Origin of the sequence: Paenibacillus apii, assembly GCF_011043685.1 — a bacterium.
GTDB classification, from domain to species: Bacteria; Bacillota; Bacilli; order Paenibacillales; family Paenibacillaceae; genus Paenibacillus_AQ; species Paenibacillus_AQ sabinae.
In genome coordinates, this window is sequence record NZ_JAAKGU010000010.1 from 1 (window position 1) to 212,922 (window position 212,922).

Below are 212,922 nucleotides of genomic sequence, written 5' to 3' on the forward strand. Positions count from 1 at the left end.
AGACCGTTCCAGATTGTGCACTAAAATAGCCGTTGTTAATTCACTCATGGGACACCCTCCTGGTAAAATAGTAGAAAACCCGGTTATCACAATGCCGGGCTTTCTGTATTAACTTTAAATTCACCACGCTATAATAGCTGCATTAATCAATCTTCCTGCTGTTGCATAAGCAGCTGGATCATCAGCCACTCCAATCCCCGTCGTGTTATCGACGTTTGTAAGGATCACAATTATTAATGCTCCACCGACATAAGCGATTGCGGCAATTTTCCCACTTTGTTTATCTTTCACCACAGAGGTGGCTTTCACTTTTTCACCTTCAACCTCTACCTCGTATTGTCTCCTATCGTTGCCTTTTAGCTTTTGAATTAATGGGTCAACATCTTTAGGATCCTGTGTGTCTTTGATTAATTTATAATATACCATTCCATCATCAGGCAGTACGTGGAATAATACAGCTTTGAATGGTGTTCCAGGAATAGTGCCGGTATCCGGTACAACCTTCCCGTCAGGGATCCAATTTGGTGGTTCCACAAGACCATCCACCGTTGTTATTCCTGTGGTTCCTTTTTTCACCGTCTTATTTTTGAAAGCATTTTGATAATATAAAATGTACTCATTCAATTGTCTTTGCGCTTTAAGATAGTATGCTCTGTTAGCTGGTGTATTATTGTGTGTTTTTAATTCAAAGAGGTAAGCCTCTCCTCCACTGTTCGGAGTATCGTCATCTACTCTTGCGGCATCTTCTACCAAGTCTGGTCTAAGGATTCGAACTGTCCGAGGTATTACAGTATTGGAGAATCTAGCAGGCGTCCCTTTATCCTTTGTAAACCTATCCTTAACCGCAGAATGAACCAATGTCCCAACTTTCATCCAATATACATAATCATAACTTTCAGAGGAGATTGACATTCTAGCGCTTGCTCTAGCGCTTGCTATACCCACCCTATCAGGATCTTTCAATTCGTAAGCAAGAAATTCAATACTGTTTGTGTTCATTAATAACCATACTTGGTCTGGATTGGTGCCTTTATCCCTAATATACATTATCATGTCTTCAATCACAGAATTAAGATTAATGATTGCATTTCCAATTTCTTCTGATAAGTATACCAATTCTGTTTTTGTGACATCACCTAAAACTTCCGAACCGGAAAATTCATCCACCTTATTATAGTAACCTTTTAATTTTTCTTTCCATTCTTCTGCCGCAAGTATGTTTGTTCTAATTTCCAACAAATCAGTTGTATCCCAATTATAACCAGAGGGGAGATCGAAAGAAGTACCTTCTGTACTTCCAAACCCTACTGTTGAAGGATCATCTATTACTTGATAATATCCGTCCTCGGTTCTAAACTTTCCCTCTAACAATTCTGTGCCATCAGAAATACCGTCTTGATCTGAATCGCTTTTTAAATGATTTGTTTTCACAACCTTAACTTGACCATTTGATATAATTCTAAACCCTGTTTGCTCTTGACTGTCTGTCAGACCATCTCCATCACTATCTTTGTAGCCTAAGTATGTAGAGGATTTAAGAAAGTAAGTTCCTGGTTGTAAAAATAAACTATTTTTATTACCTGGAACCATTTTCTTAAGCTCAACTCCGTTAGCATCTTCAAGGACTATTGTAATATTCGGTATGTTGTAGTACACAGAGGTAGGCTCTGTTAATTCAAATTTATAATAGTCGATATCAAATATAGAGGAAAAATCCGAGGTGCTGAACAGTTCCCAGTCTTCCAAAATATGGGCTCGATCCATTGAACCATCTGCATCCTGCTCAACCGTAATTCTCACATACGGAAAGTCAGAGCTAAGAGCGCTTGGTGAAATTTTTATATAATAAGTCGTTCCTCCGGTCAGTGTATAATCTACTTTTGAAATTAGACTACCGTCAATGTTACCTATACTGTTGTCATTCGACGCCAACTGATTCTGTAAATTCTTATCGCTAAATAATTGGATCCGTGTAGCCGGTTCCTCTTCCATTGTCGAACTGCCAACATAAGAAGTATAAAATCGGTACAGGCTTGTCGTAGGTGCGGTAAATGAATAATAGGAAACAACGTCACCTGGTAAATCGTATGTTGAGGTTGCACTCAAGTCTAGTTGATTAAACTTGCTAGGGTCGGGTACTTCAACACCATTACCGCTGCTTTCGGGTGTAGTCTTAACCTCAACACGTGTGATTTTGCTACCTAAACTAAACGTTGCACTCATTTCTTTAACCGCTTTGCTTGATATTGTTGCATTAGCAGTCTTTACCTCAACCGGATTATCATTACTATCAAACCCGGTAAATGTAGCGGTTACGTTCGTTGATGAATTTGTTCCATTTTCTATAACCGCAGTTGCTGAAATTGTAGTGTTGATATTTCTATAGGCAAATGATAAAAGATTTAAGTCTGTGGCAATTCCAATAGTCTTGAACACTACTCTGGAGATCTGTGAGCCAGCGTTCAATACAACACTGAATGATCCACTACCGCCAGATGAGGTATATGAGGTTGCAGATTTAGTTTCCACAGCTCTGTTGTTCACATCATATCCTGTTGCAACGATTCCTATTGTTTGACTTGTCACAGTTCCGTTTTCAACTGAGCCAGTAGCAATAATTTCCCCATTTTCCATTCGATAAGCTCTAGATAATAGCACGACATCCGAAGCCTGCCCGACTGCTTTTATTACTACACTGGTAATCTGTGATCCAGCGTCAAGGATAACGTTAAAGGATGCGCTTCCACCTGATGATGTATATGAACTTACCGTTTTAGTTTCGATAGCTTTGTTATTTACATCATATCCTGTAGCGACAATTCCTATTGATTGACTTGTACCAGTTCCGTTTTTACAGAGCCTGTAGCAATGACTTTCCCATTTTCTAATCGATCGGCTGCAGATAACAATACGATTTCTGAGGCCTGCCCAACTACCTCAACCACTACACTGGTAATCTGTGGCCCAGCATCAAGGACAACGCTGAATGATGCACTACCACCTGATGATGTATATGAGCTTATCGTTTTAGTTTCAATAGCTTTGTAATTTGCATCAAATCCTGTAGCAACGATTCCTATTGATTGACTTGTACCAGTTCCGTTTTCTACAGAGCCCGTAGCAATGACTTTCCCATTCTCTATTCGATCCCCAGCAGATAACAATACGATCTCAGACGCCTGGCCTGCTGCCTTTACCACTACACTACTAATCTGTGAACCCGCATCAAGAATAACGCTGAATGATGCGCTTCCACCAGACGATGTATACGAACTTATCGTTTTGGTCTCGATGGCTTTGTTATTTGCATCGTATCCTGTGGCGACAATTCCTACTGATTGACCAGTCTCAGTCCCATTTTCTACCGAACCAGTGACAATGACTTTCCCATTTTCCAGTCTATCCGCACTGGATAACAGCTCGATCTCATGGGCCTGTCCAACTGCCTTTACCACTACGCTGCTAATTTGTGAGCCTGCGTCAAGGATTACGCTAAGTGATGAGCTACCTCCCTTTGATGTATATGAACTCAAAGTTTTAGTTTCAATGGCTTTATTGTTAACATCATATCCTGTAGCGACAAATCCTACTGATTGACTCTCAACATTACTATTCGCTACAATACCGTAGACAGTAATTTTGCCTTCATTACTTTTCCAGCTATACGCAGATAGAAGTCTTATAGTTGGAGAGTCCGATACGACCCTCAGAATTCCAAAGTGATCAATTTTTTGCGTAGCTTCCGGGGAGTAACTCTTTTTAATAACAGTACTATTGGTAGGGTTAACCACCGTAGATTTGTTGCTTTCGATAATATTGTTATCTTTATCGTAAGCGCTGATTACAAAAACAGTATTGGCATTATAGTTATTAACCACGGTCAAAGATAAATCTAACGCGTCGATTGATTTAGTGATAACAACATCTTTAACCAGAGTACTCATGACATCCAATGGATTATTTCCATCTGTAGCGTCAGCTGCCATCTCAAAATTATAATTCCCATAGACTCCTGTAAACCCTGGCTGGAAACTCTTAAGAATACTTCCCGAAGTATTTATTGGCTCAAGATAGTTTGTATTTACTGCGAGAGTCTGAAGCGTGTTAGCATACACATCGTTAGTTACCGATGGGGAATATGTAGAACTAATAACCAATTCCTTTGAATAGTTCTCGAAGGATGTAATTGGTGTGGCTTTATATACGTTGGCATCCACTAGCGAATTCAGTGAGGAGAAGATAATAGAGATAATTAAAATGTACGAGATGGCTGTTTTGGAAAGTAGCTATTTAATAAGTATCCCTCCATATAAATTTTTTCTTGCTCAATTATCATATCAATTATTAGTTTTTATCCATTTTTGTAACCCCCCTCCAATCAAAGAGTTTATCACAAAATTTCAAAATATTCCCTGATATATTTTGTATACTTTTGTAAAAATATTTAAATTTCTTATTTGAATTGCGGATTAACTCGAAAATACAAATACTAATTATTCTTCGATCTCCACTATAAGAGCTAAGGTAAGAACTGATAGTTACCTTAAAAGTATCCAACCAAGATAGCTCATTAAGGAAGCGTGTTAACGACGCTGTTAAATTCCCCTTACAAACAAAACCTCCAAATCCTTCATCTGAGATCCCCTCCCTAAGCCTTAATTTTGAAGGTTTTTGCTCTTCCTTTAAGCTAATTTTCTTCAATCTTACAAAAAAAGAAAAAGAACCTCAGATTGAGATCCTTTTTTAAGAAAGCAGCTTTAATACCTGAAGCAAGTGCCAAGGCGATGATTCCACCAGTAGAAGTGCCACGGATGAGATTGAAATGATGGTGGATAGGTCCAAATTCATCCTCAAATTGCGAAAGTATTATAGCAGAGTAGAGACCTTTAATTCCTCCCCCATCTATCGCCAGAATCTTGTAACAGTTTGAATCCAAGTTGCTCCCCCCTTTAATACTACAAGCACAATTGACCTTGTGTATAAAAAAAGAACACAACAACATAAAGAAACATGTTGTCGTGTTCAAGGTGCAAGAAAATCGTTGTATATTCATGCGATTAATTAAATACAAATTCAATCATTAAACTAAATGAAACATATTTATCAATTAAACTGAAACATTTCTCACTTGAAATGAAAAATCACAACATAGTAGTGATATTGATTTATCCGTTCTTCAGCTTACCCACACCGGCTGTACCCGCAATTTCCGCAGGTTTTGCAGCCTTCGATGTTAATCAGCGAGGCGCTGCCGCAGGATGGGCACAGGTCGCGGGAAGCCGACGATGAGTGACTGTGCCCGTGTCCGCCGTGGCCTTGGTCGGCCTCAGCGGCCGGGGCTGCCGGAGCGACGCCGCCGGCCTTCAGCTCGGCATTCAGCGCGCTCTCGAAATCCTCGAGCGCGAGCGTTGCGGCAATCGGCGCCGGAGCGTGGTCTTCATGTGCGCTTTGCTGCACATGGGTTTCCAGCGCCTTCGCCACCGCGTCGGCTATGGACTCGACGCGGTTCGCGCCGAAGCCAATGGCGCCGGAGCCGCCGATGCCTTTGAGATGCTTGATCAGCAGCTCAACCTTCTCGCCGTGGTCTCCGTAGCGGAGGAACAGCGAGCAGACGCGGCCGAGCGCTTCCGCCATCGCGAACACGTCGGAGCCGGCCTTGCCGACGTTCAGGAAGATTTCGGCCGGCGTGCCGTTCAGGTCGTTGATGGTAATGTACGCCATGCCGAACGGCGTATTGATCTTGTATGTCGCGCCGCGCAGCACCTGCGGGCGTTTCTTGTACTGCTTGTCGACGACGCTTCCGGCGGCCTGCGCGGCTGGAGCCGGAGCAGGTGGAGCCACATTCACAGCCGGTGCAGCAGGAGCTTCCGCAGCCGCTTCGGCAGCGGGTTTAGCCGTCTCCTTCAGCGGAGCGTCCTTCTTGTCTTCCTTCTTCTCCGTCTGCAGCACCTGCGTATCGCGGCTGCCGTCGCGGTAGATCGTCACGCCTTTGCAGCCGAGGTCGAAGGCCAGCTCGTACAGTTCTTTCGTCTCTTCCACCGTAAAGTCGTTCGGGCAGTTCGCCGTCTTAGAGATGGAGCTGTCCACCCAGCGCTGAATCGCTGCCTGTACGCGGATATGATCCTTGGCGGACAGGTCCATGGAGGTTACGAAGTAGTCCGGCAGTTCTTCCCCCGGATGAGCTTCCAGATACTCCTCTGCAATCGGCACGAACTGTTCGTCGAAGCCGAGGCGGCTTTGACGGAAATATTTGAAGGCAAAGTACGGCTCGATTCCGGTCGATGTGCCGACCATCGTTCCTGTGCTGCCTGTCGGTGCTTGGGTAATGACCGTAACGTTGCGCATCCCCTGCTTCGAGACGGCTTCGCCGACCTCTGGATACACTTCAGTCATATTTTTCATAAAGCCGCTAAGCAGGTATTTCTCGGCGTCGAACGCCTGGAAAGAACCTTTCTCTGCCGCGATTCCGGCTGAGGCCAGATAAGCTTCGCGTGCCATAAAGCCGTACAGCTTGTCCAGGAATTCCAGCGATTCAGGGCTGCCGTACCGGATGTTCAGCTTGATCATCAGCTCGGCCAGACCCATTGTTCCAAGACCTACGCGGCGCTCTTTTTTCTGATTGGCTTCGTTCTCCGGGAAATGATACGGCGTCTTGTCGATAACATTATCCAGGAAGCGCACGGAATAGCGGGTTGTCGTCGCCAGATCATCCCAAGCGACATCATGCTTCTCCTCGTCGTAGAACTTGGAGAGGTTGATCGCGGACAGGTTGCAGACGCCCCAGCCCGGCAGCCCTTGCTCGCCGCACGGATTCGTACAAATGATCGGGTTGAAGTACCAGCTGTTGGACATCTGGTTGTAGTATTCCATGAAGACGACGCCCGGCTCCGCCGATTTCCACGCGGATTCAATTATGGTATGCCAGATCTCCCGCGCTTTGACGGTGCGGTAATGGTTGACCTTGCGGCCGGCCGCCTTCCATTTATCCAGATCACCGTCCCAGACTTCGTTATAGTCCGGCTCCGTCGTATCCGGGAAGACGAGATCCCAGTCGAGATCCTCTTTGACCGCCTTCATAAAGGCGTTGCTGACGCAAACCGACAGGTTGGCGTTTGTCACCTGGCCCATCGTCTGTTTGACGGTAATGAAATCGGCCACGTCCGGATGCCAGTCGTTGATCATCAGCATCAGCGCGCCGCGGCGGCTGCCGCCCTGCTCGATCAGGCCCGTCGTATAGCTGAACAGACCGCCCCAGGATACCGCTCCGCTCGAAGAGCCGTTAACACCCTTGACCACAGCACGGCGCGGACGCAGCGAGGACAGGTTAATGCCGACACCGCCGCCGCGAGCCATAATTTCCGTCATCTCGGACAACGTCTCCATAATGCCGCCACGGCTGTCTTTTGGCGAAGGAATGACATAGCAGTTGAACAGCGTCAGTTCGTCGCTCGCACCCGCTCCGGCCGCGATCCGCCCCCCTGGAACAAGCTTCCAGTCATCCAGAATGCTGCGGAATTTATCCGTCCATTCGCGCTGCAGCTCCGGCGTCTTCTCCACGGAAGCCATGGCTCCCGCCAGGCGGTCCCACATTTCTTCCGGTGTTTTTTCAATATTAAGCGTGAGCTTCTCCACATCGGATTTCACCAGCTCGCCGCTTCGCGTCTTGACCGTTACCGTCCGGCCGCTGCGCTCCACGATTTCTCCAACTTCCTTGGTCGGGAACTTCGGGTCATCCTTCGTCAGTACCAGGACCACGTCGCCCACCTTGGCATTATTTGTATCGGCATCCTTCCAGGCATAGCGGTCCAAAAAGATTTTCTCGCTTAGCCCCTCCAGCTGCTGCTTGCGCTTCACTGTACTCAATATAAACAACCTCCCGTAAGTATGATTCGTATTCCGATGTATGTGTCAGGCGGGTTTTCATTTTGTCACCCACAACATGAGCTTCCCTGCCACCATCGTGGCGGCTTTGTAGGCACTCCCGGAAGTTCATCTTGTCAATTACAAATAACCGCTTCTTTTCGGAATAAAACGGCTTTTACCGCATTTGTCACAATATATTGTGTGAAGCGGCCTTTAAACTATACCATATATTGTAGAAAGAGTCTTTGGCGAAATACGGCTGACCATGCCGAAAAATCGCGGCGGATGCCCCTGTTTTCTCCCTGATTCTCTCGTTATTAAAGGCAGACTTCAAAAATAGCAGTTATGAATTCTCTCTTTTGCGCGCATACTACTTATACAATTCACTATGTAAACTTTAGGCCCGCAGGAGGAGACCGCTCTCATGACTCACGTACCCCGCAATAACCCTGAGCAAGAACCAGGTGAGGCTTCCGTTCTCCCCGTGCCTATTTCCTTCGAACGTGAATGGCTGCAGGATCTGGAGTCCCGGCTGGACAAAGGCGGTCCCTGGGGAGACTGGAGGCTGTCCCGGCTGGCAATGGAAGGCGAGGCTTCCGGACTTGTGGAGAGCTTCGAGGAGCTGCAGTGCATGAAGCATCTGGCTTCGCTGTCTCCTCTGCCCCATCAAATCGACACGGCGCAAAAGGTGCTGTTTGAGATGTCGGGACGCGCGATTCTGGCGGACGAGGTCGGCCTTGGCAAGACGATCGAAGCGGGGCTCGTGCTGAAGGAATATCTGGTGCGCGGGCTGGTCTCCAAGGTGCTCATTCTCGTTCCCGCATCGCTGGTGCTTCAGTGGGTACGCGAGCTTAATACGAAGTTCGGCATATCGGCCGTGGCGCAAAAAAAAGCCTACTCCTGGGACAACGACATCGTGGTCGCGTCCATGGATACGGCCAAGCGCGATCCCCACAAGGACCGGCTGATCTCGGGCGAATACGACATGCTGATCATCGACGAAGCCCATAAGCTCAAGAACAAGAAGACGACCAACTACCAATTCGTCCAGCAGCTGCGCAAAAAATACTGCCTGCTCCTCACCGCGACACCGGTGCAGAACGATCTTGGGGAGCTCTTCAATCTCATTACGCTGCTGAAGCCGGGCCAGCTTGGAAATCAGGGGGATTTTGCCGCCAATTTCGTGGTGGACAAGCGCGTGGCCAAGAATGAAGAGCAGCTCAAGGGCGAGTTATCCAAAGTAATGATCCGCAATCGCCGGGGCGAGGGTCCGGTGGCTTTTACGAAGCGGAAGGTGCGGAACGTCCCGCTTACGCTTTCAACCGAAGAACAAACATTATATGACGGAGTCACTTCCTTTGTCAAAGATCAGTATCAGGAGTCGGGCGGGAACCTCAGCAGCATGCTGTCGCTCGTCACCCTGCAGCGGGAGGTGTGCAGCAGCCGGGACGCGGTGTTCGTCACCCTGGTGAATCTGACGAAAAAGCTTCCTGAGGACTCGCCGCGCCGGGACCGGATGATCGAGCTCCTCCAAATGATCCGAACGGTAAAAGCGAATACGAAGGCGGAGAAGACGATATCACTCATCAAAGAGATGAACGATAAAGTAATCGTATTCACCGAATACCGGGCGACGCAGGAATATTTACTGCAATATTTTCGGGAGCACGGCATCCACTCTGTCCCTTATTCAGGTGGCATGAACCGCGGCAAAAAAGACTGGATGATGGACCTGTTCCGCGGCCGCGCCCAGGTGATGATCGCTACCGAAGCGGGCGGCGAGGGCATCAACTTGCAGTTCTGCCACCATATGATCAATTTCGATCTTCCGTGGAACCCGATGCGGGTTGAGCAGCGGATCGGCCGGGTGCACCGGCTGGGGCAGCAGAATGATGTCCTCATTCACAACCTCTCCACCACCGGCACGATTGAGGAGCATATTCTCCACCTGCTTCATGAAAAAATCAACCTGTTCGAGACGGTGATCGGCGGTCTGGATACGATTCTGGAACGCTTTGAGAAGAAAGAGTCGCTGGAAAAAAGCCTCTACAAAATCATGCTTGAGGCTGCAAGCGACGAGGAAATCCGCAGCAAAGTGGACCATCTCGGTCAGACGCTGGCGGATCTGAAGGACGGAATGCTCAGTGAAAGCGAGGCCGCGCCATGACCATGACCCCTCAGCAGGTGCAGAAGCATGTAATGGACTATCTGGAAGCGACGGAATGCCAGATTATCGAAAAATCGCCCGCTCACGTGACCGTGAAGCTGTCCCCCCGGGCCGATCAAATGCTGACTGACCGGCCGTATTACTGGGGATTTGTCGAGCGGACCGGTGCAGAGCCGCAGACGCTGTCCTTCACCTTCGTGTTCGACCCCGAGAAATACGACGCGGCGAATAACGGCGCCGCCACAGAAGGTGCCGGGAACCCGCCGACCGTCGCAGGACCGAATGACGGCATCCTCTCGCGCTACTTCGGAGTGGCGCCGATGCTGCCGCGTCTTGGTCCCGGCCTGATCCGCCGGGAGGACGTCACTTACGGCAGCAGACGGCTGCGCCAGATCTGGAGCGCGGCGCAGACCGAGGGCAAATGCCTGCATTTGTTCGAGGTCCCGGGAAGCCTTCAGCGAAAGACGCTCTTCTCGGCTGCTTACGAGCCGTGGCTTGCCGTCTGCTTCAAGGTCGAGCTCAGCTGCGATTTGAAGCGGGAGGAACTGCATTTTATCGGCATATCCCTGCTTACCGGGGAAGTCCGGGAGAACTTCGGGTCCAGGCTGAATTCCATGGAGCTGTCTCCCCGGCTCCCGGAGAACGTCCATATCCAGCCTTATGAGCTCTCCCTCGTCAAGGGAGCCGATCTGCTGGAGCGCCGGATCGTCTCGAAGCTGTCCGGCCAGGATTACGGCTGGGCCGAAGCGGCGAGACGGCGCCTGCAAAGCGAGTTGGAAATCATAGACGCCTACTACGGCGAGCTGCTGAAAGAACCCGACGAGGAAAAGCGCCTTGCCGTGGAAGAGCAGTATAACAGCCGCCGAAAGGAAACGGTTTGGCAGTATGAGCCGCATATTTCCGTTTCCCCTGTCATTTATGGACTGTTTCATCTCCGAAAGCAGTAGGAAGCGACCCGGCTCGCTAAAAGCGGCCAAAAAAAGCGCAGACGTCCGCCCGGGAGCGCGACAGCTTGCAACATCCTTTTCAGCGTTTGTCCGCTACAATTTAAGAAGTGAACCTGAAGCAGCGGCATTAAAACAATATTCGGAGCCATTTAGAAAGACAGGTGAATAAAACGCTAATGGATAATCTAAGCAGAATGAGGCGGATCGCTTCGGCGCTGCGCGTCAGCTTTCTCTTGATTGTTGCCCTTCTTCTAACGGCGGCCTTTCCCGAATTTCCCTTGGGGCCGCCAGGGAAAGGCGCTCAAGCCGTCAGATTAACAGACCAATCAGCGCAAGGAGCGGCCGCCTTCCGGGCTGTCGGAACGGTTGACGCAATGGGCGGGACGAGCAGCTCTGCCGCTTCCGCCCTATCCCCGCTTCCTAAGCGGCAGCAGGATATGTCCGTTCCGGAGTCGCTGAAGGATTTTGTCCGCAAAGCGGTGGACAAGCTTGCCGGTGAGGCGCCGTTCAAAGAATGGAAGACGGCAGAGCAAACGATCGGTCCGCTGGGTCCCGGCACCCACAGCTGGCTCGTTAACTTCTTCAGCGACGATCAGCGGATCGGCTATATGATTATTACCGCCTCGGACAACGGGGAATATACATTGAGCGAATACGGAGCGGGTACCGATGAAAGCCTCCCCTACTCCGTAAGCGAGCTGCGCCGGTTCCTGGCGCAGAAAGGCCTTATTCATTCTTCCGACAATATCATTGAACCGTTTCCGCTTTATGCACCGCTTCTGCCTTATTGGAAAGTAACATTGAACGGCCAAACGCTGTACTTGAACGCCATCGTTCCGGAGATTCTTCCCTGGGACAAAAGCAAGGCTGAAGCGGTCGCCGGACGCGCTCAATCGGCCCGGCCTTACGGCTTATTGTCATCCGCGCTGCCGGATTCCACCGTCAAGCCGATATTCCGGAGCGGACAAGCCGGGGACCCGTACGACAATTTGCTGTGGCTGACATCCCCGAAGCTTACCCGGCTTACAGCCGGAGAATTTGCCAAGCTGCTTCACCGGGAGCAAGGACTTGTGTTCCGGTCCAGTTCCGGAGCGAACGACACCGTAGGCGCCCCGCTGATGATCTCGGGCTACCAGCTGTGGACCAGACCGGATGCCGCAGGCAGCATCCCCATAGCATATGCCGCTTCAGGCATGGGCGGACAGCGCTTCCTTCCGCTTGACGCCCTTCAGCAAAGCGGCCAGTTCCAGGTCTATATCTCCGATGACGGTCAACCAGCAAGTCCAAGGCGGTAAGCAAGCCGATAAAGCCCCATTCCTCCGATTTTGGAGAGATGGGGCTTTTTTACAGATAAATGCAACAATATCTTCGAACCATACGTTTAGACAGTAATCACCGAGGCTCGACGGGAGGATTTGATGAAAAGATCATTAATTGCAGCTCTCATCCTCGCTCTCGTGATGCTGAACCTTGCCGGCTGCGGCAAAGAGATCTCGAGGGATGAAAATACAGCGAAGCAATACATTACGGCGCAAGGCTATAAAATCACTTCCAGCAAAGGTGAAGTGTCCAGCTATATTTTGGACAAAGGAAAGCTGATCGGCAGTACAGAATCGACACCCTATCGGCAGGCATGGGGCGTTCAAAAGGCACAACCTGATGCGTTTTTTGGAAAACGGATCACCATTTATAGATTTACAGTCTCTAATCATCCGCTGGAACAAAAGTATAAGTCAAAGACCAACGTGTATATCATGCTTTGCGAAGGCCGGATGATCGGCGGCTATTCTTTTCCCGATATCGCTGGTCTGTTAGGCGCGCCCTACTCCTTGAATGGTTTAACTTTGGAAGAAGTAACGGGGCTCGGTTACCAAGAATGGCTTCGTCATTGGGAGAAGAAATACGGGGATTAACGCAAAAACGCACGTACGTGTGCGAACGATAAAATATGACGCGCAAACCTGCTCTCTGATTTGCGCGCCATTTCACCTGCCGCTTTTGTTTACCTCTTGTCTCTAACCTTTCGGCTGCTGCGCCAAATGGACAAGCCGACCGGCAGCATACCGAACCATCTTTGGCTCCAGGGCTGTTTGCCGGCGCGGCTGCGGCCGCGGCTTTCACGCGGGCTTTCCATGTATACGACCACTTTTTCAGTTATATATTTGACCAGATCTTCACCGTCCGAGGCCATTGCACTCACCTCCTCCTGTCTTCCTCTCCTTATTGATTAGTCTGCACCGTTTCTCCCTCCCCTAAACGGGCTTCATCCGCATAAATCGGTCTTATCGTGCACAATCTAACCCAAAAAAGAACAGTGCTGAAGCAAGCTTTACCGCTTTCGGCTTCAAGATTGCACAGGGGAGGTTGATCTCTTGATTCTGTATACCAAATGGAGAGAATCGGCAAGAGGGGTACTGGTCCTGCTTATGGCCGGAACCCTGCTGGCCGGCAGTACCAAGGCGTTCGCCGCCACACCGGAGGAACGGCCTGAACAGCATCAGTCCCTGATTGGGCATGGTCACCGCATCGTCCTGATTGATGCCGGTCACGGGGGCATTGATGGAGGAACCTCACACGGCGATATTCTGGAAAAAGACCTGACGCTTGCCATATCCCGCAAGCTATTCATGCTGCTGAGAGCGGACGGATTCGACACGATCCTGAACCGGTTCGGCGATTATGCGCCCAGCGAGGAGAATTTGTGGCTTCGCAGCCGTTCCCGGCATATGCGCGATCTCGCCCAGCGCAAAGAATTGGCCGAGACGCTGCCCGCAGCTGTCGTCGTAAGTGTTCATATCAATTGGGCGCGTTCTTCCTCGAAGCATGGGCCGATTGTGCTGTATCGCCAGGAAGGACGGAGCTTTATGCTGGCCAAATCGATCCAGGACCAGCTGAACGGGCTTTACGGGGTAGAGCTCGACAGCCAGCCCGGGAAGCCGTTTTATCTTCTTAACAAAATAACCGCCCCCACGGTTATCGTGGAGGCGGGCTTTATCAGCAGCCCGGTTGACCGGGCCATGCTGACCTCTTCAAGGGGCCAGGAAAAGATCGCCGAAGCAATCTCGGAAGGCATTGCCACTTATCTTATGGAATTGTAGGCTCCGGGTTCCAGTTCCACTCTTTCTTCACCAGATCGGAAATTCCGATGAACTGAACATGATTCTTTAATTCCTTAATGCCGCCGCGGATTCCTGCGGCGGTCTCTTTGCCTTGGATGCCGACATGGCCGATCGTGACACAATAGTGGTCATCGAGCGCCCTTTTTCCCGCCAATTGCAGCTGACGGGTGACGTGACGTGCTGTATGCGCGTCGTCCAGGAAGACATGATTCTCCACTCGCGGCAGTCCCATTTGTTCGGCCACCCGGCCGGCTACCGAACGGTAATTGGTGTGGCTGTCCACAAAGAACAGCCCCCGCTCCTTGCAGACGGATAGTACGGCGCGCATGACCCGCTCGTCTCCGGTAACTTTGGAGCCCATATGATTGTTGATGCCGATCGCATAAGGCACTTCGTCAATCGCCGCTTCGACACTCTTGCGGATTTCTTCATCGCTCATATCCGATCTTATCACACCCGGACCGAGCCATTCCCGCTTGCCGTTTCGAGGTTCCATCGGCAAATGCACCAGCACGTCGAAGCCCCGTTCATGGGCACGCCGGGCGTCCGCTTCAGAGGTCGACAGAAACGGCATCACCGCGACCGTCAGCTTGATCGGCAGTTCGAGCATCTCTTCTGTTCCCCGCATGTTGTTTCCGAAATCGTCGATGATAACGGCAACACTAGGATGTCCGCCTTCGGCCGTCGGTCCGGCTGGCACCAGAGTATTCGTCTTCACCCGGCCGGGCAGGATCTGCCGATTATTAAACGAATAATCACGCGTTTGATCAGCTGCTTTGCCGTGTCCCGCGGATTCATATTTCTGCCAGGCTGCTGCATTTCCATTACCGCCGACAATTGCTAGGCTTATTATCAGAACTACCAGGGCGGCCGATTTCGAGCCAATCCTGTTCGGCTGACGCAAATGATTCTTGTTCATGAATTCATCTCCCTCGCCAGTATGGGTATACAGTCATTGTTTGATGACGGAGGAAATTTTATGTGGGGCGGACGGCAGTCAACAATTGTCAGCTCCTAGGCCTGTGAACAAGTCACTCTCCCTCAACCGGAATAAGATATCCCATGTATTCCGAAAGGAGAGAGTATCATGAGCATATTCAGAGCTTTTTTATCTGGCAGAGAAGAGGTACCGCCAGTCCGGACACAAGCTTTCGGAACCGCTACGTTCAGACTAAGCCGTGACGGCAAGAGATTGGCGTTCGTTCTTGTCGTAAGAAACATTTCCCGGTTCACTCAAGCCCATATCCATCTGGGGAGAAGAGGCCAGAACGGTCCTGTTGTCGCATTCTTGTTCGGGCCAAACAAGTTTGGCATCTCTGTAAGAAGAGGGGTTGTGCGGGGAACCCTTACTGCGGCGGATTTAGTCGGGCCTCTGCGTGGGAAGACACTAAGATCCTTAGTCGAAGAAATCAAACGCGGCAACACTTACGCGAATGTCCACACGATACAGCATCCGGACGGAGAAATCCGCGGACAAATCAAAAAAGCGTAGTCACCTATATTCGACCATGATGAACGCAAAAGGCTCCCTTCACTAGGGGGCTTTTTCGTATTTTCTCTGAGAGTAACATTTCCCGGAATGGGCGAATATCATGACGTTGTAAAGGAGGGATAGGCAAATGATCAATCCAAATCCAGCATATCCTAATCAAAGTAAGGCAGCTTACCCAATGGGGGGCGATGTGAAAACACTAGGTCAACGGTATATGAATTACCATGTCATTGCACAGACGAGAGACGGGTCACAGTTTGATGGAATTATCGATGGGATGGACGACGATGGCATCACGATGTTAGTTCCTGAGGAGATTGATGCCGCAGAACGGGAAAATGATAATACTTACAGAGCATTTGGCTATGGTCCAAGGAGATTTCGCCGGTTTCGCCGACAACGGTTCCCATTTTTCTTCTTTGCATTTCCATTTTTCACACCTTATCCATACTACTATCCTTATTACCCTTACTATCCTGGGTATGGGTACGGTGGAGGATATTAATAGGTCAACTCTTCCGCCCTGGTTATCAGCCATATTTTGAAAAAAAATCGGGCACTCCCACATCTGCAGAGATGTTAGGGGTGTCCGATTCTGTAATTGCTTTGAGCAAAAAGATGTTGACCGGCTATCCCTGCCGTACCGGCGAGTGAACTGCATACTCAAGCCTCTTCAGGGCTTCTTCCACGGTCGAACGTTGACAGCCGATGTTGATCCGGACGAATCCGTCTCCTTCTTTGCCAAAAGTATATCCCTGATTGAACCAAAGCTTCGCCTCGTGCAGCAAAAAATGTTCCAGTTCCTGATTACCAAGACCGAGCGAACGGCAGTCGAGCCAGAGGAAATAGGTCCCTTCCGGATTGTACACCTTCAGCTGTGGCAGTCTGGCTTCAATAAATTCGACCGCATACTGCCGGTTTCCATCTATGTAGGACATCAACTGATCCAGCCATTCCTCCCCATGCCTATATGCCGCTTCACAGGCCGCTGCGCCGAATATGTTATGACTCTTTTGCGCCACTTGCTCATTTGCTGCATCATACCGGCGTCTCAATTCATCATTTGGAATGATGATATTGGATGTGGAGAGACCTGCCAAATTGAACGTTTTGCTTGGAGCCGTGCATACAACCGTATTCTGTGCAAATGCCTCCGAGATGGATGCAAACGGAACATGACGGTGCGGCTTGAACAGCAGATCGGAATGAATTTCGTCAGATATGACGACAACGCCATGCTTCAAGCACAGCTCACCCATGACCCGAAGCTCATCTTCCGTGAACACCCTTCCGACAGGGTTATGCGGATTACATAGAATAAATAGCTTAACCCTGCCGCTGCCTACCTTGTCTGCAAAGTCGGCGAGATCGGGAACGTAGCGTCCCCCTTCCAGCTTCAGCGGATTAAGGATGGTCTTGCAATCATTCATGCTGATGGCACGAAAGAAAGGGGGGTAAACTGGAGGCTGGATGAGAATGCCGTCTCCCGGTTTGGTGAAGGCGCGGACGGCAGTGAACAAAGCATTGACCACGCCCGGGCTATGGGTAATCCACTTCTTATCCACCTGCCATCCGTGCCGTTTAAGATTCCAATCGATAATCGCATCATAATAGCCCTCGGAACGAGCTGTGTACCCGTATATGCCATGCTGTGCTCTATCCAGGATCGCAGCCTTAACCTCGGGAACGGTCTCGAAATCCATGTCGGCCACCCACATGGGCAGAGCATCCTCTACTCCTACCGATTCCTTGATATAGTTCCACTTGGCAGACAAGGTATTGTTCCTGTCAACCGGCTTGTCAAAGTCAAAGCGCGGCCGGGTCATACGGCCTGTGCCTGCCTTAAAGCATTCTGCTCCTGCTCTGCAATGCGTTGTCCGGTTAGGTCGGTGTTCAGGATGGCCTGCTCCAGAAGCTCCGCATTGACCTTGAAGGGAAGCGCGGCCGCTGCTTGTTCGTCAAGGGAAACGCCGCCTGCTACCAGTGCCGCTTTTTCCCGGAAGCTGTCCTTAAATCCAAGCTCGCGCAAGGTCATCGGCTGTCTTAGAGCATGCAGCAGGTGGGCGACAGTATCAATCTTGGTCTGGCTGTACCCTTCCAGATACAGCTGCACGACCAGACCGAACGCTACCTTCTCGCCATGCAGCCGGATATGCGTCTCATGCTGCTTGGTCAGGCTGTTGTTAATGGCATGCGCAATATAAGCTCGCGGTCTGCCGCTGCTCAAGCTGCCAGCCTGGCCTGCCAGAAAAATGATCGTATTGGTTACCTCGGTTATAGCATCCGTAACCTCCCCGCGGCCAGACGCCAGATATGCGTCGATAGAGAGCTCCTCCAGAATGTCCAGCGCCAGCTTGGAGGTCGCCAGTCCCGCTCTGGCGTGAATGCTGCCCGGTCCTTTTCCCACATTGGGCGCGGCTTCATACCATTTGACGAGCGTGTCGGCAATCCCGGCCGCTATATAGCGTGGCGGCGCAGCCGCCAATATTGCCGTGTCGGACAATACCGCCTTCGGTGATCTCTCCAGCACGATTCCGCCTGTCTGGGTGCCTTGACGGGTATAGATAACGGACAGGGCCGACCATGCGGCGCAGGTAGCCGCGATGGTCGGCACCGTCACAACCGGGAGGCTCAGTTTATCACCCACCGCCTTGATGGTATCCAGAATTTTGCCGCCGCCAATCCCAATGAGCACATCGGATGCCGAAGCTTGCACCGACGCCCCAAGAATATCGATATCTTCCAGGGTACAGTAGCCTTCATACACTTGAATCTCATAAACAATGCCGCTTTCGTCCAGACTTTTCAGTAACGGCTCACCGGCGACGGACAAAGCCGTCTTTCCCGCCAGTATCCAAGCCCGCTGGCCGATGGGGGCAATAATCTCGCCTCCCTTTGCGAGAATTCCCGGTTCGTTCCAGTACTTCTCCGGAGCCTTTGCCAAGATCATATTCATTCTCTCCCTTCAATAATAAGTCAAGCCTTTTACACGTTAGCCCTTTGAACTGCCGGCCGCCTCCGGGGCCTTCAGCACCTTGCGCAGCGCCTCTATAAATATGCGGTTCTCTTCCATCGTTCCAATGCTGACTCTAAGCCACTCCTGCATGCCGTAAGCCGAGCCGGGGCGAATGATCACGCCTTCCTTCAGCAGCTGCTGATACAAGGTATCACTGTCCTGCCCGGTATGCACCATAATGAAGCTCGCTTCCGTTCGAATGTAATCCAATCCCAGCTCTCCGAAGGCTTTGTAGAAATATTCCTTTCCCAGCCGGTTGTTCTCGTAGACTCTCTCCCGAAATCCGGCATCCTTTAATCCGGCCAAGGCAGAGGCTTGGGCAACGGCGTTCACATTGAAAATCTGGCGGCATCGGTTCATATAATCGGCCGTTTCCTCGCTTGCAGCGGCGTACCCGATACGCAGAGAGGCCAGCCCGTAAATCTTGGAAAAGGTACGGAGAACGATCAGATTCGGATATTGACCGATCCAATTGAGCGTATCCGGATAGCCCTGACTGCCGGTTACAAAATCACAGTAAGCCTCGTCCATGGCGACCACAATTGAAGACGGAATATCCTCGAGGAACCGTCTAAGCCGTTCATCTGTAAAGATCGTGCCGGTGGGATTGTTTGGATTGCAAAGCCAGATAACCTTTGTTTTAGCTGTAATTTCTCTCTTAATGGCATCCAGATCGACATTATGCGTTGTTAGCAGAACCTGTATGATTCTGCCTTCCTGCAGCTTGGTAACCGTACCGTACCAAGAGAAGGAAGGTGTCGGCATAATCGCCTCATCGCCCGGCCCGATGAACGTTTCCGCAACAAAGGCAATCAGCTCAAAGGAGCCTGCGCCGATAACGAACTGCTGCGGACCGAGCCCGGTCAGCCGGGACAGTTCAGCCTTAAGCTCGGAATTGCCACCATCCGGATAGCGGGAGGGGGCTTGCAGGACAGCCGCCGCCGCTTCAGTGACACGGGGGGAGCAGCCCAGAGGGTTCTCATTGGAAGCCAGCTTGATGACCTTGCGAAGCCCAAGCTCCTTCACTACCTCCTCCAGCCGCTTGCCGGGAATATACGGATCAATGCTGTGAAGACCTTTCTTATAGGGTAACGCCGAAGACATCAGCTTCAACCTCCTAAAATTAAAATAAAGAAGACCCGATTAATGCTGAACATTAATCAGGCCTCCGGTTTTCCAGTTGGCAGCGAAAGGAATAAATTATTACTATGTCACCAATATGTTTAGTTTGTTTTTATATTTTAACAATATATCATCGGGTATCTGTCATTTCAATAGTCTAGTCATCCATAATTTAGTCGAAATAGTGTATTTATTCATTACTCAAAACAATCTTCCCCCGTGTCCGGCCTGACCGGCTCAACTGATGGGCTGCTCTAACACCGTCTACGGTTAGCGGAAAGACTTCGGTTACTACCGGTTTTAGTTTTTTCGCTTCAACCAGTTCCCTGATGTGATTCATATTCGTTCCGTCCGGGCGGGTAAAAACAAACGAAACGGTCAATTGACGTTCTTGTTCCAATACATCCGCAGCAGCTGAACGTACAGCATCCCGCTCGCTTACTATGGTAGCTACCTTACCGCCATACTTCATGAATTTCAATGCATCCCCATAAGGCTCGCCCCCGAGCGTATCCAGCATAAAATCAAATTCCGTTGCTGTGTTCAGGCTTCCCCGGTCATAGGCAAGAACTTCATCCGCACCCAATGCGCGCACAAATTCAATGTTCTTCGAGCTTGTTGTCGCCGCCACATAGGCGCCGCGCGCTTTGGCCAGCTGAATGGCGGCCGAACCGATCCCGCCGCTTCCCCCCAGAATGAGCACCTTATCCCCTGCCTGAACATTTCCCGCTTCCACAAGCGCTTGCCAGACGGTGAGACCCACCAAGGGGAGAGAAGCCGCTTCAACATAGGTCAATCCTCGTGGCATTGGCGCAACAAAACGAGCAGGAACCACAATTTCATCGGCGTAAGTGCCCTGTTTTTCCATTTCCGGTCTAAAAAAGACATCGTCGCCCACTTTAAAATCAGTCACCTTGGAACCGGCAGCCGCCACTATACCCGCAGCATCCCAGCCCAAAATCAAGGGAAGACGGTATGGAAAAGCTTCTCGCAAAAGCCCTTCCCGTACTTTCCAGTCCACAGGGTTCACCCCGCTTGCCTTGATGGTTATCAGCAGGTCTTCCGGTCCGAGCGGCTCCGTCTCTACAGTAATCATCTTCAGCTGTTGTTCATCGCCATATTCCTCTATGCCAATTCCATTCATCGTTTACATCCCCTTTTCGCAGGTTAAAAACAATCCACCCCTCAAAAGTGTTCAAGGGATGGATTGTTCACTCTTATATTAGAAATCAAAATTGTCCGGATCCGGGCCGACCCGATGATTTTGATTGAGACTGTCAATTTGCTTCATATCTTCCCCAGTTAATTCGAAATCAAAAACGTTGGCATTTTCAACGATCCGGTGTTCTTTTGTAGACTTAGGAATCGTTATAACGCCGTTCTGGAGGTCCCAGCGCAGAATGACCTGGGCAATGGATTTATTGTATTTATCGGCAATTTCTTTGAGTTCCGGATTATCCAGGAGTTCACCCTGCATGAGCGGCGACCAGGCTTCAAATTGAATGCCTTGCTGTTTGCAATATTGCTGTAATTCCTTTTGAGTCAACCGGGGATGGTACTCCACTTGATTCACCATCGGTTTAAGTTCAGCGTCAACCATTAATTCTTCAAGATGATGAATTTGGAAGTTGCTGACGCCAATCGCTTTTACACGGCCTTCTTTATAAATGGTTTCCAGCGCTCTCCAGCCTTCTTTGAACTTTCCTTCTTTCGGCCAGTGAATCAGGTACAGATCCAGGTAGTCGAGGCCCAGTTTTTGCAGGCTCGTTTCATAGGCGGCCAACGTGGACTCATATCCCAAATCGGCGTTCCATACTTTGGAGGTCACGAACAGCTCTTCTCTGCCAATGCCGGCTTCTTCAAGCCCTTGGCGAATTCCCCGTCCTACACCTTCTTCATTTCCATAGATAGCTGCCGTATCGATGCTGCGGTACCCATGTTTGATCGCCGTTTTTACCGCATTCTCAAGTTCGGGGCCTTCTTCCACTTTAAATACGCCCAAACCAAACCACGGCATGCTCACACCATTATAGAGAGCAACTGAATCTTGCAAATTCTTAGCCACTTATTCTTCCTCCATTCTCACATCTAATTCATACGGATCGATGACCCGGCGCAGGTTTCATTATAGATTTAATCATCCTTTTCGTGTAGTACGTACTTTTTAGTACTATAGGTACCAAAAAGTGCCTATAAAAATGATTGTAGAGCAGCCCGGCAGCCGCAGGAATAAGCCCCCAAAGCTGAGTCTTACGTTCAGTCTTGCAATCAGTGCCGCTTCTTTACTATTAAATAATTATTTATACAGGTACTTTTTAGTGCCTATATCACTAAAAAGTACGTACTTATCATGAAGATTGTACGGCTATATAATAGCCCTATGCACAGGAAATGCAGAGCGTAGCAACCTGATTCAATGCAAATAATCACATTGGAGGAAAATACAAATGAGCAATATCGCACAAACCGCGTCTCAGCCTAAAGAGATGCAAAAATCGGGTAACTGGGCGCTTCTCGCCCTGGCCATTAGCGCATTTGGCATCGGTACAACCGAGTTTGTTCCTGTAGGTCTGCTTGCAGCCATCGCCGATGACTTGAGAATCGGTCTTACACTGGCCGGCCTTCTTATTACAGGTTATGCCCTTGGGGTTGCTGTGGGGGCCCCTATCATTACTGCACTCACCAATCGCATGAGCCGCAAGTCTTTGCTGATGTGGCTGATGGTGCTCTTCATCATCGGTAATGCAACCGCCGCGATGTCATCGTCATTTGGGCTGCTGCTCGTTGCGCGTTTCATTACAGCCTTCTCGCACGGCGTCTTTTTCTCGATCGCATCGACGATCGCTGTTCAATTGGTATCTCCGGAGAAAAAAGCCAGCGCCATTGCGTTAGTATTTACCGGTCTGACGATTGCCATCGTTACGGGCGTTCCGCTTGGAACCTTCATTGGTCAAGCTTTCAACTGGAGAGCAACATTCTGGGCCGTCGCCCTGCTGGGTGTTATTGCAATCATTGCAAGCTCCATTCTGATCCCGCGTAATTTAAAGCAAGCTCCTCCCGCCAAATTCTCGGATATGTTCCGGCTGATCACGAACGGTCGGCTGCTGCTGGGCTTTCTGATTACAGCTCTTGGTTATGGCGGAACGTTTGTTGCTTTCACTTTCTTGACTCCGCTCCTGGAAGATGTCACTGGATACAGTAAAGGTGCGGTTAACGTTATCCTGATCGCCTACGGTGTTGCCGTGGCATTCGGTAACTCGATCGGCGGAAAATGGGCGAACAAAAACCCGATCCGCGCGCTGCTGATGATGTTTATTTTACAGGCCGCAGCTCTCATTCTGTTAACGTTCCTCATTCCTTTTAAAATTGCTGGTTTGATTGGCGTCGTTCTGATGGGCTTGTTCGCCTTCATGAATGTGCCCGGTCTTCAGCTCTATATTGTTCAACTGGCTGAAAAATACGTTCCAACTGCGGTAGACGTCGCTTCGGCGCTGAATATTGCGGCTTTCAACATCGGGATTGCCATCGGCGCTTTTGTCGGCGGGGTTGTTGTCGATTCGATGGGTCTTGTGCATACTCCATGGATCGGCGCTTTAATGGTAATCGTTGCGGTTGTGCTCACCGCTATTTCGGGCAAGCTTGAACGGAAATGATCGGAGGCGCCGCCTATGTTTCAGAATCATGAAGCTTATCAAAGGATGTACCGGGAAGGCCAAATGACGCTGGGTCTTCATATCCCGCTGGAGAATTACGGAATCAAGACACCGACCATGGCGCATCAGATTGAATTGGCGCAAGCTGCGGAACATTACGGATTTACCGCGCTGTGGCTTCGGGACGTCATCTTGAAAGATCCGAATTTCCTCGACCCGGCGGTCGGACAGATTTACGATATATTGATTTATGGCACGCATCTTCTGAGTCAGACGAGCAAAATCGCTCTCGGGACTTCCGCTCTTGTCCTGCCTCTTCGTCATCCGCTCAGGCTGGCGAAAGAGGCGGCCACCATTGAAGCACTGTTTCCCCACAGGCTGATTATGGGGGTCTCGTCAGGAGACCGGAGAGCCGACTTTCAGGGACTTGGAGTGGATCACCCCAGCCGGGGCACCCAGTTTAGGGAAGCATTTGGCTATCTTCAAAAAGCGCTGTACGAAGAATATCCCTTGATTCATTCGAGCTATGGGCATATGGAGCAAACAACGCTTGTCCCGAAGCCGGGTCACAGAATTCCGACGATCGTTACCGGCTTTGCACAGCAGGACCTGGACTGGCTTGGACAGCATGGAGACGGCTGGATGTATTACCCGCAGGCGCCGGCGCGCCAGCATGAAGTGATAACGGCATGGCGTGAATCCGCCACCCGTCACGGCAATGAGGACTTTCGTCCGTTCTCGATGCCGATGCATCTCGATCTGGCGGAAAATCCGGATGAACGGCCAACCCCCATCCGGCTGGGATATCGCCTGGGCCGGAACAGACTGATCGAACTGCTTGAAGTCTACCGTTCCATTGGCGTGAATCATCTGTTCTTCGCCCTGTTTGACAGCGACCGGCCCGCCGGTGAAGTTATTCAGGAGTTGGGCGAATACGTGCTGCCTCATTTTCCAGCGCATGAGATGAACGAATAAAATTATAGGCTTCCTCAAAAAAGCCTGTTCACATAAAGAAGGGTTGTCGCCTTTAAGCCGCACATGGCTTGGCAACAACCCTTTCGTTATTTTTAGTTAAATAGTTTGAGGCTCCATTGCGGGTTGAGCCAACCGCTTGGCTTCCTGTACCGCTTTAAAAGCATTGACCTTGCCATATCCAAACCACTCGCTGTGGCCATTCCCGTCATATTTGCCCCGTTTGTTTCCTTCCAGATCAGGCTGATCATCGACGATTTTATCGGCAGTACGCTGCAAAATTTCTTTGACTTCTTTGGCTGTCAAATTGGGATTGGCGCTGAGCACTAAAGCCGAGATGCCTGCAACAAGAGGTGTCGCGCTCGAAGTGCCTCCAAATCGTCCGGTAAAAATGCCTGAATCAAATCCGCCGTTTTCATTATCCGTTGTCCAAATGCCTAGTCCAGGCGCGTATCGGTTTAGCCGCGAATCAAAATTATTACTCGGAGCACACACGCTGATTTCCTTTCCCCAATTACTGTACTCCGCATGGCGGTTAATGCTGGTTGAAGCGGCAACGGCTATCACATTCGGATGAACAGCATTTCCGTTCAAAATCGCCCCGCGCGTCTCACGCGCCCGGCCTTCATAATCCCTCCATTTGAAAACTTGGTTGGGATCGGGATCATTAATGGGCGCATTGAAGTTAGCCGCAGCAAAGCAAATGACACAGCCCTTGCCTCTGGGACCGCCTGAAACCGAAATTCGGGTGAACGTGTCTTCTACGATTGCGGGCAATGGAGCATAAGCGGGAGCCGGTCCCCAACTGCAGGAAATGACATCCGCATGTCTGGCTGTTTCCTCAAAAATTTCTTTAAATTTACGGTCATCTATAATCAGATTAAAATTGATCCGGATCGGCATGAGTGAACAGCCCGGAGCGACTCCAACGACGCCCTGCCCGTTCTCTTCGGCAACCGCCACACCGGCACAAGGTGTGCCGTGATAGTCCTCTCCCTCCGGATAGGGCCATGAGTCATTGTCTGAGTAATCCTTGGGAAAGACAACTTTTCCTTCCCCTTGAAAGTCAGGGTGGGAAAGATCGAATCCATCATCGATAACTGCCACAACAATACTTCGGTTCCCTCTCGTAATGTCCCAAGCATCCGGGGCAAACACGCTGGCATGCCGGTCAACAAAAAGACCTGTCGTCGGGTTCAAATGCCATTGTTTAGGAAAAAGATTATCTGCCGGAATGTACATGGGCTGAAAGCGATTAATCAAGTTAGGTTCAGCATATTCGATCTCGGGCTCTTCCATCAGGCGATTGGATACTTTTATGGGATTTTCTTTACTGTCAGATGTAACTCCAACAAGATAAGTTAAAGAGGGCTGATCGTAAGCCTGAATCAATATCAATTTGTACTTTTCCAGCAGCTGTTCAATTTTGGTTTCAGGTGTGCCTGCTTTAAATGAAACGTTGATTTGATCGGTTAAATAATATATCGTGCCATCGCTGCCTTTGGGGCGATAAGCGTGATGGACGACCAAATTTGTATCTTGGGAACGCATAATGGACATAAGCTGTTCCCGCTCGGTTGAGGAAGTTTTAATTTTATAGATATTTGGGGTTAACGGGCTCAATTCATGAACGCCATTGAGAACCGACAATTTCTCAACCATATGGGGGTCAGGTGATATCACTGTAAAGCGGTCTTCTTCTTTAACCAAATCAATTTTCTTTCTGCCCCGCCAAACATAGTTTCCAACGCTGGTTTCTTCCTGAAGCTTATTCATGATGTCCTCCTTATCAAATTTCTTTAACACTACTTTGCACAGGAGGATTGCAAAGTATCCGTTATTTACAACATCTTCAATCAAAAAAAGGTTCATAAAACTGTTTATGCAACAGTTTTATGAACCTTTTCATTTTAGGGAATGCGGTCGAGAGGACTCGAACCTCCACGGGGGGTTAGCCCACACGGACCTGAACCGTGCGCGTCTGCCAATTCCGCCACGACCGCTCATCAATTGGCCGCTCGCTCTTGCGGCGACAAGATATATCTTACCATGATGCTAAATATCAGTCAACGATTTTTTTAAATAACATTTTTTTCATAAAATGCATACAGGAATATTGCTTTCACTGCTGTATCGGATGTATAATAAGAACAAAGGTTCGCATACTACAATTGAGGTGATTCAGATGGCGACGATTGCAAAGCGTAACCGTGAAGCAACTCAGGAAGAACTGTCCCTTGTCAGAAGCTATTTGCTGCTAACGTTTATTCATAAAGTATTCGAGCGCGACTGCCGGGCCATCGGCAAGAGCGGTCTGTTCAAGATGCCCCAGCTCTATATGGAACTGGTCTCCATCGGAGCCAAGAAGACAGCCCTCATGCTGCAGGAGGTCAAGCGCGAGCTGGAGTCGCAGAATATCATCGTTTCAACGATCCGGCAGGATCAGAAAGGCGTCGAGGCCCAGTTCAAGTGCAGAGGAATCGCCGGCGAGATGCATATTCAATGGCCGAGCTTTCGCCGGGAGATGACGCTGCGGATGCGGGCCTACCTCGGACTTGCCGGGGAGTTCTCCATTCATGCCCGTGAAGAGTCATCCAATCAGGTGGTCTGCCTGGTCTGAAGGAAACGGGATATTGTAAGAGAAGTCATGAACCGCAGGCCCTTCCAGTCTGGCATAACGATGTCAGGCTGTTTTTTTGTTTGTCCTAAAGCGGGTAATCCCTCTCTCTATTCCACAATCTTAGTCACCTGCCGGGTATCCGTCAAACGAAGATCGATTTTACCTGTTCCTCCGCGTCTGTCCCGCACATATACATAAAGAAGAACGGCATCTCTGCCATATGATGGGGATTGGAGGAACGGCAATGAACAAATACTGGAGCGAGACGATCAAGGGGATTACGCCGTACGTGCCGGGAGAGCAGCCACGGGCAGGCAGACTGGTCAAATTAAATACGAACGAGAATCCTTACCCGCCTTCGCCTGAAGTGCTGGAAGCGATGAAGGCAGCCGTTACCGACAAGCTGAGATTATACCCCGATCCGAACTGCTCCCGCTTGCGGGAAGCGGCCAGCCGCCACTATGGTATCCCGGCGGAGCAGATTTTTGCCGGCAACGGGTCCGACGAAATTTTGGCTTTTTGCTTTAAGGCATTTTTCGATCCGGGTGATACGATCCTTTTTCCCGATATAACTTATAATTTCTATGAAGTGTACGCCGATCTGTTCGGCGTTTCCTACCGGACTGTCCCGCTGACGGAAAGCTTCGAGGTGCCGGCCAGCAGGTTCTCCTCCGGTAGCGACGGGATTATCCTGGCCAACCCGAACGCCCCCACAGGCAAAGCGCTCTCCCTGGAAGATCTGGAAACCCTGATACAATCCAATCGCCAAGCTGTTGTAATTATAGACGAAGCTTACATTGACTTTGGAGGAGAATCCTCGATCGGGCTGATACCCAAATACGATAATCTGCTCGTTATCCGCACGTTCTCCAAATCGCGGTCGCTGGCGGGTCTGCGAATCGGTATGGCCATGGGGCACCGCAGTCTCATTGAAGCGCTCATCCGCGTCCGGGATTGCATCAACTGCTTCACCGTCGATTGGATCGCCCAGGCGGGAGCCATAGCGTCGCTGGAAGATACGGGCACTTTCTCCCATTATATCGGTAGAATTACCGCAACCAGAAGCCGGATGACGGAATATCTCCGGGATGCGGACTTCCATGTCATTGATTCGAGTACGAACTTTCTCATGATGTCTCATCCGTTCCTGCGGGCCAAGGCGCTTTACGAAGCTTTGCGCGAGAAAAACATCTTCGTCCGTTATTTCCCCAAGCCCCGGATTGACAATTATTTGCGTGTGACGATCGGAACGGATGAAGAAATGGATATTTTTTATGACGCGGTTCTGGACATCGTAAAAAACACCCATTAGCGTTCTCCGCAAATACCCGGAACCAAGAGATGGAGCTAAGCAAAAAGCGTAAACAAAAGAAAAGACGGCTTTCGAACGTGGTCGGAAGCCGTCTTCGCTGCAGGTCCTATGTTGCTTGTCCGCCTACGGTCTTTATCCAAATATATGGCGCCGCGGCTCGGCATAGGGCTGAAATATATAATTCCGGTCAAGCTTGACCACCCTCCGGCTGGGCTTGCGGATCATCACCTGACTGTCGTCCCAGGCAATGACGATACCGATCACATCATTGCTCTCCAAAGCATCGCGAACGATCCGGATTTTCTCGCCCGAGAGGCGGTATTCATTCAGCTCTTCGTCGCTGATCATTTCGTGAATTCTCCTTTCCCCAGGACAAGCGTAAAGCTTGTACAGACCTACAATACAAGAAGAAACGGCTGCGCCGTCCTGTTAGGGACGGTATCGTTTCTCGTAGAAATATAAGGCAAATGATATGCGCGAAGCTTATCTTTCTTATATTTAGATAAAAAAGACCGCAATGACAAGTCATTGGGTCTTATTTTTAAAAACGAGATATGCATCTCTTTGTGGTTGACCTATATCAGCGCTTCGTTCTTCTCGAACCAGAAGTCCAGCACTTTAGCGGACATCACCCGTTGTTCCAGGTACTCCACTTGTTTGGTTGTAAACTTCTCTCTCCATGCGAAATTCAGTTCTTCGCACAAGCCTGCGATAGTCAGAAGTTCCGACCAGGCAACATAGCGTTTGTACCAAAAGAATTGAGGATGTTCGATCATATAGGGATACAGATCGTCAAACTCCGTGTGCTTGCAATCGAGCGCACGCTCGAAGTGATCCTTGGCCTCGGTTAATTTATCAATAAAGAATTGCTCTGTCACCGGTTCTTTCCCCATTGTGACGCCTCCTCTCCTATATCTGACCTTATTATAAAGGAAAAAGTATGGGGTGGAAAGCAATTGTTATAAAAATAGGCTTTGTTCTCATTTTCGTCACGATTTGTAACTCACCAGGTTACTCTTCAAATTCGATTCGGCCATCGGCCAGGGATTTGATCTTAGCGAGCGATTCCAGGCGAACGCCCTGCTCACGGATCGTCCGTGCGCCGGCTTCAAAGCATTTTTCCACAACGACCCCGAAGCCGACCAGCTCCGCTCCCGAACGGTTGATGATCTTGATCAGGCCGCGTGCGGCGTCGCCGTTGGCGATAATGTCGTCGATGAACAAGATTTTGTCATCGGGCGAGATATACTGCTTAGAAATCATAATATCCGTGACGATACCCTTGGTAAAGGACGGAACGCGTTCGCACAGGGCGTCGGGATCGGCGAGCAGCGTTTTTTTGCGACGTGCAAAAACGAGCGGCACCTTGAGTTCATAAGCGGTGGCAAATGCCACGGCAATACCCGAGGACTCCACGGTAACGACGCGGGTCACCCCCTGGCCTGCAAAAAGCCTCGCAAATTCCCGTCCCATCTCCATCGTCAGCTCGGGATCGACCTGATGGTTGAGCAGTCCATCAAGCTTGAGCACCTGATCGGAAACGACAACCCCTTCCTCCAAAATCCGCTTTTTCAATAATTCCATGACGCTTACGCCTCCATTATCCATTCTCTTCGGACGTTCCTCTGTAAAATTCTTGCAATGCAAAACAGGCGGAAGTCATGTCCTTCTGCTCAACATCATAACCTGTACTATGCCAGTACACAAGCTTGTCCGGCAAAGCATCGCCGAAAGAACGCGTTTTCCGCTTCGCCGGGGAGGTTCCCGCCGCTTTCGATGCGAGTATTGCCGAAGCAACTTCCATGAGACTACCGCTTGCAAAACTTGGCCCATACTTTCGAAGCGAGTTTTGCCGACGCCATATCCATGAGGTCTACGCTTGCAAAACTTTTAGGAGGATACCCATGAGACAAACGCTCCGCACGCTGCAAATCGCCTTTACTTATATAGGCACCATAGTGGGAGCCGGGTTCGCCACCGGCCGGGAAATTCTCCAGTTCTTTACGCAGTACGGCCACTGGGCGACACTAACCATTATCCTCTCCACAGGGGTCTTCATCTGGCTCGGCACCAAAATGATGATTCTGGCGCGCCGGATCGGGGCCGAATCGTATGAGGATTTCAACTGTCACCTGTTCGGAAAAAACACAGGAGGCATTATCAGCCTGTTCACGCTGCTCATCCTCATCGGGGTCAACAGCATCATGCTCGCCGGTGCCGGAGCCATGTTTGAAGAGCATCTCGGCCTCCATTACCAAACCGGACTGCTGGTGACACTGGTCGGCTCCTATCTGCTGCTGAGACGGGGCATTGCCGGCATTTTGCAGATGAACAGCGTTGTCGTCCCTCTGATGCTGAGCCTGTCCCTTATTATTATATTCAACACGATTGACCATCCGGAAGCGCGCCACTTTATTTCGCTTGTGACCGAACGCAGCGCGTTTTCCGCCTGGATGTCGCCTTTTCTGTATACGGCGTTCAATCTGGGCATGGCCCAGGCCGTCCTCGTCCCCATGGCGCGCCATACCCAGGACGACCGGACGCTCGCTTACGGCGGCATTATCGGCGGTCTGGGCATCGGGTTTATGCTGATGGCGGCCCACTTTGCCATGAGCGCGCACATGCCGGGCATCCTGAAGTTTGAAATTCCAATGGCAAGCATCGCCTTACGGCTCGGAACGGTGGTTCAGCTCGTATATCTGCTGTTGATTTTTCTGGAAATCTTCAGCACCTTTGTGGCCGATATTTATGGCGTCACGCTTCAACTGGCGCAGCGCCTGCCGATCTCCCGCTCCGTCATTACAGCCGCAGTAATGCTGACCTGCTATGTCTTCAGCCAATTCGGCTTCAGCAATCTGCTCGGATTGTTCTATCCCATGTTCGGCGCGCTGTCGCTGGTCTGGGCCGTCCGCCTGATCGTAACCCCTATGGTTCCGCCGGGTAAACCGGGCGCTTTTGAAAAAACGACAGCCACCCCCGCTCCCAAATCGGTACCGCGTTCTACACGGAAATAACGGAGGCTTGGGGCACCAGTCTGGCGGCGGCTTCCGCGACATGCCGGTGGCAAGTCAGCATAACAACCTGGCGGGAACCGGACAACTCGCCAAGCAGAGAAAGCGCCGCATGCAGACGCTTCTCATCAAAATTGACGAACAGATCGTCGAACAAAAGCGGCAGCGGGTCCTGACGATCCATCGTTCCCGCGAGCGCCAGCCGCAAGGACAGATACAGCTGCTCGGCCGTTCCCCGGCTCAGCAGTCCGCTGTCCAGCAGCCCCGCTTCCCGGTGCTCGGCTTTTAGCTCTTTCTTCCCCAGCGTCATGACAACCCGCCGGTATTCTCCGCCGGTCAATCGTTCAAAATACGAAGAGGCCAAGGTTAAAACCTGCGGCTGCTTTTCGCGCTCGTAAATGCGCCTCGTCCGGCCGATTAATTCCGCAGCGAGCGCGGAAACGGCGTACTGCTCGGCGAGGCTCCGCAGCGCCGCCTTCTGCTCCTCCAGACGTTGAAGCGCGGTATCCTCCCGGCAGCTCTTGCTCAGACTCTCTCTTTCCTGCAGCAGACTGCCCCGAAGCTGAAGCAGCTCGCTTCTCCGCTCCTCCAGTTCGGAAAGGCTGGCTTCCAGCCGTCCCTTCTCTTCTTCCAGCGCGTAAGCATCCCTATGCTCCAGCAGATCCAAAAGCTCCTGTCTTTCCTCCCCGTCTCTGCCGCCGAACATGGCCAGTTCCCACTCCCGGAGCGACCGCTCCAGTTCCCGGCGCCGGGAAACGGCAGCGGCGCGCCGCAGCAAATCTTCACCATCCTTGGCGAAGCCTTCGCGCAGCAGATGATCGCCCATCTGAGCCAGCGATTCCAGTTCACGCCGCATCTCTTCCCGTTCCTCCTCCGCCCCGCGCAGACGGGACGTCAGGTCTTTCCGGTGCAGAAGCGCCGTCTTCAGAGCTTCCCATGCGGCCGCCCGGTCTTCCAGCCAGCGGACAGGCGAAATCGAAAGCGGCAAGCGGACAGATGCTGATGGCGTTGCACCGGCAGGTGTAACGCCTGCCAGCGGTTCTTCAGGCAATGTTCGCTCAGGCTGCGGAGAATCGATCGGCAAAGCGGGCGGATCACCCGGCTGAGTTACTTCGGGTGAGGTCGAAATCGAGAAGGACACGCTGGAAGAAGCCGCTCCCATCTTAGGGCCGGATTCTTCGGCGGCTGAGGCCGTTTCCTCCGCCGCTTCTCCGGCTTCCGCCATCAAGACTCTGCATTCTTCCTCGAACGCTTCGATTTCCCGCTTCAGCTCGGAAACCCGCAGCTGAAGCCCGTCCTCCCGGCGCAGCAGCTCATTCCCCTGCTCCGCCAGAGCGAAAATGTCGGGCAGCCCTTCCGGAGACAGATCCTCCGGCAGTTTCCGGCGGCGAAGCCATTCCTCGAAGCGGGCCGACGCGGCGCGGAAGTCTCCTTCCGCCGCTTCCATTTCGCGGACCAGCGCCCGCTCCTGGCCGGCCAGCGCCTCAGCCTCCGTCCGGCGGAGGTCCCGCTCGCCGGTCAGTCGCTCGGCGCGCTGGCGCCAGACCGTCCAGGCGTCCATCAGCCGCCGCAGCTCCTTCATGCCCGCCTCCAGCCCGCCCGCATCCGGGCTGGCCGGCGCCTGCTGCTCTGCGAGCAGCAGCTCCCGCAGCCGCAGCATCTCGGCTGCGGCCTCCGCCCCGCCCGTCAGCGGCGGGGCTCCTCGCGGCCGGCGCGCGCCGCGCCCGCCGGCGAGCAGGGCCAGATCGGCGGCGGCCAGCACGCCGAACGCGAGCCAGGCGCTGGCCGGCGGCGCGCCGGTCAGCCACAGCGCCGCCGGCAGCAGCGCGGTCAGCGCGGCCGCCAGCGCCAGCAGCGGCCGGGCGGGGGCGCGACCGCCGGCGGCCGCCGCAGCGCGCGGCTGCGGCGGCTGCAGCTGGGCCTCGCGCCAGCGCTCCGCGGCGTGCTGCAGCTCGTCCCACAGCTGCGCCGTCTCGCGCGAGCTGATGGGCCGCAGCGCCGCGAACGAAGCGGCGGCTTCCTGCTGCTCGCGCGCGAGCGAACGCTCGGCCTGCTGCAGCGCAGCCTGCGCCGCGGCAAGCTGCACGCGCAGCGCCTGCCGCCCGGCGGCGAGGCTCTCCATTTGCCGGTCGTAGGCGGCAAATGAGGCGGCAAAGCGGCGCGCCGCCTCCCGGTCCGCGGCGGCCCCGGCAAATTCCGCAAGCTCCGTTGCGGTCCAGCCGGGGTGGATGCCGCGGACAATGCGGCGCAAATGCTCCCGCAGCGCCTGCCGCTCCTCCTCCAGACGCCGAAGCTCGGCCTTCCGGCTTTCATACCCGCCCTGGGCGCGAAGCAGCCGCTCCAGCCGGGGGCCCTGCGCTTCCAGCAGCCGGTCGGGAACCGTTCTCATCAGTTCTTCCTTCAGCTCCGAGGCGATTCGCCCGGCGCGAGCCTCTGCCTGCCGGGCATTGGCGGTCCGTGTCTGAAGCTCCCTCCAGCGTTCCGGAGCATCCTCGGGAAACGACAAGAGCTCCGGCAGCTCACTCAGTTCCTGGCGCGCGGCTTCCCGCTTCAGCCACAGCTCACGGATGTCGAGCGCCTTGCGCAGGCACGCCAGCCGGTCGCTTTCCTCCCGCCTGCGGCGCTCCAGCGCGTCCAGCTCGCTTTCCGCGGACTGCATCGCCCCGGTATTCTTGTTGTATCGCGGGAGGTATGAACGGCTCTCCGCGATCTCCCTTTCCAGTCTTTCAATCGACTGGAGAACCTTCGCCGCCTCCTGCGTCTTGCCCCGCGGCTTATAGAGCTTCTCCGCCTCCTGCTGGAGACGCCGCTCCGCCCGCAGAATTTCCCCGCCCCCGCCGATACCGGCGTGGAACAAATAGCTGCCCAGTTCCTCGGATTGCAGGGTCCCCAGCTCCTGAAGCTCGTCCAGCGATACCGCAAAGAGCTGGCGGAACATCGTTCGGGAGATACCGCCCAACAGCACCTTCTCCAGCTCGTCCTGTCCAAGTTCTTCCAAGGTTCCGTCGATACCGCTAACCGTAATCTTGAGCCTGTCTCCCCTGCCGCCTTCCGGACCGGCGGCGTACCGCCGGATGCTCCAGCCGTTTCCCTTGGCGTCCCTAGCGGTCAGAGTGCCCCCGTGCCGGCCTCCATACAGTGGCTCAAGCCTTTCCGACGGGTAGCTGCGGCCGGGAATGCCGAACAGCATCGCGCGGATAAACTGCAGCAGCGTGGATTTACCGGCTTCGTTGGGACCGTACAGTATGGTAAGTCCCTCTGCCAGCTCCAGCTCCTTCCCGTGAAGACGGCCAAAGCCGCCTACTTCAAGCCGCTGTATTCTCATCTTACCGACCTCCTTGCCCGTTCCGGCCTTCAGGGAATGGACGGCTCTCTTCTTCTCCTGGTTCCATGACATCGCTCAACAGCGTTACGGCTGTTTCGGCCGCCCGCATCAGCCAGGCGCGCATTTCGTCTTCCCCGATTTCGGCTAGCAGCCGTCTCAGCTCGCGATTCTCCGCAAGCGGCGCCAGCGCCGCCCGGGCAAGCTCGTCCAGAGCTTGGCCGTTCCCGGCGCTTTCCGCAGCCACCCGCATCATTTCTCCCAGAAAGCTGTCCTCCGCAAGCAGGCGCTCGCGGTCAACCTCCGTTCCGGATTCCAGAGAGAAGCCTTCGGTCCAGACGAGTCCGCGGAACAGCCCCTGTTCCGCCCGCAGCGCTTCGCGCCGGCGCAGCTCGTCCAGCAGGTCTCCCGCCGCTCCTTTTTCAGCCAGCACGCGGTGTACGGAACCGCGCCCGGTAATCCGGAAACGCACGACGGACATCAGCTCCGGGTGAAGAGCGCGAATGTCCTCGACCGACTGCTCCACCGCCTCGATCCATTCGGTTTCCCGGACTATTCCGTCGATGGAAATATCCCGGATCAGGAAGCGCACTTCATCCAGCTCCCGAAACCGCAGGCTGGCAATGCCGCCGCCGTCCACGTCCACGACATAGCAGCCCTTCGGCCCGGTTTCTTTAACGCTGCGCCCCTGGATATTTCCCGGATATATAATGTAAGGGCGTTCATGAAGAATCCGCCGCTTATGAATATGACCGAGCGCCCAGTAGTCGAAGCCCGAATCTATCAAATCCCGGCGCGTGCATGGAGAATAGGTCTCATGCGCCGGATCGCCATCCACGTTGGCGTGCAGCAGCGCGATATGGAACAACCCGCTTCCCTCTTTCCTCCGATACCGCAGCGACGTATTCTCCGTCACTTTGGCCGTGGGATAGGATAAACCGCTGACAACCGCCGCTTCCCGCCCGTCGCTGCGCCGTACAGCCATCACTTGTTCCGGCAAATCTGCGCCGAATACCGTGACGCCCTCCGGAAGATCCATATGAAGACGCGGACCGTCCAGCGGGTCATGATTGCCGTGTATGAGATAGACCGCAATCCCCCTCTTGGAGAACTCCGTCAGCGCTTCATGAAAGCGCAGTTGGCTCTGAAGAGAAGAATCGGCGGAATCGTAGACGTCACCGCTGATGACAACGAAATCGGCCTCTTCCTCCACCGCCACGGCAACAAGCCGCCCGAGGGCGGCGAATGCGGCTTCGCGCAGGTAATTTCTTATCGGCCCCGGAATATGCGACAAGCCGGCGAACCGGCTGTCCAGATGCAAATCCGCGGCATGCACAAAACGAAACGGAACCATCCGGTTCACCCTTTACGATCGGGTTGAAGCTGCAGATACGTCTTCTTCAGTTCATTGGCGATGCGGGTCAGCGAATACAGATTTTTGGCTTTGTCCCATGCCGACCGGGACAGCTCATAGCGGTAAGCGGGATCGGTGATTACCTTCTCCAGAGCGTCCGCCAGGGCATCTACATCGTCGGGCTTGACGAGCAACCCGTTGACACCGTCCTCGATTTGCTCGGGAATGCCACCCACGTCTGTACCGACGAGCGCCAGACAGCTCAGCGCGGCCTCCGCAAATACCGAGCCGAAGGCTTCCGCGCGGGAAGGCAGTACGAAGATATCGAAGAACGGCATAAACTCTTCCGGATGAAGCGTGTACCCGTAGAAGATCGTTTCATTATATATTCCAAGCGATATCGCCAGATTCTCAAGCTCAGCGCGGAACGGGCCGTCGCCGATAATATGCAGCACGTATTCGTGGCCGCGCTTCTTCAGCTCGGCGCAAGCTTTGAAGAGGATATCGAGCCCTTTCGCCGGCACGAGACGGGTAACGGTAACCAATTGGGGAACAGCGTTTTCGTGCGCCACCGGCTTAAAGCGTTTTTCGTCGAACCCGTTCGGGATGATTTGGATGCGGGACGGGTCCTTTGTATAATGGGACATATAATCCGCAAAGGACTGCGACACCGTCATCAGCCGGTCGCTGACATATTCCAGTTCCCGGTAAATCTTGGTCAGGAACTGATGCTCCAGCCCGTTCTCGGTGATTTTCCCGTTCAGGATTAGCTCACGTTCGTAACTGGAGTGAACCGTCTGAACGAGAGGCACATCCGGGAACACTTTTTTCATCGCCAAGCCGGCGATAGGATGATGCGCATGAATCAGATCATACCGTTTGTTTAGGCGCAGCTTCGTCCACCACAAATAATCCCGGTACGTCTGAATGTATTTTTGCACGACCGGACTTTCGCCGTAAGGCGTCCAATCGAACGTTTCGAAGACGATTTCGTCGCTGCCTTTCCCCCGGATACGCTTGGGGAGCCAGAAGAGCTCCATCTCCCAGCGGCTTGATCGAAACCGTTCCTGCAAATATGGAATCATGGAGGATACACCACCGGGCTGCTCCGGCGGAAAGAAGAGCGCTTGCAGCAAATTCATATGGTAAGTCCCCTTTTCTATTGCCTAAGATGAAACGGTTGCGCCTTCCTGTACCGGAAGATACAACTTCACCCGCCCCTTCAGGGATGGTGCCGTTTCCCGCAGAAATAGAAGAACATTTTATAAGCGGGTGAGCCTATAAATTCTTATCCTTCAAAAAACGGCCTTGCATGGCAATTATGTTATAGTTGAGCATATGTACATAGATACTGTGGATGTTCCTACTTACAATTTTATCGGCATACGTCTGAAACGGCAACACACAAAACCGTGATGATCCGCAGACGGAGTCTTACGGCCTTACGCCGCAAGGGTTTAACTAACATGATTAATTTGAGCAAGAGGAGAATGCTGCCATGAATAAGGAAATGCTGCCCGCCGCTTTTACAGCGAGAATCCAGGAGATGCTGGGAAACGAAACGGACGCCTTTCTGGATACCTATTCAGCACCGAGGACCCAAGGACTGCGGCTGAACCTGTTAAAAACCGAGATAGATTCGGGACGAAACGCAGCGGACCAAGCGGTGAGGCTATTCGGCCTTCAGCCCGTACCTTGGTGCCCTGGAGGCTATTATTATGAAGAACCCGCGCGCCCGGGCCGCCATCCATACCATGAGGCCGGATTATATTATATTCAGGAGCCGTCGGCCATGTCCGCCGCCGAGCTGCTGGCTCCCCGCCCCAGTGAAACTGTGCTGGACCTCGCCGCCGCGCCCGGGGGCAAGACCACTCATATCGCTTCCCTGATGGGAGGGCAAGGGCTGCTTGTATCGAATGAAATCCATCCCGAACGGGCGAAAATCCTGGCGGAAAACGTGGAGCGCTCGGGAATTATGAACGCGCTGGTCACCAGCGCAACCCCGGGCGAGCTGGCGAGCCGCTTCCCTGAAGCCTTCGACCGGATAATGCTGGACGCCCCTTGCTCCGGGGAAGGCATGTTCCGCAAGGACCCGGACGCCATTAACGAATGGTCGCCGGAGCATGTGGAGCTGTGCGCCTCCAGACAGTGGGATATTGTTCAGGACGCATACATCATGCTGAAGCCGGGCGGCCGGCTGGTCTATTCCACCTGCACGTTCAATACGAAAGAGAATGAAGAACTCATATCGCGGCTTACGGCAAATTATCCTGACCTAGAGCTGCTTGCAGTCAAGCGGCTGTGGCCGCACTATGAAAAAGGCGAAGGGCATTTTGTGGCGCTGCTGGCCAAAGGCGCAGCCTTGAGCCCAGGTAACGCTTCCTTCTCAGCACAAGATTCCGCGAGACGCAGGGGACGGGCTGGCAAAGGCCGGACGGGAGGACAGGCGGAAGCCTCCGCGCAGGCCGCATTCCGGCAGTTCCTGGAATGGGCGGCAGCGGAAGTTCCGGGCTTACGGTCGGAAGGAGTGCCCGTTCTGTTCGGCGATTCCCTCTACCTCCTGCCTTCTTCATTTGGAGCCTCTTTTTCTCCCGAACTCCTTAAGGGACTGCGTATTCCGCGCGCCGGCCTCCATCTGGCCCACTTGAAGAAGAACCGGTTAGAGCCTGCCCATGCGCTCGCCATGGCGCTTCGTCCGGAACAGGCGACCCGCATGTTCGACCTGAACTCCGATAGCCCGGAGGCAAGAAGCTGGCTGCGGGGAGAAAGTCTTGCCGTGCCGGATGACCTTCGGGGCTGGACGCTGGTCACTGTGGACGGGCTGCCCCTGGGCTGGGGCAAAGCCAGCGCCGGCCAGCTCAAGAATCATTACCCGAAAGGGCTGCGCCTTCCGTAGAAGCCCGCCCATATTAACGCCGCTGGGCGGCTGACCGAAGCGGCAGGGGCCCTCCCTACATACGATGTTCTATCCCATGAAGCCGTTCCCGAAAATGAGAAGGCAGCTGGGAGAACGTCCCTTTATTTTAAGGAGGAATCCAATATGGGCACAGTTTACGGAGGCTTCACTTCAACCGGAGCGATTCTGGTTCTGTTTATTCTGCTAGTCATTATTAGCCGCTCGTTCTTCATTTAGTTTACCTTATACTATACGTCCGGATAACAAAAGAGTGCTCTTGGCCGCAGCTAAAAGCACTCTTTATATTTGATATTCATAAGTTCATTTTGCCGAAAGATCCGCTTTCGCCCCTGAGTTAGGACAGGCAGTATTTAATAAGCGCCTCGGATACGCCATTCTCATTGTTGGTTCCGGTGATGACGTCAGCGGCTGCTTTGACTTCCAGCGGAGAATTGTCCATGGCGATTCCAAGTCCCGCAAAAGCAAGCATCGAAATATCGTTATAATAATTCCCGATGGACAGCACTTCCTCCTGACAGATGCCAAGCTGCTTCGCCAGCTGCTTCAGCGCATTGCCCTTGGATGCTTCCGGGTGCATTAAATCGACGAAAAACTCGCCGCTGCGCTGAATATTGAACGTTTGTAACCACGTATTCCATTCCCGCTGGGCTTCGTCCATCTTGTCCGCCGTGGAAAACACGGTGAATTTCACAATCGGTTCGCGGAATTCTTCCCAAGCCGGAAGCGATGCGGGAACCAGCTCGAGATGCTCATACATAAATCGGGCTTCTTGCGTTAAGTACTCCACATTATCTACGTAGAGTTCAAAAGCGGTATTCACGTCAAAATGGATATCGCGCTCGCGGCAGTACCGAATATACGGATCAAGTCCGCGCCCGTCCATCTCGTATTGATGAATGACCTTCTGGTCCTCCACCCGCACGGTAACGGCGCCATTGTCCGCAAGTACATAACCGCTTAGCCCCATCTCCTCCATTATTGGAAAAGCATTCTTCGGGTTTCTCCCCGTACAGAGTACGACCCGGCCGCCCTGCCTGGTAACCTCCGCAACCGCCTCCTTGTTCTCGGGGCTTAAAAAGTGATCGTCGTTCAGCAGCGTACCGTCCACATCAAGCGCTATCAGCTTGTATTTCATTCTCCACCGTCCTTGACCATTCTTTATCTGTCTTTTCATTATAATATAGCGCCTTCACGGGATGTGGCCATGATTGTTAAATTTCCGCGCCAAGCAGCGTAAGTTCCGCTTCGGTCAGCTCCCGGCAGGCTCCTTCGGGCAGGCTCTCGTCCAGAGCCAAATTGCCCATCGAGACTCTTTTTAAAAAGACGACTTTTTTACCGACCGCCTGAAACATTCTTTTCACCTGATGAAACTTTCCTTCGGTTATCGTGAGGGAGATTCGCGAAATGACTTGTTTCCCGCGCTCTCTCCCTAGAATGACCAGCTGCGCAGGCTGGGTTACATAACCGTCATCCAGCTCCACTCCTTCGGCAAAAGCCGCCACGTCTTCCGGGCCGACATCGCCTTCCACAACCGCCTCGTACGTCTTCGGCACATGCTTGCGCGGCGACAGCAGCTCATGGGCAAGCTTCCCGTCATTCGTAAGCAGCAGCAGCCCCACCGTGTCTTTGTCAAGCCGCCCTACGGGAAAAGGCTCGAACACCGCATAGCGCTCTTCCAGCAGATCCAGCACGGTCCGGTCCCGTTTATCCTCCGTCGCCGACAGCACGCCGGGCGGCTTGTTCATCATGAGATAAATATGCTCACGGTAATGAACCGCCTCTCCGGCCACCTCGATCTTGTCTGCGTAGGGATCGACATGCGCGCCGCTGTCTTTAACGACCACGCCGTTTACCGTGATGAGCCCCTGCTTCGCCAGCTTCCGCAGTTCGCTGCGCGAGCCGAAGCCAATATGGGACAGCACCTTGTCCAGCCGCTGCGTTCGGCCTTGGCCTCCTTTCGTCTTGGACATCTATGTCCACCTCCAGCCTGCGGGATATTCGTTCTTAAGTATGCCGTCCTGCCATTTCCCCCAGCCCACGCTGTATTCGTCAATGCAGACGAGCACGTAGCCCTTGGGGACTGCGCCGAGAGCGAGCCTCAGACGGTCGGCCGGAATAGATAGCGTCTCCCCTTTTAGATAGGAGACCGCTCCCGCTCCTTCACCGGCAAGCGACAGACTGCGCCGGCTTTCCTGCGGAGTCAGCGCGGTGGCCAGGGGATGGCCCGGAATGAAACGTCCGTTCTTTACATGCCCCATGTACCAGCCGGGACGCACCGTCTTAAGGCCGTCCAGCGCTTCACGCGGCAGCGGAGACATGTACAGATGCTCCCCGAACAGGATCGGGAAGCCTTCCGGCTGCCAGCCCAGCTGCTCCGCTGCAAACTCCGCGTAAGCCGCCATCATGCCGTCCTCCGATGGAACGGCCGCATTCCGTCCCCGGCTTCCGTTTCTGCCGGTAGCGCGGCCGCTCCCCCGGCCTTCTTGAGCCTTGTCCTTGCGGGAGACAGCTGTCCGGCCGCTGTTCTCCCGGCGCGGCGCGGCCGTCAAGGACGAGCCCTCGGGCGGCGTTCCGGCTAAAGTATCCGCTCCCTCTGCCTCTTCACGCCTTAACACGGCGATAAAATGCCCCTCGCCTTTCACCTTGTGGGGCCATAAACGCGCCGTGCCCGGAAGCGGCGGGTATCCGGGCGAGAAGAAGCCTGTCCCTCCGGCCGGAACGACCGAAAACTGCGGATGTCCCGCCAAAAACCCGGCGATACTCCCTTCATTCTCCTCCGGCGAGAATGTGCAGGTCGAGTAGACCAATGTGCCGCCGGGCTTCAGCGCGCGGGCCGCCGCCTGCAGAATGTCGCGCTGCATGCCGGCATATTTGGCCGGCGTGCTCTCGTCCCACTGCCGGACCATGTCCTCATCCTTGCGGAACATGCCCTCGCCCGAGCATGGAGCGTCGATCAAGATGCGGTCGAAAAATCCGGGGAACGCCGCGGCGATCCTCTCCGGGCTCTCGTTCAGGACGACCGCGTTTCTCGCGCCGCACAGCTCCAGATTCTTGGCGAGAGCCTTGGTCCGTTCGGCATTCAGGTCATTGCTGACCAGCATGCCCCGGCCCTGCAGCTTCGCGGCAATCTGGGTCGACTTCCCTCCGGGAGCGGCGCACAGATCCAGCACCCGATCGCCCGGCAGGACGCCCAGCTGCTCTACGGGAGCCATTGCGCTCGGCTCCTGAATATAGTAAAGGCCGGCGTGATAATAAGGGTGCTTGCCGGGTCTTGCTCCTTCGGCCGTATAGAATCCCGTGGGGCACCAGGGAATCGGTTCCATACGAAAAGGGGCCAATCGCTGCAGCCCTTCCACCGGAATTTTTAATGTATTGACGCGGACGCCGGTATGAGGAATCTCCCCATACGTCTCCGCAAATGCTTCGTACTCCCGTCCAAGCAGGTCCCTCATCCGCTCGGAGAAGGAGCGCGGAAGTTGTACCGCCATACTGCATCCTCCCGGTAATCTCATTAGCAAAAAGGGGTGTATAACTGAAGGAACACCCCCTCAGGGGGTGTCCGTGTGCCGTGAACTTATTCAGCCGTGCCCGGTCAGCGGCGGCAGGACTGCTGTCTGCAGGGCCCCCGCCGCTGGGGGATATTCGGCTTGATGTCAGGCGATGCGGTCTGAACGGCTTCCGCCAGCTTCTCATCCGCGATGTCGATCGTCAAATCGTAGTAGGGGAACGGCTTCTGCTCGTATTCCTTTAGCTTCCGGACATATTCTTCGGTCTCGCGGACCAACTTAGTTAGGTAAATGCCGAGCGTTACATCCGGGTACTTACGGAGTCTTGAAGCCGCCCCTTCCAGCATAATCAAGGCGCCGCGCACGTTGCCGTTGCGGAAATGATACAGTCCGACAGCGACTTGGAGCAGCGCTTTGTACAGCGGATCGCGCTCCTTGAAGAGCCACAGTTCCTCCAGAACCTCATGGCACTCAAAATAATCGCGGTCCCGGTTAAAATAGACCAGATAAGCAACATACAGCCTATCATAAACCATCCGGTAAATTACCTTTCTTCGCTTCCGAAATCATGGCGCGCACGCGGAGCAGCAGCTCTTTCATCGCCTCCATGTCCTGGCGCTGCCAGATTTCATTGAATTCTTCCTGACTGCGGATGGCTTCATTGACAAGGTGGTAAAAGTACAGTTGATGTATCGCATGAAGCACCTGGGTCGTCGTATTGGAATTTTCCTCAAACGTCTTCTGCGCCTCCAGAATCTCTTCGCGGATGCTGGACATCTCGGAATCCAGTATCGAAGCGGCCTCCGCCGCCGTCTTCAGGCGCAGCCTGATTTCATCCGGCAGGCTTTCCCGGTATTTATAGTTTAGGGAATGCTCGATGGTCGCCCAGAAATTCATCGCCAACGTGCGGATTTGAATTTCGGCCAGCACAATTTTTAGCCCGAGCGCCGTCTGTACCGGATATTTGATGATCATATGGAAGCTGCGGTAGCCGCTCTCTTTGTAATTGGTAATATAGTCCTTCTCATATAACACTTCCAGGTCTTTGCGGGCGCGGATCATTTCCGCCACACGCCGGATATCCTCAACGAATTGGCACATGATCCGAATGCCCGCGATATCCTCAATTCCCTGCTCCAGATCCTCCATCCGCACATTAAGGCGCTTCGCCTTTTCCAAAATACTGGAGAGCCTCTTCACCCGGCCGGTGACGAATTCGATCGGCGTATATTCCTCGCGTTTTTTGAGTTCCGCGCGCATCGTTTTGAACTTGACCTTTAGCTCTTCTACTGTCTGTTCATAAGGAAGCAAAAAAATGCCCCAATCCCTGCCGTCCATCGTCCTTCCTCCTGTCTCTCGTCGCCGCTCCTGCCATGGAGTAACGGCTGCGCCGCCTCCTAAGGACCACTCCGTTTCCGTACTTAAATAAGCACCCAAGGATAAAGCGTTTAAAGCTTTCCTTTAGCTTATAATTGGACGTCCGCGCCCACCGCCTCGGAGATATGCCGGAACCCGTCCCGCCGCAAAAGATTCCGTAAACCAGCGTGGATTCTGCGGTTTACCTCAGGACCTTCGTAGATAAGCGCTGTATAAATTTCGACTAGGCTGGCGCCAGCCCGAATCTTGTCATAGGCATCCTGGGGAGTAAAAATGCCGCCCGAGCCGATAATCGGCAGCTTTCCCTTCGTCTGGCGGTAGATCGCGGAGATTACCTCCGTCGATCTGTCCCGCAGCGGCTTCCCGCTGAGTCCTCCGGTCTCCGATGCCTTCTCATGCGTAAGCCCCTCGCGGCTAATCGTCGTGTTGGTAGCTATGATACCATCCATTCCCGCTTCTGTCAGTGCTTGCACCATATATTCCAGCTCGGATTCGCTGACATCGGGAGCGATTTTGACCAAAATGCTCTTCTTGACGCCGGTTGCCTTGCGCTGAAGCTCCATCTCTTCCTTGACTTCGGACAGCAGACGGGACAACTCGCTTCCGTGCTGTAGACTGCGCAAATCCGGCGTATTCGGCGAGCTGATATTAACTACAAAAAAATCACCGTACGGATACAGCGAACGAATGCATTTTCGGTAATCCTCGTGCGCTTCTTCATTGGGGGTCGTCTTGTTCTTGCCGATATTCACCGCCACCGGAATGCTCCGCCGGGTTTCCGGCTTCAGACGACGCGCCATCGCTTCCGCGCCTTCATTGTTAAAGCCCATCCGGTTGATAAGCGCTTCATCAGACGGCAGGCGGAACAGCCTCGGCTGTTCATTTCCCGGCTGTCCCTTCGGCGTCACCGTGCCGACCTCCATAAAGCCGAAGCCGATGGAAGAAAATCCGGGCACCGCCTGGGCGTTCTTATCCAGTCCGGCCGCAAGCCCCACTGGCGTATGAAAATGGAGGCCGAACAGGTCGACGGCCAGTTCCGGCGTCTCCGGGACGCCGTACATAAGGCGCAGAGCCGAGCGTCCTCCCGGCAGGGCAGCCGCTTTTTCCAGTCCCCCGATTACGAGATGGTGTGCTGCCTCCGGGTCCATGTTGAAGAAAAAAGGTTTAGCAATATTTCGATACAGCACCGTTCTCGCTCCTTCAGGCATAAGGTTTCATTCTAATTTTAGCCTTTTCCACTGGAAAAGAAAAGTTTTTGTCACTGCCGCAGATATTCGCCTTGGACATGGAGTATAGTATTTTTATTGAAAACGCATTACAATGTAAAGGTACATGGAATTCACGATAAGAGAAAAGGAAGGTCGAACCCTATGTCAGCCAAACGCAAACCGCCTACAATGCATCAGAAAAAAGAAGAGGTCAACCGCAAAGCGATTCTCTGGGTCGGCGTCAGCATTGCGCTGCTTGTGCTTGTTTTCATCATCCTCTTTATCGTAACCGGCAGTTAATTCAGCCAGTGGTACTCTTTACGGGGGTTGGTCTGATTCCCGGCGGCGTTCAGGGAGAAAGGCTTCTCCTGACGCAGCGTTTCGTCAGGCAGAAGACCCCCTTTGACAATTTGCACACGGGTTCCTTTGGGAACAAGATCGAACAGTTCCTCGATATCGGCCCGCTTCATTCGAATGCAGCCCAGGGATTCGTCTTTGCCTATGCTGTCTGGTTCATTGGTGCCGTGGATGGCGTAGTTGGTATCTGACAGCTGCATCCCCCTACTGCCGAACTCCCCGTTATCGTGTCCGTTCGGATTTACGACCTTATCGGTTATGACGAAGCTGCCTTCGGGCGTCCGGCTTCCTCCAAGACCCACTTCATAGCTCCGAATTAGAATCCCGCCGCTGGTTACCGCCAAGCGGTGTTTTTGCTTGTCGATGAGAATGGCGAGCGGGCGGGACAGGAACGGCATCTCCGCCCCGCCATTGCCTGCTGATGCCGCCACCGCTTCCGCATTCTGTTCAGCCGCCGGCGCTACGGCCGCAGAACCTTGCGCGGCCCGCCCGGACCGTTCCGCCGCTATTGATTTCAGCGGCCCGAACGCAAGCTTCATCAGCGGAGTCGTCCCGGCCAACCAATTGCCCGGGAAATCTCCGGCCAGCTCGGCCAGCGATTCCGGAAGCCGGCCTTTGGCGGCGCGAAATCCGTTCAGCGCGCTCCAGAGTACGGCAAGCTGTTCCTGCCGCTCCTGCCAGCCGGCTGCCTTCTCCTTGAGCGGCCCGGTATCCGGCGGCTTACAAACGCAGGCCGCGGCATCGAAGGACTGGATCGTCGTCCGTCCGTTGACCTGACGATCCACCGTATAAACGACAGGAAGCCGCTCTTTCCAGAGGAGCCATTTCCCCGACCGCTGCATGCCCAGCACAGCTGTCAACGAAGGAGCCCGGCCGCCGCTTCCGCTTCCTAGTATTCCCGCCAGATCGCGCACTGACGGCCCGCCGCCCGCCTCGCTGGCGGTGAAGCGAAGGCTGTCCACCCCCGCTGTCTCCGAGCCGCCTTGCTTCCCGGGACCATCATGATGGTCTTCGGAAAGGTCCGGCAGGCCGGAAGACTGAGCCTTGTCAGGCTTCCGGCCAAGCGGTCCCGAATCTTTACCCGGCGCGATAGCCGCGGCCGGCGTCAGAACAAGCAGCAGCAGCGACAAGGATAACAGCAGCTTTCGCGCGGCGCCTGTCCGCCGTTCCCGCTCGCGCGCCGACCGAAGCAGCCCTTCCTCATACTCCCGGAGCATATCTCCCGGCACTTTGCTCTGTTCGAAGGCCTCGTATACGCCCCCGGCCTGATTGAAGCAGTAGTTCGCCTTCCCGTCCTGCCCGTTCTTTTTATATTCCTTCCCCAGCAAATACCACGCCATTTTATTTTCTGGGTGCTTCTGCACATACTGCTTGAGGTACTGCGAATTTTTCATCGTTACCTCCATATAGTTGGAACAGAATCAACTTTTTTATACTATATATCGGACCGAGAACGCCAAAAAGACACCCCGGCCACGAAAAATCCGTGAAACGGGGTGTCTCTTAACAAGCCGAGCAATTCATTGAACAAGCGAAAGCGTCAATTAGCCTTCCTTGTTAAAAGGCGTATCGGAAATTTTGATCGAGTCCGTCGGGCAGCCGTCAGCGGCATCCTGCAAGTCATCGAACAGATCTTCCGGGATATCCGTAATACCGCGGTTAGCGTCCGCTTCGTAGATAACCTCAGCCAGTCCCTCATCGTCGTAATCATAAATGTCCGGGGCCGTAGCGCCGCAAGCTCCGCATGCGATGCAGGTGTCCTTCTCGACCCAAGTGTATTTAGCCATAATTCTCTGCCTCCTGTTGACCAATCAGCTCCGCGCAAGGCAGGCTGTTATAATAACGATTGTCGTTCCTTGTGGACGAGTTGTCGTTTCTTCTTGTCATATTAATATAAAAAGGCGGCAATTTCAATCGTATCCCCGCGCTTTTATCATTTCCGCCATGAATTCCGTCACTCTTCATCCTGAGAAGGCCGCCGCAGTTGATCCTTCTGCAGCGAGGTCCCGCGTGCCTTGTGGTTCCTCAGAAGAGCCGTATGCGGGTCACCTAACATTCCGGCCGTCAGCACGGCGTTCTCGCCAAATTTGTTGCGCAGCATATCCATTACCTGGTTCAGCGATTCCTTTTTCGGCTGGCGCTCGTAATCGAACAAATCAAGCTGGATGGCGGAATTCTCCTTCGGAGTTAGGCTGTGCAGCGTCACCCCAAGCAGGCGGATCGGTTTTTCCTCGTTCCAATGTCTCTGAAACAGCCCGCAGGCCGCCTTATATATTTCCTCTGCCGTTTCGGACGGAGCCTCCAGCTGCCGCGAGCGGGTGATGGTCTTCATATCCGGAGTTCGCACGGTAAGCTGAACGCCGCCGGCAACAAGCTTCTGTCTTCGCAGCCTTCTTGCCACCTGGTCGCTCAAGGCGAGCAGCACCGGTCTCGCTTCGGCAATCCCCTGGATGTCGCCGGGAAGCGTCGTCGTGTGCCCGATCGATTTGCTCTGCTCGCGCTCCGGATTCACGGGAGAATCGTCGATTCCGTTCGCAGCGCGTTTGAGCCAGTTCCCCATGACGCCAAACACGTCGGCCAGCATCCCTTCATCCGCATCGGCCAGCTGTCCGATGCTGTAGATGCCGAGCTTTTTCAGCTTCTCCGCCGTCTTGCCGCCGATCCCGAACATTTCGCCGCAAGGCTTGTCCCACAGTATCTTCGGCACATCCCTCAGCCTTAGAATCGAAATGCCATTCGGCTTCTTGAGATCCGAGGCCATCTTGGCCAGCAGCTTGTTCGGCGCGATTCCGATGGAGCAGGGCAGCCCAAGCTCCTCCTTGATTCTGCGCTGAATCTCCTCCGCGATCTCGGGCGGTGTGCCGAACTGGCGCGAGCCGGTTATGTCGAGGTAGCACTCGTCGATCGATACCGCCTCCAGCATCGGCGTATAGCTGTAGGCAATTTGCATGAATGCGGCGGAATAGCGCCGGTAGAGATGAAAATCCGGTTTGATGACAATCAGCTCGGGGCATATTCTTAAAGCTTTCTGCACCTGCATTCCTGTCGATATCCCCCGCCGTCTTGCCGGGTACGAGCAGGTGACGATAATTCCTTTGCGCAGCTCCACGCTTCCGGCTACTGCGGTCGGTTTGCCTTTATAAGCTTCCGGATTCTCCGCCTCATGAACGGAACAGTAGAACGCATTCATATCGACATGCAAAATGACCCGGCCGAGCGCGGGATAATACCGGTCCACATTTTCGCTCATGCTCGTCCCTCTTCCTTCATCTAATACGGATGATTCTCACATTCCCCTGATGATTTTTAGCATACCGCTCCCCGCGCGGCAGGTCAATCGGGAGAACGTGGACGCGCCAATTTCGAGGACTCTGCATTTTAGCGTGTCAGCGCCGGAATTTTCCGCTCTATTTTCGATGGAAATGTATTATAATTGTGTAGGTTCTCTGTTACATTCCCGCGCAAAAATGCTATAATATAAAAATTCATCCTTGCTTTTCTCGCTTTATACCGCTGGTTTACGTTGCGGGTCAAGCTGATTAGGCTAATAAAACCAAGTTCATGCTTCGTAGCCAGTTTTGCGGAGCAGATTCAAGAAGCTTATGCTATCAAAACTAAGTCCATGCTTCCGTAGCCAGTTTTGCGGAGCAGATTCAAGAAGCTTATGCTATCAAAACTTTTAGGAGGACGCACATGTCTAAGTCCATATCCATCTTCGATACAACGCTGCGCGACGGCACCCAAGGCGAAGGTATCAGTCTGTCGGCGGACGACAAGCTGAAAATCGCCAAGAAACTTGACGATCTGGGTGTGCACTACATTGAAGGTGGCATTCCTGGAAGCAACATGAAGGATATCGAATTTTTTAAAAGAGTAAAAGATCTTAACCTGCGCGCCAAAGTTACCGCATTCGGCAGTACGCGCCGCAAAAACTCCCAAGCGGATCAAGATGACAATCTTCAGCGCATACTGGATGCAGGCGTACCCGCGGCCACGCTGGTCGGCAAATCATGGGATTTCCATGTGCATACCGCGCTGCAAACGACCCTTGAGGAAAATCTCGCCATGATCGGCGATTCCATCGCTTATTTAAAAAGCAAAGGGCTTGAGGTCATTTTTGACGCCGAGCACTTTTTCGACGGATATAAAAATAATCCCGATTACGCCGCGGCGGTCATGTCGCGGGCACTTGAAGCCGGAGCCGATTGGCTCGTCATGTGCGATACGAATGGCGGGACGCTGCCGCATGAGATCCGGGACATCGTCACCTCATTAGGTCTTCATCTGCCCGGAGCGCCGCTCGGCATCCATACCCACAACGACTGCGAGCTTGCTGTCGCCAACGCGCTCAGCGCCATTGAGGCCGGCGTCCGCCATGTGCAGGGAACGATCAACGGGTACGGCGAACGCTGCGGCAACGCCAACCTGTGTTCCATCATTCCGACGCTTCAACTGAAGATGGGATACAGCTGCATTCCAGGCGATTCTTTGCCGCATCTCACAAATACGGCTCGCTATGTAAGTGAAGTCGCTAACGTCAACATGCCGGTTAACCAGCCATATGTCGGAAGCGCGGCGTTTGCGCATAAAGGCGGTATTCACGTCTCCGCCATCCTGCGCGATTCCCGCACCTACGAGCATATTTCTCCCGAACTGGTCGGCAACAAGCAGCGGGTACTTGTCTCCGAACTGGCCGGCCAGAGCAACGTGCTGTCCAAAGCCCAGGATATGGGTCTGAGTCTTGACCCGAGCAGCGAGCAGGCGCGTAAAGTGATCGACAAGATCAAGGACCTGGAACATCAAGGCTACCAGTTCGAAGGCGCCGACGCTTCGCTGGAGCTGCTGCTTCGTGAAGCAACGGGCGAGATGAACGAGCTGTTTACTTTCGAATCGTTCAAAATGCTCGTTGAGAAATCGGCCGGCAAACCGGTCGTCTCGGAAGCATTCGTCAAGCTTAAGGTTGGAAACGAAACGCTGTACACTGCCGGGGAAGGCAATGGTCCGGTCAACGCTCTCGACAATGCGCTGCGCAAAGCGCTTCTGGCTCACTTCCCGCAGCTCAAGGAAATGCACCTGTCCGATTATAAGGTGCGGGTACTCGACGAAAAGGATCAAACCGCCGCGAAGGTACGGGTGTTGATCGAATCCAAAAATTACACCGACACCTGGAGCACCGTCGGCGTATCCGCCAACATCATCGAAGCAAGCTGGGAAGCGCTGGTCGACAGTATGCGCTACGCGCTGCTCGGTCAAATGTCGCCTGAGACAACCGAATTGCTGGATCTTGGCCAGTGCGGCCTCATTAATCATTAATTACGGCCGGTTTGAGCCACATGCTTCAATGCTCCGGCTGAATCCGGAACAAGAGCCGTTCCTTATGCTTATCAGCGCAGGAACGGCTCTTTTGCTGTGCTGATGTTATTCATTCTGCTCGCGGACCAGCTTCTTCAATTTCTGATCCATTTCTTCCGCGGTCAGTCCGCCAAGAATGATCTCGCTAACAATGCCGTTCTGGTCGATCAGGACATTGGTAGGGAACACGGTCCCGTAATATTTGGCGTATACCTCACCTTTAAGATCGAACATGACCGGAAACGCAAGCTTGTATTTCTTGACAAAACGCTCCGCATTAGCCTTATAATCGTAGCTGGTGACATTAATGCCGTAGATATCAAGCGTATTTCTATATTTTTCGGCTATTTTGTTCAGCTCGGGGGCCTCTTTCTGACAGGGGTCGCACCAGGAAGCCCAGAAATTAAGCAGCACGGCCTTGTCCCTTGGCCCCCCTACGGTATAAGAGGTGCCATCCTCACTCCGGATAGTGAAGGACGGCGCCAGATGACCGGCCTTGGGTCCACTCTCTGCTGGTAAAGCCTTACCGATGGCCGGGAGTGATTCCTGGGCTGCCGGCAGTGCCTTATTTTGCGGAATGTCAGCCTCGTTCTTCTTCCCGAGATGCTGCTCAAAGATAACGACTGCCGCAAGCAGCGCTATAACGGTGATTATCAGGTTTCTATGCTTTGTAAGCTTCATCGCAGCTTATCCTTTGCAAGTGGAGTGGATACCTCTTATTGTACCCCCGACCTTGCCAGTTTCAAACGGCCAAAAAAAAGAGGATTTCGTCCAGGACGAAACCCAATGAAGAGAGAGGGGTGAACAATGACAGCATTCCAGGGAAAATTACCGCCCATATGGCTGAAACCTTCCGTATACCAAGCGCTGGGGAAGCATCTGGCATCCGCTCTTCCGCACGAAGCGTGCGGCGTCCTGCTGGGTGCTGCCGCAGCGGGCGGCATGCTCATCGACAACTATGTGCCTATGCGCAACGTAGCGCCTGACCCGCTGCATACGTTCGTTCCCCATCCGGCCGACTGGATTTCGGCGCTTTACTTATCGCCGCCTCCGGTAGGCCTGTTCCACTCCCATCCGCGAACGCTCCCCATACCCTCTATAGCCGATTACGATGGGCTGAGCGGACTGGATGAGCATTTTGCGGTATATTTGATTGGCACTCCCGGCATAGAGCCAGAGCATCCCATTCATCTGAACGGTTATCACATTCAGCGCACCCGAACCGGAGATGGACCCCGTTCAATCTCTCTGATTGAATCGAAGCTTCAGGTTCTGCTTAAATAGGCATACAACTCTCCCAAAGTCTCTACCTGTTTGCGCTGGGTGATTTCGCGAAGATAGGACACCCAGAGCTTAGCCGTCATCTTCGCGTCTTCAAGCGCATGATGCCTTCCGTGAATGGGTATGCCATGAACAGCAAGCAGCTCATCAAGCGTGTAGTTGCTTCTAGAAGGCTCCAGCCAGCGCGCAAGCATCATGGTATCCAGCACACGATGCGTAAGCTGGACCTTGGACGTCTTCCACAGCGCCGCATTCAGGAAAGCTTTGTCGTGAGCGCTCGCGTGGGCGATCAGCACTCTTTTGCCTACAAAAGACATGAAGTTATGAAGTCCGTCCATCAGCGAAGGTGCCTTCCTGCACATTTCTTCGGTAATTCCCGTTAGCTCGGTAATGTTATCAGGGATGGAGGTGCTGCAATTCACAAGCGTGTAAAAGCTCTCCTCCTCCCTTATTTCATCACCGACAACCTTTATAGCTCCAAATGACAGAATTTCATCCCCATGCTGGCTGGAAAATCCCGTCGTCTCCAAATCGAACACAACCGTTTCCAGCTTGGACAGCGGCGTATGGAGCACTTCCGGACGGCGTTTCTCCCGCATCAGAGAACGGATAAAAGCCATTTGCTGCGCGGTTTGCTGCGCCGTTTCACCGCCACGAATCGAAGCGATCGCAGACGGCATTCCGCCTTGTCTAAGGTTGTTCCAAAACCCGCCGCCTTTGTTCGGCTCCTTCATAGCTGTCTCCTTTCCGCTGACCGGAGCTGGCGCTGCAGAACGCGATGAATGCGTCTTACAAGCAATAGGCTGTCCCGCAGCTCTGACATCAGCCGCCTGTCCTTCAGTTCGTTTTCAGATGCAAAATCGCTGCCCGACAAGAGACCGTCATATTCCGAGTAGGGAGTGTTGACCCTCATCTTTAGCGCCGTCAGGAACGCGCTTCGCACACCTTCGGGCAGGTGCTGGTACTCCTTGCTCAGTATTTCCAGCCTTTCTAATGTCGAGGTCTTGCGAATTCCATGCTGCAAAGCAAAATATCTTACACCGTTAACTAACGGAATGTATAGCCCATATTTGACGTCAAATCCGCCGGCATTCTCCCCGAACCGTTCGGTAAGCACCTGTCCGAGCAAATTAAGCGTCGCTTTATGACGGACAGTATTTCGCAGAACAGCCGCCCAAAGTTTGGGGTTATCGATAAACCCTTCATGATAAAAATCCAGCCACTGCTCTGAGAGGCTGCGGTCTCCCGCAACATGGCGCATATCGGAACAGATTATCAAATAGCGGATAGGTTCCCACTCAAACTGGGTTCTCCAGCCCTCAATCTGCTCCTTCCACTCCGTCAGGGTCTTACGCCACATCGGTTCGGATACCATGACCCTGCCTTCGCATTTCTCATATCCGGTATCAGCCAGCATTAAGGAAAGCCTGATCCCGAATTCTTCAAAATACTTCTCCTTCGCTTCCTCCGGTTCTCCTTCGATAATCAGCCCGTTATCCTGGTCGCTCCACAGCGTTGTTTCTTTTCTCCCTGCGCTGCCGAACACAATAAAGGAATAAGCGCAGGGAGGCGGGCCATGGCCCGCCTCAATCATCTGCGCCTCGGATAAAACAACCGCCGCTTCTGCGATAGCATCATGCATCGCATTGACACGCAGCATCCATTCCTCAATGGGGATAACATTTAACTGTTCCAGGAGAATACTTTGACAGGCGATGCGCCTTGTCTTCAGCTCCTGGGGCGAACCGGAGGTTACGATGGACTCATGAACTGCCTTATAGTCCCAATCGTCAGACTCCGTCTGGGTCACTCGGCCCGCCTCCCTGATGTAATATTCTAATTATTTCTTTTGGGATTCGGATTCCGAAATCAGCTTCATTTGCTCAGGATAACCGTAAGTGCCATGTTCGCTGATATCCAGACCCATCAATTCTTCTTCTTCCGTTACGCGAATGCCGCTTACCAGCTTCATGATGTACAGGAAGACAAAGGACAGGATAGCTACGAAGGCAAAAGTTCCGATTACGCCCAGAACTTGTACGCCCAACTGGTGTACGCCGCCGCCATAGAACAGACCGGCCTTACCGATACCTACAGTTTCAACAAGCTCAGGAGTTGCGAACAAGCCAGTGGATACCGCACCCCACATACCAGCGATGCCGTGTACGGAGAAGGCATAGATCGGATCGTCCAGACCCGCGCGTTCCAGCCACTGCGAAGTCATAAACGTAAATGCACCTGCAACAAGACCGATAACAAAGGCAGCCCAAGGTTCAACAAATGCGCAGGCGCCGGTGATAGCTACGAGAGCGGCCAGAACGCCGTTCAGCATTGCAGGAATGTCGGACTTGCCGAAGTACAGCCAGGAAGCTACCAGAGCCGCAAGGCCGCCGGCTGCTGCCGCAATGTTAGTAGTCAAGGCTACATATCCGAAGAATCCGCCCATCGGGCTCAGTGCGCTGCCTGGGTTGAAGCCGAACCAGCCGAACCACAGAATGATAACGCCGAGAACCGTGAACACTTGGTTATGTCCAGGAATAATTACCGGCTTGCCTTCTTTGTTGAATTTGCCAAGACGAGGTTTCAGCAAAATAGTCGCTACGACCGCCGCAGTTGCACCCGTAAGATGGACTACAGTCGAACCTGCATAGTCCTGCATACCCATAGTAGCCAGCCAGCCGCCGCCCCATACCCAGTGAGCGACAACCGGATAAATAAAGACGGAGAACAGAATACCGAAGATAATGTATACGCTCAGCTTCGCGCGTTCCGCCATACCGCCGGAAACGATGGCCAGCGAGACAGCAGCAAACGCCATTTGGAACAGGAATTTCACGTTCAGCGTTACATCGGAGAATGCCAGGGATTCAAAGGAAGATGCCATCGAATCGCCGCCATATCCAAAGCCCGTTGTGCCGAAGAAACTGTTGCCATTGCCGAAGCCCAGGCCAAAGCCCAGCGCCCAGAAGCAAATGCTTGCGATCGCTAGCGTCAGCACCGTCTTACCGGCTACGTGGCCTGCGTTCTTCATTCGAACGGAACCCGCTTCAAGCATCGCAAAGCCTGCTTGCATAAAGAACACCAGAATAAAAGCCAGATAAGTAAAAGCTGTGTCCAGACCGATTTGTAGGTCCGGAGCCGTAGGACCGTCAGCGGCAAAAGCGCTGACCGGGTAAATCGTCAGTGTTAGCATCGCTAACACAAAACATAACCACTTTCTTTTCATTACTCCCCACTCCCCTATGTAATATATTCTAACAAAGCGTGAAACTCTTAATGTCATTATAAGCAAAACGCATCAAAATTGACAAGAGTATTTTTCACGAAAAGAAAAATAATTTTCAGTAAATATTTAGCAGCATTAATGAAGAGTTTAACACATATATTTGATAAAAGCATGACGTTTGACTGTATGGTTTGTGATTGATATCATTATAAATGGATATAAAATCCTGACTTTTTATCGGCCAGGAAAAAAACTACATCTGCGAGGTGAACGGCATGGGGATATGAAATTGTACCGGATCGGCGAACTGGCCAAAACGGCCCGGATCAGCGAGCGAACCATCGATTATTATACCAAACTTGGACTAATCCAGCCGGAATCCAGAGGTTCGAACAATTATCGGTTGTACAACGATGAAACCTTGGGTATCCTGGAACGTATTAATCAATTGAAACAAGAAAAATATACATTGGAAGAAATCAAGTCCATGATAGCCAAGTGGAGCGCTGCGACATCCGACATCGATGTCTCCGGCAAGCTGGCGGAACTCGAGTCCCATATGCAGCAGCTTCAGCGTGAGGTCAAGGCACTTGAGCCGGCGCTGAGCAAGCTCAAGCCGGGACAGGCCAGAAGGGCATTGGCCCATCTGATCCCCCAGGGAGCCGCATGTATTGAAGCGATCCGCATTCTGCTTGCGCAGGGACCCCCAATGTAAAACAACTGATCAAAAAGTGGAGGAATGACCATGATGTACCTATTAATAATAGTTGCTTTTCTATTTTCGCTATGGGCGCAGTTCAGGGTTAAAGGAACGTTCAACAAATGGTCGGAGGTCGCGAACCTGAGCGGAATGACCGGTTACGACGCCGCAAGACGCATGCTGGATGCGAACGGCCTCTCCGATGTTCCGATTGAGCCGGTCCGAGGAGCCCTCACCGACCACTATGACCCAATTCACCGAGTGGTCCGCTTATCTGAACCTGTTTATTACGAGCGTTCCATTTCAGCGGTCTCGGTAGCCTGCCACGAGGTAGGCCACGCTATCCAGCATAAGGTACACTATCCGATGCTGGTGCTTCGCCACCGGATGTTCCCAATCGTCAATTTCGCATCCGGCGTCGCTCCGTTCATGCTGCTGGCCGGTTTCCTCTTCAGTTCGTTGAACTTGATCGGACTTGGCATCATCTTCTTCTCGGCGGCTGTTGCCTTTCAGCTTGTGACACTGCCGGTGGAATTCAATGCCAGCAACAGGGCCCGCCAAGTTATGGTCGAACAGGGCTTTATCCGGAACGAAGAAGAACGCGGAGTTGCCAAAGTTCTTAACGCCGCAGCGCTGACCTACGTTGCTGCCGCTCTCGTCTCCGTGCTCGAACTGCTCCGTTTGATTATGGTTTACACCAGCAGCCGGGATTGACCCCAGGCTGCCAAACATCTTGCGAAAAACAATATACCCCGGAAGGCTCTAGGAGCCGACCGGGGTATTATTTTGCCGCATTCTGAAATAGGTCAGCAGAAACGCGCGGAACGACCGGGCGACAAGCGGCAGCTTGCCGTCGGAACGGTAAATGAGACCGATCGTCCGCGTGACCGCAGGCTCCACCACTTTAACCTGAGCCGGCTGCAGCGCGCTTGTCTGGAACAGCGCCATTTCCGGCAGCAGGCTGACTCCCATTCCGGCGGCGACCAGGCCGCGAATCGTATCCGTCTCCCCGCCCTCGAACGCAAGCTGCGGTGTGAAGCCTGCTTTAAGGCAGGCCTGCCACACGATGGGGCGAAGCGAGTAACCCTGGCTAAACAGTACGAACGGTTCTTCCTTGAGCTGCTCCAGCCGAATCACCTTCTCCCTCGCAAGCGGATGACTAGGCGGAAGAATGGCGAACAGCTCCTCGGTCATTACCACTTCCCCTGTCAATTGATCGTCGCTGTCGGGGCAGGGCGATATGAAGGCCAGATCGACCTCACCCCCGAGCACATCCTTGATTAAAGAAGGATAGGTCCCCTGCTTGAACCGGAATTTCACATGCGGGTAATGCTGCCGGAACTCGGCGACAATCGCCGGAATCAAGTGAGTCCCTATGCTGTGCGGAAAGCCGATCCGGATTTCCCCCCGCTCCGGGTCCAGAAATTCATGGATCTCGGACACAGACCGGTCCAGATCTTTAAGAATCGACTCCACCCGCTTGCAGAACAGCTGCCCTACCGGAGTCAGCTGTAAGTTCCTACCTTTTTGCATGAACAAATCCACACCAAGCTCCTGCTCCAACAGACGAATCTGCCTGCTGACCGCCGACTGGGCCACATGCAGCTCCTCCGCCGCTCGGGTGACATGTTCTTTTTGGGCAACTTTCAAGAAGTACTGCAGTTGTCTAAGCTCCACGCCGCATCCGCCTCCGTCTTACGCTTCTTACTGCCGGGATTCTGGTCATCGCTGCCGCCTGCGGGATAACACCCGAATAATGAGGCCGTACAGGAAAAAGCCCCCGATTAAACCGCCAATATGTGCGGCCCAGTTCACATTAGGCGTTACGAACGACATTATAATCCCCATCGTCAGCAAACCATACAGCGTCCTGCGCGAGCTCTCATCCATCAACGGACGCTGGAACAGTGCGATATACAGATACGCGCCATACACGGCAAAGATCGCCCCTGAAGCGCCGACCGATACGGTTATAACTTCCCGCGGGCCGGCCCCCCATGCCGCCAGAGATAGAATATTGCCGACAACTCCGCCGATCACATAGAGCAGCGCGTAACGCCACCAGCCCATCAGCCGCTCCAGCGGCGGCGCAAACACCAGGATCGCAAAACTGTTGAACAACAGGTGGGAAAATCCGTTATGCAGAAAGATTGCGGCGACATACCGCCAAAGCTCTCCCCTGTGAGATCCGGAGTCCACCATCCCTCCGAAGCGGAACAGTGTTTCCGGATCGGTCGAACCACCGTTAAACGTCAGCACCAGGAACATTGTGATATTGGCAATCAGAATCAGGCTCGTCACGGGGTAATACTTTAGATAGCTCTTCCAGTTCTCGTACCGAATGAATATCAAGGCCTCTCCCCTCCCCCTTCTGTTTTCTTCTATGTACGTCACCGGTTGGACATGGTCTCATTAAAAAGATTATAATTTATTAGAGCAGCAACAATCCAATTTTGTTAGTTCAAGGAGGAATCAACATTGACACAAGAAAGAACCGGCGTAGCCACTCTTAAAGGAAATCCGATTACTCTTGTAGGCCCCGAGCTTAAGGTTGGAGATCAGGCCCCCGATTTTGTTCTCAGCAAAAATCTGCTCGAGGAAGTTACGCTAAAGGACTACAGCGGAAAAATAAAGCTGATCAGCGTTGTTCCTTCCCTGGATACCGGCGTATGCGACGCCCAGACCCGCCGATTTAACAGCGAGGCTGCTGAACTTGGCGATGAGGTCACCATTCTGACGGTCAGCGTCGACCTTCCGTTCGCCCAGGAGCGCTGGTGCGGCGCCGCAGGTATTGACCGCGTAATTACCCTCTCCGATTACAAAACAAACGCCTTCGGCGAAGCCTACGGCGTGCTGATCAAGGAATTCAAACTGGATATGCGCTCCATTTTTGTTCTGGATAAAGACGACAACATTACTTATGTGGAATACTTAAGCGAAATGGCGGAACATCCGAATTACGAAGCCGCAATCGCCGCGGTCAAGAGCTTGCTTTAATCAACGTAAAATATACCGGAATCTTTAAAAAAGCGGAAGAAGGCTGCACCTTCTTCCGCTTTTTCACAGCAAAAACAAGACGATTTCCTCCTCCTGCTGCGGCGAAATTCGCTTCTTCCCTAAATATAAGCGCATACAATGGAAGGTTGTTTCAGCCAAACACTGAAAAAATAGGATTCAATCTATTTTATATTTGCCGATTTTCTTATCCATCGACTCATAGAGACGTTGAATCACACGGTAATTGGCGCCCAAATCGCCGAGAGAGCCCCGGGAAGCCGAATAAATATCGACTGCGCAGCGTGTAGGCGACGTACTCAGCACGGACACGGTGATATCGAGCGTCCGGCCGAAGGCCGTTTTTTTCTCCAGGGTAATCTCCCCGACGGATTTCACCTCGTGCAGCACTTTAAAGCCAGGAATTTTCTTGAGGGTGGACGATACTTCCTCCCAACCCTTTTCTTTGGAGAGGTTATAATACCGCGTTTTTAGAGCAGGTTCTTTGGCACGATCGCTTGTCCCTTCATGGCTGCGGAACAAGCCGACCAGGTTTCTTTTTAAAGACAACGTACTTCCTCCTCATATCCCAAGTTCACTATTCCAAGTGTATCACTGTTGCTCCCGGAACAAAAGTAAAATGCTTGTTTCTCTCTACATTTCGACAAAAAAGAAAACGCCCTTCTCCCGTTAGGATAATGGCGCCTTCGTAAATGTTAAAGGAAAAACCCGCCTATGCCGTCCGGCCACAGTGTCTTCTGAACCTGCAACAGCAGGTGGGTGATCGCAGTCGCGTTTTTGAAGTCCCCATGTCATATAGACAGGGCCTTTCAGCTGCGCTCCAATATAGATCTCCCGAGACAATGTCATTGGTTCAAAACAACGAGCAGCCGATAACGTACATCGCAGGATTTGTTATTATTATATTGCGTTTTAACGAAAAAGTAAACCTTGTATGCGCTTTATTTTACATAGTGGCGAATCGGACGGACATCTCTTCTCCCCCGAAGTCCTGAACTACGGCCGGGGGCGCTCTTCATCAGACGATTCTTTGGATGCGTCGATTTTTTCCGAAAGCGGGCCGGAATCTTCCGTTTCGTCGGCTTGTTCAGCCTCGCGCTCTTCCTCTTCCCTCTGTTTCTTCTGCTCTGCCTGAAGCTGCAGCTTACTGTATGTCGCATAAAAATTAAAGAAAGCAACCATTGCGATCAGCGAAGGAATGCAAACCAGATACAGCGCAGGATATTTCAGGCCGATAAAAGCCAGCAGCACGCCTGCCACCAAAGTTGTAAACACCCGGATCGGGCGAGCAATCGTCAGCAGAATGGAATTGCTCATAACCTGCTTGAAGGTCATCTGATAGTGAACCACCACTGAGAAGAAGTTGAACATTGATACCATCACGACAATCATCAAGACCAGCATCAAAATACCAACGATTTTAAAATCCGGCATACGCGTCATGTAAATTGTCACATCAAAATACATTACGAAGAACAGCAGCGTATAGATCAGGCCGCCAAGCATGCTTTTAAGGTAGTTCTCTTTATATCCTTTAAAAAAAGTCTTGAATGTACTGACATCCGTATTGCCCATCACCCATTTGCGGACGACGGTGAACAGCGCGGACGTTGCCGGAAAAACAGTAAACGGAGCCGTTATCGCAAGCGCCCAGTTTAAGGTTACCTGCTCGCTAACTCCCCCCTGACTGGTCGCCAGCATGATGAATTTCATAAAGATAAAGAATAAGAACGGAATGGAACAGATCGTCCACAGCACATTGCTGAACGCAATGCGTGAAATCCACTCCGTAATGCGGTATAGACCGCCCATAGCACCTTTAAACTCCACTTTCCTTCCTCCTGTCTCTTCGCTACTGCGTACCTTAACTATACCTTATTTCATCCGGCTATTTCCATAGCCCATGTTCACAAGTTTAGACTGAGGTCTAAGCATCCCGGGCATAACGGCCATCCAGGCGCATGGCTTGTAAGTTCTTACTTTTTTAAAAAAAGAAGACGGAGCGCAAGGATGCGCACCGTCTTCTTTGCGGTCAGGGCTTGTCAGCCCAGATCATGACTTAAATGTCAAAGGAGTCTTCCTGCTTCGCCGTGCGGCGCTCGCCGTCCGCCGGACGCTGGGACTTGCGCTCCCCGCCGCGGTAGCTCGAGCCCTCGCGGCTGCCGTATCCGTCACGGTTGCCTTTGTAGCCGCCGCTGTTGTATCCTCCGCGGTTTCCGCCTTCGCGGTTTCCACCTTCGCGGTTCCCCCGGTATCCTCCGCCGCCGCCATAGCCGCCACGGTTGCCGCTGTAGCCGCTTGGCTTGCGTCCGCTGCGGATGTCGTTCTTGCCGCCGCGCCGTTTCACGCGGATCGGCTCTTCCGGAGTCAGTTGAATTTCGGAGTCCTTCTTCTCGCCGGTCAGCAGCTTGATTGCCGCGGACAGAAGCTGGACGGAATCGTACTGTTCAAGCATTTGAATAGCAATGCCCTTGTACTCGTTCAATTCCCCATTCTCCATCGTATCCATCAGACGCTCCGCTGTAACGCGCTGCTTGCCTTCAATGGCCTCGGCCAATGTCGGCAGCGGCTTGCGTGTGATCCGGTGGCGGGTCACACGTTCGATCAGACGAAGGTGATCGATCTCACGCGGCGTCACGAACGACCATGCGGAACCTTCTTTGCCGGCCCGTCCTGTACGGCCGATCCGGTGAACATAGCTCTCCGGGTCCTGCGGAAGGTCAAAGTTGATAACGTGCGTTACGCCCGACACGTCAAGACCGCGGGCCGCTACGTCGGTAGCAACCAGAACGTCGATGCTGCCGTCGCGGAATTTGCGCATAACCGCGTCGCGCTGGTTCTGCGACAGGTCGCCATGCAGGCCGTCCGCGGAATATCCGCGTTTTTGCAGAGCTTCCGACAGTTCGTCAACCCGGCGCTTCGTACGGCCGAACACAATCGCAAGCTCAGGCGATTCCATGTCGATCAGGCGGCTGAGCGCTTCGAACTTCTGGCGCTCCGGAACCTCGATGTAAGCCTGGTCGATCAGCGGCGCGCTGACCTGCTTCGGAATGACGGATACATGCTCGGGGTTCTTCAGGAACTGCTGGGCAAGACGCTGGATGTTCGGAGGCATCGTGGCCGAGAAGAGCATCGTCTGCCGTTCTTCCGGAACCAGCTTCAGGATGGACTGAATATCCTCCATGAAGCCCATATCCAGCATTTCGTCCGCTTCATCAAGCACGACGGTCTGTACGTCGTCCAGACGGATCGTCTTGCGGTTGATGTGATCAAGCAGACGGCCCGGCGTACCGATAATGATCTGCGGTTTCTTTTTGAGACCGCGGATCTGACGGCCGATGTCTTGTCCGCCATAAATCGGCAGGGAACGAAGCCCCTTAAAGCGGGTGAGCTTGCCGATTTCTTCGGCCACCTGAATGGCAAGTTCACGGGTCGGTGTCATAATGAGCGCAGCGATTTTTTCTTCGTCACGGGAAATTTTAGAGATTAGAGGAATTCCAAAGGCTGCCGTTTTCCCGGTACCGGTCTGAGCTTGTCCGATTAGGTCTCTTCCTGTCATCGCGATTGGGATCGACTGCGATTGAATCGGGGTCGCCTCTTCAAATCCCAGCTCTGTGATGGCTTGCAACACTTTTGGTTCCAAGTCAAATTCTGCAAATGTTTTCAAATTATTCATGCTCCTTCTATACAGTGGACATTCCACATGCTTGTCTGTATTCTTAAGTAGCGGCAAACATTAATAGGGTGTCCAAACATGCCGAAAACTCTGCATGGTTTCGCGTTAAGGGGACGGCAAGCCGTCCTTTTCATCAGGTGCTCCAATTCGCCCGAACAACGGTAGCTTCACGTTCGAAACAATGCAAAAAGTTCATTGTAACGCTCTACTCAAGAATATCCTATACATTATATCACAAACTCCAAGAGGAATACCAGCGTATTCCTTTCATTCGTTCTTGCATCGTTTTCATCCCTGTTTACATCATACATCGGTAGGTGATTTACTTGATAAAATATAGCTTGAACCTTCTGGCCGTCGTGCTCGGCTCCGGGCTGATTGCCGCCGGCTTCAACCTGTTCCTCATTCCCCATCACCTGCTGAGCGGCGGCGTCTCCGGCCTCTCCATGCTGGCAAGCTACTTCACTCCTCTTGGTGTCAGTCCCCTGTACTTTCTGTTCAACGTTCCGCTGCTGATCGCCGGATGGTTCCAGCTGGGCAGGCGCTTTATCGTGTTCAGTATTGTATCAGTTGCCGCAGCGGCATGGCTCATTGAATGGATTCCCGTCAAACCGCTGGTATCGGACATGCTGCTCGCTTCCGTATTCGGCGGAGTAATTGTCGGAGTGGGCAGCGGAATCTCGTTCCGAGTTGGCGGTTCATCTGGCGGGTTCGACATCCTGGGGTCGATCATCAGCCGGCACAGGGATTTTCCGATCGGCAGCGTCCTCGTATCCCTGAACGCACTCGTCATTCTCGCGGCGGGCTATCTGGAGAACAACTGGAACATCGCCCTCGCCTCCATGGCCTCCATGTATGTATCCGGCCGGGTAGTCGATTTCATCCATGTAAGCCATATCAAGGTAACCGTGTTTATTGTGACGAATCGGACGGACGAGATGCTTCAGCGTCTGTTAGGTCTTCAAAGGGGCATTACCAAAATCAAGACCGAAGGAGCTTATTCCCACACGGAAAAGGATATGCTAATGACAGTGACGACCCGGTACGAACTGGCCGAGCTGAAACGTATCATTAAAGAAAGCGATCCGCAGGCGTTTGTTAATATTTTGGAAACGGTCGGCGTACTAGGTTCTTTCCGCAAAAGGTGATTGTTAAAGGATGCACTTGCTTTAAAATTGTGATATATTAATGATGCGCAGATGCCAATATAATGCTCATGAAGTTTCTGCTTTGCCCTCTTTTCCAGGCACTTGTCGTTTTTCTGGGTGAAACCTGAATGCAAGTTCAGCAACATTCGAAAAAGGAAAGGGTGATTACTGTGGAAATGGAAACGGTAAAATTGTCAGCAATCGTCATGAAGTGGTATCCCGATATGATGCCGTTTCTCAAGCAGGACGAACTCGATTCCATGATCGTTCTGCGGGACGGGCTGAGCATTTTGGACTCTGCTGATGCGATGGACATCATTCAGTACAGCATTTGTGAGCATCAGGATTCTGCGTATCTTCAATAAGAATTACAAGGTTTTAGATTGCCGCTTGGACCGGCGTTTTGCCGGTTCAGGCGGCATTTACTTTTTATGATACCGTTAGACTCCCCCAGTCTTTGTTTATTTAAAAAGGAAGGAATAAACTTCCGCTTTTGTTACAAAGCTGTTCTTTTTCACATTGAACGTTCTTATATAATTTAAGCTAACGTACATAAAAGGGGAGAAAACAATGAACATCACTTGGGCTGTATTGATGATGGCCCTGGGAAGCGTTGGCGTTCAAAATGTCCGGACAGATGCCGACGTAGCCGCTGTGCTTCAATCCGCCGCTAATCCAGCCGTCGTCTCGAATCAGACCGGCGCTTCGGCGGCTCCGGCTTCATCCACCGATACTGCAACCGCAACCGTCTCGCCGGCACCGGCTCCTTCCGCTTCGCCCGGTCCGGCTGAACCCGCCGATGCCGCGCCCCCGCTGGCCGATCCGCAGCCGGATGCTCCCAAAGTCAAGGGAGTATATGTCACGGCGTACAGCGCAGGAGGCTCCCGGATGGATACGCTGCTGAATCTGATCGATCAGACGGAGCTGAACGCCATGGTCATCGATATCAAAGATGACGCCGGCTATATTACCTACAAGACGGATAATCCGGAGCTTAAGCAATTGGGCAATCCGCAGCCGTTCATCCGCGATGTCGGCAAGCTGATGGAGCGGCTGAAGAAGCATAATGTCTATCCTATCGCCCGCATCGTAGTCTTCAAGGATTCCGTGCTCGCCAAGAAGCATCCGGAATTGTCATTTGTGAAGAGTGACGGCTCCGTCTGGCATAACAAAGGCGGAGACAGCTTCGTCAATCCTTACAATGAGGATGTATGGAAGTACAATGTCGAAATTGCCAAAGAAGCCGTCAAGCTCGGTTTCAAAGAAATCCAGTTCGACTACGTCCGCTTCCCCGAAGGCTTTGAAAAGCGCGCGGATTCACTGAAATATACGAAGGCCCCAGGTAAAACCCGGGTTCAAATCGTTTCGGACTTCGTTAATTATGCGAAGCAGGAGCTGAATTCACTGGGCGTTCGCGTTTCGGTCGATATTTTCGGTTATGCCGCATCGGTTCCGGCTGCCGAAGGCATCGGGCAGGATTTTGTCAAGATCTCCAAAAACGTCGATGTCATCAGTCCGATGATCTACCCGAGCCATTATACCGCCGGCTGGTTTGGCGTGAATGACCCCGATAAAAATCCTTATGCGACAATAAAAGGCTCGATGGCGGACACCCACAAAAAGCTGAACCCGCTTGGAAGCTATAAACCGGTGATCCGTCCCTGGATTCAGGACTTTACGGCCAGTTGGCTCGGCAGCGGTCACTACATTAAATACGGCAAGCAGCAGGTGGAAGACCAGATCCGCGCTCTGAAAGAGCAGAATATCGAAGAATTTCTGTTATGGAATGCGAGCAACCGATATACTGCAGGCGTCGACTACAGCAAATAAGCACATACCGAACTAATCCGGTTTTATTCTATCCCGTCTAAATAGAGCTAACCCGAGACCCGGCTCCGATGCCGGGTTCTTTGCTGGATAACGCGCCGGAAGCGTGCACGCTTGCCTGCTCCCCTATTTTGCAAACTATCAGATAAAGAGGCACATTTACATGAAACCAACCACATCATTAGGCCAGAAAACCATTCAGTTCCTTCATATTCTCTTTCCTATACTTGTCACGCAAATTGCCCTCTCGGCAATCGCCTTCTTCGATATGAACATGTCCGGCCGATTCGGCACGGCAGACCTTGCCGGGGTCGCGATCGGAACCAGCCTGTGGATTCCTGTGCAAACCGGACTGAACGGTATATTAATCGGTCTCACTCCCATTGTCTCACAGCTGCTGGGCAAAAAACGCGAAGGCGAGGTCGCCTACAAAGTCATGCAGGGCATTTGGCTCTCATTAATCGTATCGGCTCTTGTGCTGGTACTAGGAGCGCTGTTGCTTGGTCCGGTTCTTCATTTTATGAACCTTGAACCCGCTGTGCGCAGCATCGCCTTTCGCTTCCTGACCGCCATCTCCTTCGGCGTCATTCCGCTGTTCGGATATACGGTGCTTCGAAGCTGCATTGATGCGACCGGACAGACCCGGGTATCCATGTTTATCACGCTGATCGCCCTGCCCGTCAATGTAGGACTAAACTACCTGCTGATCTATGGCAACCTCGGGTTTCCCCGCCTGGGCGGTGTCGGCGCCGGGGTGGCTTCGGCGATCACGTACTGGGTCATTTTTGGCGCTGGGCTCCTGTTCATCTTCCGGGCGGAGCCTTTCCGAAGCTTGCGGATTCTCCGCAAATTCCATGCGTTCTCTCCGGCGGCCATCAAGGAGCAGCTTGCGATCGGAGTCCCAATCGGCTTCTCCATCTTTTTTGAGACGGCCGTCTTCTCGACGGTTACGCTGCTCATGAGCCGATTCGACACGGTGACCATTGCCGCCCATCAGGCGGCGATTAATTTTGCTTCAACGCTATATATGATTCCGCTAAGCATTTGCATGAGTCTAACCATTCTGGTCGGCTTCGAGACCGGGGCGGGCCGATTGAAGGATGCCAGGCAGTACAGTGTTCTCGGCATAGGTTCCGCCGCCGCCCTCTCGTTGGCTACCGCGCTGGTCCTTCTCTTTGCAGGAAAGCATGTGGCGGGCATATACTCTACCGATCCGGACGTGATCCGGCTGATCCAGCATTTCTTGATCTATGCGATTTTTTTCCAGATATCCGACGCTATCGCGACACCTACCCAAGGCGTGCTGCGCGGTTACAAGGATGTAAATCCTGCGTTCATCATTTGCTTTGTCGCATATTGGGTGATCGGGCTACCCGTTGGCTTTGTCCTCGCCGAGTATACGGATCTGGGCGCGTTCGGATACTGGATCGGATTGATTACCGGTCTCGCCATCGGCGCGGTTCTGCTGCTGTCCAGGCTGGTCAAGGTTCAGCGCCGGTATACGGCAGAATACACCATTTCCAAATCGGAAGGATAATTCCTTCCCCAAGACTAATATGCGTATGGCGATGCGTTCTGAGAGCCGCAAAAATGAAACCGCCTCTTCCGCAGAGACATCTGCGAAAGAGGCGGCATTTTATATCCAGCCCAAGCATAAAAGTGTATGGCGTCAGCGGTAACGGAAGTTATCAGCGGCTTTTGACCAGAAGCTCAACCGCTTCCTTAATTACTTTGTCCGGCGAATGGCCCTTGTTCAGTTCCTCCTGGATGCAGTGCTCCAGGTTTGATCCGATTACCGAGCCGATGGTACGGTCGACCGCTGTACGGATTGCCGTCAGCTGGGTTACAATATCGCGGCAGTCCTTCCCTTCCTCCAACATAGCGAGTACTCCCCGCACCTGTCCTTCGATCCGTTTCAGCCTGTTTTTTATCGCGTTATCGTATTCCATTAGCAGCTCCTTTCTTAGATAAACAGATTCATTCCCGCATCATCGGCAGAACCGATATAGCTTGCTACACCTGCGAATTCAATGCCATCGATCAGTTCCTCCTTGCGAATGCCCATAATATCCATACTCATCGTGCAGGCGATCATTCGAACACCCGACTTGGCTGCATTCGAGATCAGCAGCTCCAGCGAATCGACGTTCTTCCGGCGCATCACGCCTCGTATCATCTTCGGACCCAAACCGCCCATGTTCATTTTGGACAGCGGCAGATCTTTGGTACTCTTGGGGAGCAGAAGGCCGAACATTTTCTCCATTGCAGTCTTCTTCATCTTCGGGTGTTCCGGCTTGCGCAGGAGACCCAGGCCCCAGAACGTGAAGAACATTGTAACCTTCTTCCCCATGGCAGCGGCGCCTGAGGCAATAATGAATGATGCTATGGCTTTATCCAGGTCGCCGCTGAACACGACCATTGTCGCTCCGTCGGAACGGCTGGGCTGACGGGATACAGACGCGCCTGATATCTTGTTTCCCTTTCTTATCAGCGCTTTTACTGTTCCTCCAACCGAATCCACCGATTCAAGCGTATGGCCCATCTTCTGACACCACTGTCCAATATCCGCCGCGAAACCGAAATCGGTTGCCCTGATTTCCAGCAGTTCTCCCTCGTTCAGCGCTTGTACCGCTTCATATACTTTGAGTATAGGGCCGGGGCATTGAAGTCCGCAAGCATCCACCATCGTAATCCGCGAAATGGGAAGCTCAGAATCCTGCCCGCTCCTGTCAGCCGAGTCAGCCATCAACCGTTCATTATCATTTATGTTTGTATTCCCCAATTGTGAAATTCCGTCGGGCATACGGTTATCGGCCATGGAAGCATAAGTCTTGTAACCCCCATCCACATTACGAACCCGGTATCCATGCTGAGAAAGTATCCTGGCGGCGATGTATCCGCGCAATCCGACCTGGCAGCTGACCGCGATCTCCCCGTTTGAAGGAAGTTTATCCAGACGGCCGCGCAATTCCGGCAGTGGAATGTTTATGGAGCCCGGAATGCTTCCGGCTGTTAATTCAATTTCATCGCGGACATCAACCACAAGCCCTCCCCTGCGAACAAAATCGTCAACTTCATACCACTGCATTGTTTCGACCAGACCGTCCGTGATATTGGAAGCGATATAGCCCGCCATGTTTACCGGATCTTTTGCCGAAGAGTACGGAGGGGCATAAGCCAGTTCAATATCCGCAAGCTCCTGGACCTTCATACCTGCCCGGATAGCCGTCGCTATTACGTCAATTCGTTTATCGACGCCTTCTGCTCCAACCGCCTGCGCGCCGAAAATATCACCTGTCTTCGGATCAAACAGAAGTTTTAATGAAATTGGAGAAGCGCCCGGGTAATACCCTGCGTGAGATTGGGGATGAATATGAACTGCCTGATAAGGGACGCCGAGCCGTTTCAGTGTCTTTTCGCTGCTGCCTGTGGCAGCTGCCGTCAGGTCAAAGATCTTGATGATAGCCGTTCCCAGCGCCCCCTTATAAGATATCTGCTGCCCGTTGATATGGTCGGCGGCCAGTCTTCCCTGGCGATTCGCTCCCCAAGCGAGTGAAACAAGCGTCGGAAATCCATGGACCCAGTCTTTGACCTCAATGGCATCTCCGACGGCATAGATGGAAGGATCGCTGGTCTGAAGCTGTTCATTGACTGAGATTGCGCCCCGGACGCCGAGCTCAAGTCCGCTGCTGCGGGCAAGCTCGTTCTCCGGCGTTACACCAATGGCGAGAATAATCATGTCGGTCTCCAGCAACCGCCCCGAGTCGAGACGCACTTGTCCGCCCTGCCGTTCAACTCCCTTAATCCCGGTATTCAGCAGGACCTCAACCCCTTTGAGCTTCATATGCTGTTCCACCGGCTTCGCCATCTCCTGATCGAACGGAGCTAGCACCTGCTCCCCGCGGTCGATTACCGTTACGCCGAGTCCTTGATCCCGCAAATTCTCCGCCATTTCAAGGCCGATAAACCCGGCTCCGATCACGATAGCGCGCTTCGGACAACGTTCGCTGACATAGGTCTTGATCAGGTCCGTATCCCGAATATTCCGAAGCGTGAACAGGTTATCGGCTGAGCCGATTCCCGGAAGCTCCGGCACGATCGGCTTGGCTCCGGGAGACAGAATAAGAATATCGTAAGGCTGACTTCCCGTTTCGCCTGTCTTCGTATTCCGGTAAACGACCGTCTTCAAGGTTCTGTCTATTTCCGTCACCTCGGTAAGCGGCCGAACGTCAATATTGAACCTATCCTCAATCCCTTTTTCAGTTTGCACAAAAAGCTTATCGCGGGACTCGATTATCCCCCCGATATAATAGGGCAGCCCGCAGTTCGCAAAGGATACATGCTCTCCCCGTTCGAACATGATGATTCGATCCTGTTCATTCCATCTGCGGAGCCGTGCAGCGGCAGATGCCCCACCCGCTACTCCTCCAACGATTACAATATTTCTGGCCATTTATGTGCCCTCCCATATAAAATAAAAATACCCTATGGGGTATATATTATACGGGTGGGGGTATGTTGTCAACGCAGGAAATAGTTATATGCGCAACAAAAAGCCCTGCGCTTAGCGCAGGGCTTGTCCGTATCTATTACTGGGAGAGACGCGAAGCCAGGTTGTACAGCTCCAGGTCGAAATCCTTCTTCGTATTGACAACCTTGTCGATATCCGTAAGGACAAGCTCGCCATTGATGATGCCGCAAGCTTTACCCGATTCGCCTTCGATCAGCTTGCGCACAGCGAAGTCGCCAAGCCGGCTTGCCAGATTACGGTCGGCCGGTGTAGGGCTTCCTCCGCGCTGAATATGTCCGAGCACCGTTACGCGTGCATCGATCGAAGCGTGGCGATCCTTGAGCGCCTGGGCGATGTCTTCGCCTTTGCCGACGCCTTCGGCCACGATAACGATACTGTGACGCTTGCCTTTGGCAAAGTTCTCCCGCATGCGGTCGGCAACCTCGTCAAGTTCGAACGGCATTTCCGGAATGAGAATCGTCTCCGCTCCGGAAGCCAGTCCCGAGTGCAGGGCAATATCGCCGCAGTGACGTCCCATGACTTCAACAACAGAAGAGCGTTCATGGGAAGACATCGTGTCGCGAAGCTTATTGATGGCGTCAACGACGATGCTGACGGCCGTATCGAAGCCGATGGTATAGTCGGTGAAAGAGATATCATTGTCGATTGTACCCGGCAGCCCCATTGTCTTGATGCCGAGCTTGCTCAGCTTGTTGGCACCGTTGTAGGAACCGTCGCCGCCGATTACGACAAGGCCGTCGATACCGTATTCACGCAAAATATCGGCGCCCTTCTGCTGGCCTTCCGGCTTCAAAAACTCCAGGCATCGCGCGGATTGCAGGATCGTGCCGCCCCGCTGGATAATGTCGCCTACACTTCGGATATCCATCGGGAAAATATCCCGGTTCAGAAGCCCCTGGTAGCCGCGTTGAATTCCGTACACCTCAACTCCGAAAAAAAGAGCGCTGCGCACAACTGCGCGGACAGCGGCGTTCATGCCTTGCGAGTCTCCGCCGCTTGTCAAAACTGCGATTTTCTTTACTTCTGCCATACGAATGGTTTCCTCCTTAGAATGCTAATACAAATGCTTGCGTATCCACCGGCTGTTGACAAAGAAAAACAGTCTGGTAAGAGGACTTCTCTTCATCAGCCTTCTGGAGACAGAGCGAACCTCCCGCTGTTCGCTGACTTTCGGATCGGATAAATACAATGCCAGCAGCCCCTCGATGACCATGCGGTGCAAGGGAGTCTCAGGTATGTTCCGAACATCATTTCGTGCCCACTCCACGATTGAAGCAATCCGATTCAGCATGGTATCCGTATTGTCGTAGTAATTGCAGAAATTGAGATCGCCGCCGGCGCGGTCTTCATCCTGATCGATCAGATAATCCAGCATAATATGCAGGCAGCATAAATGCGGGAAATATCCGGCTCGAATCAATGAAGCGTCCGGCTTGCTAAGCCTGGAGTCGCAGGAAGCCAAGAACAGCATGAAAATCCCCAGCGTCGAACCCGTTGCCGCCGCAAATTCATTCCAATGTAACCGCGGCGCCCTGCTTCGATTCTCCTCCCACCATTCCTTAAGCGCAGCTTCCCTCAAATCGGGACGGATATGCTTATAGACCTGAAGATCACTGTACAATCTTGCCAGTTCGGAAATCTCCGAAGCTGCGGACGCGTATCCAGGAAGCTTTGAGATCATTTCCTGGCAAGTGCGCACTAGCCGGTACAGATATCCGCCGTCATCTTGTTCGCTGCGGAGCGCGTAATAATTAACCGGTTCAGCTCCCGGTGTAATCGCATCCAGCATTGATTGGTGCAGCAGCCTGAAGTCTTCGGCATTCATGGAAGTGCTGCGGTCGCACAGATTGTCCAAATAATCGCTTATCGTCTGATAGGCGACAATCAGCGGGATAAGAATATGCCTCATCGGCAAATTGCCCGCTGCATATACGCCTCCGCCTTCGCAATGAAACTGCTTCGTTTCGATGCTTGCGAGCGCTTGCTTCCGAAGCTCGGGATCGGGAATCCCTTCCGCATCCTTACGCCAGACATTAAGGCAGTTCCGTACCTCAGGGAGCACGTACTTGTAGACCCTGCTCATTAATCCAATCGGGCCGCGTGGACTCAGGGAACGGCCTTGCTCAAATTCACTCAATGACGGTGCCTCCACATTGTTGTCTCCTTATCCAAATCATACTCATTATAATATGATCCAAACGTTTGTACAAACAAGAAAATCACTTGCAAATTTTCATAAATTTTCACGAGTATCTCAAATAAGTACACAAATAATCATTACTATATGATATACTAACCGTATTTCATCTTTAGAGGAGTGCTTTCATGAATTTAACCGTCAGCTTATGCTTGCAACCGTCCCTTTGGCAAATTTCGAGAGGGGTGCAGCTATGAAGCGAAGAGACGGAAGCTTCACTGGCCAAAACTGGCTGCGTTCGTTCATGTTCACCATTTACGGAACCAGCGTACTCGCCATATCCTATTTCCCGCTCTTTTACAGCCATTTGGGTTTCAGCAGCGCTCAGGTCGGCTATTTATATTCTCTTGGCCCGCTGATTTCAATTCTCTCCAACCTGTTCTGGAGCATGATCAGCGACCGGCTTGGCACCATTCGTAAAATTATGGTCATTCTTCTAGGCGGCCAGCTCGGGGCGGCGGTGCTTTTGTCCCAGGCAACCGAATTTTCTTCGGTTATGGTTATTCTCTCCTTCTTTTACTTCTTCTATTACCCTGTTTTTCCGCTGTCGGATACCATGGCAATCAAAATCGCGGAAAGACTTGGCCGGAACTTTATCTCGATACGCCTGTTCGGATCGATAGGATATGCTTTTTTTGCTTTGACGATCGGATATCTGCTTAGAGCGCTTGGCACATCATGGAGTGTATATCTCTGCATCATTATCATTTTGATATCTCTGTTTACAGCATGGATGCTTCAGGATACGAAACCGGAGAAACGCAGCAGCACAATAAATAACTCCGAAATGGAAGTCACGCCGCAGACAGGGAGCAAATCGGAAGGCATAAGACAGATTCTTTTTAAAAAGGAAGTTCTCTGGTTCTTCGGCTGCGTTTTCGTGCTTGCCCTGGGGCACCGGATGAACGAGGCTTTCCTGACGGTGAGTATGAAGCAGCTTGGAGCCGGGGCCGAACTGATCGGCTGGGCATTGCTGGTCTCCGCCCTAAGCGAAATTCCGGTACTGTTCCTGCTCGGAAAATATGGCGACCGATTCAAGGAGCTGCCTCTGCTCGCTTTGGCCAGCCTGATGTACGCCATCCGGTTTCTGCTCATGGCCTCCGTTCATCATCCGGGCGGTATGATCGCCATTCAGCTCATGCACAGCATCACGTTCGGGGTCTTTTATGTAACGGCCGTCCGCTATATTACGCGCATTATTCCAGATCATCTGCGTGCGACGGGAATGGCGATTTTTACCATCATCTGGTCCAGCGTATCGGGACTGCTCAGCGGAACGTTCGGGGGGATGATATTTCAGGAAGCGGGACTTGCGCCGTTCTACCGGGTCGCGATGCTGCTCTCTATTGTTGCCTGTGCCGGGTTCTTCGCAAAATACTGGCTCGAGTCGGATGGCGAATTCTCGCTTACTCCATGGAAACGGCTCAGCCGGGCGAAACGCCCGAAAGTGCCTGCTGCCCAAACCTCTGCCGAAGCTTCTCACCTGGAAGAAGTTACGCTATAATAGACTAAGCAGCAGGTGTTAGTACCTGGTAACAATATTGGAAGGGGCATTTATGCAAATGACTTTTGACGATTTCAAGCAGCTGGCCCAGTCCCGCCGCAGTATCCGGGATTTCAGCGATGAGGACGTGCTACCGGAAGACGTTAGGGATATTATCGATTGCGCCCGCTTTGCTCCCAGCGACACCAATTCGCAGACCTGGGAATTTATCGCCGTGATGAACCGCGACAAGATTAAAGCAATTGAAGCCTTCACCTGGAAACGGCTGAATGAAATCGCGGCTGCGGCGGAGACCCGGGGACTTGCTCGGGAAGCAAAGCTGATGGTGAAGTCGTTCGGCCCCTACGCGACCGCATTCGGGAACGCCCCGGCAATGATTATTTGCCTGGCCACCCCCTACACGTCCAAATTCCGGGAACGTATCTTTGACCCGGTTCAGTTCGGGAGTCCGGAAATCTGGGCCGAGGAAGGAATCAAGAGCAGCTGCCTGTCGGTTCAAAATCTGATGCTCGCCGCTCACGCCAAAGGGCTGGCCACTTGCCCGATGACCGGTCCCGTGCTGCTGGCGGAACAGGATCTCAGGGAATACCTGAACATTCCCCATGACCAGCAGATTAACATGGCTGTTGCGCTTGGACATCCCGCCGCTCAGCCCAAAACGATTGCGCGCAAAGAGATCGATGAGATCCTGACCTTTGTCGAGTAAATTCCAGTATCCGCGAAACACAAAAGAGCCCCGCCGTCTCCTTAAAGAGTGCTGCGGGGCTTTGGTTTTTTTACCATAATATATCTGGAAAAACAGTAAAAAACACAGTCCCCTCTCGGGAACTGTGCCTTGAGTTATACATGGTTGGATAACGCCTTGTTAAAAGCTTACCATATCAAGTATATTCAGAGCGAAGGGTTATCCCTTCCGCCTTGTCTTACAGTTTAATTACGTTAGCTGCTTGAGGGCCGCGGTTGCCTTCAGTGATTTCGAATTCAACGGATTGACCTTCTTCCAATGTCTTGAAGCCATCTCCTTGGATTGCGGAGAAATGAACGAATACGTCTTCGCCGCCATCAACTTGGATAAAACCGTAACCTTTTTCTGCGTTAAACCATTTTACTGTACCTTTCAAGTGAACAACCTCCTAAAAATACCGCCATATATGGCGAATATCTACATTATACTTTAATCTTCCGGTCAAAGCAATGCATCTTTATGATTCGCCACGAATGATTTGCTTTTCCCTTCTCCGGTGCGTTATCATTTACCAAAAGCCAATTATCGCCAGGGTGGGACTACTATGATCAAAAAACACGAAATTTATAAAACAGACAAATGGAATATGATGACAGTGGAGGTTCAGGGCCGCTACATCATTCTACGGGAAATTTCGGACCAATGGGGTGAAGAAACGCATACATTCCTCAGCCGTCCCGCCATGATGCAATGGGTAAATAACCGGTTCAACAAGGATTCCTTTAAAGATAACCCGGAAGAGTACAGCCGCATCATTGAAGCGTTCAAGCAGGTATAGACGTGAACAACGAAAGTCTTGCGATTTATGTTGTCGCTGTCCTGTGCCTGGGAGCCGTGCTGATTATGAGCAAGGATCGCCTCGCCCCCAAATTGAGAAGGAGCATGGCGCTTATCACGGTTATTATGATTGCGCTGGCGTTTGTGTTCGTCATCGTCGATTTGCTGACGTGATGCTCCGGAGAGTCCGCTAAGAGACAAACAGCGCAGGAATAGATTCATAATTGCGGGGTTCCGGGGAATAATAGGCGGACCTTTAGTCTAGAGGAGGCCGCCGCCATGCCATTCGCCGCCCGATCCCTGTTATTGCTGCTTGTGTTCGGCCTGCTGCAGGGGAGCTTCTCCTCCGCAGCGGCCGGGCGGCAGCCCGCGCAATCATCATCCCATCTTTTAAGGAGGATTCCCATGGAACAATTATTGAAGAGAAACGAAGTGCCCGAAGAGCACCGCTGGAAGCTTGAAGATATGTTCGCTTCGCAGCAGGAGTGGGACAAGACTTATGATCAAGCGAAGCAGCTGATTGAGGAAGCCTCCAAATTCCAAGGCAAACTCAGCACCGCTGCCGCGCTCAAGGAATGCTTTGAACTGGACGACGAATTATCGCTCAAGACCGAGCGTCTGTATGTATACGCCCATATGCGCCAGGATGAAGACACCGCCAATCCGGTCTATCAGGCGCTGTCCCAGAAAGCGAAGAAGCTCAGTGTGGACGCCGGGGAAGCCCTCTCCTATGTGACGCCGGAAATTCTGGCGCTGCCGGTGGAGAAGCTCGACGAGTTTATCGCCGATCCGGCGCTGGCGGATTATACCTTTACGCTGACCGAAATGAAGCGCCAAAAGGCCCATGTGCTGTCCAAAGCGGAAGAAGCGCTGCTGGCGCAGGTCGGCACGCTGTCCCAGGCGCCGCAAAATATTTTTGGCATGCTGAACAACGCCGACCTCAAATTCCCGAAAATCAAGGACGAGTCCGGCAAGGAAGTCGAACTGACCCACGGCAGCTACATAAAGTTCCTTGAGAGCCCGAACCGGGAAGTCCGCAAGAGCGCCTTTACGGCGGTATATAGCACGTATGCCAAGCAGAAGAACACGATCGCCGCAACGCTCGGCGCGAATGTGAACAAGAATGTCTTTTACTCGCGGGTGCGCAAATATCCTTCCGTGCTGGAGATGTCTCTGTTCGGCGACAACATTTCCGAAGAAGTCTATACGAACCTCATCGACACGATCCATGAGAGCCTGCCGCTGATGCACCGTTATATGAAGCTGCGCCAGAAGCTGCTTGGCGTGGATGAGCTCCATATGTACGATCTGTTCGCGCCGCTGGTGGACGAATACAAGCTGGACATTCCTTTTGAAGAAGCCAAGAAAATTACAAAAGAAGGCCTGAAACCGCTGGGCGAGAATTACTTGAAGGCGCTCCAGGATGGATACGACAACGGCTGGATCGACGTCTACGAGAATGAGAACAAGCGCACCGGAGCATACAGCTGGGGAGCCTACGGCACGCATCCGTACGTGCTGCTGAACCACAACGACAACCTGAACAGCATGTTCACGCTGGCGCATGAAATGGGCCACGCCCTCCACTCGTACTATTCGGATAACGCGCTCAAGTACCGTGACGCCCAATATACGATCTTCCTTGCAGAGGTGGCTTCCACAACGAACGAAGCGCTGCTCATGCATTATTTGCTGGAAAAGTCGACCGACAAGAAGGAAAAGATGTATCTGCTCACCTACTACGCGGATCAATTCCGCACAACGGTGTTCCGTCAGACGATGTTCGCCGAGTTCGAAAAAATCGTTCACGAACGCGCCGAGAAGGGCGAATCGCTCACTCCGCAGGATCTGTCGGCGATCTACTACGATCTGAACCTCAAATATTACGGCAAGGACATGGTCGTGGATAAGGACATTGAGATGGAATGGGCGCGGATTCCGCATTTCTATAACAGCTTCTATGTCTATAAGTACGCGACGGGCTTCTCGGCGGCCACCAGCTTCTCCAAGCAGATTCTGGAGGAAGGCAAGCCGGCGGTCGACCGTTATCTCGGCTTCCTGAAGAGCGGCGGCAGCGACTATTCGATCAATATTCTGAAAAAAGCGGGTGTCGACATGTCTTCGCCGCAGCCGATCCGCGAAGCGATGAGCGTCTTCGAGAATGTGATCGAGCAAATGGAAGAGTTGACGAAGTAAAGCGGCATCCCTGCGGCTTACAAGTTGCAAGTCCATGTCGTCCCTTGCCCCTTTTTGGGGTAAGGGATTTTATAATGTAAAGCGGCCCTAAACCTAAAGGATTCGCAAATGCTTGAGGAGGTATTTACTAATGAGAATGCAATGGTCAATAATTTTCGGACTGATTTTTGCGCTGCTGATTGCCCTGTTTGCAGTCATCAACGTCGATCCGGTGCAGGTGAACTTCGGTTTCAGCATCGTATCTCTCCCCCTGATCCTGGTCATACTCAGCTGTGCGCTGATCGGAGGGCTAATCGTGGGCTTATACGGCATTTTCCGCCAGTACAAACAGCAAAGAAAGATCAAATCCCTGACAGCTGAGCTCACGCAAGCGCAGGAGAAAATTGCCACACTTGAGGCGGCAAGCACGGTGAGTGCGGTACCCGAATCCGTTTATCCCGAAGGAACAAGCACGTTTAATTAGACAGGAGGGCTTCCTTTGTCCATTTTTACGATTCAGCCCAATGAAGATTATATCCTGGGTATTCTTAAAAAGCTGCTGGAAACGCCAAGCCCAAGCGGCTTCACCCATGCCGTTATGAAGCTGGTTGCCGAGGAGGCTGCCGCGCTGGACGTGAACCTGTCCTGGAACGAAAAAGGCGGTCTGATCCTGAGTGTGGACGGCCTCGACCCTTCCCGCACCGTTGGACTGAGCGCCCATGTCGATACGCTCGGAGCGATGGTACGCTCCATCCGCCCGGACGGCACCCTGCGGCTGACCTCCGTCGGCGGCTTCACGATGTACAGCATCGAGAATGAATACTGCGTCATTCACACGCGGAGCGGCAGGACCTATACCGGAACGATTCTGTCGACGCGTCCATCTGCCCATGCCTACCCCGCCGATGCCCGTGATATCAAACGTGTGGAGGAAAATATGGAGGTCCGCATCGACGAAGTCGTCTCAAGCAAGGACGATGTGCTGAAGCTGGGCATCGCGCCCGGGGATTTCATCTCCTTTGACGCCCGTCCCGTGTTCACGCCAAGCGGGTATATCAAGTCCCGCCATCTGGATGATAAAGCGAGCGTCGCCGCCCTGCTCGGGCTGTTGGAAAGCATTAAGCGCGAAGGCTGGAAGCCGCTATATAATCTGTCTCTGCTGATTTCCAATTATGAAGAGGTCGGGCACGGCGCTTCCTGGATTCCCAGCGAAATCAGCGAATTGATCGCCGTCGATATGGGCGTACTGGGCGACGATTTGAGCTGCAAGGAGACTGATGTCTCCATCTGCGCCAAGGATTCCACCGGCCCGTACGACTACACGATGACTGGAAGGCTCATCGAGCTGGCACAGGGCCTCGGCATCCCCTATGCGGTCGATGTATATCCGCATTACGGCTCGGACGCCTCCGCTGCGCTTCATGGCGGCGCGAATATCCGGGCCGCGCTGATCGGCCCCGGCGTTCACGCTTCCCATTCCATGGAGCGCACGCACAAACAGGCCGTATTCAACACGGCCAAGCTGCTTGCGGCTTATGTGGGAGCGAACTGAATTAAAGCGAAATGAAAGCAAGCCGGCGTCCGGGGTTTCCCGGTGCCGGCTTGCTGCGTTTGATCCACCCGGACTTCATTCATCCGACAAGGCTTGTTCTTTTTTGTTAAGCGGTTCTTAATTTATTGGGCTGGATAAGCCGCAGCCGCAGCGCAGAAACGCTCCAGCGCCTTTTGCAGAATCGATCTCGGGCAGGCCATATTGATCCGCAGGTAACCTTCCCCTTCACTTCCGAACACCGATCCTTCGTTGAAGGCAACGCCAGCCTCCTGATACATCAGCTTTTTCAATCCCGCTCCGTTTAGGCCCAGTGCGCGGCAGTCGATCCACAGCAGATAGGTCGCCTCGGGCTTCATAGGCTTGACTTGCGGCAGATGCTCGGCAAGATAAGAAATGGTGTAGCCGATGTTGCCGTCAATATATGTGATCAGCTCGTCGAGCCATTCGGCCCCTTCGTTATAAGCCGCTTCAACCGCATCCTGGGCGAAAAAGCTGGCCATGTGCAGACTGAGCGCTTTGATCCGCGTCTCGAATTTCCGCTTGATTTCCGGGTTCGACGCTACGATAAAGGAGGAATGAATGCCTGGCAAATTAAAGGTTTTGGTTGGAGCCAGCGCCATCAGTGTAATGTCTGACAGCTCCTTGGACAGCGAAGCGAACGGAATATGCTTATACCCGGGCAGCGCCAGATCGCAGTGAATTTCGTCGGAAACGACGATGACGCCATACTGCAGGCAGAGCTCGCCGAGCCGAAGCAGCTCCTCGCGCTCCCACACCCGTCCTCCAGGATTATGCGGGCTGCACAGCAGCAGCAGCTTCGCGCCGCCCTTCATCAGCCCTTCCAGCTGCTCGTAGTCCATCTCATAGCGTCCGTTCCGCAGGATCAGCGGATTGTCGGCTACTTTGCGGTCGTTCATTTTGATGACATCATAGAAAGGATAATAGACCGGCGACTGCAAAATCACCTCGGCCCCCGGCTCGCTGAACAGCTCGACCGCAAGGCTGAGTGTAGTTACAATGCCTGGAGACTGGGCGATCCATTCCTTCGATATTTCCCAGTCGTGGCGGCGCCGGAACCATCCGGTGATGGACTCTATGTACGAGCCGCTGGGGACGCAGTATCCGTAGATGCCGTGCTCGGCGCGGCGAACCAGCGTTTCTTTGACGGCCGGAGGACTCTCGAAGTCCATATCCGCCACCCACAGCGGTAAAATATCCTTGTTTCCGAACAGTTTCTCTGCCTGGTCCCATTTGTAGGAATGGGTATTTCTCCGGTCCAGGACACGGTCAAAATCATACTTTGTCAATGTACTCACCCCGTCTTTAAATTATCTTATCTTCAATCCGCCGACAGACCTGTTACGATTTGTTCGCGATTTTCTCCGCCAGTTCGTTCAGGTACGTCCAGCGCTCCATTAGCCGCTCCAGTTCGGCCTCGGCCCCGCGCTGCTCCTCCAGCAATTCCTGAAGCTTCGCGGAATCGGCGTAAGCCGCTTCCATCTGCGCCGCAATGGTGCTTAACCGCTGCTCAGCCCGCTCGACAAGACCGTCGATCTCCTCATACTCCCGTTGTTCCTTGAACGAAAATTTCAGCTTTTCCCGGGCCGGCGCCTGAGTGCTGTTCCCTTGAGAAGATTGGCCTCCTTCGCTCCGCTTGACCGCCGTATTCTCTTTACCGTCGGCCACGGAACTCCGAACCGGCGCATTCTTCGCCAGCCACTCCTCATATTCGCTGTAATCGCCGACATGAACACGGATATTGCCGTCCTCGAACGCGATGATCTTGTCCACCGTCCGGTCCAGGAAGTACCGGTCATGGGAAACGGTCAGCACGACTCCCGGAAATTCGTCCAGGTAATCTTCGAGGATGGCGAGCGTGCCGATATCCAGATCGTTCGTCGGCTCGTCCAGCAGCAGTACGTTGGGAGCACTCATCAGGACGCGTAGAAGATACAATCTTCTCTTCTCTCCGCCGGACAGCTTCGAGATCGGGGTCCACTGCATCGCCGGCGGAAAGAGGAACCGCTCCAGCATTTGGGCTGCCGTAACGGTGGAGCCGTCGGCCGTCCGTACGACCTCCGCCTCCTCCTTGATATACTCAATTACCCGCAGCGAATCGTCCATGTCCTGATGCTCCTGGGTGAAGTACCCGAGCTTCACAGTCGGACCCAGCACCACCTCGCCGCTGCCTGGCTGAAGCTTGCCGGCGATCAGGTTCAGCAGCGTCGATTTGCCGCTGCCGTTCGGGCCGACGATTCCGACGCGGTCCTGAGGGACAGCGATATAGCTCAATTTATTGATGAGCGTCCGTCCGTTCCGGGACATCGTTAAATCCTCAATTTCGAGGATTTTGCGCCCCAGTCTTGTCGAGGCGGCGGAAATCTCCAGCTTGCTGCCGGAGGATACGGCCTGCTCATCCTTCAGCTTCTCGAACCGGTCGATTCTCGCCTTCTGCTTCGTAGACCGCGCCTTGGCGCCGCGTCTAATCCAGGCCAGCTCATTACGCAGCAGGTTCTGCCGTTTCTGCTCGGAAGCGGCTTCCCGCTCTTCGCGTTCGGCCTTCAGCTCGAGGAAGCGGGAATAGTTCGCTTCGTAGCGGAACAGTCTTCCCTGATCAAGCTCCAGCATTACGCCTGCTACCCGCTCCAGAAAATAGCGGTCATGCGTAATCATCAGCAGCGCGCCGCGCCGCTTCTGCAAATACTGCTCCAGCCAAGCAACCGAGGAGGTGTCAATATGGTTGGTGGGCTCGTCCAGGATGAGCAGCTCCGAGGGAGTAATCAGGGCCGCCGCCAGCGCGACCCGCTTGCGCTGTCCGCCCGAGAGCGTCTCCATGCGCGCGTCGAACTGCTGGATGCCCAGCTTGGAGAGCACGCTTTTGGCTTCGCTCTCCAGATGCCAGACTCCCGCTGCGTCGATTTCCTGGCCAAGACGGATCAGCTCTTGCTCAAGCTCCGCATTTCCCGGCTGGGCTTCAAGCCTTGCCGCCGTCTCCATATACCGACGCATGACAGCCAGCTCCGGATTGTTCCCGGCGAATACCTGCTGGAGCACGGTGTAATTCGGTTCATAGGGCGGGTTCTGCGCCAGATACTGCACGCGGACATCATTGCCGATGGCAATTTGCCCCTCGTCTGGACTTTCAAGCCCGGCGATAATCCGCAGAAGCGTCGACTTGCCCGTCCCGTTCACGCCGATGACACCGATTTTGTCGCGGTCTTCCATTCCGAAGGACGCGTCCTGGAACAGCACTTTTTCTCCGTAGCTTTTGACAAGGTGCTCTACGGTCATAATATTCATAGTTGTTGTTCGCCTTCCCTTTATATTTCGAACTTAAAAGTCAAATCAGAACGCCGACCAAGAGCGCCACGGCCCCTCCGGCGATTGAACTGACCGCGTTGACGGCATCGTTGCCCATCCACCGCCAGCCTCTGTGATGCACCGCCGGGCGGCCGCAGTGGACCCCGCTTTCCACCTCGCGCCCGCATACGTCGCAGCGGTTCATCTGCTGAACCGTTGCGCCGAGCAGCGAATCGGCAAAAGCGCCAGCGAGCCCTCCAACGAGTCCTGCTGCTGCCAGAGCCGTGAACGACGGCCCTTGCATTCCCGCCAGCTGCTGGAGGAGCCACGAAGCCGCCCCAATCATGGCGGCGCCTGCCGCAGCCGCAAGTGTCCCGGGGAGCGAAACGCCGCCGGAGGCGCCGGTCGGAAGCTTCCTGCCGGTCAATACCGAGCGAGGAGGCTTGCCGCTCAGGGTACCGATTTCGGTCGCCCACGTATCCGCGGTCACCGCCGCCATTACTCCGACGAAGAGCAGCTCCCACTCGGACCGGGGATATACAGCGCTAAGCAGAACAAGCAGCATGCCAAGACCGCCATTGGCGAATACCTGGCCTGCATCCCGCCTGCCCGTCTTCGCATACGACCGTTCCAGCTCTTCCTTGTGCTCGGCCTTCAGTTTCGACAGCAGGCTGGAGGAGATGAAGAACAGCAGCAGGATCCCGAACCAAAAGGCGTTGCCCGCACCGAAATATATGGCGCCCATAACCACGGCGGCAAGCATGCCGGAGAGGCTAAGCGATCCCTTGCGATAAGCCGCTCCGGCAACGAACAAGGCGCCCAAGACGCCGATTACCCACTGCATGGCATCAGCTCCAGTACTATGTTCCAAATTCCGTTATCCGATCAGGCAGCTGCCCATCAGCCGGTCGCCCCAATACAGCTCGAACGAATCGCCCGGAAGGGTAGGACCGACGCCTGCAGGCGTGCCGGTGAAGATCACATCGTCTTTGCCCAGCCCGTAGCGGGTGCCGATGAAATCCACAATGGTCTGCAGCGAAAAAATCATATTTTTTACATTGCCCCGCTGCACTTCTTCCCCGTTCTTGCGGACCGTGAAATCAGTATTCTCCAGCTCTTCCCTCGAAGGGAAAGCGATGAAAGGGGCCAGAGGCGCGGCATTCCGGAAGCCCTTGGCGGGCGTCCAGGGAAGTCCTCTTTTTTGCAAATCGTTATGAATGTCCCGGAGCGTGAAATCCAGGCCCAAAGCCATTTCATCCACGAGCTCTTCCACGCTTATGCCCGGAACATAGTCGCGCGCGATGCGCAGCACGAGCTCCCCTTCATAATGCACCTGTCCAGAACCCTGAGGCAGCTGAATGGTTTCTTTGTCGAGAGGAACAGCGGCATGAGACGGCTTCAAAAAAATAAGCGGCTCCGCCGGAACCTGGTTGCCAAGCTCCTCCGCATGAAGTTTGTAGTTTCGTCCCACACAGTATAAGGTCTTTACAGCAGCGCACATTGACATTCAGCTCTCTTTCCACTCGATTTGTATATTTATTCATACTCCCAAAAACGTATCGCCCCATATATCCGGGCGGTTCGTACATATCATTATATCAGAATGCATGTCCGCAAGGCGACGCATCTCTTTCGCTTTGTTCACCGTCCAGGCCATGAGCCCCACTCCGCGGGCCGACATAAACCGGGCAAGCCCGGGAGTCAGACGGGTGAATGCAATAGACAAAAAAGAACATCCCAGCTCCCGCACACGCCCCGCCGGATCGCCCCATCTGGAGTCGAAGATCAGTCCCCGGCGGACAGCCGGATCAGCCTCCTGGCACCCTTGCAGCGTGCCGGTATCAAAAGAGGTCAGCACCACGTCTTTGCTCATCCCTTTGGAGGCCAGCAGCTGCGTTACGGTCTTTTCAATGCCGGGGTACAGGTTGCCCGCATTTTTCAGCTCGATATTCAGCCGCATCCGTTCTTTGGACAGCTCCAGCACTTCCTCCAGCGACGGAACCCTTTCTCCCCGAAAAGAGCGGCTCTTCCATCCCCCGGCGTCCAGCCGACGCATTTGGCTCCAATCCATATCCTTCACTTTGCCGTGACCGTTGGTAGTGCGGTCCAGACTGTAATCATGGATCACGACGGGCACCCCGTCTCTCGTCAGCTGAACGTCGATTTCCATCCAGGTCACATACGGAAGCTCCATCGCCATTCGGAATGCGGCCAGCGTATTCTCCGGAGCCTTCCCGGAAAATCCCCGATGGGCGACGCACAAGTTGTTCATCAAAGAGCAGCCCTCCCGAAAAATAGCCCCCGCAAAGAACAGGCCTGCTTCGAAGCCTGCCCTAAATTAGCGGGGACCCCCGATAAAGAATAAGTTCCTTTTTCTATGGTATTGAAAAATCCAACAATTATTAACGACCGGTCTCTGTCACCCGGCCCTCTTCGTCAATTTTAACCTTGCCGCCGGACAACGATTCGACCCGCTTCAGCAGTTTCTGCCCGTCAGCGGCGTTCATCGGCACCGGCTGGCCCAGTTCGGCGTCTAGAGGCGTAAGCTTGATCCCGCATTGTCCATTGGCGCTGCATTCGGCCTGAAATACGGCTGTCTCCCAGGTTGTCTTCAAAGCGGATCTTGTAAAAATAAAGTTGCCTGTGCTGTAAGCGATCCATTTTCCTTTGTACGGCTCAAGACCCTGCAGGACATGGGGATGACCTCCGATGACAAGATCCGCCCCGGCGTCGATAAAGCTCCGGCCCAGCGACTGCTGAACCTCATTCGGTTCATCCATCCGTTCCTTTCCCCAGTGTACGACAACGGCGACGATATCCGCTTTCTTCCGGGCATCGGCAATCGCCTTTAGCGCCGGGGCGCTGTCGTAAACGGAGGCTACGCCGGGCTTGCCATCTCCGGCAGCCCATCCGGCTTCGGGTATGACCCGCGTAAAGCCGAGCAGGGCGATGGTGATTCCTTTGCGCGTAAAATATTGCGCCGAGTAGGCCTGGCCGGCGTCCACACCCGCTCCGACGAACGAAATGCCTCTGGACTCCAGATTATCCAGTGTATCCCGGAGTCCCTGCTCGCCCATGTCCAGCGTATGGTTGTTCGCCAGATTTACGGCGTCCACACCCGCCGCCTTCAGCGCGTCCAGAGTCTCCGGAGCCGACTTGAACACATAGGTCTTGTCGGCCTCCGCGCCCCGGACGGTGACGGGTGTTTCCAGATTGACGACCGACAGATCGTCCTTCTGGAACAGGCCGTTTAGGCGGGCATACGGGTAATCGTAGCCCTTCTGCTTCAGCAGCTCGCCGACTTTGCCGGCAAAGATGACGTCTCCGGCAAAATTCAGCGTTACCGTGCGGCCGCTTCCGTCCTGGCCGCCGGGCAGCCCTGCTGCCTTGCCGTCTTCGGCAGCAGGGCTGCCGTGAGGCGCCGGAGTTGAAGCATCGGCACCCGCAGAGGGCGTGCTGCCCGCGCCGGTTTCGGCCGGCAGCGTCGTCCCGCCCGGAGACGGGTCCGCCGCCGGCGTGGCGGACGGCAGCGGCTCCCCTGACGGAGCTGAAGGCGCTCCGCTAGCGGTTCCGGGCTCCCCGGAGGGACCGGTTCCCGCTTCAGCTGATGCTTCCGGGGATGCCTCCGGCGAAGCGGAAGCCGCCCCCGTGCCGGAAGGAGGAAGGTTTCCGCCTTTCTCTCCGGTGTAGAAGAAATAAAATTGCATAACCGAAATCAGCACCAGCAGACTGAGGTTGATCCACGTCCAGATCCGGTTTCTTTTCTGCTTTCTGGTCGTTTTGCTCCTTTTTCTGCTGGATCTAGGGGAATACATGTCGGACTCGAACTCCTTTTTTTGCTAAACTCGCTCTATTATATCATATCTATTTATCTTGCTCGGCGGTAACAAATAAACGGCGAAGCGCGGGCATAACCCTCGCTTCGCCGTCATCTGATCAAGCTCAAAGTAAGAATAGAAAATCAGTTCAGTTCCCGAGCAGGCCTTCGGCCGCCGCCTTCGCCGTCAGCTTCGCAAACTTGATGCAGTCCGGCATGCCAATGCCGTCATACCCTGCGCCAAAGACATACACACCGGGCAGAAGTGCCGCCAGATCGCTGCGGAGTCCGGCGATATTCGAAGGATGTCCGACCGGATACTGCGGCATCGAGTTCGGCAGGCGCGTAATCTCCGTGAACAGCGGCTCGGCCGTAACGCCCATCACCTCGCGCAGATCCTTGCGCACCAGTTCCTCCAGCGCGGCGTCCGGCAGCTCCACGTTCTGCTCATCGCCTGAACGCCCCACATAACAGCGAAGGAGCACTTTACCCTCGGGGCTTGTATGCAGCCATTTGGCCGAGGTCCAGGTGCAGGCCGTAATATTGCGCCCCTCCTTGCGGGGAACGAGGAAGCCCGAGCCGTCAAAATTGCCGTCCATCTCCTCGCCGGAGAAGGCCATAACCACGTTGGCGACCGACACGTAGTTCACAGCGTCCAGCGCGGATACATCGACATGAGGCCGCAGCAGCTCGGCCGCTGCAAAGTTGGGCACGGTGATGTAAATATCATCCGCAGGCAGCAGCTCGCCGGTTCCCAGCTCGACCGTGTAACGCGGCTGCGGAGTATCGGCCGCTTCGGGAGAGCCGTCCGTGGTCCCAGCCGGTTCGGTGAAGGTATCGGCTATACGGTCATGAATGGCCACCACGGCCGCTTCCGTACGCTGCTCCACATCATGCAGCTCATGCACAAGCGCATGAACGAGGCTTTGCAGTCCCTGGCGGAAAGTGAGGAACATGCTCTTTTTGGCACCCGTATGCGTCTCTTTAGGCTGTCTTCCCATCAGCATTCCGCGAATCAGGCTGCCGTACTGCCGCTCCATCTCGCCGAACTGCGGAAACGTTGCCTGCAGGCTGATCTTGCGCATATCCGCCGCATAAATACCGGCCAGCAGCGGTTCCGTCAAATTCTCCAGCACTTCGGTGCCGAAACGGCGCTCAATCAGCTCTCCAAGCGGCTCGTCCTCCTCTGACCGCCGGGGCGGAATGACCAAATCCATCAGCGCGCGCAGCTTGCCGGGAAAGGACAGGAGCTTCGTGCCGATAAAAGGCTTAAGGTCCGTCGGGATCCCAAGCACAAGGCCAGCCGGCATCGGCTGGAGCTTGCCCCGCTGCAAAATATATGTTTTTTTGGCGTTCGGATTCGTTGTCACCAGCTCATGATCGAGCTCCAATTCCCTGGCCAGATCGCTCATTTCCTTCTTGCGGGCCAGAAAGGAATCGGGTCCTTTTTCGATAACGAAGCCGTCCTTGTGCAGGGTCTCGATTTTCCCGCCGAGGCTGCGCTCTTTTTCGAGGATGATGATCTCCGGCTGAACGCCAGCTTCCTTATAAAATTTGCGGACGTAAAAAGCGGCGCTTAATCCGCTCAGCCCTCCGCCGATAATGACGACCTTGCGTGAAGTTCCGTTCATGAATGCCCCGCCTTCAGTTCGCCCGCCCGGGTGCGTACCACGTCGCTTAGCACTGCGATAAAAGCAGGGTCGCTGTTCAGCGATTCGATCCGCAGCAGCCGCATATCCAGCTCGCTCGCCACGGCCTGGGCTTCGATATCCAGATCGTACAGCACTTCAAGATGATCGGACACAAATCCGATCGGGGCGGACAGGACGTATTCAACCTGTTCCTTGCTCAGCTCGCGGAGCGTGTCCAGAATATCCGGCCCGAGCCAGGGCTCCGGCGTTCTTCCGGCACTCTGCCAGGTGAACTGCCAGGAAGTAACGCCAGCCTGCTTGGCAACAGCCTTCGAGGTTTCCAGCAGCTGGTCCCGGTAAGGATCGCCCATGTCAAGAATCCGTTCCGGGAGGCTGTGGGCGCTGAAGAGCACCCGCACGTCTTCCCGTTTTGCGCCCGCTTCTTCATACTGATCCAGCTTTGCCGACACGCGGCGGCTGAGGGCGGTGATCAGCTGCGGATGAAGATGGTAGCTTTCCACAAACACCATTTGGATGCCCAGACTCTCCGCTTTTTCCCTGGCGCGCTTTATGTAGCTTCCGACGCTCATGACCGAATAATGCGGCGCGAGGACGATCCCCACCGCATAGTGGATTCCGCTCTCCGCCAGCCGCTGCACCCCGTCCTCAATGAACGGATGCGCGTGCTTCAGTCCCTGAAAGCATATATATTCGATCGCTTTATCCTCATTATCCCGGTTCAGCGCTTCTTGCAGCGCCCCGGTCTGCCGGTCCGTATGTTCCCTCAGCGGAAATACGCCGCCGGCGATGGCTTCATAGCGGCCCTTCAGCTCTTTCAGCTGTTCCGCCGATGGCGGATTGCCGCGCCGGATATGCGTGTAATAAGACTCAACACCCTCCAGGCTTTCGGGAGTGCCGTATGACATGACGAGTACGCCGATTTTGGTTGTCAAAGCAGGAATCACCTCTTTGCGATTTAATGATGCGCGAATAGTTAGGAGTGCGGCTGTTCTGCTTTCCGCAGCGCCAGCGCTTCCCTGGAATAGCCGTGGATGTACTCCGTCAGCTCGCGCAGCTTCTCCAGAGACGCCTCGGGGAACAGACCATGCCCCAGGTTGAACACGTAACCAGGTTCCTGGATGCCTTCGTCAATCAGCGCTTTGGCGCGCTCTTTGATAAGCTCCATCGGAGCGGTCAGGAGATAAGGGTCCAGATTGCCCTGCACCGCAAATCGGTCTCCGGTTCTGCGGCGGCCTTCGGCCAGCGACACCCGCCAGTCCAGACCGATCACATCCGCCTGAAGTCCGGAGAGAGTCGGCAGCAGTTCTCCCGAGCTTACGCCCGGAAAATAAATTTTGGGCACATCCAAATCCGATAATTCGGCAAAAATACGAGTGATCGTCGGCAGAACGAAGATTTCAAAATCCTGCGGCGACAGTGCTCCGACCCAGCTGTCGAACAGCTGGAACGCTTTGCCTCCGCTGCGGACATGAGCCCGCAAATAGGCGATGACCATATCACCGAGCTTGTCCATCAGCTTTGCCCATACAAGAGGCTCGCTGTACATCAGCTCCTTGGTACGGATATAGCTTTTGGAAGGCCTGCCTTCGATCAGGTAGCTCGCGATCGTGAAGGGAGCGCCGGCGAACGTGATCAGCGGCACCTGAAGCTCCTTATCCAGAATCGCGATTGTCTCCAGAATATGAGCGAGATCGCCTTCCACGTCCACAGGCCGCAGCCGCTCTACGTCGGCCGAGCTTCGGATCGGCTGTTCGATGACAGGCCCGATATTTTTGACAATGTCGAACTCGACACCGATGGAAGCTACCGGATTCATGATATCGGAATATAAAATGGCTGCATCCACACCCAGTTTGCGCACCGGCATCATCGTAATTTCGGCCGCCAGTTCGGGTTGTCTGCTGATCTCCAGCAGCGAGTACTTCTCTTTGATCGCCCGGTATTCGGGATCGTAGCGGCCGGCCTGCCGCATATACCATACGGGGACGTGCTCCGTCTCCTGCTTCCTGCAGGCGCGGATAAATGTATCGTTATAGGTCATGATAAAGTCTCCATATGTTTTAGATAAAATTTTCTCAAAATATATTATGCCCTTTTTAAAAGAATGTAACAACCGTCACACCTTACAAGGCATGACAATTCCTTGACAACGGCAAAAATGCGTCTCAAGCTGGGCAGAAAAATATGGTATACTTTTGGAATGTCATCTTCGTGAATGATCGCGTAAGTTGAAAGGATGTGAAAGCACATTGAAAAAGTGGAAATCCTGGGAACCTTGGCAGATCAATCTCTATGTGCTTTGGTTTGGACAATTTCTTGTCAATGCGGGGATGACGATGATTACCCCTTTCCTGTCCCTCTATCTGGCCAAGAACCTCGGTGTGCAGGGAAACGCCGTCGGGATATGGGCCGGTATCATATTTTCCGCCAACTTTATGACATCGTTTCTGTTTCAGCCGCTGTGGGGCTCGCTTTCCGACAAATACGGCCGCAAAATCATGCTGCTGCGCTCCGGCTTCGGCATGGCGATCGTCATCTCGCTGATGGGCTTTGCGCAGACGCCCTGGCAGCTGCTCCTGCTGCGGCTGCTCAACGGGACCATCTCCGGATTCAATCCCGCCTCCATCTCGCTCGTCTCGGGTACGGCGCCGAAACATCGGATGGGCTTCGCCATGGGCCTGATGCAGTCCGGCTCTGTGGCCGGAACGATTCTCGGACCGCTGATCGGCGGACTGCTCGCGGACTGGATCGGATTCCGTCCGATTTTTTATGTAATCGGCTTGCTGCTGTTCATCGCTTCTCTGCTCGCCCTGTTTCTGGTCAAAGAGAACTTCAACCGCGAGGAAGCCGCTCACAAGCCGCAAGTTTCCACATTTGAAGGGCTTAAGGATCTCATCAAGGTTCCGCAGCTTCCGGCGCTGTTCGCCGTCACCTTTCTGATCCAGTTCGCCATGATCAGCCCGATGGCCCTGCTGCCGCTCTATGTCGAGAGGCTGCATGGGACCGCAGTTAACATCGCGTTCTGGGCAGGCGTTGTCAGCGCTGTCACCGGAGTCTCGAACATGCTCGCCTCGCCGGTGCTCGGCAGACTCAGCGACAAGGTCGGCGCCCACCGGATACTGACCTACGCCCTGATTGGCGCTTCATTGTTTGTTATTCCGCAGGCGTTCGTCAGCAGCGTCTGGCAGCTCATATTCGTCCGTTTTTTGATGGGCGTCTTCATGGGCGGACTTCTTCCGAGCGTGAACGCCTTAATCCGTTCTTATACACCGGACGGCAAGGAGAGCCGGGCCTTCGGCTTCAACAGCAGCACGCTGGCCCTCGGCAATATGCTAGGGTCGCTGATAGGCGGCTTCCTGGCGGGCTATATTGGCATTGAAGGGATATTCATCGTTTCCGGCGCCATGCTGCTGATCAATACGTTATGGGTACGCATGATGTTGTACAAGGCTACCCCGATCAGGCTGTTCCGCTAAACCGCGGTCCAGGCCGTCCGCATTTCATACTATTTCACCATCGCCAGAGCCAGACCGTCATAGGCGGGGAGCAGCGTACTGGTCAGGCGGCTGTCGCTTGCGATCATTTCGTTGAAACGGCGCATCGCCTGCACTGCCGGTCCGTTCTTGTCCGCGTTCAGCGTCCGGCCGCGAAGAAAAATATTGTCTCCGGCGATAATCGCCCCCGGATTGGCAAGCCGGATGGCGTACTCCAGATAGTTCGGATAATTCTCCTTGTCCGCGTCGATAAAAAAGAAATCAAAGGTCCGGCCTTCTTCCTGGAGCTTGGATAGGCTGTCCAGCGCGGGCCCAGTGCGATATTCCACGATGCCACCGAACCCCGCCTGCTCCAGGTGACGGCGGGCCATTTCAGCGTATTCCGGCTTCAGCTCCAAGGAGGTCAACGTTCCGCCCGGAGCAAGCCCGCGGGCAAGGCAAATGCCGCTGTAGCCGCCGAGCGCCCCGATTTCAAGCACGCTTGACGAACGGGACAGCGAGACGAGCATGCCCAGCAGCCTTCCGTAGCCCGGAGCAATCGACACTTCGGGCATGCCGCCATTCCGGATGGCTTCCTTTACCGACAGCAGAAGCTCATCCTCTTCATAGAGCCGCTCGCTGTATTGTTCCTGATTGAAATATTGCTCCTGATTAAGCATGTCAGTTCTCCTTTTTATCGCTTTCTTTATTCTGATGAAGGCATTCGGCCACCCCGGCGCAGGCGGGACGTTGTGATACGTCCTTCCTTCACCTATACTTAGAACGTACTAATTTCTGTGAGAAACGGGTACCGCACCTGATTTTTAGGGCAAAATGTTTCTTATCGATTGTAACGGCAATACGCACATCCCTACAAGCAACGGAGTTGAGATTCTTGAGTAAACTGCAATTGATTGCCACCGCCCCGATGGGGCTCGAGGCTGTCGTCGCGCGCGAATTAAATGAAATGGGCTATGAAACGGCTACCGAGAACGGACGCGTTCACTTCAGCGGAGATGTCATCGACATCTGCCGCTGCAACCTGTGGCTGCGCACCTCGGACCGGGTTCTGATCAACATGGGGCAATTTCCGGCCAAGACCTTTGACGAGCTGTTCGAAGGCGTTAAGGCGCTTCCCTGGCAGGATTGGATTCCAGAGCACGGCGAATTTCCGGTGGAAGGCCGCTCGCACAAATCGCAGCTCAGCAGCGTTCCGGCCGCGCAGGGCATCGTCAAAAAAGCGGTCGTTGAGAAGCTGAAGCAGTATTACCGAACCGACTGGTTCCCCGAGAACGGGCCGCGCTACGTTATCGAGGTCACGCTGCTGAATGACATCGCGCTGATTACGCTGGACACCACCGGTCCCGCGCTGCATAAGCGAGGCTACCGCAAGCTGGTTACAGAAGCGCCGATCAAAGAGACGATGGCCGCCGCAATGCTGAAGCTCAGCCGCTGGAACGGCAGCCGCCCTCTGTACGACCCCTGCTGCGGGTCGGGCACGTTTCTGATCGAGGCGGCCATGATGGCCTGGAATATCGCGCCCGGCCTCCGGCGCTCATTCCCGTCTGAACATTGGCCGGCGATCCCGCCGGAAGCGTGGCAGACGGCCCGCGAGGAAGCCTTCGACGCCGTGCGGGACGACATTCCGCTGCAGCTTGCCGGCAGCGACATCGATCCGAAGGCGATCGAAGTCGCTCAGGCCGCAGCGAAGAGCGCGGGCCTGTCCGGCGAGATCGCTTTCTCCGTCCTTCCCGCCGCCAAAGCAAGGCCGGAGGGCGATTACGGCTGCATCATCACCAATCCGCCTTATGGGGAGCGGCTGAGCGATGATAAAGAAGTGGAGAAGCTCATCCGCCAATTCGGACAGATGATGCTCCATCTGCCTAACTGGTCCTTCTTCGCCATCAGTCCTTCCAAGCAGTTCGAGCACTACTTCGGACGCAAGGCGGACAAGCGGCGCAAGCTGTATAACGGACGAATCGAGTGCCAGTATTATCAGTTCTTCGGTCCGCTGCCGCCGAGAGCGCCGAAGAAGGAAACGGATGGAGCATAGTTGAACCGGCCCGGATACAATCGGATTCAGTCGCTTGAGATCGGAGGACAACCGACGGGCCCGGCATAACCGCTAAAATACAGGCAGGCTGCGATATCCCCGCAGCCTGCCTGTTTCTTTTTGCAATCGTTATTGATTTATGTTCAATAATGCCGTATCTGCTTTCGGCTCTTCAGAACTCCAGCTCGTCCGGATGTCTGCCGATGCGTTCCCCGGTATCCAGCGTATCGATGGCGTTCATTTCCTCCTCAGACAGGTTGAAATCGAAGATTTCACTGTTCTCCTTGATCCGGGAAGGCGTTACCGATTTCGGAATCGTGACGATGTCATGCTGCAGCTCCCAGCGAAGGATGACTTGGGACACCGTTTTGCCATGCATTCGCGCGATGGATGCGAGAATCTCGTTATCCTGCAGTTTTCCTTTCATAAGCGGGGCCCAGGCTTCGATCTGGATATTGTTCAGCAAGCAGAAATCATGCAGCGGCCGCTGTCTCAGACGGGGATGCAGCTCGACCTGGTTCACGACCGGAACGGTATGGCTGTCTTTCATGAGCGACTCCAGATGATGTATCTGGAAGTTGCTGACACCAATCGCGCGCACGCTGCCTTCTTCGTACAGACGCTCAAGCGCGCGCCACGTATCCTTGTATTTGTTCACACCAGGCCAATGAATCAGGTATAAGTCGATCACATCCAGCCCCAGCGCCTCCCGGCTCTTCTCAAAAGCGGCCAGCGCCCGGTCATAGCCCTGATCTTCATTCCATACCTTGGTTGTGACGAATACGTCTTCCCTGCGCAGACCGCTGGCCCGGATGGCCCGCCCCACTTCCTGCTCGTTCCCGTACAGGGACGCCGTATCGATAGCCCGGTAGCCCAGCTCCAGCGCCTCTGTCACCGCACGTTCCACCTCATTGCCTTCCGCTTTATACGTTCCAAGGCCGTAGCATGGCATGGCGACGCCGTTGTTCAGCAATATGGTATCCGATAGCTGCTTCATTTGCTTTGCTCCTTTCTATGTAACACGCACCATTTCATACAACAAAGCTATTATATCACGCTTGACTTTATTGCCAACCTGTCCGCATACCGGTTAGGAAGGAGCACCGTTGATTGCTGCCGTACCGTTCCCGAAGCAAAAAGGCCGCTTCACAGCTTAAGCTGTGAAATCGGCCTTAATCCATAACGGCGCTGCTTCGACTTCAGATGGAGATCGCACGTTCCAAATATTACTCTTTGACAACGGGGCGCTTCACAAAAGGCTCCGCTTTCTTCAGCACCTCGTCCTCGGTCGGAGCGCTGACGTAGCGCCCGTTGATATAAATGAACGCACGCTTGCCGCACGGACCGCAGTAGGACTTGCAGCCGATTTTGATCTCGGCGTCCGGCGCCATTTTACGGAGCTTGGGGAGCACGCTCTTGATGCTCATATGATTGCATTTGTCGCAGATGCGTATATCGTTAGCCATTGCAGTTCCCTTCTATGCGCGATCCAATCTGTCCAAGCCTCCTATGGGCCGGATTAGTGGTCGCCGTGATTGCCTTTGGACGGATTGGTAATGACAAAGCCTTCCTGCGGAAAATACAGATAATCGACCTTTACGCCGTCAAGCAGCGGCTGGCCCTTCTCCAGAATAACGTCAATATCCTTGTCGGTTGGAATAACTTCGTCGTTCTCCTTGGGCGTGTCCAAATCGAGGCCGTAGTGGGCATGATCGCCGTGCGCGTGGGTAATCAGCACCCGCAGCTTGAGATCTTTGTTTTCTTCCAAGTCCATCTGTTTCTTTATAACTTTAGCCGCGTTGCGGGTAATTTTCACATTCATGATCCGTCCATCTCCTGACAACTGGATTTAAATACTCGGTAATCTATTTTAAAGGATAACAGCCGCATTATGCAACCATCCATGCCTCGAATTTTATCTTCCGCTGCGGAGCGACGGGTATTTGCGGTCCATTCTGGAAACGAACCAGGCCATAAGCAGCATCGACACGCCGATATCGTCAACCGGCATAAAAGGCATGACATCGGGAAGCACCCAGTACAGCAGAGCCGGAATTGTGAACAGGAGCTTGTCCCCTATCGCAACGCGGGGGGAGATCAAATACTTCCAAGTGCCCCGCAGCACGGTGGACCAGCCTTTCAGCGACAACAGCTTCTTCAGTTTCACCTTCAGCCTCCTTTCCGTAGAAAAGGGTACGGCCGTTTAACAGCTTTTACGCGAAGTTACGGCCATACCCTCTACATTAGATTACGCAGCTTTCCTGAAAATGTTTCAATCCGTTTTACCCGGACAAAATAGACGCCAGAATGAGCCCCGTTTCCAGAGCCATGCCTTCAAAATCCTCCAGCGGAAGCGGATTTCTTCCAAGTCCCAGCTCCACGGTGAATCCCGGCTTTCCGAATTTCATAATGAACCAGTCCTTGAACCCGGCGTCGCTCCCTGTCAATGTAACGGCCCGGTAGCCGCCGGCCTTCGCCAGGCGTTCCGCAAGTTCCCGGCTCTCCGGCGGCTCATACCCCCGGTAGTTCCAGTAAATTTCCTGGCCTTGGCTATGGAGCGACACCGCTATGTCCGGCGGGGCCTTCTCGCACAGCTCGGCAAGAGCGGCAGCCTCCGGCTCACTGAGCGGCGAAGGGCCTCCATAATCTCGCGGAGAAGGCCCGGCCGCTCCCCGCCGCGACTGCTCTTCGTCCCAAAAGGCCGGGAACTGGTCCCCGAGGTCGACGCCCCGGATGTTGGCCTTCCAGTGGCGGAAGCTGTGCCGGCCGCTGTTCCATTCCGTCAGTTCCCGGCGGTATGGATGCCCCGGGCCAGCTCCCTCCTGCACCAGTTCCACGCCGTCGGGATTCGCCATTGGAACGGCCCACAGCGTCCAATTGCTGAACCAGCCTTCGGGGCTGTGACCGTTCCACTTCCGGCCGTCCGCATAGGCATCGGCGTACTGCTCGAGAAAGGACAGCAGACACGGCGAAGTCAGCCATTCATTGGCATGAATCGCCGCGTTGACATGCAGACATCGGCTGCCGGTGCCGATCCGCAGCAGATGAAGCGGCTGGCCGAGGACGCTTGCGCCGATCGTGCCGGCCGAAATAAACGGATATTTCGCGGTCAGCCTGCCGATATCATCCCCGAGTTCTCTCGGTCCGTACTCGCCGCGCATCTTCACAATCGCCGTACGTTCGGACGGCGGGATCACAAGTATGGTTCCGGGCGTGCAGGACCCGTCCGGAGATAGTCTCGGATTAAGCTTGATCAGCGCCTCTATACTGACTCCATAGAGATCCGCTACATCCCGGGCAGATTCCCCATCCTGCGCCGCATGCCTCCTCCGCTGGATGGCAGGGAGAAACAGCACCTGCCCCGGATAAAGGTAAGGCTGGACCGCCGCCCAGGGATTGCCGTGGATCACATTTTCCGGAGCAAGTCCGTGAGCCGCCGCAATCCGCGCCAAGGTGTCTCCTTTTCGGACAATATATTGAAGCATACCTTCTCATCCTCTCCGCTGCTCTTCTAATGATGGCTGTGCAGATATAAAGCATCCTGCTGCAGCTAGCGGCCATAGTTCAATGGGAGTTCTTTAATTGTATGCGGAGAGCGTAATAAAAGATTCCACGCAAAGAACGGCCGGGCTTCAGGCAGCCCGGCCGTTTCCGAAGGAAAGTATATACATAAGTTCTGTAAAATTATCTAGAGTACCGTTCAGACATCCATGGGCTCAAGCGACGATACCTGCCAAACGACCGGCGTTCGCTTGATCTGTTCACCAAGCCAGTCCATGGCGATCTTCTGGAAGATGCCGGCGTCGCCGCTGCAGAAGAATTGATGAACGGGACTGTCGTCCCCTCTCGCCAGCTTCCCCTTGTCATATAAAATCGTGCTGATCTCGCGCGCCGTCTCGTCCGCGGAGCTGATCAGCTTGACGCCAGGCCCCATCGCCCGGCCGATCGGCTCGACCAGAAACGGGTAATGCGTGCAGCCGAGGATCAGGGTGTCGATCGGCTCATGCTTTATGCCGTTCAATGATTCAATTACCGCCTGATCGGATTCCTTCGAACGGAACATACCCTGTTCGACCAGGGGGACAAGCGCCGGGCATGCCTGACTGACCACCTCAATATAAGGCGACAGCTGCTTCAGCGCAGCGGTGTAAGCCCCGCTGCCGATCGTTCCGACGGTCCCGATAACGCCTACCCTGCCCGTCTTGGTCGCGCTGATCGCCGCGCGGGCGCCAGGGTGAATCACACCGATGACCGGGATGTCCACTTTGTCCGATATATAATCGAGAGCTGCCGCGGTCGCCGTATTGCAGGCAATCACGATCAGTTTGGGATTAAATTGAATAAGGTAATCGACAATTTGCTCGGTGAACACTTTGACTTCTTCGGACGAACGGGGTCCGTACGGGGCGCGGGCGGTGTCTCCGAAATAAATGATTTTTTCCCGCGGGAGCTGCCTCATGACTTCCTTGGCAACCGTCAACCCTCCCACGCCTGAATCTAGTATTGCAATAGCTTGCTGCACGAACACACCGCTTCCTTCATCTTGTTTTGAATAGCTTATGTAAGGCGGAAGCAAAGTGTACCGGGCTTCCTGTCCCAATTGCAGATAATACTCCTTTTGGCTTTCCAGTTCAAGGGCAGGAGTCTCCGTAAAAATGAATGCCCTTGAAAGGCGCCTGCTCGCTTTAAAGAGCGAAGCAGCGGCCTTTCAAGGGCATGCTGTCCTGCTGTATGAACCGGTCGTAATTAGGTGCGATGCCCCAGCGGCTCCCGGGACCCGATTTTCCCCGCCGCTCCAGAACCCTGCGCTATGCCTGTTTCCCGGCCTCATCGCCTGCAAGATCCGCCGAGGACACGACGGCTTCATCTTCGAAAGACGCTTTTACGGATTCCGCTGTCGCCCCGGTATCGGCAATTGAGCTTACCGTCACCGCTTCAGGCTCATCTTCTCCGACGAACTGTTTGCTCCAGTCCGCCACTTCCTGAATGACCAGATCGACAGAATCCTTGGCTTTGCCGTACCATTCCGCGCCTTTGTCCGCAGCCTGGTGGACAAGTTCCTGGGCTTTATCGATCGTAACAGTGGCTCCGTCCGAAATATCCTTGCGCAGCTCTTTTCCGGCTTTGGGCGCCAGCAGCAGGGCGGTTACCGAACCGACGGCTCCTCCGGCAACGATTCCCCAGAGCAGGCTTTTCGTGTTCTTCTTCATCTTACATCTCTCCTTTACGGGCGAATGCCTAGATCCTGCTTTATCATAAGCAAAGAGAGTTTGTCCTGTGACTGGTGAAGAACTTTTTTAACGAAGATAAGAAAAAGACAAGCAGTGCGTCTCCTTTACGACTAAACCTTCGGTCTGATCGAATATTTACAGCACTGTCCGCCGTCGGCCATGCACTCGCTCCGCGAGACCTTTGCTTCCAGCAGCTCCTCAAACAAATGCTGCTCGCACTCGCACGCACGGCGGTACTGAACCGCAACCTGGCGGATAGGGCAGTTATACTCCCGGAGCACAAAAGACCCGTCATCCTCCCGGTCCCACTCCGCCATATAACCTCCCGAGTTCTGGATGGCGGACAGCTCCGCCACACGTTCTTCGAGGTCCCTGCGCTCCATCATGGGACTGTACTGCGCCAGAAGCCTGCGCCGCCGTCCCTCAAACAGGACGTTTACGGCCTCGGTTCCGCTGGTGTGGTCCAGTTCGCGCAGAAGCTCCAGCGCAAGATTATGATAATTTTTTGGAAAATAATCCTCGGCTCTTTCCGTCAGCGAATACATATGCATCGGCCGGCCCATGGCCTGGCGCACAATCCGGTTTCTTGCCAGACCCTCTCTCTCCAGCTGGAGGACATGGCGCCTTACCCCCATTTCGGTAATGCCGAGCTCCTCGGCAAGCGCGCCGATGGTCTGCGGGCCTTTCATTTTTAGGAGCGTCATAATGATTCGCCTCGTTGAACCGTTCTCCTGCCCTCTCTTCACCCCTCAGACCTCCCTTCTGCTAAAGATTCTATACGGGCTTCGGTGGAGCTTCACGCACCGGCCGGGCGATTTCAAGCTCCCGATTCAAATAGTCTTGGATCTCGGATGCAAAGCGCATCAGCAGCTCGGGGAGCACGGCTGTCAGCGGATGCAGGCGCCCCCGTTCCCAGTCGTAATATTCCTGCACCAGCGGCTTCCGCAGCGAGACCAGCTCAATCAGCCGGTCATACATCTCTTGGTCGCGAAATACCGACTCTTCGTAAATGATCGTGACGATATCCTCATAGCTCCCCGCATCGCGCATAATGAAGCCGTCGATCAGACAGCTTCCGGCATCGGTAACGACTTCAATGGCGAGGTGAAGGCAGCGCTCCTGCACCATTCCCCAGACGGTTCCTCCATCCCAGGAAGACGCCGCCATTCTTAGTCCGTCCGCAATATCGGGGATTTGCCGCAAAATGCGCTCAATTTGCCCGCGATTAACATAGTACATTAGGTGGCGCTCCTTTCTATTTACGGCGTTTGCCGCGGCGCTTCAGCCAGAAAAGCATGATCCCACAGGCCGCAAAAAACACGACAAGATACGTTAACGCTTCCATCGGGTATTCCAGCTCACGCATACCAGTCACCGCTTTCCGTTATGAGATGGCTGTGCCCCAGGTCAGATAAATCCCTGTTTCGGTCAGATCTCGTAATCCACGGCCAATGAGAGCTCCTTGACCTCGTTGATATGAGCAATAACTTCCTTGTGCGCAGGATGTACCTGGTACTGTTCAAGGTCTTCCAGACTGGCCACGGTCGCGGTCAGGGCGATATCGAACGAACGCTCGGTGCGCAGGATGTCTTGACCGATCTCGAGCGAGAGCAGCTGCGGTATTTTCCCTTCCATGTTGCGCAGTACCGCCACGGTCTTGGCTACGTTCTCCTCCGAACCGTCCTTCAGCTTAAAAAATACGATGTGCTTTATCATTTCATTCGCTCCCTGTGATTGGATTATCGTTGTTTCATACAAGTTTATTAAAATATATCATACCCCCCCGTTTTCCGAAAGGAATGTGCGCCAGGATGTGAAGTGTAAGGAATAACCATTGCCTTAAAACGGACAAGTATTGTAGTATATTTTTAAAAAATCGGAGGATTGTATGCCTACAAATCAGTCAGAGCCTTATATGATACAGGCGTGGTCTCTGGTCAACCGCAAGTATTTGGGAAAAGGCGTCCGGATCAAAAGATTCCGCCGTCCCCAAAGAAGCCAGATCCGCAACCGCGTGCTGCTCGCCGTGCTAATGTCCCGGGATATCAAGCTTTCCCGCCTTGCGGAAGAACTCTCCGTATCCTCGCGGAGTGTCAGCGCATGGGTGTATGAAAGCCGCATTCCGTCCAAGACGAATATGGACAAAGCCTGCCATTTTCTCGGTTACCCGCAGCATGTGTTATTTAACGAAGCGCTGCTTCGGCAAAGCCCAATCCTGTGCCAGCCGGGTTCTTCCCGCTTTATGAAACGAAGAGCGGCTCAGCCGAATCGCAGCGACATTCTGACCGGACTGTGCATGGTCCATGACCTTTCGGTCACCGATGCAGCCCGGTGGATCGGCGTTCATCCCGGCACGTTCCGCAAATGGATGCACCACAGCCTGCTTCCGGCCCCTTCCCTGCAGGAAAAAGCGGAAGCGTTTTTCCGGATACCTCGGGCTATTCTGTTCGCCGACTGCGTACCTTCAAGGAAACATCAATAATTTGCAATTTCGCTGTTAAATTCCGCTCCCACCCGGTTAATGTAGATCATCACCCAATACTTTTAGCGGGGCGGTGGATCGGAAGTGAGAACAACGCGAACGTTGAGAATGTCGCTTGGGTTCTTGGCCGGAACGGCGCTGGGCCATAGTCTCGGCGCACTATTCGGCTGGCAGGACCCGGTTTCTTTGAAATTCGCCTTGCTCGGCGGATTCTTCGGGATCTTCTGCGGAGCCGCGGTACCCGCCCGGAGGTATAAGGACAATCATACATAAATCACTCGGACCGTTTCCTTTTCGAAGGACGGTCTGTTTGTTTTTTAGGGCGCTGTTTTTGAAATGCAGGGTTAATGTTTCTTTCTCCGGTAAAAGATAAGCGGTAAACGGATCATAGATCCAGCGAGAAGCACAGGAGGTGCTCGTATTGGAATCAGGCAGTATGCTGAAAACGGGCTTAACGGATACGTGGGAAGTTGCTTCCGGCATCGTCGGTCTTAGGACGCTGTTCGTCAATGTTGCCTTTCTGGGGCAGGCCGGAGGCGACTGGGTTCTGGTGGATGCTGGGCTCGGCATGTTCGCCGGCACCATCCGCAAGCTGGCACGGGAACGGTTCGGCCGGCCGCCGGCGGCGATTATTCTGACCCACGGCCATTTCGACCATGTCGGCACGCTTGGCGAACTTATCGAAGAATGGAGCGTCCCTGTATTCGCCCATTTGCTGGAGCTCCCTTATCTGACAGGCGAGCGTAACTATCCTCCGGGCGACCCTTCCGTCGGCGGAGGTATGATGGCCGAGGTTTCTCCCCTGTATCCCCACCGGGGAGTCAATTTGGGCGGCGCGGTATCTGCGCTGCCGGAGGACGGCAGTGTTCCGGGGGTACAGGGATGGCGCTGGGTGCATACGCCCGGCCATACTCCTGGGCATATTTCTCTGTTTCGTGACGCTGACAAGGCGCTTATTGCAGGGGACGCCTTCATCACCGTTAAGCAGGAATCTGCTCTCTCCGTCGTTCAGCAGAACAAGGAAATTCATGGGCCGCCGACCTATTTTACAACCGACTGGGCGGCCGCCGAGAAGTCGGTCGTTAAGCTGGCCGGAATGAAGCCGCTGATAGCGCTGACCGGCCACGGCCTGCCTGTAAGCGGGGCGGAGCTGACCGTCCGGCTTGAGGAATTGGCTGGCCATTTCAAAGAAATGGCTGTCCCGGACCACGGGAAATATTTGAGCTAGTATTGACAGGCCTATCAGAGACCGTGCGGCGGACATATCGAGGATCGTCCGATACGCGCGGTCTATTTGTGGCATGTTGCGTGTGAAGGCTTACCGCAGGGGCTCCGGCGGTTCCTTCTAGCCTTTTTTCCGGGCAGCAATCGTCCGCAGCATGTAATCATGCAAGCCTTCCGCCGCACCGTCCAGAGTCTCCCTCAAGGCGCCGGTTTCCAGAATTTCCGTTCCAGAGAAATGGGCCTTCCAGTCATCCTCGCTGAAAAAATGCGCATATTTGCCTTCTTTATACCGGTAAGTCCCTGGTTCCAACTGCTCACCGCGCCCGCAGCACGGGTCCTCGTCGGAGAAGCCGGTGAAGTACAGAAGTCCTCCCGGCCGAAGCCGGCACAAGCAGGCCGCCACCAGCTCCCGGCGCTCCGGCTCCAAAAACAAATGCAGCAGGTCGTAGCAGTATATCGCATCGAAGAGCTCACCCTCTTCGGGAGCATCCAGCGCGGAGCCGCAGCGGATGAGGCTGTCCGGGTCCCACTCCCCCGCCAGCTTCACGGCGGTTTCACTAAGTTCGACTCCCTCCACGATGAAGTCCCGCGAGAATGCCTTCGTATTGCGGCCGTAACCGGCTCCGGGAACGAACACCGTCCGTACGCCATGCTTCAAAAACAGCTCCCTTGCCTCTAGGGCGGTCGGGCTGGGCTCCGTTCCCCAGATCATCCCTTCGCTGCCAAACCGCCGTTCCCAATATTGCTCGTTTATTCGCATACTGTCCCCCGTTTGATTTTTTGTTCTTCCTGGACTGTTCAGCCCCATCAGCGCTCAATTCCCCCATTTCAATGCTCCAGTTTACCTGATCGAGCAGCGTAAATATTAAGCCGGATGTTAGGTCAGGAAATCGCTTAAAGGTTAACACGCGGACTGCGTAGGTGCTTTAGCTCGGTTCCGCGCTAAACACATGGGATGAACGGGAAAAGCTCCTCTTTATTACATGAAAAAAAGAGAGTTCAGGCAATAAACGGGAAAAACTCCGGCTTATTGGCCGCTTTTCTTAATTGCTGGCTGAAATACCCGAAATGGGATGGAGATTTTCCCGCTCAGGGCTGAAAAAAGCGCCTTTTTTAAAAAATATAGTGGAGAAATTCCGTTTAGTCCCTTCCACATCCTAATCTAACGTTATCCATCAGACATGTGCCCCATTAAGCGATTGGTTCCTCGTGGTTTTGCCGTTACTAATACTGCGTATCACCTCGTACTTGTAAAGTCTGTTCGGCTCTTATCCCGCGAAGCAAATAATTTGCCCGTTTCCGGCAGCGGATGCCTATGCTTTTTCCTGTGATCAACAAATTCGCGCCGCAAGCTTCCAAATCCTCCCTTTCAGAAAAGATCACGGCCTCCCAAATCAGGAAAAAAGGTCCCGTTTCTTAGTTCATTCAGCAGGAGGTTCATCTTTTGCGGCAATATATTGGGATATAATCGGTTCGCCCGCCGTGTTACGAATCCTGCGCTTTGAAAATTCGCCGCCCCTCCCATCAGGGGATTACAACAAAATCGGTCTTTATGGCGCGCTGGACACGTATAGATAGAATCGGGAATATATTCATCTTTACGAGAAATTGAAGGAGCGGAAGGAAGGATGAGAATACCGGTTATTGTTCTGAGCGGATTTTTGGGAAGCGGAAAAACAACCCTGCTGCTGTCGCTGCTGAAAGAGAACTATGCTCGTGGCCTGCGGCCGGGTGTTCTGATGAACGAGCTCGGCATGCAGGATGTGGACGGCTATATTCTGGAGGAGCAGACCGGCGCGGCGGTTGAGAAGCTGCTGGACGGTTGCGTATGCTGCAGCCGCAAGGAAGAGCTCGGAGCCAATCTTGAGCTGCTGATCGAACGGCGCCCCGACGTTATTTATATAGAGCTAACCGGAGTGGCGGACCCCGATGAAATTGCGCAGTCGCTCCTGGAACCTTACTGGGACAGCAGGCTGTCGCTGCATTCTTTGGTGACGCTGGTGGATGCTGAACATGTGCTGGACTACGGCAGCCGGCTGTCTGCCGACAAGCAGCTTGTGCGCACTTTGCGCAGCCAGCTGGCCGCAGCACATCTCATTATCGTGAACAAAAGCGATCTTGTGGAGCAGGAAACGCTCTGGAAAATCGAAAAGCTGATCCGTAAGCAAAACGCCTCGGCGGGCATCGAATTTACAATTTTCAGCAGGATTTCGCTGGACCCGCTGCTTGAAGGGATCGTTTCACGGGGAGCGAAGCCCCTGCCAAAGCGGGCACCGGCCGAATTCAAGGGGAGCCTGCTCAAGAAAGCGGCGGCGGACCCCGGCGGGGCTAAACCGGGCCCAGCGCCCACACAGCATGGCGAGGCCAAACCGGGCACGGCGCCTGCACAGCATGGCGGTTCATTCTCGCAGGTCGGCGCCGTTACGCTTGCTTTTCCCCAAGGAAAAACGCTGCCCAAGGCGGTTCTGGAAAACTTTTTCCGGGAATGGGCGGACAGGCTGCTGCGCGCTAAAGGGCATGTACGGCTTCCGGGCGGAGAGCCGGTGCAGCTTGTTCAGCATGCGGGCGCCCGGACAACCTGGGAAAACTCCCGCTACCCAGGGACGCCTTATGTCGTCTTTATCGGCATGAACATCGACAAGGAACGACTGGCTGAGCGTTGGTCCGCCTTGTTCCGTTGAGCAAAGGAGGAAGCTGCCGCATGACCGCCTTTTCGCCCCTAAAAGCGCTGCCGCTGCTTCTTCCCGCGGCTTTTCTGATCATTCTCGCCGTCCTGTGGCTGCCGAAGCACAGCGAGCTTCTGGACAATGCTTATCTGTATACGTTCAAAACGGGGTTTATCGGCATTTTGCTGGAGGCCCTCCCTTTTGTGCTGGCCGGTTCGCTGCTGTCCTCACTGATCGGCGTATTCGTGCCGGATGAGGCCATTGCCCGCTGGATTCCGCGCCGGGTGCTTCCGGCCTTGCTGTTCGCCTGTCTGCTAGGCGTAATTGTCCCCATCTGTGAATGCGGTATGATTCCGCTTGTCAGGCGGCTGATGCGCAAGGGCATGCCGCTTCACGTCGGGGTCGCTTTTATCCTGTCAGGCCCCATCCTGAATCCGGTCGTATTCGCCGCCACGCTGACCGCCTTCCGCAGTCATCCGAGCCTGGCGTACGCCCGCATGGGGCTTGCCTTCGCCGTGGCTTTCCTTATAGGACTTATTCTATATGTCACGGTCAAAAAATCGCCGCTCCGCCTTTCGATTCCGCGCGGCAGCGGGCCGGAGCATCAGCACGGCACAAGGGGAGGGAAATTTGCAGCTGTGTTCACGCATGCCGCGGATGATTTTTTTGAGATGGGAAAATTCCTCATCTTCGGCTGCATGCTCACCTCTCTGATCCAGACGTTCGTCGTCCAGAGCAGCCTTGCTTCCATCGGCGCCAGACCGCTTGGCTCCTATTTGTTTATGATGGGCTTTGCGTTTATTTTGTCGCTCTGCTCGACTTCCGACGCCTTCGTCGGGGCGGCTTTTCTGCATTCTTTCCCAGCCGGATCGCTGCTTGCCTTTACGGTGCTCGGGCCGATGCTCGATTTCAAAAATGCTTTGATGCTGCTGTCGTTATTCAAGACCCGTTTTGCCTTCTATTTGTTCTTTCTGATCGCTTCCATTGTGTTTACCGGCTCGATCCTGCTGTCCGGATGGCTGTGACGGCCTCATGACCATGATCCTGCCAGTTTTGCCGATGCTATTATAGGAGGACCACACATGAATAACTCTGCGAGCATCCAGCGCCACTACTTGTTTCGGGCGGCCGTTCTGCTGGCGTTCGCCGTCTATATCGAACATCTGGCACGACGGGACGCGCTCCATTATTATGTCACTCCTGGTCTGGCGTTCTGGGTCAGGCTCTGTCCGGTCCCGCTCGCCTTCATGGCGCTTGGTCTGGCTGTACAGGCCATCTTCGGCAGGGAAAGCGCCGGGTGCGATTGCGGCCATCAGCTCCCCCGCTCAAAGGCGCGCAGCGCCGCAGTATACGGCGCTTTCCTGTTCCCCCTTCTGCTCGGCTTCGCCCTGCCGGACAGAGCGCTTGGCAGTGTTGCCGCAGCTAGCAAGGGAGTAGTGCTAACCTTTGCATCGGAACGGAACGGAGATGCTGCAAGGTTCCGGACCTCCGATCCGTTCGCGGCGGAGTTTGCCGCCTTGGCCAGGAAGCTGTATGCCCAGCCGGTCATACCCGTGTATCCGCAAATCTTCTCGGAAACGCTGGGGGCGCTTGATCAATACAAACAGGATTTCAAGGGAAGAGAGGTTGTGGTTAGCGGCTTCCTGTACCGTGAGAATAACCACGACTTGGGCGGCCGCTTTGCGGTGAGCCGCTTTCTGGTGCAGTGCTGCACCGCGGATGCGACACCGCTCGGCATCCTCGTCAACGCCGGACAGCAAAAAAGCCTGCCAGCCGACACCTGGATCAAGGTTCGGGGCAAGCTTCAAATTGTGGTCTACAAGAGCAAGGAAACGCTGCAGATCGACGCAGAATCGGTGACGCCGCTTAAACAGCCTTCCACACCGTATGTCTATACCAGCCCCGATTCCGTAGAGGCGTGGAACGAGCTGCAGTCGGCCGCTCAATGACGACTTTCCGATCCATCCGCAGACTGGCATCGAGTGACGGCTTCCCTATCGATCCACAGACGGCCTCTCAATGACTGCCTGATCGATAATGATCTGAAACGGCCGCGCCGGGGCCCTCAGCCGCATAAATCCTTGATCAGCAATCATAGACTATCAGTCTTTATTCGCGCTCTTTCGAGATTGCCTTGCCGGTCATGGCGCTCCCCGGCGCCCACTGCTTCAGCACTCTGTCCAGTTCATCGCTGTGGATCGGCTTGGAAATGAAATCCTGCATTCCCGCCTTCATGCACATCTCCCTGTCTTCCTTTCTGGCAAAAGCCGTTACCGCAACGATAGCCGGACGCGAGCCGTGCTTCTCCCTGATAAGAGCCGCAGCCTCAAGGCCGTCCATGACAGGCATCTGGATATCCATAAAGACAAGATCATAATCCTTGAGCTGGACGGCGCGGACGGCCTGTTCCCCGTCCTCCACAATATCTGCCAGATAACCGCGTTTCCGCAAATAAGTTCCGAGCAAATGCCGGTTGACCGGATGGTCTTCGGCGACCAGGATCGACAGCGGACCATACTGCCCTTCCGCTATCGAGTTGGCCGCAAGATGCTTGCCCGCCTTCTTATCCTCTGATTTCCCGGCTCCGGATGCAGGCGCTCCGCCCGGTAACAAGGCTTCCACCGTAAAGTAAAAGGAAGAACCCTCCCCTTCCCGGCTGTCCACTCCGATCGTGCCGCCGAGCAGCTCGGAAAGCTTTTTGCTGATCGCAAGCCCAAGGCCCGTTCCCCCGTATTTCCGGTTGATGGACGGATGGAGCTGCGTGAAGGATTGGAAGAGCAGTCCCTGCCTGTCCTCCGGAATGCCGATACCGGTGTCCGTAACCGTGAACTGCACGATGATCCGGGAGTAATCCAAGGCCGCGCCCAGTTTCGCATCAATGCTGATTTTGCCGCGTTCCGTGAATTTGACGGCGTTGCCAACCAGATTGACGAGAATCTGCCTAAGTCTCGCCTCATCGGTGATCAGCGTTTCCGGGAGCTCCGGATCGATTGAATAGCTGAGATGCAGCTTCTTATCCGCCACCTTCGGATAGAACAAATCCCTCACGCCCTGAAGCACGTTTCGCAAGTCTACCTCTTTTAGCTCCAGTGTCATCATGCCCGCTTCAATTTTGCTGAAATCCAGCACTTCGTTTAGAATATGCAGCAGCGATTCGCCGCTCTGGCTGATGATCTCGGCATAACCGCGCTGTTCCTCATCCAGCTCCGTATCCTTGAGCAAATCCGTCATCCCGATGATCCCGTTCATCGGCGTTCGCAGTTCATGGCTCATAATCGCCAGAAACTCCGATTTCGCGCGGTCGGCTTGCTCGGCCGATTCTTTGGCGCGCCGGATCTCCTTCTCTTCCGTAATGTCCCGGAATACGACGACGGTTCCTTTTCTTTCGCCATTGTCATACAGCGGAGTCATACGGTATTTGGCCAAAAAGCTTGAGCCATCCTGCCGCCAAAAGACGCCCTCCCGCTCATCGTACATCCCGATTTCCGACAAGGTCTGAATGAGGCTCGTCTGTTCGCCCGCATATTCTCCGCTCAGTCGTGTCAGCTGAATGGGGCCTTCATGGCTGCGCCCTGCCCATTCACCCGGTCCGTACCCCAGCATATTGGCCGCGGCCGGATTAATGAATATTGTCTTGCCTTCCATGTCGATGCCGAAAATCCCCTCGGACACCGAATTGAGGATCAGCGCATGCTCGTAGCTGAGCTTCTCAATCTGCCGAAGATGGCGCTTATGTTCCGTGATGTCGCTGGTTATGCTGAACACGCCCACCACCACGCCATCCACCAGGATGGGAACCAGAATCACGCTGGCTTCCACGATATGCCCGTCCCGGTGAACGATCCGGCTCTCGAAGGTCTGGGCAATGCCTCCCGCAGCTCGGCGGAAACGTTCGCTCACATACTCCAGTTCATCCGTGTCGATTACTTCCGTGAAGAAGGACATCAGGAGATCGGAGTAGCTGTAGCCGGTCAAATATTCCATGCTGGAATTCACGGAGAGAGTACGTCCTAGCAGGTCCATCGCGCTGATTGCGGAAGGATTATACTCAAACAAGGATTTGTAACGGTTCTGGCTTTCCTCAAGCCTCATTTCATACTGCTTGCGTTCCCGGGCATCCCGTGATACCGCAATAATCTCAAAGGCCTGCCTCTCCTCGGAATACACAAGGCGGATCGTCGTCTCGGTCCACATATAGGTTCCGTCCTTGCATAAAAAGCGGAACAGAATCGGAAGGTTCTCTTTGCCCCGGGTGCATTCCTCCAAATAATGCTTCACCTTGTCCACATCATCCGGATGGATATAATCGATTCCCCGGGTCCCTGTCATCTCTTCCGGCGTATAGCCGTACATCGGCAGGCAGATCGACGAAGCGTACAGATAAGTCGCATATCCGTCAACCGCGTTGCGCGATATGAAATCCAGCGAATTCTCCGAGATCAGACGGTAGTTCCGTTCGCTTACCCGCAGCTTCTCTTCCATCTGGTGGTGCTCGGTGACATCCTGCATAATACCGCTGACAGAAAGCATTCTGCCGTTTTCATCCTTTACCGCTTCCCAGTGACAGTCAATGTATTTCAAGTTATCGCCGTTCATAATGCGGATAACCATCTGGCCGCTTATTCCGTCCTCTACCGACTGGCACAACACTTCCAGAAACCTTTCGCGATCGCCCGGCTCCATACGGGACAGGAACAAATCCGGATCGCTGCTTCCGTGCCGGGGGGAGTCTCCTTCCTCTTCGTCTATCCAAAATATATGCCGCAGCTCTTTTGATACCGTCAAACGGCCCGTACCCGTTTCACATTCCCAAGAGCCCATGCGGGCCAAATGCTGCGCTTTCGCGAGCATGTCCTCATGCTTCTTGCGCTCCGAGACATCTCGGGCGATGGTCATGATCTGCTGCAAGTCCCCCTCTTCGTCCCGCATCACCTTACAGCTGCTCTCAATCCATAAATAACGGCCGTCCTTGTGGCGGACCCTGCGGGTGAAGACCTTGCCGAACGAGTTATACTCACCGTACTGTGTGACATCCAGCGCGTCGTCCGGGTGGTAGAAAAGAGGCCGCTTCTGCCCGATAACTTCTTCCACAGAGTAACCGAGAAGCTGCTCGACGGATGGGGAAATATGGAGCAGCGTGCCGTCCGGCTTGCTTAAGGAAATCATGTCGGGGCTGTTCTCAGTGATCAGTCTATATAAATGCTCGCTTTCCCGCAGTTTCTCTTCGGCCAGCTTGCGATTCGTGATATCGGTCATTTCGACAACCAGACAAGAAGGGTCGCCATCCGGCTGTTCCCGGATCATAAACAAATGAAGCTGCGTCCACAGCAGACCGCCGTCCTTGCGGATGAACCGCTTTTCTTTGATGCATTCCTCACCCGGAATCGACAGCAAAAAAGCAACGATGGAAGAGGGATCAGACGTGTACTCTCCGCCAGGCATCATCGGATCGCCATAACGGAGGCTTGCCAGTTCTTCCTCGGTATATCCAAACATGCGGCAGAGAGCCGGATTGCAGCGGATCTTCGCCCCAGCCTGCAAAGAAACAACGGCTATTCCGCTCGATGAGCGATGATAGATTTGTTCAAATATCAAATCGGACACAAAGGAACCCTCCTCTGCAAGCATTCGGCGGTGTATTTAAATTCCTATTTTAAGTATACCGGGTTTCGACAGAATAATCTAAGAGCTTTCCACAAAAAGGAACAGAATAAGTTAAACTTAAAAAGCCGGCGGGGAACAAGTTGTTCCCTGCCGGCCCGCATACCGCGCAGCGCTTCAGTTCAAAGCGAACAGATAGGCCAGCATAGCGGCCAGTAATGACGCCCACGCTTGCCCGATTTTACAGTTTGAATCGTTCGACCAGTTCGTGCATTTCCGCCGCCATTCGGGATAAATCGCCCGATGACGACGAAATTTCTTCCATGGATGCCAGCTGCTGCTGAGCCGCAGCCGATATGCTCTCCGTTTCGGCCGCGCTCGTCCGGGCAACACCCGCAATGGCTTCAATCGCCTCGTTCATCTCCGCCGCTCCCTCGGAAATCTGCAGGGCGGCCGCCGAGACTTCACCGATTTGACCGTTAACCTCGCCAATAAACCGTTCGATCTGCGAGAACAGGCTGCCGGCCGTTTCCACAGTGAGCATGCCACCCTTGACCTCATTCGTAGAGGCTTCCATCGATGCCTCGACGTTAACAATTTCATTTCTGATGCTGCCGACCAGTTCGGAAATCTCTTGCGAAGAGCGCGACGAACGGTCCGAAAGCTTCTTCACTTCATCGGCAACCACCGCAAATCCCCGCCCATGCTCTCCGGCTCTTGCCGCCTCAATGGAAGCATTCAGTGAAAGCATCCCTGTCTGCCGGGAAAATTTGTTGATCGCATCCGTCACTTCACCGATCTTCTCCGAAGTTATGGACAAAACTTGGATGAGCCGCGCCAGATGCTCGACGGACTGGTCGATGGAATTCATCTGCTCGGCGGCGCTTCCGATGGCGACAGACCCCTCCGCCGACAGCGACGACGTCTTGCTGGATGTGCTCGCAACCGATTGGGCAGCGGAGGCGATTTCCTGGATTCGGGCGGTCATTTCAAAGATGGTCCGGGCCCCTTTCTCCACCGTGGCGGCCTGGTGCTCGGCTCCATCCGACATTTTCTCCGTGGCTCCGGCAATATGCTCGGTAGCCTTGACAGTCTGCTCCGAGCTGACCGAGAGCTGCTCCGCCGAAGCGGCCAATTGATTGGACAGCTCGCTCACATCGCTTAAAACTCCGCGCAGCGAATCGGTCATCCGGTTAAAGGCCGTTCCAAGCTGGCCCAGCTCATCCTTTCTTTCTACCTGTACTTGAGCAGTCAGATCTCCCTCGGCAAGCTTCTCGGACGCCACCGTGAGCAGCCGCAGCGGAGAAGTGATTGAACGGATAATGAACAGAATAGCGGCCAAACCAGCCGCCATGGCAGCGATCAGAACGATGAGCGTCGTCCGAAAAATCGGCGCCGCCTCTTCCTTCACTTCATCGATGTACCAAGTGCCGCCTATTTTCCATCCGGTCAGTGGATTGGTGACAAACACCATTTTTTTGGACTTTCCGTCTCTTTCGTTCACATATTCCATTTGACCCGAGCCGGATTTAAACATGGGGCCGGCGATTAACGAATCAACCGTATCTCCGACAGTCACGCCCGGAGCAACCAAAAATTTCTTTTGGTTGTCAATCATGATGACATACCCCTGTCTGCCGATCTTCACTTCTCTTGCCGATTCGCTGAGCTCGGCCAGACTGAAATTGGCGCCGACGATTCCATGTCCGTCACTCGTCGCTTTGGCTATCGTCACCACCGTACTGTTCGTTGACGCGGATTTATAAGTGTCTGTAATAATCGCCTTACCTTTGTTCTCCATGGCCTTGATGTATTGAGGTCGCGTCCGCGGATCGAACCCTTTAGGAAGGTTCAATTTTGTTGCGCTAAGGATCTGCCCCTGATCATTTGAAGCAAATACCGTTTCCAGATCGGGATGCAGCGCTTTGAAGCTGACTAGCAGCGCTTTTAATTCGGCATTTTCAGCACCCGTTTCCGAAATGAGGTTATTGACCGGCACCTGCTGGGACAAAAAATCAATGGCATTCATTTTTTCGCGTATGTACTTATCAATCATTTGATTCAGCAGATTCACGTTAGAGGATGCCGAATTCCTTATCTCCTCATCCACTTTGTTTCTGGCGGTCACATAAGCGGTACTGCCGATCGCGAGACCGGGGAGAAGCAAGATGCATAAAAAAGACAGCACCAGCCTGCTTTTGACCGAATGAAAACTGAACTTCCGACTTCGCACTTTTCCCAACAAAACCCCATCCTCTCTTTCTCTCAAAGGAAATAAACCCCATTTTCGGTTTGATTTGAAACAAACACTAAGATATATATCGGCAAAATGAATCTTGAAAACAATACTTTTAGAAAACATTAATGTTAAAATATGGTTAAATCATGGTTAATAAACGCTAATTTATGCAGACGTACGGGTTGCTTGCAACCCTGTTTGGATTGCCGTTCTGCTGTAACAAAAAAAGAAGCACCACCCACCATGAAACAGGTGATTGTGCTTCCTCCATAAACTGTATTTACTTGCGCATCCCGCATTCTTTCGCTTAAAATATCTTGCCCGTATTCAAAATGTGGCGATCAACAAGCGCATTCTTGATCTGCTTCATGGCAGCGATCATCGACGGGCCCGTTCTTGACAAGCCGTCAATACTTACAAGTAGTTGACCTTCTGTTCCATACCCGCTGCGAAGTCCGTCCCCGTAAGGACGATTCCATCCAAGTCTATTTGGACACGGATTCACAGCGGTTCGCAAGCTTTCTTCGCCAATTTTGGCCGACCCGAATCGCCATGCTTTGGTTTAATTTGCAGTCAAATTGGAATGTTCAGCCATTAAGTGGGTAAGTCCAGTTAATAATACATTCACAGAACGCATGTTCATTGATTTAATTCGTTTTTTCTATTTCGATAAAGGAGCGATAGCTATGGGTAATCAAAAGCTCACGACTTTTTTAATGTTTTCCGGACAAGCCGAGGAAGCCATGAACTTCTACATTTCTTTGTTCGAGCGGTCGGAAATTCTGCATATCCAGCGTTACGGCCCTGGCGAGACAGGGCTGAAGGAAGCGTGGTGCATGCCGTCTTCTCCTTGAACGGTCAAGAGTTTATGTGCATTGACAGCAATACGCCGCATGACTTTACTTTTACACCGGCCTTTCACTTTATGTCAATTGCAAGACCGAGGAAGAGATCGATGATCTGTTTGGAAAGCTGTCCGAAGGGGGCCAGGTATTCATGCCTTTGGATAAATATCCTTTCAGCGATAAATTCGGAGTGACGTGGCAGTTGAATCTGTTGGGGAAACAGCAATAGATCCAGGAACAGACAAAAATCTCCCTTAGAGCCGGATTGGGTCAGGCTTGAAAGGAGATTTTTGAAAATTGGCAGCTTGCCTATGAAATTAGTCAAAGATAGAGCTTAACTAATTTCCTTGAAGACGGGAGCGATTTGATTCAATTGGGCGACAGTAATATCTCCATACCGCAGGACTCGGGGTTCTCCGGAAAGGTCGATGATTGTACTGGACTTTGTCGTACCCTGAGCTCCACCTTCCAGTATATAATCCACTTTACTCCCGACTTGGTTCAGAGCCAGCTTCATATCCACCAGAACGCCGTCAGCCTGACCCGAAAGATTCGCTGATGTCATGGTCACAGGAATGTCCAAATGACGCATCATTCCCCGCCATACGGGATTGCTGAGACAGCCCATCGCGATCGTGGAACCACCGCGAACCATTTTATCGCCCTGCTTCCGATTGGAGACAATTTCACCATGGGAATCGATGACTCCGTAATTGCAGCCCGATGGCTTAACGCCGAGCTTACCATCCCTATGCATTACAATACATTCCCTTTGATCACTCAGGATACAGCCAAGTGGAAAGAACAAAAGGCGAAGAATCAATTGAAGGGCATCGTATTAAATGCAGGCGAGAGCTACAATACAACCTCCAGCGTTTACCAGAAGTAAATATTGCATCATAGGCTACAAATAGCATTTCAAGCGTGGACCTTACACATTCTTATATGCCTAAAAAAGAAGCACCCTCACCCTGAAACAGGTGACGGTGCTTCCTTTCTAAGCTATTATTTTCCTCAAAAAATCTTGCCCGCATTCAGAATGTTGCGATCATCGAGCGCGTTCTTGATCTGCCTCATGGCAGCGATCACCGCCGGGTCCGTAGCTTTCTGGAAATAAGGCTTCTTGCTCAGCCCGATTCCATGCTCGCCCGATGTCAAGCCGCCAAGCTCATGGCTTTTTCCGTAGATGCGGCTCATGACGGCTTTCAAATCCTTCCGCCAAGCCTCCAAATCCCGCTCCCCGCGAACCACGCATAAATGCACATTGCCATCCCCGGCATGGCCGAAGCTGATCAGCTGTACGCCGCTTTCCTGCTCCACTTCATTGGCGTAAGCGATAAAATCCGCTGTCTTGTCGATCGGCACAACGATATCCACCGGCTCCTGCTCGGACACCGCTTCTACCGCCTTGACCAGCGCCCCGCGTACCTTCCAGACCTCATCCAGCGTCTCTTTGTCCTCGAGCAGCAGAAAATCGAGCGCACCATTCCGAGTGACAGCCTGACGCGCGCGCTCCGCATTGGTGCGGACCTCGCTCTCGCTGCTGCCGTCGAAGGAAAGCAGAATATACGCCGACGCCTCCGGATACGGAAAGGAGACTCCCATAAACTGCTCGCCCAAGGCAACCACCTTGCGTTCCATAAATTCGATCGCGGTCGGTCCGACATTCTCGTGAATGAGCCGAATCACAGCGTCAATCCCCGTCTTCAGGCTGTCAAAAGGCACAAGCGCCCCCATCACGAACGCAGGCTTCGGAATAAGCTTCAATACGCATTCGGTGATGATGCCAAGCGTGCCCTCCGAGCCGATCAGCAGATGCTTGAGCGACAGCCCCGAGCTGTCCTTTACCACCTTGCCGCCGGTACGAATCACCTCGCCATTTGGCAATACCGCCGTAAGCCCCCGCACATAATCCCGAGTCACGCCGTATTTGACCGCCCGCATTCCGCCCGCGTTGGTGCTGATATTGCCGCCAATCGTGGCTTTCTTCTCCCCCGGATCGGGCGGATAGAACAGGCCCCTATCTTCCACATAGGCCTGCAAATCGGTCAGCAGAACGCCCGGCTGAACCGTAATGTTGAGCGTATCTTCGTCAAGCTCTACAATCCGGTTCATCCGGGAAAGATCAAGCACGATTCCCCCATGCTCCGGCACGGTGGAGCCGACGAGATTCGTCCCCGCTCCGCGAGGCGTTACAGGAACGGAGTGCGCATACGCCCATTTCATAATCGCGCTGACCTCTTCGGTGCTTACCGGAAATACCAGAGCGTCGCAGGTTCCCTGCAGGCGTCCCAAATTATCAGTAACATACTTTTCCGCGATTCCTTCCGTCTTGATCCGCTGCGGATCGGAAATAATACTGTACAGCTCCTGCAAGAAACCCACCTCTACTTTCTGGTATATAGCCGTGCGCACCAGTCGCCGATGAATTGCGCCCCCTGGACAATAACAACCAGCAGGATGACCGTTGCGATCATTACTCCCGTTTCATAGCGATAATATCCGTACTGGATCGCCAGATCGCCGATTCCGCCGCCGCCGACCAATCCCGCCATCGCGGAATATCCGATCAGACTGATGACCGTCACGGTAGTTGCGCGGATCAGCCCCGGCATTGCCTCCACAAACAGCACCTTCCGCAAAATCAGGCTTAAGCTTGCACCCGTGGCAATGGCTGCCTCCAGCACCCCTTTGTCCACTTCGCTGAACGATCCTTCCACCAGCCGTGCGAAGAACGCGACGGAAGCAAAAGCAAGCGGAACCGAAGCGGCTACCGGCCCGATGCTAGTTCCGGCGATAGCTTTGGTTAATGGAATGAGCAGCACGAGCAAGATTACGAACGGGACGGAGCGGATTACATTCACAAGCACGCCCATCACTGCGTTGAGACCACGTTTCGGAAAAAACAGCGGGCTTGCCGACAAATACAAAACAAGACCAATCAGCAATCCGAACACCAAAGAAGCGGCCATGGAGATGGCAATCATAATCAGCGTTTCCCAAATCGCGGAAGGCAGCTCCAACTGCAAAATATCCCAGGTGCTATCCATTCAGCTCTCCCCCTTCGACTGCGGCGGAAAGCCGTTCAATTTTGAACACCTGTCCGGCGATATAGTCCCGGGCTTTTGCAATTTCCGCGGCATCCCCGCTCAGTTTGATGAGCAGAATACCGAGCGGCTTGCCTTGAATATACTCGATTTTCCCATGGAGAATGTCGACAAGCACGTCAAATTCCTTCGACACCTTGCTGATGAGCGGCTCGTAAGCCCGCTCCCCGGTGTAGGTGATCTTCAGCATTTCCTCCTGATCCTTCAGCTGCAAATGCTCCGGAATTTCGATATTCAGCACCCGGGAAACCAAAGATTGGGTCATCGGATGCTCCGGTTCCGTAAATACCCGATACGTATCTCCGACCTCCACGATTTCGCCATCCGCCATTACGGCAATACGGTCGAACAGCTTCCGCGCCACGTCCATCTCATGCGTAATGAACACAATGGTAATCGGATTCTCCCGGTTGATCCGCCGCAGAATCCGGATGATTTCTTCCGTATTCTCCAGATCAAGCGCCGAGGTCGCTTCGTCGCACAGCAGAATTTCCGGATCATTCGCGAGCGCGCGGGCGATCGCCACCCGCTGCTTTTGCCCTCCGCTCAAATTGGCCGGATATACTTGCTCCTTATCCGCCAGATTCACCTGGGTAAGCAGCTCAAGCACCCGTTCTCGGATTTTTGGCTCGGGACAATTGTTCGCTTTGAGCGCGAATGCGATATTGTCGTATACCGTCGCTCCGCTGATCAAGTTGAAGTGCTGAAAGATCATTCCTATTTTCAACCTGACCTTGCGCAGCGCGGTGCCTTTGAACCGGGTAATATCCTGGCCGCCCACAATAACCCTGCCTGAAACGGGAGGCTGCAGAAGATTGATTACCCGGACCAGCGTGCTCTTTCCGGCTCCGCTCGGGCCGACAATCCCGAAGATTTCGCCTTTGTTTATGGAAATGGACGCCTCTTTTACCGCATGCATCTTTCGGCCCTTCTGTTTAAAGATCACGTTGACTTTATCAAGAACAATCACCACGAGCACCCTTTCCTGCAATCAACGCCGTTCTATCCGGCTGTATCCTATGATTGATTATTTGCCGTATTTGGCCGTATACCATTCCGGTTTGTCAAATGCTTTAAAAATCCCGTTCGCATCTTCAATCGCTTGATGGAACTCTTCCGACTCGACAGCAGCCTTCAGATCCTTGCCAAGCTGCCCATCGATATCGGCGGTCCGGACCGCGACGACGTTCTTGTAATCCTCCGTCAGCTTCTCCACAGCGAGCGCGTTCGCGAGGTCCAGCTTCGCTGCGATGGCAAAGTTTCCGGGGATAAGACCGATAGCCACGCTATCGAGGCTGCGCGAGATTTGGGCGGCGTCCATGGTAACAAACTCCAGCTTGTGCGGATTGTCCGATACATCATGTACGGTGGCTTTCGTTGCGTCAATGTCCGCTTTCAGATCAATCAGGCCAAGCGCCTTCAAGAAACGCAGCGAGCGCGCCAGATTGGAAGCGTCGACGGCAATTGCTACCTTGGAGCCATCCGGCAAATCGCTTAAATTCTTCACTGTATTGGAATATACACCCATGCCCGCTGTCGGAACGGAGATGACCTTGCCGATATCCAGCTTGTTGTCCGCTGCGAATTTCTTCAGATACACCGTGTGCTGCATCAGATTGGCGTCGATTTCTCCGCTGCCCAGCGCTTGGTCAGGCTGTACATAGTCCGAGAATTGAACGACTTCAATCTTGTAGCCCTGCTTTTCCATATAAGGAGCAATCGCTTTGGTGATCATATCGCCATAAGGACCGGGCGACACGCCGATCTTGATATCCTTCTTTGTCTCCGGCGATGCGCCCTCATCCGCCGCTTTCTCATTGCCGCCGCAAGCGGCGAGCAGAAGTCCCATCAGGGAAATAACCAGTGTAATGACCAACCCTTTTTTTATCTTATTCATTTGTCTGTTCCTCTCACATTCAATTTATTTGATATTCGATAATTCCGCGCCCCGGTATGCCTCAAGCTTCTCCAGCCGTTTGAGCGCCTCGACCAGTGTCTCTTCCTTCTTGGCAAAATGAAACCGGATGTACTGGTTGACGTCTTCCCGGAAAAAGCTCGAGCCCGGAACCGCCGCCACCCCAATCTCCCTTGCCAGCCACTCACAGAACTTGTAATCGTCCGGCTCGCCGAACTCGCTGATATCTACGAGCACATAATACGCGCCCTGGGGCTTGTAATACTTGAGACCGAGCCGGTCCAGACCGTCCAGAAACAGCGTCCGCTTCCGCTCGTAAACTTGGGTCAATTCCTCGTAATACGCGTCGTCCATTTCCAGACCCTTCACCGCGGCCTTCTGCAAGGGAGCGGCGGCACCGACAGTAAGGAAATCATGGACCTTGCGGCAGACCTCAATAACATGGGCCGGACCGATAATATACCCGAGTCTCCAGCCTGTGATCGAATACGTCTTGGACAGCGAGCTGCAGGACAGCGTCCGCTCGAACATGCCTGGAAGAGAAGCCATGTACGTATGTACATAAGGCTCGTACACGATGTGCTCATACACTTCATCCGTAATCACGAATGTATCGAATTCTACCGCAAGCCGGGCAATCTCCTCCAGCTCTTCGCGTGTGAACACTTTACCCGTCGGATTGGACGGATTGCACAGCACGATCGCTTTAACCCCCTGTTCGAACGCTCGCCGAAGTTCCTCGGGGTCGAACATAAATTCCGGCGGGGCCAGCGGCACATAGACAGGAGTGACGCCGGTCAGGATCGCATCCGCCGTATAATTTTCATAGAACGGAGAGAATACGATAACTTTGTCGCCCGGATTGCACACCGTCATCATCGCCGCCATCATCGCTTCGGTGCTGCCGCAGGTTACAACAATATTCTCCGCAGGGTTCACCGGGATGCCCATCAGCTTGCTCTGCTTGAGCGCCAGCTTCTCCCGGAACAATTCAGAGCCCCATGTAATCTCATATTGATGGGGACCATCATCCGCTACTTTCCGCAGTTCTTCCGTCAGCTCCCGGGGAGGATCGAAATCAGGAAAGCCCTGAGAGAGATTCACAGCGTCATACTGCCTGGCAATACGGGTCATTTTGCGAATGATCGATTCAGTAAATCCATCCAGCCGATTGCTTAATTCCGGCATTGCCTCGTCTCCTTTTCCTATAAACATTATGCCAAAGGCATAAATTTACAGATTTGATTTAAACATACTATTTTTGTCGGATTAACGTTTTAAAGTATAGGGTCCATGCCCGGTCTTGTCAATGCTTTTTCTGCTGTGGCGGGCTAGACCTTTTAGCGCTTAGGAATAACAACAGGGGTGTCCAGGCAGCCATGAAAGGCTTATAAAACAACCCCCGCACATCATCTTGAAAAATGGCAATCAATAACTACTGAAGCAGCGTCTTCGATATGAATTCATATGCCGGAAGCTTGGCGGCCCAGGAGCCGACCAATTTATTAAAAGTATCATTAAAAACGTTTAACGAATGAAGAGCAAAGAGCCGGAACCTTAACCGGTTCCGGTTCAAAGCATTTACCCGGCTGGCTCAATCTTCAACCGGCCAAGGCAGCGGATTATTAAATGTATTCCAGTCCTGCTTCATTTCTTCCTCACTCAGCAGGCAACGGTCCAGCTCTTTCTCTATATCCTCCCGGTTCATATCCATGCCGATGAAGACAAGCTCGGTCATTCGATCGCCCCACGTATGATCCCAGCGTTCCAGTACTTCCGGTTCGCCTTCCAATACTTCGCGCTGCTGGTCCTCCGGCAGAGATGCCAGCCAATATCCTGCGGGACCAAACTGAATGGAGGGGCCGGCCTGGCTAAGCGATGCAGCCATATCGCCACGCGCCGCGATCCATACCAGTCCTTTTGCCCGAATCACTTCCTCAGGCCAATCGTTTAAGAAGTTACTGAGGCGCTCAGGATAAAACGGGACTCTGCGGCGATACACAAATGACCCTATTCCGTATTCCTCGGTTTCCGGAGCATGCTCTTCCTTGGCAAGCTCCGAAATCCACCCTGAGGACATGCTTGTCTTCTCAAAATCAAACAAACCTGTGTTCAAAATTTCCTTTGGGTTCACAACCCCGTTCACGGTACGAATGATTTTAGCTGTCGGCTGAAGCTTTCTTAGGACAGCCTCCAGCTTAACCAATTCTTTCTCCTCAACCAGATCGCACTTGTTCAGCAATAAAACATCGCAGGTTTCAATCTGATCAATCAACAGATCTACAATATCTCTATAGTCCATCTCTCCAACCGCCTGATTGCGGTCAAGCAAGCTTTCCCCCGATGCAAAATCTTGCCAGAAACGGTTGGCATCAACGACGGTAACCATCGTATCCAATCGGGCCAGGGCGGTTAAATCGATGTCCAAATCCGGATCTGCATAAGTGAAGGTTTGCGCTACCGGAATAGGCTCGCTAATTCCCGATGACTCAATCAGGATATAATCGAACCGGCCTTCGACGGCCAGCTTTTGTACTTCCCGCAGCAAATCATCCCGAAGCGTGCAGCAAATGCAGCCATTGGACAGCTCCACCAGCTTTTCTTCCGTTCTCGACAGGGCGTTCCCCGATTTTACCAGATTGGCATCCACATTGACTTCGCTCATGTCATTAACAATAACAGCAACCTTTAACCCGTCCCTGTTATGCAATACATGATTCAGCAAAGTCGTTTTCCCGGCTCCCAAATAACCGCTTAAAACTGTTATCGGAATCTTCCTGTCCACCTGTTCAGCTAACATGTATGGCCTCCTCCCATGAATTAACGCGTTTCACGATGCAGCGTATATTTTTTGAGCCGGGGGCTGTATTTGCGCAATTCCATGCGTCCGGGGTGCGTCTTTCTATTTTTGGTGGTCGTGTAATTGCGGTCTCCCGTTTCGGTACACGCCAAAGTAACAACAACTCTCATCTCTGAACATCTCCTTTTATTCGTAATTATTACGATTTAATCATTCTACATACTCTTTTCCTTTATGTCAATCGCTCCGATTGCAAATCTCGAATATGCAAAAAGCTCCTGAATCGTCACAAGGACAAATTCAAGAGCTTGTTCATTAATATGGTGGTGCGGTCGAGAGGACTCGAACCTCCACGGGGGGTTAGCCCACACGGACCTGAACCGTGCGCGTCTGCCAATTCCGCCACGACCGCATGTTATGTAATTCCGGCTGCAATCACCGTAATTAAGAATATACAGCTTTTCTTTGTGAAAAGCAACACTTTTTTTATGAAGCTGATCGCGATTCGAAACGCAGGCCTTTTGCAAGAAACGCCCCTGCCTTCCGGCAGAGACGTTCCTTGAGTATAACCTAAATTTTAAATTTCTCAACCAGCTGCTGAAGCTCTTTGGCGCTTTGGGTGTTCTCATCCGCCATCTCGGCTTCTTTAAACGTCTTCTCTACGATTTCGGAGGTCTTCTCGGCAATATCCTGTACGCCAGCCGCACTTTCGGAAATCGTCGCCGCCACCTCGTTGACCGCAATCGTAATCGCCGAGACCGTCTCGCTCAAATGTCCAGCCGAGGTCTCGAAATCGCTCATCAGATGGTTAATCAGCTCCGCATCCTGATTATACTGCTCGCCAACCTCTTTCAGCTTCTCATAGTCGGTCAGCACATTCCGGTCGATGAAGGAGAGCAGATCCTCCGAACTGTCCTTCATCTGTCCGACGGAATGATGCACCCCTTTGACGATATCCTGAATACCCGATGCGGTCACCGACGATTTCTCGGCCAGCTTGCGGATTTCCCCGGCGACTACCGCGAATCCTTTTCCGGCCTCGCCCGCCCGCGCCGCTTCAATCGCCGCATTGAGCGCCAGCAGATTCGTCTGGCTCGTGATGTCCATGATCGTCTTCGCCAAATCATTGATTTGGGTAATCGTACCTGATTCCTCAATCGCCTGCTCCATTTTGGCGCGGACCGAATTGTAAATATTCTGCGCATGCTCCGCCGATTCCACCGCATCTTTCCGCAGGGACAAGGCGCGGCTTGTAATGCCCTCCGACACTCTGCCGCCTTCCTTCGCCTTCTCGGAGATGGCGCCAACATTACTATCGATCTCCTGGATCGCGGCAGTCATTTCCTGCGTGGAAGCAGCGGTTTCTTCCATGCCTGCGGACAGTTCCTCGGTCGTCGCCCCGTTGTCATGGGCGTTCTCTCTAACCTCAACGGCCACCCGTTCCAGCATTTCGGCATTGGTAAGCACTTGACCCGAAATACCTTTGAGGCTGCCCGCCATATCTCTTAGCACGCCGCGGGTCCGGAACATCGCTTTGGCGATGGTGCCGGTCTCGTCTTTGTTGTTCTGCAAATATTCATATTCATTGTCGTATTTCAGATCCAGCTCGGCCGTCTTGTTGATTAGCTCAGTCAGCTTAATAATCGGAGCGGTAATCTTCTGGGATACGAACACGCCGATGAGCAGGGTCACCGCCAGACTGATCAGACCGAGAATGATAATAAAGACCGTCATTTGCCGGACGGGCTGCATGATCTCCCCCACGTCTCCCGCCAGAACAAGCGTCCATTTGGTGCCCGGAAGGACGGTGTAGGCCGCTTTTTTCGCCTTGCCCAAATAATCGTAGTCGATGATTCCGTCGGCTGGCCGTTCACCTTTTTGAACACGGGCAACAATGGCTTTGATACCTTCGTTCTCCACCGGTTGGCCGATCTTTTCTTTGGTCGGATGGTAGAGCATCGTTCCCTGATCGTCAACCAGGTAAGCGTAGCTGCTCGATCCGTTCACCGCTTTGGCAGCCCCCAGATAGGTCGTCAGGCTGTCCGCATAAACGGCGGATGCGGCAAGGCCCACCGTCTCAGAGCCCGCCTTCACCGGCTGCGCGATAGCAAGAACAAATGCGCCCGTCGATTTGGACTTGAGCGTCTCGCTGATTACCGGCTCGCCGGTTTGAAGCACTTGTTTCACATAAGTCCGATCGCTGATGTTTTTGCCGACCAGCGCAGGATCGCTGTCCGCTATAATCACGCCGTCCGTGCCGACGACGAACATATGCTCCAGATTTCCTGCGTCCTTAACCAGCTGCTTGAGCCTGGCATTAACCTCCGCGTGAAGCGCGCTATCCCCGGGGGCTCCATTCCGTACTCCCGCAAGCAGCTCCGTGACTCCGGCCTCTCCGGCGAACACAGCCATGCTGTTTTGCTCTTTCTGGACCATGGTATTTATCGTTTCACCGCGGCTCTTGTTCAGTTCCAGCATCGAATTGTCGGACATGGACCCCAGCGAGCCGGCCGACTTCGAATAACTGAAATACCCCATCAGAGCGGTGGATAGCAGGGTAACCGCAAGAACCATTAGTGAAAGCTTGGAACGAATCTTCATTATTTGTCTACACCCTTTCAACACGGACGATACTTCTGTCGAAATACGCTCGATGTACAAATTGTAATATTCATTCTTATCGGAAAAAGATTTTAAAAAATGAACAGGGATATTGTCAAAATTCATGGATTCTAATGTAAACGTCCAAAAATGGCACGCTGAAACAAGTTAAAGCCCATATACAGCAAAAAATCCGCCGAAACGAAATGAATTCGTCCGGCGAATTTTAATGAAACGCTTTATTCCGCTTTAATTTTTGATGACATTCTGGTAGCTGGCCGTTCCTCCAAATACATTCAGGCCGAAATACCCGCTGCTGAATGTGGAGTCGTTAACGTCGATGACCGGAGTGGTCGCGCCGTCGAAGTACACCTTGATATTCGTTCCGGAGGTCACGATTTTGACATGATAGGCCGTACCGGATGTCAGGGTCGCCGGAATGTTGGCGAGAACCTGGGTATCGGAGAAGCTGCCATTCAGTTTATAGAACAATCTCAGCGCTCTGATATTGGGATCAATATTGAAATAATAGCCGCTGGAGCCGTCCGAAGTGGCTCGGAAAATGATGGAACCCGCCCCTCCGCTTCGGTCCAGCTTGACATCGGCCTCGTACGTGAAATCAGAGCCGGTGCTGCCGGACATGTAATTGCTGTCCTTGTCGAACGTGCCGGAGATCCCATCGCCGGTCACCGTCCAGGAAGGTGCCGGCATGCTGTTCCAGCCGGTCAAATTGGTCGTAAATGAACCGACCTCGACGATAGTCTTGCCGACAATTCCGCCCGATTGCGTCGTCGCGGTAATCACTGCCCTGCCCTGCGCAACCGCCGTGACGTCAGCGCTGACGGAATCGGCCTGGGATACCGACGCCACCGCCGGATTGCTTGAGCTCCACACCAGCGTTTTATTCGTTGCGGAGCGCGGCAGTACATCTGCGTACAGCCGGTAAACGGAGCCGCCGGCCAGTTGAATGCGGGTCTGGTCCATGACAACCTTTTGCGGCGTTGAACCGGTAGTAGGCTCGAACCGCCAGACATTGCCTAACGGATAATAATTGAGCGAGATGATTTTTACATTGCCGCCGGTGGTATAGAAGCTCAGGCCGTTACGTGCCGATCCGGGAAAAATCATATCGGAGAATACTGCTTTGCCATCGTTTCCGAAGGCCTCGATAGATGATTGATCGACGTAGATATGCATCTTTACTCTGCCATTCTCCAGCGGAAGAACCGTGCTCTGCACGGGATGGAAATTGGCCGTGAACCCGTTTGCTCCAGCGGATGTGCGGTCCACGAACATTTCCGATGTGCCGGGCTTGTAGCCCACAACCGTCTTCTGGCTGCCTCCCTCCCGCAGACGGAAACCGAATTCGGATGCCGTGCTGCCGGACGGCAGCTCAAGCACCGCGTCGATCTCATAGGCCGTGCCTGCGAGCGCCGCGAGCGGATTGGCACTCGAAGGAGTGACCGTAACGTTGCTAAGCGAAGCCACGTTCGCCGTGTCACGGAGCGCGTTCAATTCGGAGACAGGCGTCTCTGTCATCCGGACGCCGGTTCCCGGGATGTCGGTCAGCTTCAGCTCGCGCGGAATGGACATCTGTCCGTTCCAGGGCGAGGTCGGGAAGCTGAACGGGTAATCCCAGTTCGACATCCAGCCGATGGAAATCCGGCGTCCGTCCGTGGCCGGAATGCCGTCAAACGTCATAGCCGCATACATATCCTTGCCCTTCTCGGTCCGAAGTACGGTCGAAGCTGGGTTATCGCTGGTAAACGTCGTGCCGTCAAAGCTTCCGACGTAATACTCCATTGCCGAGCCCTGCGTGGCGGCAACTGCTCCGGTGCTGAGCATCACCACCCACTTCTTGTTGCTCGTGCTTCCGTCGACAGGCAGCTGGAACAGATCCGGGCATTCCAGCACGCCGCCATGCAGGTAAGATCCGTAGCCGAATGTGCTGGCGAACGTCCAGCTGAGGAGGTTGGTCGATGTATAGAACCGGATATGGTCCCCTCCCGAGACGACCATGACCCATTTTGAGTGATCCGCATCCCAGACTATCTTGGGGTCGCGGAAATCCCAGCCGCCGTCGGCCCCGCCCGGATTTTGCACTACGGGGTTGCTCGCGTAATCGGTCCAGGTGCGCCCTTTGTCGCTGCTGTATGCAATGCTGATCTTTTGGTTGCCGTTCGGCTTGTCCGGATTAAACGAAGTATAATAGGCGATCAGACCCGATCCGCCCGGGAACAGACCGGAAGCGTTATTGAGATCCGCTACAGCCCCGCCCGACCAGGCATTCCCGGCGTCGTTCCATGGAATGGCGATAGGAAGGCGCTTCCAATTGACCAGATCGGTGCTTACCGCGTGAGCCCACTGCCCGTCCTGCTGATGGAATAAGTGATACTCGCCCTGATAATAGACCAGGCCGTTCGGGTCGCTCGCCCGGTTTCTCGCTTCGGTAAAATGGTACTGCGGACGATAGGTCTCGTTGTAGTATTGGCTCAGATCAGTGGCATAGACGTTCTGGAAATAGGCAGTGCCATTGAACGTGTTCAGCCCGATTTGGCCCGAAGAATAGGACGTATCGGTTGCCGAGATCACCGGAGTAGCTGCGCCATCCACATAAACTTTAATACTGGAACCGTTTACAGAGATTTCAATGTGATACACGCGTCCGGTATCGATGCTCATATTGGCCGTGGCGATCGTGCTTCCCCCGCTGCGGTTGAAGAGCCGGACACGGTCCAGATTGGGATCAATGTTCAACACATAGCCTCCGCTTGACGCGGATGAGGCGCGGAAGACGAGACCCGCCGTGCCATGAGAAGTTCCGGCATCCACGGAGAGATCGCCTTCGAGTACAAAATCAGATAGGCTCGTTGACGCCACATTAAAAGCGTCGGTGCTTGCGGCGCTTGTCCCTTTGAAGCCTCCCTGCTGCGGAATCCAGGTTCCGCTTGGCGACGTCCAGCCTTCCAGGTTCGTGTTCAGGGTGCTGATCAGAATATTTTGAAACACGGCTGAACCGTTATAGACACCCAGTCCCGTAAATCCCTGCGTATACGAAGTGTCCGTGGCCGTAAGCAGCGGGTTGTAACCGCTCGTGTTTATGAAATCGCTCTGCAAGTACACTTTGATTGATGAGCCTTGCGCCTTGATCCGGACATGATAGACTTTGCCGGGGGCAATCTGCGCAGTCGCCTGCGCCAGAGTTACGTCTCCCGCCGTCTTATAAAGCCTGATGCGGTCAAGGTTAGGATCGATTTGCACCCCGTAAGCCTGCGATCCGTCCGCATTCGAGCGGAACAGCAGCGTGCCGAGGGCATACGCATCGTTAATCAGCACGTCCGATTCGTAGGTGAAATTGTCCGAGCTTGTTGCGGAGATGGCCGAAATATTCTGATTGGCAGCAGCCGAGCCTTTCCACCCTTGCGATGTAAGATTCCATGTCCCTGAAGTGTTCCAGCCCGTCACATTCGTATTCAGCACATTTACGAACACGTTCTGGAAATAGGCAGTACCGTTATAGACATGAAAGCCGGTGAGTCCCGAGCTATATTTGGAATCGCTTACAGAAAAGGCCTGTGTACCGTCTGCGTAAACTTTTAGCGAGCTTCCATCGGCAGCCACCTTCAAATGATAGGAAGTGCCCTCGCTCATCGTCTTGGAAACAGGCGCTGCCACGTCCGTTCCCGTGGCATAATCGAACAGGCGGATGCGGTCCATGTTCGGGTCCAGGCTGACGACATAACCTTTGGAACCGTCTGCGCTCGCCCTGAACACCAGCGAAGCCACGCCGTATGGCGATGAGGCATCGACTTTGACGTCGGCGTCATAGACAAAGTTCGCCCCCACAGCCGCTGTCGACATATTGAAGGCGTTGTCCGCTCCGGAACTAACCCCACGGAGTCCGCCCCCATCCTGCGTCCATGTCCCCGATATAGGCAAATATCCGGGAGTGTTGCCGGCAAGCCCTGCTGCATGGGCAATCGGAGAGGCATACAGAGCAGAAACCCCTAATGCAAGCGCTAACAAAAATGCTGTCCATCTACCTTTACTTCTTCTCATACATTCGCTCCTTAAACTCAAATGAGCAAGACCGGGCGGATCGCCGCCGCGGTCTTGCATTATTGCAACGAGGACATGCCTTGGCTGTCCTCAGTCTTGCACATTTTTTGATCGAGTTGTCCCGGATTGGACGGCCCGTCTGAAGGCTTGCTCCAGTTCATTCCGGTACCGGCTGATCCCTTAAGGTCCGGCTAACTCCCCGATTGAAGCTTCCGTCAGCCTTTTACTCCTGACGCCGTAATCCCCTGAATGTAATACCGCTGAAGGAACAGGAACAGAATCAGAATGGGCACGGTCGAAATGGTGCTCGCCGCCAGAATCTTCGACCAATCCGTTCCTTCCGCCGAAGAGAACGCGGCAATGGCTACCTGAATCATCTGCTTCTTGTCATCGTTGATGACGATCAGCGGCCACAGGTAAGAGTCCCAGTTGCCGAGGAAGGTCATCAGCCCCAGCGTGATCATCGGAGGTACAGCAGCGGGCAGCACGATCCGGGCAAAGGTGCGCGGCATCGTTGCGCCGTCGATTTTGGCCGCCTCCAAAATTTCGTCCGGAATTTCAGCGAAGAACTGCCGCAGCAGGAAGATCCCGAACACGGACAGCATCGAAGGAATAATCAGCGCTTTGTACGAGTCAAGCCAGCCGAAATTGTGCATAAGCAGGTAGTTGGGAACCAAAGTCACTTCGCCGGGAATAATCATGGCGGACATGAACAGGGCGAACACGATCGCCTTGCCCCGGAAACGCAGCTTGGCAAAAGCGAATGCGGCCATCGAATTGATCAGCAGCACGAGCACCGTGACAATCGAGGCGACGAACAGCGTGTTGCCGATATACGTAAGGAACGGATTCCGTTCGTTAAAGATGACATCTTTGAAGTTCTGCAGAGTCGGATGCACCGGCACGAACAAATGAATATTGAAGCTGTTCGAGTATTTGAACAATTCCTCGTAGGGACGGGACGCCCCCGTGATCATCCAGACAATCGGAATGATGGACACGATGGCGATAATAATCATGATTGTATATTTGGCAAAGCTTGCAAAACGGTTCATATCCATTCCCCCTTAGTAATCCTGATTCCGGAACAGTCTCATCTGCACAAGTGAAATGGCGAGCACGATCGCGAACAGTATAAACGCCGCCGCCGTTCCGTATCCCATTTGCATTTGCTTGAATGCCATTTGATAAATATAGAAGACTGCGGTTTCGGTCGCTCCGTTGGGTCCCCCATTGGTCAGAACGAACACCAGACCGGAAATCTTGATCGCGTCAATCGTCGTGATAATGACAACGAAAGCCGTTGTGCGGTTAAGAAGCGGGAGTGTAATCCGGAAGAACTGCTGGATTTTGCTTGCGCCGTCGACTCTGGCCGCTTCGTACAAATCCTGGGGAATATTGTTCAGCCCCGCCAGGAAAATAATCATAAAAAATCCGACCGCTTTCCACATGCCGAGCATAATGACACCGTTCATCGCCGTATCCGGATTGGACAGGAAATTCGTCGTTGGCAGGTGCACGAGTTCCAGGAAATTGTTCAGCAGACCGTATTCCTTGTTGTAGATCAGCTTGAAGACCGTCGCGGCCACAGCCGTCGAAATGACGACCGGAATGAAGTAGAGCGTCCGGAACAGGCCGGTTGCGACTACCTTTTTCTGAATCAGCAGCGCCATACCGAGCGAGATGATGGTCTGAATCGGAATGACGATGATTGCAAAATAGAACGAATGCCCGAGGCTGGCGAGGAACGAGCGATCCGTCATCAGCGTTTTGTAATTGTCCAGGCCGACAAAGGTTTTGGTGCCGCCGACCAGATTGTAATTTTGAAAGCTGATAATGAACGCCTGCAGCATCGGGTAGAACACGAAGATAAGCAGGAGGGCAAATGCCGGAAGGACGAACCACCATGCCGTCATTTCTTCGTTTCTCAAAGAGGAATGCCGCTTCTTTTTCGGTACGATATTGGCCGCAGGTTTTGCAGCAGTTGTTGGACTTGCCATAAGTTACCTCATCTCCAATCCCTCCGCCGCTCCGGGCCGCTTCCCCAAGACCTGAAGGGACCGTTTGCCGTGCGGCGGATTAATATTATGAATCAAGCCTCTAGCATAGGCGGGCTAAGGTTTATACACGAACGCGCTGAGCACGGAATAGACTTTGCCGTCCGGAGTCCGCGCCTTGATTTCGGCCTGGCCATCCTTGATGCCTTTAATGACGGCTGTCGTTCCTCCGTCGCTCACGACCTTGGCGACCGTCTCGTCGGACGATTCCCAGACCAGCTTCTGCGGAGCGGAATACGGGAGCACCGCCGCGACCGCCTGCGCGCTGCTGCCTACCGGAACATCCAGGCTGCTCTTGTTCAGCACCACCCTCAGGGGAACCGTTCCGTCCGCTGCCTCATCCCGCCATACGGACTTCATCGGATAGAGCGCCGCGCTTTCCAGCTTAACGCTGCCCTTGGAGAGATACAGTTCCAGGCCGCTGCTCGTGGCGTTCGGGAAAATAATGCTGGAGATCACCGTTGTGCCGTCTCCTGAAAACACTTCCAGCGTGGATTCATCCACATAGAGACGCAGCTTGACGGTTCCGTTCTCCGGCTTCAGCGGCGCTTCCACCTTCTCGGCAAAGCCCGGTTCAAACGTGCTGTCGCCCGATTTGGTACGGTCCACCGTTAAAGTGGAGGATGCGGCATTGTAGGAAATGACCGTCTCCTGCCCGGCTCCCTTTCTCACCTTGATGCCGAATTCCGCGCTGTCATCGACGTTAAATGCCGCATCCAGCTCATAGGATGTGCCGAGCAGCGAGGAGAAGGGATTGGAGCCCTTTTTCAGCTCCTGTGCCGGTATCTCCGCCGGCTTGCCGCGCAGGGCTTCCAGCTCTTTAACCGGCTGCTGCGCCAGCCTTAAGCCTTCTCCCGGTACGTCTTTGAGCGTCAGGACGCGGGGCACGGACATATTGCCCTTCCAGGGGTCCGTCGGCATGTTGAAGGGATAGCGCCAATTGGACATCCAGCCTGTATAAATTCTCCGGCCGTCGCTTTCGGGAATGTCGGAGTAGGAGACGGCGGCGTAGAAATCCTTCCCGTAATCGGTCCAGAGCACCTTGGAGGGATCGTTCTCATTCTTAAAGTTCTTCCCGTCAAAAGATCCGACAAAATACTGCGCGGTTGAGCCTTTGGTCGCCGGGTTGTTGCCGATGCTAACGGCCAGCACCCACTTCTTCTCTTTGGTGCCTTCAACCGGAAGCTCGAACAGGTCCGGACATTCCCATACCGCGGCATGCGAACCCTGATCCGCTCCGAATTCGCCTGTCATCTCCCACTTCTTCAGATCAGGCGAGGAATAGAACCTGACTTTGTTATCTACGGAGACAACCATCGTCCACGATTTTGTTGGTTCATACCAGAACACCTTGGGGTCCCGGAAATCCTTCAGGCCGGGATTCGGGATGACGGGGTTTCCTTCATACTTGGTCCACGTCCGCCCTCTGTCGGCGCTGTAGGCGATGCTCTGAGACTGCAATCCGCCCTTGAAATGGGTGAATATCGCAACCAGTCCCGGCTTGCCGTCAAAAAAACCGCTTGTGTCCTTCCAATCAACCACCGCGCTGCCCGACCAAATCTCTCCGAGCGAATCGCGCAGCAGCGCTACCGGCAGATGCTGCCAGTGAATAAGATCCGTGCTTACCGCATGCCCCCACTGTCCGCTGTTCTGATAGAACTGGTGATACTCCCCCTCGAAAAAGACCATCCCGTTCGGGTCGCTCATATTTCCCGTTTCCGGGGACAAATGATACTGCGGCCGGTACAGCTCGGTGTAATAATTCGGGTCCTGACTGAATTGGAAAGGCGCCGGTGTCACTTCATTTGGTGTACTTTCGCTCTCAGCCTCTCCTCCCTTGGACGAGCCTCCCTTTCCGCAGCCCGACACCGCCACAACCAGCGCCAGAGCCATCAGGCATAACAGCTTTTTTGTTTTTTCGCTCATGCCGTCTACTCCTATCTTTGGGTTCAACATATTGAATTCTTCCCTTGTGATTTCATTGTAGACGACCGGCCGGCCTAAAAATTTCAATATCATCGGGTATTAACTTGCAATTTTTTGGCCCGCTTTAATGGGGTGTTGTCCGTCCGGGCGGATGCCCGCAGACTGGCAGCAAAACAAGGTTCAGGCCGCTAAAAAATCCGGTCCAGACAGCAAAAAACCGTACCAAGCGGTTCACACGCTTTTCAGGTACGGTTGTTTTGTTTCGAAGATAGAAGCGGTAAGGCGGATAATGCGAAGAGTGCATCACTGCGCGTTCTGCAAATAATCTTCCCTGTATTCCTTCGGGCTTTTGCCGGATGCCTTCTTGAAGACGGTGCTGAAATAACTGGAGCTGGAATAGCCGACAAGCATCGCGATATCGGTCAGCTTCAGCTCGTTTTCCTTCAGCAGCTGCTGGGCTTTGGCGATGCGCAGACCCGTGACATAATCGCTGAAGGTGACCCCGACATGCTGCTTGAAGAGGCCCGACAAATACGTTTCGTTCAAGTGGAACATATCCGCCAAAGAGGACAGATTCAGCTCGTAGCAGAAGTTCTCCTCCACATATTGGCGGACGGCCTCCACGATATGCTGGCCGCTGGAAAAACGCGTCTTCTTGACCTCTTCCATCACAAGCCCGGCCAGTTCGTCGATCTGTCCCATAATGCCCTCTCTGGATTGATAATCCGATATGGTCATCTGGCAGTTCCATAAATGCTTTTGTAGCGAAGAGTCGCCCAGCTCGAATTTCTTCGCCACTGAACTGAACAGCAGCAGCAGCCGGAGCGCAAGAAAGGTAAAGGCGAACACCGGCGTATCCCGGTCGGCGGAGAAGACGGCCTGCAGCTGGCGCCGGAACGCCGGCATATCAAGGTTCTCGATCGCCTGAACCAGCTTGCGCTCCATCTCAGGCGTAAACGCGTTTGTCAGCTCCAAGAGACCGGTCTGTCCGCTCCCTTTTTGCTCATGCACGGTGCTCCGGCTCCAGGCCAGCATACAGGAGGCATAGCCATTTTTCAAAGCGTCCCAGCCCTCCACGGTCTCCCCGATTCCAGCCACGCTGTCGACGTTCAAATATTCGGTAATATTCCGCTTCAATTCGGCGACGAAGCTCTCCGCGCTGTTCTCCGGCACGCCTTCCCCCATCACGATCAGAAAATACATCATCGAGGAGTGGGCGATTTCCGGAAACGGATAGATCCCTTCTCTCCGCGAAGCCGTCTCTCTGCACAGCATCTGGAAAGCCAGATTCATCAGGTCCCTGCGTTCCCGGCTCACGCCGAGCCGGTCCGGTGGAATCCGCATCTCCACCGCAGCGAAGCGGGCTTTTAAGCTGTCTGTGGCCAAAGGGGCGAGCTGCAGCTGCTGCAGCCGCTCCTTAACGGCCGAAAGGCTGTACCATTCGTCTTTGACCAGCTGCAGCAGATAATGCTCCTGAAGCATCAACAGCTGCTCATTCTTCTGGTGCCGCTCCCGCTCCGAATCGCGGAGCCGTTCCTGCTCCGCGGTGATATCGGCGGCGATTCTGCCGAGCATTTCGGTCAATTCGCCGCGGGCTACAGGCTTCAGCAGATAGTCTTTGACGCCAAGCTGGATGGCCGCTTTCAAATATTCGAAATCAGAATAGCCCGACAGAACAGCCGTGCGCAGTCCCGGATAGCGCTCCTTGCAGATCGTGATCAGCTCGATGCCGTTCATCTTGGGCATGCGGATATCGGAGATCAGAAGATGGGGCAGCGGCCCCTCTTCCAGCAGCTGCAGCGCTTCTCCGCCGCCGGATGCTTCATAGGCAATCCGAAACCCGGCTTCTTCCCAGTTAATCTTGGCTTTGATGCTGTCGCGGATGCCCTTCTCGTCATCGACCAGCATAATCGTATACATCCCATTCAGCTCCTTACCGGCGGCAGCTTCAGCGTAATGGAAGTGCCCACATTCAATTCGGACTTGAGATTCACTTCAAACAGATCGCCATAATACAAACGGCAGCGGGAAAGCACATTTCGCAGACCGATGCTGTTCCCTTTATCGTTCAATATACCGACGCCGCTCCTTAGCTCCGTATCCGCAAGCACGCTGCGGATCAGTTCCTCGGGCATGCCGATTCCGTTATCCTCGATGGTCAGCCACAGCTGGCTTCCTCGCAGCTCCGACGATATCGTTATTTCGGCGGTGTCGCCTTTTTCCAGGCTGTATTTAATCGCGTTCTCCACCAAGGGCTGCAAAATGAACTTCGCAATATGAAGCGACTCGGTCTGCGGATCGCAATGGATAGTGACGTTCAGATTATCCTGATGACGCAGCTGCAAAATGAACAAATAATCGCGGATATAGCCCATTTCCTCGCTGACCTTCACGAGGTCGCTGTCCAGTCTGAGCGAATATCTCATCATCTTGGCGAGCGCTTCCGTCGCGTCCATGACGAGCTCCTCCTGCTTCATCGCCGCCAGCCCGCCTATAATCTCCAGTGTATTGTAATAAAAATGCGGATTAATCTGCAGCAGCAGCGCCTTGTATTCGGCATTCTTGCGCCGCAGATCCGTCTCGAATTCAGTCTCGATCAAATATTTCAACCTGTGGGTCATCTGCTCGAATACGCTGGCGACATAATTCACTTCGCTCTGCCGTTTCCCGGCCTTGGGCATATGCTGCAGCGCAAGATCAAACCGCCCGTGCTTCACATGCCTCATCGCCCGCGCCATGGCGCTAAGCGGCCTTGTAATCCCGATCGACAGCCACAGAGCGACCGCGATAACAACCAACAGCAGACCGAGGCTTCCCAGCAGCAGCGTCTGCTTGATTCGGGTAATCTTCGCATACAGCTCCGCTTCGGGCACTTCCCCGATAATAATCCAGTTCTGCGCCGGCAGCTTGCGGTAGAACAGGAGATAATCCCGATCCTTCTGCCGCAGCGGAATGATGCCGCTGATAACCCCGGCGGAGTGCGCCTTGACATATGCCAATCCCTCGCTGACCACCTGCTTGCTGTCCCCGAGATTCTGGTCAAGCACGCTCGTCCCTTCTTCGGTCAGCAAAAAAGCTCTTCCGCTGCTGCCGAACCGGATCTTGTCAATATCGCTGCGCAGCAAACTGGTCGGGTAATTGATCTTGAGCAACCCGATATTGCTCAGGGACTGAAGCTGAACGAGGGGAACGACAAGGCTGTTCACTTCTCTCCCGCGCATGCTCTCATCGCTCTGATCGGGGTCATGATGGGCCCCGGTCCAACGGATATTCATATGCATGTACTGCTTGTACCACTCTCTGTCCTTATAGCTTCGATCCTGCGTCCAGATTCCTCCCCCGTCATCCCTGAACGCGGAAATGGAGATGATGTTGGAGTTGTTGATGGCATAGGAGGAGAAAAAATTCCGCAGCTGCTGCATCGCCAAATACCGTTCTCCGGCTGTGCCACTTCCGTTTAAACTTGTTGTAATCCACTGCTGGGTGAACGGGCTGCTGAGCACCTGCTTGCCCGTGTCTTCGATCTGCAGGAGCAGCGTATCGGCATGGGATGCGAACTGGTCGATCGTCTGAAGCGTCGAGGTCTCGATCGAAGATTGGATCTGCTTCGCCGACTCCTTGCTCAGAATGAACACGACGGCGGTAAAAGGAATAATCAGCAATATCGAAAAAGACAGCATCAATCGGCTTCGCAGCGAGTACGGCATGTTGTTACAGCTCCTGTCTAAGGCCCCGCTTCTTGCTTTAGGGCCGGCAAACTTTAATCAGTATAGTCGCTTTTTACCCAAAAAGAAATGTGTTTCATCGACTTTCCGCCCCAACGTCCGAAAAGAGACGGCCGGATTTCCGGACGCCTCTTCTCCAACCTATTCGTGCTCTCCCGCTTGCTTTCGGGAAGGCGGTTATTTTTGCGGCAGGTCGGCATAAGCCTTGTCGATCTTGGTGATGGTATCGGCAACGGCGGCATCGACGTTCCGTCCGCTGATCGTTACTTCCTCGATCATCTTGTTCACCGCTTCGGACATTTGCGGGAAGATCGGAGTAATCGGACGTGGTCTGCCGTATTTTTGGTTCTGTACAACAAAGATGTTCTTCGGATATTCATTGAGTTCCGGGAATTGCTTCGCCACGGAGTAACGGGCCGGAATATCTTTGGTCATCGAGCAGTAGGTCTTCGAGCCTTCGGCTCCCGTCACGTAGTTAACGAACTGCCAAGCGGCTTCCGGGTTCTTGCTCTTCGCGGAGACAGCCAGCGCCCAGCTTCCGTTCGCTACGGCCTGCTGCGTTTCCTTAGGCAGCGGAGCGATGTCGTAATCGACGCCCAGCTTGAAGTTCGGGAACTTGTCGGCATAGTTGCCAAGAGACCACGAGCCGTCAATCGTCATGGCAAGCTGGTTATTCGGGAACGGGTCCGGCGGGTATTCCAGAGAGGATACCTTGGACTTGTTATACAGATCCGAGAAGAACTGCAGCGCTTTTTTCGTTTCCGGCTTATCCAGGTAGCCTTTAGAGGTCGTTCCGTCCTGGCTCATGATATCGCCGCCGAATTGCCAGATGATCGGATACTTGAAGTAAGCCGTTCCGCCCGCGTTGCCGAAGCCTTGGGCCGGGTCGATGCCGTAGACGCCTTTGCCCGGATCGTTCAGCTTTTGAGCTGCTTCAAGCACTTGATCCCAAGTGATCGGCTCATCCGGATTCTTGGAAGGAAGCGGAATGCCCTTGGCTTCGAACATCTTCTTATTATAGAACAAAGCGATCGAAGATTCGGTCAGCGGCGCCATGTAAATCTCGTTCTTGTAAGTATACGTTTTGATGGTGGATTCCGGAATATCTTCCAGATTGCCATCCTTTTTAAAATATTCCGTCAGCGGTTGCAGAGCGCCCGCCTGCGCGTAGGAAGCCATGTTCGGTGCGTCGATTGCCATAATATCCGGCGGGTTGCCCGAAGCGATGGACGTTCTGAGCTTCGTATCGTAATCCGCGTATGGGATCGGACTCATCTCCACCTTGATGTCGGGATGGCTCTCATTGAAGGAAGCGACCAGTTTGTCATACGCCGCGTTCTCTGTATCATTACCGGAATTTCTCCAGAAGGTCAGCGTCACCTTCTCGCTCTTTGTCCCGGAAGAATTTCCCTCCGCCGAGCTGTTGCCCCCTCCACTATTTCCGCATCCGGCCAACAGACCGGTGATAAGCAGTGCGCTTATAGCCAATTTTGTTTTCTTTTTCAATTCTGTCCTCCCCTTTCTGTTATTGAATGCCCTTACATTGCAATCATAGCAGACCCTCTTCATCATAAAATTCACTATTTTCTGCTTCGTCTTTATAAAATATTCGGGAATGATCCGGGGGCCCGCAACCCGCGGTTCCACATTGCCACATAGCAAAGAAACCACTTCCATAATTAGGAGAAAGCGGCGCTGAGCCGGCCTGTCCCGATCGGGGCTGAACGGTTTCCAATACCCAAATCATAACAGATTTTAGAGAAGACGGCTTGATCTCGTGAAAACGGCATCAGGGCCGCCTCCCGCTTCGCTTGGGGAGACGGCCCTGACGGCCTGATCAGACCGGCCTTTCGCCAGGAGGCCGCTCGCTGAAGCCTAGACTCCCGGCGGAAACAGCGCATCCCGGGCGGGACAAGGCTGCCGTTCCAGAAACTGCTCCAGCTCCGCCGGCATCGGATTATAAATATCCTTTAGCAAAGTCCCATGATATATATTTCCGATTACAACCGGATGGCATAATTCGGAGATCAGGATATCGCCGTTGCCGTGCAGATGCAGCTGGGTCTTGCCTTCAATGCAGTGCGAAAAATAAACGCCGGGCTGCTCCCGGAAGCCCAGTTCCTCCATAAAGCGGTCCATGCAGGTAAAGTACAGCACGGTGTCCTCTTTTTTCTGGGCAATCAGGTCGTTGACCGCCTGTTTCAGCGCCTCTCGGGCCGCTATCGATTTCCAGCCGCTGTGGTCCATAACGATGCTGTTCTGGATTTCGTGCGTCCGGACGCCCATGTCGTAGACATGCTCGCTGATCTCCCGCATACGATGCTCGGTCTCGCTGAACAGCAGCGTTTCCAGCACGGTATCCACGTCCGTCTTGGCGAACTGCGTAATATTCTCCCTGATCTTCCGGTACACGGTCGGATGGATGTTGTAATAGCGCGAGAACTCATCCTCGTTCGTGAAATTAAACGAAATATGTATGGTCGTCAGACCGGCTTTGGCAAGTCTGTCAATTCTCGAAGCGCTCAGCAGGCTGCCGTTGGAGTTAAGCTGCGTCTGAATTCCTCTCGAAGCGCAGTAGGTGACAACCTCCAGACAATCGTCGAACTTCAGCGTGACCTCGCCGCCGGACAGGCGAACTCTTTTTAAAGAAGGAAGCTCTTCAAGAATGCGGATAATCTCTTTCCCCTCAAGGCCCTGCCCGTCGTTCCGGTTGTAAGCGCAGCAGTAGTCGCAGCGGAAGTTGCAGTTCGACGTAACGCCGATTTCCAGCCCCTCCAGCTCCCAGGTTTGCGGTTTAACAAGCTCAAGTGATTTGTAAGTCATGCTCTTTAGGTCCTCCCGAGAAGTAATAATTGCGAGCCTTTCGCCCGATGCTTGAACCTAAGTGATTATAGCGGTTTACGCTTCCGGAATATGTGACTTTTATCGTGATCGGGCGCACTACCTCCAAATACCGTTCATGTATAGTAAAACTATGAAAGAAACGCCAAGCTTCATCCTGAAACTTTCAAAATTTGATTCAAATCCTCTTTTTTGAACGGCTGCCCGGATACAATGAATTTGCTGGTCAACCAATCAACCTACAGGAGGTCATATCATATGATTGCAAATCTCAAGATTGCCGACAACACTTACTGGGTCGGAAAAATAGACGACCGTGAAGTTCCGTTCCACCGTCTCGTGCTGGCAAAGGGCACAACCTACAATTCCTATTTGTTAAAAACGGGCAAGCCGACCGTCATCGATACCGTCGATATGGAGTTCGGACGGGAATATGCGGAACATCTGGCTGAAATGATCGATCCGCTCGACATTCATTATATTGTAATCAACCATACCGAACCCGACCACTCCGGCGGACTGGCCGCGCTCGCGGGCAAAGCTGTTAATGCCGTCATCGTCTGTACGGAAATCGCCGTGCCGGAGCTGCAAGAAATATACAAGCTTCACAACCGGAATTTCCTTGTTGTCAAAGACGGAGACACGCTGGACATCGGCGGCAAGACGCTGCTGTTTAAAGAAACGCCGTACCTTCACACCGCGGAAACGATGATCACCTACTGCATCGAGGATAAAATCCTGTTTCCGTGCGATATTTTCAGCACGCATGTCGCGGCGGGGCGCCTGTTCGCCGACGAAGCCGGCTTTGATATCACCGAGGATTTCAAGGGCTATTACACGGCCATTATTCATCCGCACCGCAGATATGTAAGAACGCTGATTGAAGCGGTCAAGGATCTGGACATCGAAATGATCGCTCCCTCCCACGGATTCGTCCTCCGTCAGGAAGTGCGTAAATATATCGACCTGTACGCCGAGCTGAGCCGTGAAACGACCCAAGGGAAAAAAGCAGCCATCGTCTACACCACCATCAGAAACAATACCCGGAAAATGGCTAAAATCCTGGAGGATTCCCTTCAGCAGAACGGGATCGAGACAGCGGTCTGGGATGCCGATAAAGCGGAGGCGGCGGATATTCTGGCCAGCGTCTCGGCAGCCGATGCCGTCTTCGTTGGCAGCTCCACCCGGTATGCGGATATGATCGGAAACCTGGAGCCGATTCTTATGCAGATGCAGTCGATGAACCTTGAAGGGAAGCTGGCTGCAGCCTTTGGCTCATACGGATGGAGCGGAGAAGCGATAGAGGTTATCCAGGATTATTTGAACGGAACCAACATGAACGTGCAGAGCACTTCGGGAGTCATTAAGACTACAGGGATGACCCATGTGGAATTTCCGGTAAGAGTCCGCTTCTCGCCCAAAGAACCCGAAAAAGAACAAAAAATCAGACATGCGGCGGAATTCGTTTCAGACCTGCTGCTGAGCTCATTTTAGGAAGGAGCGTACCAACATGACGAAGCCCTATGTAATTATCGGCGGCGGCGTGGCTGCCGTTCATGCGGCAAAGGCGATCCGGGACCGTGACGATGCAGCGGAAATCATCATTCTCGGCGAAGAGAACCATCTTCCTTACAACCGGATCAAGCTGACCAAGGGTCTGTTCACCGACCTGCACAGTGAAAAGGTGCTTATTAAAAAAGAAAAATGGTATCTCGCCAACCGGATTACCGTGCACACTGGAGCACGCGCCGTATCTATCCATCCGGATCTCCGCCAAGTCGAGATGGAGGATGGAAGTACGTGGGAATACGGCAAGCTGCTCCTGTGTATGGGTGCCCGAAACCGAGCGCTCCCCGTTCCGGGAGCCGGCCTTCCCGGGGTACACTCGATCCGGGAGATGAAGGATGCCGATACGCTCAAGTCCAGCCTCGCAAGCGGCAGCCGCGTCGCAGTCATCGGCGGAGGCGTTCAGGGGCTGGAAACAGCATGGGCGCTGTGTGAAGCCGGTTACGACGTAACCGTCATCGAAGCCGCCCCACGGCTGATGGCCCGCCAGCTGGACCGGTATTCTTCGGAGCGCCTCCAGTCGGAGCTGGAACGTTCCGGCGTCACGGTTCGCCTGCATTCCGGCGTTGCCGCCATCGAGGGAACAGGATCGGTTCAGGGAATCCGGCTGGAAGACGGCTCCCTAATTCCCTGCGATCATGCTGTCTATTCCATTGGCATCCAGCCGAATACGTCCATTGTCAAAGATACGGACATTGAGGTCCGGAACGGCATCGTTGTGAATGACCGCCTGGAAACGAGCGTAGCGGGCATATATGCCGCCGGAGACGTAGCCGAACTGGACGGCCATGTGGAGGGGCTGTGGGGAGGAGCGCTCGAACAGGGCCGCACGGTGGGCTTCAATATGGCGGCCGGCGATCCGGAAGTCTACGTCAAAGCGGTGCCCCTCACTCTTTTTAACGCCTTCGGCATCTCGCTGTTCTCTATCGGAACGGTCGATGAAGACCGGTGCGACCTCATGCTGTCCGGTGAGCAAAACGGAGTGTACACAGCCATTTTTATTAAAGGAAACACCATCGTTGGCGCTATTTCCTGGGAAGGCGCAGCCGCCTCCCTCGTTTACAAGGAAGCCATCGAGCGGAGAATCGGGCTTGAAGGCATCGCGCTTGCCGGTATGGATGCAGTCTCGGTTATAGATGAAGTGAAGTCCAGACTGAGCGGGAAGACATGCAGCGCCTAACTTAAATTACATTCAGGAGATGATTAGGATGAAAAAATACATCTGTGAGCCTTGCGGTTATATATACGATCCTGCAGTCGGCGACCCTGATGAGGATGTCGCTCCGGGAACGGCTTTTGAGGACCTGCCCGAAGATTGGGTCTGCCCCGTCTGCGGCGAGGATAAAGACCATTTCGCGCCGGTTGAAGGCGCTCAAGCTTAAACCGGCGCCTGCATGAAGCAAAGACCGGCACCAAGACGGTGAGAACAGGAGTGATGAGAGATGAACGAGCATTCATGCCAATACGCCGCTGAGCCCTGCACCCGGAAGGTACCGATCTTTGCTTCGCTCACCGATCAGGATTTGTCCCGCATCGGGGCCATGATCAAACACCGGAAATATGACAAGGGACAAGCGCTGATTCTGGAAGAGCAGCCTTCGGATACGCTCTTTATTATCCGCCGGGGCCATGTAAAATTGTCCAAAATGACCCCCCAGGGGAAAGAGCAAATTTTGCGCATACTGACAGCGGGCGAGTTCTTTGGCGAACTCAGTATTTTTGGCGGCGGGGAGCTCAGCAACTTCAGCGCATATGCGCTGCAGGATACCGCTATCTGTAAGCTGACCCGGGCCGATATGGAGACGATCATTACCGCGAATCCTGATATTTCGCTCCGGCTGTTGAAGGCCGTTACCCAGCGCCTCGCCCATACGGAAAATTTGGCGCAGAGTCTTGCGACCAAAGATCCGGAAATCCGGATCGCCCATATGATACTGGAGCTGGGTGTTAAATACGGCAAGCAGCGGGATGGCGGCTTGGACATACAGCTTCCCCTGTCCCGGGAAGAAATGGCCAATTATGTCGGTGTAACCCGGGAGACGATCAGCCGAAAATTCGCCCGGTTCGAGGAACTGAAGCTGATCAAGCTCATCGGCAACAAGCGGTTGGTTCTGAAAGATCCGGCGGCCATGGAAAAATATTTGGATTAGCGAAGAATGAGGCTGTCTGAAGGTCATTTTTGACCTTCGGACAGCCTCAGCTTGTTTTCACTTATTCGCTAAATTCCACCGACTGGTTCATCGCGCTCCACGCCTTCTGGCCGATCAGGCCGAGACGCCAGACGGCGATCCCCTTCAGGCCGTAACGCTTGGCAAGGCCGATTTTCGTATCGACGGAGCTTTCGTTCTCGCTATAGAGAGAGACGCCCAGCACGATCTTGTCCTTGGTCGTCTGTTTCAGGGCGAGCCGGATCGCCTCGTCTACTTCGGCCGTCGGTTCGGGACGTTGTTCGTCCTCGTAGGCGTAAGCCATCACAATCAAATCATCGGCCAAAGACGCGAGCGTCTTGTAATCGTAGCCGGTGTAAGAACTGTTGATCGGATGGACGGCGATGCTGAGCTTCAACCCCTGCGCGCGCGCCTTGCCGGACAGATTTTTCACAAAAGCATTATAATCCGCCGCGGCCTTCGCCTTGTCTCCGGTCATGCCGAGACCCTCCAGATCAAGCACGATGCCTTTGAAGCCCTTCTGCACGGCAAGCTCCATGATATTCGCAATCGTTCTCTCCTGAAGCGCCTTATCTTCCAGGTTCTTGGTCACTTCCAAGCCGTCGTCTCCGGAATAGACCATAAGATATGGCGTTGTTCCTCCGGAATCTGCGTTCTTTACAATATATTCCGGCGTAATATCACCGTCTGCCTTCGGCCAGTAGTGATCCGCGCCCGTGGTGGTCAGCTCGCCGTTCTTGTCCAGCCGGCTCCAACCGAACGCCATCGCGTCGAAATCCGGGAGCAGCGCATATTCACTGTATGAGGACATCGCATAAAAGCCTAGCGTGTACATCTCCGTCTTTGGCGAGGTGATCGACACCGTCTTCGTAGATTGATTCCACGATACCTTTGCACCAAACTGCTCGCTGAAAAAGCCCAACGGGATCATCGTTGTCCCGCGAATCGTCTGTGGCGCAACTGCCAGCTTCGCGGAACCGCCATTCACCAGCGCGGTCTTGCTGCCGAGCGTCAGAACCACATTCTTTACTCCCGCCTTGTCCATTCTGGAGGCGGAAATTCGCTTCGCGCTCTGATTCCACTGCACTTTTATGCCCAGCGCTTCGGAGATGGCCCGGAACGGTACCATCGTCGTACCATTCTTGACCAAAGGCTCCACCGGAAATGGCAGCGGATAGCCGTCCAATATAATCGAGACTTCCCCGGCCGCCGAAGCGGTCCCGGCCGCGGCCGCCGGGGCGCTCCCCAGCAGCAGCGCGCCGCATAGCAATATTTTTCCCCAATGCTTCATTAGTCCAATTCTCCTGTTCCCTATAAAAATAGCAGCCCCTTTCTTTTAACGCTTTGGGAGGCAAATAGTTGCCATTTTTCAGGGAATTCTCACAAAAAAAGAAGCCGCCGACCTCCGACAGCCTGTCCTCTATGAAAGATATCCGTCACGTTACTGATAAACATGACTCCGGTCCGATTCCTTCAGCCGGGTCAGATCCCCAATTTGCGTTAATATGCTCTCCATAGAGGCACGGTCGTTCACGTCATATTCGTCGATATTGAGCCGCAGCACCGGGCAAACGTTAAAGCCGTCAATCCATGCCGAATACCGTTCATACATTCTCTCCCAGTAGGAGCGATCAGTCCGAATCTCCATTTCGCGCCCGCGTTCCTTAATCCGATTTAGAATGGACGGGAGGGCGCCTTCCAAATAAATCAGCACATGGGGATGCGGAAAATAAGGCGTCATCACCATCGCCTCATACAGGCTGGTATATGTCGCGTAATCCGTCACGGACATCGTACCCTGATCGGCGTGCATTTTGGCGAAAATGCCGGTATCCTCATAAATCGAACGGTCCTGCACGAAGCCCCCGCCCAATTCATGCATCCTCTTCTGCTCCTTAAACCTTTCGGCAAGAAAATAGATTTGCAGATGGAAGCTCCAGCGCTCAAAATCAACATAGAATTTCTCCAGATACGGATTATGCTCAACCTGCTCCAGCGAGGTCCGAAAGCCGAGGCTCTTCGCCAAGGCTGCCGTCAAGGTGGATTTGCCCACGCCGACGGTTCCGGCCACCGTAATCAGCGCATTTTCCGGGATATGATATCGGTTCATTATGTACGCTCCTTTACCTGGGAAAGCTCCCTGTCTGAATACATAAGCTAAAAACAACCAGATCATTGTATCACAGCCGCCGGACCTGCGGATAAAAAAATCGGGGCTTTGAAACTTTTTGCGTGCTTACCGCGTCTAAGAATCAATTGGTTTCTATTATTATCCATTAACATGCAGAAAGAGGAGATTTCCGATGAAAAAATGGCTGGCCGGGCTGGGACTTGCCCTAAGCATCGCACTAACTGTACAAGGAGCCGCGCTGGCAGCTGAGACGGGCACAAGCATCGCAGAATTCGGTCCAAGTTCGTTGATCAAAAGCGATGGCAGCTACTGGATTTGGGGGATTAACCAATCCGTCCCCACCCCGCTGGTTGGATTGGGCAAGATCAAAGCTGATCTGGGCAGCGGCATCGTGGAGAAGACGGACGGAACGCTATGGCTGGTCGGCCGAAATCCCCGAACTTTGGCGATTGAAACCCGACAGGTTGAGGGCTTGAACCACCCCGTTAAAATCTTAAACAGCACCCCTTACGAGGCCCTCGCTATTGATGCGGATGGCTCGGTATACCGTGCGGGCAAGGACGATAACGGTTACGTTGATCTCACAAGCTTCTCTCCCGTCTCCGGTATAGATCAGGTAAAGGATGCAGATGGATACTACGAACAGGCAAGGAAAGAAGGCAGTTGGCACTATACTTTCCTGAAAAGTGATGGTACCGTGTGGCGGGCCAATGAAGACCTCACCTCCTTCGAACAAATGCCAAATCTCAGCGGTGTTACCGACATTCAAGGAATCACAGCACTCAAGCAGGACGGAACGGTCTGGACTTGGAGGGCCGAGTTTGACAGCGATAAACTGCCTGTAAATCCTCCCATTGCCGAAGCGATCCCGGGACTTGCCGATATCCGGTCGATTGATATAAGCTGGCAGTCGAATTTAGCCATTGACGGCAAATCCCGTCTGTGGTTCTGGGGCTCGACCATAACCGGGTTTTCTGACGGAGCAACGTTGCACAAGCAGGATAAGCCTATATTACTGACCGGGATCAGCGATGTTAAGGAAGCCTTCACGGTGGAAAAATCGCTCGTGGCGCTTACGCGTTCCGGTAAGGTGTATGCAACCTCCATTTACCGGGAGTCGCTGCCAGCTAACGCGGAGTTTGATCTGATCGCCTCCGACGTCAAGACCATGAGAAACGGCGTACGGCATCTCATCATGCAGCAGACAGACGGCAGTCTATGGGGTTGGGGCGTGAATAAAAACGCCGATCAGGGTACCGGCGATTACGAGTTCATGCATCGTATGCCAGTTGCGATGCAAAAGCCGATTAGCGTTACGCTAAACGGTGAAGCCGTCGCCATGAACAACGGGGTTATCACCAAAGACGGCCAGAACTTCGTTCCGCTTCGCTCGGTATTCGAGAAGCTGGGCGCCGTTGTCGCCTATGAAGAAACCTCCACGAAGAAGCTGGTGACCATCACCCGCCAGAATGGCGATAAAAAGACGGTCATCCAGGTAAACGCCAAGACCGGGGCGACATACGTTAACAGCACCGAGGTAAAGCTGGCGAACAATCCTTTCAATATCAGCGGCACGGTCTATCTTCCGCTCCGCTTCATCAGCGAGAAGCTGGGCGCGACGGTAGAGTGGCTGCCTGCAGAAGAGCGGATCGCCATTACGATGAAATAGATGAAATTGCTCCTCCATCGGCAGCTTTCTTTTCACGGCATTCGAAACCGTTCATGGTTTTGAATGCCTTTTTGTATGTAAAATCAGCTGCTTCTATAAGCAACGGCATCGAGCATACATAAGCAAGTCGGATTCACGAAATCCGTAGTGGTTGTCATTCGCGCAGGAAAATGATCCTTCTTGAAATATTTATAAAACACATCCTTCGCTGCTCTGAAATCCTCAATATTCTTGAGGTACAGATTGATCTGGACAATATCGTCAAATGTCGCTCCGGCCGATTCCAAGGTAGCCGCCAGGCTGTCGAAGCTGGCTTGCATTTGGTTTACGATATCATGTGATTTCTGGTGGAAAATAATTACTTATCGCCATTTTACCAAACATACGTTCGCAAATCAACCTTTATTATCACCTAAAAAAGGCCCTTTCGGACTGGATCCGAAAAGGCCTTGGAATTTTGCCGTCTACTGCGGGTCAATCGGCGTTGAATCAGCTAAGCGTAGCAAGATCCTCCCGCTTGAAGGGCTGCAGTTCTTCGATGCGATTGTCGCGGATCTTGGCCGCCCACGCGGGGTCGGTCAGCAGTGCTCGACCAACGGCGACGAGGTCGAACTCTCCGCGCTCCAGACGCTCGATCAGGTTGTCAATGCCGGCATACTGCCCGCCCTTGCCCTCCTCGAACAGGCTGGTGAAATCGGAGTCCAGGCCGATAGAGCCTACGGTAATAGCCGGCTTGCCGGTCAGCTTCTGAGTCCAGCCCGCCAGATTGAGGTCAGAGCCCTCGAACTCCGGTTCCCAGAAGCGGCGCGTAGAGGCATGGAAAATATCGACGCCTGCCGCAGACAGCGGCGCGAGGAAACGCTCCAGCTCCTCCGGGTTAGCTGCCAGCTTGACGCCGTAATCGACCGGCTTCCACTGGGAGAAACGGAAGATAATCGGGAAGTCAGGACCGACCGCAGCTCGCACCGCCTCGATGATCTCCACCGCGAATCGGGTGCGGCCAACCAGGTCGCCGCCATACTCATCCGTACGCTTGTTGGTAAAGTCCCAGAAGAACTGGTCAATGAGGTAGCCGTGTGCGCCGTGGATCTCCACCGCGTCAAAGCCGGCGCTCTTCGCGTCGGCAGCGGCCTGTGCATAAGCCTGTACAAGACCGCGAATCTCTTCAACCGTTAGCGGTTCCGATACCTGCTCACCGGTCAGGCTGAGGCCCGACGGCCCGATCGGATCGGCATTCGAATCCGGGAAATTCTTCCGCTCGCGGGCGGTTCCGGTATGCCAAATCTGCGGAGCGATTTTGCCGCCCGCTTCATGAACTTCGCGTACGACGCGCGCCCATCCTGCTAGAGCTTCCTCCCCGTAAAAATGCGGCACGCCGCTGTCAGCAGCCGCAGCAGGATGGTTAATGACTGTTCCTTCGGTGATGATGAGACCGACGCCGTTTTCCGCCCTCCGGCGGTAATATCCGGCCACGTCGGGACCTGGAACGCCTGTTGGCGAAAATGATCGGGTCATCGGGGCCATGACAATACGATTTTCAAGCTTAAGTCGACCGCCTTCAAAAGGCTTGAACAGAGCCGCAGCTGTATTGGATACAGTCATCTCATTCTCTCCTCCTATATAGAAAAAAGTATCAATCTGTAAATACAAATATATAGATTAATCGATGGGAATGCAAGCTATACGGAGAAAACCTTCAAGGCTGCTACTTCTTCATCTGCAGTCCGGCCGCAAAGCCCTCCAAAAAGGCTGCGATCGCCTCTTCATTTCGCCTGTAATAGGTCCATTGGCCATAGCGGCGGGACTCCAGCAGTCCAGCCTTCTGCATAGATGACAGGTATGAGGAGATGACCGACTGCGCGAGACCGGATTTTTCCTGAATGCTTCCCACGCAGACACCGCCCGGGAACTCTTCTTTAATGACATTAGGCAGATTCTCATTCATTTTTTCCGGTTCCCGCAGCCAGCAAAGGATGTTGAGGCGGGTCTCATTAGACAGAGCCTTCAGTACCGCAAGCATATCTTCATTTTTCATTACTCGACACCCATTCTTGGTTGATTTGTTCCCAGTATACCAAAAGTTCCACCTATATAGAAAAGAAACGGCTTCACAGTCCTCTGAAAGAGAAAGGTAACCGTTTCCAGTAAAAATATCAGAAAAAGGATAAGAGCACAGCTGACTCTTTCTGATATTTCGAAAAAAGGACAGCCGGCAAGCTGCCCTTCTCCCGCACACAAATGTGAATTGGCTTCATATCATTTTCTATCTATGCCTGCCTTATGACAACCGGCCGCTGTAATCCTCATAGCCGAACGTGCGAATGACCTTGACGCCTTCCTCATCGTTATAGGACACGATGGACGGCAGGTTCACGCCGTTGAACATATGGTTCTTGACCATGGTGTAATGCGCCATGTCGAGGAATACGAGACGGTCGCCGGCCTTAAGCGGCTGCTTGAACGAATAGTCGCCGATGATGTCGCCTGCGAGGCAGGTCAGTCCGCCCAGGCGGTACGTATGCTCATATTCGTTCGGCTGCCCGGCGCCGATGATGTTCGGCCGGTAAGGCATGGCCAGCACATCGGGCATATGGCATTCCGCCGAGGTGTCGAGAATGGCAATTTCCATGCCGTTCTTGACCACGTCCAGCACTGTCGCCACCAGATATCCGGTATTCAGGGCGATGGCTTCGCCCGGCTCCAGGTAAATCTGGACGTTGTATTTTTCCTTCATATATAGAATGCAGCGCACCAGCGTCTCCACATCGTAATCGGGACGCGTAATATGATGCCCGCCGCCGAAGTTAAGCCACTTCATGCCTTTCAGGTACGGCCCGAATTTCTCGTCCACAACCTTGATCGTCCGCTCCAGCGTATCCGAGTTCTGCTCGCACATCGTATGGAAATGCAGGCCCTCGATGCCGTCCAGCTCCTCCGGCCGGAAGTTATCTAGCGTGACGCCGAGTCTGGAATTGTTGTAGCAGGGATCGTACAGCGGAATTTCGATTTCGGAATATTCGGGATTCACGCGGATGCCGCAGCTGATGTGCTTCGGAGCGCTCTGCACCTTCTCCTTGTAGCGATTCCACTGGTCAAAAGAGTTGAAAACAAGATGATCGCTGTACTTCATCAGCTCGTCGAATTCCGAGTCCAAATACGCCGGAGCGTAGGCGTGAACCTCTTTGCCCATTTTCTCGTAACCGAGACGGGCTTCGAACAGGGAGCTGGAAGTGACGCCTTTCAGATATTTCCCTACGAGCGGGTAAAGAGCGTGCATGGAAAAGCCTTTTTGGGCCAGCAGGATATGCGCGCCCGTACGCTCCTGAACGGAGTTCAGCAGCTCAAGATTTTTGACAAGAAGCCTTTCGTCTACAACGTAACTTGGTGAAGGAACCGCGCTGAAATCGATCTCTTTCATAGGTTCTTCCTAATCCAGCAGCGTCGGCGAGAAATCTTCCTGCCACGGCAGTCCTTTAGTATTCAGCAGCTCCATAAATGGATCCGGGTCAAGCTCTTCCACATTATATACGCCTGGCTTCATCCAGGTGCCCTTGATCATCAGCATTGCGCCGATCATAGCCGGTACGCCCGTTGTGTAGGAAATGGCTTGGGAGCCTACTTCACGATAGCATTCCTGATGGTCGCATACATTGTAGACGTAGTAATTCTTCGGCTCGCCGTCTTTGGTGCCCTGAGCGATGATGCCGATGTTCGTTTTGCCCTTCGTTCTCGGTCCGAGCGACGCCGGGTCAGGCAGAACCGCCTTCAGGAACTGCAGCGGAATGATTTCTTTGCCTTCGAACATAATCGGCTCGATGGAGGTCATGCCGACGTTCTCCAGCACCTTCAGGTGAGTCAGGTAGTTTTGGGAGAAGGTCATCCAGAAGCGGATTTTCTTGATTCCCGTAATATTTTTGGCCAGGGACTCAAGCTCTTCATGATACAGCAGGTAAATATCCTTCGGGCCGATTTCCGGCAGGTCGTATACTTTCTTTTCGGAAAGCGGTGGCGTTTCGATCCATTCGCCGTTCTCGTAGTAGCGACCGTTGGCGGTGATTTCACGGATGTTGATCTCCGGGTTGAAGTTGGTCGCGAATGGATAGCCGTGATCGCCCGCGTTGGCGTCGACAATATCGATCGTATGAATTTCGTCAAAATAATGCTTGAGCGCATAGGCCGAGAATACGCCGGTTACACCCGGGTCAAAGCCGCAGCCAAGTACAGCCATAATGCCGGCTTCTTCGAATTTCTTCTTGTACGCCCACTGCCAGCTATATTCGAATTTCGCCGTTTCCGGCGGCTCATAGTTCGCGGTATCCAGATAATGCACGCCCGTTGCAAGGCAAGCATCCATAATGGTCAGGTCCTGGTAAGGGAGCGCCACGTTAATAACGACATCCGGCCCAAAGCTTTTGATGAGCTGAATTACCTCTTCGGTATTGTCGGCGTCAACCCGGGCCGTCTGGATTTTCGTGCGGCCTCCGTCCAATTTCTTTTTCAAAGCTTCGCATTTTTCTACCGTTCTGCTCGCAATACAGATCTCCTCAAAAACATCCGGGTTCTGGCAGCATTTATGAACAACAACGCTTGCGACGCCGCCAGCGCCGATAATTAACGCTTTTCCCAAAATGAAAGACCTCCTCAAAAAAAGTGTAATGGTGTAATGGTGAAATAGCTTCATTAAAATATGATTTCAGCAAAACTCGCTTGGAAAGCGCATGCTTACGAAAAATCAACAACGCTGATTATACAAAACCTGCCGCAAATAATCAATAAAAATCGACGAATACCGTGAAGAATTTACACAAACAATAATAATGCTTGAAAATCCTCAAAAATGCATAAAAATCCTCCGTTTTTCACCGCTTTAAAACGATAAAATCGGCAAACGCCCATAGTTTAGCTATACCCTTTTCCGGCAGAAATAAACGGCTTTGGGGAGGACCGCCATTACCCGATGGAACAATTTATTCATTGTAGCACAATCGGGTTCAGGATCACAGCGCGCAGGATTTAGCCCGGGAACTGCTTGTTTTCATTTGTTGAAGGACGATATCGAGGCGGCGGCGCATAGTAATAAACGGGCCGGAGAAGCAAGCTCATGTCCGAACCTGCGATAAGGTAAGCGTCGAGTTTGGCCTTAGTCGAGTTTGGCTTATAAGTGACCGGCGTAGAGGGGCTGGCATTTTCCTGCAAATGTGCAGGTTTATCAGGTGAATTGAGCGCATGAGGAAGTAAAAGATGCGATTGTGCAGCTATTAGAGCTTGCGGGCCGATTGGTGGGGAGATCGGAGGAGAAAACCTGCACCTTTGCAGGAATGAGTCTAGACTGGATGGATATCCCTGAAAAAGATGTATCAACGCAGGCATGAGTCTAGGCTGGATAGATTTCACTGAAAAAGATGTATCAACGCAGGAATGCCCGCGGCCCGCAGCCCGAAGTCCGCTGCCCCCTCAGCCCGCACACAATTCGGCCCACTAATTTTTCTGGTTAGTCTGTGGTACGGCGCAGGGTGGCAGGGGATTTTCTGCAAAATCCAAAAGTTTATCAGGTGACTTAGGCACAGGATGTAGGAAAAGAACCCAAAGGCGGCCAATTCCTCCGGCATACCCCGCCGGCTGACACGTATGGGAGGCTGACTCAGACACATGCACACTGTGCGAAAAGAAAAAAAAACAAAACAAGGACCCATTCTCCCGTCTGCACGGGATAAGGGTCCTTTAAATGTCATGAAGAAGTGAATCCAAGCTTCTATTGCCCGAATCCCACCCGCGGACGCTGCCGCTCTCTGGTTTCCACAGATACCGAACGGATCGCCGTGATTGGAATGTAATGGACCTGATAGTCTGTCACGTATTTGATAAACTTCTCGCCCACCTCTTCCAGCACGCCATCCCCCAGAAAGGTACCGTCCAGAAAATAAACCGCCGCTTTTTCTCCCTGCAATGCCGTTAACATGTTCTCTCCCCCTCCTCTACAATTGGGTAATCACTTTGTCGATAATGCCGTACTCCAAAGCTTCCTCGGCCGTCATGAAGAAGTCCCGGTCCATATCCTTCTCGACTTTGTCCATCGGCTGACCGGTCCGTTCCGAGGTGATGCGGACAATTCGTTCCCTCACCTGCAAAATGCGCCGCGCGCTGATCGCGATGTCGCTCGCCTGCCCCTGCGCCCCGCCGTGCGGCTGATGGATCATAATTTCGCCGTTCGGGAGACAGCAGCGCTTGCCGGTCGCTCCCGACAGAAGAAGAAAGGCCGCGAAGGAAGCCGCGAAGCCGGTGCAAATCGTATTCACCTGGGGCTTAATCAATTGCATTGTATCATAGATCCCGAACCCTGCCGAAGTGGAGCCTCCCGGACTGTTAATGTACATATGAATGTCCTTGTCCGGGTCCTCCGCCGCCAGAAACAGCAGCTGCGCAATGACGCTGTTCGCAAGCTGATCGTCGATCGCCGCCCCTACGAACACAATCCGGTCTTTCAGCAGCCGGGAGTAAATATCGTAGGAACGCTCCCCCCGGCTCGTCTGTTCCAGCACATAAGGAATATAGCTCATTTTCGCTTACCTCCACCGATTGGATTGAATATCTTGTTCTGACCCGTATACGGTTGAAGGCGCACGAAAGATACTGCAAACGATACCCCGATAAAATAATTTCAGCCGCGTATCGTTTCCGCATCATTATTCGTTTACACTGGAAAGAAAGAAGGTATGGGTTCAGATATCGCTTATGCAAAAGGAGGAATGCGCATGATCACTCCCAAACGCGCGGAAGAAGAGAAGCTGCCGGATGACAGCGGGATTATTCAATTACAGGCCGCTCTGAAAAGGTACTGTCTGTCGCTCACCCGCTCAAGCTGGGATGCCGAGGATTTGGTTCAGGACACCTGGGTAAAGGCGCTTGATCCCTTAAGGTCCGGGCACGGCAACCCTGAAGCCTTCCTGCTGCGCATCGCCAAAAATACATGGCTTGATGCGGCGCGGAGAAAAACCGCGCTGAGCCAAAAGCTGCCGCTTCTACTTGGTCCGGCGGCGGTTACACAGGGCAGCGGAGATTTTGCCGCGGAAATGGCTCTGCAGGCGATGATGAAGCATCTGTCTCCGCTTCAGCGGACGGTGTTTCTCCTGCGGGACGTGCTGGAGTATTCGGCCGCCGAAGCCGCGGCGCTGCTTGGGACCACGGAGGGCGCCGTCAAAGCGGCGCTCCACCGGGCGCGCCGGGCGCTGCCTGCGCTGCGGGAGGAGCTGGCCCCGGACGGCCCTCCGCTCCCGGAGGAGCCCGGCTTCCGCGCGCTGCTGAAGCGTATGGCGGCCGCTTGCGAGCGCGCGGACATTGCCGAGCTGATCGCACTGGCTCGGCTGGAGGACGAACCAGCCGAGGCCGTCGGCTGGATGCAGGATTCCCGGCCGTCGCAGAGCACAGGCCGGAGCGGCGGCGGCACCGTTAAGCTCATGGCAGCATAAGGCCGCCCGCCTAACAAACAAGAAAGCGCCCTGCCGGCTTATGCAGTGGCGCTTTCTGTTTGTCGAGGCAGGAGGCCTGGAACGCCCATCAGTACCCGCTCCCGAGCACCCACTTCCCTAGCAGCACGCAGCTTACTGTGAACCGCCCTGCGCAGCCGGCTTCTTCCCGATTCCGAAGCGCGAGGTTACCCTTTTGGCAAGCTCGGGCAGAAGCGCGAAGGAGTCTTTTTCAAACAGGGAATTGACGGCCAGATAAATCGGGAAAATCACCGCCGACAGCGCGATTCCCCATATTACAAACGATAGGTAGGAATGGACAGGGAGGGTGACGCTTTCCACGACTAGATAAATGAAGACGAACAGCGCGATATTGACCCCCCACTTCTTAAGCGTGAGCCACGGACTGCGGTCCATAAGCCTGCGGTTGGCATAAATAATCATATCTGTCGTGCGGTACAGCAGCGCCGCAATCGTGCCCATCAGTACACCATAGATTCCGAACAGCAGGACAAATCCAATCGAACAGACAAGATTGATCACCGATTCCAGAATCGATCTTCCCTGGGTGCTGCGGAAATGGCCGGCGATTTCAATCACATTGTCCACCGGAGCCCGGGCATTCATCAGCAGCTTGGCCGCGGCGAACAGCAGAGGCAGCAGATAATCGATATAGTTATTGTCTTTGATTCCGGCCGTGTACAGATGCATGAACGGCAAAATCATAATCGTAACCACAGTGATCAGCGCAAAAATAAAACCGGTATAGTACGTCTCGTACATGTTGTACATTTTCATGAACTTTTCCCGATTGTCGAAATAGCTTTGGCCGAGTGCGAATTTGAAGCTGCCGGTGACCATATGCACCAGATTGTCCACGAAGTTGAACACCATATTATAGAGGACGTAGATGCTTACGACCTTCAGATTCGTAAACAGGGTCAGCACGAGAATATCCGTATTTCGGAAAATCAGATAGGACAGCTCGTGGATGAGCGCCGAATTCTTTTGGCTGATCGCCCCATAATCGGGTTTCCGGTTAAGATCGATCCAGCTGTAATATTTACGGATATAGAAACGGTAGAACACGATCTGCAGCAGGATGACGATGAAATAAACCGCCTGTACGGCGATAATATTAAAGCCTTGAAGCAGCAGCACAATGCGGACCAAACTGTTGGCGACATTAGCAATGGTGCCGACCGAAGAATCGATGTAGCTCTTCCCCTCGGCAAGCAGCAGCACTCTGAACTTCCCCTGAAAATAATAGTTGACCGCGCCGCCCAACCCGCTGAGCGCCACAACCGCCATGACCGTCACCGCGTCAAAGCCGGATTCAATCACAAATGGATAAACAACCGCAATCAGGACGACCGCGGCGAAATAATAAAGTCCCGTTTTTTTGTAATAAATCGAGGTAGCAGCCAAAATGTCATTGATCTTGGAACGGTCGTTCTTACTGATCGGCCGATAGAGGGCCTGAATCGACGCTGCGCCGACGCCAGCTTCCAATAGTGACAAATAAGCAATGATCTGTGTGATGGAGGCAACCAGCCCATTGGCTTCCGAACCGTAATTCAGCATAATCAGCCGGGGGATAAAGAAGCTGAGCGCAATGGTAACCAATTGGCTGAGCAAGCCGATGGAGATATTGAGAAAGCTGCGTTTGGCAATCATACCGTTCCTCCTTTTACTTGATGTTGAAACTGCTTGCTTTAGCTGCTTTCATTTCCCCCGATTATCGGACAGCCGTCCGCCGGTTTCCGTTATGCCGTCGCATGACGGAGTGTGGAGCGAATACGGGACTTCAGTTTGATCGCCGCCTGCTGGCATCCGAGGAGCACCCGGTAAAGCTCAGGCGCGATTAGAAAGGCGCGGACATGCGCTTTCGCATTGCCGTTCTCTTTGGTCCAGCGCTTGATCAATTCGCGCATTTCTTCATTTAAACGCGGGTAGTTCCTGTCGATGTCCCGCAGCAGTGTGCGGATGGACACTTTGTCCGAGCTTCCCAGGCAGGTCTTCAGGTTGTAAAAATAGTTCTCAATCATGTGGCGGTACAGCAGCGTATCCTGAACCTCTTTCAGCTCAGGCCGTCCGTCCATATACATTCCGGCCCGCTTGAAGGCGTCCGCAAAGTCAAATTTCTTGACGTTGTACACGCCCGAGATAGACGTACTCCGGTGCAGATAATAAGACAGCACACTGTCGATAAAAACAACGTCGGCCGCGCGCGCCAAAGCCTTAAACGTGTACTCCTGGTCCTCTCCGTTCACGCAGCCGGGCGTGTAGAGAATTCCTTCCTCTTCCAGAAGTCGTCTCTTGTAGGCGGCGCTTGCCGTCCAGATCCGCATGTCCTGATTGACCAGCACATGCCGCAGCGCATCCGCGCCCGACATCCGCGCCGGAAGGCGCGGGGTATCCCGGTAGAAATCGTAGAGCTGCTTCCCCTTCTCGTCGACCAGCGTCCATTTCCAGCATACGATATCGGGCTCTCCGTTATCCGCCGCCTTGGCGAAGGCTTCAACCAGACCGGGGGCCACATGATCGTCGCCGTCAAGAAACAGAACATAGTCTCCGGCCGCTTCCTCTGTCCCCCGGTTCCGGGCGGCGCTGACTCCGCCGTTCTCCTTGGTGATCAGGCGGCAGTTCGCCAGCCGTCCGCTGTCGATAAAGTTCCGGACCGCCTGCCCCGTCCCGTCGGTGGAACCGTCGTCAACGACAATCGTTTCAAAATCCTTGCTGCTCTGTCTGGCGAGCGATTCAAGCGTATAACCGATATACGCTTCGACATTATACGCCGGAATGATCACGCTAAGCTTCACAAGCTTTCCTCCTTTTGACGGCTGTTCCTTCATTTATTGCCGGTCAGAACGGCCGGCTTGAAATTCACGGCGTCTCCGCCGCCAATACTGTCCGTAAACAGCGCCTTTAGCTTGGCGCCGATGACCTCCTCGGAATACTGGGTGCGGACAATATCGAGCGCCCGGTCCCCCATCTTCGCGCGGAGCTCCGGGCTTGCCAGCAGTTTCCGCAGTGCGTCGGCCAGCCGGAGCGGGTCGAGATTCTCCGCAAGCAGCCCGTTCTCGCCGTCGCGGATCAGGCCTCTGACCCCCATGACATTGAAGGCTGCGGCAGGCAATCCGCAGGCTCCCGCTTCCAGCAGGACCAGCGGCAGTCCTTCATAACGCGAGGGAAGCACAAACAGCTCGCTGGCGTTGTAATAGTGCCTCAATTGATTTTTGTCGCGCACCGAGCCGAGCAGGATGATTTTGTCCTCCAGGCCGGCATCCGAAATCCGCTTCCGCAGCTCCTGTTCATCCGGCCCGCTTCCGGCGATCAGCACCTTCAGCTCCGGAAAGTCATGAAGCGACTTGACGGCCTCGACGAGCAGCGAATGCGCTTTTTGATACTCATCCAGTCTTCCGACCGTTATGATGTACCTTGAACCGGGGTCCAGGCCCAGAGCGTGGCGCGCCTCTTCCCGGTCTTCCCGGTGGAAGATGGACTGGTTAACGAAATTCGGAATGATGCGGATGCGGTCTTTCATATGGGGCAAAGACGCGAGCATGCTGCGATGCTCATCTTCGTTAAGTGTCGTCAAATAAGCGGCCTGACTCAAGGTCCGTTTTTTGATCGGCATCAGGAATTTCGGTATGCTGCCTCCGTGATAGGCCGCCACGATCGGTATGCCAAGGGATTTGGCAACGCCGGCCAGCCGTTCAAACCGCCCGGAAGCGTATTCCTGGGCGTAGATGACATCGATGCCGTCGTCCTGCAGAATCCGCGCAAGGTCCGGCTGAATCGTGGAGGTGTACTGGGAAATGAATTTAAGCACGGGGGTCCGGGTTGAGTAAGGGATCCGGTCATACATCCGGTACAGCGTGCCAATCGGTATGAACTTGACCGTACAATCGACCACTTTATGCTGATAGGTCCGGGCCTTGTCGCCGGTTTTGGTGAAATTGTAGATGGTGGTTGTGATCCCGTGCTCACGGAGCAGGCGGGCATAGTCAAACGAAAAATCATTATGATAGGACTCGACATACTCCCGTTCGTTGATGCCGAGACCCTTGACGAAGAAATCCTCGAAGTAATTGGTGTGCATGAAAATGCCGATATGCATCATACGTTCCTCCCTGTAGATAAGAATTCGCACCTTGAGCGCGGCTCTGCCGGGCAATCTACATCAGGCTCTGATTCTTCTCTTTGCGGAACGGAAAGATCAGGGTGCTGTACAGCAAGCTGTAGAAGGCCTCGCTCGTCGACAGGATAAGAGCGGCCATTTTCAGTTTCGGCCCGATCGGCTTGGCCGTCAGGATGACGGACAGATTCTCGCGCAGGAACCTTTTGACCTTTTCGACATCCCCGCTCTGAGCGGTTCCGTCTTTTTGTCTGAGCAGATAATTATACAGCTCCATCGCTTCATTAATGACGACGTTGGCGGACCAGCCCCAGGTAGCCTTGTCGATTTTGTCCCGGTACTGGCTTCTGACGTTATCGTACTTCTCATAGGCTCCGTAGAACTTGTCCTGGAGCTTCTTCAGATTTTTGCTTCCGGTGATGCTCTCTTTGCGCTTGAAGTAAAAATATTTCGGAATGTTGACCAGAGACACCTTGGAAGCCTGCAGGAACAGCTTATAGGTTGTCGGAGTATCCTCGTAATACACGCCGACGGGATAGTTTACATTGCGGAACAGCTCTCTTTTGTACAGCTTGTCCCAGGCCAGATTCTTGATCCGGACATCCATCAGCAGCTCGCTCAATCCTTCCACATTTCCAAGCACGCGAGGATATCCGTCAAAATTGTTAATCTGGAACAGCTCGCCCTCAACCACCTCGTAGTGGCAGCATACGGCGATATCCGAATCATTTTCGATTATGGAATGGTACAGCAGCTCATACATATCTTCGGCAACCCAGTCGTCCGAATCGACAAAGCCGACGTATTTGCCTTCGGCGATATTGAGACCCCAGTTTCTGGCGTCGGACAATCCGCCGTTCGGCTTGTGAATGACCCGCACTCTCGGGTCCTTGGCGGCGTACTCGTCGCAAATGGCGGGACAGTTGTCGGGAGAGCCGTCATCGACTAGAATCAGTTCAAAGTTCTCGAAGCTCTGTGCCAGAATCGAATCCACGCATTTGCGGATATAATTTTCCACCTTATACACAGGCACAATGATGCTGATTTCCGGTTTCATCGAAGCAGGGCACCCCTTTCCATGGAAAATAAAGTAAGACCAAAGATTCACGTTCGGAGGACCTTGGACTCCCCGGTTCCGCTTTAGGAAACCTTCTGAAACCGGCTCGAATCCCAAATCCGTTTATAGGCTTAACCTCAATATATTTATCGCAAGAAAAAAGGTCAATGGACTTTCAGAAAACACGGCAAAAATGGCTCTAACGTAGTAGAAGGGGGTACCCTCGTAGAGGGGGAAATCCGCTAAAAAAAGAGGAGTTTCGCGCTTAAGCGATCCCCCTCCTTTTTGCTCCCAATATATCTGTTCCCTATATAATAGTAGAATCGTTGTTCATACTCCGGGCAAATGGCCCGGCTACTCGGCAGTCGCCTTTTCCAGCTCTTCGACATAGGCCAATCCCAGTTTTGAAAGCGCGGCGTCCTTATGGCAGATCCAGCCCACATTGATGCTCTCGTCGCAATCGAGCGGAACGGGAATGATCTCGTTGCCGTTCAAATCCGCGCTAAGCACGCCCGTCGAAATGGTGTATCCGTTCAGGCCGATCAGCAGATTGAACAGCGTCGCCCGGTCGTTGACCCTGATGCTCTTGGGGTGCGACAACGTGCTGAGAATTTCTTCCGAGAAGTGAAAGGAATTGTATTCCCCCTGCTCAAAGGACAAGTACGGATATTCATGAAGCTGGTCGATGGTCACGATGGACTGCTTGGCCAGCGGATTATGGATGCTGATAAAAATATGCGGCTTCGCGATGAACAGGCTGTTGAAGACCAGTCCCGCGTCCTTGAGCAGCCTGCCCATCACCTTGGCGTTGAACTCATTGAGATACAGAATGCCGATCTCACTGCGCAGGCTTTTGACGTCTTGAATGATTTCATAAGTCTTCGTCTCACGGAGCGCCATTTCGTATTCGTCCTGGCCGTGCCGGCGCACCAGGTTCACAAAGGCGTTGACCGCAAAAGCGTAATGCTGGGTCGACACGGAGAAATGCTGGGGCGACGGCTTCGCGCCAAGATACCGGTTCTCCAGCAGTTCGGCCTGCTCGACCACCTGCCTGGCGTAGCTTAGAAACTCCGCGCCTTCCTTAGACAGCGAAATGCCTTTGTTGGTGCGCTCAAAGATCGTGATCCCGATCTCTTCTTCCAGATCCCGGATCGCGTTGGACAAGCTGGGCTGGGAAATGAACAGCCGTTTGGCGGCTTCGTTCATCGAACCGCGGCCCGCCACCTCGATGACATATTTCAATTGTTGTAGAGTCAATGGGACGGTTCCTTTCTCAAACAGGCTTATAGATAGTTTTAGCTTGGGTCCGGTTCCAGGTTGCTGCAGGCAAAGCCCTGTTCCCGAAGCGTGCGCTTGGCGTCCCCGTACTCCGGATTGGCGGCGAAGAAGGCGGCGACACGGGCGGTCCAGTCTTTTTCCTCCAGCCCCTGAGCTTTCAGCGCCAGCCGGTTGCTGTCGTTCATCTCCTGCAGGTATCCGGCCAGATCGGGATTGTAGCTCTCCTCGTGCCATACCGCGGGCAGCGGAAGCCGGGGCTGCTTGGGCACCTGCGCTTCGGGATACCCGACACATAGACCGACTACCGGGAATACGTATTTCGGCAGCTTCAGCAGGTCGATGACGCCCTGCGTATTCCGCCGGACGCCGCCGATCGGAATGACGCCGAGGCCCAGCGACTCCGCCGCGACGATCGCCGCTTCCAGCGCGATGCCCACATCCGTTGCCCCGATCAGCAATGCATCCACATCACGTTCCGCGTCAAATGAAGTATTCTCGATCTCGCCCGCCAGCTTGGCGCGGTAAAAATCCATGCAGAACACGAGAAACACCGGCGCTTCGGCGACATGCTTCTGGTTCCCGCTGAACTCCGACAGCTTCCGCTTCCGCTCTTCGTCCCGGACGGAAATCACCGTCACGTGCTGGCCGTTGATCCAGGAAGGAGCCGCCTGCGCGGCTTCGATGATCGTCTGCAAAGCTTCCGTTTCCACTTCCCGCTGCGAATACTGCCGGTATGAGCGGTGATTTTTTAGTGTAGCAATAACTTCGTTCAAAAGAATGTCCTCCTTCATATTTTCTAAGCTAAGCCCTATTATAACGGAAATCGCACAAAAAAACGCCCGGGGCGCTTATGCGCTCAAGGCGTTCGGTAATTTCAGGCAGCAGCGTCGAAATCGTCATCAAGGACCGCATGTTTCAGTGTACTTCCTCGCCTTGGTAGATGCCGGATATCTCCCTGAATTTGAACTGGCATTTCAGAAATACCGGGACGATGTCCGGATCGAAATGCTTGCCCGCATCCCCCGCGATAATCGCCACCGCCTGTTCATGGGACATGGCGTCCTTGTACACCCTTTTGCTGGTGAGCGCGTCGTAGACGTCGGCCACGGCCATCAGTCTTGCCGAGAGCGGTATGTTTTCCCCTGAAAGCCCTTCGGGATAGCCTGTGCCGTTCCATTTTTCATGATGGGAATAGACGATTTCCTTGGCGTAGCGAAAAAAAGTCTCGGTCTTGTTCATCAGCTGCTCCGCCCGCAAAATCGCCTCTTTCCCCAGCGTCGTGTGGGTTTTCATGATCTCGTACTCTTCCCGGGTCAGCGGACCCGGCTTCTGCAGAATATAATCCGGGATGCCCACCTTCCCGATATCATGAAGCGGAGCAGAGGCGGCAATCAGATCGACGCTCTCCTGGCATAAATACGAGCTGTACTTAGGGGTCTGGCTAAGCTGGGTGGCCAATTCTTCGACATACAGCTTCGTCCGCTGGATATGGTTCCCCGTATCGATATCCCGGATCTCGGCAAGAGCGGCCATGGACATAATGCTGACTTCCTGAATCAGAGATATTTCTTTGATCCGTCTGGAAATTTCGGTCTCAAGAAAATGGTTCTTGTCCTTGAGGAAATCCTTCGACCGCTTGAGCGTCAAATGGGTCTTCACCCTGGACAGCAGAATTGGCGAGCTGATCGGCTTCGTAATATAGTCAACCGCTCCCAGCTCGAACCCTTTATTCTCATCCTCTACATCTTCCTTGGCAGTCAGGAAAATCACCGGAATATCCTCCAGCTCCCTGTCCATCTTCAGCCGCCGGCATGTTTCATAGCCGTCCATCACCGGCATCATGATGTCGAGCAGAATCAAATCGGGCGGAGCGGCTTTGGCTACTGCAAGCGCCCTCTCGCCGTTTGTTGCAACTTTCACTTTATACCGCTCTTTCAGCAGGCCGCTCAGTAAAGCAATATTGTCAGGCGTGTCGTCCACCACTAAAACAACGGGTCTCAGGTCAAGCATCCTTATCAACCCCTATATCCAAGTTGCCGTTCCTTACCGCCCTTTCAATCCGGTCAATCGCGTCTTCGTAATCGAATATTCCGATCGAGCGGGCCGTTAAGCGCCATTCCTCCGGCTCCATCCATGCCTTCAACTGGTCCTTGACCGATTGAAAATAATCGGATGCTTCACTGTCGCTCTCCTTCAGGAGTACAAGCAATTTGCTTACGGCCTGCTCCGCTGGACGGGTTGGAACCTGTACCTCGATTTCGAGCAGACGTGCTTCCCGTAAACGGGCCCGGATTTCTTCCGTTATGCTCAGGACACCGGCTTCGAGCTTGCCCAGAACCAGATCGGTCTCCTCTCCGGCAAGCCCCGCCGCCAGCATCGTAACGGCTTCGTCGGCCAGAAGCTGCACTTCCAGGGCGCCGATATTACCGGATACGCCTTTTAAGTTATGGGCGAGCCGGTGAGCCGTCGCGAAATCCTGCCGCTGCGCGGCCCTTTTGACCTGCATCACGGTATTTCCGTGGTTGTCCGCATATTTCTGCAGCAGGCTGACGTACAGCTTGACATTGTACCCGGTCCGCCTAAGGCCGTTAACGGTATCGATTCCGGCAAATTGCGGGAAGTACGGAGCCTCGAAAGGAGCCCCGATACCTTGTTCTTCAATCGCAGCCGGGCGGCTATCGCTCATCGGCTTGCGCTTCCGGTCGTCCGATACCCATCTGTCCAGAATGGCGAACAGAATATCCGGGTCGATCGGCTTGGGCACATGATCATTCATGCCGGCCGTCAGGCACTTCTCCCTCTCCTCCGGCATCGTCCGGGCCGTCATGGCGATAATCGGCAGCCGCGGGGTCAGCTCCCGGATGGCCCGCGCGGCGGCAAATCCGTCCATTACAGGCATTTGCATATCCATCAGCACCAATTGGTAATGCTCCCCGGGCATATCCCTCACCATGCGAACGGCCTCCGCTCCATTCGGGGCGATCTCCGCTTCGATTCCCTGACTTTTCAGCAGCTCGACAGCGATTTGCTGGTTAATTTCGTTGTCTTCGGCCAACAGGACCCTTATTCCCGCCAGATTGTAATCCTTCTCCTTTACGATTGAGGCAACGGACAATCCCCCGTTAAGGGGAGTGAACCGACTGATAATCATGTCATAGAGCAGTGACTGATTGACCGGCTTGACCAAATAATCGTCTACATTCCCGGTGTCAGTCTGGTTAAGGAAATCGTCCCTTCCGAAAGCCGTAACGAGGATCACTGCAGGAACATGCCTTAAAGACGCGTTGTTTTTAATCCTTCGGGCGAGTTCGGTGCCGTATTTGCCCTCGATCTCCCAGTCCAGGAACACGGCATCGAATGGCTCACCGCCATCCGCCTGTTCAAGAGCGAGCAGCGCCTCTTCGCCGGATGACACGGCCGCCGCCCTGCATTCAAAATCCCGCAAATAATCGGCCAAAAGCTCTCCGGCTGCCCGATTGTCATCTACGACAAGCATCCGGAGCCTTCCCAGCTCCGCGGGTACCGCTCTGGCCGTAGAGACGGTCTCCGCGCCGACTCCGAACCAGGCCGTAAAGGCAAAGGTGCTTCCCTCGCCCTCCTTGCTCTCCACCCACAGCGTTCCTCCCATCATCTCGACGAGTCTGCGGCTGATGGCAAGCCCAAGGCCCGTACCGCCGAATTTGCGTGTGGTCGAGTTGTCCGCCTGGGTAAACGCCTGAAAAAGTCTGGCTTCCGCTTCTTTGCTGAGGCCGATGCCCGTATCCCGCACGCTGATTTTGAGCTTGATCCTGTTGTCTACACGGCGGACCTGCTCCGCCCGGACAACGACTTCGCCCTTCTCGGTGAATTTTACCGCATTGCTTACCAGATTGGTCACGATCTGCTGAAGGCGGAGCGGATCGCCGGTCAGATTCTGCGGAACATCGGCCGGTATGTAATACATCAGCTCCAGGCCTTTTTCGTAAGCGGACTGGCTTGACAGGGCGACCGAATCAGTGATCACCTCCTGAAGCTCAAACCCGGTTTCCTCAAGCTCCAGCTTGCCGGATTCGACTTTGGAGAAATCCAGAATCTCGTTGACAATGCCAAGCAGGGAGGTCCCGGCATTATGGATTTTGGACAAATAATCCCGCTGCTTGGGACTGAGCCCGGTTTTGAGCGCCAGATGAGCCAGTCCGATAATCGCGTTCATTGGCGTTCGGATTTCATGGCTCATGTTGGCGAGAAACTGCGACTTGGCGGCCGTTGCCTCTTCGGCGACGTGCAGAGCCGTTTTAAGCTCCTCTTCCTTCTTCTTCGTCTCGGTAATATCCTCGGAAACTCCCAGAAGAAAGAGCGGCTTGCCGTCGGCATCCAGAATCGGCACCTTTGAGGCATGGACATACCGGAGAGAGCCCTCCTCGCCGTCGCCCGGCAAAATTTCAATTTCGTTCACGGCCTGCCCGATCTCCAGAACCTTCCGGTCCGTACTGTTCAGCTTCCTTGCCACCTCTTTCGGGAACAGATCATAATCGCACATCCCCGGCATTTCATCTGTCGACAGACCAAGGAAATCGGCGCAGGCCTGATTCGCTTTGTAGAAATTGAGCGTTTCGGCGTCCTTGACGTACAGCATGACAGGAATATGATTGATGATGACATCGAGGAAATTCCGGCTTTCCAGCAGCTCTTTTTCCTTCGTCTTCAGATCCGTAATATCCGTCATTATGCCTAAGTATCCTCCCTCGGAGCCGTCGGAGCGGTGATAGGCCGAAAGGGAATACAAAATATCATGCTCTTTTCCGTCGGCGAAGGGCCTTCTGAGCTGCCTTTGGGAGGGCCGGCCATTTCGGCTCACTTCTTTGCGCATGTCGTCCAGTACCCGATAGCTGTCACGTGGCATGTACGACAAGTCCCTCGCATGCAGTCCGGTCAGTTCCTGGCGATTCACATTAAACGCACTTTCGTAAGCGGTATTGCAGCCAAGGAAATAACCCTCGACGTCCAGGTAAAATAACGGGTGGGGCAAAGTGTCAATGAGCTGGGAGGTGAAATAGAACTGGTCGGACAGCTCCCTTTTGATGCGTTTGTACTCGGACACATTCTCTTTAATTCCGACATAATGGGTGATGTTCTGGCTGCTGTCCTTGATGGACGAAATAATGGCGGCTTCCATGTACTTCTCTCCGCTCTTCTTCTTGTTGATGAATTCCCCCTGCCACTTGTCGCCCCGGCTGATGGTTCGCCACATTTCCCAGTACATCTCGGGCTTTGCTTCTTCCGATTTCAGAATACCCGGCGTCTTGCCGAGCAGCTCTTCCTTGGTGTAACCGGTCAACTCCGAGAAATAAGGATTGATGTACTGGATCCGGCTGTGCGCATCGGTGATCACAATGGAAAGCGGCGACTGCTCGATCACATTCAGATACAGGCGCAGCTGCTCGTTGTATTTCTTCTCGGTTTCCAGCAGCTGTTTGGCCGCCCGGAACTGCTTCACGTACAGGCGTACGATAAAATAAGCCATAACGAATATCGCCAGATAAACGATGCTATGTATGGAAGCCAAGAGCGGCATCCTCCCCTCAGAGTCTTCCTGGTTTGCCTGAAAACTCCCTTTATCTTTTCTTCGACATCGTTCAACAAAAAAATTAGACCGAGCACTCACTGGTTGCGCTTACAAAAATAATATTGTGACAGCCCGCCGCCATAAATTCAAACAGCCGCCAAGCGCCCTTATCAGGCTGCCCGGCGGCTGTATCTTCAGAAACTGAAATTGATCCTATTTTACCGTTTCATTGTACTGCTTGAGCTTGTCTGTGATCTGCGCCGCCGCATCCTGGAGCGCCTGTTCCGGCTGCTTCTGTCCGTTCAGCGCCTCTTCGATGGCTCCTTCAACGATTTGGCGCGCTTCCGGGAAAATGCCCATGACCGCACCCGAAGTAGCATTCGAGGCGCTTGAAGCGTGAAGCTGATCAACAGCAGTCTGGAACTGCGGGTATTTGGCCATGTTGTCTTTCAGAACCTGCTGGTCGTAAGCGGCCTTCGTGATGGGGAAGTAACCGGTGCTTACGCTCCATTCGGCCTGTACTTCCGGCGAAGCCACATATTTGATGAACTCCCATGCGGCTTTCTGCTCCTCGTCCGGCTTGTTGTTCATGATATAAAGGCTGGCTCCGCCGACAACGACGCCTCCTTCTTTGACACCTTCCGGTCTCGGCAGGAAGCCGGTACCCACCTCGAACTTGCCGCCTACCGCATCCACCATCTTCCGGAGCGCCGCCGTCGAGTTCAGGGTCATCGCCACCTGTCCGGCGGCAAATGCGCTGTCCGTGTCGTCCGTATCCCGTCCGAGGTTGGCGACAGCTTTTTCATCCACCATCTTTTTCCACCAATCCAGCGTCTTCACTCCGGCCTCCGATGCCAGCAGAGACTCTGTCGCAGCTTGATCGCGGCCATTACCGCCGTTCACATACTCCGCGCTCTGATTGGCGAATAGCTGCTCCATGAACCAGCCGTAGATTGCGATAGCCGCTCCCGGCTTGCCGTTCTTGCTCAGCGCTTTGGCGGCCGCTTCAAATTCCTCGAAGGTCTTGGGCGGATTCTCGGGATCGAGTCCCGCCGCTTTAAAGGCATCCTTGTTGTAATAAAGAATCGGATTGGACGTGTTGAACGGCATCGCGTTCAGCTGGCCGCCGATCGTATAATAGCGGGTGATGTTCGGTTCCAGGGAAGACAAGTCAAATTTATCCTCGTCGATAAACTTCTGCACCGGGGTAATCATCTTGGAGTCGATCATAAACTTACTGCCAATCTCATATACCTGGATCAGATCGGGGCCGCTGGCCGAGCCGAGCGACGCCTTCAGCTTGTTGAGGCTCTCATCGTATTTGCCCTGGTAGACAGCTTCAACCTGAATCTCCGGATGGCTTGCGTTAAAATCGGACACGATCTTGTTGATCGCTTTCTCTCCGGCGCCGGACATGGAGTGCCACCAGGTGATCTTCACCGGTGCAGACGCGGCGTTAGCCGTCCCTTTATCGCTTCCCGCTTCGTTGTTAGACGACGTGTTGTTTGCTTCAGTGTTCGCGTTAGCGCCCGAATTCCCTCCGCAGCCTGCCAAGACCAGCATCAGCATGGCGAGCACCAGAATCATTCCTCGTCTGAAACGCAGTCTTCCAAAGCCAAACCTTTTCATTGTCTTAACCTCTCCTTTTCCATTATCCGTCTTTTGGTTATATCTATCATCTGCAGGATGCAGCTGATTTCTCGGTTGGCCCCAGTCTTCTAGCCTTTCAGCGCTCCCGCCGACATGCCGCGCACCAGCTGCTTCAAGCCAAACACGAGCAGCAGCAGCGAAGGCAGAATCGCGAGCGTGATGCCGGCGAACACGAGGTTCCATGACGTCGATTCCTGAAATTCCAGCATGGAAATGCCGATTTGCACCGTCCGCATCCCTTCGCTGTTCGTAATCAGCAGCGGCCACAGATAAGCGTTATACATGTTCAAGAAGGAATAGACGGCTAAGGTGCCAATCGCGGGACGGGACAGCGGCAGCACATGCTGCAAAAAATAGCGGATATGCCCGCAGCCGTCCATCCGGGCCGCTTCGAACAGCTCTTTCGGCAGCTGAAGAAAGAACTGGCGCAGCAGGAAGGTGCCGAAGGCCGTCGCCAGAAACGGGACGGTCAATCCCTGATACGTATCGAGCCAGTTCAGGCTGCGGACGGTCAAGTAATTCGGGATCATCGTCACTTCCCAAGGAACCATCATCGAAGCCACGAACAGGCTGAAGATGAAGCTCTTGCCCTTGAACTCCATTTTGGCAAAAGCGTAAGCCGCAAGACTTGCCGTAATAAGCTGCCCCGCCATCACGATGCCCGACACGAGAAACGTATTCCCGATGAATGCCGCAATCGGCACGATTCCGAATACGTCGATGAAATTGGACGGATTGAACGTGTGCGGAACGATGGACGGCGGGAAGGCGCTCGCTTCCTCCGGCTTCATCACGGACAGAAAGAAGCTGTACGACACCGGATATAGTGTGAATACGGCAAGCACGGTTAAGATGAGATAGACGGCGGCCCGTTCGGCGCTACGCTTGTTCATTGATAATGCACCTTCCTTTCCACCCATTTGAACTGAATCAGGGTAAGGAGCAGGATCACCAGGAACAGCATCAGCGCCTGCGCGCTGCCGGTTCCGAACCGGAAATTGACAAAGGCCTCACGGTAAATGGAGTAGACGAAGACATTTGTACTGTTCATCGGACCGCCCTGGGTCAAAATGTTAATCTGGCCGAACGATTGAAAGGCGCTGATAATCGACACGACCAGAACGAAGAACAGCGTCGGAGACAGCAGCGGAACCGTAATCCGGCGGAACATGGCGAGCGGCCCCGCTCCATCGATCTTGGCGCTCTCGTACATATCATCCGGAATGCCCTGCATGCCGCTGGAAATGACAATGTAATTGAACCCAAGATTCATCCAGACGGTCATGAGCGAGACGGACAGCAGCGCCCACTTCGGATTGGTCAGCCAAGGCACCGGCGCGAAACCGGCCAGCTCCAGCCCGTAGTTCAGCATGCCAAGCGACGGATGAAACAGGAACTTCCAGATGACGGCCGCAGAACCCACGGACAGCACCATCGGAAGCGAGAAGGCGAACTGGAACAGCCGCTTCCCCCTCAGAAGATTGTGGGTGAGCGCCGCAAGCGCGAGCGCGATCAGCATTCCTGCGGGAACGGTGAGAAGCGTGAACAGCGCGGTGACACGAATACCGTCCAGGAACAGGCCCGATGAGAATAAGGAATTGAAATTATCCAAGCCGACAAAAGAGGCTACTCTCCCGGCCGGGTCCGTGCTGTACAGGCTGAGGTACACCGACCGCAGCAGAGGATAGAACATGAATACGCCGAACAGCAGCAGCGAGGGGGCCAGAAAAACATAGGCAAGCATGTTTTCCCGTATTTTCAGCCTTTTTAAGGATATAGACCGCCGGGCAGCAGCGGAAGAAGCGCGTCTTGTTCCGGCAGGAAGGCTCCATTGATTATCAAGCTCGCTCAAGGTGAATACCTCCTTATTCGTTGAAATCTGCTTTTGTACAATCCTCTGCAAGTGTAAGACTTGAATGTAAAACGAAAACGCAGGGAAATTCTGGCTGAGGTAAAACTTTAGTAAAACTGTTAACCGAATGAAAAACACAAAAAAGCCGTCCCGTAAATTTGCATACTCGGGGACAGCTTCGGTTATAGGGTCGCGGCCAGCGGGCCTGGGCTTCAAAAGAAACGGAATTCCTCCATTTTAATTTTGTCGAAAAGGCCCCATGCCAAGCCTGAAAGGGAAATCCTCCCTCTTAATCAGGCTTTTTTGCTGAAAACAAAGAAATCGCAGTGTATAAGCCGGAGCTTTTCCCGTTTATACTCTGCGACGCTCATTTTTCTTATAATAAAGGGGAGCTTTTCCCGTTCATCTTTACTCCTGCCTGCAGATAGTGAAGCCCATTCATAGCCCGCCGCTCCCATTCCACTGGCAAGGTCAGCTAATCCTGCATCATGCTCTCAAACAGCCTTTCGGTATCCTCCCGCTTGCACAGCTCCCGCTCGGGATTCATGACGGCGGCCGCTCCGGCGGCGATGCCGAAGCGGACGGATTCCGCCAGCGGCCCTCCCTGCTCCAACCGGTAGACGACTCCGGCCACCAGGCTGTCGCCCGCGCCCACAACGCTGACAACGGGTACCTTGGGAGCAGAGATATGCTCGGCTCCTTCCTTGGAGATCATAAAGGCGCCCTTCGCTCCCAGCGAAACGATAACCGCTTCGGTCCGGCCTTCCGCAATGAGCTTCTCCGCTGCAGCCTTCACGTCGTCGTCCCCTGAAAGCGTCATTCCGGTCAACTCTTCGAGCTCGCGGGCATTGGGCTTTAGCAGATACACGCCCGCATCGGCTGCCCGTTGAAGAGCTTCTCCCGAGGTATCCACGATGACCCGGCAGTTCCAATCCTTGACGGATTTGATGATCTGCGCGTAGTAATCCGCCGGGCATCCTGGCGGCAGACTGCCGCTTAGGACCAGATAATCCGGCTTGGTCTTGAGCTGATTTAATTGATCCAGACACCGCTGCCGGTCTTCCTCGCCAAATGCCGGACCCGGCATATCGAATCGAAACTGCTGCCCGGTCGACTCCTCCAGAACAATCAAATTCTCCCTCGTTTGTCCCTGAATCGGAATAGACTGATGCTCTACGCCCTCTTGCTCCAGCATTTGATGGATCAGCTGCCCGTGCAATCCTCCCGACGTGTACAGAGCCAAAGCCTTTCCGCCCAATCTGTGGATGGCTCTGGAGACATTAACCCCGCCTCCTCCGGGTTGATAGGTGGCTTCACGGCAGCGGAGTTTATGGTCGGGAACCACCTGCTTTATGGCTGTGCTGGCGTCCACGCTTGGGTTAACGGTCAAAGTAACAATCATTTCCGCATCTCCTTTTTTGGGGAACCTCGTTATATTCTACCTAAACGGTATACTTCACATTTACCCTTTTTATACATGGGCAGGCCGAACCCGAGTAAATTCCCCCAAAAAAAACATACGGCCCGTCGTCACCCGGCTGCTCCTATCCTATCATCCGAAGAATCAGTCTTCCCCACGGTTCATCAGCTCCGTCTGCGCCTCCAAAGCCGGTAGCCTTTCCTGACCGCTTCCAGCACCTTGTCCGGGACCGGAAACACGCCAAGAGAAGCAACCGGCCGGTACAGACGGCTGTAAGCTTTTTTAAAATCGCTCCACATCGTGCAGTCTTCCTGCTTCAAAAAATCCGAAATGTCCACGATCAGGCCGCGCCCGTCCCCCAGCATGACATTTTTGGCGTGGACATCATGGGGGTGGAGCCCCCGGGAAACAGCATATTCCAAGGCCTCGTCAATGTCGCGGACGGCCTGATCAGTGATGGGAATCCCCCGCTTCATGCAATTGTAGAAGGTTACTCCCCTAAGCCGCTTGAGCAGCAAAAAATTAGGGCCGGCATAGTAAAGCAGCGAGTAGGCGGGATGCGAACCGAGACGCCGGTAAACCTCCACTTCTTCTTGAAGGCCCGGTCTTCCGGGAGCATATATCTTCACCGCGTAATCCTCGTACTCCGGATGGAAGAGCACCGCCGCATAATTACCCGATCCCAGCAGCACCCACGGCCTCGGAACGCTTCGGACCTCGATCGGGTCCTCCGGTTCCACGCTCTCCAAGACCAGATGCTCCAGAAGCTCTTCCTGTATGATTTCCAGCAGCTTCTCCATGCCTTACCCCCTGCGGCTTCATTCGACCATTTCAGTCACGGTTCTGCCCTCCGGCAGCCCTTCTCTGTCTCCAGTTTAAGGCATATTGTGCAAAAACACATCCAAAGACCACAGCAATGGCTCAGTGGCGGTGTTCTTACGGCTTATACAAACAAACAGGCCGGCCAAGGTTTGATCCTTGACCGGCCTGCAGGTATACGGTTCCTTATGGAACCGGCTCCGAAAAATGTACGAGAATTATGCCAATACGCCCAGCGCATATCCGATAATGCCTACGGCGAATAAAGCAAAGATCAGTGCGATTGCGTTCACTTTCTTTTTCAGCAGCTTCATGCACAGGAAGGTCAGCAGCAGAGGCAGCAGTCCCGGCATCAACTGGTCGAGAATCATTTGGACCGTAGTAATTACTTCTTTGCCATCAGCGCCCGTATATTTGGAAACTACGAGCGGCACGTTGATACTAGTCCATTTGGAGACTAACGCGCCCATGACGAATAGCCCTAATATGGAGGCCGATTCTGTCAACTTGCGCAGGCGGTTGCCGGACATATCGGATACAATTTCCGTACCCTTCTCATAGCCGTATTTCAAGCCGTACCACTTGGTCGCCAGACGGCACACGTTGAAGAGAAGGAAGAACAGGAGCGGTCCGACAATGCTGCCGGTCAGAGCGATGGAAGCGCCAAGCGCCGCGAGTACCGGACGGAGGGTTCCCCAGTAAATTGGATCGCCCACACCGGCGAGCGGTCCCATCAGACCGACCTTTACACCGCTGATGGTGGCATTATCAATCGGCTGGCCGTTGGCCTTCTGTTCTTCCATTGCGGCCGTTACGCCCATAATCGGGGCAGAGATAAAAGGCTGGGTATTGAAGAACTCCAGGTGCCGCTTTAATGCTTCTTTCTGATCTTCTTTCTTGCTGTATAAGCGCTTGATTGCCGGGATTAGCGTTACGCAGAAGCCGATCGACTGCATCCGTTCAAAGTTGAACGATCCAAGCAGAAACCAGGAGCGAACAAACATGTTGTTTATATCTTTTTTTGTTAATTTCTTATCTTCCATTGTATAATCCCCTCTTTCTTTGGAAGCTTGCTACAGCTCATCGATTTCTTCGACCGCCGCGCTCTGCGCGTTATATTTCGGATTCAACTGGATGTACAGGATGGCCAGAACCGCGCCTACAATACCGAAGCCGACGAGGTTAATGCCGGTAAAGGCCGCAACGACAAAGCCCAGGAAGAAGAAAGGCATCAGGTACCGGGCGGACATCATGTTGATAACCATGGCATAACCGACGACTACGATAAATCCGCCCGCAATTTGCAGGCCTCTCGTAACAACTTCAGGAATCGCATCCAGCAGGCTCGAAACGAGTCCCGTTTCTGCTGCAACCGCTACCAAAACAGCCGGTAGTGCGACGCGCAGACCTTGGAGCAGCAGCGCTATAAAGTGGCATAGCTCAATTCCCCTGAAATTCGATGATTCCGCATATTTATCCGCCAAATGCTGGAAGAATACGGTGATCGTCCGGACAAAAATGGTAAGCACCTGGCCTGCGGCCGCAATCGGTATAGCGACGGCAATACCGGCGCCTATCGATTGATGACCCACGATGACAAGGATCGTCGAAACCACACTCGCGAGCGCGGCGTCGGGAGCCATGGATGCGCCGACGTTCATCCAGCCCAGCGCCATAAGCTCCAATGTACCGCCAAGAATAATCCCGGTCTTGATATCGCCGAGGACCAGACCGATCAGCGTGCACGCAATCAGCGGACGATGCGTCTGTCCTTCGTCGAGTACACTGCCCATGCCGCATATGGCCGCAACAATCGCTACCATTACGATTTCAAAAGTACTCATGTTATAACCCCTCTCTTATTTCCTTTTGACTATAAATCCTGAATCTTGGACATCAGATTCACCTTTGGATCGCTGGCGACTTTTCTGATTTCCAATTCGATTCCCTTTTCATGAAGCTTGCGGAACGCTTCGACGTCCTGCTTGTCGACCGATACCGCTCCGGTAATCTGTGTCTTGCCCTCTTTATAGCACATGCCGCCGACATTCACCGATTTGAACGGCACCCCTCCTTCCACCACCCGCACTACGTCGGTCGGGTTGGTAAACAGGAACAAGGTTTTGAAGTCGGCATACTTTGGATTGTTGTAGGCCTCGATCGCTTTATCTATGGTAACGACATACGCCTTGATCCCCGGAGGAGACACTTGCAGCAGCAGGGTCTTCCGCAATGTATCCGCTGCCACTTCATCGCTCACCGCGATAATTTTGTTACACTTCGTTTCTTTAACCCAAACCGTAGCAACTTGACCGTGAATCAGGCGGTCGTCAATCCGAACAAATGAAATTTCCATCTTACAACTCCTCCTCTGCTTGACTATCTCTTATGCTGCGGAACGATTTCATTGAATCACGGCCAGCGTCGATCGCCAGTTGAGCCAATCCTTCCAGATGCTCCGATGAACGGTTGACCAGAACATCAACAACCATAGGCAGGTTCACTCCGGATACAATGTCTATGTTCTCATAACCGGCAGCAATCCGGCTGGCGGCGTTGTAAGGGCTGCCACCAAACAAATCGACAAGAAAAATAGCGCCGTCGCTCCAATCAAGCGTTTCCAAAGCTGCTTTGAATTTATCGACAAGCCCGCTAACGCTTTCACCGGGTTCAAATGTAACTCCCGCCACATTTTCCAACTGTCCGTAAACCATCGATGTCGACCTCAGCAGCTCTTCCGAAAATTTCCCATGTGTGCCAACAATAACTCCAATCATTTACTTCACCTCCTTGAATTGCCCTTCGTCCATATTAAATATGCAAGACCCGTGCCAAACTTCTGTATCGCCCAAAAATATTTTATAAAAAACAAAAATCCCCGCTGTATCGGGGATTTCCGTTCGATAGAAAACACAAGTTTTTGGTTCTATTTTTTATCGGTCATACACAAATGTAAACGCTTCATACTCTAGGCTTCTATATTGGGGTTGTTTTATATACATCGCTCAACATTTCGCAAATATAATATTTTTCATCATCGGTCAGGGTCAAATTAATACCTGAGGCGAAAATGCCGCAGGCCCGGTTCACCGCAGTCATAATTTGAGGATCGAGCGTCTCCGTCTCCCCCCGGTAAACCAGCCCGTCATGGATAACCATCCGCTCCAGCGCGTGGGCCGTATGAATGGCAAGCTGGACTTTCATCGCATATTCAAATTCGATCTTAAGTTCCTGTTCCAGCTCCTGAACGAATTTCATCAAGGTTCCCAATATTTTATGGGGATTCAGGTACGTCAGAAATTCCTTCAGACTGTCCTCGCACAAATCCTTGATGACGACGCTCTCGCTTGCCTGCACTACAGGCAGCTCATGATTCAGGAGCAGCTCCCGCAGCAGCTCTTCGCCGCTTGCTTCAAGCAGCTGCTCTAGTGGAATGAACGGAACGGTCTTGTCGCCTGGACGCTTTACTCCAATAACAGCCAGAACGTCCTGTTTGGCCTGCAGCTCTTTGACCACCTTGTCGAGTTCTCTGATTCCCGCCGGGATTACCGTTATTTTCTTCTCAGTAAGGTCGTACACGATTTTTTCCACAAATTCCTTAACCTTGATCGCGGCGCCTCGGCCGGAAGAGCAGACCGTGACAATGACCTTGTTATCCAATATGGCATTCACTGAAGCATCAATATTGTTATAGCCTCTGAAATCCTTCAGCGACCGGTAAATGTCCTCAAGCTCCATATCGAGTATGCTGGCTTTTCTCACGGCTTCAAGCGTAAGCGGCGTGGACACCATGTCGATCGTCTTGACCTTGATTCCGACCCGTTCCATGATGGTTGCTTCAAAGCTGAGCAGGGAGCCCATATCCACCAGCATCAGCACCCCTCTGCCGCTGTCGATGCTCTTCACCTTGTCGATAATTATCTCCAAAATCTCTCTTGGGCTGACATCAAGCGGCATATCGACTGCGCAAATATTCGAGCTGCCAAGGAGACTGTCTACAACGCCGACGATGCTGCTCGCCGTACTGTTGCCGTGCGCGGCCACAATAATTCCCACATTGCCCTGACGCTCCTCCTCCACCGATTTGAGCAGGATCGCCACATACGTAACCTCGGCTCCGGGCACGTCGATTCCGAACCGGGCTTCGATCATGTCCTTGATGGTCAAGGCCACTCTGTATTCTTCATCATTCTGGTTAACGGGATCGTAGACAGGCTTGCCGCCGTATTTTTTCTCCCGAATCCGCTTGAGAAAGGCGCTCAAATGAAGACTGAAGGCATAGACGAACCGCTCGCTGCATTTTCGGTCCAGCTCCTCCTCCACCAGCAGCTTCACCTGCTCGGCAAATTCAAGAACTTCATTGTCGACGATCTTGAGAATACGTTCCCGGCTTCCCTTCAGATTGTAGAACCGGTTATAGAAGCTTTTGATATGGATGTTGACGTCCGTGGTGATGAACCGATTAATGTAGCTGTCGTCCAGACCTTCGTCCTTGAGCAGGCTTATTTTGTCCTCTATCAGCTTGTACAGGTTGAACGGCGGCTCCAGTACGTCCTCTTCTTCCGTTACATGGCTGCCCTCCGGCGTAATGTACAGCTGGGATGCAATCGCTCCGAATTCCTCAATCTCCCTGCGGTTCTTCCCAATGTTGAACAGACCTTCCCGGATATTGCCCGGCAGCAGTTTGAAGTCGAGAATAATTTCATCGCGATTCTCGCGGATGCTGTTCAGAAACCCTTTGGCGCAAACGAGCTGGATATTCGATTTAAGCTGCCCGATATTGCCGTAGGTGACACTACCGATCAGCGCTTTGACGACCTCGGATTCGACCTTGATCGGCTTGTTGACCCGAAGCGCCTCGCTCTCTAGCAGATGCTTCAGAATCTGAAGCTGCTCCGCGGGCGTGCGTTCCTGCAAAGGAGGAATGTTGATGGTGATCGGGATGCGCCGGATAAAGGTCTTCAGCATGGAAGAGCCCGGATCTTCCGTCGTGGCTGCAACAAGCAGCACATTCGCACTCCGGTTCCGCTCCGATTCCCCGAGCTTGTTGTACGTGTGCGTATCCATGAAATAGAAAATCATTTCCTGGCCTTCCGGCGGCAGGCGGTGAATCTCGTCGAGAAACAGAATGCCTCCGTCCGCTTTTTCCACGAGCCCCTTTTTTTCCGAATCGGCTCCGGTAAAGGCCCCTTTGACATGGCCGAAAATATGGGAAATCAGCAGCTGGGGATTGTTGTAATAATCCGCGCAGTTGAATACGATAAAGGGGGACTCCTCGGAAAACCGCTTCATATGCTTGCCGTAGTTGTACATCAGCCTGGCAAACAGCGTCTTGCCGACCCCTGTCTGACCCACAATCAGCGTATGCAAGCCTCTCGGCGGGTACAAAATGGCAGCCTTTCCCTGCTCGACCTGATTGCGCATGCTGGCCTTGAAGCCGATCAGGGAATGGAACGGATCAACCTGTTCCCCGGGCCGCAGGATCTCATCCAGACTCCCGACCTCAATCTGCTTCTCTTTGAGCTGAATCCGGAAGATCTCCTCAACCGTCTGCTTATGCAGAAATTTCACCGGTCTTCCCTTGATTTTAATGATTTGGTCGGCGCGGAGAAGGTCGCTCAGCTCTTTGCTCACATTGTTTCTCAGCATGTTCTGATGAGCGGCGATTTCCGCCGCGGTAATCCCTCCGTCGTACAGCAAATGTTCCTCGGCAAGCTTTTTGGTATGCTCTGCAATATATTCTAAAATCTTATCGATTCTTTTCATTTGCACACCTCCTGTCGTCATTCTCTTCGCAGTAAGCGCTTACTAATATAAAATACTTTAGATATCCAGTATATATGAACCGGGAATGAATCTCTATTTAAAAACGCACCCTATAAAAATGTGACAGATTCAATGTGCAAAAGCAACACTAAAAAAGTGCAAATAAAAGCTCCTGATTGGCAGGAAACTTGCATCGGATTCGCGAAGTCTTTTTCTACTATAGATAACTGACACGGTAATGGCCCGCTGTGTTGTTCCCGAAGGAGCTGTGACAGATCATGATACGATTCGGATTAAAGCAAGAACAGACCTTGAAGCTGACAATGACGCCCGAGCTGAGGCAGGCCATCCAGATTCTGCAATACTCTTCGGCCGATCTGATGTCCTACTTGCGCGAACAGGCGAATGAAAATCCGGTGATCGATCTGAAGGAATACGATCTTTCCATGTCGGGTGCAAGCAGCGGGCAGGAACGGACAGGGAAAGATTATTCCAAGTCAAAAAGCGAAAATTCCGTTGACCTTTTGGAATGGATCGCCGAACCGGCGGACACGCTGTATAAGCATCTGCAAGCGCAGCTGGGACTGGTTCGCGGCCTGACCGGCATCCGGCGGAAGACGGCACTGTATCTTATCGGCAATCTGAATGAAAAAGGGTATCTGGAAACGGACGCGCCGGAGGCCGCCCGGGTGCTGGGTATTCCCGCTCACGAAGTCCTGGACACCCTTGCCCTGTTACAGAGCTTCGAGCCGGCCGGGATTGCCGCCCGCAGTCTGGAGGAATGCCTGCTTCTGCAGCTTCGGCGCAGCGGCCAGGATGATCCACTTGCCGTAGCCATAGTTCAACGACATTTGAACGATTTGGCCTGCAATCGGTTGCAAAAAATGTCGGATGCGCTCGGTGCCTCCATTCCCGTGATCCAGGAAACGGCCGACAAGATACGCAGGCTGAATCCGTCTCCAGGTGCAGCGTTCGCCCTTAACGAGCAGCAGTACATCGTCGCTGATATAACAGTAGAACAAACGGGCAGCGGGTACGCGGTCCGTCTGAGCGACATCGGCGCTCCGCAGGTCGCGGTCAACCCCCATTACCGGCAAATGCTGAGAAATCTCCCCCAACAGGAGGAGACCCGCCAATTTATCCATGACAAGTACACCACCGCCAATTGGCTGATGAAAAGTCTGGAGCAGCGCCGTCAGACGTTGACACGCGTCGCCGAGGCCATAGTGGACATGCAGCGCGATTTTTTTGACGAGGGCATTCACGGTCTTAAACCGCTTACCCAAAAAGAAATCGCCGAAAGAACCGGCCTGCACGAATCGACGGTCAGCCGGGCGGTCAGCAATAAATACATGCAGACGCCGCGCGGTCTGTTCGAATTAAAATATTTCTTCACCTCCGCTCTCGCCTCGGCGGACGGGGAATCCGCTTCCTCGGAAAGCGTCAAAAGACGGATCAAACAGCTGATCGATGATGAGGACAAACGCAAACCGCTGGCCGATCAGACAATTGCCGAATTACTTGCCAGGGAAGGACTGGAGATTTCCCGCCGAACTGTGGCGAAATACCGGGAAGAAATGCGGATTTCTTCCTCCGCCAAACGAAAACGGTTTTGAAATAAAGGCTTGTTCTCTATTTTGTCATATTTTTCGAGCTTTCTTGTCCGGCTGCTTATAATGCACGAAAAACCCCCACAATTGCTAATAATTATTTGAAAAATTGCCCAATCCCGGCCCAACCGATGTGATATTTATTTACATGACTTTCTTGAAATCTTTCTCCGATTTCTGAAAACATGATTTTTATCAATTATTTTATGGACCGGTATTGGTATATTATTAGAAAAATTTTAGGCATGTGGAGGGAATACCGATGTATTATGTACAAGAAATCACATCCGATATATTTTGGGTGGGCGGAACCGACAAAAGACTGGAACGCTTCGAGAATATGTTCCCGCTCCCTCAGGGGGTTTCCTATAATTCCCATTTGATTATGGACGAAAAAACCGCGCTCATGGATACAGTGGATGCCGCGATCAGCGCCCAGTTTCTGGAGAATATCGAGCATGTGCTGAACGGCCGTTCCCTGGACTATCTGGTTGTGGGACATATGGAGCCCGACCATTGCGCCAATATCGAAGAGCTGCTGCGCCGCTATCCTGATCTGAAGATCGTCGGCAACAAAAAGACGTTCCAGTTCATGGAGCAGTTCTATACATTCAGCAAGCCGGACAACTACCTCATCGTTAAAGACGGGGACGAGCTTCCGCTCGGCAGACGCACGCTGCGTTTCTTCATGGCTCCGTTCGTCCATTGGCCGGAGGTCATGTTCTCGTACGAAGTTTCGGAGAAAATTCTGTTCTCCGCCGACGCCTTTGGCTGCTTCGGGTCGCTTTCGGGAAATATTTTTGCCGATCAGACGGATTTTGAAGGGGTATACCTCGACGAGTCCCGCCGCTACTACTCCAATATTGTCGGCAAATACGGGCCGCAGGTGCAGACGGTGCTGAAGAAGCTGGCCAAGCTGGAGATCGAGATGATCGTTCCGCTGCACGGCCCGATCTGGCGCGAGAATCTGCCTTATATCATTGACAAATACCAGCATTGGAGCACCTATCAGCCGGAGAAGAAGGGCGTTGTTCTCGTCTATGCATCCATGTACGGCAATACGGAAAATGTGATGAACCTAATCGCGGGCAAGCTTGCCGCCAAGGGGGTTCAGGACATCCGCATGTATGATGTGTCCAAAACCCATCCGTCCTATATTATCGCGGACGCCTGGAAGTTCAGCCATCTCGTATTCGGCTCGCCGACCTACAACCTTGGGTTGTATCACGGCATGCAGGCCCTGCTTCATGAAATGGCGTCTTTGAACCTGCAGAACCGCAAAGTGTCTCTGGTCGGCAACTACACCTGGGCGAATGCCGCGGTCAGAGACATGACGGAAATTCTCGAGAGTATGAAGAAAATCGAGTTCATCGGCGAGCCATTCGAAATTCAATCCGCGCTCAAAGCGGAGCAGCTCCCCGAGCTGGACCAACTGGTCGAGGCCATCTACGCTTCCCTGAACACCGATTCGGCGGAGCTGGTTGCTGAAGGCGCCGGAACAAGCGCGAATTAATTTAGATAAATATCCAAGCAGGAATTTTGTCATTGTCATTTACCAAGCTGCCCCTAAGTCATGGGGACTAACTCCGTCTAATAGGCGGGGGCGGTCCTATGACGTTAGGAGCGGCTTTTCTTTTTGATTGGGAAGATGAAAGCCCTTCCTTCTCGTGAAGTCCCGCCGATGAATCGCCATCATAAATGGGACCGAACGCCCTTGTTCCTGTATTTTCCATTCGGTAAAATAAGCAGAGTGTGCACAAATACATAATATGGAAGAAGGAATGAGGATGCGTTCAACCACTAAGTATTCCCGGCTCTTACTCTCCGGACTAATGCTCGGCGGTCTGCTGGCAGGCTGTGCAGACCGGGAGCAATCGGGACAAAGCCCGGAGGACAGGCAGCCGGTGCAGGGGACCGGGGCCAAGACGATTCACTGGTCCTATGAGGGAGAGACTTCTCCCGAATATTGGGGGGAGCTTAGCGAAGATTTCAAGACCTGCGAAGCCGGGAAGAAACAGTCGCCGATCGATATTAAGGACGACGATGTGGTAAAAGACGCAAGTCTTTCAGCGGTTCAGGTCCATTATTCGCCTTCGGAGGTGTCTCTGGTCAACAACGGCCATACCATTCAGGTAACCGTCAAAGGGCAGGGAAACAATATCGTTCTCGAGGGCAAGACCTACACGCTGAAGCAGTTTCATTTTCATTTGCCAAGCGAGCACGAAGTAGGCGGCAAGCACAGCGAGATGGAATTACATTTTGTTCACCAGAGCGCAGATGGAGAATTTGCCGTTCTGGGCGTACTGATTAACAGCGGCGCAGAGAACTCGGAGCTGAACAAGCTGTGGTCTCGGCTCCCTCAGAAAGAAAGCGAAGAGGCAACGGAAGTCGAGGGCAAGTTCGATCTGAGCGCCCTGCTTCCGGCAAATCTTCACTCCTACCGCTACCAAGGCTCGCTGACCACACCGCCGTGCACCGAAGGGGTGCAGTGGATCGTTCTGCAGGAGCAGGTGGAATGGTCCGCCGACCAGATCGCCGCGTTCCGCAGCATTTTCCCGCATGATAACCGCCCGGTCCAGCCGCTGGACGGCCGCAAACTGGAGACGGAAGGGTAACTCTCAGCCGGAAGCAAACAAAAGACCGTATTCCCGGTAGTGGGACGGTCTTTTGCCATTTTATGAGACAATCGGGTTCATTGTGTTTTTAAGATGCCGGGACCGCCTTAGGACTCGTGCCTATCATCGTGATCCAGCCGGACCGCTTTAGCTGTGGCCTTTTTATTTCCGCTTCGGCTTGTTGTACCCCTTGTCCCCGAAGGGCTCAAGCTTCTCGATCCACAGCTCAAGTAACGCGTCCACCTCTTGCTGGTATTCGTTAAGTTCTGATATGTCGTTCATCGTTTCCTCGCGCGGTTTGATAAGGTCCAGTTCCTCGAACACGAAGCTGTCGCCGCCATAGACTTTCCAATCGGACTGCAGCTCATGGATCGAGTTCAAATTCGATTGCTGCATGAAGGCCAGCCGGTTGCGGGCCCCGGTCAAATCCATGCTGCCGAGCACCAATATTTTGCCGTTCTTTACATTTCGAATCTGGTAAACGCCCATCGGGCGAAAAGACTGCGCATACGCCGCGGCAAGCTCTTTCTTCTTCTGTTTATCAAGTGCCACTTATTCTGCCTCCTATCCTTCTTCGGACCGTTTAATAACCCATTTCCTTCAAAATTACCGACAGCGTCTTCAGACGTTCCCCAATCAGTTCCCCGTCATCGCTGAGCGCCTGGCTGAACAGCTTGATATCTTCATGGATTCTGTCGTTGTCCGTGCATACGGAGACGGTCATCGCATCTCCCTGTAATCCCACCCGGTCAATAACCGGATTCTCGGGATCGTACAGCTCCGGATACTGGTAGGCCTCCCGGAAATGAACCATGCTGCGCGTGACCAGAATGGCCAGATCTAGCACACGATGCAGCGGCAGCTCCTCTGATTGTCTGGACCACTTCTCACCGGTGTACCGCCACACTTTGGCCGAAATATCGACTTTCCCGCGGTCGTTCCATTGGGCCAAGCCTAACGAAAGCCCTTTGGCGTCCGATTGATTCGCATATCTGCCGTCGACATGTTCATAATTCTCCGATACGATAACCGGTTTATGCTTAAGCGTTGTTGGAATTTTCATTTTCATTGATCTCCTGTCGTCAGTTCAATTTCTCGATTTACTAATTTACTAAATTACTAAATTACTAAATTAGTAACAGTGACATCATATCCCAATCTACGCTTGCAGTCAATCCGAATTCTCATTCCCATAAAAAAACGCCCGTGCGCCCTCAACGGGCGCTCCAAGCGTCAATGTCCATTTATTATTCGTGCTTTCTTTGTCCGAACTTTAAACTTTGACCACCGCTTTTTTCTTGATGCGGATCACCGCGCTTTGGGGAACCCTCGCGTCATGATATACGACAAACGCTTCGTTAAAATGCCGCAGATAATCCGACTCATGGGATTTCGGAGACAGGATGATCATTTTTCTCGACAGCTCCTGCTCGTACAGCTCGAACACCTTGGACTTTCTGCCCTCGTCCAGGGCGCTGTCGAATTCGTCCAGCACGATGAATCCCGGCTCCGCCTCAATTGTCTTGAGCAGAGAAAGGGCGAACAGCAGCGAGCTCAGCGATTCCTCCCCGCCGGACACCCCTTTGCCGACCCGTCCTCCGCGGCCCTTTATGCCGATTTCCTCCAGCGGTCCCCGGTGGCCCTGCTTTCTGGCCCTGATGTTCAGGTAATACTTTACGTTTCCCTGTTTCATCTCCTGCAGCTCCCAGCTTACTTCGCCGTCAAACGAGAACAGATCCATATACCGGGTAAACCGGCTGTTAATCTGCTTGATTTCATAATCGGTCGTGCTGATCAGCTTCGCTTCAAGCTCGGCCAGACTCTCCTCCAGCTGGCGCAGAAGCATGCGGGCATTCTGCACCTCCTGCTCGCCCCGCTCGAACTCCAGCCTGACTTTCTCGTAGTTCTCCACGGCGTTCTCGTCTACCGTCTCGGCGATCGCCTGATTTAACTGAACGAGAGCGTCCTCCTTGCGCGCTTTAGCCTGCGCCGGATTCCAGTCGGCCGCCGGAGGAAAATCCGGCGATTCCTCAAGCAGTGCGGCGTATACAGAATCCAGTCGAACGGTCCAGTCGCTGTGAAACCGGCGCTCGGCCGTCCGGCTCTCCTCGGCGACTTCCAGAAGCTCCAGCCCGTCGTTCTTCTCCCGGGTCAGCGCCTCCATCGTCTTGTTCGATTCTTCGATATATTGGAGCTGCTCCCTGACTCTTCTCCTTGCCGATTCCAGCGAGCGGACAAGCCGGTCCGCTTCCTGCTCACGGTCCTGAAGTTCTCTTTCGAGCTTTTGCACCCGCTCGGCCGAAATCTCCAGCTCTCTGCCGAGCTGCCCGAAGCGCTCGATTGCGGAGCTTTCCCGGTCGGCGCGGTCATATACTTGCCGGTAGCCCTCGAGCGCTTCAATCCGGACCGCAAGCTCGGCGGCGGTCCGGTTCAGCTGCCGAGCTTCACCTGCGGATTCGTCCCGGATTTCCGTCCACTTCCGCAGCTCGTCCGTCTTCCGCTCCAGCTCCCGCTTTCTCAAATCCCGCTGGGCAACGTCGCCAACAACCGTCTCCGCTTCCTTGATCTTCTGAAGCACCGAACGGATGAGACCCAGCCGTTCCTCGCATTCCGCCAGTTCCCGGCGTTCGGAATCAAGCTGAAGCTCCAGCTTGTCCAGCTCTTCGCCGGCGTGCTTCATACGCAGCTTGATTCCGCGTGGATGGAGAATCCATTGCCTGTCCTCCTGCGCCCCTCTCCGTCCAAGGGCATCAACAAGCTGGCCGTTTCCGAGCCAAGCTTTCGAGGAAGCGACGCCGGATATCAGGGTTCCGATCCACCATAACGCTTTCTGGGCTGCAGCGTACGTCTTGTCGTCGAGATCTTGTTTCACCCGCAGCCCGAGTGGAGGCAGATCATCCATCGTCCGTTCGGGAACAACGGCCGGCAGCTCGACATGGCAGACATCGGTCGGCGCTGCGAAACTCCGGGCGTCCACAAACAGCGTATACTTGATGGCGTCCAGCCGCTCTTCCCGCTCAAGCGGAACATGCTCGTCCATTTCCAGCAGGTCCGGCAGGGTGTAGACGGTCAGACCTTGGCCGCGCAGGCGGCCGATCGATTTCGCCTGTCTCAAGCTAAGCATCCCGCCGCCCTTCATCAGCGTGAAGACCTCCTCCTTCATAGAGCGGATGCCTTGCTCCAGTTCCCTTCCGCTGTCCAGCAAGGCGGAACGCCGGCTCTCCAGGCTCTCAGCCTCGCGTTCAAGCCCGGCGCTTCCACCGTACTGGGCGAGCATCTTCTTGGCGTCGCCGAGCCTGCGGAAGTCCTCCTCCTGTGCATATTTCAGCCTGCCGACTTCCCCGCTCAGCCGATCCAAATGCGTCTGGGCCTCCCGGTACTTCTCCTCTGTCTCCAGCTCTTTGGCTTCCGTCTCCCGGAGCCTTCCCCGGTCCTGCGCCAACCGTTCTTCGACCTGTGCTCTGGAATAGGGAATCGCCCTCATCTGTTTATCCAGCTCCCGGAGAATATCTTCCAGCTGCCGGTATTCATCACTCAGCCGCTCGCGAAGGGCGCGTTCTTCGTTCGTCTGTCCTTCCAGCTCCGCCAGCAGCCCGTCCAGTTCATTCTTCTGGCGCGTCTTGTCTTCAAGCTCTTCCTGGCAGGACCGATGCTCCTCCTCCAGCCCGATTAATCGCTCCTTTTCAGCTCCCAACCGCTCTTCCAGTCCGCCGATCCGCTCCTTCAGCGCATAGCTTTCCCTGCTGAACAGCCGTTCAAGCGCCGCCGAGGCGGTCAGCGCAGTATGGAGTCCCAGCCTCCGGCGTTCGTTCCTTCCGAGCAGCCGGTCCCGCTCCTGCTGCCAGTTGCCCAGGTTCAGCTTGTGCGAATGCTGGTTACTTTCCGCCGTCTGGAGCGCGGAGAGCGCATCTTTTCGTTCCTCTTTTACCTTCTCCCAATTATGCTGCATCCGGTCAATACCAGTCATTTCGCTGAAGATACGGAAGCGCTCCTCCGGCCGCATGACAGCGAACTGGTTCACATCCTGCTGATACCAGATCAAATAAAAGGCGTCGGGGGCCACCTTATATTTATGCTTCAGCTGCTGGCGGTACTCATGCAGATCATTGGCGCTGTCCCCGGGGGTGTAACGCGTCTCTGTCTCCCATTTCCAGGCTTCTTCCCCTTCGCAAATGTAATACTCCTTGCGCAGTGGCTCCCCGGGCTGCTGCTCCAGATTCAACCGGAAGCCGATGTAAGCTCCAGCATCAACGGGGCTGTCCCCGGTATTGGCAAAAACAAGCTGAATCGCCGCTCGCCACACCCGGTCTGGCGGTAAATTCCGCGAACGCAGCCCTTCCAGATCCACTTTGGAAGAGGCAAGCACCGCTCCAAGGCAGAACGTGATTGTCGATTTTCCCGAGCCGTTCGGCCCGCCTATCAGCACATGATCATCAGCTCCGCCCCATTCCAGCCGGGTATCGGTGAAATCGCGGATGCCGCTAAACTCCAGTGCCCAAGGATTCACATTCCCTCACCTGCCTCGAGATTATAGCGTTTGAAGAACTTTAGTACATCGTCCATATTCAGCTGCTGCGAATGGCTAAACTCGGCAAAACGTTTCAAATAGGAGTCCGAGAACAGCCGGGCCCCGATCGCTGTCAGCGCATAGGCTTCCTCACCCGATGGATGCTCGTATCTGGACACGGCGCCAAGCTTGATAAGCGTGTCAAGGTTCGCAAGTATTTTCCGCCTGACGTCAAGAGACTCATGCCCGAACGCCTCAAGCAGCTGGGTGAACAGTGTGAAATCGTTCCGGAGCACTTCCTGGTGATAAAAAATAAACATCAGCAAGGCCAGGCTTTCGGAAGGCAGCAGCTCTCTGGCCTGTCTGGCGGGAACATGAATCAGCACAACGGCCCGGTCCCGCCGCTCGTCATAGACCAGCCTGTAGTAGCGGGAGACGGCCTGATTCACTCTTTTCAAAAAAGAGACAAACCCCTGCCCGTCATCCGGACTCAGCTTCAATATCTTCATCACTTCCCGTCTGGACAAGCCGAAGGTGTCACTGCGCACCGCCGCCGAGGACGAAAACATGATCTGAACGAACGCATATTCTTCATCGGGACTGAGCACCGCCGTCAGGCGCTCCATCGCTGCCAGCGGCAAATTGCTGTAGCTGCCCTCCAGTTCTTCTGACGACATTTTTTTCTCCCCCTTTATTCATGAGCTGCCACTCCGTCCGGGTTTCGGGCGCCTGAGCATCTCCTTCGCCATCTTCTTCCCGTTCAATCGCCGCCTGTTGGCCGCCTACCAGAGCGGAGACGGCCAGCAGCGCGTTCAAGGCATCGCTCCAGTTCTCCGAACCCGCCTCCAGCACAAGCTTTTCCAGCCCTACCGCTTCCCGCTTCTGTAAAATCCGCTCGACTTCGTCTGTCCGTATCCGTTCTTTGGTCAATTGCCATTCCATCCGGGCCAGATGTTGGCCGATTTCATCTTCGGTCCATTCCTCGGCTTTCGGATAGTCGGGCTCCAGCCGCTCGAGGATCGGCTCGGCCTTGGGCACATACCCTTCGAGATAGCGGACGGTATCCGCGAGCTGAAGATTGGACACCGGGGAGGCGAACTGCACGGGTACCCACATGCCGTCCAACCGTTCTCCGGGGACGCGGTCCTGCTCCAGAAAGCTCAATATTTCATGGCCGCGGGGCTGCTCGGAATCGGATGCTTTGTCAAAGGATTGGATAATGTAGCGGCGAATGGCCTGCGGAGAAATTTCATGCCTGATCTCGGTCTGCTGCAAGCGGGCGAAATGGAGGAATTTATTCAGCGTGCCAAGGGATATCTCCATTCCTTCCCGCATGATTTCCTTGCCTTGTTGAAGCAGGGGCGGCAAGGAATCGGCCTCCTCAACACCTTCGAATGGGCTTAGCCTCTCATTCATCCGGGCGTTCAGCTCCTGCATCAAATCCGCGATAATCCGAATCTGGGGAAGGGCGTTCCGGTCGGCGAGGAGCTCCAGCTGCCGCTCCTTCAGCTTGTCTAGGGCATCCGCCGTGTTGCGAATCATGCTAGCCAGCCGGTCGCCCCCCGAAATCCCTTTGTCGTCGTATGCTTCGCCAAGATCCGCATCCCTTCTTGCCTGGAACAGAGACCGGGCCACATCGTCCTGCATATAGTAAGCGAGCGAATCGTTGGCTAAGCGGATCAGCGTATCTGTCATCCTTTTACCCGCATCCAGCATCGTCAGTCGGCGCTTGCCGCGGCTGATCCAGTTATATTTCTGCAGAACATTCAGCAGGCGGTCCAGGCGGATGCCCGGCTCGTATCCGTACTTGTTCCTGAATCGGTAAAAGAGGGCGTCGGCATCCGCAAGCGGCTCATCCAGCCCCAGCGCCTCCCGCTGAATCAGGTTCAGCATTTTCAACGTTTCCAGCACCTTCAGCGGTTCCTCGAAATGCTCCCGCAGCTCCGCCAGCACGCCCGCAAGCTTGACTAGATCGCGCAGCGATTCCTTGCGAAGATGATCGGGCGCGTCGGTGCCGAATATCGAGATCAGATTTCCGTCCATAGGCGGTTCCACTTCTTGGTATCCCCCATTTCCTTTTCTGCTTGTTTTCCAAGCTCGGGTTAATTCAGGCAAGCGCTTACGCCTTATTCAACTCACAACAGCCTCATACGTGATATAGACCAGCAAAAATCCAAAACCTCAACAATACCCGTCGGCGTTCAAGCTTCCCTGCCATATCCACTATAAAATTCCATATAGGCTGCTGATTTTCCTCCCCCTCTTTAAAGCTGTCAGGATATTTTCCTGCACCAATCAAGGAACTTGGCCGGAAACGCACAGCGATAACGCCCCAACGATAATTAATGTGTCGGGAGGGAAATAATAAAAGGAAAACTCTTGAAGGAGGTACGCTCCGTGGACAACCGGGAGATCCTTGTGCATACAAATCATCGGCCATACCCGCTGCCCAAAGGATCGTGGGCAATGAAGCAGGGCTGGAATCATCTGCTGTTCGCCCACTGGCCGGCGGATGAACGGGAACTGCTGCCTTACGTGCCGAGCGGCCTCGAGCTGGATAAATGGCAAGGTATGCCATGGATCAGCATGTCTCCTTTTCTTGTGAACCCGCTGAGGCTGAGGGGAATTCCTCCCCTTCCTTTGGCAAGCCGTTTCCTGGAGCTGAATGTGCGCACCTACGTTATTCGGAACGGGAAACCGGGCGTTCTGTTTCTTGGCCTTGAAGCCTCCAGCCGGCCGGTTGTCCTGGCAGCGCGCTGGATCGGACACTTGCCCTATCATCACGCGGACATGAAGGGCAGATTTACCGAATCCGGAGTTTCTTTTACAAGCTCAAGACGCACGGGGTCGCAGCAAGCGGCGTTCAGCGCCGAATATCAAGCGGCCGGAGGGGCCCCGTTCCACGCCCGGCTTGGCACGCTTCTCTATTGGCTGACCGAGCGCTACTGCCTGTATACTTCTGATCTGAAGGGACGGCTGTATGAAATGGACATCCATCACCTTCCCTGGCCGTTACAGGAATCTTCTGTTCATCTGAAGACCAACACACTGGCCGAAGCCTATAGAATATCCCTGGACTCCGCTCCTTCGGCCGTCACCTTTACGGATCGTCTGGACGCGCTGATTTGGCCTCTCAAAGAGGTTTGACCGGACCTCCCGATTCGGGAGAGTCCGGTCAAAGGCGATTTTTATGAGCCGGAAACGGGCAAGAAACGCTCCGTCCTATAACCTCTTTAGCGTTTCAATATCCAGCTTGTCCATATGAAGCATTGCGTTCATCACTCTTCCCGCTTTTTCAGCGTCCTTATCCTGCAGGAGCTCTCCCAGAACAGCGGGCACGATTTGCCAGGATAAACCGAACTTGTCCTTCAGCCAGCCGCATCTTTGCTTCTCTCCGCCTTCGGACAGCCGTTCCCACAGCTCGTCGATCTCCTCCTGCGTCTCACAGTTGACGAAGAACGATACCGCCGGGGAAAAAGCAAACTGCGGACCGCCGTTAAGAGCCATAAACGCTTGCCCGTCAAGCTGGAACGTACCGGATATTACCGTCCCCTCCGGCCAAGGTCCTTCTTCCCGGCTTCGCCGGATCTCCTTGATTGAGGAATTCTTAAAGATGGAGGTATAAAAATTCATCGCTTCCTCGGCTTTGCCGTCAAACCATAGAAAAGGGGCAATCTTGGACATCGCATTCAGCTCCTTTTCCACTAATTATATAGAGTGAAAGAGACCAAGTACAACGGCAGGCAGCCGGATCGTCAGGAGTTCTTGCGCTTGAATCCGACCACATACAGAACCCCCCAGCCCTCATGCGCAATGCTCCCGGCCGCTGAACATCAGTCACTGTTTGATAAAAAACAGACCGCCTCCCACTCAAGGAGGCGGTCTGTTTCCCGTGTAATTTAACCGGCCGCTACGGAAGTTGAATCTGCAGCTGCCCCGGCGGACGAAGGATTATCTGCCGTCCAGCAGATTACCCAGTCCGCCGAGGATGCTGCCCTCTTCCTTGCGTCCCGTGCCGCGGGCTGCGGACAGAATACGGTCGGCCATCCGGTTGAACGGCAGCGACTGAACCCAAATCTTGCCCGGTCCGCGCAGCGTAGCGAAGAACAGGCCTTCGCCGCCGAACAAGGCCGTCTTAATGCCCTTGACCATCTCGATATCATAGTCCACCGACGAGGTCATGGCAACAAGACAACCCGTGTCCAGCCGGATCACTTCTCCAGGCTGGAGCGTTCTCTCCATGACGTAGCCGCCGGAATGGACGAAGGCCAGGCCGTCGCCTTCCAGCTTCTGCATAATGAATCCTTCACCGCCGAAGAATCCGGCTCCAAGCCGGCGCTGAAATTCAATCCCGACGGATACGCCCTTCGCGGCGCAGAGAAAGGCGTCCTTTTGACAGATGATTTTTCCGTTATATTGCAGAAGGTCGAGAGGGATAATTTTTCCCGGATACGGCGCGGCGAATGTGACGGATTTCCGCCCGTAGCCTCCGGCGTGCGTGAACACGGTCATGAACAGGCTTTCGCCGGTCAGCACTCTTTTGCCTGCGCCCATCAGCTTGCCCATCAGTCCACCGCCTTGATTCGAACCGCTGCCGTCTCCGAAGATCGTCTCCATGCGGATTTCCGGGTCCATCATCATGAAGCTGCCCGCTTCCGCAATGACGCTCTCGCCGGGATCAAGCTGAACCTCCACGCACTGCATTTCTTCACCCATAATGACATAATCGATTTCATGAGCTGCCATAATTCCAATTCCTCCTCAAAGTTAGTTCAAGGCCTCTTCCTCTTTCGGCCGTTTGAGCGTTAATACGTCCGGCAAGCCGGAGCGGTTTCACCGGAACCCGAAATTAACCTTATGCGAATCGGCGCATCCCGATTCCTCTTAACTGCTTCAACGGATGGGGAGCCTGTCCAAGCCCTTGTAATGTCCATCAGCAGGATGTTGTCGCGTTAAGAACATCCTGATCTTTACATCGCCAAACCGTATAGCCATAAAAAATGCAGACCCAGGTCCACATCGGGGCCAGAGTCTGCATAAATTATGAATCGTATACTTTCCCCTATTTATGATACAGTACCACTAAACAATCATATCCCCTATTCCAATTCTTTCTATGTCGGACTTTGTACTGTATATTGGCTTGAATTTTGAATAATGATCCGCCCATACCAATATATGTTCACTTGTAACAAATTGATCTAAAGACCCTGGTATTTCAAGATGTTGAAGTTCTTTAGGTAACGAAGAAAATAACGCATCCTCTAAATTAATATAAGAATAGGATTGTAAACCTCTTGCGTAGAAAAGAGGAGGTTCAAGTTCGATATATTCCGTCAACTTCATATCGTTATGTTGTTTTACTAGTATCGCTAATACGCCCTCCATTTGTTCAACCGCTTTTGTAACACAAGGTTCCATCAAAATGCCTTCAAGATGCTCAATCAACTCAATGGCTAAAGGACTGATCTGTGCCAGTTCCTTGGAAATCCATTTGTAAGTACCAGGTCGATATCTTTTGTTATAGAGAAAGACCAATTGAATTGCTTTCTCTACCATTCTGTTTAAGAATAACCTGGCTGATAATGATTCCCCTCTAATATCCGTAAGCCCTGCCACATAGAGAGAACGAAATGCGCTCCATGCATATTTCAATTTATACCGCCATACATCTTCCGGTAGATAAGAAAGAGTCATTCGTGCTTCAGTTATTTCGCCTACAGGATCCGTAAAAATCTTTCCTCTTGTCCACTCTATCAATTTTTGCTCAGGAATCACTAACCAATCGTAAATGGAGAGCTGAGAAGTATGCAATCCCAATTGGATTCGCATATGCCGAGAAACACTAGTAATTGCAATATGATGTATATTGCTTTTTCCATTATACGGTACAAGCACCTCATTAAATTCATCTACGGAAAAACGAGAGGGATATCCCTTGAATAAAATTGGAACTTCTTCGTCAAATGCTTGATTAAGGGATGTAGCGTACTCATCATAGTCCGAGTCAAGCAACCAAATGTAGCATCTCGCTCCCCACTCATGATCTCTTGATAAATCATCATCATAACCTAAGACATCTGAGCCATAACCAATTAATCCAGCAGCATGTTTTTCCAACAGTTGCGGGAAACGACAGGCTATTATTGGCCTTACGATCTCCCAATAAAACTCCTCACTTAAGCCTAAACCCTTCATTGGCTAACTCCATCCCATGTAGCTGTGCGCACCCACATTATTTTTACCGGCACCCTAATGTTAACATTTGACCTAGAAATAACTAGACTATTCTTTTGGGTTCTGTTATCATTTAGATTGAAGTCTTGGTGAAATATCGAAGTCCCATATTTACTTGAGAAGCCGGGAAATTTTCTGGGCTTTTTTCATTTAAACATAAAAAAGCGCCTACAATCAGACGCGTTGATGGGTATTTCGATATAATAAGCTTCACAAAAAACTTGCAACTCACGCTCCCTAAGTGATATTAAATCTCGCCCCAATATAACTCTGTTTCATATGTATAAGGTACTTTACCGTTTTTCTCATATCGATTAAATAAGTTTTTTAATTCGTCCATCATAGGTCCGTAGTTAGGGTGTTCAGGCATAGGAGTATAGGAGGAAGACATTACTCTTCCACGTAGACCCTCAAAATCAAATAATTGTTGTATTTTAAAAACGGACTTCTCCATCGAATTTTCTTTAAAGAATAATTGCAGCTCATCTTCCGAAATGTTTTTGTGATTCACTTCGGAGTAATCAATACCATAGTTAAGCAATAAATGTTCTATCCCTTCTAAAAAAGCAATTCCTTTTGTTTGACGTGTATTCCAAATTAAAATAACCTTACCACGTTCTTTTAGAATTCGTTTAAATTCCATTTTTGTAACAGTACGATCGAACCAGTGGAACGCTTGAGCACAAACAATAAAGTCTACGGAATTGTCACGTAAACATGTTGATTCTGCTGAACCTGCCACAGCACGAAAGTTGGATTCATGTCCAAGTATTTGTTCACAAGCTTTTCGCATTTCCTGATCTGGTTCGACTGCAATAACATTAGTACCTCTTTCAACTAGTAATTTAGATAATTTTCCTGTTCCTGCCCCAATATCAGCTACGGTCGAATTCTCATCAAGTTTGACAATATCATATAAATAATCTATTGCATCACTAGGATATGTCGGACGATATTTCACATAATCTTTAACTCTGTTTGAAAATGATAGCTTTATGTCCATCACCATACTCCTCCATTTGTTATTAATAGGATTTTCATTAGACAACGATGTTACCTATGAGCCAATACTTATAAGACGAAAAAAGTTTACCTGTTGTTTCATACTGGATGTGAACGAAAACCAACAAGAGTATACGAGCGGCTGGTCGAGGCCGAAGACCGCCTGATCCGGCAGCTCCAAACCTGCGAACTGGCCCCTTCTGCCAAAACGGCTGAGGGGACTTTTGCTTTCCGCAAGCAAAAGTCCCCCTCCAGATACCTCATCGTTCTGTGACCCAAAAAAACAGCGCAGAAGCCCATTAGCGCCGACTTTTCCGCCGAGTCTGGCCCATCCCAAACCCATGCCCGGCAAAGCTCGTTTCCATGCCAGCTGCAGGATTCCCCCTAAAAAAATTGCCGTTACTTGTGGTACGGTTCACCGTGCTGTCTGTAACGGCAAGTTTTTGAGAGGTCTTCCGGATGAATGGTCCTCTCTTTTCAAGATAAGCGACAAGTTGGGCTTCACCAATGGCCTTGTTTCTCCTATAAAAAATCTGCAAGAATCCGAAAGGCACTCTGCGTATTAAACGCCATGATTTGTTTAACTAATTCTGAGTCTGGATAACCTCTTTGAAGCAACCGGTGGGGACCAGCACTGTAGGAAATATGATGATACAACTTATAGAAAGCCATCCTATGGGGGTCCAGCTGAGTATGCTTCAAGTAACGCCTGTAGTTGTCGAACCGGAACTCCATGAAGCTGTGTTCGTATTCAGGATCGAAAAACATGGCCCCTTCGATATCGATCAGCCACGGACGCAACTGATTGTCCACGAGTACATGGTTCGGTCCCAGCTCAGCATGGATAAAGCTGTAACATGATCTTGCACCGATTTTTGCAGCCAATGCTTCTATTACTTGAATAAACTTGTCATGATGCTTCCGAAATTCCGAAACATTAGCAGACAAATATTCCAGCTGCCGGCAAGCTCCTGCCAATATAGGTAAATGGCACCCGGAAGGCGCTTCCGATATCGGTTCATGCAACTTCCCCCAGTGTTCTCTAGTTTGTTGATGCATTCGGTTCAGCATTCCGGAAAGAGGTTCGAATACTTGATTTTGAGTCCCGGGATCGGCTTGAAAGAAATCAGAGGCTTCCTTCCCTTCGATGTACTCAACAAATGCGAAATCAACCTCACCCTTGAGGCTTCCCGGTTCAAAGTGATAGAGCTCCGGTGTACGAATTTGAAGCTTCCTCAGAAAGGCATTAGCTGTTTGAAATTGTCGTCCTCCGAAACCGGAAATGGGTCCAGGTTGTTCCTCCTGCTCCAGTTCTTCGCGAAAGTAGTTCAATCGTACATCCCAAACATACAGAATAAAGCGAAAACCATTCGAACAATCAACCGAATAAACGACTTTCTGCGCTCCGCCGCGCAGTTGCACAGCCTCTTCCGGGTGATAACCCCTTCCAAAAATTCTTTCTACCCAAACCCCGAGTTTTCCCTGTAATAAATGACTCCATCCGTCCATATTCCGCTCTCCTCCTACTTGAATTATTGCATGATCAATATAGGTGATTTGGAAAAAAAAGTATAGACTGTTTCTTGGCGATTTGTTATGATGTTGAATAAGGTCTTTGCAAAAATGTCCATATGAAAAGCCCAAGGAATTTGATTCCTGGGGCTTTTTTTGTTGAGCTCGAAGCCTTCCATACACTCTATTTAAAACTGCAATTGATAAAGCTTTCGACTCCTCGTAAGCATTTATAACAACTAACCGTTGCTTATGATATGGCTCTCCGCGCTGTCTGTAACGGCAAGTTTTAAGCCATCCTTTGAGGGGTAGTCCTTTCTTGATTTAATAGAATAAAAAGATCTACTGGATCCTCACTATCCACTGCAAGCCCGAACCGTTGACTCTTGAATGATAGCGGAAAACACGAAAAGTCGCACCAACAAAAAGAACAGCCCGCAGGCTGTTCTCTTTCACTGTCTGCCTTAGAAGCAGGTGAACGAGCTAATCCGATTCAAATCAATACCGAAGTACGCCCAGAAGAAACCGAACCATCTGAACCCTGCAATAGAATTACGCCCGACGAATACCGGGAAGAACCAAAATTGCTCGCCGTTGTTCAGCCAAATGTATGTGTTGCGGAACAGGCAGCGTCTGATCGCGCCGGGGTCGATGGCAAATGTGGTGGCCGGCATTTGCGGTACGAATTGCGGTGGAGGAGCCGTCGGCGCTTGAACGCCTCCCGGTGCACCTCCTGGAAGTCCCGGAGTCCCGGGAAATCCACCTGGAAACCCCGGTCCTCCTGGTCCTCCCGGCACGCCAGGTCCGCCGCCGGTTCCCGGCGCTGGAAAAAATCCCATATGTGATCGCTCCTTTCAATGAGTAGGCATAATCATCATATGCATTCGCGGAAAGGGCGCCTGGGCGAATGCCAATAAAAAATCCCCGCCCAGCCGAAGCTGAACGGTAGTGAAATTAAGCCGCCTTTTTATCAACAACAAGATCTAACATAGGCATTATCAGAAAACTTGCCCCTACTTATGATTCGGTTCAACTTACTTCATTCACTTATAAAGCAAATTCCATAAAGGAATCGTCTTCCGTAGATATTTTGAGATTCGCGGATGAAAGAAGGAGCATGTCCTCAGGTGCGCTCACCAAGAAATTCGTGTTTGTAAATCGCATGAATTCTTTCCAAAACGTTCCGCGCTTGATCTTTAAATTTTAAATCTGCAACATGACCTTTCAGCAAAAACACGCCGGTCTCATTACGGTGTTCCCCGAGGGCCCCCTCATACAACTGGTTCGCGCCGTGGGTAGGCGGAGAGAAAAACAGCTTCATTAGCAAATTAACCACTATGGGCAGTCCGGATTTTTTTCCTTTTCTTAGCGTATTATTGCCACCCGGGTCAACGCTGCGGATCTTAATGCCTTCCTTGGCAAGCTGCGATGCGATAGCCTGAGTCCACAGCGAAAGCGCCAGCTTTGAAGTGGCATAAGGACCGAGCAGTTTGCGGAAGGTTTTGGGGCGTTCCAGGGTTTCGATATTAAACTCTTTCACATAGTTTAGTGCTGAAGATGAGGTATTGACCACCGTTTTTAAGCCGCCGTTTTTTAAGAGTTCCTTCAATTCCATCAGAATGATATACGGAACGATCGTCATCAGTTCATAATGTTTCTCACGCCTTTGTTTCGAATAACTTAGCTCGGGAAAGCTCCCGCCGGCATTGTTGAACAAGATGTCGATCCGCCGCTCCTTTCCTTTGATCTCTTCCAAAGTACGTCTCAAGCTGGCATAATCGGCGAGATCCGCTATTTTATAAATGCGAAGCCATCCACTATTGATAGCTTTTTGGATTCTCATATCATCCGCAGGAAAGTCGGAACGGTTCAAAGCAACCACCTGCCATTCCTCCGACAGCAACTTCCGTGTTAATTCCAACCCGATCCCGTTGCTTGCGCCTGTAATCAGTGCGATATTTTCACGTTGGTTCGTGTTCATTGTACGTCTCCTCCTGATGTCGGGATATTTCCCCCTGATAGCGCACATTCTATAACTTGGAGTCGACTCCAAGTCAAGGCACGTAAGCAAAGTTTTTGTCCTAAGGATAAGAGACTTGACTTGGAGCCAGCACCAAGATGTATAATGCACAAAAAAAGCAATCTCCGGGAGGGAACAGGATGATGGCAGAGCAAACCTTTACAATGAAGCAAACCGCCGAGCAAACCGGAATTTCCGAGGATACGATCCGTTATTACGAAAAGATCGCGCTGCTACCCCGGGCGGACCGGAAGGACAACGGGCACCGCATCTACCGGCAGGAGGACATCAATACGATCCGGCTGATATCCTGCCTGAAAAAAACGGGGATGCCGCTGGAGAAAATGCGGCCGTTTTTGGCGGTCTCCGCCGACACCGATCCCGCGGAATATCCCGAGCTGGTGGAGCACATAAGGAGCCACCGGGAAAATATCGTCAGCCAAATCGCCTCGCTGCAGCAGGTCGTCGATTTTATCGACATGAAGCTGGAGGAGGGAAGATACCGCCGGGACTGCTCAGATGAAAGCCAGGACGGCGTGTCGGAGAAACTGAGAGGGGAACCGAAATCAAAGCCCGTCTCACCTGTTGAGATGAGTTATTTTTCTGTATCAGCCAAAACGGGAAAGTCACCGGCTTCCGTAAAATAAGCTCGAAACATCATAAGAGAGAAAGTGCAGGAGACTTTGGCGGCCTTTAAGAAATATCTATGCTCTAAGCACCTTAATGAGTGCACAGCATTGCAGTATTAACGTTCAGTTCGATTTTCTGCTTTACCACTATTTGTGGTACGGTTCACCGTAATATATCTAAACATAAAGTAAAGTTTGACCACAAAATATACATTAGCATATAAAGTCAAAACCACTCCTAAAGAATGGAGTGGTTTTCTAACGTTTTCTTTACCTCAATGCAAGAAGCTAGTATGCAAGTAAGTCCAATGTTTTTTCAATTTCGGTGTCAATAGCAAGACCCCACCCTTCGGGAATGTTAGGTTTATTTATTAGATGGAGCATGGTCGCTACATCAGCAATCTTTGAATAGATATACCATTCTTTAGGTAGAGGCTCTTTTGCCTTACTGTTATAGCCTTCAAAAAAAGCGGAGATGGTTTCTGTACCGATATATCTTTCGACATTAGTTCTTGTCCTAAAAAATTTACCTATATCATAAAACACAGGTGCAGAAAAACAATACTCATAATCTATAAAACAGGTTTGCAATGAAGGGGTAACAATGATATTAGAAAAAATGAAATCGCCATGAGAAAAAACATGTTTTGAAGCAACTTGTTTTAATAACTCTGCATTGCAGTTAATAAAATGGAGGAATTTCTCTTTTGTTGAAGGTTTAATATGTATACCAGCTAATCCATTAAAAAGAGTATGATACTGGCTCGTTATAGGTTCAAAATTTTCTTTAATACGCAAATTTTCATCAAGTAGTGCCATATGCGTGTATTCAGTTTGATGTAACAATGCCAGAGAACCGCTAATACTGCGAACAACACTATTAGGAAATCCATTGTTCTCGGTAATAAATTCTCCAAGAGTCAAACCTTCAATAAATTCCATGATTATGTAGGAGTTAGGAATTAATTGCTTGCTATTGTCAAAGAAATAAATTTCGGGGACTCGTATCATTGTTCTCGCATAGATATACGCTGCGATTTCAAGTTGGCTGTGGTCATTGTTAAGTGGATAAATCCTTAACACATACTTTTTCGTATTGCCTTCTAGCTGTACAACATAATTGCTTGTACTCATCCCCCTAGTTAACGGAGCAATGCTGTTAATAATTGCTTTTGGATTAAATGTTGTAACTAATGATTCTAATGTATTAGAAGCTAAGGTTTGAAATTCAAACAGTCTTTCATCTATACTCAACTCTCTGCAACCTCCTTTTATTGCTAGATTGATGCCTTATGAACCCTTAACAAAATTGTACCATATACTGGAATTAACATGTTATCGTATCGCTAACAATCAACCTATAGTCGGTCGGTAGAAGTGCTTACGCCTTTTCCGAAAGTGGCTATCAACCGTCATAACGAAGGTTGAGCCAGTAAAACAGAAGGACTTGCTTCACTCCATAATAAACAAGATCACCGTAAACGCTGGTGATAATCCCGACCAGAGAAGTGTCAAGGACATTGAATTGTTCTTTGACGCTTCAATTAACGATGACTTTATGCTTACTTATGATACGGTTCACCTTATCATAAAACAACAAACGCCCGGATACCCGGGCGCCTTGGTGAATACGATCTATATTTTTTGCTCAAGCTTGTCATCCGCCGTTTGTATCGGCCACACGCCGACGAATTCATCCTCGTTATAGTCCAGGAAAGACTGCAAAATCTCTTCGCGGTCATCAAGGAACAGCTGATCCGCCACTCCGGTCACCAGCTTGGGAACCGCGTTCTTCGTCCCCGAAATCGCAGAAGCCGACAGGCCGCAGCTGGCCAGAGCCGAATAGTTGAAGATAAAGAGCCCATGGAGCAGCGGCTCTCCCGCTGCGTCACGGCTCGTGAGCGCAAAGCCGGGGCTAAGGTAAGGATGCGCGTCAAGCAGCGGATTGGCCGCTTCCTCCGGAGCTTTGTACACATCGGACCAGCGGGCAATATGGCTTTCGATCAGCCGAAACTCCGGACGCAAGCTCGGATCGCTGAGCAGGCCGGTGCTGACAATGAGATAATCGAAGGTAAACTTGCCTTTAGGTGTGGTCACGGCGACTCCCTCGCCGTCCGTCTCTACATCAAGCCATGGGGAACCGAGATGCAGCTGAAATCCGGGCCATGATGCCGCACGTTCGAACGTATCGTTGGTCGGCGGCTGATTGAACTTGAAGAAATGGGAGATCACCGCATATTTATCGGCATCCGACAGTACATGGTATCGTTCAATCATCCCTGAAGATTCCATCTGGCGGATCGGATTGACGGTCGGCAGCTTCTCCCGGCGAACAAAGACATGGGCTTCGGCCACGCCGCTCGACAAGGCGAAATTGGCATTATCGAAGGCGGAAGCCCCGCCACCGAGAATCCCGACTTTCTTGCCTTTAAGGCTTTCGAAATCGATCATCTCCGAGGTGTGGGCGTACAGATGTCCTGGCAGCTTATCGGCAATCATCGGAGGCACATGCCACTCGCCGCCTCCCTGAATGCCGGTGGCCAGTACGACCTTTCGCGCCAGCAGGTGCGCCGAAGGCGCTCCCGCTCCTTCAATATGCAAGCGATGGACTCCGCCACCGGCAGGCTCGATCAGCTTCAGCTTCACATCGTTGATAACCGGCAGACCCAGAATCTGCCGATACCAGCGCAGATAGTTCATCCAGTCACCCCGCGGAATCTTTACGACCTCTTCCCAGCCCTCCGATCCGAACTGGGCTTCCCACCAGGAGCGGAAGGTCAGGGAAGGGATGCCAAGGTCGACGGAAGTTAAATGCTTGGGCGTGCGCAGCGTCACCATTCGCGCATAGGTTTCCCACGGTCCTTCCAGTCCTTCGGGGTTCTCATCAATAACCAGAATATTCGATACCCGTTCACGCAGCAAGCCGAAAGCCGCAGCCAGGCCGCTTTGGCCTCCTCCGACAATGACGACGTCATAGACATGCCCTTCGGAGTGCTCCTTCGGCTGCACCCAATCCGCGCCTCCGAAGGCAAGGTAGGAAAGATCGGTTTTCACTCGTTCGTTCAAAGCTTCCAGACTCATGCTTCCTCATACCTTTCAGTGGCGTTTAAATCAGCATATGTGCTATTACTCCAATTATATATTGTCTGATACGCCGTTTAAATGTCGATGGCATGTTAATTGTCATAATACCTAAATTTCTTACTATTAATTGTGCATCATAACTAACATTCCGTACCCAAAGCCGGATGAATGGAAGAGAATATTACATGTCGAGCAAAAAGAGCGGGAACTCCCCCTCAGCAAAAAGCCGGAGACTTCGCCCGCTCAGCAATAATCCCCCGGGATCAAACCATCCCGGGGGATTTCCAGATAGAATGCTCCTGCCCGTTCAACGGGCCAGGGTGATTGGAGCGGGCCGATGGTCCTCAGCCGACCGGTAAGCGGCCAGCGCGACTTCAAGCGCCCGAAGCCCGTCTTCCCCGGTTACCGAGGCGGTCTTCGCCCCTACGCGGACCGACCGGACAAAATCGCGGATCAGCTCCAGATCCATATTGTCTCCCCAGTAGTCCCAGCTCACGCCGTTGTCATTGCGATACACGCTCATTTTCTGATTGAAGGCATTGATCGACAGCACACCGTACTCGCAGATCACATCCAGCGTTACGTCCCCCCAGGTCGGGAAGTTCCTGTTCCGTGACCAGCTGCAGTCCAGGCTGGCGAACACCCCGTTGTCGAACTCCATCGTCAGGATGCCGCAGTCGTCGATCTTCCCTTCCGAGAACCGGCTGGCGGCCTCGGCGTACACATTCGTCACTTCCGCGCCCATATACCAGCGCATGACGTCAACGACATGAACGGTATGGTCCATCACCGCTCCCCCGCCGGACAGCTCCTTATCCAGAAACCAGCCGCCGGGAATGCGCCCACGGTTCGTCCCTTTCATGGCAAGAATTTTGCCGTACGCTCCGCTGTCCAGAAGCTCCTTCCCCCGTTTGATGGACGTTTGGAACCGGACGGGAAAAGCGGTCTGGAGAAGCACTCCGTTCTCCCGGCAGGCCGCGATCATCGCCAGCGCATCCTCTACCCGGGTGGCCAGCGGCTTCTCGCATAGAACATGCTTGCCCGCCCCGGCTGCCGCCATGACACAATCGATATGCCGCACATTTTCGGAGCAGACGATGACCGCGTCGATCCCGCTGCCGATCAGTTGATTCAGCTCGGGATAGTACGCCGTCTGATAACGGCTGGCTATCTCCTGGCCCTTCTCCGCATCCTCGTCCCAGATTCCGGCCAGCTCCGCGCCGTCAATTTGCAATAGAGCATCCATATAGCCTATGGCATGCATATGAGCAAGACTGGCTATGCCAATTTTAATCATGAGACCCTCCTGTACCTGTTGATTTTGAGATGAGGCGTCCTGACGCCCGGACACTTAAGCAATCGCCACGGGCATGCCGCTGCGGGACGATTCAATGGCGGCCAGCGAGATGGCCAGCGCCTGGTACGCGTCCTCGGCGGTAACGATCGGTTCTTCCCCCGTCTCCATACAAGACAGAAAATGGGCCAGCTCCCGGTAATAAGGCGTTTCCAGCAGCGGGCTTTCCGGAACGGCAGCGCCCTCCTGCGGCTGGTCCGGCGCCTTCCGGAAGGACAGGATCGGATTGTCGCTCGCGCTGTTGAAATCGATAATCCCGTCGGTTCCCGCGATTTCGAAGGAAGTCGTAAATTTCTGATGGGACCACGAGCCTTCGACATGGGCGATGACACCGCTGCGGAAGGTTAGCGTTGTCAGTGCGTAGCCGCCGCCCTCTGAAGATTCCGGAGCATAGGCTTTGGCGAATACCCGCTCCACTTCCCCGAAGCACCAGCGCAAATAATCGAAATCATGGATGGACAGGTCCAGCAGCAGACCGCCGCTCTTGCTCGTATCCGCATACCAGTTCTGCCAGGCACGCGGAAATCCGGATGTCCGGCTTGCTCTTACCATGGCGATATCGCCCAGCCCCTTCCGCTCCATCACCTGTCTGGCCTGGACATATTCCGGGAAGAACCTCACCACATGCCCTACAAACAGCCGGATCTTCTTGTCCTGGCAGTAGTCGATCATTTCGCGCGCGTCCTTCAAGCTGCCGGCCAGCGGTTTTTCGCAGATAATGTGCTTGCCGTCATCCGCCGCCTTGAGCACGTACTCCCGGTGCAGATACGTCGGCAGACAGACATCAACCACATCGACCGTATCCAGCTCCATCATCGCTTCCTCATAGCTGCTGAACGACCGGGTGCCGAACCTCTCGGCTGCTTTGCCCGCCGCGGCCGCATCCGAATCGACGATACCGGCCAGAGATACATCCTTCATGGCCGAATAGGCTTCCGCATGCGTTCTCCCCATCGTGCCGGCGCCAATCAACAACACATTCTTCATTCTGGAATCGTCTCCTTTTGAAAAGGGATGCCTTAGTACCTTTCTGTGATCCACATCGAATAACGCTGCCCCGGAAAAAGCGCCTGAAGCGCCCTGTTGCTGCGCAGCACCTCACGCTTCACCGCCTGAATGCCCTGGGTCAGCATGGCGCAAAATTCGGCGGCCGTGCATTTGATTTCCTCGTCATAGACCAGCCCCCAGGGGGAAGCCTGGACGGTGACCGAGGACGACTCCAGAACGAGCTCGGCCCGCTCGGACCCGCATCGAAGCAGCAGGCGTTCAGGCAGGACTGACCGCTCCTCTCCGGTCAGACCGGCGATCCGGTCCGTCAGTTCGGGCGCAAGCTTGGCCAGCATGGCGGGTAACCCGATCACCTTCCACATCGTCTCGTCGTTATTTACAACCTCCACGGAACCAAGCTGCCTGAGCGTTTCCGGCAGGACGCCGTCCTCCGGCAGGGTAGCTTCCAGCCGTTTGACGGATTCCGCGCCGGCTATCCTTGAGAGCAGCGGCTTCATCGCTTCCCCCTCTCCATCAAGGTAGGCGCATTCCAGCAGACTCAGATTCCCGGCCTTTTCCTGCCCTCCGATGGCGTAAGCGGCGATTTCGCTTCCTTTTCTGGCCACCCAAAAATTGTCCGTGACACGACCCGTCCATTTCAGCAAGCCTTCCCAGTATTCACGCGTCCGCACCCGGGTGTTGGCGTTCTTCCGGTTGTACCGCTCGCAAATCTCCATGACCTCGTCCAAATCCCCGGCTTCAAACTCCGAAATCGTATAGGGAGAGTCCGCGCTGTCTTCCATCAATACCGATTCGGCGTTCAGCACGTACAGAGGGGCTTCCACCGTCTCCCAGCCCGCCTTCTCGTAGAATGGATGAATCCCGGTAAACAAAAGGGAAAGATCGAAGCCATGGCTGCGCATCCACAAGCTCATTTCCGCCAAAATCGCCTGCACGGCCCCCAGTCCCCGGTAAGCCGGGTTCGCGGCCACACTTCCGATGCCTCCGACAAGCAGCTCCGCTGCTCCGATATGAATCCGGTACGGAAATAGCTGCACCGAAGCAGCCAATTCCCCGTCCGCCAAGGCAATCCATGTCGTTTCGGGGTCATACGAGACATCGTAATCGAGCCTCTGCTGAAAGAACGAACGGTCCTCAGGAAATACGCTCCCCAGCATATCAAAGATCCTATCGATTTCTTCACGGTTTTGAACCTGCCTGACTTCCAATCTCGGCAATGGCGCACCTCTTTTCCGTTAGTTAACCCTTCACGGCCCCTGCGGTCATCCCGTCCACCAGATAGCGCTGGAAGAACAGGGTCAGCAGCACCGGAGGAAGCAGGCCGATGATGCCCGACGCTGCCATCAGACCGTAATCGACGGAGAAACGTCCGAGGAACTCGTTGATGACGACCGGCATCGTCTTCGATTGCGAGGAGCCTGTCAGCACAAGGGCCGTATTAAATTCATTCCACGTATTCAAATAGGCAAACACACCGATGGCAAATAGCCCCGGAGCCGAAATCGGCAGAATGATCCGCAGCAGAGCGCCGAACCGTCCAAGTCCGTCCACAAAGGCCGATTCCTCCAGCTCTTTCGGAATGGATTCGAAGAATGCCCGCATCATCCAAATGATAAAAGGCAGAGTGAAGGACAGATTCGCCAGCACAAGCGCCGATTTGGTGTCCAGCAGCCCGATCCGGTTAAAAATCAAATACATCGGCAGCGCAATGGCAATGCTGGGCACCATTTGCGTAATCAGAAAGATGACCGCCAGGCGGTCTTTCATCCGGAAACGCAGTCTGGCAAAGGCGTAGGCTCCCAAAGAGCCGAAGATCAGCGAGAACAGCGTCGTGACACTGGCCACGATCAGGCTGTTAAGCAGCGAGTTCTTGAACGATGCCGCATTGTCGGACAAGCTCAGCACCTGCTTGTAGTTCATCAGGGTGAAGCTGTCCGGAAGCCATTGCCGGGCAAGCGACCCCAGTTCTTTCCCGGGTGAAAGGCTGATGATAAACGCCCAGATCAAAGGGGATAAAGTAAAGATCATGACCAGCACGACGCCCGAAAATAGCAGAATCTTTTTTATGGACTTGTTCAAAAGACGCCCCTCCTTTCTCAAACCCCGTCCTTCTGCCGGAGTATCCGCATGTACAGCAGCACGAACACCAGGATAAATCCCGTCAGGATATAGCTTCCGGCCGAACCCAGCCCGAAATCGCTGAACATGAAGCCCTGCTTGTACAGATACAGGCCGGACAGCTGTGTGGAATTGGCTGGACCGCCCTTGGTCATGGCAAAGACCAGATCGAATACCCGGAAGGAGTCAATGGTGCGCAGAACGAGCAGAACCAGGGTAACGGGCACCAGCAATTTTACGACAATGTCTTTAAAAATGCGCACGCTCCCCGCTCCGTCAATTTTGGCGGCTTCAATCAGTTCGCCTGAAATCGACTGCAGCGCGGCCAGATACATCAAGGCGACAAAAGGAAACGATGTCCATACCTGCGCCATAATAATGGAGGCCAGCGCCAGCTTCGGGTCGGACAGCCAGCCGACCGGACTGTCGATCACGCCCAGCTTCAGCAGTACCCCGTTCAGCAGACCGTAGTTCGGATGCAGCATCGTCTGCCAGATCATGGCGTTGACGACCCCGGGCATGGCCCACGGAATCAGCAACAACGATCGCCCGAGCCCCCTCATACGGAATTTGATATTAAAAAGAAGGGCTGCGGCAAGCCCCAGAATCATACTCGCCGCAACACTGAATACTGCAAAATAAAGCGTTGTTTCCATGCTGAGCCAGAATTCCCCGTCTTTAAGCACCGCACTGAAATTATCCAGTCCGACGAATTTCGGGCCGACCCATGGTTTCGTCAGGTTGAGATCGACAAAACAAAGGTAGATGGAGTAGAGAAACGGATATAGCAGCAAACCGAGCAGGATAACGATAGTGGGAAGCAGTAAAAGGAATGCAAACTTCGATTCGGAAATCATTTTCTTCGAATTCGAAACGGAAGCGGCAGCCGGACGAAACAACGCTTGACCTCGCATGGACAATCCTTCTTTCTGAATCACGACCGGGTTACGGTGTTCGCTCTTATCCATAGCCATACTCCTTACTTGTTGCTCTCCTGGATTTTTTGCGTTTCAGCGAACGCATCTGTGAGGGCCTGAGCCGGCGTTTTCTTCTGAGTCAACGCGTTCTGGAGTTCAACCTGGAATTTGGAAGACCATTCATTGTACCAAGGAATTTGCGGACGGTTGACGGCAACCTCGGCCTGCTCCAGAATCTTGTCCAGTCCGGGCACGCCCGCCTTTACTTCCGGATCTTCATATACGCTCTTCCACCCCGGGAACATGCCGATTTCAAGCGCCTGCCGTTTGCTGCCCTCTACGTCGTTCAGGAATTTGATATATTCCCACGCGGCTTCCTTGTTCTTCGAACCCGAGGAGATCGCATAGGCCATCGGTCCGGCAATCGTCGCGCTGGATACGGTGTATGGAAGCGGAGCGACATCGGCCTGATCTACGATTTTGGACTTGGAGGAATCGTTGAGCGGAGTGAGCGGCAGCCCCCAGTTGAGTTCAAAAGCGATATCGCCCGCCGCCATGGCGTCCAGCACGTTGGTTTCATTATATTGAATCGAAGCGGGGTCCACGATTTTGTATTTGTAGATCATATCCACCATCATTTGCAGCGCAGCGGTGTTCTCCGGGCTGTTGAAGACAGGATTGCCGTTCTCGTCAAACAGCTTGCCCCCCATGCTGGAAGCAATCGCGATGAAATCGCAGACAAGACCTTCCGCCTGGCTCCAGGCCCAGGCCGAGCCGTATTTGACGATCCCTTTTTCCTGCAAAGTCTGACTGTACTTAATGAAGTCGTCCCATGTTTTCGGCGGAGCGGAGAACCCGGCTTTTTCCAGCATCGTCTTGTTATATACAAAGGACTTATATTCGGAGGCGTAAGGGAGGCCGTAATACTTGCCCTGATACTGCAGCGCCTGTTTCGCAAACGGCAGCATTTCATTCTTCATATCGTCCGTCATCCATTGATCGACCGGCTCCACCCATCCCGACATTACAAACCGGGGCAAGTCGATGACATCCATCACAAAAATATCGTACGTGGAACCGCCGGACATAAAGGAGTTCATCAATTTCGGTGTAACATCGGCATTGCCGACCGTATCGACCTGTACTTCAATCCCCGTCTTTTCCTGAAACTCTTTGTTCACCTTGGCGAAGTATTCCTGATTGGACGGATTGGAAATGGTTCGGAGGACAACTCCCGCATACGGCTTGTCGCCGGCGGGCGCATCAGTCGCTGTGCTGGTGCCGGTCGTCTGACCGGTTCCTTCCGCCTTATTTGAGCCGTTACCGCAGCCGGACAGCGCCGCAACCGTGAGTACCATCAGCAGCAATACCATAATTGATGATTTCCGTTTCATGAGAACCCCCCAGTAAGATTAGGATTTGAACTACAGCAGGCCAGCCGTCGCCGCAAATTTAAACCGGGTTAAAATGTACACGAAATATAATGAAGCCCTCCCTTCCTGTCAACTTCCTCCAATGGATGCATAATGATGTGAGTTTATCTCTCAATAAAAGAAAGAATTTTGCTGTTTTCGTGTTCGTTTACATACCATTTACGCTATTATAGTCACAGAAAAGTAATATTTTCAATATCTTGCGTTAATTTTTATCACATACTATTATGGATTTATTGTATACACCTCTCAAATCTCAATTCCACTTACTCTAATAGGTGTATTAAGTTCTCCAAGCTAAACATCGTTACTTTTTTCATTGGATGAATAAAGCGGCACGTGTTAATGTGGATTTTATATTGGTCTTAAAGCGAGGTTGAGCGAAGTGAACAAGATCAGAACTGGAGATCAGAAGCTGGTTCAGGAGCTGAACCGGTCGATTATTTTAAATGTGATCCGGGAAAAAGGGCCCATCTCCCGAAGCGAGATTGCGAAGCACTACGGCATCAGCGCCACAACGGTGGCTTCCGCCATCCAGGAGCTGATCCGGGACGGTTTTGTGTGCGAAATGGGCGAGGGAGCTTCCAATGGCGGAAGAAAACCGATCATGCTAAAGCTGGCTTCCGACCGCCTTTACCTGATCGGGGTCTCCGTATCCAATTCTTCCATTGACATTGCCCGGATGGACCTGGAAGCCAAGATCAGCCGCAAGCAATCGAGACCGGTTCAAGCCTTATACGGGGAGGAGCTTGTCGCTGCCGTACTATCGGAGATTGAGCGGTTTTTGCAGGGTTGTCCTGATACCGGGCAATGCCTGGGTATCTCGATCATTATTCCGGGGGTTATCGACAAGGATTTAGGCATCGTGTACTTTAACTCCAAGCTCAAGCTGGAGCAAATCAACCTGAAAGCTATTATTGAAAGCCGTTTCAATATCAAAACATGGCTTGAGAATGACCTTAACGCCACCGTGCTTGCCCAAAAAAAATTCGGACCCTACGGAAAGGTCCAAAATTTGATCTACGTCTCGATCTCGGAGGGTGTGGGGGCGGGGATTTTTTTTCACGACATTCTGCTTAGAGGAGGCAACGGCGGTGCGGGGGAGCTCGGGCATACCATCATTGACCGGAACGGTATCCGCTGCGAATGCGGAAGCTCGGGATGTCTGGAGAACTATATCAGCTGGCCCGCGGTGTATTCCCGGATTATCGCCTCTGCGACGCGCGGCAGAAAGACGGCCATTATGGATTTGGCGGAGGGCGATATCGCCCGGGTCACGCCAGAGATGTTCAATCAAGCCGTCAAGATGCAGGACCCGCTGGCTGTCGATTTAACCGATGAGATATCCGGCTACCTCGGTCACGGCCTGGTCAATCTCATCAATTTGTTCAATCCGGAAATACTGATCCTGGGCGGGCAGATCGGCTCAAGCAACCCCCGCTTGCTGGAAAACGTCCAAAAATACGTGTCATCCCACGCGCTTCCCATACTCCGGGACCTTAAAATTTGCCCGTCAACGCTCGGTGAAGAGGCGAACCTGTTGGCGGCCGCCTCGATAATTCTGGAGGATATATTCCACTTCTCCCTTGCCAATTGATCGGGAGGACCTATTTTATTTTGATCGGTCATTCAGCATAGCCGAATAGTACGCTTTTTTCTCCAGGGCGACGGTCTTGACCTGCTCCAAATGCTCCATCTGCCGCTCCAGCCAGTCGATATGCTTATCCAGGATGTCCATTCGCAAATGCAGAGAATCAAGGATGTCTGGCATTTCCCTGCCGTCAAGATCCAGCAAGCAGCCGTCTTTGGCAAAAGAAGCGATATCCTCCAGCTTCATTCCCGTCTGCTTTAAGCCATGGATGAAGCGGATAAACCGGATATCCCCTTCGTCATACCGCCGGCGCCCGGTTTCCTTTCCATCCTTACGGGAGGGGTTCGGCAGTATGCCTACCTTTTCATAGAAACGGAGGGTATACGCCGTGATCCCCGTTATTTTGGATACTTCACTGATCGAGTACATGCGCTAAAGCCCTCCCTTCCTTTGTTCATTCAGCCTTTCACCACATATTTCAGTTGACCAGCACCACTTTTCCGACGGCCAAAGATCGTTCAAGCAGTTCCTGCGCCTTGGCCGCTTCCTGAAGCGGAATGCGGTGCGATACCAGCGGATGGATCAAGCCATCCTCCAGCAGAGACAGAACGGCGCTTGCGTCTTCCCGGAACCAGTCCGGCTGCTCCTTTTTCAGAAGGGTGATGCTGTAAAGATGCATAGGGTGTCCCTGCTCCGTCGTTTGGGCCTTTGCCAGGCGGCTCCACTCCTTCTCCCAATTTCCGGAGTCCCGCTCCTGGAGCACCGAAGTATAGCCGTAGCTGATGAACCGCCCGTTCCGGCTTAAAGTCCGCAGCGAGCGCTCGTAGTTCTCGCCTCCGATCGGGTCGAATACGGCATTGATTCCTTCGGGAGCATGAAGCCTCAGAACATCGACGAAATCTTCATTCCTGTAATCAATAGGTATGGCGCCGTACCCGGAAACGATGTGGTGCTTCGCAAGCGAAGCCGTGCCATACATCTTCAGCTTCGCCAATCTGCCCAGCTCCAAAAGTGCTGTGCCGGTTCCGCCGCTTGCACCGTGGATCAGGATACTCTCCCCCTCAGATACTTTGGCAATCCGGTGAAGCATCTGATAAGCGGTCACATAATTCAAGACGGCGGCAACAGCGAGCGAAGAATCCATCTGCGGGGGAACGGCCACCAGCTCATCGGACTTCGCATATACATAAGCCGCATAGCCCCCCGTTCCGTTATAGAAAACCGCCACTTTGTCCCCTTTACGAAACTGCTTCACATCCTCTCCGAGCTCGTCGATCACACCAACCGCATCGTATCCCGGTGTAAACGGCGGCATTGGCGGATTCGGAAACTTGCCTTCCCTTCTCATGATATCCGCCAGCGCGACGCCGGAGCTTTGAACTTTAACGCGAACCTCGTCCCGATCTGGCATCCGCAGCGGCTCCTGAACCAATGTCAGCACTTCCGGCCCGCCGTACGCCGTTACAATGACTCTTGAGTTAAACACAGGACATCTCCCCTTCAAAGGTGAATAATGGATGCCCGTATTATATTTCTTAGAGTTTACTCGAAGTCAAGCGGCCCTAAGCGCATTATCTTAAATAGCCTCCGTTATTAATATCGAAGGTTGCACCCGTGTAGTGCCTGGATTTCTCCGATAATAAAAAAACGACCGTTTCGGCCACATCCTCCGGCAGGACCGGGGTCTGGATCAGCTGGTGACTGAGATACTCCTTTTTTCTCCAATCGGGAATGGTCTGCATCATCGAGGTGTCGACCATGGTTGGTGCGACGGCGTTCACACGTATGTACGGAGAAAAATTCATGGCACAGCTCTTCGTTAACCCGAGCAAAGCGGCTTTGGTCAGTCCGTATACCGCATCCGAGCTCCCCTCCATGCCAGAGACGGAAGACATATTGACGATGGTTCCCTGCTGCCGATTGCGGAGCATCCGCCTTCCGAACAGCTGTGAGAAATAGACGGCTCCCTTGATGTTGATATCCATCACTTTGTCGATCTCGTTCTCTTGATAATCAAGTATGCTTTTGGCCAAGTAGATGCCCGCATTATTAACCAGGCCGTTCGCATCCGGGTGTTCCGTTTCAATATAGGCAAAAAAGTCGCGAACCTGCTCGTACTCACTTACATCCGCTTGATAGGTGTGAAGCTGATGGCAAGCCTCCGCTTCCTCCTTCTTCAGTTCTTCAAGCAGCCGGCTGTTCATATCGCACGCGATTACCGAAGCGCCTTCGCGCAAACTTAGTTTCACGACCGCTTTTCCGATTCCGGTAGCCGCGCCTGTAATGATTATTTTTTTATCAAAAAGCATTATGACCGCCCACCCTAAAATGAAATTTAATCGCAATTTTACCTTTCCGCCGTTTGGGATTTGCATAGGACTCATATAGTGATAACAGGGTTCTATTCAACGGTAAAGGATTTGATGATTTTGAGGATAGCCTTCTTCACGGATACGTTTTACCCGCAGATCAATGGTGTGTCCAATACGTTGATGTATTTGAGCCAATATCTGACCCGCTGCGGCATTGAACATCTATTCTTCGCACCCGATTATGAGACCGGCGAGCCTGAAGCCTGCGGGGTTCCGGTCGTTCGGTTCAAAGGATTTACTCCTCATATCTACCCGGACTGCCGCCTCGCTTTCCCTCCTTATCCCAAAGTTCTGGAGCAGCTCTCGGACTTTAAGCCAGATGTTGTCCATATTGTAACCGAGCTCGGCGTCGGCTGGAGCGGCCTTCGGGCTGCTAGAGCGCTGAATCTGCCGATCGTCATGTCCTATCATACCAGCTTCGACAAGTACCTCCAATTTTACCATATGCAATATTTAAGCAAAGCCTTGTGGGCATACATGCGCCGGTTCCACAGCTTCGCGCAGGTCAATCTTGCCCCTTCCCGGAGCACGATGCAGGTTTTGGCGCGCCACGGCATCACCAATCTGGACCTGTGGCCTCGTGGAATCGATCTTGAGCGGTTTCATCCCGGGAATTACTCTCCTGAGCTTCGGGAGGAGATGGGGATTACGAATGAGGTCGTATTTCTCTATGTAGGCCGCATCGCGGTGGAAAAGGGTCTGCAGACGCTGGCCGACAGCATTATGCACGTGAATCGGCGTTACGGCAGGGAAGTGAAATGGGTCTTCACGGGTGACGGACCTTATTTGCCGGAGCTGGTTGCTCAAAGGATACCGAACGCTATTTTTACGGGGAGCCGCCGGGGCGATGAACTCGCCGCTATTTATGCGAGCGCGGATGCCTTCGTTTTCCCCTCCGGCACCGAGACGTTCGGGAATGTTCTGCTGGAGGCCATGGCGAGCGGTCTTCCGGTCATCTGCACCGATTCCGGCGGAGTGACCGATTTTACGGAGAATCACCACAATGCTCTGGTCTGCAAGTACGGGAGCGCTCCCGAGTTAACCAAAGCAATCCTCAGCATGCTTAATCCGCATAACCGGCAAATCCTGGGGGCAAAAGCGCTTGATACGGCAAAAGCCCGAGGCTGGGACGCCGTGTTCGACCGTCTCTTGCTGCAGTACACGTACGCCGCGAATCCGGAAATTCACCCCGGACGAAGGATCACCGGTTGACGCTGCCGGGCAGCTAGTTTTAACACGCAGGGAAAAGATCGCAAAGCATACCGGAATCCCGGTGTCTTGCAATTTTTTTCTATACCATGGTCGGTCGTCGTGATCACGGTAAGTCTGGCGAAGTGTACTCGCGGCCAGCCGGAGCGCCTCATGCCGCCAGCACAGTGCCGTCCGGGATACGAATTCACAGAACAAACGGTACCGCGGGATTGTTCTGTTAGCCTAAGTCCGGGGTATAGAGGCTTGCGTGTTCCCGCAAACGTACTGAATACTAGGGGGGTAATTCTGTCCAACCTCGGTCCGGGGTGTTGTGACATTTCCCTTTTTCCTGCAAACCGGCTGAATACCAGGGGATAATTCTGTCCAACCTCGGTCCGGTGTACAGTAGCTGGCGTTTTCCTGCAAACCTGCAGGTTTATCAGGTGAGTCTCGCGTTGGTAGAAGGAAAAGATGCGATCGTGCATCTTTTTGAGCCTACGCACCACCAAACGGGAAGATAGGAGAAGAATTCCCTGCATTTT

At 53.2% G+C, this 212,922-nt stretch carries 185 protein-coding genes, 2 tRNA genes, 1 other RNA gene and 1 pseudogene; 54 read left to right on the forward strand and 135 right to left on the reverse strand.

Annotation, left to right across the window (positions count from 1 at the left end):
* Window positions 1-120: 120 nt before the first annotated feature.
* From G5B47_RS18865 to G5B47_RS18880, 4 genes are all read right to left on the reverse strand, one after another.
* Window positions 121-2,634 (reverse strand): hypothetical protein, encoded by a 2,514-nt coding sequence (locus tag G5B47_RS18865; protein ID WP_165101360.1) that lies wholly within the window; start codon window positions 2,632-2,634, stop codon window positions 121-123.
* A gap of 188 nt (window positions 2,635-2,822) precedes the next feature.
* Window positions 2,823-4,217: a hypothetical protein gene (locus G5B47_RS18870; protein ID WP_165101363.1), complete on the reverse strand. Its 1,395-nt coding sequence runs from the start codon at window positions 4,215-4,217 to the stop codon at window positions 2,823-2,825.
* 470 nt (window positions 4,218-4,687) lie between these two features.
* On the reverse strand, window positions 4,688-4,936 hold the full coding sequence (locus G5B47_RS18875) for a patatin-like phospholipase family protein (RefSeq protein ID WP_235949893.1): 249 nt from the start codon (window positions 4,934-4,936) through the stop codon (window positions 4,688-4,690).
* A 245-nt stretch (window positions 4,937-5,181) separates the two neighbouring features.
* On the reverse strand, window positions 5,182-7,863 hold the full coding sequence (locus G5B47_RS18880; RefSeq protein ID WP_165101366.1) for an adenosylcobalamin-dependent ribonucleoside-diphosphate reductase: 2,682 nt from the start codon (window positions 7,861-7,863) through the stop codon (window positions 5,182-5,184).
* A 424-nt stretch (window positions 7,864-8,287) separates the two neighbouring features.
* Here G5B47_RS18880 and G5B47_RS18885 point away from each other — a divergent pair, with 424 nt between their 5' ends.
* The 4 genes from G5B47_RS18885 to G5B47_RS25720 all read left to right on the forward strand — a co-directional run bounded on the left by G5B47_RS18885 (window position 8,288) and on the right by G5B47_RS25720 (window position 12,890).
* Window positions 8,288-10,030, forward strand: a complete 1,743-nt coding sequence (locus G5B47_RS18885; protein ID WP_165101369.1) for a DEAD/DEAH box helicase — start codon at window positions 8,288-8,290, stop codon at window positions 10,028-10,030.
* Window positions 10,027-10,977 (forward strand): YqhG family protein, encoded by a 951-nt coding sequence (locus tag G5B47_RS18890; protein WP_165101372.1) that lies wholly within the window; start codon window positions 10,027-10,029, stop codon window positions 10,975-10,977. The genes G5B47_RS18885 and G5B47_RS18890 overlap by 4 nt, the downstream gene beginning before the upstream one ends.
* A gap of 176 nt (window positions 10,978-11,153) precedes the next feature.
* Window positions 11,154-12,272, forward strand: coding sequence for a hypothetical protein (locus G5B47_RS18895; RefSeq protein ID WP_165101375.1), 1,119 nt, complete (start codon window positions 11,154-11,156; stop codon window positions 12,270-12,272).
* Window positions 12,273-12,395: 123 nt separating this feature from the next.
* The gene (locus G5B47_RS25720; protein ID WP_235949935.1) at window positions 12,396-12,890 is read left to right on the forward strand and encodes a DUF4830 domain-containing protein; all 495 of its coding nucleotides are present in this window, start codon (window positions 12,396-12,398) and stop codon (window positions 12,888-12,890) included.
* Window positions 12,891-12,979: 89 nt separating this feature from the next.
* On the opposite strand, the gene G5B47_RS18905 is transcribed toward G5B47_RS25720, so the two are convergent.
* The gene (locus tag G5B47_RS18905; protein WP_165101378.1) at window positions 12,980-13,168 is read right to left on the reverse strand and encodes a YqzE family protein; all 189 of its coding nucleotides are present in this window, start codon (window positions 13,166-13,168) and stop codon (window positions 12,980-12,982) included.
* A gap of 181 nt (window positions 13,169-13,349) precedes the next feature.
* On the opposite strand from G5B47_RS18905, the gene G5B47_RS18910 reads away from it, so the two are divergent.
* Window positions 13,350-14,075: an N-acetylmuramoyl-L-alanine amidase gene (locus G5B47_RS18910; protein WP_235949883.1), complete on the forward strand. Its 726-nt coding sequence runs from the start codon at window positions 13,350-13,352 to the stop codon at window positions 14,073-14,075.
* Here G5B47_RS18910 and G5B47_RS18915 read toward each other — a convergent pair.
* Window positions 14,062-15,015, reverse strand: coding sequence for a divergent polysaccharide deacetylase family protein (locus tag G5B47_RS18915; protein ID WP_165101381.1), 954 nt, complete (start codon window positions 15,013-15,015; stop codon window positions 14,062-14,064). The two genes, G5B47_RS18910 and G5B47_RS18915, sit on opposite strands and share 14 nt — an antisense overlap.
* Window positions 15,016-15,189: 174 nt before the next feature.
* Here G5B47_RS18915 and G5B47_RS18920 point away from each other — a divergent pair, with 174 nt between their 5' ends.
* Both G5B47_RS18920 and G5B47_RS18925 read left to right on the forward strand, forming a co-directional pair.
* Window positions 15,190-15,588 (forward strand): CHRD domain-containing protein, encoded by a 399-nt coding sequence (locus G5B47_RS18920; protein ID WP_328804594.1) that lies wholly within the window; start codon window positions 15,190-15,192, stop codon window positions 15,586-15,588.
* Window positions 15,589-15,715: 127 nt separating this feature from the next.
* Window positions 15,716-16,093 carry a hypothetical protein gene (locus tag G5B47_RS18925; RefSeq protein WP_206107439.1) on the forward strand — a complete coding sequence of 126 codons (378 nt, stop codon included), beginning with the start codon at window positions 15,716-15,718 and terminating at the stop codon, window positions 16,091-16,093.
* A 124-nt stretch (window positions 16,094-16,217) separates the two neighbouring features.
* Here the strand turns inward: G5B47_RS18925 and G5B47_RS18930 are convergent, their stop codons facing one another.
* The 5 genes from G5B47_RS18930 to G5B47_RS18950 all read right to left on the reverse strand — a co-directional run bounded on the left by G5B47_RS18930 (window position 16,218) and on the right by G5B47_RS18950 (window position 21,791).
* The gene (locus G5B47_RS18930) at window positions 16,218-17,414 is read right to left on the reverse strand and encodes a MalY/PatB family protein (RefSeq protein ID WP_165101387.1); all 1,197 of its coding nucleotides are present in this window, start codon (window positions 17,412-17,414) and stop codon (window positions 16,218-16,220) included.
* Complete coding sequence (locus G5B47_RS18935) at window positions 17,411-18,538, reverse strand: iron-containing alcohol dehydrogenase family protein (protein WP_165101390.1); 1,128 nt, start codon at window positions 18,536-18,538, stop codon at window positions 17,411-17,413. Before G5B47_RS18935 ends, G5B47_RS18930 begins: the two co-directional genes overlap by 4 nt.
* Before the next feature lie 42 nt (window positions 18,539-18,580).
* Window positions 18,581-19,708, reverse strand: a complete 1,128-nt coding sequence (gene hisC, locus G5B47_RS18940) for a histidinol-phosphate transaminase (RefSeq protein ID WP_165101393.1) — start codon at window positions 19,706-19,708, stop codon at window positions 18,581-18,583.
* Between the two features lie 208 nt (window positions 19,709-19,916).
* Window positions 19,917-20,870: an NADP-dependent oxidoreductase gene (locus G5B47_RS18945; RefSeq protein WP_165101396.1), complete on the reverse strand. Its 954-nt coding sequence runs from the start codon at window positions 20,868-20,870 to the stop codon at window positions 19,917-19,919.
* A gap of 78 nt (window positions 20,871-20,948) precedes the next feature.
* Complete coding sequence (locus tag G5B47_RS18950) at window positions 20,949-21,791, reverse strand: aldo/keto reductase (RefSeq protein WP_165101399.1); 843 nt, start codon at window positions 21,789-21,791, stop codon at window positions 20,949-20,951.
* A gap of 382 nt (window positions 21,792-22,173) precedes the next feature.
* Between G5B47_RS18950 and G5B47_RS18955 the strand changes: the two genes are divergently transcribed.
* Both G5B47_RS18955 and G5B47_RS18960 read left to right on the forward strand, forming a co-directional pair.
* On the forward strand, window positions 22,174-23,379 hold the full coding sequence (locus G5B47_RS18955) for an MFS transporter (protein ID WP_165101401.1): 1,206 nt from the start codon (window positions 22,174-22,176) through the stop codon (window positions 23,377-23,379).
* Between the two features lie 15 nt (window positions 23,380-23,394).
* Complete coding sequence (locus tag G5B47_RS18960; protein ID WP_165101404.1) at window positions 23,395-24,354, forward strand: LLM class oxidoreductase; 960 nt, start codon at window positions 23,395-23,397, stop codon at window positions 24,352-24,354.
* A 96-nt stretch (window positions 24,355-24,450) separates the two neighbouring features.
* Here G5B47_RS18960 and G5B47_RS18965 read toward each other — a convergent pair whose 3' ends face one another.
* Together G5B47_RS18965 and G5B47_RS18970 are read right to left on the reverse strand one after the other, a co-directional pair.
* Window positions 24,451-26,127 (reverse strand): S8 family peptidase, encoded by a 1,677-nt coding sequence (locus G5B47_RS18965; RefSeq protein WP_165101407.1) that lies wholly within the window; start codon window positions 26,125-26,127, stop codon window positions 24,451-24,453.
* Between the two features lie 142 nt (window positions 26,128-26,269).
* Window positions 26,270-26,354, reverse strand: a tRNA-Leu gene (locus G5B47_RS18970).
* Window positions 26,355-26,536: 182 nt separating this feature from the next.
* Between G5B47_RS18970 and G5B47_RS18975 the strand changes: the two genes are divergently transcribed.
* Together G5B47_RS18975 and hisC (G5B47_RS18980) are read left to right on the forward strand one after the other, a co-directional pair.
* Window positions 26,537-26,971 carry a hypothetical protein gene (locus tag G5B47_RS18975; RefSeq protein WP_165101410.1) on the forward strand — a complete coding sequence of 145 codons (435 nt, stop codon included), beginning with the start codon at window positions 26,537-26,539 and terminating at the stop codon, window positions 26,969-26,971.
* A gap of 244 nt (window positions 26,972-27,215) precedes the next feature.
* Window positions 27,216-28,283: a histidinol-phosphate transaminase gene (hisC, locus tag G5B47_RS18980; protein ID WP_165101413.1), complete on the forward strand. Its 1,068-nt coding sequence runs from the start codon at window positions 27,216-27,218 to the stop codon at window positions 28,281-28,283.
* 132 nt (window positions 28,284-28,415) lie between these two features.
* On the opposite strand, the gene G5B47_RS18985 is transcribed toward hisC (G5B47_RS18980), so the two are convergent.
* The 4 genes from G5B47_RS18985 to G5B47_RS19000 form a co-directional block, all read right to left on the reverse strand.
* Complete coding sequence (locus G5B47_RS18985; protein ID WP_025334456.1) at window positions 28,416-28,631, reverse strand: hypothetical protein; 216 nt, start codon at window positions 28,629-28,631, stop codon at window positions 28,416-28,418.
* A gap of 227 nt (window positions 28,632-28,858) precedes the next feature.
* The gene (locus G5B47_RS18990; RefSeq protein WP_025334455.1) at window positions 28,859-29,176 is read right to left on the reverse strand and encodes a hypothetical protein; all 318 of its coding nucleotides are present in this window, start codon (window positions 29,174-29,176) and stop codon (window positions 28,859-28,861) included.
* Between the two features lie 118 nt (window positions 29,177-29,294).
* A complete protein-coding gene (locus G5B47_RS18995) occupies window positions 29,295-29,867 on the reverse strand; it encodes a xanthine phosphoribosyltransferase (RefSeq protein ID WP_165101416.1) in 573 nt (190 codons plus the stop codon).
* A 16-nt stretch (window positions 29,868-29,883) separates the two neighbouring features.
* The gene (locus G5B47_RS19000) at window positions 29,884-30,087 is read right to left on the reverse strand and encodes a hypothetical protein (RefSeq protein ID WP_165101419.1); all 204 of its coding nucleotides are present in this window, start codon (window positions 30,085-30,087) and stop codon (window positions 29,884-29,886) included.
* 100 nt (window positions 30,088-30,187) lie between these two features.
* Between G5B47_RS19000 and G5B47_RS19005 the strand changes: the two genes are divergently transcribed.
* A complete protein-coding gene (locus G5B47_RS19005) occupies window positions 30,188-31,297 on the forward strand; it encodes a YkvI family membrane protein (protein WP_235949881.1) in 1,110 nt (369 codons plus the stop codon).
* Here the strand turns inward: G5B47_RS19005 and G5B47_RS19010 are convergent.
* The 3 genes from G5B47_RS19010 to G5B47_RS19020 are packed head-to-tail and all read right to left on the reverse strand — an operon-like array spanning window position 31,284 to window position 37,112.
* Complete coding sequence (locus tag G5B47_RS19010; RefSeq protein ID WP_165101422.1) at window positions 31,284-34,619, reverse strand: AAA family ATPase; 3,336 nt, start codon at window positions 34,617-34,619, stop codon at window positions 31,284-31,286. The genes G5B47_RS19005 and G5B47_RS19010 overlap by 14 nt on opposite strands.
* Window position 34,620: 1 nt before the next feature.
* On the reverse strand, window positions 34,621-35,970 hold the full coding sequence (locus G5B47_RS19015) for a metallophosphoesterase family protein (RefSeq protein ID WP_165101425.1): 1,350 nt from the start codon (window positions 35,968-35,970) through the stop codon (window positions 34,621-34,623).
* A gap of 5 nt (window positions 35,971-35,975) precedes the next feature.
* Complete coding sequence (locus G5B47_RS19020) at window positions 35,976-37,112, reverse strand: glycosyltransferase family 4 protein (RefSeq protein WP_165101427.1); 1,137 nt, start codon at window positions 37,110-37,112, stop codon at window positions 35,976-35,978.
* Between the two features lie 356 nt (window positions 37,113-37,468).
* Between G5B47_RS19020 and G5B47_RS19025 the strand changes: the two genes are divergently transcribed.
* The gene (locus tag G5B47_RS19025; protein WP_165101429.1) at window positions 37,469-38,866 is read left to right on the forward strand and encodes an RsmB/NOP family class I SAM-dependent RNA methyltransferase; all 1,398 of its coding nucleotides are present in this window, start codon (window positions 37,469-37,471) and stop codon (window positions 38,864-38,866) included.
* 144 nt (window positions 38,867-39,010) lie between these two features.
* A complete protein-coding gene (locus tag G5B47_RS25395; protein WP_206107440.1) occupies window positions 39,011-39,103 on the forward strand; it encodes a sporulation protein YjcZ in 93 nt (30 codons plus the stop codon).
* 118 nt (window positions 39,104-39,221) lie between these two features.
* On the opposite strand, the gene G5B47_RS19030 is transcribed toward G5B47_RS25395, so the two are convergent.
* The 6 genes from G5B47_RS19030 to G5B47_RS19055 form a co-directional block, all read right to left on the reverse strand.
* On the reverse strand, window positions 39,222-40,022 hold the full coding sequence (locus tag G5B47_RS19030; protein WP_165101432.1) for a Cof-type HAD-IIB family hydrolase: 801 nt from the start codon (window positions 40,020-40,022) through the stop codon (window positions 39,222-39,224).
* A gap of 76 nt (window positions 40,023-40,098) precedes the next feature.
* Window positions 40,099-40,857 (reverse strand): pseudouridine synthase, encoded by a 759-nt coding sequence (locus tag G5B47_RS19035; protein ID WP_165101435.1) that lies wholly within the window; start codon window positions 40,855-40,857, stop codon window positions 40,099-40,101.
* Window positions 40,858-42,375 carry an RsmB/NOP family class I SAM-dependent RNA methyltransferase gene (locus G5B47_RS19040; protein ID WP_165101438.1) on the reverse strand — a complete coding sequence of 506 codons (1,518 nt, stop codon included), beginning with the start codon at window positions 42,373-42,375 and terminating at the stop codon, window positions 40,858-40,860.
* 104 nt (window positions 42,376-42,479) lie between these two features.
* Window positions 42,480-42,929: a DUF309 domain-containing protein gene (locus G5B47_RS19045; protein ID WP_165101440.1), complete on the reverse strand. Its 450-nt coding sequence runs from the start codon at window positions 42,927-42,929 to the stop codon at window positions 42,480-42,482.
* Window positions 42,919-43,731 (reverse strand): GTP pyrophosphokinase, encoded by an 813-nt coding sequence (locus tag G5B47_RS19050; protein ID WP_165101443.1) that lies wholly within the window; start codon window positions 43,729-43,731, stop codon window positions 42,919-42,921. Before G5B47_RS19050 ends, G5B47_RS19045 begins: the two co-directional genes overlap by 11 nt.
* A 128-nt stretch (window positions 43,732-43,859) precedes the next feature.
* Entirely contained in the window at window positions 43,860-44,957 is a 1,098-nt protein-coding gene (locus G5B47_RS19055; RefSeq protein WP_165101445.1) for a quinone-dependent dihydroorotate dehydrogenase, read from the reverse strand.
* 183 nt (window positions 44,958-45,140) lie between these two features.
* Between G5B47_RS19055 and G5B47_RS19060 the strand changes: the two genes are divergently transcribed.
* Window positions 45,141-45,278 (forward strand): hypothetical protein, encoded by a 138-nt coding sequence (locus tag G5B47_RS19060; protein ID WP_165101449.1) that lies wholly within the window; start codon window positions 45,141-45,143, stop codon window positions 45,276-45,278.
* Here the strand turns inward: G5B47_RS19060 and G5B47_RS19065 are convergent.
* The 3 genes from G5B47_RS19065 to G5B47_RS19075 all read right to left on the reverse strand — a co-directional run bounded on the left by G5B47_RS19065 (window position 45,275) and on the right by G5B47_RS19075 (window position 48,585).
* Window positions 45,275-46,729, reverse strand: a complete 1,455-nt coding sequence (locus G5B47_RS19065; RefSeq protein ID WP_165101452.1) for a L,D-transpeptidase — start codon at window positions 46,727-46,729, stop codon at window positions 45,275-45,277. The two genes, G5B47_RS19060 and G5B47_RS19065, sit on opposite strands and share 4 nt — an antisense overlap.
* 150 nt (window positions 46,730-46,879) lie before the next feature.
* Window positions 46,880-47,122 carry a ferredoxin gene (locus G5B47_RS19070; protein WP_025334438.1) on the reverse strand — a complete coding sequence of 81 codons (243 nt, stop codon included), beginning with the start codon at window positions 47,120-47,122 and terminating at the stop codon, window positions 46,880-46,882.
* Window positions 47,123-47,289: 167 nt separating this feature from the next.
* On the reverse strand, window positions 47,290-48,585 hold the full coding sequence (locus G5B47_RS19075; protein ID WP_165101455.1) for a DNA polymerase IV: 1,296 nt from the start codon (window positions 48,583-48,585) through the stop codon (window positions 47,290-47,292).
* 443 nt (window positions 48,586-49,028) lie between these two features.
* Between G5B47_RS19075 and cimA the strand changes: the two genes are divergently transcribed.
* Window positions 49,029-50,648, forward strand: coding sequence for a citramalate synthase (gene cimA, locus G5B47_RS19080; protein WP_165101458.1), 1,620 nt, complete (start codon window positions 49,029-49,031; stop codon window positions 50,646-50,648).
* A gap of 105 nt (window positions 50,649-50,753) precedes the next feature.
* Here cimA and G5B47_RS19085 read toward each other — a convergent pair whose 3' ends face one another.
* Window positions 50,754-51,368 carry a TlpA family protein disulfide reductase gene (locus G5B47_RS19085; protein ID WP_165101461.1) on the reverse strand — a complete coding sequence of 205 codons (615 nt, stop codon included), beginning with the start codon at window positions 51,366-51,368 and terminating at the stop codon, window positions 50,754-50,756.
* 126 nt (window positions 51,369-51,494) lie between these two features.
* Here G5B47_RS19085 and G5B47_RS19090 point away from each other — a divergent pair, with 126 nt between their 5' ends.
* Entirely contained in the window at window positions 51,495-51,971 is a 477-nt protein-coding gene (locus G5B47_RS19090) for a Mov34/MPN/PAD-1 family protein (protein ID WP_165101464.1), read from the forward strand.
* Here the strand turns inward: G5B47_RS19090 and G5B47_RS19095 are convergent.
* Genes G5B47_RS19095 through G5B47_RS19105 form a run of 3 tightly spaced genes read right to left on the reverse strand, consistent with a single transcriptional unit; the run spans window position 51,953 to window position 55,194 of the window.
* Entirely contained in the window at window positions 51,953-52,702 is a 750-nt protein-coding gene (locus tag G5B47_RS19095) for an exonuclease domain-containing protein (RefSeq protein ID WP_165101467.1), read from the reverse strand. The genes G5B47_RS19090 and G5B47_RS19095 overlap by 19 nt on opposite strands.
* Window positions 52,699-53,778 carry a DUF294 nucleotidyltransferase-like domain-containing protein gene (locus G5B47_RS19100; protein ID WP_328804586.1) on the reverse strand — a complete coding sequence of 360 codons (1,080 nt, stop codon included), beginning with the start codon at window positions 53,776-53,778 and terminating at the stop codon, window positions 52,699-52,701. Before G5B47_RS19100 ends, G5B47_RS19095 begins: the two co-directional genes overlap by 4 nt.
* A gap of 30 nt (window positions 53,779-53,808) precedes the next feature.
* Entirely contained in the window at window positions 53,809-55,194 is a 1,386-nt protein-coding gene (locus G5B47_RS19105; RefSeq protein WP_165101470.1) for an ammonium transporter, read from the reverse strand.
* Window positions 55,195-55,477: 283 nt separating this feature from the next.
* On the opposite strand from G5B47_RS19105, the gene G5B47_RS19110 reads away from it, so the two are divergent.
* Both G5B47_RS19110 and G5B47_RS19115 read left to right on the forward strand, forming a co-directional pair.
* On the forward strand, window positions 55,478-55,909 hold the full coding sequence (locus G5B47_RS19110) for a MerR family transcriptional regulator (RefSeq protein ID WP_165101473.1): 432 nt from the start codon (window positions 55,478-55,480) through the stop codon (window positions 55,907-55,909).
* A gap of 24 nt (window positions 55,910-55,933) precedes the next feature.
* On the forward strand, window positions 55,934-56,608 hold the full coding sequence (locus G5B47_RS19115; protein WP_025334429.1) for a zinc metallopeptidase: 675 nt from the start codon (window positions 55,934-55,936) through the stop codon (window positions 56,606-56,608).
* Window positions 56,609-56,656: 48 nt separating this feature from the next.
* Here G5B47_RS19115 and G5B47_RS19120 read toward each other — a convergent pair whose 3' ends face one another.
* Together G5B47_RS19120 and G5B47_RS19125 are read right to left on the reverse strand one after the other, a co-directional pair.
* Window positions 56,657-57,571: a LysR family transcriptional regulator gene (locus G5B47_RS19120; RefSeq protein WP_165101475.1), complete on the reverse strand. Its 915-nt coding sequence runs from the start codon at window positions 57,569-57,571 to the stop codon at window positions 56,657-56,659.
* A 45-nt stretch (window positions 57,572-57,616) separates the two neighbouring features.
* A complete protein-coding gene (locus tag G5B47_RS19125; protein ID WP_165101477.1) occupies window positions 57,617-58,246 on the reverse strand; it encodes a rhomboid family intramembrane serine protease in 630 nt (209 codons plus the stop codon).
* Window positions 58,247-58,372: 126 nt separating this feature from the next.
* Here G5B47_RS19125 and tpx point away from each other — a divergent pair, with 126 nt between their 5' ends.
* Entirely contained in the window at window positions 58,373-58,891 is a 519-nt protein-coding gene (tpx, locus tag G5B47_RS19130) for a thiol peroxidase (RefSeq protein ID WP_165101480.1), read from the forward strand.
* A gap of 177 nt (window positions 58,892-59,068) precedes the next feature.
* Here tpx and G5B47_RS19135 read toward each other — a convergent pair whose 3' ends face one another.
* The 4 genes from G5B47_RS19135 to G5B47_RS19150 form a co-directional block, all read right to left on the reverse strand.
* Complete coding sequence (locus tag G5B47_RS19135; protein WP_165101484.1) at window positions 59,069-59,458, reverse strand: DUF1499 domain-containing protein; 390 nt, start codon at window positions 59,456-59,458, stop codon at window positions 59,069-59,071.
* Between the two features lie 152 nt (window positions 59,459-59,610).
* Window positions 59,611-59,803: non-coding RNA, 6S RNA (gene ssrS, locus G5B47_RS19140), on the reverse strand.
* A gap of 102 nt (window positions 59,804-59,905) precedes the next feature.
* Entirely contained in the window at window positions 59,906-60,739 is an 834-nt protein-coding gene (locus G5B47_RS19145; RefSeq protein ID WP_165101486.1) for a YesL family protein, read from the reverse strand.
* A 229-nt stretch (window positions 60,740-60,968) separates the two neighbouring features.
* Window positions 60,969-62,576: a DEAD/DEAH box helicase gene (locus tag G5B47_RS19150; RefSeq protein ID WP_165101489.1), complete on the reverse strand. Its 1,608-nt coding sequence runs from the start codon at window positions 62,574-62,576 to the stop codon at window positions 60,969-60,971.
* A 335-nt stretch (window positions 62,577-62,911) separates the two neighbouring features.
* On the opposite strand from G5B47_RS19150, the gene G5B47_RS19155 reads away from it, so the two are divergent.
* The 4 genes from G5B47_RS19155 (at window position 62,912) to G5B47_RS19170 (ending at window position 67,097) form a co-directional block, all read left to right on the forward strand.
* Window positions 62,912-63,733, forward strand: coding sequence for a YitT family protein (locus G5B47_RS19155; RefSeq protein ID WP_165101492.1), 822 nt, complete (start codon window positions 62,912-62,914; stop codon window positions 63,731-63,733).
* 176 nt (window positions 63,734-63,909) lie between these two features.
* Window positions 63,910-64,098: a hypothetical protein gene (locus G5B47_RS19160; protein WP_179035253.1), complete on the forward strand. Its 189-nt coding sequence runs from the start codon at window positions 63,910-63,912 to the stop codon at window positions 64,096-64,098.
* 205 nt (window positions 64,099-64,303) lie between these two features.
* Complete coding sequence (locus G5B47_RS19165; protein WP_165101495.1) at window positions 64,304-65,563, forward strand: putative glycoside hydrolase; 1,260 nt, start codon at window positions 64,304-64,306, stop codon at window positions 65,561-65,563.
* Window positions 65,564-65,723: 160 nt separating this feature from the next.
* Complete coding sequence (locus G5B47_RS19170) at window positions 65,724-67,097, forward strand: MATE family efflux transporter (RefSeq protein ID WP_165101498.1); 1,374 nt, start codon at window positions 65,724-65,726, stop codon at window positions 67,095-67,097.
* Between the two features lie 151 nt (window positions 67,098-67,248).
* On the opposite strand, the gene G5B47_RS19175 is transcribed toward G5B47_RS19170, so the two are convergent.
* The 4 genes from G5B47_RS19175 to G5B47_RS19190 form a co-directional block, all read right to left on the reverse strand.
* The gene (locus G5B47_RS19175; RefSeq protein ID WP_025334418.1) at window positions 67,249-67,509 is read right to left on the reverse strand and encodes a metal-sensitive transcriptional regulator; all 261 of its coding nucleotides are present in this window, start codon (window positions 67,507-67,509) and stop codon (window positions 67,249-67,251) included.
* A gap of 14 nt (window positions 67,510-67,523) precedes the next feature.
* A complete protein-coding gene (locus G5B47_RS19180) occupies window positions 67,524-70,013 on the reverse strand; it encodes a CoA-disulfide reductase (protein ID WP_165101500.1) in 2,490 nt (829 codons plus the stop codon).
* 136 nt (window positions 70,014-70,149) lie between these two features.
* The gene (gene pfkA / locus G5B47_RS19185; protein WP_025334416.1) at window positions 70,150-71,121 is read right to left on the reverse strand and encodes a 6-phosphofructokinase; all 972 of its coding nucleotides are present in this window, start codon (window positions 71,119-71,121) and stop codon (window positions 70,150-70,152) included.
* A gap of 24 nt (window positions 71,122-71,145) precedes the next feature.
* The gene (locus tag G5B47_RS19190; RefSeq protein ID WP_206107443.1) at window positions 71,146-72,228 is read right to left on the reverse strand and encodes a tetraprenyl-beta-curcumene synthase family protein; all 1,083 of its coding nucleotides are present in this window, start codon (window positions 72,226-72,228) and stop codon (window positions 71,146-71,148) included.
* A 253-nt stretch (window positions 72,229-72,481) separates the two neighbouring features.
* On the opposite strand from G5B47_RS19190, the gene G5B47_RS19195 reads away from it, so the two are divergent.
* The gene (locus G5B47_RS19195; RefSeq protein ID WP_235949876.1) at window positions 72,482-73,792 is read left to right on the forward strand and encodes an MFS transporter; all 1,311 of its coding nucleotides are present in this window, start codon (window positions 72,482-72,484) and stop codon (window positions 73,790-73,792) included.
* Between the two features lie 58 nt (window positions 73,793-73,850).
* Window positions 73,851-74,498 (forward strand): nitroreductase family protein, encoded by a 648-nt coding sequence (locus G5B47_RS19200; protein WP_165101503.1) that lies wholly within the window; start codon window positions 73,851-73,853, stop codon window positions 74,496-74,498.
* 217 nt (window positions 74,499-74,715) lie between these two features.
* Here the strand turns inward: G5B47_RS19200 and G5B47_RS19205 are convergent, their stop codons facing one another.
* Complete coding sequence (locus G5B47_RS19205) at window positions 74,716-74,913, reverse strand: cold shock domain-containing protein (protein ID WP_025334410.1); 198 nt, start codon at window positions 74,911-74,913, stop codon at window positions 74,716-74,718.
* 168 nt (window positions 74,914-75,081) lie between these two features.
* Here G5B47_RS19205 and G5B47_RS19210 point away from each other — a divergent pair, with 168 nt between their 5' ends.
* From G5B47_RS19210 to G5B47_RS19230, 5 genes are all read left to right on the forward strand, one after another.
* The gene (locus G5B47_RS19210; protein WP_025334409.1) at window positions 75,082-75,315 is read left to right on the forward strand and encodes a hypothetical protein; all 234 of its coding nucleotides are present in this window, start codon (window positions 75,082-75,084) and stop codon (window positions 75,313-75,315) included.
* 2 nt (window positions 75,316-75,317) lie between these two features.
* Window positions 75,318-75,488 carry a hypothetical protein gene (locus G5B47_RS19215; RefSeq protein WP_038595739.1) on the forward strand — a complete coding sequence of 57 codons (171 nt, stop codon included), beginning with the start codon at window positions 75,318-75,320 and terminating at the stop codon, window positions 75,486-75,488.
* A 231-nt stretch (window positions 75,489-75,719) separates the two neighbouring features.
* Complete coding sequence (gene pepF, locus G5B47_RS19220; protein ID WP_165101506.1) at window positions 75,720-77,510, forward strand: oligoendopeptidase F; 1,791 nt, start codon at window positions 75,720-75,722, stop codon at window positions 77,508-77,510.
* Between the two features lie 130 nt (window positions 77,511-77,640).
* Window positions 77,641-77,973: a LapA family protein gene (locus G5B47_RS19225; RefSeq protein WP_025334407.1), complete on the forward strand. Its 333-nt coding sequence runs from the start codon at window positions 77,641-77,643 to the stop codon at window positions 77,971-77,973.
* 21 nt (window positions 77,974-77,994) lie between these two features.
* The gene (locus G5B47_RS19230) at window positions 77,995-79,041 is read left to right on the forward strand and encodes a M42 family metallopeptidase (protein WP_165101770.1); all 1,047 of its coding nucleotides are present in this window, start codon (window positions 77,995-77,997) and stop codon (window positions 79,039-79,041) included.
* Between the two features lie 122 nt (window positions 79,042-79,163).
* Here G5B47_RS19230 and G5B47_RS19235 read toward each other — a convergent pair whose 3' ends face one another.
* The 9 genes from G5B47_RS19235 to hemE form a co-directional block, all read right to left on the reverse strand.
* Window positions 79,164-80,348, reverse strand: a complete 1,185-nt coding sequence (locus G5B47_RS19235) for a MalY/PatB family protein (RefSeq protein ID WP_165101509.1) — start codon at window positions 80,346-80,348, stop codon at window positions 79,164-79,166.
* Between the two features lie 52 nt (window positions 80,349-80,400).
* Entirely contained in the window at window positions 80,401-82,341 is a 1,941-nt protein-coding gene (locus G5B47_RS19240) for an ABC-F family ATP-binding cassette domain-containing protein (RefSeq protein WP_165101512.1), read from the reverse strand.
* Window positions 82,342-82,381: 40 nt separating this feature from the next.
* Window positions 82,382-83,185 (reverse strand): DUF92 domain-containing protein, encoded by an 804-nt coding sequence (locus G5B47_RS19245; protein ID WP_165101515.1) that lies wholly within the window; start codon window positions 83,183-83,185, stop codon window positions 82,382-82,384.
* Window positions 83,186-83,218: 33 nt separating this feature from the next.
* Window positions 83,219-83,842 (reverse strand): fumarylacetoacetate hydrolase family protein, encoded by a 624-nt coding sequence (locus G5B47_RS19250; protein WP_165101518.1) that lies wholly within the window; start codon window positions 83,840-83,842, stop codon window positions 83,219-83,221.
* Between the two features lie 39 nt (window positions 83,843-83,881).
* On the reverse strand, window positions 83,882-84,613 hold the full coding sequence (locus G5B47_RS19255) for a glycerophosphodiester phosphodiesterase (protein WP_165101773.1): 732 nt from the start codon (window positions 84,611-84,613) through the stop codon (window positions 83,882-83,884).
* A 130-nt stretch (window positions 84,614-84,743) separates the two neighbouring features.
* A complete protein-coding gene (locus G5B47_RS19260) occupies window positions 84,744-86,156 on the reverse strand; it encodes a CapA family protein (protein WP_165101521.1) in 1,413 nt (470 codons plus the stop codon).
* A 151-nt stretch (window positions 86,157-86,307) separates the two neighbouring features.
* Window positions 86,308-87,789, reverse strand: a complete 1,482-nt coding sequence (gene hemG, locus G5B47_RS19265; RefSeq protein ID WP_165101524.1) for a protoporphyrinogen oxidase — start codon at window positions 87,787-87,789, stop codon at window positions 86,308-86,310.
* Window positions 87,786-88,742, reverse strand: coding sequence for a ferrochelatase (gene hemH / locus G5B47_RS19270; protein WP_165101526.1), 957 nt, complete (start codon window positions 88,740-88,742; stop codon window positions 87,786-87,788). The genes hemG and hemH overlap by 4 nt, the downstream gene beginning before the upstream one ends.
* Before the next feature lie 41 nt (window positions 88,743-88,783).
* Entirely contained in the window at window positions 88,784-89,851 is a 1,068-nt protein-coding gene (gene hemE, locus G5B47_RS19275) for a uroporphyrinogen decarboxylase (RefSeq protein ID WP_165101529.1), read from the reverse strand.
* Window positions 89,852-90,059: 208 nt separating this feature from the next.
* On the opposite strand from hemE, the gene G5B47_RS19280 reads away from it, so the two are divergent.
* Window positions 90,060-91,286, forward strand: a complete 1,227-nt coding sequence (locus tag G5B47_RS19280; RefSeq protein ID WP_025334396.1) for an MFS transporter — start codon at window positions 90,060-90,062, stop codon at window positions 91,284-91,286.
* Between the two features lie 29 nt (window positions 91,287-91,315).
* On the opposite strand, the gene G5B47_RS19285 is transcribed toward G5B47_RS19280, so the two are convergent.
* Window positions 91,316-91,963, reverse strand: coding sequence for an O-methyltransferase (locus G5B47_RS19285; RefSeq protein WP_165101532.1), 648 nt, complete (start codon window positions 91,961-91,963; stop codon window positions 91,316-91,318).
* 215 nt (window positions 91,964-92,178) lie between these two features.
* Here G5B47_RS19285 and G5B47_RS19290 point away from each other — a divergent pair, with 215 nt between their 5' ends.
* Window positions 92,179-93,336, forward strand: a complete 1,158-nt coding sequence (locus G5B47_RS19290; protein WP_165101534.1) for a THUMP domain-containing class I SAM-dependent RNA methyltransferase — start codon at window positions 92,179-92,181, stop codon at window positions 93,334-93,336.
* 172 nt (window positions 93,337-93,508) lie between these two features.
* Here G5B47_RS19290 and G5B47_RS19295 read toward each other — a convergent pair whose 3' ends face one another.
* From G5B47_RS19295 to G5B47_RS19340, 10 genes are all read right to left on the reverse strand, one after another.
* Window positions 93,509-94,333, reverse strand: a complete 825-nt coding sequence (locus tag G5B47_RS19295) for an aldo/keto reductase (RefSeq protein WP_165101537.1) — start codon at window positions 94,331-94,333, stop codon at window positions 93,509-93,511.
* A 229-nt stretch (window positions 94,334-94,562) separates the two neighbouring features.
* A complete protein-coding gene (locus tag G5B47_RS19300; RefSeq protein WP_025334392.1) occupies window positions 94,563-94,802 on the reverse strand; it encodes a DUF1450 domain-containing protein in 240 nt (79 codons plus the stop codon).
* A 53-nt stretch (window positions 94,803-94,855) separates the two neighbouring features.
* Complete coding sequence (locus G5B47_RS19305) at window positions 94,856-95,158, reverse strand: HesB/IscA family protein (protein WP_165101540.1); 303 nt, start codon at window positions 95,156-95,158, stop codon at window positions 94,856-94,858.
* A 93-nt stretch (window positions 95,159-95,251) separates the two neighbouring features.
* Window positions 95,252-95,503 carry a hypothetical protein gene (locus G5B47_RS19310; protein ID WP_165101543.1) on the reverse strand — a complete coding sequence of 84 codons (252 nt, stop codon included), beginning with the start codon at window positions 95,501-95,503 and terminating at the stop codon, window positions 95,252-95,254.
* A gap of 115 nt (window positions 95,504-95,618) precedes the next feature.
* On the reverse strand, window positions 95,619-96,821 hold the full coding sequence (locus G5B47_RS19315) for a M14 family metallopeptidase (RefSeq protein ID WP_165101545.1): 1,203 nt from the start codon (window positions 96,819-96,821) through the stop codon (window positions 95,619-95,621).
* Window positions 96,822-97,036: 215 nt separating this feature from the next.
* A complete protein-coding gene (gene racE / locus G5B47_RS19320; RefSeq protein WP_165101548.1) occupies window positions 97,037-97,858 on the reverse strand; it encodes a glutamate racemase in 822 nt (273 codons plus the stop codon).
* A gap of 286 nt (window positions 97,859-98,144) precedes the next feature.
* A complete protein-coding gene (locus tag G5B47_RS19325; RefSeq protein ID WP_165101551.1) occupies window positions 98,145-98,546 on the reverse strand; it encodes a YtxH domain-containing protein in 402 nt (133 codons plus the stop codon).
* 131 nt (window positions 98,547-98,677) lie between these two features.
* A complete protein-coding gene (locus G5B47_RS19330) occupies window positions 98,678-99,313 on the reverse strand; it encodes a helix-turn-helix transcriptional regulator (protein ID WP_328804588.1) in 636 nt (211 codons plus the stop codon).
* 28 nt (window positions 99,314-99,341) lie between these two features.
* Complete coding sequence (locus G5B47_RS19335) at window positions 99,342-99,806, reverse strand: DUF86 domain-containing protein (RefSeq protein WP_165101554.1); 465 nt, start codon at window positions 99,804-99,806, stop codon at window positions 99,342-99,344.
* 189 nt (window positions 99,807-99,995) lie between these two features.
* The gene (locus G5B47_RS19340; protein ID WP_165101556.1) at window positions 99,996-100,283 is read right to left on the reverse strand and encodes a Dabb family protein; all 288 of its coding nucleotides are present in this window, start codon (window positions 100,281-100,283) and stop codon (window positions 99,996-99,998) included.
* 172 nt (window positions 100,284-100,455) lie between these two features.
* Here G5B47_RS19340 and G5B47_RS19345 point away from each other — a divergent pair, with 172 nt between their 5' ends.
* The 3 genes from G5B47_RS19345 to G5B47_RS19355 all read left to right on the forward strand — a co-directional run bounded on the left by G5B47_RS19345 (window position 100,456) and on the right by G5B47_RS19355 (window position 102,277).
* Window positions 100,456-101,049 (forward strand): helix-turn-helix domain-containing protein, encoded by a 594-nt coding sequence (locus G5B47_RS19345; RefSeq protein WP_165101559.1) that lies wholly within the window; start codon window positions 100,456-100,458, stop codon window positions 101,047-101,049.
* An 84-nt stretch (window positions 101,050-101,133) separates the two neighbouring features.
* Window positions 101,134-101,322: a hypothetical protein gene (locus tag G5B47_RS19350; protein ID WP_165101561.1), complete on the forward strand. Its 189-nt coding sequence runs from the start codon at window positions 101,134-101,136 to the stop codon at window positions 101,320-101,322.
* Between the two features lie 163 nt (window positions 101,323-101,485).
* Complete coding sequence (locus G5B47_RS19355) at window positions 101,486-102,277, forward strand: MBL fold metallo-hydrolase (protein ID WP_165101778.1); 792 nt, start codon at window positions 101,486-101,488, stop codon at window positions 102,275-102,277.
* A gap of 117 nt (window positions 102,278-102,394) precedes the next feature.
* On the opposite strand, the gene G5B47_RS19360 is transcribed toward G5B47_RS19355, so the two are convergent.
* Window positions 102,395-103,033, reverse strand: a complete 639-nt coding sequence (locus tag G5B47_RS19360; RefSeq protein ID WP_165101564.1) for a class I SAM-dependent methyltransferase — start codon at window positions 103,031-103,033, stop codon at window positions 102,395-102,397.
* A gap of 868 nt (window positions 103,034-103,901) precedes the next feature.
* Between G5B47_RS19360 and G5B47_RS19365 the strand changes: the two genes are divergently transcribed.
* From G5B47_RS19365 to G5B47_RS19375, 3 genes are read left to right on the forward strand one after another with little or no spacing between them, the layout of a single operon-like run.
* Window positions 103,902-104,954 carry a CobW family GTP-binding protein gene (locus G5B47_RS19365; protein ID WP_165101567.1) on the forward strand — a complete coding sequence of 351 codons (1,053 nt, stop codon included), beginning with the start codon at window positions 103,902-103,904 and terminating at the stop codon, window positions 104,952-104,954.
* Window positions 104,955-104,974: 20 nt separating this feature from the next.
* Complete coding sequence (locus tag G5B47_RS19370) at window positions 104,975-105,964, forward strand: permease (RefSeq protein ID WP_165101570.1); 990 nt, start codon at window positions 104,975-104,977, stop codon at window positions 105,962-105,964.
* 57 nt (window positions 105,965-106,021) lie between these two features.
* Entirely contained in the window at window positions 106,022-106,888 is an 867-nt protein-coding gene (locus tag G5B47_RS19375; RefSeq protein WP_165101573.1) for a TIGR03943 family putative permease subunit, read from the forward strand.
* A 160-nt stretch (window positions 106,889-107,048) separates the two neighbouring features.
* Here G5B47_RS19375 and G5B47_RS19380 read toward each other — a convergent pair whose 3' ends face one another.
* Window positions 107,049-110,543 carry a PAS domain S-box protein gene (locus tag G5B47_RS19380; protein WP_165101575.1) on the reverse strand — a complete coding sequence of 1,165 codons (3,495 nt, stop codon included), beginning with the start codon at window positions 110,541-110,543 and terminating at the stop codon, window positions 107,049-107,051.
* Between the two features lie 238 nt (window positions 110,544-110,781).
* Entirely contained in the window at window positions 110,782-112,773 is a 1,992-nt protein-coding gene (locus G5B47_RS19385; protein ID WP_328804595.1) for a methyl-accepting chemotaxis protein, read from the reverse strand.
* Window positions 112,774-113,495: 722 nt separating this feature from the next.
* Here G5B47_RS19385 and G5B47_RS25965 point away from each other — a divergent pair.
* Together G5B47_RS25965 and G5B47_RS19390 are read left to right on the forward strand one after the other, a co-directional pair.
* Entirely contained in the window at window positions 113,496-113,633 is a 138-nt protein-coding gene (locus G5B47_RS25965) for a VOC family protein (protein ID WP_268958521.1), read from the forward strand.
* Window positions 113,591-113,853, forward strand: a pseudogene (locus tag G5B47_RS19390) (VOC family protein); the annotation flags it as partial. The gene G5B47_RS25965 and the pseudogene G5B47_RS19390, both read left to right, overlap by 43 nt.
* Window positions 113,854-113,958: 105 nt before the next feature.
* Here G5B47_RS19390 and G5B47_RS19395 read toward each other — a convergent pair.
* The 18 genes from G5B47_RS19395 to G5B47_RS19480 form a co-directional block, all read right to left on the reverse strand.
* Window positions 113,959-114,381, reverse strand: coding sequence for an L-threonylcarbamoyladenylate synthase (locus G5B47_RS19395; RefSeq protein ID WP_165101581.1), 423 nt, complete (start codon window positions 114,379-114,381; stop codon window positions 113,959-113,961).
* A 257-nt stretch (window positions 114,382-114,638) separates the two neighbouring features.
* On the reverse strand, window positions 114,639-116,000 hold the full coding sequence (locus G5B47_RS19400; RefSeq protein ID WP_206107445.1) for an FAD-binding oxidoreductase: 1,362 nt from the start codon (window positions 115,998-116,000) through the stop codon (window positions 114,639-114,641).
* Between the two features lie 11 nt (window positions 116,001-116,011).
* On the reverse strand, window positions 116,012-116,674 hold the full coding sequence (locus G5B47_RS19405) for a methionine ABC transporter permease (protein ID WP_165101584.1): 663 nt from the start codon (window positions 116,672-116,674) through the stop codon (window positions 116,012-116,014).
* The gene (locus G5B47_RS19410; RefSeq protein WP_165101784.1) at window positions 116,667-117,701 is read right to left on the reverse strand and encodes a methionine ABC transporter ATP-binding protein; all 1,035 of its coding nucleotides are present in this window, start codon (window positions 117,699-117,701) and stop codon (window positions 116,667-116,669) included. Before G5B47_RS19410 ends, G5B47_RS19405 begins: the two co-directional genes overlap by 8 nt.
* Before the next feature lie 57 nt (window positions 117,702-117,758).
* Window positions 117,759-118,628, reverse strand: a complete 870-nt coding sequence (locus G5B47_RS19415) for a MetQ/NlpA family ABC transporter substrate-binding protein (protein ID WP_165101587.1) — start codon at window positions 118,626-118,628, stop codon at window positions 117,759-117,761.
* Window positions 118,629-118,652: 24 nt separating this feature from the next.
* A complete protein-coding gene (locus tag G5B47_RS19420) occupies window positions 118,653-119,834 on the reverse strand; it encodes a pyridoxal phosphate-dependent aminotransferase (protein WP_165101590.1) in 1,182 nt (393 codons plus the stop codon).
* Window positions 119,835-120,240: 406 nt separating this feature from the next.
* A complete protein-coding gene (locus G5B47_RS19425) occupies window positions 120,241-121,446 on the reverse strand; it encodes a GTP-binding protein (RefSeq protein ID WP_165101593.1) in 1,206 nt (401 codons plus the stop codon).
* A gap of 20 nt (window positions 121,447-121,466) precedes the next feature.
* Window positions 121,467-121,616: a 50S ribosomal protein L33 gene (rpmG, locus tag G5B47_RS19430; protein ID WP_165101596.1), complete on the reverse strand. Its 150-nt coding sequence runs from the start codon at window positions 121,614-121,616 to the stop codon at window positions 121,467-121,469.
* Between the two features lie 154 nt (window positions 121,617-121,770).
* Window positions 121,771-121,858: transfer RNA gene (locus tag G5B47_RS19435), tRNA-Leu, on the reverse strand.
* A 158-nt stretch (window positions 121,859-122,016) separates the two neighbouring features.
* A complete protein-coding gene (locus G5B47_RS19440; protein WP_165101599.1) occupies window positions 122,017-124,047 on the reverse strand; it encodes a methyl-accepting chemotaxis protein in 2,031 nt (676 codons plus the stop codon).
* Window positions 124,048-124,296: 249 nt separating this feature from the next.
* Window positions 124,297-128,106 (reverse strand): GH32 C-terminal domain-containing protein, encoded by a 3,810-nt coding sequence (locus G5B47_RS19445; protein WP_165101602.1) that lies wholly within the window; start codon window positions 128,104-128,106, stop codon window positions 124,297-124,299.
* Window positions 128,107-128,321: 215 nt separating this feature from the next.
* Window positions 128,322-129,161 carry a carbohydrate ABC transporter permease gene (locus G5B47_RS19450; RefSeq protein WP_165101605.1) on the reverse strand — a complete coding sequence of 280 codons (840 nt, stop codon included), beginning with the start codon at window positions 129,159-129,161 and terminating at the stop codon, window positions 128,322-128,324.
* 12 nt (window positions 129,162-129,173) lie between these two features.
* Window positions 129,174-130,106, reverse strand: coding sequence for a carbohydrate ABC transporter permease (locus tag G5B47_RS19455; RefSeq protein ID WP_165101607.1), 933 nt, complete (start codon window positions 130,104-130,106; stop codon window positions 129,174-129,176).
* Window positions 130,107-130,220: 114 nt separating this feature from the next.
* Window positions 130,221-132,089 carry a GH32 C-terminal domain-containing protein gene (locus G5B47_RS19460; protein ID WP_235949874.1) on the reverse strand — a complete coding sequence of 623 codons (1,869 nt, stop codon included), beginning with the start codon at window positions 132,087-132,089 and terminating at the stop codon, window positions 130,221-130,223.
* 303 nt (window positions 132,090-132,392) lie between these two features.
* Window positions 132,393-134,009, reverse strand: coding sequence for a response regulator transcription factor (locus G5B47_RS19465; RefSeq protein ID WP_025334362.1), 1,617 nt, complete (start codon window positions 134,007-134,009; stop codon window positions 132,393-132,395).
* Between the two features lie 5 nt (window positions 134,010-134,014).
* Complete coding sequence (locus tag G5B47_RS19470; protein WP_165101612.1) at window positions 134,015-135,796, reverse strand: cache domain-containing sensor histidine kinase; 1,782 nt, start codon at window positions 135,794-135,796, stop codon at window positions 134,015-134,017.
* Window positions 135,797-135,991: 195 nt separating this feature from the next.
* Window positions 135,992-137,320, reverse strand: a complete 1,329-nt coding sequence (locus G5B47_RS19475; RefSeq protein ID WP_235949873.1) for an ABC transporter substrate-binding protein — start codon at window positions 137,318-137,320, stop codon at window positions 135,992-135,994.
* Window positions 137,321-137,689: 369 nt separating this feature from the next.
* Window positions 137,690-138,637, reverse strand: a complete 948-nt coding sequence (locus tag G5B47_RS19480) for a radical SAM protein (RefSeq protein ID WP_165101614.1) — start codon at window positions 138,635-138,637, stop codon at window positions 137,690-137,692.
* 276 nt (window positions 138,638-138,913) lie between these two features.
* Between G5B47_RS19480 and G5B47_RS19485 the strand changes: the two genes are divergently transcribed.
* From G5B47_RS19485 to G5B47_RS19500, 4 genes are read left to right on the forward strand one after another with little or no spacing between them, the layout of a single operon-like run.
* Window positions 138,914-140,149: an FprA family A-type flavoprotein gene (locus tag G5B47_RS19485; protein ID WP_165101617.1), complete on the forward strand. Its 1,236-nt coding sequence runs from the start codon at window positions 138,914-138,916 to the stop codon at window positions 140,147-140,149.
* Window positions 140,150-140,165: 16 nt separating this feature from the next.
* A complete protein-coding gene (locus G5B47_RS19490; RefSeq protein ID WP_165101620.1) occupies window positions 140,166-141,401 on the forward strand; it encodes an NAD(P)/FAD-dependent oxidoreductase in 1,236 nt (411 codons plus the stop codon).
* 28 nt (window positions 141,402-141,429) lie between these two features.
* Window positions 141,430-141,603 (forward strand): rubredoxin, encoded by a 174-nt coding sequence (gene rd, locus G5B47_RS19495; protein ID WP_025334356.1) that lies wholly within the window; start codon window positions 141,430-141,432, stop codon window positions 141,601-141,603.
* Window positions 141,604-141,663: 60 nt separating this feature from the next.
* A complete protein-coding gene (locus tag G5B47_RS19500) occupies window positions 141,664-142,371 on the forward strand; it encodes a Crp/Fnr family transcriptional regulator (protein ID WP_165101623.1) in 708 nt (235 codons plus the stop codon).
* Between the two features lie 61 nt (window positions 142,372-142,432).
* Here the strand turns inward: G5B47_RS19500 and G5B47_RS19505 are convergent, their stop codons facing one another.
* Both G5B47_RS19505 and G5B47_RS19510 read right to left on the reverse strand, forming a co-directional pair.
* Complete coding sequence (locus G5B47_RS19505; protein WP_165101626.1) at window positions 142,433-143,680, reverse strand: stalk domain-containing protein; 1,248 nt, start codon at window positions 143,678-143,680, stop codon at window positions 142,433-142,435.
* Window positions 143,681-143,830: 150 nt separating this feature from the next.
* Window positions 143,831-144,499: a deoxynucleoside kinase gene (locus G5B47_RS19510; protein ID WP_165101629.1), complete on the reverse strand. Its 669-nt coding sequence runs from the start codon at window positions 144,497-144,499 to the stop codon at window positions 143,831-143,833.
* 193 nt (window positions 144,500-144,692) lie between these two features.
* Here G5B47_RS19510 and G5B47_RS19515 point away from each other — a divergent pair, with 193 nt between their 5' ends.
* Entirely contained in the window at window positions 144,693-146,189 is a 1,497-nt protein-coding gene (locus G5B47_RS19515; protein WP_165101632.1) for a stalk domain-containing protein, read from the forward strand.
* 83 nt (window positions 146,190-146,272) lie between these two features.
* Here the strand turns inward: G5B47_RS19515 and G5B47_RS19520 are convergent, their stop codons facing one another.
* The 7 genes from G5B47_RS19520 to clpP form a co-directional block, all read right to left on the reverse strand.
* Window positions 146,273-146,548 carry a RidA family protein gene (locus G5B47_RS19520; RefSeq protein WP_328804596.1) on the reverse strand — a complete coding sequence of 92 codons (276 nt, stop codon included), beginning with the start codon at window positions 146,546-146,548 and terminating at the stop codon, window positions 146,273-146,275.
* A 130-nt stretch (window positions 146,549-146,678) separates the two neighbouring features.
* Entirely contained in the window at window positions 146,679-147,791 is a 1,113-nt protein-coding gene (locus G5B47_RS19525; protein WP_165101637.1) for an NADH:flavin oxidoreductase, read from the reverse strand.
* 103 nt (window positions 147,792-147,894) lie between these two features.
* Window positions 147,895-148,224 carry an ArsR/SmtB family transcription factor gene (locus G5B47_RS19530; protein WP_165101640.1) on the reverse strand — a complete coding sequence of 110 codons (330 nt, stop codon included), beginning with the start codon at window positions 148,222-148,224 and terminating at the stop codon, window positions 147,895-147,897.
* Window positions 148,225-148,467: 243 nt separating this feature from the next.
* Window positions 148,468-149,607, reverse strand: a complete 1,140-nt coding sequence (gene nspC, locus G5B47_RS19535) for a carboxynorspermidine decarboxylase (RefSeq protein WP_165101643.1) — start codon at window positions 149,605-149,607, stop codon at window positions 148,468-148,470.
* 9 nt (window positions 149,608-149,616) lie between these two features.
* Window positions 149,617-150,816: a saccharopine dehydrogenase family protein gene (locus G5B47_RS19540; RefSeq protein ID WP_165101645.1), complete on the reverse strand. Its 1,200-nt coding sequence runs from the start codon at window positions 150,814-150,816 to the stop codon at window positions 149,617-149,619.
* Between the two features lie 1,125 nt (window positions 150,817-151,941).
* Entirely contained in the window at window positions 151,942-152,148 is a 207-nt protein-coding gene (locus tag G5B47_RS19545; protein ID WP_165101648.1) for a hypothetical protein, read from the reverse strand.
* Window positions 152,149-152,164: 16 nt separating this feature from the next.
* On the reverse strand, window positions 152,165-152,746 hold the full coding sequence (gene clpP, locus G5B47_RS19550; RefSeq protein ID WP_165101651.1) for an ATP-dependent Clp endopeptidase proteolytic subunit ClpP: 582 nt from the start codon (window positions 152,744-152,746) through the stop codon (window positions 152,165-152,167).
* A gap of 195 nt (window positions 152,747-152,941) precedes the next feature.
* Here clpP and G5B47_RS19555 point away from each other — a divergent pair, with 195 nt between their 5' ends.
* Complete coding sequence (locus G5B47_RS19555; protein ID WP_165101654.1) at window positions 152,942-153,655, forward strand: RNA polymerase sigma factor; 714 nt, start codon at window positions 152,942-152,944, stop codon at window positions 153,653-153,655.
* Window positions 153,656-153,787: 132 nt separating this feature from the next.
* Here G5B47_RS19555 and G5B47_RS19560 read toward each other — a convergent pair whose 3' ends face one another.
* From G5B47_RS19560 to G5B47_RS19645, 18 genes are all read right to left on the reverse strand, one after another.
* A complete protein-coding gene (locus G5B47_RS19560; RefSeq protein WP_165101657.1) occupies window positions 153,788-155,329 on the reverse strand; it encodes a lipopolysaccharide biosynthesis protein in 1,542 nt (513 codons plus the stop codon).
* Window positions 155,330-155,418: 89 nt separating this feature from the next.
* A complete protein-coding gene (locus G5B47_RS19565) occupies window positions 155,419-156,474 on the reverse strand; it encodes a glycosyltransferase family 2 protein (protein WP_165101660.1) in 1,056 nt (351 codons plus the stop codon).
* Window positions 156,475-156,503: 29 nt separating this feature from the next.
* On the reverse strand, window positions 156,504-157,778 hold the full coding sequence (locus G5B47_RS19570) for a glycosyltransferase family 4 protein (RefSeq protein ID WP_206107446.1): 1,275 nt from the start codon (window positions 157,776-157,778) through the stop codon (window positions 156,504-156,506).
* Window positions 157,779-157,833: 55 nt separating this feature from the next.
* The gene (locus G5B47_RS19575; RefSeq protein WP_165101665.1) at window positions 157,834-158,850 is read right to left on the reverse strand and encodes a glycosyltransferase family 2 protein; all 1,017 of its coding nucleotides are present in this window, start codon (window positions 158,848-158,850) and stop codon (window positions 157,834-157,836) included.
* A gap of 354 nt (window positions 158,851-159,204) precedes the next feature.
* A complete protein-coding gene (locus G5B47_RS19580) occupies window positions 159,205-160,107 on the reverse strand; it encodes a LysR family transcriptional regulator (RefSeq protein WP_165101668.1) in 903 nt (300 codons plus the stop codon).
* Window positions 160,108-160,145: 38 nt separating this feature from the next.
* Complete coding sequence (locus G5B47_RS19585) at window positions 160,146-160,901, reverse strand: NADPH-dependent oxidoreductase (protein ID WP_165101671.1); 756 nt, start codon at window positions 160,899-160,901, stop codon at window positions 160,146-160,148.
* Between the two features lie 142 nt (window positions 160,902-161,043).
* Window positions 161,044-162,138, reverse strand: a complete 1,095-nt coding sequence (locus G5B47_RS19590) for a response regulator (protein ID WP_165101673.1) — start codon at window positions 162,136-162,138, stop codon at window positions 161,044-161,046.
* Window positions 162,131-165,673: a PAS domain S-box protein gene (locus tag G5B47_RS19595; protein WP_165101676.1), complete on the reverse strand. Its 3,543-nt coding sequence runs from the start codon at window positions 165,671-165,673 to the stop codon at window positions 162,131-162,133. The genes G5B47_RS19590 and G5B47_RS19595 overlap by 8 nt, the downstream gene beginning before the upstream one ends.
* A 213-nt stretch (window positions 165,674-165,886) precedes the next feature.
* On the reverse strand, window positions 165,887-167,260 hold the full coding sequence (locus tag G5B47_RS19600; RefSeq protein ID WP_407945236.1) for an ABC transporter substrate-binding protein: 1,374 nt from the start codon (window positions 167,258-167,260) through the stop codon (window positions 165,887-165,889).
* Window positions 167,261-167,391: 131 nt separating this feature from the next.
* A complete protein-coding gene (locus G5B47_RS19605) occupies window positions 167,392-168,216 on the reverse strand; it encodes a carbohydrate ABC transporter permease (protein ID WP_165101682.1) in 825 nt (274 codons plus the stop codon).
* On the reverse strand, window positions 168,213-169,175 hold the full coding sequence (locus G5B47_RS19610) for a carbohydrate ABC transporter permease (RefSeq protein ID WP_165101685.1): 963 nt from the start codon (window positions 169,173-169,175) through the stop codon (window positions 168,213-168,215). Before G5B47_RS19610 ends, G5B47_RS19605 begins: the two co-directional genes overlap by 4 nt.
* Before the next feature lie 475 nt (window positions 169,176-169,650).
* Window positions 169,651-170,577 (reverse strand): 1-phosphofructokinase family hexose kinase, encoded by a 927-nt coding sequence (locus G5B47_RS19615; RefSeq protein ID WP_165101687.1) that lies wholly within the window; start codon window positions 170,575-170,577, stop codon window positions 169,651-169,653.
* A 182-nt stretch (window positions 170,578-170,759) separates the two neighbouring features.
* A complete protein-coding gene (locus G5B47_RS19620) occupies window positions 170,760-171,395 on the reverse strand; it encodes a serine/threonine protein kinase (protein WP_165101690.1) in 636 nt (211 codons plus the stop codon).
* A gap of 237 nt (window positions 171,396-171,632) precedes the next feature.
* Window positions 171,633-172,457, reverse strand: coding sequence for a PTS mannose transporter subunit IID (manZ, locus tag G5B47_RS19625; protein WP_165101693.1), 825 nt, complete (start codon window positions 172,455-172,457; stop codon window positions 171,633-171,635).
* Between the two features lie 30 nt (window positions 172,458-172,487).
* Window positions 172,488-173,258 (reverse strand): PTS mannose/fructose/sorbose transporter subunit IIC, encoded by a 771-nt coding sequence (locus G5B47_RS19630; RefSeq protein WP_165101695.1) that lies wholly within the window; start codon window positions 173,256-173,258, stop codon window positions 172,488-172,490.
* Between the two features lie 29 nt (window positions 173,259-173,287).
* Window positions 173,288-173,770, reverse strand: a complete 483-nt coding sequence (locus tag G5B47_RS19635) for a mannose/fructose/sorbose PTS transporter subunit IIB (protein WP_025334327.1) — start codon at window positions 173,768-173,770, stop codon at window positions 173,288-173,290.
* Between the two features lies 1 nt (window position 173,771).
* Complete coding sequence (locus G5B47_RS19640) at window positions 173,772-174,191, reverse strand: PTS sugar transporter subunit IIA (RefSeq protein ID WP_165101697.1); 420 nt, start codon at window positions 174,189-174,191, stop codon at window positions 173,772-173,774.
* Between the two features lie 199 nt (window positions 174,192-174,390).
* Window positions 174,391-177,180 carry a sigma-54-dependent transcriptional regulator gene (locus G5B47_RS19645; protein WP_165101699.1) on the reverse strand — a complete coding sequence of 930 codons (2,790 nt, stop codon included), beginning with the start codon at window positions 177,178-177,180 and terminating at the stop codon, window positions 174,391-174,393.
* 275 nt (window positions 177,181-177,455) lie between these two features.
* On the opposite strand from G5B47_RS19645, the gene rpoN reads away from it, so the two are divergent.
* The 3 genes from rpoN to G5B47_RS19660 all read left to right on the forward strand — a co-directional run bounded on the left by rpoN (window position 177,456) and on the right by G5B47_RS19660 (window position 181,405).
* Window positions 177,456-178,796, forward strand: a complete 1,341-nt coding sequence (gene rpoN, locus G5B47_RS19650) for an RNA polymerase factor sigma-54 (protein WP_165101790.1) — start codon at window positions 177,456-177,458, stop codon at window positions 178,794-178,796.
* A gap of 256 nt (window positions 178,797-179,052) precedes the next feature.
* Complete coding sequence (locus G5B47_RS19655; RefSeq protein WP_165101701.1) at window positions 179,053-180,303, forward strand: FprA family A-type flavoprotein; 1,251 nt, start codon at window positions 179,053-179,055, stop codon at window positions 180,301-180,303.
* Between the two features lie 274 nt (window positions 180,304-180,577).
* The gene (locus G5B47_RS19660; protein WP_165101703.1) at window positions 180,578-181,405 is read left to right on the forward strand and encodes a carbonic anhydrase; all 828 of its coding nucleotides are present in this window, start codon (window positions 180,578-180,580) and stop codon (window positions 181,403-181,405) included.
* A 162-nt stretch (window positions 181,406-181,567) separates the two neighbouring features.
* Here G5B47_RS19660 and G5B47_RS19665 read toward each other — a convergent pair whose 3' ends face one another.
* From G5B47_RS19665 to G5B47_RS19685, 5 genes are all read right to left on the reverse strand, one after another.
* Complete coding sequence (locus tag G5B47_RS19665; RefSeq protein ID WP_165101706.1) at window positions 181,568-181,957, reverse strand: GIY-YIG nuclease family protein; 390 nt, start codon at window positions 181,955-181,957, stop codon at window positions 181,568-181,570.
* 31 nt (window positions 181,958-181,988) lie between these two features.
* The gene (locus G5B47_RS19670; protein WP_165101708.1) at window positions 181,989-182,468 is read right to left on the reverse strand and encodes a DUF6530 family protein; all 480 of its coding nucleotides are present in this window, start codon (window positions 182,466-182,468) and stop codon (window positions 181,989-181,991) included.
* A gap of 210 nt (window positions 182,469-182,678) precedes the next feature.
* Window positions 182,679-185,912, reverse strand: coding sequence for a coiled-coil domain-containing protein (locus tag G5B47_RS19675; RefSeq protein ID WP_165101710.1), 3,234 nt, complete (start codon window positions 185,910-185,912; stop codon window positions 182,679-182,681).
* Entirely contained in the window at window positions 185,909-186,589 is a 681-nt protein-coding gene (locus tag G5B47_RS19680) for a hypothetical protein (protein ID WP_165101712.1), read from the reverse strand. The genes G5B47_RS19675 and G5B47_RS19680 overlap by 4 nt, the downstream gene beginning before the upstream one ends.
* Complete coding sequence (locus G5B47_RS19685; RefSeq protein ID WP_206107448.1) at window positions 186,504-187,967, reverse strand: hypothetical protein; 1,464 nt, start codon at window positions 187,965-187,967, stop codon at window positions 186,504-186,506. The genes G5B47_RS19680 and G5B47_RS19685 overlap by 86 nt, the downstream gene beginning before the upstream one ends.
* Window positions 187,968-188,309: 342 nt before the next feature.
* On the opposite strand from G5B47_RS19685, the gene G5B47_RS19690 reads away from it, so the two are divergent.
* Window positions 188,310-189,059 (forward strand): YqjF family protein, encoded by a 750-nt coding sequence (locus G5B47_RS19690; protein WP_165101714.1) that lies wholly within the window; start codon window positions 188,310-188,312, stop codon window positions 189,057-189,059.
* Window positions 189,060-189,134: 75 nt separating this feature from the next.
* On the opposite strand, the gene G5B47_RS19695 is transcribed toward G5B47_RS19690, so the two are convergent.
* From G5B47_RS19695 to G5B47_RS19725, 7 genes are all read right to left on the reverse strand, one after another.
* Window positions 189,135-189,596 carry a VOC family protein gene (locus G5B47_RS19695; RefSeq protein ID WP_165101716.1) on the reverse strand — a complete coding sequence of 154 codons (462 nt, stop codon included), beginning with the start codon at window positions 189,594-189,596 and terminating at the stop codon, window positions 189,135-189,137.
* 267 nt (window positions 189,597-189,863) lie between these two features.
* Entirely contained in the window at window positions 189,864-190,658 is a 795-nt protein-coding gene (locus tag G5B47_RS19700; RefSeq protein WP_025334313.1) for a TIGR00266 family protein, read from the reverse strand.
* A 336-nt stretch (window positions 190,659-190,994) separates the two neighbouring features.
* Entirely contained in the window at window positions 190,995-192,110 is a 1,116-nt protein-coding gene (locus G5B47_RS19705; RefSeq protein WP_165101718.1) for a DUF4037 domain-containing protein, read from the reverse strand.
* 286 nt (window positions 192,111-192,396) lie between these two features.
* Window positions 192,397-193,152 (reverse strand): class I SAM-dependent methyltransferase, encoded by a 756-nt coding sequence (locus tag G5B47_RS19710; RefSeq protein WP_165101720.1) that lies wholly within the window; start codon window positions 193,150-193,152, stop codon window positions 192,397-192,399.
* Between the two features lie 521 nt (window positions 193,153-193,673).
* Complete coding sequence (locus tag G5B47_RS19715; RefSeq protein WP_165101722.1) at window positions 193,674-194,660, reverse strand: phosphotransferase; 987 nt, start codon at window positions 194,658-194,660, stop codon at window positions 193,674-193,676.
* A gap of 467 nt (window positions 194,661-195,127) precedes the next feature.
* Window positions 195,128-195,502, reverse strand: coding sequence for a collagen-like protein (locus G5B47_RS19720; protein WP_165101724.1), 375 nt, complete (start codon window positions 195,500-195,502; stop codon window positions 195,128-195,130).
* 284 nt (window positions 195,503-195,786) lie between these two features.
* Window positions 195,787-196,644 carry an SDR family NAD(P)-dependent oxidoreductase gene (locus G5B47_RS19725; RefSeq protein WP_165101726.1) on the reverse strand — a complete coding sequence of 286 codons (858 nt, stop codon included), beginning with the start codon at window positions 196,642-196,644 and terminating at the stop codon, window positions 195,787-195,789.
* A 179-nt stretch (window positions 196,645-196,823) separates the two neighbouring features.
* Here G5B47_RS19725 and G5B47_RS19730 point away from each other — a divergent pair, with 179 nt between their 5' ends.
* Entirely contained in the window at window positions 196,824-197,330 is a 507-nt protein-coding gene (locus G5B47_RS19730; protein ID WP_165101728.1) for a MerR family transcriptional regulator, read from the forward strand.
* A 270-nt stretch (window positions 197,331-197,600) separates the two neighbouring features.
* On the opposite strand, the gene G5B47_RS19735 is transcribed toward G5B47_RS19730, so the two are convergent.
* The 8 genes from G5B47_RS19735 to G5B47_RS19770 form a co-directional block, all read right to left on the reverse strand.
* Complete coding sequence (locus G5B47_RS19735; RefSeq protein WP_165101730.1) at window positions 197,601-198,566, reverse strand: phosphotransferase family protein; 966 nt, start codon at window positions 198,564-198,566, stop codon at window positions 197,601-197,603.
* A gap of 381 nt (window positions 198,567-198,947) precedes the next feature.
* Window positions 198,948-200,393, reverse strand: coding sequence for a flavin-containing monooxygenase (locus tag G5B47_RS19740; protein WP_165101732.1), 1,446 nt, complete (start codon window positions 200,391-200,393; stop codon window positions 198,948-198,950).
* Between the two features lie 310 nt (window positions 200,394-200,703).
* Window positions 200,704-201,690, reverse strand: a complete 987-nt coding sequence (locus G5B47_RS19745) for a Gfo/Idh/MocA family protein (protein ID WP_165101792.1) — start codon at window positions 201,688-201,690, stop codon at window positions 200,704-200,706.
* Between the two features lie 57 nt (window positions 201,691-201,747).
* On the reverse strand, window positions 201,748-202,737 hold the full coding sequence (locus G5B47_RS19750; RefSeq protein WP_165101734.1) for a Gfo/Idh/MocA family protein: 990 nt from the start codon (window positions 202,735-202,737) through the stop codon (window positions 201,748-201,750).
* Between the two features lie 32 nt (window positions 202,738-202,769).
* Window positions 202,770-203,975, reverse strand: coding sequence for a GNAT family N-acetyltransferase (locus tag G5B47_RS19755; protein WP_165101736.1), 1,206 nt, complete (start codon window positions 203,973-203,975; stop codon window positions 202,770-202,772).
* Window positions 203,976-203,997: 22 nt separating this feature from the next.
* Complete coding sequence (locus G5B47_RS19760) at window positions 203,998-204,837, reverse strand: carbohydrate ABC transporter permease (protein WP_165101738.1); 840 nt, start codon at window positions 204,835-204,837, stop codon at window positions 203,998-204,000.
* 17 nt (window positions 204,838-204,854) lie between these two features.
* Window positions 204,855-205,844, reverse strand: a complete 990-nt coding sequence (locus G5B47_RS19765; protein ID WP_165101740.1) for a carbohydrate ABC transporter permease — start codon at window positions 205,842-205,844, stop codon at window positions 204,855-204,857.
* An 11-nt stretch (window positions 205,845-205,855) separates the two neighbouring features.
* A complete protein-coding gene (locus G5B47_RS19770; protein ID WP_165101742.1) occupies window positions 205,856-207,187 on the reverse strand; it encodes an extracellular solute-binding protein in 1,332 nt (443 codons plus the stop codon).
* Window positions 207,188-207,611: 424 nt separating this feature from the next.
* Here G5B47_RS19770 and G5B47_RS19775 point away from each other — a divergent pair, with 424 nt between their 5' ends.
* Window positions 207,612-208,823: an ROK family transcriptional regulator gene (locus G5B47_RS19775; RefSeq protein WP_328804592.1), complete on the forward strand. Its 1,212-nt coding sequence runs from the start codon at window positions 207,612-207,614 to the stop codon at window positions 208,821-208,823.
* A 15-nt stretch (window positions 208,824-208,838) separates the two neighbouring features.
* On the opposite strand, the gene G5B47_RS19780 is transcribed toward G5B47_RS19775, so the two are convergent.
* From G5B47_RS19780 to G5B47_RS19790, 3 genes are all read right to left on the reverse strand, one after another.
* Entirely contained in the window at window positions 208,839-209,246 is a 408-nt protein-coding gene (locus tag G5B47_RS19780) for a MerR family transcriptional regulator (RefSeq protein ID WP_165101744.1), read from the reverse strand.
* 49 nt (window positions 209,247-209,295) lie between these two features.
* Window positions 209,296-210,303 (reverse strand): zinc-binding dehydrogenase, encoded by a 1,008-nt coding sequence (locus tag G5B47_RS19785; RefSeq protein ID WP_165101746.1) that lies wholly within the window; start codon window positions 210,301-210,303, stop codon window positions 209,296-209,298.
* A gap of 85 nt (window positions 210,304-210,388) precedes the next feature.
* A complete protein-coding gene (locus G5B47_RS19790) occupies window positions 210,389-211,126 on the reverse strand; it encodes an SDR family oxidoreductase (RefSeq protein WP_165101748.1) in 738 nt (245 codons plus the stop codon).
* A gap of 120 nt (window positions 211,127-211,246) precedes the next feature.
* On the opposite strand from G5B47_RS19790, the gene G5B47_RS19795 reads away from it, so the two are divergent.
* Window positions 211,247-212,401, forward strand: a complete 1,155-nt coding sequence (locus tag G5B47_RS19795) for a glycosyltransferase family 4 protein (protein WP_165101750.1) — start codon at window positions 211,247-211,249, stop codon at window positions 212,399-212,401.
* Window positions 212,402-212,922 lie beyond the last annotated feature (521 nt).

What these genes read in the sequence shown, in the direction of transcription:
- G5B47_RS18865 (WP_165101360.1), bottom strand. Translation starts at nt 2,634, where the DNA reads ATGGAAAATGGGGAAATTATTGCTACTGGCTCAGTTGAAAACGGAACT.
- G5B47_RS18885 (WP_165101369.1), top strand. Translation starts at nt 8,288, where the DNA reads ATGACTCACGTACCCCGCAATAACCCTGAGCAAGAACCAGGTGAGGCT.
- G5B47_RS18890 (WP_165101372.1), top strand. Translation starts at nt 10,027, where the DNA reads ATGACCATGACCCCTCAGCAGGTGCAGAAGCATGTAATGGACTATCTG.
- G5B47_RS18895 (WP_165101375.1), top strand. Translation starts at nt 11,154, where the DNA reads ATGGATAATCTAAGCAGAATGAGGCGGATCGCTTCGGCGCTGCGCGTC.
- G5B47_RS25720 (WP_235949935.1), top strand. Translation starts at nt 12,396, where the DNA reads ATGAAAAGATCATTAATTGCAGCTCTCATCCTCGCTCTCGTGATGCTG.
- G5B47_RS18905 (WP_165101378.1), bottom strand. Translation starts at nt 13,168, where the DNA reads ATGGCCTCGGACGGTGAAGATCTGGTCAAATATATAACTGAAAAAGTG.
- G5B47_RS18915 (WP_165101381.1), bottom strand. Translation starts at nt 15,015, where the DNA reads ATGAACAAGAATCATTTGCGTCAGCCGAACAGGATTGGCTCGAAATCG.
- G5B47_RS18925 (WP_206107439.1), top strand. Translation starts at nt 15,716, where the DNA reads ATGATCAATCCAAATCCAGCATATCCTAATCAAAGTAAGGCAGCTTAC.
- G5B47_RS18930 (WP_165101387.1), bottom strand. Translation starts at nt 17,414, where the DNA reads ATGACCCGGCCGCGCTTTGACTTTGACAAGCCGGTTGACAGGAACAAT.
- G5B47_RS18935 (WP_165101390.1), bottom strand. Translation starts at nt 18,538, where the DNA reads ATGATCTTGGCAAAGGCTCCGGAGAAGTACTGGAACGAACCGGGAATT.
- hisC (WP_165101393.1), bottom strand. Translation starts at nt 19,708, where the DNA reads ATGTCTTCGGCGTTACCCTATAAGAAAGGTCTTCACAGCATTGATCCG.
- G5B47_RS18945 (WP_165101396.1), bottom strand. Translation starts at nt 20,870, where the DNA reads ATGAATGGAATTGGCATAGAGGAATATGGCGATGAACAACAGCTGAAG.
- G5B47_RS18955 (WP_165101401.1), top strand. Translation starts at nt 22,174, where the DNA reads ATGAGCAATATCGCACAAACCGCGTCTCAGCCTAAAGAGATGCAAAAA.
- G5B47_RS18960 (WP_165101404.1), top strand. Translation starts at nt 23,395, where the DNA reads ATGTTTCAGAATCATGAAGCTTATCAAAGGATGTACCGGGAAGGCCAA.
- G5B47_RS18965 (WP_165101407.1), bottom strand. Translation starts at nt 26,127, where the DNA reads ATGAATAAGCTTCAGGAAGAAACCAGCGTTGGAAACTATGTTTGGCGG.
- G5B47_RS18975 (WP_165101410.1), top strand. Translation starts at nt 26,537, where the DNA reads ATGGCGACGATTGCAAAGCGTAACCGTGAAGCAACTCAGGAAGAACTG.
- hisC (WP_165101413.1), top strand. Translation starts at nt 27,216, where the DNA reads ATGAACAAATACTGGAGCGAGACGATCAAGGGGATTACGCCGTACGTG.
- G5B47_RS18985 (WP_025334456.1), bottom strand. Translation starts at nt 28,631, where the DNA reads ATGATCAGCGACGAAGAGCTGAATGAATACCGCCTCTCGGGCGAGAAA.
- G5B47_RS18990 (WP_025334455.1), bottom strand. Translation starts at nt 29,176, where the DNA reads ATGGGGAAAGAACCGGTGACAGAGCAATTCTTTATTGATAAATTAACC.
- G5B47_RS18995 (WP_165101416.1), bottom strand. Translation starts at nt 29,867, where the DNA reads ATGGAATTATTGAAAAAGCGGATTTTGGAGGAAGGGGTTGTCGTTTCC.
- G5B47_RS19000 (WP_165101419.1), bottom strand. Translation starts at nt 30,087, where the DNA reads ATGGAAGTTGCTTCGGCAATACTCGCATCGAAAGCGGCGGGAACCTCC.
- G5B47_RS19005 (WP_235949881.1), top strand. Translation starts at nt 30,188, where the DNA reads ATGAGACAAACGCTCCGCACGCTGCAAATCGCCTTTACTTATATAGGC.
- G5B47_RS19010 (WP_165101422.1), bottom strand. Translation starts at nt 34,619, where the DNA reads ATGAGAATACAGCGGCTTGAAGTAGGCGGCTTTGGCCGTCTTCACGGG.
- G5B47_RS19015 (WP_165101425.1), bottom strand. Translation starts at nt 35,970, where the DNA reads ATGGTTCCGTTTCGTTTTGTGCATGCCGCGGATTTGCATCTGGACAGC.
- G5B47_RS19020 (WP_165101427.1), bottom strand. Translation starts at nt 37,112, where the DNA reads ATGAATTTGCTGCAAGCGCTCTTCTTTCCGCCGGAGCAGCCCGGTGGT.
- G5B47_RS19025 (WP_165101429.1), top strand. Translation starts at nt 37,469, where the DNA reads ATGAATAAGGAAATGCTGCCCGCCGCTTTTACAGCGAGAATCCAGGAG.
- G5B47_RS25395 (WP_206107440.1), top strand. Translation starts at nt 39,011, where the DNA reads ATGGGCACAGTTTACGGAGGCTTCACTTCAACCGGAGCGATTCTGGTT.
- G5B47_RS19030 (WP_165101432.1), bottom strand. Translation starts at nt 40,022, where the DNA reads ATGAAATACAAGCTGATAGCGCTTGATGTGGACGGTACGCTGCTGAAC.
- G5B47_RS19035 (WP_165101435.1), bottom strand. Translation starts at nt 40,857, where the DNA reads ATGTCCAAGACGAAAGGAGGCCAAGGCCGAACGCAGCGGCTGGACAAG.
- G5B47_RS19040 (WP_165101438.1), bottom strand. Translation starts at nt 42,375, where the DNA reads ATGGCGGTACAACTTCCGCGCTCCTTCTCCGAGCGGATGAGGGACCTG.
- G5B47_RS19045 (WP_165101440.1), bottom strand. Translation starts at nt 42,929, where the DNA reads ATGGTTTATGATAGGCTGTATGTTGCTTATCTGGTCTATTTTAACCGG.
- G5B47_RS19050 (WP_165101443.1), bottom strand. Translation starts at nt 43,731, where the DNA reads ATGGACGGCAGGGATTGGGGCATTTTTTTGCTTCCTTATGAACAGACA.
- G5B47_RS19060 (WP_165101449.1), top strand. Translation starts at nt 45,141, where the DNA reads ATGTCAGCCAAACGCAAACCGCCTACAATGCATCAGAAAAAAGAAGAG.
- G5B47_RS19065 (WP_165101452.1), bottom strand. Translation starts at nt 46,729, where the DNA reads ATGAAAAATTCGCAGTACCTCAAGCAGTATGTGCAGAAGCACCCAGAA.
- G5B47_RS19070 (WP_025334438.1), bottom strand. Translation starts at nt 47,122, where the DNA reads ATGGCTAAATACACTTGGGTCGAGAAGGACACCTGCATCGCATGCGGA.
- G5B47_RS19075 (WP_165101455.1), bottom strand. Translation starts at nt 48,585, where the DNA reads ATGAGCGAAAATGTGGACCGGTATTATCCCGCGCTCGGCCGGGTCATT.
- cimA (WP_165101458.1), top strand. Translation starts at nt 49,029, where the DNA reads ATGTCTAAGTCCATATCCATCTTCGATACAACGCTGCGCGACGGCACC.
- G5B47_RS19085 (WP_165101461.1), bottom strand. Translation starts at nt 51,368, where the DNA reads ATGAAGCTTACAAAGCATAGAAACCTGATAATCACCGTTATAGCGCTG.
- G5B47_RS19090 (WP_165101464.1), top strand. Translation starts at nt 51,495, where the DNA reads ATGACAGCATTCCAGGGAAAATTACCGCCCATATGGCTGAAACCTTCC.
- G5B47_RS19095 (WP_165101467.1), bottom strand. Translation starts at nt 52,702, where the DNA reads ATGAAGGAGCCGAACAAAGGCGGCGGGTTTTGGAACAACCTTAGACAA.
- G5B47_RS19105 (WP_165101470.1), bottom strand. Translation starts at nt 55,194, where the DNA reads ATGAAAAGAAAGTGGTTATGTTTTGTGTTAGCGATGCTAACACTGACG.
- G5B47_RS19110 (WP_165101473.1), top strand. Translation starts at nt 55,478, where the DNA reads ATGAAATTGTACCGGATCGGCGAACTGGCCAAAACGGCCCGGATCAGC.
- G5B47_RS19115 (WP_025334429.1), top strand. Translation starts at nt 55,934, where the DNA reads ATGACCATGATGTACCTATTAATAATAGTTGCTTTTCTATTTTCGCTA.
- G5B47_RS19160 (WP_179035253.1), top strand. Translation starts at nt 63,910, where the DNA reads ATGGAAACGGTAAAATTGTCAGCAATCGTCATGAAGTGGTATCCCGAT.
- G5B47_RS19165 (WP_165101495.1), top strand. Translation starts at nt 64,304, where the DNA reads ATGAACATCACTTGGGCTGTATTGATGATGGCCCTGGGAAGCGTTGGC.
- G5B47_RS19170 (WP_165101498.1), top strand. Translation starts at nt 65,724, where the DNA reads ATGAAACCAACCACATCATTAGGCCAGAAAACCATTCAGTTCCTTCAT.
- G5B47_RS19175 (WP_025334418.1), bottom strand. Translation starts at nt 67,509, where the DNA reads ATGGAATACGATAACGCGATAAAAAACAGGCTGAAACGGATCGAAGGA.
- G5B47_RS19180 (WP_165101500.1), bottom strand. Translation starts at nt 70,013, where the DNA reads ATGGCCAGAAATATTGTAATCGTTGGAGGAGTAGCGGGTGGGGCATCT.
- pfkA (WP_025334416.1), bottom strand. Translation starts at nt 71,121, where the DNA reads ATGGCAGAAGTAAAGAAAATCGCAGTTTTGACAAGCGGCGGAGACTCG.
- G5B47_RS19195 (WP_235949876.1), top strand. Translation starts at nt 72,482, where the DNA reads ATGAAGCGAAGAGACGGAAGCTTCACTGGCCAAAACTGGCTGCGTTCG.
- G5B47_RS19200 (WP_165101503.1), top strand. Translation starts at nt 73,851, where the DNA reads ATGACTTTTGACGATTTCAAGCAGCTGGCCCAGTCCCGCCGCAGTATC.
- G5B47_RS19210 (WP_025334409.1), top strand. Translation starts at nt 75,082, where the DNA reads ATGATCAAAAAACACGAAATTTATAAAACAGACAAATGGAATATGATG.
- pepF (WP_165101506.1), top strand. Translation starts at nt 75,720, where the DNA reads ATGGAACAATTATTGAAGAGAAACGAAGTGCCCGAAGAGCACCGCTGG.
- G5B47_RS19225 (WP_025334407.1), top strand. Translation starts at nt 77,641, where the DNA reads ATGAGAATGCAATGGTCAATAATTTTCGGACTGATTTTTGCGCTGCTG.
- G5B47_RS19240 (WP_165101512.1), bottom strand. Translation starts at nt 82,341, where the DNA reads ATGAATATTATGACCGTAGAGCACCTTGTCAAAAGCTACGGAGAAAAA.
- G5B47_RS19245 (WP_165101515.1), bottom strand. Translation starts at nt 83,185, where the DNA reads ATGCAGTGGGTAATCGGCGTCTTGGGCGCCTTGTTCGTTGCCGGAGCG.
- G5B47_RS19250 (WP_165101518.1), bottom strand. Translation starts at nt 83,842, where the DNA reads ATGTGCGCTGCTGTAAAGACCTTATACTGTGTGGGACGAAACTACAAA.
- G5B47_RS19255 (WP_165101773.1), bottom strand. Translation starts at nt 84,613, where the DNA reads ATGAACAACTTGTGCGTCGCCCATCGGGGATTTTCCGGGAAGGCTCCG.
- G5B47_RS19260 (WP_165101521.1), bottom strand. Translation starts at nt 86,156, where the DNA reads ATGTATTCCCCTAGATCCAGCAGAAAAAGGAGCAAAACGACCAGAAAG.
- hemG (WP_165101524.1), bottom strand. Translation starts at nt 87,789, where the DNA reads ATGAACGGAACTTCACGCAAGGTCGTCATTATCGGCGGAGGGCTGAGC.
- hemE (WP_165101529.1), bottom strand. Translation starts at nt 89,851, where the DNA reads ATGACCTATAACGATACATTTATCCGCGCCTGCAGGAAGCAGGAGACG.
- G5B47_RS19285 (WP_165101532.1), bottom strand. Translation starts at nt 91,963, where the DNA reads ATGCTTAATCAGGAGCAATATTTCAATCAGGAACAATACAGCGAGCGG.
- G5B47_RS19295 (WP_165101537.1), bottom strand. Translation starts at nt 94,333, where the DNA reads ATGAAGCAGCTATCGGATACCATATTGCTGAACAACGGCGTCGCCATG.
- G5B47_RS19300 (WP_025334392.1), bottom strand. Translation starts at nt 94,802, where the DNA reads ATGGCTAACGATATACGCATCTGCGACAAATGCAATCATATGAGCATC.
- G5B47_RS19305 (WP_165101540.1), bottom strand. Translation starts at nt 95,158, where the DNA reads ATGAATGTGAAAATTACCCGCAACGCGGCTAAAGTTATAAAGAAACAG.
- G5B47_RS19315 (WP_165101545.1), bottom strand. Translation starts at nt 96,821, where the DNA reads ATGCTTCAATATATTGTCCGAAAAGGAGACACCTTGGCGCGGATTGCG.
- G5B47_RS19325 (WP_165101551.1), bottom strand. Translation starts at nt 98,546, where the DNA reads ATGAAGAAGAACACGAAAAGCCTGCTCTGGGGAATCGTTGCCGGAGGA.
- G5B47_RS19335 (WP_165101554.1), bottom strand. Translation starts at nt 99,806, where the DNA reads ATGTACTATGTTAATCGCGGGCAAATTGAGCGCATTTTGCGGCAAATC.
- G5B47_RS19340 (WP_165101556.1), bottom strand. Translation starts at nt 100,283, where the DNA reads ATGATAAAGCACATCGTATTTTTTAAGCTGAAGGACGGTTCGGAGGAG.
- G5B47_RS19345 (WP_165101559.1), top strand. Translation starts at nt 100,456, where the DNA reads ATGCCTACAAATCAGTCAGAGCCTTATATGATACAGGCGTGGTCTCTG.
- G5B47_RS19355 (WP_165101778.1), top strand. Translation starts at nt 101,486, where the DNA reads ATGCTGAAAACGGGCTTAACGGATACGTGGGAAGTTGCTTCCGGCATC.
- G5B47_RS19360 (WP_165101564.1), bottom strand. Translation starts at nt 103,033, where the DNA reads ATGCGAATAAACGAGCAATATTGGGAACGGCGGTTTGGCAGCGAAGGG.
- G5B47_RS19365 (WP_165101567.1), top strand. Translation starts at nt 103,902, where the DNA reads ATGAGAATACCGGTTATTGTTCTGAGCGGATTTTTGGGAAGCGGAAAA.
- G5B47_RS19370 (WP_165101570.1), top strand. Translation starts at nt 104,975, where the DNA reads ATGACCGCCTTTTCGCCCCTAAAAGCGCTGCCGCTGCTTCTTCCCGCG.
- G5B47_RS19375 (WP_165101573.1), top strand. Translation starts at nt 106,022, where the DNA reads ATGAATAACTCTGCGAGCATCCAGCGCCACTACTTGTTTCGGGCGGCC.
- G5B47_RS25965 (WP_268958521.1), top strand. Translation starts at nt 113,496, where the DNA reads ATGTTTTCCGGACAAGCCGAGGAAGCCATGAACTTCTACATTTCTTTG.
- G5B47_RS19395 (WP_165101581.1), bottom strand. Translation starts at nt 114,381, where the DNA reads ATGCATAGGGATGGTAAGCTCGGCGTTAAGCCATCGGGCTGCAATTAC.
- G5B47_RS19405 (WP_165101584.1), bottom strand. Translation starts at nt 116,674, where the DNA reads ATGGATAGCACCTGGGATATTTTGCAGTTGGAGCTGCCTTCCGCGATT.
- G5B47_RS19415 (WP_165101587.1), bottom strand. Translation starts at nt 118,628, where the DNA reads ATGAATAAGATAAAAAAAGGGTTGGTCATTACACTGGTTATTTCCCTG.
- G5B47_RS19420 (WP_165101590.1), bottom strand. Translation starts at nt 119,834, where the DNA reads ATGCCGGAATTAAGCAATCGGCTGGATGGATTTACTGAATCGATCATT.
- G5B47_RS19425 (WP_165101593.1), bottom strand. Translation starts at nt 121,446, where the DNA reads ATGTTAGCTGAACAGGTGGACAGGAAGATTCCGATAACAGTTTTAAGC.
- rpmG (WP_165101596.1), bottom strand. Translation starts at nt 121,616, where the DNA reads ATGAGAGTTGTTGTTACTTTGGCGTGTACCGAAACGGGAGACCGCAAT.
- G5B47_RS19440 (WP_165101599.1), bottom strand. Translation starts at nt 124,047, where the DNA reads ATGAAGATTCGTTCCAAGCTTTCACTAATGGTTCTTGCGGTTACCCTG.
- G5B47_RS19445 (WP_165101602.1), bottom strand. Translation starts at nt 128,106, where the DNA reads ATGAGAAGAAGTAAAGGTAGATGGACAGCATTTTTGTTAGCGCTTGCA.
- G5B47_RS19450 (WP_165101605.1), bottom strand. Translation starts at nt 129,161, where the DNA reads ATGAACCGTTTTGCAAGCTTTGCCAAATATACAATCATGATTATTATC.
- G5B47_RS19455 (WP_165101607.1), bottom strand. Translation starts at nt 130,106, where the DNA reads ATGGCAAGTCCAACAACTGCTGCAAAACCTGCGGCCAATATCGTACCG.
- G5B47_RS19460 (WP_235949874.1), bottom strand. Translation starts at nt 132,089, where the DNA reads ATGAGCGAAAAAACAAAAAAGCTGTTATGCCTGATGGCTCTGGCGCTG.
- G5B47_RS19465 (WP_025334362.1), bottom strand. Translation starts at nt 134,009, where the DNA reads ATGTATACGATTATGCTGGTCGATGACGAGAAGGGCATCCGCGACAGC.
- G5B47_RS19470 (WP_165101612.1), bottom strand. Translation starts at nt 135,796, where the DNA reads ATGCCGTACTCGCTGCGAAGCCGATTGATGCTGTCTTTTTCGATATTG.
- G5B47_RS19480 (WP_165101614.1), bottom strand. Translation starts at nt 138,637, where the DNA reads ATGACTTACAAATCACTTGAGCTTGTTAAACCGCAAACCTGGGAGCTG.
- G5B47_RS19485 (WP_165101617.1), top strand. Translation starts at nt 138,914, where the DNA reads ATGATTGCAAATCTCAAGATTGCCGACAACACTTACTGGGTCGGAAAA.
- G5B47_RS19490 (WP_165101620.1), top strand. Translation starts at nt 140,166, where the DNA reads ATGACGAAGCCCTATGTAATTATCGGCGGCGGCGTGGCTGCCGTTCAT.
- rd (WP_025334356.1), top strand. Translation starts at nt 141,430, where the DNA reads ATGAAAAAATACATCTGTGAGCCTTGCGGTTATATATACGATCCTGCA.
- G5B47_RS19500 (WP_165101623.1), top strand. Translation starts at nt 141,664, where the DNA reads ATGAACGAGCATTCATGCCAATACGCCGCTGAGCCCTGCACCCGGAAG.
- G5B47_RS19505 (WP_165101626.1), bottom strand. Translation starts at nt 143,680, where the DNA reads ATGAAGCATTGGGGAAAAATATTGCTATGCGGCGCGCTGCTGCTGGGG.
- G5B47_RS19510 (WP_165101629.1), bottom strand. Translation starts at nt 144,499, where the DNA reads ATGAACCGATATCATATCCCGGAAAATGCGCTGATTACGGTGGCCGGA.
- G5B47_RS19515 (WP_165101632.1), top strand. Translation starts at nt 144,693, where the DNA reads ATGAAAAAATGGCTGGCCGGGCTGGGACTTGCCCTAAGCATCGCACTA.
- G5B47_RS19525 (WP_165101637.1), bottom strand. Translation starts at nt 147,791, where the DNA reads ATGACTGTATCCAATACAGCTGCGGCTCTGTTCAAGCCTTTTGAAGGC.
- G5B47_RS19530 (WP_165101640.1), bottom strand. Translation starts at nt 148,224, where the DNA reads ATGAAAAATGAAGATATGCTTGCGGTACTGAAGGCTCTGTCTAATGAG.
- nspC (WP_165101643.1), bottom strand. Translation starts at nt 149,607, where the DNA reads ATGAAAGAGATCGATTTCAGCGCGGTTCCTTCACCAAGTTACGTTGTA.
- G5B47_RS19545 (WP_165101648.1), bottom strand. Translation starts at nt 152,148, where the DNA reads ATGTTAACGGCATTGCAGGGAGAAAAAGCGGCGGTTTATTTTCTGGAC.
- clpP (WP_165101651.1), bottom strand. Translation starts at nt 152,746, where the DNA reads ATGAGCTATATTCCTTATGTGCTGGAACAGACGAGCCGGGGGGAGCGT.
- G5B47_RS19555 (WP_165101654.1), top strand. Translation starts at nt 152,942, where the DNA reads ATGATCACTCCCAAACGCGCGGAAGAAGAGAAGCTGCCGGATGACAGC.
- G5B47_RS19560 (WP_165101657.1), bottom strand. Translation starts at nt 155,329, where the DNA reads ATGATTGCCAAACGCAGCTTTCTCAATATCTCCATCGGCTTGCTCAGC.
- G5B47_RS19570 (WP_206107446.1), bottom strand. Translation starts at nt 157,778, where the DNA reads ATGATGCATATCGGCATTTTCATGCACACCAATTACTTCGAGGATTTC.
- G5B47_RS19575 (WP_165101665.1), bottom strand. Translation starts at nt 158,850, where the DNA reads ATGAAACCGGAAATCAGCATCATTGTGCCTGTGTATAAGGTGGAAAAT.
- G5B47_RS19590 (WP_165101673.1), bottom strand. Translation starts at nt 162,138, where the DNA reads ATGCTTGACCTGAGACCCGTTGTTTTAGTGGTGGACGACACGCCTGAC.
- G5B47_RS19600 (WP_407945236.1), bottom strand. Translation starts at nt 167,260, where the DNA reads ATGATTCTGGTGCTCGCCATGCTGATGCTGGTCTTGGCAGGCTGCGGA.
- G5B47_RS19605 (WP_165101682.1), bottom strand. Translation starts at nt 168,216, where the DNA reads ATGAACAAGCGTAGCGCCGAACGGGCCGCCGTCTATCTCATCTTAACC.
- G5B47_RS19615 (WP_165101687.1), bottom strand. Translation starts at nt 170,577, where the DNA reads ATGATTGTTACTTTGACCGTTAACCCAAGCGTGGACGCCAGCACAGCC.
- G5B47_RS19620 (WP_165101690.1), bottom strand. Translation starts at nt 171,395, where the DNA reads ATGGAGAAGCTGCTGGAAATCATACAGGAAGAGCTTCTGGAGCATCTG.
- manZ (WP_165101693.1), bottom strand. Translation starts at nt 172,457, where the DNA reads ATGGAAGATAAGAAATTAACAAAAAAAGATATAAACAACATGTTTGTT.
- G5B47_RS19630 (WP_165101695.1), bottom strand. Translation starts at nt 173,258, where the DNA reads ATGAGTACTTTTGAAATCGTAATGGTAGCGATTGTTGCGGCCATATGC.
- G5B47_RS19635 (WP_025334327.1), bottom strand. Translation starts at nt 173,770, where the DNA reads ATGGAAATTTCATTTGTTCGGATTGACGACCGCCTGATTCACGGTCAA.
- G5B47_RS19640 (WP_165101697.1), bottom strand. Translation starts at nt 174,191, where the DNA reads ATGATTGGAGTTATTGTTGGCACACATGGGAAATTTTCGGAAGAGCTG.
- G5B47_RS19645 (WP_165101699.1), bottom strand. Translation starts at nt 177,180, where the DNA reads ATGAAAAGAATCGATAAGATTTTAGAATATATTGCAGAGCATACCAAA.
- G5B47_RS19655 (WP_165101701.1), top strand. Translation starts at nt 179,053, where the DNA reads ATGTATTATGTACAAGAAATCACATCCGATATATTTTGGGTGGGCGGA.
- G5B47_RS19660 (WP_165101703.1), top strand. Translation starts at nt 180,578, where the DNA reads ATGCGTTCAACCACTAAGTATTCCCGGCTCTTACTCTCCGGACTAATG.
- G5B47_RS19670 (WP_165101708.1), bottom strand. Translation starts at nt 182,468, where the DNA reads ATGAAAATTCCAACAACGCTTAAGCATAAACCGGTTATCGTATCGGAG.
- G5B47_RS19680 (WP_165101712.1), bottom strand. Translation starts at nt 186,589, where the DNA reads ATGTCGTCAGAAGAACTGGAGGGCAGCTACAGCAATTTGCCGCTGGCA.
- G5B47_RS19695 (WP_165101716.1), bottom strand. Translation starts at nt 189,596, where the DNA reads ATGTCCAAGATTGCCCCTTTTCTATGGTTTGACGGCAAAGCCGAGGAA.
- G5B47_RS19700 (WP_025334313.1), bottom strand. Translation starts at nt 190,658, where the DNA reads ATGGCAGCTCATGAAATCGATTATGTCATTATGGGTGAAGAAATGCAG.
- G5B47_RS19705 (WP_165101718.1), bottom strand. Translation starts at nt 192,110, where the DNA reads ATGAAGGGTTTAGGCTTAAGTGAGGAGTTTTATTGGGAGATCGTAAGG.
- G5B47_RS19710 (WP_165101720.1), bottom strand. Translation starts at nt 193,152, where the DNA reads ATGGACATAAAGCTATCATTTTCAAACAGAGTTAAAGATTATGTGAAA.
- G5B47_RS19715 (WP_165101722.1), bottom strand. Translation starts at nt 194,660, where the DNA reads ATGGACGGATGGAGTCATTTATTACAGGGAAAACTCGGGGTTTGGGTA.
- G5B47_RS19720 (WP_165101724.1), bottom strand. Translation starts at nt 195,502, where the DNA reads ATGGGATTTTTTCCAGCGCCGGGAACCGGCGGCGGACCTGGCGTGCCG.
- G5B47_RS19725 (WP_165101726.1), bottom strand. Translation starts at nt 196,644, where the DNA reads ATGAACACGAACCAACGTGAAAATATCGCACTGATTACAGGCGCAAGC.
- G5B47_RS19730 (WP_165101728.1), top strand. Translation starts at nt 196,824, where the DNA reads ATGATGGCAGAGCAAACCTTTACAATGAAGCAAACCGCCGAGCAAACC.
- G5B47_RS19740 (WP_165101732.1), bottom strand. Translation starts at nt 200,393, where the DNA reads ATGAGTCTGGAAGCTTTGAACGAACGAGTGAAAACCGATCTTTCCTAC.
- G5B47_RS19750 (WP_165101734.1), bottom strand. Translation starts at nt 202,737, where the DNA reads ATGAAGAATGTGTTGTTGATTGGCGCCGGCACGATGGGGAGAACGCAT.
- G5B47_RS19765 (WP_165101740.1), bottom strand. Translation starts at nt 205,844, where the DNA reads ATGGATAAGAGCGAACACCGTAACCCGGTCGTGATTCAGAAAGAAGGA.
- G5B47_RS19770 (WP_165101742.1), bottom strand. Translation starts at nt 207,187, where the DNA reads ATGAAACGGAAATCATCAATTATGGTATTGCTGCTGATGGTACTCACG.
- G5B47_RS19780 (WP_165101744.1), bottom strand. Translation starts at nt 209,246, where the DNA reads ATGTACTCGATCAGTGAAGTATCCAAAATAACGGGGATCACGGCGTAT.
- G5B47_RS19790 (WP_165101748.1), bottom strand. Translation starts at nt 211,126, where the DNA reads ATGCTTTTTGATAAAAAAATAATCATTACAGGCGCGGCTACCGGAATC.